160 protein-coding genes, 1 tRNA gene, 1 pseudogene and 1 riboswitch (1 of these 163 cut by a window edge) are annotated in these 183,456 nt (G+C 40.4%); of the genes and pseudogenes, 98 read left to right on the forward strand and 64 right to left on the reverse strand.

What is annotated here, in order from left to right; genetic code table 11:
• Positions 1-396: the 3' portion of a DNA repair protein RecO gene (gene recO / locus JWQ34_RS18305; protein WP_299359822.1), read on the forward strand. The gene continues 330 nt to the left of window position 1, outside the view; only the last 396 of its 726 coding nucleotides appear in the window; its start codon lies beyond the left edge, outside the window; its stop codon occupies positions 394-396.
• Between the two features lie 38 nt (positions 397-434).
• Here the strand turns inward: recO and JWQ34_RS18310 are convergent, their stop codons facing one another.
• Together JWQ34_RS18310 and JWQ34_RS18315 are read right to left on the reverse strand one after the other, a co-directional pair.
• Entirely contained in the window at positions 435-686 is a 252-nt protein-coding gene (locus tag JWQ34_RS18310) for a hypothetical protein (protein ID WP_299359825.1), read from the reverse strand.
• 318 nt (positions 687-1,004) lie between these two features.
• Entirely contained in the window at positions 1,005-5,018 is a 4,014-nt protein-coding gene (locus JWQ34_RS18315) for a gliding motility-associated C-terminal domain-containing protein (protein WP_299359828.1), read from the reverse strand.
• A 50-nt stretch (positions 5,019-5,068) separates the two neighbouring features.
• Between JWQ34_RS18315 and JWQ34_RS18320 the strand changes: the two genes are divergently transcribed.
• Together JWQ34_RS18320 and JWQ34_RS18325 are read left to right on the forward strand one after the other, a co-directional pair.
• Positions 5,069-5,206, forward strand: coding sequence for a hypothetical protein (locus tag JWQ34_RS18320; protein ID WP_299359830.1), 138 nt, complete (start codon positions 5,069-5,071; stop codon positions 5,204-5,206).
• 284 nt (positions 5,207-5,490) lie between these two features.
• A complete protein-coding gene (locus JWQ34_RS18325) occupies positions 5,491-8,958 on the forward strand; it encodes a methylmalonyl-CoA mutase family protein (RefSeq protein ID WP_299359832.1) in 3,468 nt (1,155 codons plus the stop codon).
• A gap of 62 nt (positions 8,959-9,020) precedes the next feature.
• Here JWQ34_RS18325 and JWQ34_RS18330 read toward each other — a convergent pair whose 3' ends face one another.
• The 4 genes from JWQ34_RS18330 to JWQ34_RS18345 form a co-directional block, all read right to left on the reverse strand.
• Positions 9,021-9,239: a zinc ribbon domain-containing protein YjdM gene (locus JWQ34_RS18330; protein ID WP_299359834.1), complete on the reverse strand. Its 219-nt coding sequence runs from the start codon at positions 9,237-9,239 to the stop codon at positions 9,021-9,023.
• A gap of 141 nt (positions 9,240-9,380) precedes the next feature.
• Positions 9,381-10,148 (reverse strand): GDSL-type esterase/lipase family protein, encoded by a 768-nt coding sequence (locus JWQ34_RS18335; protein ID WP_299359836.1) that lies wholly within the window; start codon positions 10,146-10,148, stop codon positions 9,381-9,383.
• 106 nt (positions 10,149-10,254) lie between these two features.
• Positions 10,255-11,238, reverse strand: coding sequence for a pyruvate dehydrogenase complex E1 component subunit beta (locus tag JWQ34_RS18340; RefSeq protein ID WP_299359839.1), 984 nt, complete (start codon positions 11,236-11,238; stop codon positions 10,255-10,257).
• A gap of 159 nt (positions 11,239-11,397) precedes the next feature.
• A complete protein-coding gene (locus JWQ34_RS18345) occupies positions 11,398-13,038 on the reverse strand; it encodes a S8 family serine peptidase (RefSeq protein WP_299359841.1) in 1,641 nt (546 codons plus the stop codon).
• 482 nt (positions 13,039-13,520) lie between these two features.
• Between JWQ34_RS18345 and JWQ34_RS18350 the strand changes: the two genes are divergently transcribed.
• From JWQ34_RS18350 to JWQ34_RS18360, 3 genes are all read left to right on the forward strand, one after another.
• Positions 13,521-14,924: a tetratricopeptide repeat protein gene (locus JWQ34_RS18350; protein WP_299359844.1), complete on the forward strand. Its 1,404-nt coding sequence runs from the start codon at positions 13,521-13,523 to the stop codon at positions 14,922-14,924.
• Positions 14,925-15,015: 91 nt separating this feature from the next.
• Positions 15,016-15,777 (forward strand): phosphosulfolactate synthase, encoded by a 762-nt coding sequence (locus JWQ34_RS18355; protein ID WP_299359847.1) that lies wholly within the window; start codon positions 15,016-15,018, stop codon positions 15,775-15,777.
• Positions 15,778-15,786: 9 nt separating this feature from the next.
• Positions 15,787-16,380, forward strand: a complete 594-nt coding sequence (locus tag JWQ34_RS18360) for a hypothetical protein (protein ID WP_299359849.1) — start codon at positions 15,787-15,789, stop codon at positions 16,378-16,380.
• Here JWQ34_RS18360 and JWQ34_RS18365 read toward each other — a convergent pair.
• From JWQ34_RS18365 to recJ, 13 genes and pseudogenes are all read right to left on the reverse strand, one after another.
• Positions 16,377-16,820, reverse strand: coding sequence for a hypothetical protein (locus tag JWQ34_RS18365; protein WP_299359851.1), 444 nt, complete (start codon positions 16,818-16,820; stop codon positions 16,377-16,379). The genes JWQ34_RS18360 and JWQ34_RS18365 overlap by 4 nt on opposite strands.
• The gene (locus tag JWQ34_RS18370) at positions 16,813-17,169 is read right to left on the reverse strand and encodes a hypothetical protein (RefSeq protein WP_299359853.1); all 357 of its coding nucleotides are present in this window, start codon (positions 17,167-17,169) and stop codon (positions 16,813-16,815) included. Before JWQ34_RS18370 ends, JWQ34_RS18365 begins: the two co-directional genes overlap by 8 nt.
• Positions 17,170-17,250: 81 nt before the next feature.
• The gene (locus JWQ34_RS18375; protein WP_299359855.1) at positions 17,251-17,517 is read right to left on the reverse strand and encodes a YtxH domain-containing protein; all 267 of its coding nucleotides are present in this window, start codon (positions 17,515-17,517) and stop codon (positions 17,251-17,253) included.
• A 157-nt stretch (positions 17,518-17,674) separates the two neighbouring features.
• Positions 17,675-18,718 (reverse strand): AI-2E family transporter, encoded by a 1,044-nt coding sequence (locus tag JWQ34_RS18380; RefSeq protein WP_299359857.1) that lies wholly within the window; start codon positions 18,716-18,718, stop codon positions 17,675-17,677.
• Positions 18,719-18,767: 49 nt separating this feature from the next.
• The gene (locus tag JWQ34_RS18385; RefSeq protein ID WP_299359859.1) at positions 18,768-18,965 is read right to left on the reverse strand and encodes a histidine kinase dimerization/phospho-acceptor domain-containing protein; all 198 of its coding nucleotides are present in this window, start codon (positions 18,963-18,965) and stop codon (positions 18,768-18,770) included.
• 6 nt (positions 18,966-18,971) lie between these two features.
• The gene (locus JWQ34_RS18390) at positions 18,972-20,390 is read right to left on the reverse strand and encodes a sigma-54 dependent transcriptional regulator (RefSeq protein WP_299359861.1); all 1,419 of its coding nucleotides are present in this window, start codon (positions 20,388-20,390) and stop codon (positions 18,972-18,974) included.
• 149 nt (positions 20,391-20,539) lie between these two features.
• On the reverse strand, positions 20,540-21,160 hold the full coding sequence (locus tag JWQ34_RS18395; protein ID WP_299359863.1) for a hypothetical protein: 621 nt from the start codon (positions 21,158-21,160) through the stop codon (positions 20,540-20,542).
• Between the two features lie 219 nt (positions 21,161-21,379).
• On the reverse strand, positions 21,380-21,964 hold the full coding sequence (locus JWQ34_RS18400) for an outer membrane beta-barrel protein (protein ID WP_299359865.1): 585 nt from the start codon (positions 21,962-21,964) through the stop codon (positions 21,380-21,382).
• 173 nt (positions 21,965-22,137) lie between these two features.
• The gene (locus JWQ34_RS18405; protein ID WP_299359868.1) at positions 22,138-22,920 is read right to left on the reverse strand and encodes an enoyl-CoA hydratase-related protein; all 783 of its coding nucleotides are present in this window, start codon (positions 22,918-22,920) and stop codon (positions 22,138-22,140) included.
• A gap of 9 nt (positions 22,921-22,929) precedes the next feature.
• Entirely contained in the window at positions 22,930-23,352 is a 423-nt protein-coding gene (locus JWQ34_RS18410) for a cobalamin B12-binding domain-containing protein (RefSeq protein ID WP_299359870.1), read from the reverse strand.
• Positions 23,353-23,652: 300 nt separating this feature from the next.
• Positions 23,653-25,176 (reverse strand): GH3 auxin-responsive promoter family protein, encoded by a 1,524-nt coding sequence (locus tag JWQ34_RS18415; RefSeq protein WP_299359872.1) that lies wholly within the window; start codon positions 25,174-25,176, stop codon positions 23,653-23,655.
• Positions 25,177-25,188: 12 nt separating this feature from the next.
• Positions 25,189-25,928, reverse strand: a pseudogene (lptB, locus tag JWQ34_RS18420) (LPS export ABC transporter ATP-binding protein).
• A 95-nt stretch (positions 25,929-26,023) separates the two neighbouring features.
• The gene (gene recJ, locus JWQ34_RS18425) at positions 26,024-27,721 is read right to left on the reverse strand and encodes a single-stranded-DNA-specific exonuclease RecJ (RefSeq protein ID WP_299359874.1); all 1,698 of its coding nucleotides are present in this window, start codon (positions 27,719-27,721) and stop codon (positions 26,024-26,026) included.
• Positions 27,722-27,834: 113 nt separating this feature from the next.
• Here recJ and JWQ34_RS18430 point away from each other — a divergent pair, with 113 nt between their 5' ends.
• Positions 27,835-28,605 (forward strand): MBL fold metallo-hydrolase, encoded by a 771-nt coding sequence (locus JWQ34_RS18430; protein WP_299359876.1) that lies wholly within the window; start codon positions 27,835-27,837, stop codon positions 28,603-28,605.
• Positions 28,606-28,662: 57 nt separating this feature from the next.
• Here JWQ34_RS18430 and JWQ34_RS18435 read toward each other — a convergent pair whose 3' ends face one another.
• Positions 28,663-29,073, reverse strand: coding sequence for a response regulator (locus JWQ34_RS18435; RefSeq protein ID WP_299359878.1), 411 nt, complete (start codon positions 29,071-29,073; stop codon positions 28,663-28,665).
• Between the two features lie 241 nt (positions 29,074-29,314).
• Here JWQ34_RS18435 and JWQ34_RS18440 point away from each other — a divergent pair, with 241 nt between their 5' ends.
• The 4 genes from JWQ34_RS18440 (at position 29,315) to JWQ34_RS18455 (ending at position 31,436) form a co-directional block, all read left to right on the forward strand.
• Entirely contained in the window at positions 29,315-29,749 is a 435-nt protein-coding gene (locus JWQ34_RS18440; protein WP_299359880.1) for a MerC domain-containing protein, read from the forward strand.
• 120 nt (positions 29,750-29,869) lie between these two features.
• Positions 29,870-30,301 (forward strand): Fur family transcriptional regulator, encoded by a 432-nt coding sequence (locus JWQ34_RS18445; RefSeq protein ID WP_299359882.1) that lies wholly within the window; start codon positions 29,870-29,872, stop codon positions 30,299-30,301.
• Between the two features lie 20 nt (positions 30,302-30,321).
• Positions 30,322-31,149 carry an N-acetylmuramoyl-L-alanine amidase gene (locus JWQ34_RS18450; RefSeq protein WP_299359884.1) on the forward strand — a complete coding sequence of 276 codons (828 nt, stop codon included), beginning with the start codon at positions 30,322-30,324 and terminating at the stop codon, positions 31,147-31,149.
• A gap of 86 nt (positions 31,150-31,235) precedes the next feature.
• A complete protein-coding gene (locus JWQ34_RS18455) occupies positions 31,236-31,436 on the forward strand; it encodes a hypothetical protein (protein WP_299359886.1) in 201 nt (66 codons plus the stop codon).
• A gap of 325 nt (positions 31,437-31,761) precedes the next feature.
• Here the strand turns inward: JWQ34_RS18455 and JWQ34_RS18460 are convergent, their stop codons facing one another.
• Complete coding sequence (locus JWQ34_RS18460) at positions 31,762-32,199, reverse strand: hypothetical protein (protein ID WP_299359888.1); 438 nt, start codon at positions 32,197-32,199, stop codon at positions 31,762-31,764.
• A gap of 277 nt (positions 32,200-32,476) precedes the next feature.
• Positions 32,477-32,542: riboswitch (Fluoride riboswitch) on the forward strand.
• 46 nt (positions 32,543-32,588) lie between these two features.
• Between JWQ34_RS18460 and JWQ34_RS18465 the strand changes: the two genes are divergently transcribed.
• The 13 genes from JWQ34_RS18465 to JWQ34_RS18525 all read left to right on the forward strand — a co-directional run bounded on the left by JWQ34_RS18465 (position 32,589) and on the right by JWQ34_RS18525 (position 47,479).
• Positions 32,589-33,971, forward strand: a complete 1,383-nt coding sequence (locus JWQ34_RS18465) for a voltage-gated chloride channel family protein (protein ID WP_299359891.1) — start codon at positions 32,589-32,591, stop codon at positions 33,969-33,971.
• A gap of 206 nt (positions 33,972-34,177) precedes the next feature.
• Positions 34,178-34,552 (forward strand): transmembrane 220 family protein, encoded by a 375-nt coding sequence (locus JWQ34_RS18470; protein ID WP_299359893.1) that lies wholly within the window; start codon positions 34,178-34,180, stop codon positions 34,550-34,552.
• A complete protein-coding gene (locus JWQ34_RS18475) occupies positions 34,545-35,390 on the forward strand; it encodes an EboA domain-containing protein (protein ID WP_299359895.1) in 846 nt (281 codons plus the stop codon). The genes JWQ34_RS18470 and JWQ34_RS18475 overlap by 8 nt, the downstream gene beginning before the upstream one ends.
• Positions 35,391-35,406: 16 nt before the next feature.
• The gene (locus tag JWQ34_RS18480) at positions 35,407-36,393 is read left to right on the forward strand and encodes a TatD family hydrolase (RefSeq protein ID WP_299359897.1); all 987 of its coding nucleotides are present in this window, start codon (positions 35,407-35,409) and stop codon (positions 36,391-36,393) included.
• A gap of 1 nt (position 36,394) precedes the next feature.
• A complete protein-coding gene (eboC, locus tag JWQ34_RS18485; protein ID WP_299359899.1) occupies positions 36,395-37,285 on the forward strand; it encodes a UbiA-like protein EboC in 891 nt (296 codons plus the stop codon).
• A gap of 171 nt (positions 37,286-37,456) precedes the next feature.
• Entirely contained in the window at positions 37,457-38,623 is a 1,167-nt protein-coding gene (locus tag JWQ34_RS18490; RefSeq protein WP_299359901.1) for a 3-dehydroquinate synthase, read from the forward strand.
• A gap of 160 nt (positions 38,624-38,783) precedes the next feature.
• Positions 38,784-39,989: a metabolite traffic protein EboE gene (gene eboE / locus JWQ34_RS18495; protein WP_299359903.1), complete on the forward strand. Its 1,206-nt coding sequence runs from the start codon at positions 38,784-38,786 to the stop codon at positions 39,987-39,989.
• Positions 39,990-40,001: 12 nt separating this feature from the next.
• Positions 40,002-41,348: an alkaline phosphatase family protein gene (locus tag JWQ34_RS18500; protein ID WP_299359907.1), complete on the forward strand. Its 1,347-nt coding sequence runs from the start codon at positions 40,002-40,004 to the stop codon at positions 41,346-41,348.
• A 65-nt stretch (positions 41,349-41,413) separates the two neighbouring features.
• Complete coding sequence (locus JWQ34_RS18505; RefSeq protein ID WP_299359910.1) at positions 41,414-41,563, forward strand: hypothetical protein; 150 nt, start codon at positions 41,414-41,416, stop codon at positions 41,561-41,563.
• 341 nt (positions 41,564-41,904) lie between these two features.
• Positions 41,905-42,525, forward strand: a complete 621-nt coding sequence (locus JWQ34_RS18510; RefSeq protein ID WP_299359912.1) for a dihydrofolate reductase family protein — start codon at positions 41,905-41,907, stop codon at positions 42,523-42,525.
• 187 nt (positions 42,526-42,712) lie between these two features.
• Positions 42,713-43,111 (forward strand): DoxX family protein, encoded by a 399-nt coding sequence (locus JWQ34_RS18515; RefSeq protein WP_299359914.1) that lies wholly within the window; start codon positions 42,713-42,715, stop codon positions 43,109-43,111.
• A 503-nt stretch (positions 43,112-43,614) separates the two neighbouring features.
• Complete coding sequence (locus tag JWQ34_RS18520) at positions 43,615-45,756, forward strand: TIM-barrel domain-containing protein (RefSeq protein WP_299359917.1); 2,142 nt, start codon at positions 43,615-43,617, stop codon at positions 45,754-45,756.
• Between the two features lie 313 nt (positions 45,757-46,069).
• Positions 46,070-47,479 carry a glycoside hydrolase family 125 protein gene (locus JWQ34_RS18525; RefSeq protein WP_299359919.1) on the forward strand — a complete coding sequence of 470 codons (1,410 nt, stop codon included), beginning with the start codon at positions 46,070-46,072 and terminating at the stop codon, positions 47,477-47,479.
• Positions 47,480-47,747: 268 nt separating this feature from the next.
• Here JWQ34_RS18525 and JWQ34_RS18530 read toward each other — a convergent pair whose 3' ends face one another.
• Positions 47,748-50,480, reverse strand: a complete 2,733-nt coding sequence (locus JWQ34_RS18530) for a carboxypeptidase-like regulatory domain-containing protein (RefSeq protein ID WP_299359922.1) — start codon at positions 50,478-50,480, stop codon at positions 47,748-47,750.
• A gap of 1,058 nt (positions 50,481-51,538) precedes the next feature.
• Here JWQ34_RS18530 and JWQ34_RS18535 point away from each other — a divergent pair.
• The 16 genes from JWQ34_RS18535 to JWQ34_RS18610 all read left to right on the forward strand — a co-directional run bounded on the left by JWQ34_RS18535 (position 51,539) and on the right by JWQ34_RS18610 (position 76,139).
• Complete coding sequence (locus tag JWQ34_RS18535) at positions 51,539-54,421, forward strand: SusC/RagA family TonB-linked outer membrane protein (RefSeq protein ID WP_299359925.1); 2,883 nt, start codon at positions 51,539-51,541, stop codon at positions 54,419-54,421.
• Positions 54,422-54,472: 51 nt separating this feature from the next.
• Complete coding sequence (locus JWQ34_RS18540; protein WP_299359927.1) at positions 54,473-56,059, forward strand: RagB/SusD family nutrient uptake outer membrane protein; 1,587 nt, start codon at positions 54,473-54,475, stop codon at positions 56,057-56,059.
• Positions 56,060-56,079: 20 nt separating this feature from the next.
• Positions 56,080-57,321: a fasciclin domain-containing protein gene (locus JWQ34_RS18545; protein ID WP_299359929.1), complete on the forward strand. Its 1,242-nt coding sequence runs from the start codon at positions 56,080-56,082 to the stop codon at positions 57,319-57,321.
• Between the two features lie 36 nt (positions 57,322-57,357).
• On the forward strand, positions 57,358-58,500 hold the full coding sequence (locus tag JWQ34_RS18550; RefSeq protein ID WP_299359931.1) for a DUF5007 domain-containing protein: 1,143 nt from the start codon (positions 57,358-57,360) through the stop codon (positions 58,498-58,500).
• 29 nt (positions 58,501-58,529) lie between these two features.
• Positions 58,530-61,697 (forward strand): SusC/RagA family TonB-linked outer membrane protein, encoded by a 3,168-nt coding sequence (locus tag JWQ34_RS18555; protein ID WP_299359933.1) that lies wholly within the window; start codon positions 58,530-58,532, stop codon positions 61,695-61,697.
• Positions 61,698-61,717: 20 nt separating this feature from the next.
• Entirely contained in the window at positions 61,718-63,352 is a 1,635-nt protein-coding gene (locus JWQ34_RS18560; protein WP_299359935.1) for a RagB/SusD family nutrient uptake outer membrane protein, read from the forward strand.
• 13 nt (positions 63,353-63,365) lie between these two features.
• Positions 63,366-64,208: a fasciclin domain-containing protein gene (locus tag JWQ34_RS18565; RefSeq protein ID WP_299359937.1), complete on the forward strand. Its 843-nt coding sequence runs from the start codon at positions 63,366-63,368 to the stop codon at positions 64,206-64,208.
• Between the two features lie 63 nt (positions 64,209-64,271).
• Positions 64,272-65,888 carry a DUF5008 domain-containing protein gene (locus JWQ34_RS18570; protein ID WP_299359939.1) on the forward strand — a complete coding sequence of 539 codons (1,617 nt, stop codon included), beginning with the start codon at positions 64,272-64,274 and terminating at the stop codon, positions 65,886-65,888.
• 101 nt (positions 65,889-65,989) lie between these two features.
• Positions 65,990-67,873, forward strand: a complete 1,884-nt coding sequence (locus JWQ34_RS18575) for a DUF4983 domain-containing protein (protein ID WP_299359942.1) — start codon at positions 65,990-65,992, stop codon at positions 67,871-67,873.
• A 75-nt stretch (positions 67,874-67,948) separates the two neighbouring features.
• Complete coding sequence (locus JWQ34_RS18580; RefSeq protein WP_299359945.1) at positions 67,949-69,427, forward strand: hypothetical protein; 1,479 nt, start codon at positions 67,949-67,951, stop codon at positions 69,425-69,427.
• A gap of 32 nt (positions 69,428-69,459) precedes the next feature.
• Complete coding sequence (locus JWQ34_RS18585; RefSeq protein WP_299359946.1) at positions 69,460-70,533, forward strand: PKD domain-containing protein; 1,074 nt, start codon at positions 69,460-69,462, stop codon at positions 70,531-70,533.
• A gap of 267 nt (positions 70,534-70,800) precedes the next feature.
• Positions 70,801-71,424, forward strand: a complete 624-nt coding sequence (locus JWQ34_RS18590; protein WP_299359948.1) for a hypothetical protein — start codon at positions 70,801-70,803, stop codon at positions 71,422-71,424.
• Positions 71,425-71,432: 8 nt separating this feature from the next.
• Entirely contained in the window at positions 71,433-71,795 is a 363-nt protein-coding gene (locus tag JWQ34_RS18595; protein WP_299359950.1) for a hypothetical protein, read from the forward strand.
• A gap of 453 nt (positions 71,796-72,248) precedes the next feature.
• A complete protein-coding gene (locus JWQ34_RS18600; RefSeq protein WP_299359953.1) occupies positions 72,249-73,832 on the forward strand; it encodes a CotH kinase family protein in 1,584 nt (527 codons plus the stop codon).
• Between the two features lie 85 nt (positions 73,833-73,917).
• On the forward strand, positions 73,918-75,219 hold the full coding sequence (locus tag JWQ34_RS18605; RefSeq protein WP_299359956.1) for a glycoside hydrolase family 71/99-like protein: 1,302 nt from the start codon (positions 73,918-73,920) through the stop codon (positions 75,217-75,219).
• Between the two features lie 14 nt (positions 75,220-75,233).
• Positions 75,234-76,139, forward strand: coding sequence for an AraC family transcriptional regulator (locus tag JWQ34_RS18610; RefSeq protein ID WP_299359959.1), 906 nt, complete (start codon positions 75,234-75,236; stop codon positions 76,137-76,139).
• Here JWQ34_RS18610 and JWQ34_RS18615 read toward each other — a convergent pair.
• From JWQ34_RS18615 to JWQ34_RS18625, 3 genes are read right to left on the reverse strand one after another with little or no spacing between them, the layout of a single operon-like run.
• Positions 76,114-76,935, reverse strand: coding sequence for a sugar phosphate isomerase/epimerase (locus tag JWQ34_RS18615; RefSeq protein WP_299359961.1), 822 nt, complete (start codon positions 76,933-76,935; stop codon positions 76,114-76,116). The two genes, JWQ34_RS18610 and JWQ34_RS18615, sit on opposite strands and share 26 nt — an antisense overlap.
• Positions 76,926-79,424 (reverse strand): hypothetical protein, encoded by a 2,499-nt coding sequence (locus JWQ34_RS18620; protein WP_299359963.1) that lies wholly within the window; start codon positions 79,422-79,424, stop codon positions 76,926-76,928. Before JWQ34_RS18620 ends, JWQ34_RS18615 begins: the two co-directional genes overlap by 10 nt.
• 4 nt (positions 79,425-79,428) lie before the next feature.
• Positions 79,429-80,241 (reverse strand): phytanoyl-CoA dioxygenase family protein, encoded by an 813-nt coding sequence (locus tag JWQ34_RS18625; RefSeq protein ID WP_299359965.1) that lies wholly within the window; start codon positions 80,239-80,241, stop codon positions 79,429-79,431.
• Positions 80,242-80,454: 213 nt separating this feature from the next.
• Between JWQ34_RS18625 and JWQ34_RS18630 the strand changes: the two genes are divergently transcribed.
• The 6 genes from JWQ34_RS18630 to JWQ34_RS18655 all read left to right on the forward strand — a co-directional run bounded on the left by JWQ34_RS18630 (position 80,455) and on the right by JWQ34_RS18655 (position 90,156).
• Positions 80,455-82,071 carry a DUF6377 domain-containing protein gene (locus tag JWQ34_RS18630; RefSeq protein WP_299359967.1) on the forward strand — a complete coding sequence of 539 codons (1,617 nt, stop codon included), beginning with the start codon at positions 80,455-80,457 and terminating at the stop codon, positions 82,069-82,071.
• 482 nt (positions 82,072-82,553) lie between these two features.
• Positions 82,554-83,657, forward strand: a complete 1,104-nt coding sequence (locus tag JWQ34_RS18635) for a PKD domain-containing protein (protein WP_299359969.1) — start codon at positions 82,554-82,556, stop codon at positions 83,655-83,657.
• Positions 83,658-84,460: 803 nt separating this feature from the next.
• Positions 84,461-84,736: a hypothetical protein gene (locus JWQ34_RS18640; RefSeq protein WP_299359971.1), complete on the forward strand. Its 276-nt coding sequence runs from the start codon at positions 84,461-84,463 to the stop codon at positions 84,734-84,736.
• 107 nt (positions 84,737-84,843) lie between these two features.
• Positions 84,844-85,686, forward strand: a complete 843-nt coding sequence (locus JWQ34_RS18645; protein WP_299359973.1) for a sugar phosphate isomerase/epimerase — start codon at positions 84,844-84,846, stop codon at positions 85,684-85,686.
• A 168-nt stretch (positions 85,687-85,854) separates the two neighbouring features.
• Positions 85,855-88,947 (forward strand): PVC-type heme-binding CxxCH protein, encoded by a 3,093-nt coding sequence (locus JWQ34_RS18650; RefSeq protein ID WP_299359975.1) that lies wholly within the window; start codon positions 85,855-85,857, stop codon positions 88,945-88,947.
• A 21-nt stretch (positions 88,948-88,968) separates the two neighbouring features.
• A complete protein-coding gene (locus JWQ34_RS18655; protein ID WP_299359978.1) occupies positions 88,969-90,156 on the forward strand; it encodes a VCBS repeat-containing protein in 1,188 nt (395 codons plus the stop codon).
• Positions 90,157-90,251: 95 nt separating this feature from the next.
• Here the strand turns inward: JWQ34_RS18655 and JWQ34_RS18660 are convergent, their stop codons facing one another.
• From JWQ34_RS18660 to JWQ34_RS18690, 7 genes are all read right to left on the reverse strand, one after another.
• Positions 90,252-93,857, reverse strand: coding sequence for a BamA/TamA family outer membrane protein (locus JWQ34_RS18660; protein ID WP_299359979.1), 3,606 nt, complete (start codon positions 93,855-93,857; stop codon positions 90,252-90,254).
• Positions 93,858-93,969: 112 nt separating this feature from the next.
• Positions 93,970-95,262, reverse strand: a complete 1,293-nt coding sequence (locus tag JWQ34_RS18665) for a serine/threonine-protein kinase (protein WP_299359981.1) — start codon at positions 95,260-95,262, stop codon at positions 93,970-93,972.
• Positions 95,263-95,267: 5 nt separating this feature from the next.
• Positions 95,268-96,056, reverse strand: coding sequence for an FHA domain-containing protein (locus JWQ34_RS18670; RefSeq protein WP_299359983.1), 789 nt, complete (start codon positions 96,054-96,056; stop codon positions 95,268-95,270).
• Positions 96,057-96,060: 4 nt separating this feature from the next.
• Positions 96,061-100,200 (reverse strand): FtsW/RodA/SpoVE family cell cycle protein, encoded by a 4,140-nt coding sequence (locus JWQ34_RS18675; RefSeq protein ID WP_299359985.1) that lies wholly within the window; start codon positions 100,198-100,200, stop codon positions 96,061-96,063.
• Positions 100,200-101,639, reverse strand: a complete 1,440-nt coding sequence (locus tag JWQ34_RS18680) for a protein phosphatase 2C domain-containing protein (protein WP_299359988.1) — start codon at positions 101,637-101,639, stop codon at positions 100,200-100,202. Before JWQ34_RS18680 ends, JWQ34_RS18675 begins: the two co-directional genes overlap by 1 nt.
• Positions 101,640-101,737: 98 nt before the next feature.
• Positions 101,738-102,688 (reverse strand): hypothetical protein, encoded by a 951-nt coding sequence (locus JWQ34_RS18685; protein ID WP_299359991.1) that lies wholly within the window; start codon positions 102,686-102,688, stop codon positions 101,738-101,740.
• Between the two features lie 90 nt (positions 102,689-102,778).
• Positions 102,779-104,104 (reverse strand): serine/threonine-protein kinase, encoded by a 1,326-nt coding sequence (locus tag JWQ34_RS18690; protein WP_299359993.1) that lies wholly within the window; start codon positions 104,102-104,104, stop codon positions 102,779-102,781.
• 534 nt (positions 104,105-104,638) lie between these two features.
• On the opposite strand from JWQ34_RS18690, the gene JWQ34_RS18695 reads away from it, so the two are divergent.
• Both JWQ34_RS18695 and JWQ34_RS18700 read left to right on the forward strand, forming a co-directional pair.
• Positions 104,639-105,499 carry a universal stress protein gene (locus JWQ34_RS18695; protein ID WP_299359995.1) on the forward strand — a complete coding sequence of 287 codons (861 nt, stop codon included), beginning with the start codon at positions 104,639-104,641 and terminating at the stop codon, positions 105,497-105,499.
• A 9-nt stretch (positions 105,500-105,508) separates the two neighbouring features.
• On the forward strand, positions 105,509-105,706 hold the full coding sequence (locus JWQ34_RS18700; protein WP_299359997.1) for a hypothetical protein: 198 nt from the start codon (positions 105,509-105,511) through the stop codon (positions 105,704-105,706).
• 60 nt (positions 105,707-105,766) lie between these two features.
• Here JWQ34_RS18700 and JWQ34_RS18705 read toward each other — a convergent pair whose 3' ends face one another.
• Positions 105,767-107,554: a hypothetical protein gene (locus tag JWQ34_RS18705; protein WP_299360000.1), complete on the reverse strand. Its 1,788-nt coding sequence runs from the start codon at positions 107,552-107,554 to the stop codon at positions 105,767-105,769.
• Positions 107,555-107,731: 177 nt separating this feature from the next.
• On the opposite strand from JWQ34_RS18705, the gene JWQ34_RS18710 reads away from it, so the two are divergent.
• The 14 genes from JWQ34_RS18710 to JWQ34_RS18775 all read left to right on the forward strand — a co-directional run bounded on the left by JWQ34_RS18710 (position 107,732) and on the right by JWQ34_RS18775 (position 122,151).
• Positions 107,732-108,199, forward strand: coding sequence for a hypothetical protein (locus JWQ34_RS18710; protein WP_299360002.1), 468 nt, complete (start codon positions 107,732-107,734; stop codon positions 108,197-108,199).
• A complete protein-coding gene (locus JWQ34_RS18715) occupies positions 108,196-109,479 on the forward strand; it encodes an acetyl-CoA hydrolase/transferase C-terminal domain-containing protein (RefSeq protein WP_299360004.1) in 1,284 nt (427 codons plus the stop codon). The genes JWQ34_RS18710 and JWQ34_RS18715 overlap by 4 nt, the downstream gene beginning before the upstream one ends.
• 19 nt (positions 109,480-109,498) lie before the next feature.
• Positions 109,499-110,386: a universal stress protein gene (locus tag JWQ34_RS18720; protein WP_299360007.1), complete on the forward strand. Its 888-nt coding sequence runs from the start codon at positions 109,499-109,501 to the stop codon at positions 110,384-110,386.
• Between the two features lie 188 nt (positions 110,387-110,574).
• The gene (locus JWQ34_RS18725) at positions 110,575-111,207 is read left to right on the forward strand and encodes a YceI family protein (RefSeq protein ID WP_299360009.1); all 633 of its coding nucleotides are present in this window, start codon (positions 110,575-110,577) and stop codon (positions 111,205-111,207) included.
• A gap of 12 nt (positions 111,208-111,219) precedes the next feature.
• Entirely contained in the window at positions 111,220-112,599 is a 1,380-nt protein-coding gene (locus tag JWQ34_RS18730; protein ID WP_299360011.1) for a hypothetical protein, read from the forward strand.
• An 80-nt stretch (positions 112,600-112,679) separates the two neighbouring features.
• On the forward strand, positions 112,680-113,087 hold the full coding sequence (locus tag JWQ34_RS18735) for a hypothetical protein (RefSeq protein WP_299360014.1): 408 nt from the start codon (positions 112,680-112,682) through the stop codon (positions 113,085-113,087).
• 13 nt (positions 113,088-113,100) lie between these two features.
• The gene (locus tag JWQ34_RS18740) at positions 113,101-113,709 is read left to right on the forward strand and encodes a YceI family protein (RefSeq protein ID WP_299360017.1); all 609 of its coding nucleotides are present in this window, start codon (positions 113,101-113,103) and stop codon (positions 113,707-113,709) included.
• A gap of 90 nt (positions 113,710-113,799) precedes the next feature.
• Positions 113,800-116,190: a heavy metal translocating P-type ATPase metal-binding domain-containing protein gene (locus tag JWQ34_RS18745; protein ID WP_299360020.1), complete on the forward strand. Its 2,391-nt coding sequence runs from the start codon at positions 113,800-113,802 to the stop codon at positions 116,188-116,190.
• A complete protein-coding gene (gene ccoS / locus JWQ34_RS18750) occupies positions 116,187-116,360 on the forward strand; it encodes a cbb3-type cytochrome oxidase assembly protein CcoS (RefSeq protein WP_299360023.1) in 174 nt (57 codons plus the stop codon). Before JWQ34_RS18745 ends, ccoS begins: the two co-directional genes overlap by 4 nt.
• Positions 116,361-116,450: 90 nt before the next feature.
• Positions 116,451-118,577, forward strand: a complete 2,127-nt coding sequence (gene ccoN, locus JWQ34_RS18755; RefSeq protein ID WP_299360026.1) for a cytochrome-c oxidase, cbb3-type subunit I — start codon at positions 116,451-116,453, stop codon at positions 118,575-118,577.
• Between the two features lie 192 nt (positions 118,578-118,769).
• Positions 118,770-119,660: a cbb3-type cytochrome c oxidase N-terminal domain-containing protein gene (locus tag JWQ34_RS18760; RefSeq protein WP_299360028.1), complete on the forward strand. Its 891-nt coding sequence runs from the start codon at positions 118,770-118,772 to the stop codon at positions 119,658-119,660.
• A 4-nt stretch (positions 119,661-119,664) separates the two neighbouring features.
• A complete protein-coding gene (ccoG, locus tag JWQ34_RS18765) occupies positions 119,665-121,038 on the forward strand; it encodes a cytochrome c oxidase accessory protein CcoG (protein WP_299360030.1) in 1,374 nt (457 codons plus the stop codon).
• A 4-nt stretch (positions 121,039-121,042) separates the two neighbouring features.
• Positions 121,043-121,465 carry a FixH family protein gene (locus tag JWQ34_RS18770; RefSeq protein ID WP_299360032.1) on the forward strand — a complete coding sequence of 141 codons (423 nt, stop codon included), beginning with the start codon at positions 121,043-121,045 and terminating at the stop codon, positions 121,463-121,465.
• Entirely contained in the window at positions 121,462-122,151 is a 690-nt protein-coding gene (locus tag JWQ34_RS18775) for a sulfite exporter TauE/SafE family protein (RefSeq protein ID WP_299360033.1), read from the forward strand. The genes JWQ34_RS18770 and JWQ34_RS18775 overlap by 4 nt, the downstream gene beginning before the upstream one ends.
• Positions 122,152-122,371: 220 nt before the next feature.
• Here the strand turns inward: JWQ34_RS18775 and hemN are convergent, their stop codons facing one another.
• The 6 genes from hemN to JWQ34_RS18805 all read right to left on the reverse strand — a co-directional run bounded on the left by hemN (position 122,372) and on the right by JWQ34_RS18805 (position 127,042).
• Positions 122,372-123,733: an oxygen-independent coproporphyrinogen III oxidase gene (gene hemN, locus JWQ34_RS18780; RefSeq protein ID WP_299360035.1), complete on the reverse strand. Its 1,362-nt coding sequence runs from the start codon at positions 123,731-123,733 to the stop codon at positions 122,372-122,374.
• 10 nt (positions 123,734-123,743) lie between these two features.
• Positions 123,744-124,199 (reverse strand): lactate dehydrogenase, encoded by a 456-nt coding sequence (locus JWQ34_RS18785; protein WP_299360038.1) that lies wholly within the window; start codon positions 124,197-124,199, stop codon positions 123,744-123,746.
• A gap of 81 nt (positions 124,200-124,280) precedes the next feature.
• Positions 124,281-125,333 (reverse strand): response regulator, encoded by a 1,053-nt coding sequence (locus JWQ34_RS18790; RefSeq protein ID WP_299360041.1) that lies wholly within the window; start codon positions 125,331-125,333, stop codon positions 124,281-124,283.
• Positions 125,330-126,517, reverse strand: coding sequence for a PAS domain-containing sensor histidine kinase (locus tag JWQ34_RS18795; RefSeq protein ID WP_299360043.1), 1,188 nt, complete (start codon positions 126,515-126,517; stop codon positions 125,330-125,332). The genes JWQ34_RS18790 and JWQ34_RS18795 overlap by 4 nt, the downstream gene beginning before the upstream one ends.
• A 96-nt stretch (positions 126,518-126,613) precedes the next feature.
• Entirely contained in the window at positions 126,614-126,745 is a 132-nt protein-coding gene (locus JWQ34_RS18800; protein ID WP_299360045.1) for a hypothetical protein, read from the reverse strand.
• Between the two features lie 209 nt (positions 126,746-126,954).
• Positions 126,955-127,042, reverse strand: a tRNA-Ser gene (locus JWQ34_RS18805).
• A 289-nt stretch (positions 127,043-127,331) separates the two neighbouring features.
• Here JWQ34_RS18805 and JWQ34_RS18810 point away from each other — a divergent pair.
• From JWQ34_RS18810 to cdaA, 4 genes are read left to right on the forward strand one after another with little or no spacing between them, the layout of a single operon-like run.
• Positions 127,332-128,303, forward strand: coding sequence for a polyprenyl synthetase family protein (locus JWQ34_RS18810; protein WP_299360047.1), 972 nt, complete (start codon positions 127,332-127,334; stop codon positions 128,301-128,303).
• A complete protein-coding gene (locus JWQ34_RS18815; protein ID WP_299360049.1) occupies positions 128,303-129,349 on the forward strand; it encodes a TerC family protein in 1,047 nt (348 codons plus the stop codon). Before JWQ34_RS18810 ends, JWQ34_RS18815 begins: the two co-directional genes overlap by 1 nt.
• A 10-nt stretch (positions 129,350-129,359) precedes the next feature.
• Entirely contained in the window at positions 129,360-129,842 is a 483-nt protein-coding gene (locus JWQ34_RS18820; protein ID WP_299360051.1) for a group II truncated hemoglobin, read from the forward strand.
• Positions 129,843-129,859: 17 nt separating this feature from the next.
• Positions 129,860-130,651: a diadenylate cyclase CdaA gene (cdaA, locus tag JWQ34_RS18825; protein WP_299360053.1), complete on the forward strand. Its 792-nt coding sequence runs from the start codon at positions 129,860-129,862 to the stop codon at positions 130,649-130,651.
• 18 nt (positions 130,652-130,669) lie between these two features.
• On the opposite strand, the gene JWQ34_RS18830 is transcribed toward cdaA, so the two are convergent.
• The 5 genes from JWQ34_RS18830 to JWQ34_RS18850 form a co-directional block, all read right to left on the reverse strand.
• Positions 130,670-131,689, reverse strand: a complete 1,020-nt coding sequence (locus JWQ34_RS18830; protein WP_299360056.1) for a hypothetical protein — start codon at positions 131,687-131,689, stop codon at positions 130,670-130,672.
• Between the two features lie 297 nt (positions 131,690-131,986).
• Complete coding sequence (locus JWQ34_RS18835; RefSeq protein ID WP_299360059.1) at positions 131,987-133,393, reverse strand: Gfo/Idh/MocA family oxidoreductase; 1,407 nt, start codon at positions 133,391-133,393, stop codon at positions 131,987-131,989.
• Positions 133,394-133,403: 10 nt separating this feature from the next.
• On the reverse strand, positions 133,404-134,285 hold the full coding sequence (locus tag JWQ34_RS18840; RefSeq protein WP_299360062.1) for a ThuA domain-containing protein: 882 nt from the start codon (positions 134,283-134,285) through the stop codon (positions 133,404-133,406).
• Between the two features lie 226 nt (positions 134,286-134,511).
• Positions 134,512-137,001 carry a M1 family metallopeptidase gene (locus JWQ34_RS18845; protein ID WP_299360064.1) on the reverse strand — a complete coding sequence of 830 codons (2,490 nt, stop codon included), beginning with the start codon at positions 136,999-137,001 and terminating at the stop codon, positions 134,512-134,514.
• A 239-nt stretch (positions 137,002-137,240) separates the two neighbouring features.
• Entirely contained in the window at positions 137,241-137,651 is a 411-nt protein-coding gene (locus tag JWQ34_RS18850) for a BrxA/BrxB family bacilliredoxin (RefSeq protein WP_299360186.1), read from the reverse strand.
• Positions 137,652-137,835: 184 nt separating this feature from the next.
• Between JWQ34_RS18850 and JWQ34_RS18855 the strand changes: the two genes are divergently transcribed.
• The 9 genes from JWQ34_RS18855 (at position 137,836) to JWQ34_RS18895 (ending at position 144,308) form a co-directional block, all read left to right on the forward strand.
• Positions 137,836-138,702, forward strand: a complete 867-nt coding sequence (locus JWQ34_RS18855) for a M23 family metallopeptidase (protein ID WP_299360066.1) — start codon at positions 137,836-137,838, stop codon at positions 138,700-138,702.
• Positions 138,703-138,714: 12 nt separating this feature from the next.
• Positions 138,715-139,101: a polymer-forming cytoskeletal protein gene (locus tag JWQ34_RS18860; protein ID WP_299360069.1), complete on the forward strand. Its 387-nt coding sequence runs from the start codon at positions 138,715-138,717 to the stop codon at positions 139,099-139,101.
• A gap of 219 nt (positions 139,102-139,320) precedes the next feature.
• Positions 139,321-140,121, forward strand: coding sequence for a shikimate dehydrogenase (locus JWQ34_RS18865; RefSeq protein WP_299360071.1), 801 nt, complete (start codon positions 139,321-139,323; stop codon positions 140,119-140,121).
• Positions 140,118-140,717 (forward strand): gliding motility lipoprotein GldD, encoded by a 600-nt coding sequence (locus tag JWQ34_RS18870; RefSeq protein WP_299360074.1) that lies wholly within the window; start codon positions 140,118-140,120, stop codon positions 140,715-140,717. The genes JWQ34_RS18865 and JWQ34_RS18870 overlap by 4 nt, the downstream gene beginning before the upstream one ends.
• Positions 140,718-140,813: 96 nt before the next feature.
• Entirely contained in the window at positions 140,814-141,452 is a 639-nt protein-coding gene (locus tag JWQ34_RS18875) for an MBL fold metallo-hydrolase (RefSeq protein ID WP_299360076.1), read from the forward strand.
• A gap of 91 nt (positions 141,453-141,543) precedes the next feature.
• Complete coding sequence (locus JWQ34_RS18880; RefSeq protein WP_299360078.1) at positions 141,544-142,776, forward strand: FtsX-like permease family protein; 1,233 nt, start codon at positions 141,544-141,546, stop codon at positions 142,774-142,776.
• Positions 142,766-143,164: a hypothetical protein gene (locus tag JWQ34_RS18885; RefSeq protein ID WP_299360080.1), complete on the forward strand. Its 399-nt coding sequence runs from the start codon at positions 142,766-142,768 to the stop codon at positions 143,162-143,164. Before JWQ34_RS18880 ends, JWQ34_RS18885 begins: the two co-directional genes overlap by 11 nt.
• 71 nt (positions 143,165-143,235) lie before the next feature.
• Positions 143,236-143,607, forward strand: a complete 372-nt coding sequence (gene rbfA / locus JWQ34_RS18890; RefSeq protein ID WP_299360083.1) for a 30S ribosome-binding factor RbfA — start codon at positions 143,236-143,238, stop codon at positions 143,605-143,607.
• Between the two features lie 8 nt (positions 143,608-143,615).
• Positions 143,616-144,308 carry a peptidoglycan DD-metalloendopeptidase family protein gene (locus JWQ34_RS18895; protein WP_299360086.1) on the forward strand — a complete coding sequence of 231 codons (693 nt, stop codon included), beginning with the start codon at positions 143,616-143,618 and terminating at the stop codon, positions 144,306-144,308.
• Positions 144,309-144,363: 55 nt separating this feature from the next.
• On the opposite strand, the gene JWQ34_RS18900 is transcribed toward JWQ34_RS18895, so the two are convergent.
• The 3 genes from JWQ34_RS18900 to JWQ34_RS18910 form a co-directional block, all read right to left on the reverse strand.
• Positions 144,364-145,506, reverse strand: a complete 1,143-nt coding sequence (locus JWQ34_RS18900) for a DUF1624 domain-containing protein (protein ID WP_299360090.1) — start codon at positions 145,504-145,506, stop codon at positions 144,364-144,366.
• Positions 145,507-145,613: 107 nt separating this feature from the next.
• Positions 145,614-148,115: a TonB-dependent receptor gene (locus tag JWQ34_RS18905; protein WP_299360093.1), complete on the reverse strand. Its 2,502-nt coding sequence runs from the start codon at positions 148,113-148,115 to the stop codon at positions 145,614-145,616.
• Between the two features lie 120 nt (positions 148,116-148,235).
• Positions 148,236-148,571 carry a hypothetical protein gene (locus JWQ34_RS18910; protein ID WP_299360096.1) on the reverse strand — a complete coding sequence of 112 codons (336 nt, stop codon included), beginning with the start codon at positions 148,569-148,571 and terminating at the stop codon, positions 148,236-148,238.
• A gap of 136 nt (positions 148,572-148,707) precedes the next feature.
• Here JWQ34_RS18910 and JWQ34_RS18915 point away from each other — a divergent pair, with 136 nt between their 5' ends.
• From JWQ34_RS18915 to JWQ34_RS18930, 4 genes are all read left to right on the forward strand, one after another.
• Positions 148,708-149,052 carry a hypothetical protein gene (locus JWQ34_RS18915; protein ID WP_299360098.1) on the forward strand — a complete coding sequence of 115 codons (345 nt, stop codon included), beginning with the start codon at positions 148,708-148,710 and terminating at the stop codon, positions 149,050-149,052.
• Positions 149,053-149,056: 4 nt separating this feature from the next.
• On the forward strand, positions 149,057-149,761 hold the full coding sequence (locus JWQ34_RS18920; RefSeq protein WP_299360101.1) for a peptidylprolyl isomerase: 705 nt from the start codon (positions 149,057-149,059) through the stop codon (positions 149,759-149,761).
• Between the two features lie 111 nt (positions 149,762-149,872).
• Positions 149,873-150,640: an exodeoxyribonuclease III gene (locus tag JWQ34_RS18925; protein WP_299360103.1), complete on the forward strand. Its 768-nt coding sequence runs from the start codon at positions 149,873-149,875 to the stop codon at positions 150,638-150,640.
• A 17-nt stretch (positions 150,641-150,657) separates the two neighbouring features.
• Positions 150,658-151,287, forward strand: coding sequence for a hypothetical protein (locus JWQ34_RS18930; RefSeq protein WP_299360106.1), 630 nt, complete (start codon positions 150,658-150,660; stop codon positions 151,285-151,287).
• A gap of 92 nt (positions 151,288-151,379) precedes the next feature.
• Here JWQ34_RS18930 and JWQ34_RS18935 read toward each other — a convergent pair whose 3' ends face one another.
• The 5 genes from JWQ34_RS18935 to JWQ34_RS18955 form a co-directional block, all read right to left on the reverse strand.
• The gene (locus JWQ34_RS18935; RefSeq protein ID WP_299360108.1) at positions 151,380-151,712 is read right to left on the reverse strand and encodes an MGMT family protein; all 333 of its coding nucleotides are present in this window, start codon (positions 151,710-151,712) and stop codon (positions 151,380-151,382) included.
• Between the two features lie 177 nt (positions 151,713-151,889).
• The gene (gene trmB / locus JWQ34_RS18940) at positions 151,890-152,540 is read right to left on the reverse strand and encodes a tRNA (guanosine(46)-N7)-methyltransferase TrmB (RefSeq protein WP_299360109.1); all 651 of its coding nucleotides are present in this window, start codon (positions 152,538-152,540) and stop codon (positions 151,890-151,892) included.
• 107 nt (positions 152,541-152,647) lie between these two features.
• Positions 152,648-153,457, reverse strand: coding sequence for an SDR family oxidoreductase (locus JWQ34_RS18945; RefSeq protein WP_299360111.1), 810 nt, complete (start codon positions 153,455-153,457; stop codon positions 152,648-152,650).
• 184 nt (positions 153,458-153,641) lie between these two features.
• Positions 153,642-154,004 carry an endonuclease domain-containing protein gene (locus JWQ34_RS18950; RefSeq protein ID WP_299360113.1) on the reverse strand — a complete coding sequence of 121 codons (363 nt, stop codon included), beginning with the start codon at positions 154,002-154,004 and terminating at the stop codon, positions 153,642-153,644.
• 254 nt (positions 154,005-154,258) lie between these two features.
• On the reverse strand, positions 154,259-154,456 hold the full coding sequence (locus JWQ34_RS18955; RefSeq protein ID WP_299360115.1) for a hypothetical protein: 198 nt from the start codon (positions 154,454-154,456) through the stop codon (positions 154,259-154,261).
• Positions 154,457-154,549: 93 nt separating this feature from the next.
• Between JWQ34_RS18955 and ahcY the strand changes: the two genes are divergently transcribed.
• The 3 genes from ahcY to JWQ34_RS18970 all read left to right on the forward strand — a co-directional run bounded on the left by ahcY (position 154,550) and on the right by JWQ34_RS18970 (position 156,673).
• Positions 154,550-155,866 (forward strand): adenosylhomocysteinase, encoded by a 1,317-nt coding sequence (gene ahcY / locus JWQ34_RS18960; RefSeq protein WP_299360117.1) that lies wholly within the window; start codon positions 154,550-154,552, stop codon positions 155,864-155,866.
• Between the two features lie 171 nt (positions 155,867-156,037).
• Positions 156,038-156,241 (forward strand): hypothetical protein, encoded by a 204-nt coding sequence (locus JWQ34_RS18965; RefSeq protein ID WP_299360121.1) that lies wholly within the window; start codon positions 156,038-156,040, stop codon positions 156,239-156,241.
• 45 nt (positions 156,242-156,286) lie between these two features.
• Positions 156,287-156,673 (forward strand): hypothetical protein, encoded by a 387-nt coding sequence (locus JWQ34_RS18970; protein ID WP_299360124.1) that lies wholly within the window; start codon positions 156,287-156,289, stop codon positions 156,671-156,673.
• A 118-nt stretch (positions 156,674-156,791) separates the two neighbouring features.
• On the opposite strand, the gene JWQ34_RS18975 is transcribed toward JWQ34_RS18970, so the two are convergent.
• Both JWQ34_RS18975 and JWQ34_RS18980 read right to left on the reverse strand, forming a co-directional pair.
• On the reverse strand, positions 156,792-157,631 hold the full coding sequence (locus tag JWQ34_RS18975; RefSeq protein ID WP_299360126.1) for a glutamate--tRNA ligase family protein: 840 nt from the start codon (positions 157,629-157,631) through the stop codon (positions 156,792-156,794).
• Between the two features lie 126 nt (positions 157,632-157,757).
• The gene (locus JWQ34_RS18980; protein ID WP_299360128.1) at positions 157,758-158,528 is read right to left on the reverse strand and encodes a hypothetical protein; all 771 of its coding nucleotides are present in this window, start codon (positions 158,526-158,528) and stop codon (positions 157,758-157,760) included.
• A gap of 212 nt (positions 158,529-158,740) precedes the next feature.
• Here JWQ34_RS18980 and JWQ34_RS18985 point away from each other — a divergent pair, with 212 nt between their 5' ends.
• Complete coding sequence (locus JWQ34_RS18985; protein WP_299360130.1) at positions 158,741-159,010, forward strand: hypothetical protein; 270 nt, start codon at positions 158,741-158,743, stop codon at positions 159,008-159,010.
• A 5-nt stretch (positions 159,011-159,015) separates the two neighbouring features.
• On the opposite strand, the gene JWQ34_RS18990 is transcribed toward JWQ34_RS18985, so the two are convergent.
• Both JWQ34_RS18990 and JWQ34_RS18995 read right to left on the reverse strand, forming a co-directional pair.
• Positions 159,016-160,098 (reverse strand): aspartyl protease family protein, encoded by a 1,083-nt coding sequence (locus tag JWQ34_RS18990; RefSeq protein ID WP_299360132.1) that lies wholly within the window; start codon positions 160,096-160,098, stop codon positions 159,016-159,018.
• Positions 160,099-160,312: 214 nt separating this feature from the next.
• Positions 160,313-161,299 (reverse strand): YihY/virulence factor BrkB family protein, encoded by a 987-nt coding sequence (locus JWQ34_RS18995; RefSeq protein WP_299360134.1) that lies wholly within the window; start codon positions 161,297-161,299, stop codon positions 160,313-160,315.
• Positions 161,300-161,351: 52 nt separating this feature from the next.
• Here JWQ34_RS18995 and JWQ34_RS19000 point away from each other — a divergent pair, with 52 nt between their 5' ends.
• A complete protein-coding gene (locus tag JWQ34_RS19000) occupies positions 161,352-161,963 on the forward strand; it encodes a hypothetical protein (RefSeq protein ID WP_299360137.1) in 612 nt (203 codons plus the stop codon).
• Positions 161,964-161,977: 14 nt separating this feature from the next.
• Here the strand turns inward: JWQ34_RS19000 and JWQ34_RS19005 are convergent, their stop codons facing one another.
• From JWQ34_RS19005 to JWQ34_RS19015, 3 genes are all read right to left on the reverse strand, one after another.
• Positions 161,978-163,204 (reverse strand): alanine dehydrogenase, encoded by a 1,227-nt coding sequence (locus tag JWQ34_RS19005; protein WP_299360140.1) that lies wholly within the window; start codon positions 163,202-163,204, stop codon positions 161,978-161,980.
• Between the two features lie 38 nt (positions 163,205-163,242).
• A complete protein-coding gene (gene tsaE, locus JWQ34_RS19010) occupies positions 163,243-163,659 on the reverse strand; it encodes a tRNA (adenosine(37)-N6)-threonylcarbamoyltransferase complex ATPase subunit type 1 TsaE (RefSeq protein ID WP_299360142.1) in 417 nt (138 codons plus the stop codon).
• Positions 163,660-163,750: 91 nt separating this feature from the next.
• On the reverse strand, positions 163,751-165,304 hold the full coding sequence (locus JWQ34_RS19015) for a bifunctional response regulator/alkaline phosphatase family protein (protein ID WP_299360144.1): 1,554 nt from the start codon (positions 165,302-165,304) through the stop codon (positions 163,751-163,753).
• A 189-nt stretch (positions 165,305-165,493) separates the two neighbouring features.
• Here JWQ34_RS19015 and JWQ34_RS19020 point away from each other — a divergent pair, with 189 nt between their 5' ends.
• The 5 genes from JWQ34_RS19020 (at position 165,494) to JWQ34_RS19040 (ending at position 170,870) form a co-directional block, all read left to right on the forward strand.
• The gene (locus tag JWQ34_RS19020; protein ID WP_299360188.1) at positions 165,494-166,729 is read left to right on the forward strand and encodes an HD domain-containing protein; all 1,236 of its coding nucleotides are present in this window, start codon (positions 165,494-165,496) and stop codon (positions 166,727-166,729) included.
• A gap of 76 nt (positions 166,730-166,805) precedes the next feature.
• Complete coding sequence (lpxD, locus tag JWQ34_RS19025; protein ID WP_299360146.1) at positions 166,806-167,852, forward strand: UDP-3-O-(3-hydroxymyristoyl)glucosamine N-acyltransferase; 1,047 nt, start codon at positions 166,806-166,808, stop codon at positions 167,850-167,852.
• Positions 167,853-167,945: 93 nt separating this feature from the next.
• Positions 167,946-169,358, forward strand: a complete 1,413-nt coding sequence (locus JWQ34_RS19030) for a bifunctional UDP-3-O-[3-hydroxymyristoyl] N-acetylglucosamine deacetylase/3-hydroxyacyl-ACP dehydratase (protein ID WP_299360148.1) — start codon at positions 167,946-167,948, stop codon at positions 169,356-169,358.
• The gene (lpxA, locus tag JWQ34_RS19035; protein ID WP_299360150.1) at positions 169,355-170,140 is read left to right on the forward strand and encodes an acyl-ACP--UDP-N-acetylglucosamine O-acyltransferase; all 786 of its coding nucleotides are present in this window, start codon (positions 169,355-169,357) and stop codon (positions 170,138-170,140) included. Before JWQ34_RS19030 ends, lpxA begins: the two co-directional genes overlap by 4 nt.
• A gap of 97 nt (positions 170,141-170,237) precedes the next feature.
• A complete protein-coding gene (locus JWQ34_RS19040; protein ID WP_299360152.1) occupies positions 170,238-170,870 on the forward strand; it encodes an ABC transporter ATP-binding protein in 633 nt (210 codons plus the stop codon).
• 44 nt (positions 170,871-170,914) lie between these two features.
• On the opposite strand, the gene JWQ34_RS19045 is transcribed toward JWQ34_RS19040, so the two are convergent.
• Positions 170,915-171,469 (reverse strand): DUF2306 domain-containing protein, encoded by a 555-nt coding sequence (locus JWQ34_RS19045; RefSeq protein WP_299360190.1) that lies wholly within the window; start codon positions 171,467-171,469, stop codon positions 170,915-170,917.
• A gap of 374 nt (positions 171,470-171,843) precedes the next feature.
• Between JWQ34_RS19045 and JWQ34_RS19050 the strand changes: the two genes are divergently transcribed.
• The gene (locus tag JWQ34_RS19050) at positions 171,844-172,887 is read left to right on the forward strand and encodes an NAD(P)-dependent alcohol dehydrogenase (RefSeq protein WP_299360154.1); all 1,044 of its coding nucleotides are present in this window, start codon (positions 171,844-171,846) and stop codon (positions 172,885-172,887) included.
• A gap of 154 nt (positions 172,888-173,041) precedes the next feature.
• Positions 173,042-173,605: an elongation factor P gene (efp, locus tag JWQ34_RS19055; protein WP_299360156.1), complete on the forward strand. Its 564-nt coding sequence runs from the start codon at positions 173,042-173,044 to the stop codon at positions 173,603-173,605.
• A gap of 72 nt (positions 173,606-173,677) precedes the next feature.
• Here the strand turns inward: efp and JWQ34_RS19060 are convergent, their stop codons facing one another.
• Positions 173,678-175,108 (reverse strand): MBL fold metallo-hydrolase RNA specificity domain-containing protein, encoded by a 1,431-nt coding sequence (locus tag JWQ34_RS19060; RefSeq protein ID WP_299360158.1) that lies wholly within the window; start codon positions 175,106-175,108, stop codon positions 173,678-173,680.
• Between the two features lie 149 nt (positions 175,109-175,257).
• On the opposite strand from JWQ34_RS19060, the gene JWQ34_RS19065 reads away from it, so the two are divergent.
• From JWQ34_RS19065 to JWQ34_RS19095, 7 genes are all read left to right on the forward strand, one after another.
• A complete protein-coding gene (locus tag JWQ34_RS19065; protein WP_299360161.1) occupies positions 175,258-175,629 on the forward strand; it encodes a BlaI/MecI/CopY family transcriptional regulator in 372 nt (123 codons plus the stop codon).
• Positions 175,630-175,631: 2 nt separating this feature from the next.
• Entirely contained in the window at positions 175,632-177,296 is a 1,665-nt protein-coding gene (locus JWQ34_RS19070; RefSeq protein ID WP_299360164.1) for a M56 family metallopeptidase, read from the forward strand.
• 81 nt (positions 177,297-177,377) lie between these two features.
• A complete protein-coding gene (locus tag JWQ34_RS19075) occupies positions 177,378-177,509 on the forward strand; it encodes a hypothetical protein (protein WP_299360166.1) in 132 nt (43 codons plus the stop codon).
• A gap of 139 nt (positions 177,510-177,648) precedes the next feature.
• Positions 177,649-178,089 (forward strand): energy transducer TonB, encoded by a 441-nt coding sequence (locus tag JWQ34_RS19080; protein WP_299360168.1) that lies wholly within the window; start codon positions 177,649-177,651, stop codon positions 178,087-178,089.
• 51 nt (positions 178,090-178,140) lie between these two features.
• On the forward strand, positions 178,141-178,641 hold the full coding sequence (locus tag JWQ34_RS19085; RefSeq protein ID WP_299360170.1) for an energy transducer TonB: 501 nt from the start codon (positions 178,141-178,143) through the stop codon (positions 178,639-178,641).
• 78 nt (positions 178,642-178,719) lie between these two features.
• The gene (locus JWQ34_RS19090; protein ID WP_299360173.1) at positions 178,720-179,109 is read left to right on the forward strand and encodes a hypothetical protein; all 390 of its coding nucleotides are present in this window, start codon (positions 178,720-178,722) and stop codon (positions 179,107-179,109) included.
• Between the two features lie 95 nt (positions 179,110-179,204).
• On the forward strand, positions 179,205-179,642 hold the full coding sequence (locus tag JWQ34_RS19095) for a hypothetical protein (protein ID WP_299360175.1): 438 nt from the start codon (positions 179,205-179,207) through the stop codon (positions 179,640-179,642).
• Positions 179,643-179,720: 78 nt separating this feature from the next.
• On the opposite strand, the gene JWQ34_RS19100 is transcribed toward JWQ34_RS19095, so the two are convergent.
• From JWQ34_RS19100 to JWQ34_RS19110, 3 genes are all read right to left on the reverse strand, one after another.
• Complete coding sequence (locus tag JWQ34_RS19100; protein WP_299360177.1) at positions 179,721-181,004, reverse strand: BamA/TamA family outer membrane protein; 1,284 nt, start codon at positions 181,002-181,004, stop codon at positions 179,721-179,723.
• A gap of 336 nt (positions 181,005-181,340) precedes the next feature.
• Positions 181,341-182,777 (reverse strand): pyruvate kinase, encoded by a 1,437-nt coding sequence (pyk, locus tag JWQ34_RS19105; protein ID WP_299360178.1) that lies wholly within the window; start codon positions 182,775-182,777, stop codon positions 181,341-181,343.
• Between the two features lie 66 nt (positions 182,778-182,843).
• Positions 182,844-183,263, reverse strand: coding sequence for an IPExxxVDY family protein (locus JWQ34_RS19110; protein WP_299360180.1), 420 nt, complete (start codon positions 183,261-183,263; stop codon positions 182,844-182,846).
• Positions 183,264-183,456: the final 193 nt, after the last annotated feature.

Here is a 183,456-nt window from a genome sequence, read left to right on the forward strand (position 1 = left end):
GATGAAAACCTGTTTGATTTTGTTTTTAACGCTATCGAGTGGTTAGATCATCAAACAGTAGGGTTAGCTAATTTCCATCTTTTGTTTTTAATACAGCTTACCCGTTACCTGGGTTTTTATCCCGACAGGTACCAGGCAAACGAAGCTGACTATTTTGATTTAAAGAACGGCGTCTTTATTAAATATAAACCTGATAGCGTTTTGTACCTGTCGCCGCCACATACCCAAAACTTTGGCAAACTGCTGCAATGCAATTTTGAAAATTTAGCTGCATTAAAATTAACTAACGATGAACGCCGCTATTTAATAGCCAAGCTATTGGAATATTATGCTTTACATATTGAAAGTTTTGGCAATGTGCATTCGCATGAGATATTGGAAGAGGTGTTAAGTTAACAGCCCCATCCAAACCCTACCCGGAAAGGGAGGGCTGCCTATACATGCAGCCCCAAAACCTGTTTCTTTATAAAATCAATACATGAATACGGAATATGGGCACCGCCTGTTTGAGTTAGAGTGCCATTGTTGTTTATTTTTAGCTCGGCTTCCAGATTGTCATCAATTTTAACATGAAGCATTCGCTGTTCTTTTTCTACCATGCAAGGTACTTCGCGGCCCGAGTAGTTTAGCTGGAATTGATATTTGCCGTCTTTTTCGGCTGGTATGGTGTCTTTAGACTCGATCATGGCTTGGTGTTTTATTTTTATAACACCAATATGGATAGGATGTTTACTAAATATGGAAGTTATTGAGGGGCTTGTAAACAAAAAGAGAGGGCTTGTATAGCTCTCCCCTTTGTATTAACTGACTTATTAAATTACCATAAAGAACAATTGGTTTAGCTCGATAATAACAATTAACACAAATGTATATTCTATAGATTTAGCAGACTAATATTTTAACATAATACTTTTGCACACTTAGCATGGTAATTAACATTTAATGTGTTTTATAACCTTAAAGCAGCTATTTTTCTGATAATGAGTTATATAATAAGATATTATTTATCTTATTATAGTAACATATCCGCTTACTTTAGGCTTTTTGCCATCAAGATCAATAACATAATAATAAGTACCTGTAGGGAGTAAGTTCGCTTTATATAAACCATCCCAGGATTTGCTATAGCCTGTTGATTTAAAAACTTCTAACCCGTAACGATTATATACTGCTACCAGGCAGTTAGGAAAATCGGATAAACCTATTATGTTCCATAAATCGTTTATGCCATCGCCATTAGGGGTAAATGTGTTTGGCGGTTTTATTACAAAAGGTGGCAAAATAATTAATGTTACAGCCGGGCTTATCGCCGGTGCATCGCAGGTACCGCTTATAATAGTGCAGGTTACCGTATCCTTATTTGCAAAATCAGATGACGTAAAGGTAGGGCTATTGGTGCCCGCATTAGCACCATTTACCTTCCATTGGTAAGTGGTAGTTGCAACAGCACTAAGTACGGTAGCCGTAAAGGTTATAGGTGTGCCCGCATATACATGATTAACAGATGGGCTAATACTAACCGTAGGTGCAGGATTTGCAGGGGTAACAATGTTTAACGTAACGGAGTTTGAAGTTACTGTAGGATTAGGCAGGCATGCCATACTGCTGTGTGTGAAAACGCAGGTAACAACATCGCCGTTTACTAAGTTGTTGGTGCCAAATGTTGTGCTGTTATTTCCTGCACTTACCCCATTTACCTGCCATTGATAAGAGGGATTGACGCCGAGATCATTTGGTTGGGCGGTAAAGGTAAGGAAGGTGCCGCTACAAATGGGCCCGGTTTTAGATGCGGTAACATGTACGGCTAATTTAGCAGTGGGTAATGGTTGGATATTATAGGTACTGCCCATCCCGATTATATCGCCACATATATGATGATTGGTCACTGTGCATTTAATAATATCAGTAATAGAAACTACAGTGGTATATTTATCGCTATTACTGCCTACGTTTTGCCCATTTACCTGCCATTGGTAATCAGGGTTAGGCCCTAATAGGCTTAAATTGCTAACAATGGCACTAAAAGGCTGTGGGGTATCTGGGCAATAAGAGTAATTATTAGTAACAACATCAACTATTGGTTTAATGGGGGCTGTAATGGTAAAAGATTGTGATTGCGATATTGCTGCATAATGTAGGGCATCTCCTGCCTGCGAAGCGGTTATCCTGGTTGTGCCAGAACCCACAATATGAATTATGCCCGATGGTGAAACAGTGGCAACCCTTGTGTCAAAAGAGGTATAAATAATTGGGATGTTAGGATTTGAACTTGTTGCACCTGCTGGGAAATCAGGTTGGCAAATTCCTTTTGTATAGATGTTGGCGAATGTAATATCCTCGCGTTGCATAAAAACAAAAGAACGGGTTATCGGCACCGCAGCCGTATAATTAGTACTAGCGTTTTGCGAAGCGGTAATATCAACCGAGACTCCGCCCAGGACATGTATTAATCCGTCACTACCAACATAGGCAATCGAGGGGTTGCTGCTGGTATATATAATGGGTGATTCGGTATTATTACTTATAACACCTGTTACCAAAACACCATCAGCACCAACTTGTGACACACCGGCAACCGGAATAGGGAATGTAATTAATGATGGTGTAAGCGTGCCAGGATTTTTTACCTCGATATTTATAATCTTAGTGCTGCTACCCCCTACATTAGAAGCAGTAATGGTATAGCTAATTACCGGCGATGTTGCTGTTGGCTTACCGCTAATTATTCCGGTAGTAGGATCAAAAATTAAACCTGCGGGCAGAGTTTTATCAATGGCATAACTTGTACTTATGCCACCTCTATTTGTGGGCGATAACGGGGTTATAGCAGTATTGGTAGTATAAATTGGTGGTGTTGTATAAGTAATATCAGGAGCCACAGTAGGAGGGCTAACTACAGCCGTTGCATTTACAGTAATGTTTATCACGGTAGTGCTTACTCCACCTAAGTTATAAGCGGTAACCGTATAGTTGGTAGGTGGCGATGTAACGGTTGGCGTGCCAACAAAAGTGCCGGTACGGGCATCGAAAGTTAAACCGGCGGGCAAGGCTTTATCAATAGTATAACCTGTTGTGTTTACTGTTCTTATCAGGTAGTTGTATTGGTCGGCTACATAGAGATTACCGGTTGCGTCAAATTCAATATCCTGCGGCCTATTAAATGTTGCCGAAGCGCCAAAGCTGTTTGCTGAACCCACTGCACCGCTACCGGCAATAAGCACTAATGAACCGGCTGATGTGATCTCGTAGATCTGGTTCTTATTTAAACTTGCAAAATATATGTTGCCTGCGGCTGTTATTCTTATCCCGCCGGGGATGCCTATGTTTGATAACGCCGGGGGCACGCCAGGTAAAACACCCGCAATAGTGGTTACTACACCGCCGGGGGTAATTTTACGGATAGCGTTATTGCCGCTGTCTGATACATAAACGTTGCCCGCGGCGTCAGTAGTAAGATAGGTGGGGCCTGAAAATTGTGCTGATGAACCAGTACCATTAGCCTGCCCTGCGAAGCCGTTACCGGCAAGCGTTGTTACAACACCCGCAGGTGTTATTTTACGTATAGTATGGTTCCCGACTTCGGCAACGTAAATATTATCATTTTTATCAATAGCTATACCATAGGGCTGGTTAAAGGTTGCCGTTGTACCTGGGCCATCTGAATATCCTAATATCCCGGTCCCTGCAAAGGTGCTTACTATACCGGCAGGTGTTATTTTGCGTATGGTTTCGCCCTGGTAATCGGCTACAAACATGTTGCCACTACTATCAAACGCAACAGATGTTGGGCCGTTAAAAGTAGCCGAGAGCATCGGGCCATTTGTACTACCAGGGCTAAAAAGCACGCCGGCATAGGTAGTAACAACCCCCGCCGGGGTTATTTTGCGTATAATTTTATTATTGTACTCGGGCACATAAAGATTGCCCGTGGCATCAATAGCGATAGATTGCGGCGCGTTAAAACTTGCCGCCGTACCCGTAGCATCAGTGCTACCTGCGGTACCGTTGCCTGCAAATACACCAACAGACCCATATGCATACGAAGGTACCGCCCCACCACTATTGGTTGGGGTCAAAGTTGTTATTGGTGTATTTACCGTATAAACTTGTGGGGTGGGGTAACTAATATTAGGCGCGGCATTTAAAACAGGAGCAGCATTTACTTGAATGTTTACAACTGTACTGCTGCTGCCTGTAGTATTATATGCAGTAATGGTATAATTGGTGGCAGACGAAGGTGCGGTTGGAGTTCCACTAATGATGCCTGTTTTATTGTCAAACACTAAACCTGTGGGTAACGATTTATCAATAGTATAGTTGGCTATCACTACTTTTTTTACTGAACTAGAACCGCTATCAGCAATATATAAATTCCCAAGGCCGTCAAGTACTAAACCAATTGGGCTATTAAAACCCGAACTTGCGACAGGGGTCACTACCCCGGCCGGTGATATTTTTACTATTGAATTGGTGTTTTGATTAGTTACATAACAGTCGCCGTCATTGTTAATCCTGATCTCTCGAGGAAAACTAAGCCCGGTTGCAAAAGTAGTTACAGTGCCATTAGTAGCTATCTTTTTAATACTATTACTACCCGCATCTGCAACATACAAAATGCCTGCCACATCTATCCCTACCCCTGTTGGAGAATTGAATGAGTTACCGCCAACGGTAGTTACTACCCCCGTCGGTGTAATTTTTCTTATTAAATTATTTGCCTGATCGGCAACATAGATGTTTCCTGATAGATCGATAGCCAGCCCCCTTGGACTATAAAAACTTGCTCCATTAGCAGGTCCGTTAGCCGAACCTTGCGCGCCTGTACCCGCAAGGGTAGTAACGACACCAGTAGGCGTAATTTTACGGATCAGGTTATTGCCTTGATCGCCTATATAAATATTACCCGCAGCATCTAAAACTATTCCATCAGGCTCATAAAAGGTTGCTGCGCTGGCTGGTCCGTTAGCCGAACCTTGCGCGCCTGTACCCGCAACAACAGAAACAACACCTGTTGCCAAGCCTTACTTTCTTAACAAGGTTATTTCCCCAGTCGCATACATATACATAATTGGCATCAGTTGCAACGGCCGTTGTAGTGTTAAACCCGCTACTGGCAAATGTGCTTACATTTCCATTAAAGCCTGTAGGCACAGCGCCACCTGTATTATCGGGCTGTAATGGCGCTATAGCAGTGTTAACCGTATAAACTTTCGGACCCGAAGCATAACTAATATTAGGCGCTTGCCCCCAAACACTATTAAAAATCAAACAAAATAAACAAAACAGCAATGCCTTGCGGATTACTTTCCCGCGAACATAATTAAGCGCTGTATTGTTAACAATGATCATAAGGCAGTTACGGAGCTATCAAAAATAAATAAAAATACTTGATAGCAAGAGCTTAGCCCAAAGAAAAATACCGCTCAAATATTATGCATGCATAATATTTCTGTGTTAAATTTTGTTATTTTTGTGTAACCAATCTATGTTATGGAAAGTGTTGCCTATCAGTCTGTCAGTAAAATACGTTTTGTAACCGCCGCTTCATTGTTTGACGGGCATGACGCTACCATAAATATAATGCGCCGCATATTGCAAGCCAGTGGTGCCGAGGTAATACACCTGGGTCATAACCGCAGTGTTGATGAAGTGGTTAATTGTGCCATACAGGAAGATGTACAGGGCATAGCCCTAACCAGCTATCAAGGCGGCCATGTTGAGTATTTTAAATATATGCATGACCTGCTGGCCGAACGCGGCGCTAGCCATATTAAAATATTTGGCGGTGGCGGTGGTGTATTTCTTCCACATGAAATTGAGGAATTACAGGCATACGGCATCAGCAAAATATATTCGCCTGACGATGGCCGTACTATGGGCTTGCAAGGCATGATAAATGATATGCTGCGCCAATGCGATTTTAAAACCGTTACACATCTTAATGGCGAGATAAAGCATCTGCCGGAAAAGGACGCGCATGCAATAGCTTCGCTTATTACATTGGCAGAGAACGAGGGCTTTAGCCTCAACCCGGCCCTCTCCAAAGGAGAGGGAGAAGCAGACAGGCAGGTCCTCTCCTTTGGAGAGGATTTAGGTGAGGTAAAAAAAATTCCCGTTATCGGCATCACCGGCACCGGCGGATCCGGAAAATCATCATTGGTTGATGAAATTGTACGCCGTTTTTTAATGGAGACGGATAATACGATGGCTATCATCTCTGTCGACCCCAGCAAACGCAAAACAGGCGGGGCTTTATTGGGCGATAGGATACGGATGAATTCTATCAACAACCCACGTATTTATATGCGGAGTTTGGCTACCCGCCAGGCTAATTTGGCGTTAAGCAAGCATGTGCAGGAGTCGGTTGATATTTGTAAGGTTGCGGGGTATGACCTGATCATTGTTGAGACGTCAGGTATAGGCCAAAGCGATACCATGATAACCGATTATTGCGACCTATCGCTATACGTAATGACACCCGAATTTGGCGCGGCCTCTCAATTAGAAAAAATTGATATGCTTGATTTTGCCGATATGGTGGCGCTTAACAAATTCGACAAACGCGGTGCGCTGGATGCTATCCGCGATGTACGCAAACAATACAAACGCAACCATAAATTATTTGATGCTAAAGACGATGACCTGCCGATTTATGGCACCATGGCATCGCAGTTTAATGACCCCGGCATGAACGCGCTTTTTGCCGCACTGATTAAGAAAATAGCAGATAAAACCGATATTGAATTTAAACTGAAAGACATAACCAGTTTAGGCAATGGTAGTGAGGCCGAGAAGATATACATCATCCCACCACAAAGAACCCGCTACCTGGCAGAGATAACCGAAAGTAGCGAGGCCTACACTAAGTGGGTGAATGTGCAGTGCGAGTTGGCACAACAATTATGGCAGGTAAAGGGTGTGATAAGCATTGCCAGCCCCTCCCAACCCTCCCAGGAAGGGAAAGCTTTAAACGATGGCAAATTAAAAGTCTCCCCTACCGGGGGAGATTTAGGGGGGGCTCTTGCAGATATTGCTAAACACCTCGAACAACAATTACACCCTGACTGTAAACGCCTGCTAGCCGAATGGCCCGATACTGTTATTAAGTATAAAGCCGAGAATTTTATTTATAAAGTGCGCGATAAGGAAATTAAACAGCCGCTGTTTTATACCTCGTTATCGCAATTGCAGATACCTAAAATAGCCCTGCCTAAATACGAGGCTTGGGGCGATATTTTGCGTTGGCTGTTAACAGAGAATGTGCCGGGCGAGTTCCCCTATACAGCAGGAGTGTTCCCGCTAAAACGCGAGGGCGAGGACCCAACCCGGATGTTTGCCGGCGAGGGTGGCCCCGAGCGTACCAATAAGCGTTTCCATTATGTATCATTAGGGCAGCCGGCGCATCGGTTAAGTACGGCGTTTGATTCGGTTACTTTATATGGCGAGGACCCGCATATTCGCCCCGATATCTACGGCAAAATTGGCAATGCGGGAGTTAGCATAGCTACGCTGGATGATGCTAAGAAGCTGTATTCGGGGTTTGATCTATGCCATGCGTCTACTTCGGTATCCATGACTATTAATGGCCCTGCGCCTATGCTGCTTGGATTTTTTATGAACGCGGCTATAGATCAGCAATGCGAGAAATATATTACCGAACATAAGCTGGAACATTTGGTTGAGGCCAAGTTTAAAGAGGTTTATGAAGATAGGGTATTAAAGCGGCCAGTTTACAATGGCGGCGAATTACCTGCGGGAAATGATGGCTTAGGCCTGATGCTTCTGGGCCTAACCGGCGATCAGGTTTTACCGCCCGACATCTACCAAAAAATAAAAGCCTATGCCATTGCTACCGTGCGCGGTACAGTGCAAGCGGATATTTTAAAGGAGGACCAGGCGCAAAACACCTGCATATTTAGCACCGAGTTTGCCTTGCGCATGATGGGCGATATGCAGCAGTATTTTATTAATGAAAAGGTACGTAATTTTTACTCGGTATCTATATCGGGCTACCATATTGCCGAGGCTGGGGCCAACCCGGTTACGCAGCTGGCGTTTACTTTGTCGAACGGATTTACCTATTTAGAGTATTACCTGAGCCGGGGGATGCATATTGATGATTTCGCGCCTAACCTGTCGTTCTTTTTCTCTAATGGTATAGACCCCGAATATTCGGTTATCGGCCGTGTGGCAAGGCGCATTTGGGCCAAAGCGATTAAGAATAAGTATAAGGGTAATGACCGGTCGCAAAAGTTAAAATACCATATCCAAACCAGCGGGCGTTCACTCCACGCGCAGGAGATTGACTTTAATGATATCCGTACCACGCTGCAAGCTTTGTATGCTATTTATGATAATTGTAATTCGTTACATACCAATGCTTATGATGAGGCGATAACCACACCTACCGAAGAGTCGGTACGCAGGGCGATGGCAATACAGTTAATTATTAATCGGGAGCTGGGTCTTGCTAAAAACGAGAACCCGATACAAGGTGCTTTCATCATTGAAGAACTAACCGACCTGGTAGAGCAAGCGGTAATGACCGAGTTTAACAATATCAATGATCGTGGTGGGGTACTGGGTGCCATGGAAACCATGTACCAACGCAGCAAGATACAGGAAGAATCTCTGTACTATGAAACGCTAAAACATAACGGCGAATACCCGATAGTCGGTGTAAATACGTTCCTCAACAAAAATGGATCGCCAACCATTACACCATCCGAAGTGATACGCGCAACCGAAGAAGAAAAGCAATATCAAATAAGCACATTGCATGCGTTCCAGGAACGGAATGAGGATAAGATAGCCCAGCTATTAAAGAACCTGCAACACACCGCCATAGCCGGCGAAAATATATTTGAAAGCCTGATGGAAGCCTGTAAGTGCTGCTCGCTCGGGCAGATTTCGCACGCGTTGTATGAGGTTGGAGGGCAGTATAGAAGGAATATGTAGTTTAGTAATTAGAGGTTAGTTAATTAGACATTAGTTGGTTAACGATTTAACTAATCTCTAACTTATTTTTTCCTCAAAAACTCCGATCTCAACACAATACTCATCCCATCTATCTTACAATCAACTTCATCCGGATCGTCAGTAAGGCGGATCTTTTTAACAGTGGTGCCTTGTTTTATGATGGTGCCACCGCCTTTTACTTTTAAGCTTTTTATAACCGTTACCGAGTCGCCGTCATGCAATTGATTGCCGTTGCTGTCTTTTACTATGAATTCGTCCATTTTGGAGTGTTATATTTCGGGGCAAGTTACAAACATTTATTGGTGCAGTAATTAAAAGGCTGTCACCCCGGCACTCGAAGGGTGAGCGTAAAGGCCTTTGCCCTCATGCTTCGAGTGCCTCAGCATGACAGCCTTGTTTTTTTACTTCAATACCTTAGCGATGGCCTTACCCCAAAACTCGCCCAGCGCTATGGCTCCGGTTGGATTGGGATGCAGGTAAAAAACGCCTTGCTTGCCTTGCTCCGGCTGCAAATCGGTTAAATAGTTTTTCTCGAAATATTTAAAGGCTTTAGTATCGCCAACGTAAACCTGTTTGGGATTGGTGGTTTTGTAAGTTTTTACCAACTCATCAATTACCGGAATATAAGTTTGCAAGCGGGTTAGGCCTTCCAGCAAATACATAGAGCCGTTATAAGTACTAGGACTATACCAGATAGGATGCTCAATTACCACTTTACAACCCGCAAAATCTTTCAACAACTGATCAATAATAGTTTTCAGGTTGGTGCGATAATCCTCAACCGCTACAGGCGCACCATGTGGGCCTTTCATGGCGCTATCGTTGGTGCCTATCTTGACAGAGAATATCAATTCTGCCTGCTGATTAGTAAACGCTTTTACCGCGTCTTCGGCTTGTGTGAGGGCTTTGGTGCCCGGCAACCAATCTAAAGTAGTATAACCGCTATGACCCTGGTTTGAAAACTCAACCGCGCCGATGTTTGATTGTGTCTTTAAGTAATTAACGCAGATAACAGGCGGTGCCTGCGTTTTGCGATCAGGCAATCCGGCACCGTAAGTTATGCTGTTGCCAATAAACACCAGGTTAACATCACGCTTTTGCGCAAAAGTAATAAGGCTGTTAAATAACAGGGCGATGATGAGGAGGCCGGCTGTTCGTTTAAAATTCATATCGGTAATAATTGGTACACAATATTGCATAAAAGCCCGCTATTAAAATAGTGGGCTTTTAAAATATCAATTACATGAGACGCAATGCATTGTGTCTCTACGAGGATTATTTTGTAACGTACATTACTTCTTTAACTGCTTTAATAACCTTCTCCGGGTTTGGCAGGTACTCTTGTATCAGCGTTGGTGCATAAGGCAACGGAACATCGCCACCCATAATGCGCAGGATAGGTGCGTCTAAATAATCAAACGCGTCTTTCTGTACTTTAAATGCTATCTCGGTAGCTATTGATCCTAATGGCCAGCTTTCTTCAACCAATACTAAACGGTTGGTTTTTTTAACCGAGTTGATAACAGTTTCATAATCAATAGGGCGAACGGTACGTAAGTCGATAACCTCTGCGCTGATGCCTTCTTTTTCCAGTTCGGCAGCGGCAGCGTTAACTACCTTCATTATCTTACCGAAACCAACTAAAGTTATATCTGTACCTTCTTTGGTTACGGCAGCTTTACCAATTGGTATATAATAAGTTTCATCAGGAACCATGCCTTTATCGCCATACATTAACTCCGACTCCATAAAAATACAAGGATCGGGATCAATGATACATGATTTTAATAAACCTTTAGCATCTGCCGGGTTTGATGGTACAACTACCTTTAAGCCCGGGCAATTTGCATACCAGTTCTCGAAACACTGGCTGTGCTGTGAGCTTAGCATACCCGCGTTACCTGTTGGGCCGCGAAATACAATTGGCACCGAAAACTGGCCACCGCTCATTGACATGATCTTGGCAGCACCGTTTATCACCTGGTCAATAGCTACTAACGAGAAGTTAAACGTCATGAACTCGATGATTGGTTTTAAACCATTCATAGCCGAGCCTATACCTATACCGGCAAAGCCTAATTCAGAGATCGGGGTATCTATAACCCGTTTTGCGCCAAACTCGTCCAACATGCCCTGGCTAACCTTGTAGGCACCGTTATATTCGGCAACCTCTTCGCCCATCAGGTATATGCTGTCATCGTTGCGCATTTCTTCCTGCATTGCTTCGCGAAGTGCTTCTCTGAATTGTATTTCTCTCATCGTATCAATTAAATAATGATGTTTTTTGCAGCGCAAATATAAGCACTAATGTGTTAAATGCAATTGCGCTATTATGTAATGTTTAAGTTGCAGTTGGTGGCTACGGCAGGTTTAGATTTGACAACTTTTTAAAAGTTGTCAAATCTTTCTATTAGGATACTATTTCCTTTCGCCCTTTAACTTCGATGCCAATTGCACCGCTTTATAAGCATTAATAATGCCGCCTGTTTTGCTTAGGGTTGTAAAATCAACTTTATCTGTTTTGCTGCCTGGTTTAAATACCATGGTGCCGGTTAATGGCGTAGCCGATGCCAGAATAACCTGTTTTAATTGTTTAGCGCTTAATGTTGGGTAATACTCCAATAATAAAGCGGCAATACCTGCTGTAATAGGTGATGAAAAGCTGGTGCCGTCTTCGGTCATGGTTTCGGCATCTTTATCTATCGACGTTACTTTTACGCCCGGTGCAAATACATCAACGTTCTTTTTACCGTAATTGGTAAATGTAGCGGCAAGGTTTTCATCCGGCTTAGCGCTTGATGCACCTACAGATATTACGTTATCCGCATCTGTGACTGATCCATCCGCGAATGTATCATTCGGGAACTCGGGGGTAACATCCACATCCAAATTATCATTCCCTGAAGCCTGTACCAATAGCACATCTTTTGATGCCGCGTATTTAAAGGCCGCGTCAACCCAGTCTTTATGCGGCGATATTTTTTTACCAAAGCTCATGTTAACTACTTTTGCGCCATTATCAACCGCGTAGCGTATCGCGTTAGCAATATCTTTATCATACTCATCGCCGTTAGGTACGGCTTTAATAGCCATAATGCGTACATTATCGGCTACGCCGTCAATACCATAACCATTACCGCGCACTGCGCCCATTAAGCCCGCAACACCGGTACCATGCGATGCATCGGGCATCTTTAATATATTGTTACCATAAGACTTGCCATCCTGCACATCAGGGTTATCGCCAACTATAGTTTTACGGGATGTAAGATCTGGGTTAACATCATTGTTTAGCTTGGCAAAGTATTCGCCTACCTCTTTTATAACCTTTGCGTTATCGCCGTTAATCTGCTCAAACATTGATAGCCATAACCCTTTACTTTGGGTAATGGTATCATTAGTGCTGGTAGGTATCTTTTCCACATCGGCTTTAGCAAAAGTGGCCGATGGGCTTAATTTTAATTCTCTTTTAATGTACCCACTGGTAACCATCAGCCCGTTCATCATAGGGCCAACTTGCTGCAATTCGGCGCTCGATTTTCCAACCGTAGCATCATGGGTTGTTTTTACTTTTAACCAGTAAGCATATTCTTTTTCGCCGCCGGCAGGTGCCGTGGTTAAAGTTTCGTATTTTGGTTTTAAACGATTGTACTCTCTTACCTCTTCGGTAGTTTCGGTATAATCAACCTTACCGGCGGGGCCGCCTAAAAAGTCCCAGCCGTGTACATCATCCACATAACCGTTATGGTCATCATCAATGCCGTTGCCCGGTATTTCTTTAGGGTTTACCCATAGGATGCTTTTTAAATCGGTTTGTGTGGTATCAATACCACTGTCGATAGTAGCTATCAGCACGGTTTTGCTTTTTTTGCCTTTTAAAAACTGGTAGGCATTATTTAGGCTTATACCATAATAACCATCGGCTTTCAGGTCCATAAGGTGCCAGTTTTTTGGCAGATCGGCCTGCGGTGCGGGCATGGTTTGTGCCGATAAACTAAGGCTTAATAATAAAGAGCCGCATAGCGCGGAGCCGAACAGGTAATTCCGGAAATTAGTCATGTATATAAATTTTTGTGTAATATATTATAAAAATAGTGATTCGTAAAGTAATAAGCCTTAGCCTCACCTAAATCCTCTCCAAAGGACAGGACTTAGATGCAAAGTTTATTATCGCTTTTAACCCCCTCTCTTTTGGAGAGGGGCTGGGGTGAGGCTTTAACGTCAACTCTCCCTCATAAATTGCCGCAAATGTTATCTATATGTAAAGGTTTTAGGAGCCAGGGCAACAATCCCCTACATTATGTTTACTTTTGTATGATAAAGGTAAAAAATCCTTCAGGCAATTATCAGCACTCATCCCATTGCCCTCTCCACCGCTTTGTATTAATAATCAAGGTGTTGCAAATAGCGATGTTAAAAATGTTTGTATGTTGAAAACTTATTTGCTTTAAAGGTGCTTTTACTTGTAATTTAAACACAACTAAAGTTTAATAGTCTAACTAAAAATTGATTGTTAAACCAATGTTCTGAAACACTAATTAATGGAAGAAGAATTTGAATTTGGTTTTACCGAAGATCCAAAATTTTCGGTAGAGCGGTACGAGGAAATGATCAGGAATCATGACCAGTACTTTTTTGATGCCCAGGCGTTTGAGAACATTATCGATTATTACATCGAAAAAAACGACCCCGCCAAGGCCCTGCAGGTAGCCGAGTATGCTATTAATCAACATCCTTTTGCCGCAGTATTTTTAATTAAGCAAGCCCAGCTGCTAGCTGTAACCAATCATACGGGTGCGGCATTTGCGGCTTTGGATAAGGCAGCTATGCTTGAAGCATCAGACGCGGATATCTATATTATCCGCGGTAATATGTATGAAAGCATGGAGCGCTATGCCGAGGCTTTAGAGAATTATGAAAAGGCGCTTGATCTTGCCGAGGAAACAGACGAGATATTATTACACATAGCCTATGTTTACCAGAATATGGGCGATTATGAAACATCCATAACTTACTTAAAGCTATGCTTAAAGCAAAACATGGAAAACCAGGATGCCCTGTACGAGCTGGCTTTTTGCTATGACGTGCTGGACAACCAGGAAGAAAGCGTACAATTTTATCAGCAATATATAGATACCGAGCCTTATAGCTATGCCGCATGGTATAACCTGGGTAACGCTTTTACCAAGCTAAGCTTGTTTGAAAAAGCGATAGACGCGTATGATTATGCCATCCTGATAAAAGACAGCTTTGCATCAGCGTACTTTAATAAAGGTAACGCGCTGGTTAACTTAGAGAAATATGCCGAGGCTATTGAGGTTTATCGCCAAACATTTGAATATGAGCAGCCTAACGCTGATACGTATTGCGCTATTGGCGAATGTTACGAGAAATTGGAGCAGATGGATGACGCGCGGGCGTTCTACAAAAAATCGGTTAAGATGGATCCTAAGCTGGCCGATGCCTGGTTTGGCATAGGGGTTACACTTGATTTTGAAGAACGTTATTTTGAGGCGCTGCACTTTTATAAAAAAGCGCTTGATCTGGACATAGCTAATGCAGATTACTGGTTTGCCATTGCCGATGCCGAATATAAGCTGGGCCACATGGATGAATCGGAGGCAGCTTATGAGAAAGTGGTAGACCTTAACCCCCTGGATATTGATGCCTGGCTGGATTATTCGTCCATTTTGTACGAGCAGCAAAGGTTGGTTGGCGCTATCGAGATCATGTCGCAGGCGATAAAGAACAATCCTGACGCAGCAGAGTTATATTACCGCATGGTGGCTTATTTGTTTGCCAAAGGCGAGTATAACGAAGCCTTAAATTTCCTTGAGCTGGCCTTGGCAGCCGACTCGGAAAAACATTACATATTATTTGATTATTTACCGCAATTGCAGGAAAATAAAGTGATACTGGATATAATTAACCGTTATAGTAAGTAATGGTTAACTTATCGTTAAAAAAGCTAAAACGTTTCCCGTTTTAGCTTTTTTTTTTAGACTTTTACGCCTGATACAACCCAAAATTGTTTTTATGAATTATACAATCAATAATCTTCCCGAGCGCACAGAAAAGCCACGTGATAGTGGTATAACAATGGTAATGGATAAGGGCCTTAGTTTAAGGCAGGTGGAAGATTTTTTGGAAGTGGCAGGTACTTATACTGATATTGTAAAGCTGGGTTGGGCTACATCATACGTAACGCCCAATCTCGATAAAAAAATAGCACTTTACCAGGAGGCTGGTATACCGGTTTATTTTGGTGGTACTTTGTTTGAGGCGATGATCGTACGAGACCAGTTTGATGATTACTGCCGACTCCTTGATAAATATAACCTGCAGCATGCCGAAGTATCAGACGGCTCTATTACTATTGACCATGAGGAGAAATGCGAGTACATCCGCAAGTTGTCTAAGCTGGTTACGGTAATATCAGAAGTAGGATCAAAAGACGTGCAAAAAATATTTGCCCCTTATAAATGGATACAATTGATGAAGGCCGAATTGGAGGCTGGCTCATGGAAAGTAATTGCCGAAGCGCGCGAAAGTGGTAATGTAGGGATCTATCGTGATTCGGGAGAGGTTAGACAAGGCCTGGTTGACGAAATACTAACCCAGATACCCGAGCAAAACATTATATGGGAGGCCCCGCAAAAAGCACAACAGGTTTGGTTTATTAAGCTGATAGGCGCAAACGTAAGCCTGGGCAACATAGCCCCCGCTGATACGATACCGTTGGAAACTTTACGTCTAGGTATTAGAAGTGATACGTTTGATCATTTTTTGGGATTGTAATTTATACAAATGAACAAGCTATTTTCTTTATCGATACTGTTTTTGGGCCTGAGTGCATTTACTATTAAAAAGAGCGATGCTGTAAAAAACTTCTACGGAATCCCGGAAACTTTAACTTTTGACAAAGTTGATTTCAAACTAAGTGCAAGTTATCACCCTAATGAGCACTATTACAAACAAGAATATATACCATCCGGAGAATCGCCAGACCATTTTAATGCAATGCTTGTAATTGATTTTTATATTACAGATGCGCCAAATAAGAAATTGGCTGAATTAAAAGAAAAAGAATTGGACGCGCGAAAGAAAACAGATGTAGTGGTTAATTATGAGCAGTTTGAAAACACCGAATTGAACGAATATATTTTGGATTTTATATTAAGCGATGGCAAAGGAGATAAACTGAATGTGGTTGAACATAATGTCTATCACTATGCGAATTATACCGATAAGGCAGGGCACAAAGGAATATTGCTATTTGGTATAAGTAAACGCGGATATGGTGACGATATTCCCACTTTTATAAAATTAGTTAAAGAAAATAAGATTGATAATGTTAATAAGCTATCAAGTTATCCTCTTCCTAAAATAGAAATAAACTAATCCTTCTTTATCTTCCTAAAAGAGGGAACTTCCGGCTTTTTCTTTGATTTATCAAAAAGGTGCATAGCCTTGCCGAATAATCCTTTTGCTTTATCCCAAACGCCTTCTACAGAATCTTCTGAAACAAAGTGCGAAGCTTTTTGCGATACCAGCCCAACCAACGCTTTTACCAGGAAGTTAGAATGTCTGAACAGCGTTTTGTTTAGTGTAAACGGAATGATAAACCGTGATATAACGCCAAAAAAGTCCTGTTGAAATATGCCGCCATCTTTATCACCTACCTGATCGCCACCTTTAAATAATGAAAAAAAAGTAGAAAATATGGCGCCTGGGCTGCTAAAGCGTTCTTTTAACGCAGCACCTTTTTCGCGCTCTAATCCCTGTAGGCGATATATTTCGTTTCTTAGATCAGTATGGCTATAGATAGGCAGATCAGTCATTATTTTTGTTTTTAAATATCTTTTTCACAAATGCGTTGGCAATTGGTTTTTCAATTCCGGCTTTATTTAGTTTAATAACAATGGCAATTAACAGGTAAAGCAAGGCAACACAGCCAAACCCTTCCCAATACGATTGGAACACATCTGCCAGGTAAAATGCCAGTGTAAAGCTGGCAAACACAAAAGCAGCCACCATACTCATTACAACAACAACATCAGCAATTAAGCCGGCAAAAATTGTCGAGCCGCCATCAACAGCCTTGTATTTAGCCAGTTTTAAGCGAATTTCGGCATACTCTTTAAGCTGGTCAATTAATGGTGGTTGTGGTTCTTTTTTGGTTTCTTCCATTTGAGTTTTGAGTTTTGAGTGATGAGTTTTGAATGAATGGTCTTTTAACTCATCACTCAAAACTCAAAACTCGTAACTAATTTATGCGTGTTCAAGATCGTCCTGATATTCTTCTTCGGCGCCTTTAATTTTCGATTTGATATTCTCAACTACCTTGTCTTTAAAACCAACCAGGTTATCAATTTCGGCAGCCGCGGTTTCTTTAATAGAGTCGCCTAGGTTTTTTAATGATTCTGCTAATTTATCACGGGTTTCGTCGCCTTTATCCGGTGCAAATAAAATTCCTAACGCTGCGCCTGCCGCCAGTCCAGCGAGTAGGGCCACAACCACTTTTGTGTTACTATTCATATTAAATAAGTTTTTAAGTTGAACATTTGAGTTATATAACGGTTAAATATCTTGCCAAATATAGTTAATCCAATATTTTGTATATGTTTAGCTGTAAGAAATTAATTTTAAATAGAAATCAATTGTTAATTGTTCACAAAAATGTTCAGCCTTTAGGTCAACTATCTGCGCCGGATTGTATCCGGTCCAGCCTATCGGCCGCCATTCTGTTGGTTTCATATATCTCTATCAGTAATAAGAAGTAAGATAGCAATAATGGTCCAAATACCAATCCTAATATCCCAAATAAAGGTAAACCAATAAATACACCGATAACAGATATTAACGGATGCGTATTTGCAACGCGCTTATTAATAATCATGCGCAATACATTATCAATATTACCTATAAATAATAAACCATAGGCTAATAGCAATATACCTTTTACGGTATGATCTGTAGCAAATAGTACAATACTTGCCGGTATACATAAGGTGGGGGCGCCCACAACCGGCAGAAACGAAATAAAGGCACCTATTACTCCCCAGAAAACAGGGTCGGGTATACCAAATATCCAAAATCCATTGGCTAACAACGCACCTTGGGTAACTGCAATTATGCCCTGGCCCAATACGTTCGAATAAGTTGAATTACGTAAAGCCACAGCAAATTTTATGGCATACTGCTCCCTAAATGGCGCGTACTTTAATAATCCGGCTTCAAACTCACGTATTTGCACAAACATAAAATATAGTAGAAAGTACAGCACCAACAAGGTTATTATGATATTGGCTGCACTGCCTAATAAAGAGGGGAAAAGATCAGTAGCATAAATGCCCAGCTTTTGCAGGGTGTTTTCGGCAAAGTGGGGTTGTTTAAAGGTTGTGCCGGCAAACGTGTCAATCTTTACCAGCCACTCTTGTATAGGCAAAGTGCTGGTGTTGATCTCTGATATTTTGCCAATTACCATAAAGCTTAGGGCAGTAAATGGTAAAACAATAACAACAAGCGATATGAAAATAATAATGAGTGCAGCAATGGGTCTGTTCCATCCTTTTGTTTCGACCATGTACAGGTAAAATGGCCTGAAGATGGTGAACAGTACAATGGCACCCAATACAGAGCTAAACAGGCCGCTTAGCGCATATAAAATAAAACAGCCCAGCACAATAATGCTGACCAGTATAATTGTATTACGCTGCTTATAATCAAAAATAGACATTTATCAATGGTATGTTGTACCACTATAAACAAAAAAGAAGCAAATAGTTTTATTGGAGATCTTTTAAGAGCTCATTTATTTTTGTGGCGCTGCTAAAAATGGTTTCTAAGCAAAAATTAAAATCCTCAGTAGGATCGGTTATTTCGTAGCGCAGGGTTTCTAGCGCAAGGTGGATAGTTGAAAGCTGATTTTTTATATCATGCCGTAGTGTGCGCAGGGTTTCCTCATCAACTTTTTTATCACTCATATGGTATTATTTCAGGTTGATGGCCTTCATTTTATTATAAAGTGTTTTGCGGTCGATGTTTAATATCTCGGCAGCCCGGGTTTTATTAAAATTAACCTCGCGCAATACTTTTAAAATGGTTTCATACTCGGCCTCCAAAGCAGCATTCTTCAAATCATGTCTTGGCTCTTTTATTTCGGATCGTTGTTCATACTGCGGCTGATTAAAACTATTTTGCTGACCGTAATCAAATGCCGGTAATTTATAGTTTGATATTTCAAGTGGCAGAGATTTTATAGTTATTTCGCTACCCTCGCTTATTAATGCCGCCCGTTTAACAATGTTTTTTAATTCGCGTACATTTCCCGGCCAGCGATAATTTATAAAGCAATCTATTACCTCGGGCGAAAAATGGGTTACATTGCGTTGCAGCTCCAGGTTGGCTGCTTGTAAAAAATGTTCGGCCAGCAGCATAATATCATCGCCACGCTCGCGCAAAGGCGGCATGTATATGCTAAACTCATTAAAGCGATGGTAAAGGTCTTCGCGGAAACGGCCCTTTTGTATGGCATCTACCAGGTTCTCATTAGTTGCCACAATAATGCGCACATCCAGATCAATTTCTTTGGTACTGCCTATTCTTTTTACTTTACGCTCCTGTACAGTTCTTAACAAAGCGGCTTGTATCTCGTATGATAGATTACCAACCTCATCTAAAAATAATGTGCCGCCATTGGCCATTTCAAAATGACCAATTTTGGTAGTGAAAGCACCTGTAAATGATCCTTTTTCATGCCCAAAGAACTCGCTTGCGGCCAATTCTTTGGTGAGCGATCCGCAATCCATAGCAATAAATGGCTGGTTGCTGCGGGGGCTATGTAAATGTATACTTTTGGCAACCTCTTCTTTACCAGATCCGCTTTCGCCCAAAATAATTACGCTGTAATTTGTTGGGGCAACCAGCTCTATCTGTCTGCTAAGTTCTTTTGAGGCTCGGCTGGTACCCACTACTATTCCATCTGTCGCCTGCTTTTTGCTAGATTTAGTAATCGGTGCTGGCGAGGCGCCATCGTCAAGCAATGCCTGGCGGGTTTCAATAGCCTTGGTTATGGTATTTAATATTTCATCGGGGTACAGGGGTTTGCTTATATAGTCATACGCGCCCATTTTTATCAACTCAACGGCCATTTTTATGTCAGAGTAGCCGGTAATGATGATAACGCCTGTTTTTGGATATTGGGTTTTTATTTTGCGCAGCATTTCACGCCCATCGGTATCTTCCAGCCGGTAATCGCATAGCACCAAGGCAAATTCTCCGTTTTTCAGATGTTCCAGCCCGCTATTACCACTTGATGCGGTGGTTACATCAAACCCGTTGCGTGTTAAAAATTTAGATAATAATAATGCAACGTTTACTTCATCATCTATGATGAGGATTTTTTTCATATCAGCAATTAAGGTTAACTGGTAACATATTGAGAGGTAAGTTACACAAAAATGCTAATTCCAGTAATTTTTTATAAACGAATGGGGGATTAGCTGCTGTTTTTTTTGCGATATTAATTGAGGCGATAAATTATAGACAACTACTGCAACTATAAATTAAATGCATAAGCTACACGCAGCGCCCAAAAGCTATTAACGTTGGTGTTATTATAAAAGGTTTGTGTGCTTTCATAACGAATACCTGCATCAATATAGGTATGACGTTTTTTAAGCGGCAATACCAGGCCCAACTGCGGCGCCCATGTAAACGCGTTGTTATATAATGCATAAACAGCCGCCTTATTGGCTAATATGGTTTCACCAGCCTCTGCCTGTACATAAAAACGGTTGCCAAGCAATAGTTTTACCCCCAGTTTTAAAGGTATGGTATTAAAGTTTGCAAGTTTGTTTCCTGTTACAGCCTGCTGGCTGTAGCTGGCATCCTTGCTGGTTAAGAAGGTAATATAACCCGCGCTAGCGGTAATATACAATTGCGATATTACCGGTACATCAACATGTAATGAGATACCAACACCATTATTATATGCCGAGGCGGCAGTACCCCCCGATGGTGTATTTACACCGGTGCCAAAATCAGTACCAGTGGTTGAAGCCAGTTCTGCACCAATACTTATCCTGACACTGTCGGGTACATTTATTTGTGCATTTGCAGCCGAACCAAGGCATATAAACAAGAATGAGTAGATAAGTGCTTTAAAGGTAAATTTCATATTATATGTTTCTGGATTAAGTTGTTAAAACGTACGAGGTTTTAACAACGTATAAGTTACCGTAATTTATAGATAACTATTAATTGATGCAAAGCTAATATCCGTTTTCAATAACTCATTATAAACTGATGTAAAAAAATGTTAAATTTTATAGCATAAAAAAAGCGTCCCGAATTTTCGGGACGCTTTTACATTATAGGTAGTTGTGAGTATTAGTGTTTAGAAACCGTAAGCAACACGTAAACCAACAAAGTTTACTTTGCTATCGTTATTTGTGCTTACTAATTTGCTGGTAGCTTCGTAACGTACGCCGGCATCAATGTAACTGCTGCCACCTAAAGCAAACTGGTAACCAATTTGTGGCGCGTAAATAAACGCTGTCGAGTTGTCTGCGCCAATTTTAGTTTTGTTTAAAACAAATGCTGCACCGGCTTCGCCCTGGATATAGAAATTATTTACCGGGAAGAATTTTAATCCGGCTTTTGCAGGCAATAACTGGATATCTGTTGCTTTTACTGTTGTTGCGCCTACTGTTACGTCTTTACCAAAAACATTGTTGTAACCTGCGTTAACAGTAACAAATAATTGGCTGGCAACCGGTATATCTACCTGTAATGAACCACCCAGGTTCCATTTATAGGTATCAGATGTTTTTCCTGTAGGGATGCCGGCGTCAACACCGATGCTGTAGCGGATACCGCTTGTTGTTGTTTTGGTAGATGTAGGGTTGGTTTGTGCTTTAGTGCTTAGGGTAAAACCTGCTAATGCTAAAATAAGTGCTGTGATTTTTAATGTACTTTTCATGGTTATATGTTATTAAATTGTTGTGTGTGTTTGTTTAACACGGCACAAATTAACAGCACAAAACCAATAGTTTTTTTCATCCAAATGTCATGATTATTCAATCGATTGATTAACAGTGATTTAATTTTTGACTATATGGGTATTTTAGTCAGGAGAATGTAATAAAACAATATTTATTTACCTTTAAAGGCAGATTTCCTTTTCTCCAAAAAGGCAGAAACGCCTTCTTTAAAGTCATCAGTACCGAAACATTTGGCAAATTCTGCTATCTCGGTTTCATAGCCGTTACCGTTATTTAGCCCGGCGGCATTAACGGCTTTTATAGCCGCGGCAATAGCCAAAGGTGCGCGGCTTAATATTTTTTGGAGAATCTCTTCCGCTTTTGGGATCAGTTCTTCGGGTGTGACAACATGATTAACCAATCCAGATTGATAAGCATCAGCAGCGGTTATCATATCGGCAGTCATTATCATTTCTAATGCTTTACCCTTACCTACTAAATTGGTTAGCCGTTGCGTACCGCCATAGCCGGGTATAAGCCCCAGACTTACTTCGGGCAATCCCATTTTGGCGTTATCACTAGCTATACGGATATGACAGGCCATAGCCAGTTCCAATCCGCCGCCTAGGGCGAAACCATTAATAGCGGCTATAACTGGTTTGCCTGCATTTTCAATCAGGTCGAAAATTTTGGTATGGCCATCAACGGCTAGTTTGCGACCGCCTTCTACATCCAGGTCGGCAAACTCGGCAATATCTGCACCGGCTACAAAAGCTTTTGGCCCGGCACCGGTTATAATAATGCCGCCAACAGTTTCATCAGCAAAAGCGTTAGTTAAAGCGGTATGTAATTCGCCAAGGGTAGCTGCGTTTAAAGCGTTGAGTTTGCTTTCGCGATTTATAGTGATGTATAATACGCGCTCTTTATTGTCAACTAAAAGGTTTTGATAAGCCATATCGCAAAGTTAAAAGTTACGATGCTGATGCACCCAATCAGTTATATACTTAACAATATCATGCGTACTGGTACCCGGTGGGAAAAGTTCGCCAACGCCCAGTTTTTTTAAAGTGGTCATATCCTCCTCCGGTATAATACCACCACCGGTAACCAATACATCATCCATTTTTTTTTCTTTAATGATAGCCAGTATCTTGGGGAAAACCGTCATGTGCGCACCTGACAGGATAGAAATCCCAATGGCATCCACATCTTCCTGCAAAGCGGTATTTACCACCATCTCGGGCGTTTGACGCAGGCCGGTATAAATAACCTCCATACCCGCATCGCGCAGCGAAGTAGCAATAATGCGCGCGCCACGATCATGCCCGTCAAGCCCAACTTTGGCAACTAAAACACGTATGGGACGGTTAAATGGTTTGGTGGTCATAATGATGCAAGATAGTGATAGCGCCTGAGATTTGACAACTTTTTAAAAGCTGTCAAATCTCGAATGTTAGTCCTAATTTACAATCCCAGAAAAACGTTATTCCCAAAGTTAAGAGCCATCGGCTCGACAAATATTTATCGCCATCCGTGGCGATAAATTGTAGTACGCCCGCCTGGTTGAACAGATGAAAGACATCCATAAAAAACAAACCCTTCCATCGTACTACAATCACAAGTATGACTATTATCGCCAAGGAAAAAGTAACCTGCTCTTCTTCATTATTTAATTTTAATTCATTCACTAATTAATTACCAACTCCACCACCTTCAAAATAGCATCCACATACTCCCTGTTATTAGCCAGGCGTGGTACTTTATGCTGGCCGCCCAGTTTGCCTTTTTCTTTCATCCAGTTAAAGAATGTGCCTTCGGGTACGCGGCGTACTATGGGGCGACGCAGGGCCATGTCTTTAAAACGTTTGGCATCGTAATCAGAGTTAATGCGGCGAAGGGTTTGATCCAATATATCAACAAAGCGCTCAAACTCGGCGGGTTTTTTCTCAAACTCTATCAGCCACTCATGTGCGCCGCATTCATCGCCATTAAAATAAATTGGGGCAGCGGTGTAGTCGCGTATAATTGCTCCGGTTTGGCTACAGGCTTCTTCTAATGCGCGCTCGGCATTATCTATTATAACCTCCTCGCCAAAGGCGTTTATAAAATGTTTGGTGCGGCCGGTAACCTGTATGCGGTATGGCACCAGTGATGTAAAGCGAATGGTATCGCCAATTAAATACCGCCATAAGCCGGCATTGGTACTGATGATGGGCGCGTAGTTTTTATCCAGCTCTACCTCGTCCAGCGTTAATGTTTGCGGGTTTTCGTCATGCAGGTTTTCGGTTGGTAAAAACTCGTAGAAGATGCCGTAGTCCAACATCAACAACATTTCGCCGCCTTCTATCTGGTCCTGTATGCCGAAGAAGCCTTCGGATGCGTTGTAGTTCTCCAGGTAATACATGTCATTGCTGGGTATCAGTTTTTTAAACTGCTCGCGATAGGGTGTGAAGTTAACCGCGCCGTGGAAATATAGCTCCAAATTGGGCCAAACTTCCAGCAGATTGTTTTTGCCGGTTATTTCAAGGATGCGTTTGCAAAGCAATAAGTTCCAGGTAGGTACGCCGCTTAAGCTGGTTACGTTAACATCGCGGGTGGCATGGGCGATTTTTTCTATCTTCTCTTCAAAATCTTCCAACAGGGCAATATCCAGGTGCGGGGTGCGGTGGAACTCGGCCCACAAAGGCAAATTCTTCATAATAACCGCCGACAGATCACCAAAAGAAGTATCCGGACTTAGCTGACTAACCTGGTGGCTACCGCCCAGCGTTAAGATCTTCCCTGTAAACATTTTGGCATTAGGTCGATTATTGAAATAGATGGTCAATAGATCTTTACCACCTTTAAAGTGACATTCGGCTAATGATTCTTCGCTAACGGGGATAAACTTGCTCCTGTCGCTGGTAGTGCCTGACGATTTGGCAAACCACTTGATCTCTGACGGCCAAAGCACATTTTGCTCGCCGCGGATCATGCGCTCTATGTAGGGTTTAAGCGTATCGTAGGTTTGTATGGGTACGCGCTCTTGAAACTCGCTAAGATTGGTAATGCTTTTATAGCCGTATTTTTTGCCCCATTCTGTATTCTCTGCTCTTGATATCAATTGTTCAAACCACTCTTCCTGCACCTCGTTGGGGTATTTCATAAAAAGCTCTATCTGGTGGATACGCTTTTTCATGAACCAGGTAAAAACAGAGTTAAAAATTGTCATAAGCGGTTAGCTTTATTGAGCAAATGTTTTTCTTTTTAGTACGAAGTTGGCACCCAAATATACCTTACGCACCATCTCATTCTCGGCCAATACCTCTGGTACGCCCGACTCTAATATCTTACCCTCAAACAGCAAGTAAGCACGATCTGTAATAGACAGTGTTTCCTGTACGTTGTGGTCTGTTATTAATATGCCGATGTTACGGTGGCGTAGTTTGGCTACCATGGCTTGTATCTCTTCTACCGCTATCGGGTCGACCCCGGCAAACGGCTCATCCAGTAAAATAAAATTAGGCTCGGCGGCCAGTGCGCGGGCAATTTCTGTACGGCGGCGTTCGCCTCCTGATAAAAGGTCGCCGCGATTACGGCGCACTTTATGCAGGCTAAACTCATCTATCAGGGTTTCCAGTTTTTCTTCCTGTTGTAGCTTGGTGGTTTTACCCATTTCCAAAATAGCTTTAATGTTATCCTCGACCGTTAGTTTCCGAAACACTGAAGCTTCTGCGCCAAATAGCCAATTCCTTTTTGCGCGCGGCGATACATGGGGTCGCCAGTTATCTCTTCATCATCCAAAAATATATGGCCCTCGTTAGGTTTTATCAACCCTACAATCATATAAAACGATGTGGTTTTACCCGCGCCGTTTGGCCCAAGCAATCCCACAATTTCGCCCTGCGATACGTTGAATGACACATCACTAACAACAGCGCGCTGCTTATATTTTTTTACTAAATTTTCTGCTCTTAAATTCATTTAGCCCCCTCTAAATCTCCCCCGGTAGGGGAGACTTTTTTATTTATTATAAAGATGCTATTAAAGCCCTCCCTACCGGGGAGGGTTGGGAGGGCTTATACCCTTATCCCTTTTACATTCAACTGTATAGTACGTCTTTCGCGCCAAATATTTTCTTCAATATTATAACAAATATCAAAAGGTACGTCTTTTTTTATTTGTTCCAGTTGTTCGCCCTGGCCAAAGGCAATGCAATCAAATAAGGCCGAGCCTTCCTGCATTACCGTCATTTTTATATGATTTTGGCCTACCAAACCCGGGTTGCCGCTAACATACACATTTTTGGTTAGGAACACCGGTGCCATATTCTCTGGCCCGAACGGTGCAAACTGGTTCAATATCCTGAAAAACTTAGGTTCTATCTGGTTTAAACGCAGTTCGGCATCAATTTGTATTTGCTGTATTAATTGTTCGGCCGTAATGGTCGAGCTTACTATTTCTTCAAACTTATCAATAAAAGCATCAACATTGTCGGGATGCATGGTTAAACCGGCCGCGTATTTATGCCCGCCAAATTGTATCAGCAGATCGCTGCAGCCACAAAGGGCCTCGTACAGATCATACCCCAAAACAGACCTTGCCGAACCTGCCACATGCCCGTTTGATTGCGTAAGCACCACCGTAGGCCGGTAATATTTCTCTGTTAATCGCGAAGCGACAATGCCTATCACCCCCTTGTGCCAGTCCTTATTAAATACCACGGTCGATTTTCGGTCAATCAAGATCTGACTTTCACTGATCATGCCCAGCGCTTCGTCTGTTATTTGCAGGTCGTGGCCCTTGCGTTCGGTATTTTTTATGTTGATTAGATCGCCTTTTATCTGGGCTTCTTCATCATTGCAGGCTATTAAAAGTTCAACAGCGTGTTTGGCATCATCTATTCGGCCTGCGGCGTTAATGCGCGGGCCCAATAGGAAAACAATATCAGATATAGTATAGTTAATGCTTTTACCCGCAACGCCCATTAATATTTTAAGGCCGATGCAAGGGTCATTATTTAATTTTTGTAAACCAAAATAAGCCAGCACCCGGTTCTCGCCAACTATGGGTACAATATCGCAGGCAATACTTACAGCTACCAGATCCATATAACGGCTTACATCTTCAAACGGCAATCCGTTCTTTTCGGCATACGCCTGGGCCAATTTGAAGCCGATGCCGCAGCCTGAAAGTTCTTTGAACGGATATGGGCAATCGGCACGTTTAGGGTCAAGCACAGCTATAGCGGCAGGCAGTTCATCGCCCGGTGTATGATGATCGCAAATAATAAAATCAACTCCTAAACTATTGGCATAAGCAATTTTATCAACCGATTTTATACCGCAATCTAAAGCTATGATGAGTGTAAATCCATGCTCTTTGGCATAGTCAATACCTTGGGTAGATATGCCGTAGCCCTCTTTATAACGGTCTGGTATATAATATTCAATATTAAAATGATGGTTTTTAAAAAAGCTGTAAACAACAGCAACGGCGGTGGTGCCGTCTACATCATAATCGCCATATACCATTATTTTTTCGCCTGCGGCGATGGCGGCTTCAATACGCTCGATAGCTTTCTCCATGTCCTGCATCAGGAAAGGGTCATGCAAATGGCGCTCATCAGGGCGGAAGAAATATTTAGCTTCCTCGTAGTTTTTTATGCTCCGATGCAACAACAAAGTACTTAAAACGAGATCAATGTTAAGCTCGGTAGCCAAATGGTTTATATCGTCAATTGCCTGTACTTCCCTTATCGCCCACCGTTTATTCATATCTTTGTTGCTTAAAACAGTAAATATAGAAAATGTGAAGATATGCAGGTGTGCAAATGTGCAGATTAAATTTGCACATCTGCATATATGTATATTCGCACATCCACATCATTATGAAAATTTTCCCACTTGGTGAAGGCTCTTACTCGGTAGATGCTTCTAAAAAATTTGTTCCTTTTGATCCGCTTGTTGATAATTTCCGCGATCGCCCCGGTTCTCTATTCATACATGTTAATCCGTTCCTGGTACAAACGTCAACCGACCTTATTTTATTTGATTGTGGCCTGGGGTATAAAGATACCCGCGATGAGCTTTTTCTGCATCAGCATATCCGCAATGTTGGTTTCGACCCGGAGGATGTAACGCTGGTATTGATGTCGCATTTACATTATGACCATTCGGGCGGATTGGTGGTTGAGCGCAATGGTAAATTGGAGCCTAGTTTCCCAGGTGCGGAACACGTCATACAACGCGGCGAGTGGGAGACTGCTTTCAGCGGTAAATCATCATCCTATCATAAAGAGATCTTTGAGTCGCTGCAACGCTCAGTACAAATTACTTATGTAGAAGGATCGGGCGAGTTTAAGCCGGGGATTAAATATGAGCTATCGGGCGGGCATTGCCAGTTTCACCAGGTCTTTTGGATAGCCGATGGCGATGACAAATGTTTTTTTGGTGGCGATGAACTGCCGGAACCCGAGCAACTGATACGGAGATTTAAAGCCAAATATGATTTCGACCCCCAAAAGGCCATGGACCTGCGCGAAGAATATGGCAAAAAAGCCGCTACAGAAGGGTGGACCTGTTTGTTCTATCATGCAAAATCGAGCCCGGTAGGTAACATTACATATAACGGCGATCATTTTACGATCATACCGGTATAAACAAAAATAGCGAGGGGTTTTTAAACCTCTCGCTATTTTATATGTATCAGGCAAATATTAGTTTGCCGTAAACAGCTCTTTTATTTTATCAACGCTTAATGGTTTAGATATAAAATTCTTTACCAGCGGGTATGATCTGGCTTTGTTAATGTCATTGCTGAAAACCGATGATGATATAATGTAGATCTTGCTTTTACCTTGTGGGTCAATATTTAAGCGTTTATACTCATCTAAAAACTCCCAGCCGTTCATAATGGGCATGTTTATGTCCAATAAAATAAAGTCGGGTAATAAGGATGGGTCGTGTTTTTGTATCTCAACCAATTCCTCTATCGCAAATTTTCCATTTAAACAGGCGGAGATAGCTGTATTGTCAACAGCCTTTTTTATCAGTTTAATAGAAATGAAATTGTTTATTTCATCATCATCAACTAATAAAATACTTACTGGTTTGCTATCAGGGTTCATATATTATTGTTTATACGGAGTATTTCAAAAAAGGTTGTATTCCTATATGTTGTAACGAAAAAAAAAACAAAAGTGTTTTATTAAAATGAAATATACAAACAATATTACACAAACATTTGCTACAATAACAATAAAATAATTTGACGAACTATTTCTTTCTTTTGGCGAAAGATACTGTCAGCGAAGTATAATTTTATAAAAAATAAAACGCAATAAAGTTGCATTAAGCTATATTTGCTGCATGGCAATCAAAAAACCGGGTTCGAGGTTAGATAGTATAGGCATGACAGCATCAACATTATGCGCCATACATTGTGCTATTATACCTATATTAATTACGTTTTTGCCATTGGCCGGGCTGGGGTTTTTAGCCAATCCGTGGTTTGAGTGGAGCATGATCATACTGGCCTTGTTGCTTGGTGTATCGTCTATATTTTTATCGTACTTCCGTACCCACCGCCGGGCGCTCCCTTTGTTTTTGCTTGTGCTTGGCTTTGTGCTGATTATTGCCGGGCATATATATTTGAAGGGCTGGATAGAAGCTATTGTAGTACCTGCCGGCGGATTAACCATTGCGTTTGCCCATTTTATAAACTTTAAATATGTAGGCGTATGTAATAACGGCGATCAGTTTTTTCGTTTAACGCATAAGCATAGCCACGCTAAGAGGCATTAGGTAGCGGCGATGACTCGCCCGATCATCATTTCGCTTGATTACCCTCACTTCGCCTTTGGCGGAAAGAGGGTGAGGCAAAACTCACTATTTCTTAGTAATTTTGTATCAATTAGTTATCAAATGATCTTTAATCAACATTTTGAGTATTTATTAAAAAAGCACCAGCTAAAGCGCACGGAGCAAAGGCTTAGGGTATTGTCTTTATTGTCGGGCAAAAAAGTGGCAACCTCGCAACCCGATCTGGAGAGCGTTATTGGCGATGTTGACCGTGTTACGTTATACAGGATATTGAGTGCGTTTGAAGAAAAGGGTATTATCCACAAAGTATTTGATTTAAACGGCACAGCTAATTATGCCTTATGCTCTGATAATTGTGATGAGCACGATCATCATGACGAGCATTTGCATTTTAACTGTACCAGTTGCAAAAACGTGTATTGTTTGGACGAACTGGATATGCCGCCAATAGTATTGCCTGCCGGCTTTAAGTTAGAGAAATTGAGTTTTAGCGCTACCGGCTTATGCCCAAAATGTATTAATAAAGAATCATAACATACTACCCCTAACGGTTAATGGATAAACCTTTTAATAAATTACAGTTAATTATGCTAAACAGCTTTTTGCTGGCCGTAGTTATATTTTTAAGCTCATTTACTGCTAAACAAGATACTTCGCAAAGTAGCACGTTCCGTTTTAAAACGGTGGTGATCGATGCCGGGCATGGTGGGAAAGATCCCGGTACACATGGCCTGCATTCCAACGAAAAGACGGTAGCCTTATCTATTGCCAGGAAACTGCGCGCAGCTATACAGGATCAAATGCCAAACATATATACCGTTATGACCCGGTCTGATGATACTTTTATTCCCCTGGACAGGCGATCGGCCATTGCGAATGAGCATAGTGGTAACTTGTTTATCTCTATACATTGTAATTCATCGCCCGAGGGCACTGGTTATAGCGATCATAAACAAAAAGGGACTATGATGCTGGTTTACGGTTTTCATCGGGTTAAAGAACAGTTAGAGGCTATCCGCGAGAACTCGTCTATCATGATCGAGAAGGATTATAAAACCAAGTATCAAAGCTATGATGAGAATGACCCGGTAAACCGTATATTGTTAAATGCCTACATGCAAAAATATCGCAAGCAAAGCATCCTTTTTGGCGATCTGTTGAACGAGCAATTTAAAACAGAGGGCCGCCAAACCATCGGCGTAAAAGAGCAAGGGATATTGGTATTGGCCCATAGCGCTATGCCCGCGGTTATGATTGAGACGGGCTTTATTAATAATCCTGCTGATGAAGATTACCTGACATCAGATGCCGGGCAATATGAAATTGTACAGGTAATAATTAAAGCGCTTAAAGCATATAAGGTTAAAACGGCGGTGCAGTAATTTATTTCGGATTTTGAATATTCGATTTCGGATTTTATTAACATCCTTTATAGACCTATCTAAATAATATATAACCAACCAATAACATGGACGAATTTGATAAAGCAATTGCGCAAATAGAAATAGATAACTCGAGCGAGATAAACGGGGCTCTGAAAGATTATTTTACCGTTTTAGAAAAAGAGAACGGCACCTATAATTTAAAATGGGAAAAGAATATATCAACCCATATACGCCATAAGGTTTCTAAATTGGTAAAGAAGTATTATATACCGAAGGCGGTATAGTGCATCGTTTTTAAAGCGTTTTGCATGCAAGAGCGATCGGCTCAATACATATTGTAGCAACGGATTTTAATCCGTTGACCAATATGAGCCACCTGTAATGAGTACCGTAAGTACGATGCATATCTTTTGGACGTGGCTTTGCTTATTGCCGGCACCACCTATATGGGCCGAACCTACGGTTCTTCGACTCGTTTTTGTTTCAATTTTCAACGGATTAAAATCCGTGGCTATAATATGATGCGAGGCTACGCCTCTGATTGAAATTTGATATTTCTTTACCGCCGAATATAAATTCGGACTAACATTAACTTATTGCAGTTGAAATTTATTTACCGCCAATATTAAACTCATTTGCTTTAACTTTTTTCCAGCGCTCGTCTATTTTTACATTATTAACATTGCCCACCATTGCCATAGCATCATCGCTGTCAAACTTAACTATGGCCGGGTAATTACCACCGATCATGTTGGAGTTTTCCCTGTTTACATGTAGTATATGTTCTGTATAAGTACTATCTGATAAAGTATATGTGCCAAATATGCTGGTCTTGGTAATATTGGTTTCCAGGTCAACCTCAATAACTGTAAAATGCGTTGGAGAATATGATTTGTATCGTTTATAACCATGTAATTGAGGCACTATGGCATTGCCTTTATAAGATATTTCGGTAAGTTCCCACGTACCAACAAGTTTATCTGAATTTAGTTGCGCTTTTGCAATAAAGCAACTGCAGGTTATCAGTAAGGCTATAAGGTATTTCATGTTTAAGGTTTTTTGGGTGATGTAATTGTAAGGTTTAATGTTTGGTTTTCAAAATAGTTTGGAGGAATAAAATTCTATCGGCGATGACTCACCCCGACATCGCTTTACTCATCGACCCTCTCTTCGCTAAACGGAAAGAGGGCTATATAATAGAAAAGAAACCCTCTTTCCGCCAAAGGCGAAGAGAGAATGTCCATCCGCCTTTAGGCGGAGTAGACCGGGTGAGTAATCGCCGCCATACAAGTTGATAATCTCATTTTAATCCCTAACTTTGATTTCAACAAACGGAAATGGTGTCTTCCGACTTAACCGCCCTAAAAAAGCTGATGGCGCCTACAAAAACTAATTAACCCGTGGCGTAGCCGCGCTTATTTTTTTGTAGGATAATCATGAAAAAAAAAGCTTTTAACTCTATCCATTTAACCATCTTAAAACATCTTGTCCGCTGGACGCTGATCACCGTGCCTATTGCAGCAGCTATTGGTTGTGTGGTGACACTTTTTTTATGGCTGCTTAACCTGGCTATTGATTATAGGTTTGCTCATCCCGAAATAATTTATTTTTTACCCATAGCAGGTATCGCTATTTACTTCGCCTATAAATTATGGGGAACAACCGCCATTAAAGGCAATAACCTGATCATGGACGAGATCCATAATCCTGGTGGTGGTGTGCCAAAAAGCATGACCCCGCTTATTTTGATATCGACAGTGGTTACCCAATTGTTTGGCGGCTCGGTTGGGCGCGAGGGAACCGCCGTGCAAATTGGCGGTAGTATTGCGCAAATGTTTAGCAAATGGTTCAGGCTAAATGCCGATGATACACGCGTTATACTTACAGCAGGTATTGCGGCAGGTTTCGGGGCGGTATTCGGTACACCTTTAACGGGGGCCATTTTTGCAATGGAGGTGTTAACGATTGGTCGTATACAGTACACCGCTTTAGTGCCCTGTCTGGTAGCCGCCATAGTAGGCGATATAACTGTGCTGGCCTGGGGTGTACATCATGAAACTTATCATATCGCTATAGTCCCCGCAGGGCATAACATATTATCCAACTATTTGCCATTGGATATTTTGCTGCTATCTAAAGTAATTGTGGCGTCTATTATATTCGGTTTAACCAGCTATTTGTTTGCCGAGGCGGTTCATGGTATTAAAACAGGCTTTAATAGTTTGATAGCTAAAAAATGGTTGATCCCTTTTATCGGCGGCTTAATAGTTATTGGGTTAACCATAATTATTGGCAAGCCCGATTATTTAGGTTTAGGCGTTAAGCCGCCACATCCTGGTGCAATAACTATATCATCGGCCTTTAACGCCGGCGGTGCCGATGCCTGGAGCTGGTTATGGAAAACTATTTATACCACCATTACCCTTGGCACCGGCTTTAAAGGCGGCGAGGTAACACCGTTATTTTATATTGGGTCGACTTTAGGTAATACACTGTCAACCGTGTTAAACGCGCCGGTAAGCTTATTTGCGGCATTAGGTTTTATAGCTGTATTTGCAGGGGCCACCAATACGCCGCTGGCATGTACCATAATGGGTATAGAGCTTTTTGGCAGTGAGTATGCCTTGTTTTTTGCCGTGGCTTGTTTTACGGCTTACTTTTTTAGCGGCAACTCGGGCATATATAGTTCGCAACGCATTGCGGTGCCTAAGATTTTAGATGATGAACCTTCCGTAGAAACCATAGCCGAAGCTGAAAACAAAAGGCAACGGTATATGCGCCGTAAATTGGTCAAGTATAAGATCGGCAGAAAGAAATAGAAGTGTATCAGCGGTGTCATCCGGGGTTATCCGAGGCAGCAAAAGCCTCTTATCTTTCAATCTTCACCTTTATAGGTAATTGTTTTTTTACAGAATACTGGCATTAAATTAACACAATTACATATTTGTGCCGTAATTTTACAAACTGTGATATTGGTCATATATCATCATTAAACCTGATAGTATCTTTACAAAAATTATTAGCCATGATCTTTATAATTGTTAATGTTATTTTTTGCCTGTCGTTTTTGGTATTTGCTTACCTTAATTTAAACGACATAGACTGGTACCTATGGGTGCCCATATATGCGGCGGTGGCCGCTTGTTGTGGCCTGGCTTGTTTTGGCATGTATTACCCCAATCTATATGTAGGGTTGACAACCTTTTACCTGCTCTACGCTGTTAAACTTTTCTTCGAGAAAGATGGCGTGCGCGATTGGATAGTAAAATATAACAAACCCAGCCTGGTTGAAACCATGCAGGCCGAAAAGCCTTTCATTGAAAACACCCGCGAGTTTTTTGGTTTGCTCATCATATCTGCCGCGCTGGTTATTGATTATTTGGTAGCAATACATGTTTAATTATAAAGTGGACGAGATCAGGTCGATATTAAAAGCTATTGTACAGGCCAATACAACTCGCGATGTATTAGCCTGGCTGGAAGAGAAGCGAGCGTTAAATACTTCGTTTGTATTGCTGCCGCGAAAAACGGGCAAGGCAATAATAAATATCACTGCCCATCAGTCGAAGCAGATAGATACTATAATCCCCGGTTTTTCTGTAGATGGTTGGAGCATAGATAGGTTGGGCCGCGCCTACCTGTTGCTGAATTTAGATGCATCAGATCAAAAGGAATACTTCCGTGTAATAGAGGCATTATTTTTAGCTGCCGAAATAGGGGAGTTGGTAGCCTTATATTCAACCTTACCATTATTAGCCTACCCGGAGATCTGGGTTAAAAGATGTTCGGAAGGTATCCGCAGTAATATTGGTAGTGTATTGGAAGCGATCATGTATCACAATCCATACCCCGCCCAAAACCTGGATCAAAGCGCCTGGAACCAATTAGTACTAAAAGCTTTTTTTACAGATAAAGACATCAATAAAATAATAGGGATTGATACCCGTGCTAACAAAGAACTAGCTTACATAATAAGTGATTATATACATGAACGCTGGGCGGCAAAACGCGAAGTAAATCCAAATTTGTGGAGATTAGTTGGTAAATTTATTGACGAAAAACTTTTTGAAGATATAAAACGGCTATTTGAGGAGGGTAATTTGGTGGATAGAAAAGCCGGGGCATTGGCAATTTCGCAGTCAAACTATCAACCCGCTATAGCGTTGTTAACTAAATACCCTGAGCTGGTAACAGCTATTGAAAACAAGAACTTAAACTGGGATAGTTTATCCCGGTAATAAAAATAAGGAAGATATGTGTTGCACCCATTCGTTTGAAGAAGTAAAGTCTGAACCCTTATCGCCGCCCGTTAGCCTGGATGGTATTAAGGGCATGAAGTTTTTTGACCCGCATGTGCATATGACATCGCGCACCACGGACGATTACCAGGCCATGGCCGATGCCGGCGTAGTCGCGCTGATAGAGCCTGCTTTTTGGCTGGGCCAGCCGCGTACGGGTATTGATACGTTTAGAGATTATTATAGCAGTTTGATAGGGTGGGAGCGTTTCCGCTCATCGCAATTTGGTATTAAGCATTATTGCACCATTGGCCTTAACTCGCGTGAAGCTAATAATGAAGCCTTGGCCGAGCAGGTAATGGAGATACTGCCGTTGTTTATCTACAAAGAAGGTGTAGTTGGCATTGGCGAAATAGGTTTTGACGACCAAACCCCTGCCGAAGAAAAATACTATCGCTTACAATTAGAACTGGCTAAAGAGTCGGGCCTGCCGGTGCAGATCCATACCCCGCACCGCGACAAAAAAGGCGGTACCAAACGCAGTATGGACATTGCCATAGAGCATGGCCTTGACCCGTATAAAGTTATTGTAGATCATAACAATGAAGAAACCGTAAAAGAGGTTTTAGATCGTGGTTTTTGGGCGGCGTTTACCATCTATCCGTTTACCAAAATGGGAAACGAGCGAATGGTTGATATTGCCAAACAATATGGTTCAGAACGTATCATGGTTAACTCGGCTGCCGATTGGGGCATAAGCGATCCACTGGCAGTACCAAAAACTGCCGCCCTCATGAAAATTCGTGGTATCAGCGCGGCGGATATTGAGTTGATCACCTATCGCAACGCTATCACCGCTTTCGCGCAAAGCGGGCAAATAGACGAGGCCGACTTTGCATCCGCAGGAAGCGCTATAGATCAAAGTCAGAAGTTTGAAGGCAATACCATTTTACGTGGCGGGCAACAGCCGCGTATTGATAAATCGTCCATCATAATAAGCTAATATGGCACATAAATTAACCGTTTATTTAAGGCTGATGCGCCCGGCAAACCTTGTAACCTCGGTTGCCGATGTACTGGCTGGCGTAGCTATATCCGGTTATTTTTATCACTTAACTTTTAACGCAAACAGCTTTTATCCCATTGTTTTGCTTTGCCTGTCAACCATTGGCCTGTACGGTGGTGGTATTGTTTTTAACGATGTTTTTGATGCCGAACTGGACAAAGCAGAGCGACCCGAACGTGCCATTCCCAGCGGGTTGGTCAGTAAAAAAGAGGCATTCTATTTAGGTGCGTTTTTATTAATCTGGGGTATTGGTTTTGCTTTCTCCTACAGTAACCACGCCGGTGCCATTGCAGTAGCTATAGCGTTTTTTGCCTTGTTGTATAATAAAGTAAGTAAACATTATGCTTTCGTTGGTCCGCTAAATATGGGATTATGCCGTGGGTTAAATTTACTGCTGGGTATCAGTATTGTGGTGCCGGCTATTAGCGAGTTTTATTATCTGACCGTCGTTCCTATCGCCTATATATTCTCTATCACCATGATAAGCCAGGGCGAGGTGCATGGCGGCAATAAACGTAATTTATATATCGGTGGTGTCTTATATGCTTTGGTTATCTGCGCTATTCTTTACTTCGCTTTGCGCCAGGCGCAATGGCTAACCATTTTTTTTGTTTTGCCTTTTGTTTGGATGATATACAAGCCATTAATTAACGCTATAAAAAATCCCATTGGTAAAAATATCGGTCTTGCTGTAAAAGCCGGGGTTATCTCGCTAATATTAATGGATGCCGCATGGGCCGCTGCATTCGGCGCTATTTGGGTGGCTGTATTTATTGCTTGTTTATTGCCGGTATCTATGTGGTTTGCGAAGATGTTTGCGGTAACGTAGGCTGCGTTACTTCCTTGTTGTCATTGCCGCGCTCGTTCCTCGCTCGCAATGACAGAAAGCCACACGCCTTACCATCCCCCTAATTCCATTCTAATCCAAACTCAATATTTTCGTCAAATTTTGGATATATAGGCGATATTAATTTTATGTTTTAGATATTCGCTTTTTGATATGGAATATTTACAGCAATCGTTTAGTGTAAAATTTGAGTACAAAGTCTTTTTTACCACAGGTATTTTTGATTTAACCAATGAAGGTTTCAATGACTTTTTAGTTGCCGATTCAACATCAGCCTCGCTAAAAAAGATACTGTTTGTGGTAGATCAGGATGTGCTTAAAGCTAAGCCCGAACTGGCTGATAAAATAAGGCGCTATTTCGCTATCCATAAAGCCGCGCAATTGATCCCCGAAATTATATTAATGCCCGGCGGCGAAACCGTTAAAAATGACGAAAGCCATTTTAGCAAGCTGCTGGATATTATTAATCAATACAGTATTGACAGGCATAGCTATGTTGCTGCCATTGGCGGCGGCTCGGTGTTGGATATGGTAGGTTATGCCGCCACGGTTTCGCATCGTGGGGTTAAACATATCCGCATACCAACTACCGTACTGTCGCAAAACGACTCGGGCGTGGGGGTTAAAAACAGCATTAACTACTTTGGCAAAAAAAACTTCCTCGGCACGTTTGCGCCGCCGGTAGCCGTTTTTAATGACGACCAGTTTTTGCTGACCTTATCTGACCGTGATTATCGATCAGGCATTGCCGAGGCCATAAAAGTATCGCTAATAAAAGACGCTTCGTTTTTTGAGTGGTTAGAAAATAACGCGTCTGCCCTGGTGGCCCGCGATATGGATACCATGAAATATTTAATAAAACGTTGTGCCGAACTGCATTTAAACCATATAGCCGGTCTTGATCCGTTCGAGAAAGGCTCATCCCGTCCGTTGGATTTTGGGCATTGGAGCGCGCATAAGCTGGAGCAGCTAACCAATTTTAAAGTTTTACATGGCGAGGCGGTTGCAATGGGTATAGCTTTAGATACCGTTTATTCCAACCTATCAGGCAAATTAGATATTGACGCAACCCATCGGGTTGTTAACCTGATAAAAAAGATTGGGTTTGAGATCACTCACCCACTATTAGAAATAACAGGCAACGACAGCCCAATATTAATAGGACTACAAGAATTTAGAGAACACTTAGGCGGCGAACTAACCATTATGCTGCTTAATAAAATTGGCGAGGGTGTAGAGGTGCATGAAATGGATGCGGCCCTTATTAAAAAAGCCAGCGAGATTTTGAAGAATGAATACGCTGCGGTGAGCGCGGTGTAAATAAAGATAACCAATTCCCTCCCTCGGGAGGGGTGTGTAGGACTGCGTTGTGGCAGGGAGGGGTTTATACGCTTTGTCAAACCCCTTCCTCCTCCTTCCCAAGGGAAGGAATCGCACAATCCCACGCGCTTGTATGACTGCCTAATTTTGAGTTTTAACCATGCAACTAGCTATCGGACATTTAACGTACTGTACCAATATCCATCCCGGCGAGAACTGGCCATCGCATTTTGCTGCTTTAAAACAAAACTTTCCGAGTATAAAGTCGCAGGTTTCTGCGGATAGATCAATGGGTATCGGCCTGCGTTTATCAAACGTAGCAAGCGTTGAGCTGGATAAACCCGGCAACCTGGCCGAGTTTAAACAATGGCTCACAGAGAATGATGCCTACGTTTTTACCATGAATGGTTTCCCTTATGGCGAGTTTCATCATATCGCCGTTAAAGACCAGGTACATGCACCCGACTGGACAACCCAATTGCGTGTTGATTACACGTTGCGGATGTTCCATATCCTTGCCCATTTATTGCCAAAAGGTATGGATGGCGGTATCTCAACCTCACCATTAAGCTATAAGCATTGGTATAAAACCGATGAAAAACTACAGGAAGCCAAAAAAATCGCGACAGCAAATATTTTAGCAATCGCCGAAGAGTTAATAAAGATAAACCAGGACAAAGGCATAAATATGCACCTGGATATTGAGCCCGAGCCGGATGGCGTTTTAGAGACTGGCGAAGAGTTTATTACCTGGTATGAGTCTGTTTTATTGCCGATGGGTAAGGAACGTATCGTTCAAAAATTTAAGGTGCCTGCGGATGAAGCCGAACTATTAATAAAGCAGCATATTACTTTATGTTATGATGTTTGCCACTTTGCCATTGGGTATGAGCCGCATCAGCAGGTTGTTGATGAGCTGGAAGCCAAAGGATTAAAAGTAGGTAAGATCCAGATCAGCGCGGCGCTAAATGCGGTATTGCCTGAAGATGTGGATCTGCGCGAGCCTATAAGAAACGCTTTCGCCCGGTTTGACGAATCTACCTATCTGCACCAGGTAGTGGCTAAAGAAATAAATGGCAAACTACTGCGTTATCCTGACTTGCCGGAAGCTTTGGCCGATATTGAAAACCCGTTGGTTGAACAATGGCGGGCGCATTTTCATGTGCCTATATTTACCGAGGAATATGGTTTGGTGCAGTCGACACAATCAGATATTATTGAGGTATTAAATATCCAAAAAAATAAAGCATTTACCGCCCATTTGGAGGTAGAGACCTACACCTGGGGTGTTTTGCCTGATGCTAAGAAACTGCCCATAAATGATTCGATAGCACGCGAGCTGAACTGGGTTATAGACCAATTATAAAACTAAGCTATCATGAAAAAAACGGTTGTAATAGATGTTGTTGGCTTATCAAAATCTGTAATAGGCGAGCATACCCCGTTTATAAAAAAATATATTGCCGATAGGCATATCACTACTATCGAGCCTGTTTTGCCGGCGGTTACTACATCGGTGCAGTCGACCTACCTTACCGGCAAATGGCCTGCTGATACCGGGATTGTGGGTAACGGCTGGTATGATCGTGCAGACTCTGAAGTGAAATTTTGGAAACAATCAAACAAACTGGTTAACGGCGATAAGATTTGGGATAAAGCCAAAAAAGAGGACCCCGCCTTTACCAGCGCCAATATGTTTTGGTGGTACAATATGTACTCGACCGCCGATTACTCGGTAACACCGCGCCCGCAATATTTGGCTGATGGACGTAAAATGCCTGATTGTTATTCGCAACCCGGCGAGTTAAGAGATACTTTGCAAGATAAGCTGGGTCAATTCCCATTATTTCAATTTTGGGGGCCTGGGGCCAATATTAAGTCTACCCAGTGGATAGCCGATGCATCGATGCTTAATGATGATCTGCATAACCCAACGCTTACAACCATATACTTACCTCATCTTGATTATTGCCTGCAAAAGTTTGGCCCCGATCTTTCAAAGATCAGTAAGGAACTGAATGAGATAGACGCGGTGGTGGAGCAATTGGTGACCTTTTATAAAAAGAAGGATGCCGAGATCATTATCCTGTCTGAATATGGTATTGCCCCGGTAAGTAACCCGGTGCATTTAAATAGATTGTTCCGCGAGAATGGTTTGTTGCAGATCCGGGTAGAACGCGGCCTGGAATTGCTGGATGCCGGAGCATCAAAAGCCTTTGTAGTGGCCGATCACCAGATAGCGCATATTTATATCAACGACCCATCCGTAGCCGAAAAGGTAAAGGCCCTGCTTAAAAATGTAAAGGGAATTGAGCTGATACTGGATAAGGAAGAGCAAAAGAAACACCATATTAACCACGAGCGCTCTGGCGATATTGTAGTGGTGGCTGATAAAGATAGCTGGTTCACCTATTACTTCTGGCTGGATGATGCCGTGGCGCCCGACTATGCGCGCTGTGTTGATATCCACAAAAAGCCAGGCTATGACCCGGTTGAAATGTTCATGACCTCCAAAGGCCGCGCGGCCTATAAGTTACTACGCAAACTGGCCGGCTTTAGGTATGTAATGGATGTGATCCCGCTGGATGCCACGCTGATTAAAGGCTCGCACGGACGTACCAATATTACTGATGAATACAAGGCTGTTTTAATAACGGATGACGCACAAAAGGATGTTTTGCCTACGGATGTATTTGATGTGATTTGGAAGAGTTTGAAAAAATAACCGCCCGGTATGGGTTTAACTTGCGCTCGTTTGCAACGAGTGCTTAACGTGGGTTAGCATTTACAATGCGATACAATCGCAAGACCATATTAAGCACTCGTTGCAAACGAGCGCAAGAAGGTGAATATAAGGCTGTTTTAATAACTGATGATGTACAGAAAGATGTGCAGCCTACCAACGTGTTTGATGTTATTTGGAAGAGTTTGAAAAAATAGATAACCATAACCCGTTAAAGCGTCCACGCTTTAACGCGTAAAAATGCGAGCGTCTGCGCTCGCGATCACACAAAGTGAACGTACACGTTCATTAAAACATTCAGTAAGCGTGGACGCTTTACCGGGCGGGTGACCGTATAACCTTGCTTTGTCCTCAATCACCCCAAATGTTGTCTTTTTTGACCATGATAATTTTGGTACCTGGTGTTTAAGTTTGTATTTATGAAATATATGGTCATTATGTCTAATTTAGCTATCGCCGCTACGGAAATATTTAGTAAACCGTGGACGCTTTACTGGGTGGGACAAGAATTAACTTTGACGAACAATAGATAAAAATTATGAGCAAAATTATCTTTGACAGCGGGATATCATTGGATGGCTTTTTCGCAGGCGATAACCGGAGTCCAGACAACCCAATGGGCGGCGTTTCAGGACAACTCCATAAGTGGATGTTTAAACAAAAAGCATTTTGGAAAAACATCAATATGGAAGGCGGTGAAGAATACGGTGCAGACAGTAAGTTAATTGATGATGTGTTTGCAGGAACAGGGTCTTACATTATGGGGAAGCGAATGTTTGAAGAAGGCGAAGTCCATTGGAAAGAAGATCTATACAAAGCGGATGTTTATGTGCTGACACACGAAGAACGCGAGCCCTGGGTTCAAAAAGGGACAACAACTTTTTATTTCATCAATGACGGAATACAAAGCGCATTAGAAAAAGCAAAACAATCAGCCAAAGGAAAAGATATAAGGATACAAGGTGGTGCGGATACTATTCAACAATATCTTAATGCAGGGCTTGTAGACGAATTTTTTATTCACATTGCTCCCGTTTTTTTAGGAAGTGGTATCCGGCTGTTTGATGGTATGGACAAAGACAAATATGATATTCAAATTGTAGAAGTAATATCATCAGACTTGACAACACATTTGAGATACAAATTAACGAAGAAATAAGAACGACTACCGCTAACAGAGGTTATAAGTAAGCGGGTATTATTATAAATTCAGTTATATTAGACAAAGAAAATCCACAATATTTAAAACTTACCGTTAGTCCGAGATTATAAATCCGGACTAACAGGAAATGCGGGCCTATTAATGCATTACTACTAAACAATTAAATTACCTAATCATAATTATCATGAACAAGACAACAATCAACATTATTTACTGGATCTCAACCGGGCTGATACTGGCTATGATGCTTTTTTCGGCAGCCTCAAGCTTTATGGAAAACCCCGATGGCGCAAAAATGATGACAGCAATAGGGTACAGGCCTTATGTATTACATCTTTTAGCGGTAGCAAAAATATTGGGCGTAATAGCTATCCTTACACCAGGTTTTCCGCGGCTTAAAGAATGGGCTTATGCGGGTTTTACGTTTGATCTTATCGGCGCAACCTATTCTTTTTATGCTTCGGGCTTTGCTTTTAAAGACTGGGCATTTATGGTGGTATTAATTGTCGTATTGGCGTGCTCGTATATTTTCTATCATAAACGGTTAAAGTTAAAAGGGACAGCAGCCGGAAGCGTGGCATAACCTCAATACATTAAAGCTGGATCAAGTAAAATGAATATCGTAATCCGGATCTGGCGCGATGCAGCGGTGGCCTGAGAGCGGCGTACTCGTGACTTTTAATGTGCTTATGCGGCAATGCACTTATTATTCTTATCGTTTGCCTGGCATTACAAAGTACGGCAACATTTGCCTGATAAAGTGGTGGCGTTACTTTGTCACCACATTTTAAGTTAAGTTTTTTAACCGGCGGGGCAGTTGCGGTTAACGCACCAATGAGTACGCATAAAGTATGGTAAAAAGTTGCAAATTTTGGTGCTTATATGGGTAATAAACAGGCATAAATGGCAACTAAAAGGGTATATATGGCAACTATTGGCAGTTTTTTGTAAAATGATATAAATCAATAATTTATCAACCAAAAATCGTCCTGATTTTTTATGTTTTTTACAGTTTTCAGGATTTAAATTATCATTCTTTTTATTGCGACAATCCATGTAAATTACAGCCTCCAATTATAAAATAAAATGGTTCGTAATTCAATTAGTATTATTGCCCTAATAGTTTGCCTCGGCTTAACCGCTAAGGCGCAACAAGTACAGGAAATGGCCCCCGGTGTAACGCGGGTTACGGTGGGTGAGGTCGATAAGTTCTCACCCTACAACATCCTGCAAGAAAAACCAAAGGTTGAAGCCATGAAGCAGCTCCCGGCGACTGATATGGGTGTCGACCCTAAAAGTATCCGTGTGGAAATAACCCCACGCGGTGCCATTGTGCACATCCCATTAGGTAATACCGAAGAATTGTACGGCTTTGGCTTACAAATGAACTCATTCAGGCAGCGAGGACTAAAAAGGCGACCAATTGTAAACGATAACCCGCTAAACGACCTGGGGTTTACGCATGCGCCAACAACCTTTTATTTATCAACCAAAGGGTATGGCATATTTATCAATACTTCACGCTATACAACGTTCTATTGCGGCACACATAAACAGGTTAAGGGGGATGTGAATGCTAATACCGGTAGTGGTAATTCGTCTGCGCAATCAGTTGAAGACCTTTATAAAAACACCAACAACAAATCGGGCGAGGTTATAGTAGATATCCCCGGTGCCAAAGGTGGCGACGTGTTCATTTTTAACGGCCCCACCCTTAAAAACGCATTACAGCGATATAACTTATTCTCGGGTGGCGGTGCTATGCCTGCTATATGGGGCATGGGCGTTCAATATCGAATGAAGGCTGATAGCAAACAACAGGACGTTTACAATATGGCCAACTATTTCAGAGAGAACCATATCCCCTGCGATGTTTTTGGGTTAGAACCTAAATGGCAAACAGCTTCATATTCTTGCTCATACGTTTGGAACCCGGAGAACTTCCCGGCACCGCAAGAGCTGATTGACAAAATGAAAGCCCAGGGCATTAAGCTTAATTTATGGGAGCATGCTTATGTTGCACCTGCATCGCCTATTTATAGTTCGTTAGCCAGTAGCGCCGGCGATTATAAAGTATGGAATGGCCTCGTGCCCGATTTCGCAGGTAAAACTGCCCCAACCATATTTGCAGATTACCACAAAAAAACCTTTGTAGACAATGGCGTTTCGGCATTTAAAATGGATGAGTGCGATAACTCCAACCTTACAGAAGGCGGCGCTGTTTGGGCATTCCCGGAACTATCGCAATTCCCATCAGGTATTGACGGCGAGCAGATGCACCAGCAGTTTGGGACGCTGTACTTCCAAACCATGTATAATATCTATAAAAAAGCCAATAAGCGATCTTATTTTAACATACGGTCTTTAAACGGTTTTGCTTCATCATACCCGGTATCATTATATAGTGATACTTATGTTCACAAAGAATATATCAGGATGATCAGCAATGCAGGGTTTTCGGGCTTATTATGGTCGCCGGAGGTTAGAGAGTCGGCATCTATTACAGAACTTTGCCGCCGCTCGCAAACAGCTATATTATCATCACAAACGGTATTTAACAGCTGGTATTTAAAAAGCCCGCCCTGGCTGCAATTTGATCGAAATAAAAATAACCGCGGCGAGCTATTGCCAAATGCTAAAGAAGCGGAGGCGCATATCCGTACATTGCTTAATTTCAGGATGAGTTTTATTCCATATCTATATACCGCATTTGCTAAATACCACCGCGAAGGTGTACCGCCATTTAGGGCATTGGTTGTTGACTATCCGGAAGATAAGGCCACCTATAATGTTTGGGATGAATATATGATTGGTGACAATGTATTGGCAGCTCCTATATCAGATAGCGCATCAAGCCGTAAAGTGTATTTACCCAAAGGTAATTGGTATGATTTTAATACCAATAAGCTGTATGAAGGCGGGCAAACTTATACTGTAACTACGGGCCTGGAGCAGATACCAATATTTATTAAAGAAGGGACCATTTTGCCCATGGCTAAGCCGGTAGAGTTTGTTTTGCCGAATACCATCTTTGACGTGACTTGTTACGTATATGGAAAGAACCCGAACACTGCAGAGCTTTTTGAAGATGATGGAACTACATTTAATTTCGAAAAAGATAGTTTTAATATTTTAAATCTCGATTGGCAAAAGGGCAAAGGAAATGTAAGCAGAAAAGGCGGTTTTAAACCTAAAGTATATAATATTAAAAATTGGGTAAACATTTAATAAATAACAAGTACCCATATATTTACACTGGCGCCACTGTTAGGGGATGACATATAAGTAACAGTACCTTTTAGATACTCTATACGAGCAATTATTTATTCGCAATATATTAAGCCCATATTTGTTTAAGTGGTTTAAAGTTTTTAGTATTGGGAAGATTTTGAAGTCAAGTCAAAATAAAAAAACCAATAATTATTATAAAACCATAGTCTACTAAAATAGAGACTGATAAATGGCATACTTACAATGGCTATGTAAAAAACAGGCATGGTAATTCTATAGGTGCACTATCAGCCTTATAACTTAAAATAATATGCAAAGAAGAACTTTCATGAAAAACACCGGCTTATTAGGCACAACTTTGTTGCTTAGCAAGTTGCCTACATTTGCACAAGCGGGTTATCCTGCCGTTAGGGTTACGCAAAGAAACTTTAGTAGTGTGGCTATAGAGGATGCTATTACAGAGTTTAGCAAAAACGTAGAGGACAAGGAGTTGGCCTGGTTGTTTAACAACTGTTTCCCTAACACTTTAGATACTACAGTAACCTTTACCGAGAAAGATGGCAAGCCTGATACTTATGTTATTACCGGTGATATAGATGCTATGTGGCTGCGCGATAGCAGCGCGCAGGTATATCCTTATTTGCACTTTATTAAACAAGATAAAAAATTACAGCAGCTTGTAGCCGGGGTTATTAATCACCAGGCTAAATGTGTGCTAAAAGATCCGTACGCTAATGCGTTTTATAATGACCCTGACAAGGTAGGAGAGTGGGCACATGATGATACCAAAATGCAACCCGGCCTGCACGAAAGGAAATGGGAGATAGACTCGTTATGTTATCCAATCAGGCTGGCTCATAAATACTGGCAACTTACCGGTGATACAACGCCGTTTGATGATAAATGGAAATCTGCAATAGCGCTTACTTTAAAAACATTTAAAGAGCAGCAACGCAAAACAAACCAGGGCCCTTACAGATTTCAGCGCAAAACCGCCTGGGCTACAGATGGTGTGCCAATGAACGGTTATGGTTACCCTGTAAAACCTAATGGATTGATTTGCTCGGCATTCCGTCCAAGTGACGATGCTACTATCTATATGTATTTAATTCCATCAAACTTCTTTGCGGTAGTTAGCTTAAAGCAAGCGTCAGAGATGGTTAGCAAAATATCAAAAGATGCCCCTTTAGCTGCCGAGCTTCGTGCATTGGCGGCCGAGGTTGAAGCGGCGTTAAAGAAATATGCGGTTATTAATCACCAAACCTTTGGTAAAATATACGCCTACGAGGTGAATGGTTACGGAAGCTTTAACCTGATGGATGATGCCAACGTGCCTAGCCTATTAGGATTGCCGTATTTAGATGCAATGCCTAAAACTGATCCTATCTATCAAAATACACGTAAAATGTTGTTGTCGTCAAACAATCCGTTCTTCTTTAAAGGTAAAGCCGGCGAAGGTATTGGCGGCCCGCACGCGGGTAAGGATATGATATGGCCGTTGGGTATAATTATGCGCGGCTTAACAAGCAGCAGTGATGCAGAAATTAAACACTGCATTGCCATGTTAAAAAGCAGCAATGCCGGTACGGGCTTTATGCACGAGTCGTTTCATAAAGACGATGCCAAGCATTTTAGCCGTAAATGGTTTGCCTGGGCTAATACTTTGTTTGGCGAGTTTTTATGGGAAACCTATAAAGCTAAACCACATTTGTTAGCTTAATGATATTGCGCGTACCAGCGAAAGGATAAGTGATTCACAAAATAGTGAATCACCTGAATCACTATTTGCCTGTGACCCGTGATAAACTAACTAGTATTGGCATGATCAATTGTGCACATTATTAGAGTTTTACCTCGAACACTTTGTTGGTGGACAACACCAATAATGGCGGACAGAAGGCAGAATTGAGCAATAAATACCCTAACAAAAAGGCCTGTAGATTTTTATATCTACAGGCCTTTTTGTTAGGGTATGACTTAATAAAGTTTTATTGAACCGTATAAGTATATACCTGCCTTCCAAGTTCGCCTGCGGCGTTAATGCCTTCTACAATAACTTTATAACTACCCGGACCATCGCCGTTATAAAAAACAAGTGAGGTTTTTCCGTCCGCATCAGTTTTTACGCGTGGGTTCCAATAAATAGTTGATCGTAGATCTGTTATTTTATCAGCAGTTGCAGCATTGTCGTATTTTGGTGTATAAAACTCGCGCACTTTATTAAATCCTTTAGGCGATATATTGATAATGTTTGGATTGTATTGTCTGCGCGAAGTGCCTAATCTGGTTAATATCAATACAGATTTAGCGCCCAAAAAATTAACCATTGCCATATTTGTGCTTACTACCTCTATTTTGGCAACATCTTCCGGCAAAATACTGCCATCTAATATTTCTGATATTTCATCGCTGGTTGTAATCTTCCTGCCATCAACAATAAGCCCGACATGGGTTGTCCTGTCCTGCATATCCTGTAAGAATGATTGGCCGTGGTCGTCAAGTTGAACGCTAATACCTTGTAACCTGCCTTGTAGGGCCATTGCCAGGGTAATATAGTTTTCGGGATTGTCAATAGTAAGAACTCTATCTGCAGACTCCTCGGGTACTTTAAACATTCCTTGTGGGGTTATATTCGCATCAGCTTTAACTTTGCGAGCCCTTATCCTTACTTCTTTTAACCGTTGCACCTTATCCAACTGGCCTGTTTTTTCATATATATCATCCAGTTTTTTGCCATTATCAATATAAGCTTTTAAGGTGGCGTTAATATTGGTGCTTACATCTGCTAGGTTTTTATTTTTGCTTAATTTGAGTCTTGGTAATGTATCTATGAATATTTTGGCGTGATCGCTGTTTTTTTCGGTTTTAGCTTGTATGGCAAACTTAACACTGTCAAGCAATAGTATCCCGTCAAACTTAAATTTCCCATCGGCATCGGTTGTAGTGCTTTTAACAACGTTAGCTTTTAATGACACCATTGAAACGTTTGCATTGGCCATTGGCTTGTTTGTAAGTGTTGTCACCCGGCCAGATATTACAGCACCCAGACTCTCGGCCTCAAACATTGGTTTTGCCATAACGGTTGTTATTTCTTTCCAGGCAAATCTGCGGTAGCCTTGTGTTAGCATCAGATTGTCCAGTGCTTTATCCACATCTTCAGATACCGCGGTGAAATAATAGTTAGGTTTTTCAATGTAACCTTTCAGATCAGAGGTTAATAAAATATTTGTAAATATTGTAGTTTCAACATTTTCATCAACAGGCACTTTACTTTGGTCAATTACAGCTACCGAGAAATTGCCGGGTACACCTTTGCCTTTACTATCCTTCGCATCAAGAGATATTAATACCGATTCTTTACCCTTGTAAGTGTTTTTGGCAGTTTTAAGATTGAGCTGCATCAGATCGTTACTTCTTATAAATGCAACGCGCTCATTTAAAGGTTCGCCGGCACTATTAAAAATAGTGAACTGGGCTATACCCGTAGGGAACAGTTTTTTCTCCAGCCATATAGAGGTACTGGCCCTTGCTATTTTTACCGGCGAGGCAACAATTGTTTCGCCGCTTGATTGTGCTATGAAGCTTATGCTTGGCGCAACAGCCACTTGTTTAGCTGATGCTCCTATCCTTACCAGGATACTATCTTTATTAGGCTGGTAAACGCTTAATACAAAACCATCGTCAGCCGCTTTAGGCAAGACAATGGTTTTTGTTGTACCATCGGCAAAGCTTATTTGTGCCTTATAGTTTTTACCTGCTTCGGGCCTTAACAAGAAACTCCCCATGCCCGCATGCATGCTTTCTATTTCGCCCACTTCATTATTAGCATCATCAACAATTTTGCCTTTAACGGTAGCACCTGTTCCGTCCACACCTGTAGCTTTAAATCCAACACGCGAAGAAATCCCATTAACCAGGTTGCCGCTTTCAGGAAAGAATTGCACATCACTTTGATATAAAGATGCCTTGATAGGGAACTCTCTTACTATAGGATATTTATCAGATCCCTGTAAGACGGTCCGGATGTAAGCTCCGCTTAAATTAACATTGTGCTCATTCTCAATGCTGATACTAAGGCTGCCTAATGCATCAGTTTTAACATTACGGGTGCCAATTACCTTGTTATTAATAACTATCTGGTATTTTACGTCTCTGCCGCCAAGCGCTTTACCTTCATCATCAGTATAATTTAATAAAGCGGTTAAAACGGGTTTATTGTTTATGTCTTTATACTGGTAGTCGGCTTTGGTGATAATATTATCACTTACCAGGCTGCCTACGGTAAAAGTTTTATCAAAAAAATAATCCTCGCCGGCGTTACGCATCCATTTGGTATAGGCCCTTATGCGATAACTGCCTTCTTTTAAGTCATCCCCCAGCGAAAACTCACCCACTACCATGCCAGAGATTATAGGTAGTTTTATTGATCTTACAATAGAGTCTTTTTCGCTGATCAGATCAACATTTAATGCGCCGCTTAACGCCGAAAGCTGGTGCCTGCTGCCAATGGTTATATAGCCTTTAAACCAGATGGTATCGCCCAGTGCATAATAGGGTTTGTCCATGTGCAGGTAAACTTTTTCTTGCGGATTGCTATCTGTCCATTTTTGCAGTGCAGCAACTAGTTTATCAATAGGGTCATCGCCTTTTGGAATAAAAGCTAGGAGCAGCAAAAGCGAACAGAATAATCCAAGCTTGATAGAGAGTTTGTTTAATTTCATTGTATTTAGGTTTTAGGTTAGTTTATATAAGGTAGTTACTAACAGATATTAAGTATAGACTAGTAAGTACACCATAGGTTTAGTTAACACAGTAAAAAAACATAAATTAATTGATAGATAAAAGTGTTGTAAGAAGAATTTTACTATTGGTGATAAGTGTGGACAACCTTTTTTACTAAAGTAGTAAGCATACCTGGTATTTAGTGATATTTAGTGGTATGACGGAATACAGAGGGGCCTAATATTGTGTAATAATGTAAGTATTAATTTATTCTTAATTTATTCTTAATTGTATTCTGTAAATAGGTAGCCCCGATGGGCATACCGTCATGCTGGATCCTTATATCGAACTTGTGTTAAGGTAAGAAATGTGTCATCGAATGATAGAGACTGGGCTATTTTTCGACTCATTTAAGTATATCAAATCCATAGGATAGCCGTAAAAACTGTGTTTTTGTGTTTTTTTAAGCTTTTTTTAATAAAATTTTAAGATTTATTTGGAATATATTAAATTATTATTTGTATCATTGTCAAAGTGAATATCCTCTTAGCAGAAGCGAAAGGTGTTCTACAACCAATTAGAATAACGACCAATTTATTTTTATTGCCCTAATTACAATCAATTTATTTACTATTATAAACCAGCTATGATCAAAAATTTACAAAAACCCTTCGGAGTGAATCCTCCCGGCACTACTTACTATGAATTTCTGAATAATCGACTAACGGGTGTTAGTACAGATTTTAGTTCAGCTAAATTTTAATAGTCCAAGCAAGCTAAAAAGATTTACATTTTAATTCCGATATATCTATCAGTCTTTATTAAAAAGGATTGAAACCATTCGTCGGTATTAAAATACTCTATTACAACAAACAATTAATAAACAGTTTTTTAATCAGTTAATACTTAATTATCTGTTATGCGCATTATTGCAATTATAACTTTCCTGGGCGTGCTATGTACAACTACGTACTCCTTTGGCAATACAGCTATGTATGCACGTGTCTCAAGCCACACCAAAATTAAAGGGGGCATCCGGCTAAAGCATGCTCTCAAAATGAGGCAAGACACCACTCGTAAAACTGTAGATACCACAGCAAAAGATTCGGCTGTAAGTATTTTGCCACCTAACAAAACCATTGCGAAAAGACTTGAGTCTAAGACCAACATGGTTAATCCTGAAAAACTATCTACCTTCCCGGCAATTTCCTTGCAACAGTACTTAAAAGGAGAAGCGGCAGGTGTTTATGTTAATGAGCCAACCAGCGAACCAGGAACTCTTCAAAACATGTTTATACATGGAACATCACAACCATTATTATCCGCACGTGAAGTTTACGCAACCCAGCCGCTAATTGTATTAGATGGCGTTCCTTTGGTTGCAGAGCATCCTTTTGCGTTTGATATCCAACAGTATAAATATGATAGGATAGGGACCGCAACTAATACGCTGGCCACTGTTCAGATGGCCAACATTGAGTCGATCGAGGTATTAAAAGGCTTAGATGCGACAGCTATCTACGGCCCTAAAGGCGCAAATGGTGTTATTGTGTTAACAAGCAAAGGTGCTACTACTAAAAGAAGAATTACTTTTGATAGCTACGCAGGTGTTGTAACACCAAACGCGGTTACTACTGTTAACGGTAGGTTTGAAAACAATTTCAGAAAACAGTTTTCTGATAAATATACTGCAACCGGGGCTTTCTCAAATAGTGATACTTATCCTTTGTTTTTAAGTGATTCATTAAATAATGCATTTTATGGTCCATCTAACTGGAATGATTTGTATTATGGCAGCCAGGCAATTTATAGTGTAAACGCAAGTATAAGTGGAGGTGATGAGCGCGCTAACTTTAGTTTCCAATTAGGAGACACGAAGAGTGGCGGCATTGCTGATAATACTAAAATGGATCGTTATAACGCTCGTTTCTTGCTGAATATGAAGCCGCTTGAGTGGTTTACATTTAGCGCAATGGTTAACGCAGATCGTTTACTACGTGATCGTAACAGAAACGTACGCGACAGGTTAGCTCAGGTTAATTATATACCTGATTTGAGCACGCCATTGGCTCCTAATAAAGACAAATATCAATTATATCTTGATCAATTTGATGGTGGTTTTGACAACAACAAAAACAACCTGGTTAATGGTTATGCAAAATTTGGTATAGACTTAGGTAAGTTTAAATTTGTTACCACTTATAACATTGATTACAATGAAGGCTATCGTGATATTTTTTATCCAAGAACGTTATTGCAAACTACAAACTATGCATCTAACTACTTTGGATATAACGAGCGTACTACTATAGATAACGTTGCTACTTATGATTATCAAATAAATAAGGATCATAAGTTCAACTTTACATTAGGTAACGTTATACAGTACGATTTTTACAGGTACACCTATGATTATGCCTATAAAGGGAGTAATGATTTTATCAAGTTAAACTTGTTAAACTCTGATCCTACCAAATCAAACTATTTAACACCAATTGTATATAAAAGCCAGTTAATTTATAAGTTTTTAGATAAAACACAGAATAACCAATTATCATTCTATGGTAAAGCAGATTATTTGTTAAAAGATAAATACACCTTCTCTTTATTGTTAAGAGCAGATGGTTCTTCAAATCAACAACCAACAAATCGTTGGTTCTACTCACCGGTATTATCTGCTGGCTGGGATTTGAAAAAAGATTTATTTGCTAACAAAAACAGTATATCTGAACTTAGCTTACATGCTAGTATAGGTAGAATGGGTAGGTATGAAAACTTTGATAATTATGCTCAAGGCCCTCAATACACTGCCTTTGTTGGCTTTAGTGGTAACTTAATTACACCAGGCTATGATGGTTTGGCTACATTATCTCGTCCATACAGCGCTGGTTATGTGCCTTATAATTTAAAATGGGCGTATACAGACCAAGCCAGCCTTGGTATAGATGGTGAGTTTTTAAACAAACGTTTATACTTGAGTTTACAAGGATATTACAAACATGATAAAAACATGTTGTTGGGTGTTCCGTCGGCGGCCGAGTATGGTTATGCTTCTGTTATTCAAAACGGTATGGCTATACGTAATACTGGTATTGATGCAACTATTACTGGTGTTATTTTCCCTCACGAAAATAAATTCTCATGGACTTCAACCGTAAATATTAACTTAAACCATAACACCTTAACTGCATTGCCTGGTGGTTTATCTCAGCTAGTGATTGGTGATAAATTATTACAAGTAGGCAAAGCGGTTGATAGCTATTGGTTATTAACAAACCAAGGTATTTATAATACTGACGCAGAAGTACCAACAGTTGCCGGTAAAAAAATGACCTACAATGGTATCATATTGAAAACAGGCGATCCAAGATGGAAAGATTTGAATGGGGATAATCAAATCACTAACGCAGATAAAACCTTGCAAGGACATGCTTTACCTGTAGTTGCAGGTGGTTGGAGTAACGATATTGGCTATAAGAAATGGACATTAGGTGTAAATTTCTATTACAATATTGGTCGCCAGTTATTGAATCAGGATATGGCTAACAAGTTTGATTTTTATAACCGTGAAGGCTTAAATGACATTAACTCTGTAAAAGAGATTACTTTCTGGGAAAAAAGAGGGGATTATTCAAAATACCCTATCTATAACCCGGCAAGCGCTGTAGCTCCTTATCAAATTAACCAGGATCTATTCTTAGAGAATGCTTCATTTATTAAACTTCGTACTCTATCATTAGGATATGATTTAACAGACGTGATGAAAAAGAAACATTCTAATATTCACAAATTCTATGTTTACGGAAGTGTAAATAATGTATTCACATTAACTAAATACACAGGCCAAGATCCTGAGCTGGTTGATTACACTGGTTATGATACTGGCTATGGCATGCAAATTCCGAGAACATACATTTTAGGAGTTAAGATAGATTTGTAATTCATATTCTGTAGATAAAAAATATTGAATACCGTTTAAATTAGAGATGAAATGAAAAAAATAATTTTGCTGAGTCTTATCTTTTTTACTCTTATTGCTGATAGTTGTAAGAAAACGCTTGATGTTAATTCATCACGTGTTGTAAATGAGACTAACTATTGGAATACGTTAGAAGATGCCAGGGCCGGAATAATGGGCGTGTATGGCTTAACAAGAGCTGCACTTGCCGATAATAATGGCCACTGGATATATGGCGATGTGCGTATGGGTAATTTTGACAGCCCTATCCGTCAGGATTTAAAAGCTGTTATTGCTAATAACCTTAATGCCTCTTATCCGGTAATAAACCAACTGTCTAACTGGAGAAGGTTTTATGCTATTGTAAATGCGGCTAATATATTTTTAGAGCGTATTGGCGAAGTGAAAGCTAAAGACCCTAGATACACACCAAATAACATGAATGTGGATGTTGCACAGGTTAGGTTTTTAAGAGCTTTTGCTTATTTTTATATGGTAAGGATATGGGGCGATGTGCCTCTGATTTTATCATCACGTGATGGAACTTTTGAGAACAGACCCAGAACAGATCAAAACGCTGTATTAGTATATGTGCAATCTGAAATGGAGACTGCAGCTCTTGTTCTGCCATACTTATATAGTAACCAGGATTTACAACAACCAGGGCTATACTATAATCAAAGCCGCACAAGATGGAGTGGTGCTTTAGTTACAAAACTAGGCGCTTATTCTATGCTTGCACATGTAGCTGCATGGCAGGGTAAATATGTTGACGTAATTAGATATACAAAAATTGTATTGACAGATTATAACACTAAAGGAGGGTTGAGTTATACCGGTACAGGCACTTTAACTTCTCCTGGCGGCTTGTTTTATACAAACACTAATAATTTAAATGATAACCATTTATTCGGTTTCGGTTTTGTTTGGGATTACCAGGATGCATCATTTACAGGTAATATTGAATCATTAACATTAGCTGCACCGGTGGTTAACAAAAACGTACCAGATATTTATGTACCTAAAGATTCTATTTTATCAATATTTAAAGAACCAAACGATGCACGGTTTCAAATTGATACTACTGGTACTACCTACACAGACTCACAAAATGGTACTAGTCGTGGCTACTTTGCCAACTATCTTGGTAAGTATCCAATCTTTGCTAAAATAAAAGTTATCATGGGTGGTGATATTGACCCAAGTTTCAGGTTGTTTTCCAGCACAATTTTATTGACCCGTTTGGAAGATGTTACACTATTGCGTGCCGAAGCTTATGCTGTATTGGGTGAGACAGCACTTGCTATAATTGACTTGAATACAATTAGGCAACTAAGATATAATATAGATCAAGTAGGCATACAAAACGCTAGCGCTAACGATTATCTAGCCTATGATGCTACCAGGAATGGCCCTGTTATAGAAGCTATATTTAAAGAACGTCAAAAAGAGTTTATGGGAGAAGGTCACCACTTCTATGATAGGGTTAGATATGAAAAAATCAAACAAAACAACCCTCAGTTTATGCAGCTTATTAATTCTGGGGGCATTTACTGGCCTATATCACGCGACCTCTTGGCGCAAAACCCTTTGTTAACACAGAATTCATATTGGAAGTAATAAAGAAAGAGATAAAAGACATGAAAAGATCAATTTTATTCGGAAAATGTTTTGTAGCAATGCTTTTTGCTACACTAATATTACAGATGGGCTGTAAAAAGGAGCTTGGTTATTACAATAGTACACCAGTTGTGAATACAACAGGTTTTAACACTTACGAGTACTTAAAAAGTAAACCAGGTATTTATGATTCATTACTATTGGCGGTTGACAAGTTGGGAATTAAAGCAACATTAACAGATAGCAATGTTACTTTATTTGCACCAGCAAATGCTAGCTTTCAAATAGCAATAAAAAACTTAAATGATATACGTAAAACGGCAGGACAAGGACCGGTTTATTTAACCCAGATTGCTGCGGGTGATAAAAATGTTATAGGATCGGCCATTATTAAAGCTAAAGCTAAACGCGATAGTGCACATTTAGATACACTTGTTTCGAGATATATTATCAGGAAGCAATATGTAGCAAACGATTTTGCAATTGGTGATGGGCAAATGGTATATAGTGTGCGGGGTGGATACCCAATGCACGCTCAGCGTATATTTTCTGATGCGGAAGGATTTCAAAGCGGTGGCTCTGAGGTTATTGAATATGCAAATACCAAAAGAAGCTTATTTGTTGCTAAATGGTCTAAAACAACAACTTCATCAGTAAATATTAAAACTAAAAATGGTATTGTACATCTGTTAAAGGGAGATCACGTATTTGGATTTGATGAATTTGTATCAAGGTTGACGTTGGTTCCAGCTCCGCCAAATCAAATTAACTTGAAAACGGACAGTTTATATGTTACATGGCCAGCCGGTTTTCCTTATACTGACGGACAGGTATCCGCGGGCGAGGTGTTTAAAAAGCTTTTTGACAATAGCGTTTTAACTAAGTTTATTTGTAATACAAATATTTCTGGTTACCCAATCCGTTATCCTACATTCTATTACATCCCCAGACCGGCTAAGATTATAAATTGCTATACCATGACTACAGCCAATGACTCTAAAGGTTACAGAGAGCGTGACCCCAGGGCCTGGAGAATGGAAGCTACACTTGACCCTAACCCAAGTCCCTCGTCAGTTTGGACGCAAGTTGATGTTCGTCAGGATCAGGATTGGACCACAAATTATCAAACAAAAATATTTGACTTTGCAAATACCACCGCTTATACAGGTTATAGATTAATATTTTTATATATGGGTACAGGCAGTACGCCACAAGCGCTCTTCCAAATATCTGAGTGGACCATGAACTATAGGCAACAATAATAATTAGGAAGTAAAATGTTTAAAGTAAACAATGTTATGCAAAACACAATAAAATATAAAGCTTTTGTATTGTTAGCAGCAGTAATCGCTTTTTCGGGATGCAGAAAAATATTTAATCTGCCTGATGAGAAAAGTTACCTAAGTACACAGGCTGATTATAATACAAAATCTTGGAGCCCAAGATTGGGCAGGACTTATTTATATAGTTATATATTTAATCCTGTAGGGTCAACGTTCCCAATGACTTTTGAGATTAAAAATCCACACTTCGGTGATGGGCGGGATGCAAGTGATATGTTGACGCAAAAGCCAACACTAGTTTGGAATAACGAATATACCGGAACAGAAACCAGTTTAGCCCAAATTGAAGCTAAAAGACATTTAGAAAATCATCCGATATTAGAGACTAGAGGCTCGGGAGATCTTATATGGTGGTATACTGCGACCAGGGATCTTATTAAACCTGCCGATTCTGTAGTTTATCCTCAAAATCAAAGATATTTTGATGTTAAAATAACTAATAGCGGTGGTACCAGGACAATCAAAAACCTAATAGTTACACCCTATATAGATGTGCCTTATGAGCCGAGTGATGATTATAACACTTATAATGGTAAACCAAATACCACTACTCCTGGTGGCCATATATTGGTGCACATTTATGCCTCAGTAAGTGGTATCAGAGGTGTGACTACGAATGCGTTTATGAATGATCCCAGAAATGCAACTACAGGTATTATATATGTCTATATCAGGAAATTTACTGATGTACCAGGCGGTATACCTGACCCTAACGGGCATAGGTTGAGGTTTAAATTCCTGGATAAAGACTCGGTTGCGATAAATCCTCGTAAGTTTAATACTACCAAGTGGTTAGATCAAGTTCATGGCTTTAACAGCAAGGGTTTACCGGGCCCCGATACAACTGCTACTTATGTGCAATACAATGTAGCTTATCCAATTCCCGTAGCTAACGTACCTACCAAATTTACAACTGGTGGAGTAGCTAACATTACTGGTGGTAATCAAGCCCACGTAGAATTTAGTTATTCGCGTATTGGTTTTGGTAACGTAAATGAAACCGGGACTATCAGACAGGACTTTAAAATTTTTGAAAAGGGTGATTGGGAAATCGTATTCCACTTTAAAACCGTCAACCCTAAGTTTGATAACGATTAGAAACCCTAATGACTAAAAACTAATATACAATGAGAAAACAAATTATTTGGCCGTCAATTTTTTTCTGTTGCTTTTTTCTATGCCAGAATTTGATAGCACAAGTTAAAAAGGTAACTGTTAAAGGTACCATTTTAGATGCGGTAACAAAAGAGCCAATGGCAGCAACAACTATTGGATCAGGCGGTAAGGGTTTGACACAAGCTGACGTAAATGGTAAATATAGTGTAGTTGTTGATGATGGGTCAACACTTGTATTTACTTACCAAGGTTATGTAACACAAACTATTAAACTTAAACCTGGTCAGGTAACGTTAAATGTAAATTTAGCAACTGATACCAAGAATCTTAATGAAACGGTAATCCGGGGATATGTTAAACGTAGCCGGGATCAAACAACGGGAGCTTCTTATATCATTACTGGTAAAGAAGTTCAGGATAACCCTGTTGGTAATGTTGAGCAATTATTGCAAGGTAAAGTTGCAGGTCTGAATATTCAGAATAACACAGGTGCTCCGGGTTTACGTGGATCAGTTAACATACGTGGTTTATCTACTATTGCTACAACCGGTACTGGTGATAAAACCTTTTTACAAGCAACATCGCCATTATATATCATTGATGGTATTCCTTTGGACGCAGATCAAGCCGCTCAATATGGTTTTGATCAACAAGGTTCGGGTGTAAGTCCGTTATCTTTAATTCCTCAGGAAGATATAGCAAGTATGGAGATCTTGAAAGATGCAACTGCTACTGCATTGTATGGTTCAAGAGGCGCGTATGGTGTAATCTTAATAACAACAGTAAGAGGTAAATCAAAGATACCGCGTGTTATTTATACATCAAACTATTATTTATCTAAAGTGCCAAAACTGAGGTCTACCTTAGGTGGTGATGCAGAGCGTAATTTTAAAATAGCACAAATTAACCAGTATGGTGTATTTAATGATAAGTATTTGCTTACCAATACACCATTTTTGGCGGATAGTTTGAATGCTTTTTATAATAATTCAACTAACTGGCAAGGTATTTACTATTCTGATAAATTCAACACTACACATAACGTTGAAATGGACGGTGGTGATGATAAATTCAACTATAAAACCAACTTGAAATATTATTCTCAAACAGGTCTGGTACAGAATACAGGTTTTGAAAACTATAGCTTAGATATGAATATGCAATTTAGGCCATCCCCAAAATTAAGTTTCTTTGGTGCTATCCGTGCCACATTGGGTAAAATAAGAACAGGTAGTGGTACAGGCGTGCTGCAAAACATTGTAAATGATAGTGGTAATAGATCTACATTACAACCAGGTCCATCATTCCTTTTGGCTACTAGTGATGTATTATCAACCCTGGATATAAGACAAAGTGCAGGACCTAAAGAAGTTAGCGCGAACATGAGTGCTAATTACGAACTTCTCCCTGGCTTAAACTTAGCAACTTCAGGAAACTATGATTATATAATTGACAATACAGATAACTTTTTACCGGCTCGTGCAAACGGCCAATACGCCCAAATAGATAATTATTATCAATACACTTCTACATTATATAACAGGAATAACATTTCCTATACAAAATCTCTAGGACAGCACAACTTATTCTTAAACGTCTTTAGTGAGATTTATGTTAAAAACACGCAAGGCAGCTATACCCGTATTATCGGTAGTCCAAACGATCAATATGAAGGACCAACCGGTTATGACGGAAGATTGACTACCGGTGGTGGTGTTTTAAGTACCTTTACTAATTTGAAAACTGCTGCATTTGCTGCCGCATTCACGTATGACTATAAAAAGAAATATATTCTGGATTTAACCTATCGTGTAGACGGGTCTTCAGCAAACGGTCAGTCAAACCCTTACACGAAAAACCCTTCAATTGGTTTTAAATGGAATGTAACCAAAGAAGACTGGATTGCTAATAACACATCTAAATGGTTAGACTTTGCAGATATCAGGTTAACTGCCGGGCAAAATATTTATCCCGTAGGTACTTTAACTGATATTTATGGGCAATACAATCCTAACGGTTTCTATAATAATCAACCACGTGTAGGTATCGATTTTAATGAAATTCCAAATCCATACTTAAAATCAAAAAATGTAATTCAATACAATTTTGGTTTTGACGCAGCATTTTTTAACGGAACAGTTGATGCAACCTTTGATACTTATTATAAAGCTGTAACAAACGAGTTATTTCAAACGGGATTATCAAATACATTGGCGTTTGGATTATACCAAAGTAATGATGCATCGCTTTCTGATTATGGTTATGAGTTAGCATTAACTATACGCCCATTGCGTAAAGGCAGTAAAATTACCTGGTCAATGAATGTAAACGGTGCATTAAACTATGACGTATTGGTTAAATTACCTGATCAATACAACGGACAGTATATAGATGTTACAAATGCAACCGCTCTTGATATTACCGGACAGTTTATCGCAAAAAGAGTTGGAAGAAACTCGTTATCTAACTACTTGTTTGTTAACCAGGGAGTTTACGCTACAACAGCTGACGTACCGGTTGACCCTGTTACAGGTTTAAGACTTAGAAACCTTAGTACTTCAAGCGCACTTTATTCTTATCAGGGTGGCGATGCAAGGCTATGGGATGCTAACCATGATTATGTAATTGACGTAAGAGATAGACAAGTATCTGGTAATACGCAGCCTCTAATTACCGGTGGTTTCGGTAATAACATAGGTTATAAAGCATTCTCATTGAATATTTATGCTTCCTACACTGCAATACGTTCGGTTATAAATGGATCATTGGCTCAACGTTTATTACAACTTAGTAATCCGTTTGGAACAAGTTCTGTACCTACTGCAAGCGACCTTCGTATATGGAAAGGCCCGGGCGATGCAACTGCTACTTATGCTAACGTATATAATTATGCTCATGAGATCTATATGCAAAACTTTAGAGGTGAGCAAACATTATTCCAGGAAAATGGTAGTTATTTTAAAATTAACCAGGTTACTTTAGCATACATGGTACCTAAAGATTTTGTTAAACGTATAGGCCTTAATTCAATAAGGACTTACTTTTCAGCAAGTAACGTAGCAATGTTTACACCTTACTCAGGCCCTAACGTAGAAAACGTAAATGCCTTAGGTAAGGATGTTAACGGAGCGTACCCTAACCCACGTACTTATACTTTAGGATTTAACGTTCAATTTTAATTAAATTAAAAATATAAGACATGAAAAAATTAATTATTTGGTTATTACTTGTGATGGTCGCGTCACAGTATAGCTGCAAGAAATTCCTGGACATTACGCCTATTGATAAGCTTACAGGAAACAATTATTACCAATCTGCAAATGACATAGAAAGTAACCTTACTGATATGTATGGTAAACTATTTGATAAGTATGTGCAGACTAACACGGCCGGTGCAACAGGCGAGTTTCGCTCAGGAGAGGTAATTCCAAGTACTGGCCCCAATGGTGGTACACAAAGGGTATTTAGATATGACGCCGGGTTACTTGGCGGACATACCAGAACGGTTGCTTTCTCTGGTACAACTTCAGGTTTTCAAGCAATACCTGGTTCACCTGTTAATGACCGTAGTAACTTACTTAATGCTATTGCGTTTAGTTATAATGGTTATCCTAACTATTATAACTTTGTTACCCTAACTTCATGGACTGCATATTACCAGGTAATACAGTCGGCTAATATTCTGATAAGTAAGCTTACAGGAGGTATTCCGTCGTTAACTGCAGACCAAACAGCCAGATATATTGCCGAGGCTAAATTTATACGCTGCTACTGCTATTTTACAATGGTTAGGTTATATGGTGATGTAGTATACTATACTGCAGCTTACCAAAAAGATCCGTTGGCAAGAACAGATATGGTTTCTGTTGTTAAGCAATGTATTGCTGATTTAAAACCAGCTAAAAATGATCTTCCTGTAGCAATAACCGACCCTTCATTAAGAGGCGTCAGAGCGTCAAGAGGAGCGGTAATTGGCCTGCTGATGAACATGGATATGTGGAATGCAGGATTTGATCCGGCTAATAAAACTGCTTATTATACAGAAACAGCTGCACTTGGACAAGAATTAATGGATAGCCAGGCATTCCGCTTGCTTCCGCTGGGCCAATGGACAACAGTTACAAAAGGCCGTTCTGAAGAAAGTTTGTTTGAGTTATTCACGACAGTAAACTACAGTTCCAATCAATCACAAGTATTCAGTTTAGCACCTTTTGGGGAGTCGTTTATTCACTTCCCTTACAGGCTTCCTGAATATAATTTTCGTAGTAGCCCTTGTGTATTTACATCCGACTATATGAAAAAGCTGTACCCTGATACACAAGATGACAGGTTGATTATATGGCTTGATGATCCGTATAATCAAAACGCTGAGACATTTCAATTGAAGAAATTTGCAGGTAATACTTTCATTGATGCCAGTCAACCGAATAACACTGCAATTCCTGATAATACATTCTTGATTATGAGGTATGCAGATGCTATTCTATTACGCGCTGAAGCATTGGCAGAGTTAGGACAAACCCAGCCCGCAATTGATGTACTTAACGTAGTTAGAGCCAGGGCTAACGCAGTCCGTTATCCGGGAGGAGCAAATGATAGTAATTTAAAAGATGCTATTTTTTATGAGCGTGCTAAAGAATTGATGGGCGAAGGTACCCACTACTTTGATTTGGTTCGTACCAAAAGAATAATGAACAAAACGTACACAGATAACCCGCTTACATCAGATAAATTTTCAAGAGGCGGCTGGACATGGCCAATTGACCAATCTGCTTTAAATAATAATCCATCTATGACGTTAAATGCATACTGGAGAGGAACTGGCATTGAATAATTTAATTAAGCACATGAAAAATACTATCAAAAAATACATTACACCTATAGTTTGTTCAGTAGTACTGGCCATAACGGTGTCCTCTTGTTCGAAAGATAATTATTATCAAGATGGCGGGCTTGCAAATCCAAAGTTTAATGGAACGGTTATGCAGTATCTGCAATCCAATCCTAAATTTGATACCATTGCACAGATTGTAAAATTGGCGGGCATGGAAAATATTTTTTCTAAAGAAGACATCACTTTCTTTGCCCCAACTGATGAGACTATCAGAAGAACAATAGGTATAGTTAACGGCAAAATAGCAGCATTGCAGGGCGGATTAAACCAACAATTATTTGATTTGAAAAAAGACACTATCAAACAATTATCTGACATCCCACAGCAAACCTGGAGGAAGTACTTAATGAGATATGTTTTTAAAGGTAAATTTTTGTTAAAAGATTATCCTCAATTAGATTTTAGCTTAAGGCCATTATACCCGGGAGGCTATTATTATGGCTACAATGGTGATTTGGCTAATATAGGTGTAGTATATGGTACTTCAAACACAGTGAAATATGCGGGATATCGCCAATTATGTATAGCTGCAATAACAGACCAGTCTAATCCGCAGTTTTATTATAATGGCTCTGCGGCTGTAGCATCGTCTGATATTCAACCTACCAACGGGGTTGTTCATGCTTTAGCTGTTTATGTTGCTAGTTTCTCAATTGGCATTAGAAATCCTGATGGTACAACAACTATCATCACTTCAAATCCAAACTTAACCGGCGAACTTTTTGTAAACGCAACTATGCAGAATATCTTTGGTTTCTCATACGAATTTGACAATGAAGTTATTTTAAACAGATAAATTATAAAACACAAAAAATTTAATATTATATCAATAAGATTTTTTGAAATTTAATTAAATATTATGAAACTTAAATATACTGGTTTATTAATTGTATTAGCTGGGTTACTTGTCAGTAGCTGTAAAAAGCAAACAACTGTTTTTAATGATCCATACGCAAATGCAAAAGCGCCTTTAGGTATTATTACCGATCCGCAACAAATACCGGTGCCGGCATCAGGTGCCGCAGGTATCCAGGTAAGTATTACTGCTACAGGCTTAGTGGATTATTTTAAAGCGGGCAGGTTGAAATTTTTGTTCAATGGTTCTGAGGCTCATATTGATGAAGTTACAGCAACTGGAATTAAAGTTATTGTCCCGGCTAAAGCCAGTACAGGTGTTACTGCTTTCGTAGTAGATGGACAACTTGTTTTTGGACCAATCTTTACCGTTATTGGTAAGGTAAACATTGACCCTACTTTTGTTAATATAGTAGGTGCAGATAATACGGTAAGACAGGCATTCCCTATACCATTAACAACACAATTGATGTTAATGGGTAACTTTCAGAATTACGCCAACGCGGGAACAGTTGTGCGTACTAATCGTATAGTAAGGACATTTGCTGATGGATCATGGGATCGCTCTTTCTTATCAGGTAAAGGTGCTGACGCGTATGTTTACAGTATGGCTCAGGTAGGCCCTTACTACTACATAGTTGGCGACTTTAGCAGTTACGCGCAACAAAGTGGTGGTGTTAGTAAAATTGCAAAAATACAAACGTCAGGAATAATTGACACTACAGCGGTAACTACCTACACATTAAAAACGAGATTTGTACCTACTTTTAATGGTGGTGTAACTGGTGGCGGGATACATGCCATCTATCCGGTTGGAACAAACAAAATGATTATTTCAGGCGGCTTTACCTACTATGTATCTCGCCGGTACGATCAAAATAGCTATAATGCCAAAGATAGTACCATTATTGATAGCGTTGACGTTCGTCAGCTTGCCCGTTTAAATGACGATGGAACTCTGGATAGAACCTGGAGATTTGATCAAGCTGCAGTTGGTTACAAAGGCTTACCAGGTAAAAGCTTACCGGGCGCTAATGGGCCGATAAATACATTGCAAGATCCTAGTGGAAAAATATTAGTATATGGTCAGTTTACTAAATTTGATAATGTTACTGCAGGAAATATTATCAGGTTAAATACTGATGGTACAATTGACCAAACATTTAATGCCGGTTCCGGAACAGATGCAAGTATTATAAGGATAGAATATAATGCAACGTTAAACAAATACATTGCTGTTGGAGCATTTAATAATTATAATGGTAAAGCAAGCCAATATATGGTGCAGCTAAATTACGATGGTTCTGTAGACGCGGGCTTTACTCCAAAAGTATTTGATGGTGGTATTCCATACTACGCTAAAATATTATCTGATGGATTAATAGTACTTAACGGTTATTTTAAATCTTACGATGGAGTGATCAGAAATGGTTTTGCGATTATTAACCAAACAGGTGCATTGCAAGACGGCTATAATACCACTGGTAATTTAACAGGGTTAATTGGTGATACTTATGAAACCAGGTCAGCTGATAACAAACGTGCCTTATTAATTATGGGTTCTTTCTCATCATTTGATGGCAAGATTAGAAATAATATAGTTAGGGTGACATTAGAATAATAATAATAATTGTTACCTTAACGTTAATATAAAACCATTTATAAGTTATTGTGTTGCAATAGCATAACCATATAAACGAACGATTAAATTAAATATATAATATGAAAAATTTTAAAGCCAAATTATTTGGTGTATCACTTTTTGTATTGACTTTAGCAGCATGTAATCATAGCTTCGATAAAGTTGTACCACCATCACCTACTAATCCTAATGCAGCAACAGTGTTTAAAACACCAAAGGTACTTTACATTATTGCAGATGGTGCGCGAGGTACCCAAGTAAGAGATGCGGATATCCCGAATCTTAAAACACTTATCCCTAATGCTATTTATACCTGGAACTCATTGGCCGATGCTACTAATACTACTGATGCGGCTAATTGGGCAGACATGATTACTGGTGTGAAGAAAGAAAAACACAATGTTTTAACAGAAGATTTTGCAGGTAACGCTTTAGCGACTTATCCTTCAATATTCCAACGGATCAAGTCTGTTAGGCCAACAATGCGTATGGCTGCATTTTCTGCATCAACTGTGTTTAAAACAAATTTAACCGGTGGCATGGATGTTTCAGAAAGTTTTACCAGTGACGATGCTGTTAAAACAAGAATGGTTAGTTTCTTGGCAACAGATACCGCCTCATTAATACTTGGCGAATTTGCAGGTATTGAAGCTGCCGGAAATTCAGTGCCCTTAGGCTTTGATAATACGGCTACGGTTAACCCTGCTTACAAAACTGCAATAGGAACATTTGACACACAGGTTGGAGCTATTTTAGCTGCAATTAAAGGACGGGCTACTTATAGTAAAGAAAATTGGATGATCATTATAACCTCTAACAAAGGTGGTGCGGCTACTATTACGCAGGCTCAGAATGATAGAACTGTATTTAGCAACCCTGTTGCTAATACATTTACCATTATTTATAATGCAGGCTACAATCCTACATTTATTGGTAAACCATTTGTGGGTAACGCATACGTAGGAAACTCTGTTAGATTTTTAGGATATCCTGAACAAGGTGTTGCACAAGCTTCCCCAGCGCTATCACCTTACTTTAACTTTGGTGACACCTCTGATTTCACAATTTCTGTTAAAATTAAGAAACATGTAAACCCTGTAACCATTTCAAGAGGCGATTATTATTATCAATGGCCGGGATTTATGGGTAAACGCGGTAATGCTAATGGTACTGATGCTAATTCAGTTGCACCAACCACAGGTTGGGGCAATTCAAATGGCGCTGGCTGGGATTTCTGCTTGTATCAAAACGACTGGAGATTCTTCCTTTCAGGTATAAACGGCTTTAAACAAGGCGTTGAACTTAGGGGTATGCCTTTCACCGGCGATTCATGGCATGATTTAACCGCAGTAGTTGAGAAAAAACCTGACGGGCATGCATACGTTAGACTTTATACTGACGGTGTTTTAGGTTTAACTAACCAAGGTTACTCAATAACTGCTCCTTACACATCGCCTTATGATTTAAACAGGAATGGCGCTACTGGACGTAAAGATGTTAATCTTGATAATGCCTCGGTATTACGCCTTGGATATACGCCTGGTGAAATGGATGGCGGAACTTCTGGAAGTACATTTGGTAAGATAGATGTTGAGCTTAAAGAATTGAAAATATTTAAGGTAGCACTTCCTGACGGCATTGCTAAACAATATGCTTGCGATCAATCAATAGATGTAAGTCACCCTTATTTTTCTTATTTGATTGGATATTGGCCAATGGATGAAGGCACAGGCACAGTGATAAAAGATAAGGGCCCCATTGGTGCTAACCTTACCCTTAGTCAAAACTCTACCAACGGTTATAGATGGCAACCATTTCAAGACTTAATTTGTTCGCCGGTAGCCAGCAACTTGGCTTTATTGGTTCCAAAAAATTCAGACATCCCTACCCAGATATTGAGTTGGTTTAACATAGCGCGCCAATCTACCTGGAGTTTAGATGGTAAAGTTTGGATAGCAAACTAAAAAATAACATGGAAGACCCCGGATATAAGTTGGGGGTCTTACTTAAAAATATTGTTAATTAAAATTTCAAACGAAATGAAAAAATTATTTAGTCATTGGCAAGTAGGCCTTTTAGGCGCTTTTGCTCTCTTTGCTTCATCATGTAAGAATGAGAAATTAAGTGAAGTGATTGTTCCACCGTCATCTACTCAGGTTTCGGCATCTTTGGTCGCTAAAACAGAAGTTGGTACAGGCAGCTCTTATACCTTAACAGGTGCAGATATGACAGTACCTGCCACAATTACTTTTTCATCTGCAACAAGCAGTACATTTACTATTAACTTAGCTTCAAATGCAGATACTGTTGCCAGTTTAGTATCCTCTGGCGTTTTACCGGCAGGAACTGTAGCATTTACAACGGGTGCAGCCGCTGTGTTACCACAAATAACTGTACCGGCAGGTGTTACTTCAGTTAATTTTAACATAGTAGTTAGTCGCTCTGCAATGGAGTTGGCTTACGGTAGTAATTTGGCCGCAGCAATTAAAATGTCTGCTCCTACAAAAGGTAATAAAATTGCAACCGGAAAATCGGCTATGATATTTGTTGTTAAAACAGCTGATATATTGGCTGCAAATTCTATTCATGAAATATCATTTGGCACTACCAATAAAATATTTGATGTTACTTCAAATCCGTCAAGTTATACTACAGGGTCTGTAAGCCTTAATGTTAGTATACCTGTGGTTTTGCAAGGTGCTCCCGGAGCACAATTTACTGTAGATGCAGTTTCATCTCCGGATAGTGTAACTAAATATATTAATAATGGCCAGTTACCTAAATCGGTACTTTATCCGGATTCAAAAATTTCTATTACAAATCCTACAGTAACGATATTAGCAGGTACTAATAGCGCGTTATTAACGTTTACAACAAAAATTGCCTCCTTATTAGTGTTACAACCTTCTCCAGGGGCTCCTACAATAAATTTACCCACAATAGCAATTACCCTTAAAAATCCATCTAAATATCAAATTACTAAAACTAAAGTTAGTACCGTATTTGTTACGCTGAATCCAAATACGTTTAGGCCATATTATGGTACGCCGTTTTTAGTTAAAGGAGCAATAGGCGCTGTTTCTGATCCTATCTACGCTGTTTACTATGACTTTGGCGGCGAAGGTATTGGTTTCCACATTGTTAATGGAACTAAAAATGGCGACCAAAACTGGAGAGTGCCCGACGCGGTAAGTGCCAACCCCGATTATTCACCAAGATCTGTTATTGGTTGGACCAGCAATAACGATTGGCTAACCTATAGTATATTTGTTGAACAAACAGGTACCTATCAAATGAATGCTATGCTTGGATCACCTAGTTCAGGTAAGACATACTCCGTATATATTGATAACGTGCTTATTAACTCACAATTAGTTGTTGGTAATACAACCGACTATAGAAATCAACGGCCTAATTATTCGACATTAAACTTGACAGCAGGTTACCATATCCTTAAAATGTATTGGAACAATGCGCAATATGATTATAGCGGTGTAATTTTTACAAGACTTAACTAGATAAAGAGAATTACTATTAAAAAATAAGTGATATGAAACAATTATTTAAACCCCTGGCAATATTGTTTTGCTTAACGACAGTATTTTCCTGCTCTAAAAAAACAAATAGTGTTATACCCGAAGTGGCAATTGTTAACCCGATATCGGATTATACAATTACGCCTGATCCGGCTGACGGATTTACCTTTAAATACACTAACCTATCTAAAAACTACACTAAACTGGAGTGGAGGTTTGGTGACGATACTTTAAAAACCGATCCAAATCCAACTCACGTGTTCTTAGCAACAGGTAAGTACACTACTGATTTAAAAACCTTTTCTACAACAGGAAATGTGTCGCATAAGTATGTTGATATCAACATCGCTCCGGATGATGTATTGAAAATAGATGCTGTAAAAACAGGCGTTCTATATCAATTGAAGTTTACTCCAACTCTAAAAGGTAACATTGCGTCTGTTTTATGGACGTGGAATGATGTTAGCCCTACCGGAACAACAACAACTACCACAAGCACCGCAATTTCTCCATTAAAATCTTTCGGTATAGGAACTTTTAACAGCTTTACCTGTAAAGTAACTACAGACAAAGGTTCCGTTGTAAGTATTACCCGTAACGTTACTACTGAGGGTATTGCGACAGATATTACACAATCAAGAATTGATTACAAATACACTTTGGATAACACTGGTAATACTAATGAAAATGCTCCAAAACTAGTTGACGGTAACCCTAATACTAAGTTTGGATACTACTCTGCTTTCCCACAACCATTGATCATAACGTTTCAGTTTCCTGCACCGGTAGTAGTTAAACTTTACGCTATAGAAAATGGTAATGACTCAGAAAGTACTCGTGACCCAAAAGAATGGGTAATTGAAGCATCAAACACTAATAATGGTACTGATTGGACTCAGATAGACCATATACTACGTACAGTAGGTTTCGCGCAAGAATTAACCAATTTGGGACAAAGTTCAACCAGGTATTTAAGGTTCTTCTATTTCCCAATTGCTAATCCAGCACCATATATTTGGTACAGATGGAGAATTATAAGCTTATTTGCTTCTGCTTTCCAGATCGAAGAATTTAGATTATACAGATAAAACAGTTTTATCTAAAAAATAGTTAAACCGGTTGCTTTGGCAACCGGTTTTTTTGCGTTTAAAGGATCTCATAAAACTACTTGAATTATTACTATGCTTACATTGTCTGTATCAACTAAACTAAACCAACGAAATGAAACATCTAATAACTTTTTTGCTTGTATGTTTTGGGACAACCGGATAGGCCCAAAAAGTAATTCATCATTTAGCGAGTACAGATCTTAGTACATTAAATATACGGTTGCAAAAGCCCCTGAATGGACAGCATTGCTTAATAGAAGCTCGGGCTGGTTTGGAGGAGATGGTATTTTTACCATACCACTTAATGGTAAAGAACACAAGCAAGCATCAGTAAATGACAAAGTGCTTTTTTTGTTTAGCGATAGTATGATTGGCAATATTCGGGATAATGTACTGATGCCCGGTTCTAAAATGATTCACAACTCTGTAGCTGTTTTAAATGGTAATGAGGCAGATAGTAGAAAAATGAATTTTTATTGGGCAAAAGATAAAGAAGGAAAACCCAAATCGATATTTATCCCCCAAACCCCTAAAACGGAAGCGGACGATTATTTCTGGCTGGGTGATGGTTTTGTAAACCAGGAATTGAATAACAATATTTATATTTTGGGGTACCGTATAAGAAATACAGGCACGGGCGCTTTTGGATTTAAGGAAGTTGGTAACGTGCTAATAAAGATAGCATCTGAGGATAAGCCGCCGTATGCCAGGCAACAGAAAATGGATACGCCGTTTTATTTGATCGATAAGCAGGGTTATTGGGGTTCATTCGGCGCAGGTATTTATGTAAATACTAAACAAGCCGGCGCCCCTAATCCGGATGGATATGTTACGTATATAGTGTTATCGGCAAATGGAAAAATTTATTAGTTGCCAGGGTGGTACCAAAGGATTTTGAACATTATGCCAAATGGAGTTATTGGGACGGAAACAACTGGACTAATGATGTTAAAAAAGCCGAGAAAGTAGCCGATTGGGTTTCTAATGAATTAAGCGTTACTTCATTACCCGATGGACGATACGCTTTGATATTTCAGATAGGAACCATGACCAAAGATATAGGCTTACGAATTGGAAAAACCCGGTATGGGCTATTTGGCCCTGCTATAAAGATATGGGATTGTAGTAAAGACCTCGCCAAAAAAACGTATATGGTTTATAATGCCAAGGCACATCCCAGCCTGTCAAAACCAGGCGAATTATTAATATCCTATATAATATCAATTCGACCGAGTTTTTAAAAGACCTAAGCAAGGACCCAAACTTATATCGCCCCAGATTTATTAAGATAAAATTTAATTAGATATTATATTGTTACAGTAACATTATTGTGTTACAATTAGCTAAGTCATATTACATTTTACTTTTGTATTGATATTTTAATTTTATAACCCTAATTATAAAACTACCTGTCACTGATGAAGCACAATTATTAAGTGCTGATCAGAAATAAAGTTTAACGGTTTTGAGTCATACCTATCAGCCGGTAAATAAATAAACACAACAGCTATTGCTTATAATAATCTCTTTTTGCGGACTTATTTAATAAAGTAATGTTCGACAAGCAAAAACTTCAATAATTTAATTATTCTCCCCTTAATTTATTAAATATTGAAGCCCTGGGCTATCAGAAAAATATATTTTTCTTTTAAAACCATACGCATTTTTTACACCTAACCAAACAATATCGCCTTATGAAACAACATTATTTATTTTATGGATTGCTGATTGCAATGGTTGTGATCGGTTGCAAAAAAAATAATACCGGAATATCAAATACAAATCCCAATTCAAACGGGGTGGGAAATAAACCTAAAGTACCCATATTATCAACAACGCCTCAATTAATTAATTTCAAGATTAATGGAGCCAATTGCGCTTACGACTCAATCACTAACGCGTATTATTATCCTGTACCTATCGGAGCATCATTATCTACCTATACGATAAATTTTGATACTACCGCTGCCAAAGCTATATTAATTAATAATATACGTACCAAAGACGGTGCAACTGTAAACTATGAACTTAAAACCAATCAACAGGTAGAGATTAAGGCACTTAGCAGCCTTAATGATGTCACAACCTATAATCTTATTGTTACCGGATTGCCAATTGTTACGCTAAGTACAAATAGGACTATCCAGGACGCTGATGTAAAAGCCTCATTCAATTTGGTTGATCCAGATTACCAGGCGCAAAACAGTAAACTGCAAATATCATCTAATATTAATATTGCTATCAGAGGAGCTACATCACGCGGCTATCCTAAACTTTCGTATGCGGTGCATATAGTAGATGCGGCAGGTAATGATAGCAATGTTTCATTACTCGGCCTGCGTAATGATAATAGCTGGATATTGGATGCTATGTACATTGACAGAGGCCGTATGCGTAACAGGCTATGTACAGATATATGGAACAGCTTTAATAATGTACCCTATATAGCCAATGAGCCAACTGCACTTAATGGTACCCGCGGATATATGAGCGAAGTGTTTTTAAATAACAAATACCTTGGTGTTTATTGCCTTACCGAAAAGCTTGACCGCAAGCAACTACAAATAAAGAAACAATATGGCAATATGTACAAGGCCGACAACTGGACCAATGAAACCGATTTCACAGGGGTGTCTGCTTTTAGCAATCTAAGTAAAACCTGGGGTGGCTGGGAATTAGCGTATCCGGATCTTGGAGATACACCGGCACCAGATTGGGGATATTTATACAATGAGGTTAACTTCATTAAAACTGCAACCGATGATGACTTTACCAATCAAATTAAAAGCAGGGTAGATATTAACAATATGGTGGATTTTTTAATTTTTGTTAATATTATCAGAGGGACGGACAATGATAATAAAAACACTTTTTTTAGTTTTTATGATTCTCGCAGCGCAAACGCCTTTTTTTACTCGCCCTGGGATATGGACAGCACCATGGGAGGAAATGCGGCCGGTATCCATACAGATAACACGATTATTGGAACCACAGATAACTATCTCTTAGATCGCTTGCTTAATCTAAACGTCGGTAATTTTAAAGGACTAATAAAGGCGCGATGGAATGTGCTTAAAACCAATCAGCTAAGTAAAGCTACGGTAAGTGCACGTATAGAAGCTTATAGAAAGATATTAGTTAATACAAACGCATTTGCACGCGAAAGATCAATATGGCCTGGTAGTGTAGACCCTAGTCTTACTGACGAAACCTCTTTTATGACCAATTGGTATAGTTTACAATATGATTTGGTTGATAGTTATATTAACGGGTTGTAATTAAGCTTTACAGGTTGTATAATTTTAGCTTATATTGGTAGCGTCCAATCAGTTTCATTGGCCGACCTTTATAAACCGTACTATAATGAAAAATTTAAAATTAGCCCTTTTAGGGTGCTTATTAATATTAGCGATAAACATAAGTAATGCCCAAAACAGACACAATAAAACCACCTTATATCCATCTTATAAAGGATTAATAATGGCCGGTTATCAAGGATGGTTCAGGGCCGCCGGTGACGGCACAAAGGCCACCCGATATTCCTACGGTAATGAACAACGATCTGGCCTTGATATGTGGCCTGATGTAACCGAATACGAGAAAACTTACGAAACACCTTTTAAGTTAACTAATGGGCAAGCAGCCCGATTTTTTAGTTCGGCAGATAAAAGCACTACCGACCTGCATTTTAAATGGATGCAGCAATATGGTGTTGACGGCGTATTTATGCAACGTTTTTTTGGAGAAACCAAAAATAAAAAACATGATAGCGAGTCGGTAGCTATTATTAAAAACGCGTTTGAGGCAGCTTCAAAATACAAAAGAGCTATTGCTGTAATGTATGATCTGTCAGGCTTGAGCGCCAAAGGCGAGGATTGCTCATCAATTATTGAAGATTGGAAATACCTGGTAGATCAGCTTAAAGTAACTAACCAGGAGGGCGCTAAAACCTACCTGCATCATAACGGTAAACCAATTGTGGCCATCTGGGGTGTAGGCTTTCCCGATAGATCCTACAATACACGCAATATTGGTTTAGAAAGGGTAATAGACTTTTTAAAGAATGATCCTGTGTATGGTGGTTGTGCCGTTATGCTTGGTGTACCCAATTCCTGGCGCACACTGCGCGCCGATTGCCTGCCTGACCCCTATCTGCATGAAATAATAAAGCAATGTGATATTGTACTGCCGTGGAGCGTGCAACGGTATTCGCCTTTATTGCATAATGATATGGATCGCTATCGCGATGATGTAATAGATGATATTAAATGGTGCCGCGATAATAAGATCGACTACGTACCTTGCGTATATCCGGGTTTTAGCTGGCATAATTTGAGTAGATATGAGTTTCCGGATGATATAAAACCTGTAGGTTCTATCCCGCGGGAAGGCGGACGTTTTTACTGGCAAATGCTATCGACCGCTATGTCGGCAGGTGCATCAATGATTTATGTGGCTATGTTTGATGAGGTTAACGAAGGTACTGCTATATTTAAAGTTACGGATAATCCGCCGGTGCCTGCCGCCAGCACCGGAACCGCATTTACCAATCTTGACGGTAAACCATCCGATACTTATTTATGGCTCACTGGCGAGGCGGGGAAGATGCTAAGAAAAGAGAAGCCATTGGTATTGAAAATGCCTGAACGCGATGCTCAAAAATAATCGCCTGCCGTAAAATGCTGCGAAACTATTTTAAATATCTTAATGTAACGCCAACCGAAGAACGGTGGGGCATTTATATTACAACCACAGGATATTCTAAAATTGAGCCGAATGATAATTACCCTAACCAGGAGCATCCGCAAAGTCATCAGCTAACCTGGAACAGGGGACGCATTTTAAATGATTTTTATGTTGTTTTTATTTCGAAGGGGAAAGGTGTCTACGGATCTGCCTTAACAAAACCATCAGAAATAGTTGCCGGTACCTGCTTTTTTCTTTACCCCGGCGTTTGGCACCGCTACAAGCCTGACCCAAAATCTGGCTGGGAAGAATATTGGGTAGGCTTTAATGGATTTTACGTTAAACAACTAATGGAGAATGGCTTTTTTGATAAGCAAAGCCCTGTTGTTAACGTAGGCCTGAATAAGGATATATTGATTCTCTTTAGAGAGCTAATTGAAACTGTTCAGGCTTCATTGACGGGCTACCCACAGCAAGTTGCCGGCATTACCTTGCGGATATTAGGGCTGATTAACGAGATTACCCAGCATCATGAATACAATAATGATCCGGTCGGTAAATTAATAGCAAAGGCCAAATTCATTATCCAGGAGTCTTTTGAAAATACATTAGATATGGAAAGGCTGGCAAAAGAACTGCCTATGGGCTATTCCTCTTTTCGCAAGGCGTTTAAACAGATCACCGGCGAATCGCCAAATCAATATCATTTAAACTTGCGGCTTAATCGGGCAAAAGATCTGCTAACAACCACTGCGTTAAATATTAATGAAATAGCAGATCAAACCGGTTTCGAGTCGGTGTTTTATTTCTCTAAACTATTTAAAAAAAAGAACGGCGTGTCGCCCAGATCTTATCGTAATACCGAAGAAAGCATTAACGGTATTGATGATACCGCTTAATAAGCAAATCCTTCATAAAACAGTTAATAGCAAACAGATTGGCTAATGGCTTGTCGCTATAGGGTGCCTTTGGCATGTATGGCTCTGGCCCAAACTCGGTTGTAATTGGTAGTATCTCCCGGCCTGATTTTGCATTTGCTGCCACTATGCTGTCCCACCAGGCAAGAAAATTATCTAAAGCATACTTCCACTCGGGTGCCGCCGGGTCTGTCACTTGCGGTCCCTCTTCAAACCCAACTCGTGCATGAATATGTATACTGCGGTTTATAGCTTCGTCAACAATATCTTTAAAATTTTCCAGCATGCTTTCTGTAACGCATACCCAATGCGATAGATCGGCAGTTATTTTAAAATCTGGGCGCAGTTTAAAAACCTCGTTAGTGATTTGGGGTGAGTAGCCCAAACGACCTCTATGCGTTTCATGCGCTACCGCGATACTCATTTTTGCGGAAAACTCGGCAGCGGCATCCACCAATTCCAGGTTTTGTTCTAAAGAGAAATAGTCTTTGCCAGTATGCGAATTGATGAGTAGCGGGCCGGGTTCCACACATTCATAAAGCTCTTTAATAAATGAGGACTTGAAATCTTTAAATGTACTGCCCTCTGCACGGTGCTGGTGGGTTACGATATGCATTTCATGCTGCTGTAAATAATCAAACAACATTCGCTTATCCTTAGCATCCAATGGTATCCAGGTATCTACGCCATCATAACCCGCGTTCTTAATTTTAGAAAGAAATGTTGCCATATCCAAATGCTCATGCCCCCACTGCGGACTAAGTATTTTTATTTCCATTTGATCAAAAATTTAGTGATCGAGGAGCAAACTTTTGAAACGGAACAAGAACCATCAGCTTTTACTTTTACAGACTGTGCTTTATTGTTCACCCATAACTGATGAACCGACCCCGGCTGCAAACCCGTAACTGTAAATTGATATTTATTGGGCGACGTAATCGTCCATGAGATCTGTTTTTCATCCCACTCATTAATATCCGTATCAATAAGTTTGTTTGAAGCAGCATTAACCTGCAGTAAATTACTGTCCTGGTTATGATGATAGTAGGTTAATTTATTGCCTGCCCTGGATGCACCAAAAGCTTCATTACTTTTAACCGAAAAAGTATTGGTACGCATTACATAATCATTCACACTTAATTTAAGCTGATAAACTGTGTCGCGAAGGGTGTAATTAAACTCGGTTCCATTTAAGCTACTACTCAAGTTGGGTTCTAATCCCATCCTGTTCCATTTTGGACGAATACCGTAAATGTCTCTGTAAAGCGCCGTTATGGTAGTACATATCCCAGCCAGTATATCATCGCCTTGCCCTAATTGCGTAACCCTGCTATAGCGTTGCGATGATAAGCCATCTTTTTTATACTGTTCAAGAATGTTATTGATATATTTTAGCGCGATACTTTTGTCGTATCCTACATAAGCCCTTATGCCCAGGTAGCCCCAGGTAGGGAATATATCACCATTCTCATATCGCGGAAATGGCCAGTTGCCCCCCTGTACTTCTTCTCTTTTAAAAGAATCAAAACATAACGGCCAATGGAACAGATTCTCGGCTTTGACTCGTTGTTCTATTTGGTCGAGTATCAAGGCTATCCGTTTGGGGTCATCGCATATACCAAAAGCAATTGCTGCAAAGTTTACCGGTGTTACCAAATTGTCACCATGTATTGATCCATCTTTGTCACGCCAATACACATATTGCTTTTTAGCTGCCGACCAAAATCCGCCTTTTTCAATCGGTTTATTAAAAGCAGTTTTAAGCCGCAATGCAATAGCCGAATAGTAAGCCGCTTTTGGTTGATTGCCCATTATCTTTTCACAGTCGGCCCAATGATTTAAGGCTTCATACATTTGAGCGTTAACAAATGCGTTTTCATAGCTGGCATAAACAACATCTATCCAGTCGCTGGCTTTATGTTCGGCAATATTGTTGTTTACCATTTCAAATATGCCATTGTTATTGGCATCGCGCTTAATCAACCAGTCGAGCGCTTTTTCACAACTTATTTGGTGAGATCTGAGCCAGGCTACATCGCCCGTAATATCAAATTGCTCACTGGCATTTATCACGTACCCGGTTTGCGAGTCTACCGTATACCCCCAAACAGTTTCATAATAGCCTGTTTTAGCGTTGTAGGTGCCTGGTATCTCATCGCCCGGCACATTATGCCAGCGCGATAAAACGCGCCCGTCAGGCAGCATGGCCTGATCGCGCTCCTGGTTAAGCGTTGACGACATGTTGCGGGTATAATTTTGATCATCCACCGCCAAGCCAATCTGGGCGAAAAATGGCTCATGCAGGCACTTCCAATTGCTTGTCCAGCCGTTTGCACCTATAATATTATTGTCTACCACGCCATAGCGCCCGGTAGTATTTAGCAATTCGCGTACGGCATCCGCATCAATGCCGGTAAGTTTACCTCTTGAATATTTAACAAAATAGTTTACATACTGCAATACAAAATGTGCGGTAACTGTTTCTTTCTTTACCTCAAAAGGAGCAAATACATTGGCCCGCCTACCTACAAATCTGCTTAAATTATATCGCTGTTGTAAAGGCGTGCTGGTTACTAATTGTGTGCATGTAAATTCATTCTTCGGACTGTGCGAGTATTTAGTGGCAATAGCATTGTCATCATCCGTTTTCGCATTAATACTCAACGCATTGCCCGATTTGGCGTTCCAGAAAGTCACACCGCCGGTATGTACACCGTAGGTATCATTTACCTGTTTTAGATATTTGCACCAAACCATCCCGCCATTATCAATAATACCACCTTTCCAAACGGAGAGGTCAGCAAAGTTCCATTTTGGGAAAGATATATCTTCCAGTTGGTCATCCTGGTTATATGCACGGGTAATATCCCATGTTATTTTATTGCCATCCAGTTTAAAGCCCCAGGTTTCTTTAATGCCGATAGTACTATCACCATAATTTATGCCTTTTAACGTAACGCCATTGATTGTCTCAATTACTTGTACATTATTTATATGATCGCCAGACGAAAACGTGGCGCTTTTAGTTTGCACACCGCTATATATGCCCGAAGGGGATAAAGTATTATTCCCTTTTATGTTTAACTGTTTAATGATACAACCTGATGAATAATCTATTACTATAGCCAGGCTTTTATCGGGCGTGGTTATGGTAATTGTTTTGGTGGAACGATTATGGCTTATGTTTTTGTTTATAGCGGATGAAAAGCTTACCTGCTGTAAAAGCAACAATAGGATAAAAAGACCAGGCAGGATTTTTTTGGTCATAATGTTAAATGCTTGTGTAGATCAATGGTGTAAGCTCGTTATTATTTAACAGGTCGCCAACTTTTAAACGCGATACTTCTTCATCACTTAAAATATTTTGTGTGCCGTTAAAGGTATTGCCATCGGGCATATAGGCGCAGGTCATTGCGCGCCGGTAGCCGGGTGTCATATTAGGGTGTGCGCCATGTATGGTAAGGCCGTTATGGAAAGAGCAACTGCCGGCTTTCATGGGCGCGGCAAATGATTTGCTTGCTTTAAATTCAGGATATGTAGTAAATATAGCGCCCATGTTTTTGCCAATACCCGGATTCTCAAACGTAGTTGTATGGCAAGAGCCGGGAATAAAAAACAAGCAGCCGTTCTCATAAGTAGCATCATCCAACGCAACCCAAATAGACAAGGCTCTTCGATCGCTGAACGACCAGTACGGCGTATCTAAATGCCATGATGTTGGGTTTGCCCATGGTTTTTTAATTAAAGCCTGGTCATGCCATATGCGTATACCGTCCGAGCCGGATAATTGGGCCGCCATTTTACCCAAGCGCTCATCCAACATTATCTGTTTCATTTTTTCATTATCCTGCCAAAGATTAATTAGCTGATCAAATACGTTGTCGTAATATGATTTATCGGTGTCATCGCCTTTACCATACACTTCTTTTCTGTCTGGCAGTTTATTCCCGTTTCGCTTGGCGATGGCTTCGTTAAGCGCTTCGCGCCAAAACGCCAGCTCATCAGCCGATAAAAAATCTTCAACAACTAAAAATCCGTCTTGCCGGTATTGTGCAATAGCTTGCGCCGATAATTCATTTTTCATTTGGAATACAATTGGTTATCCAAAATTATTGTAAATGAGTCTTTGGTGTAAGTACAATTTACTCTTTTTTTTGTACTTTTTGATATATCATGCAGATTTGTAAGACCTAAATTCTTATTGAATTTTAATACTTATTATCAAATACTAGAATTTTGGTTTTTTGAATTAACTTGCAGATATAAACCTAAGCCAATCTATCTAAACCTGTGAGCTATGAAAGTTTTATTGTCCATATTATTTTTTGCTCTATTATTTAATAGTGCTAAGTGCCAAAAAAATGATGATAGCCTTTTAAATGTACTTAAATCTGAAATTTTAAAAAAGAAGATTTATGACAGTGAAAAGGAGCATCAATTAAATAAACTTAAACAAACCCTGACCATAACCCCTAAAAACGATTTTAGAGCTCAATATGCTTTATTTGATCAATTGCATGAGGAGTATAAGAATTATCAATTCGATTCGGCGCACGTTTATATAGTACGGTTACTCGGGGCGAGTAAACAATTGCATGATCTGCCTAAACAATACGAAAGTGAAATAAAGCTGGGTCTCATTCAACTATCGTGGGGTATGTATAAAGAAACTTTTGATTGTATTGCCCGACTTAATGTACACATGTTACCTGATAGCACTAAACGAGGTTATTATGCTTTAAAATACAGGGCACTTAGAAACCTTGCTACTTATAATACAGACGAGTTTTACTCGCCATCCAATCAGGTAGAATCAATAAAGGCATTAGATTCGGCAGTACGTTTAAATAAGCCAGGAACTTACGAGTATAATAAATACTACTCTCAACTACTTACCCTGCAAGGCAAGAAAAATCAAGCCACTAGTTTATTATATGGGGTGCTGGGTGATAACACTATTAACTATCATCTACGAGCAATGGCAGCATATGATCTGAGCCACCTGGTTAATGATCCCGAAAGGAGAAGATTGATAATACTGGCTGCAATTTACGATGTCAAATCATCTACAAAACAAACACTTGCTTCATTTACGTTGGGCAATATCTTATTTAAAGAAGGAAACCTGGTTGATGCAGAGCTTTTATTAAACGAAGCCCTTGAGCAGGCCCGGTTCTATGGCAGCAAGCTGCATGAGGGAGAAACGTTAATTGTTTTAGAACAAGTTGCTGCAAAAAAACTATTAAACACTGCCATCGAAAAAAATCAAGCCTTAACTTTTATGATAGGGCTTGTTAGTGCCGCGCTAATAGGTATAGCATTTGTTTCATTTATAGTTTATTCGCGTTTGAAAAAAGTGAGGATAAGAGAGGCGGTCGTACAAGAAAAGTATCAACACCTTGATAACATAAACAAAAGGCTTTTAGAAGATACACATATTAAAGAGGAGTATATAGGATATTTTTTTAATATCATATCAAGCTATATTTTAAAACTCGAAAAGATTAAAAGGCAAACCGAGCGTAAGCTCAAAATAAAGAGCTATGAAGAGCTATTGCAATTGGCTAAAGAAATTGATATAAAGCAAGAAAGAGAAAATCTGTTTTACACATTTGATAGTATATTTCTTAAACTGTTCCCAAACTTTATCACCGCATTTAATTCATTGTTGAAGCTCGAGGACCAGATATGGCCAAAAGACAACGAAATATTAAACACCAACCTGCGGGTATTTGCTTTAATGCGGTTAGGCATAAAAGATAGCCAAACCATTGCTAACATACTAGAAACTACCATTAGCACTATATATACTTATAAGAACCGAATTAAATCAAAGGCCCTTATACAGGGTAATGATTTTTACGATGTAATTATGGACATAAAATTTGTTGACCTAGAAACAAATGTGTCTTAAATAACGGTTGCGCTCACTAATTGCCATTTTCTATGGATTTTTAATAACTTTCAATCCACTGAAAATGCCAAAATTTTAAATGGGTTGTTTTGATATTTAAAAACCAACTATTTGATATTTAGTTGTTTATGAGTTATTTTTTTTGATTTTTACCCAAAACCTCTATATCCTGACTATGAAATCAATAACCTCTAAAATATATTGGTTAATTCCTCAACAACTATTTTTTGGAGCTTAAAAAAATAATTTTAATATTTCTTAACCCTGGCTGGTCAAGCTATTTTTCTTTGATTTTTGTAGACGCAACTATTTGATATATAGTTTATTATGTACGATGTTTTTTTGATTTAGGCTAGGTCTACCACTAAAATCGAATAATTTGCACTGTACTATACACAACTTTGTAATAGTATCTGGATATTGAATTATCGGTGCAAACCAATTGACGCAACCTATAACCAATTTAAAACAAAACACATACAATGAGAAAATTATTACAGCCAATGGGCTTACTTTTTTGTATAGGGACGATGATGTCCTGTTCAAAAAGCGGACAGGTAGTTCCTGTTGAAAATGTGCCGGTAAATCCTATTTCTGATTACACTATCACGCCTGATCCTACAGATGGCTTTACTTTTAAGTTTAGCAGCCTGGCAAAAAATCATACCAGTTTGGAATGGCGGTTTGGAGACGATACGCTAAAAACAGATCTAAACCCTACGCATACCTACCTGGATACTGGCGATCCGACTAAAAAATACACCTATACAGTTGATTTAAAAACAGTTTCTTCAACAGGTAATGTTTCACATAAATATGTTGATATCACTATTAAGCCGGATAGTATAGTGCAAATGTCGGCTGTAAAAACAGGTACAGCTAACCAGCTTCAGTTTGGTGTAACCGTTAAGGCGCCTGTTGCATCTGTTTTGTGGACATTTATAGATCAGGGTCTTTTTGGTGCTGCGGGGCCTACTACTACCAGTGCGTTGGCTGCTCCATTAAAAACTTATGCAGTAAACTCTGTTAATACGGTCAAGGTAAAAATTACCTCAACAAAAGGTTCGGTTGCAACAATTAGCCGTACGGTTACCCCCGGCGGCATTGCACAAGATATAACGGTAAATAGAACAAGCTTTACCACCAACCATGAAAATTTGAGTAATCTGAATGAAAACTCCCCGAAAATGGTTGATGGTAATACAACATCCACCAAGTTTTTAATGGGTACTACAACACCATTTACTTACCCGTTCATTGCAACATTCGGATTTGCATCACCTATAGTTGTTAAAATGTATGCCGTTGGAAATTGTGGCGATCTCCCCAAAAGAGATCCCAAATCATGGACTTTTGAAGGATCGAATAATGGTATAAACTGGACAATTTTAGATACCCAGCTAATGACCCAAACCTTTTATGATCAGCAAACAGCACTGGGCGCCACTACTGACGCGCAACGGTATTGGAAATTGTTTTACTTTTCAATAGCTAATCCGCAACCCTTCTCTCAATATAGATGGAAAGTCGCTTCAAATTGGGGCGATGCAAAAATGCAGGTATCAGAGTTTCAGTTATATAAGTAATCGTAATAAGCTTAAACAATCAGGCTATTAAAATATAACAGCCTGATTGTTTAAGCTATTCTTGTTTTGACCCAATGAAAAAACCGCAATTGATGCGGACAAATTATGATTTCAACGATGGATTAGGATAATTATCGCTTTGATCTTCTGCCACATTATCTAAACATTTAATTTTTTTCAATTAAAAGAAACAGATCATCATAAAAATCCTCAAAACCAACCCTTTCCGTCAGCTTGCAGCTTACGCGTCCCTGTATGCGATGCATCGAAGAGTGAATTTAAGTTAATATAAACCTGTTGCTGCATCGTTAGTGTTTTCATTCCTGTTATCAGCATAATACATACATATAGATCTTTATACAACTTGCTTGATCAACATTCAAATCATATCAATTACAAATTTTTATTCTTAATACAATTGTAAAAATTAATAGAATGTTCGATTTTTTATATGTTTGTTCTAATAAACTCATACACAATTCAATCTTTTATTACGGCAAGTTAAACTGCAAAAAACGCGTATAAATCTAAACGTATAATTGTATGAACATACAATTATACAAATCATAGCGATGGCAGACTTAACCCTCTTCTCTAAGTTGCCACCATTGTACTAAAGATATTATTTGATGAAAAAGTATTTGTTATCCATTCTGATTGTTATAGTCGTCTATCATTCGGTATCCGCGCAGTACCAACGCTCGAAGACTGAAACGATTGATTTTATCAATAACCTTCTGAAGTTTAGGGAGGAGACAAGGATCTATGAATCAGATCCAATAAGTAAGGTCAATAATCTCATCGTGTTACAGCATCTGGATGATGAAACCTGCAAACAGGTAAAACAAACTATAGATAATAAACGGCTAACCACCATCATCAATAAAATTCATTGGGATGCTTTCAGGGCGTTTGGATACAACGACAATCGTTCAGAATTATATATCTACTTTAACACAAATATAAGGGTAAATAATACCCCTAAAGACGTATTTGGCATATATATCCCGGATGATAAAGTTGAGGAAATGAAGAACGCCATCCTACGTCTGGTCGCAATTTTTAAGACAGAGAAATAATGTAATTTATTAGTTACAATAATATTAAAATGACTATTTATTATTAAAATAATAACTTTGGCTTAACCATTTCAATATAAACCACTCTTTTTATAAGCTAATTCAAAATGAAATTTGGTATAAATACCTTTTTATTTACATCTCCATTTACTAATGATAGTATTTTATTATTCCCCAAGTTTAAAAAATGGGGTTTTGATTCAGTAGAAATAGCACTGGAAGACGCGTCACATATAGATCCAAAACTTATTAAAGGAGCCTTAGATAAAAACGGCCTAACTTGTGGTTCAATTTGTGCTGCAATGGGTCCCGGTAGGGATCTCAGAGGAATAAAAGAAGAACAAAACACAGCTGCCAAATATATAAAGGATGTTATTGACGTAATGCCGGTATTGGATTGCCCTATTCTTGTTGGCCCTCTATATTCTTCTGTGGGCCGGGCTGAGCCTGTAAGTGAAGAGGATTATAAAATTCAATGGGATGCAGTGGTCGCTAATTTAAAAAAGCTGGCAGCGTATGCTGAACAAAAAGGAGTGAAACTTGCTATTGAACCTTTAAACCGGTACGAAACAGATTTTATTAATACCGCCGAGCAGGGCCTAAAGATGATTGCGGATGTTAATAGCGATGCACTATTGCTGCACCTGGATTCTTTTCACATGAATATAGAAGAAAAAGATCCATATAAGGCAATTATGAGTGCCGGTGATAAACTGGGCCATTTCCACGCTTGCGGGTCAGACCGCGGTACGCCGGGTGGGGATCATATCAATTGGGATAAAATCAGCGCCGCGCTTAATCAATTGGGTTATGATAAACAAATTGTAATTGAATCATTTACAACTGATGTTAAAGTAATTGCAAAAGCAGCATCTATATGGCGTAAGCTGGAACCCTCGCAGGAAGATATTGCTATAAAAGGATTGCAATTTTTAAAAAATAATTTATAATATATATCAAATTAAAACAACCAAAGAAAGAAGCTTTAATGTTTAGCTGTTCTTTTATACCCCATTAACCACCAATCAATAAACAAAAAAATGAGTAAGAAGATTTTAAGTTTATCTACATTTTTAGGATTATGCCTTTTAATAATAATAGGCTGTAAAATTCATAAAATGCAGCAACAGAGCAATCCGGCTGATATAGTAGCCGCAAATGCTAAAGATGCTGAAGTCGCCAAAGAAGATGACGATAGCCAATACAGCGGCCCTTTGTTTAACGATAATATAAGATCTACAACAGCGCGTACCCCCGAAGAAGAACGCCTTGGCTTTAAACTGCCTCCCGGCTTCGAGATACAGCTATATGCTTCTGATCCGGATATTGGCAAGCCTATAAATATCGCTTTTGATGCCAGGGGAAGAATGTGGGTTACACAATCATTTGAATATCCATTCCCTGCCCAATCTCCAAACAAGGGTAAAGATCGTTTGACCATTTTGGAAGATACGGATCATGATGGCAAGGCAGACAAGTTTACTCATTTTAATGATACACTGAATATCCCGATAGGGATACTGCCTTTAAATGATGGTGCCATAGCTTATAGCATCCCTTCGGTTACCAGGTTTACCGATTTAAACGGAGATGGTATAGCTGACAAGGAAAAAACGCTATTGACAGGGTTTGGACATAAGGATACCCATGGTATGGTTAACAACTTTGTACGCGGATATGATGGCTGGATATATGCTGATCATGGATTTACAAACCAATCTACAGCTTCTGGTAGCGATGGGCACTCCATTAGCATGACGTCAGGAAACACATTCAGGTTTCGTATGGATGGCAGCCGTGTTGAACAAACCACTTTTGGCAGGGTTAATCCTTTCGGTTTAGCTTATGATGAAAGAGGTTACTTATATTCAACAGATTGTCATACATCGCCTCTGTATCAGCTTATAATGGGCGGCGACTATCCTAGCTTTGGCAAGACAACCAGAATGGGTTTCGCTCCTGATATGAAGCGTCTTGAAAATGAAGCTACCGCTCTTGCCGGATTAGCATATTATAACGATGTGCAATTCCCGGAACAATATCGTGGTGATTTTTATATGGGAGATGTAGTAACGAGCAGGATATACAGAAACTCATATATCAATAAAGGCTCTACTCCTGTAGGAAAAAGAGAAGCGGATTTTATGAAAAGCAAAGATCCCTGGTTCCGCCCGGTGGATGTAAAGCTTGGCCCCGATGGCGCTTTATATATTGCTGATTTTTATAATAGCATAATAGGGCATTACGAAGTGCCTCTGGATGACCCGCATCGGGATAAAACCCGTGGCAGAATCTGGCGGATCACTTATAAAGGCCAGCATAATGCCATTAAAGATTGGAGCGCGGCAACTATTGATGAACTGCTATCAGCGCTTGATATGCAGAATATTTCTGTTAGAATGACGGTGACAGATCAGCTTTCAGATCGTATTGGCATGCAGGCAGTTGAACCATTAAAGGCGTTGCTTAACAAACAATCAACAAGCTCTTTAAAGTATATTCATGCATTATGGGTATTAGAACGTTTAAATTCATTAAATGATAAAATAATAAAACGATCAGCGGCAAACGCGGACCCATTGGTAAGGTTACATACCATGCGGATTCTTTTAGAGCAAAAACCCAATGAACACAATTACAAGCTTATATTAAATGCTGTTAAAGATAAAGATCCGCATGTAGCGCGTGCCGCCATAGAAGACCTGGTAAATTACCCTAGCATGACCTCTCTTGAGGCTATACTGGCAGTAAGACCAGAGATGCCCGTATACGATACCCACCTGATTTATACGGCCAGGCTTTGTATTAAGAATCTTTTAATACATAATGAATTGATGAAGCAGGCAGTTGCAAAAGAGTGGAAACAGCAGGGCGCGGCAAATATTGCCGATGTATTAGTTGCTGTACCATCAGCTGAATCAGCAGCGTTCCTGGCCCAATATATTAGCAAGTATCCTATACCGGGTAATACGGCCATAACTTATGAGCAAATAGCAGAGTTTATACCTATTGACCAAATAGCTAAAGTAATAGCTGATGCAAGGCAAAGAAAGGCTGACGTTGAGTCTGAGTTTATAATTTTTGGAGGAATACAGCAGGGGATAGCAAGAAGGGGTGGAAAAGAAACAGTAGAATTACAGCAGTGGGGTATACAACTGGCAGAAAATCTTTCAAATAAATATCCGGCATCAATGAAGGTTAAAGGTCCGGATTTAGTAAAGCAGAAATTTGCAATTGGCATAGCCGGAGATTATAAAGTGCACGCGCTTGAACCTAAAGTAAAGTTGTTTTTAGAACCGGGCTCTAATGCTGATATTGATACTAAAACCGATGCATTAAGAGCTTTATTAAAAATTGACCCGGAGCATAATGCCGAGTTGGCTGCCAAACTATTCCAGGATCCGGCTTCTTCTTTAGAGTTTAAAATTAAAGTTGCTAACGTACTGGGCGATTTAACAGGCTCTACTGGGTCTTCTTTAAACCAGGTTTTAACCAATGTTAATCGGGTTTTAGCAGAAGTTAAAAATGCGCCGCCTGATCTGCAATCGGCTATAGTAACTTCATTAGCTAGTTCTCCTGAAGGCAAAGACCTTGTTTTTAGCAAAGTTAGGCAGGGGCAAATATTTTCGCGAGTGTTGGTTGAACCCAAGGTTGGAGAAAGAATGTTGTTTAACATATCGCCTAAACAAAAAAAGGAATATGATGAATTAACGGCCAATGTTGAGCCTGTAAACACAGAAAGGAATAAGGCCATAGGTATGATGATGGGCTTATACAATAAAGATTCGAAAGCAAAAGAATTACCATCGCTAGATGCCGGACACCTGGTATTTACTCAAAATTGCTCTCCATGCCATAAAATAGGCACAGAAGGTGGAAATATCGGCCCTAATCTGGATGGTGTAAGTAAATGGGGCCCCAATGCCCTGGCTACAAAAATAATAGACCCTAACCGTAATATTTCTGAAGCTTTTAGAAACTATACCATTAAACTAAAAGATGGCAAGGTGGTGGCTGGATTATATCGTAGGGATGAGGGCGCTATAATGATCTTTGCTGATGCTTCAGGGCAGGAGTTTTCGGTAGCTAAAAGTGAGGTAGCCGAACGTACCGCATCCAAGTTTACATTAATGCCGGATAATTTCAGGAATAAACTGTCGCAAACCGAATTTAATGCCATTATAAACTACTTGCTTAACCACAAAAGTTAACATCCACTTAAATAAAAAAAGATGAACAGGTTCAATATTTTCTTTGTAGCAGTATTTACACTTACATCGACTTTAGGTTACGGCCAAACAGACGGTGTACAGTTTAAGAAGCATATATTAACTAACGACTTTATTTCTGAAGGGGTAACGGTAGGTGATGTTAACAGGGATGGAAAGATGGATATTATAGCCGGCCTATACTGGTTTGAGGCACCTGATTGGAAACGCCATGAAATTGCACCGGGTAAAATATATAATCCGGGTAAAGACTACTGCACCTCGTTTTTAAATTGCGGTATGGATGTTAATCAGGATGGGTGGGTTGACCAGGTAATAATAGGTTTCCCCGGTACGCCCGCTTTTTGGTATGAGAATCCAAAAAATAAAGGAGGGTACTGGAAAAAACACGACATTATGAATAATGTGGGTGTGGGTAATGAATCACCAAATTTTGTTGATGTTGACGGGGATGGCCGTATAGATATACTTTGTGCGGATGTTGATGCCAAACAGATAGTTTGGTTGAGCCCGCCGGTTAAAAAAGGCGATACCGTATGGACACGATACCCCATTAGCGCAACTAAAGCACCCGGAACAGATAAATTCTCGCATGGCCTGGGCTTAGGCGACATTAATGGTGATGGCCGGGCGGATATTATTATAAAAAGTGGCTGGTTTGAGGCTCCTGTTGACAGAAAACAACCTGACTGGACTCTCCACCCGGCAGACTTTGGCGAAGATTGCTCTGAAATGTATGCTTATGATGTGAATGGGGATGGCTATAATGATGTGATCAGCGCATCGGCACATAAATATGGTATTTGGTGGCATGAGCAGGTTAGGGACGCGCAAGGAAATGTTACCTGGAAGCTTCATGAGATTAGTAAAGCATTTTCTGAAACACATGGATTAGCATTGACAGACATGAATGGAGACGGAGCTTTAGACCTGATAACCGGTAAACGCTGGTTTGCACATAACGATACTAATACAGACCCGGGATCGCATGAACCGGCCGTTTTGTACTGGTTTGAATTTAAGCCGGGTAAAGACCCCTCATGGATAGCGCACGAAATTGATAACGAATCAGGCGTAGGCCTGCATGTGGTTATACAGGATATGAACAAGGACAAAATGAAAGATATTGTTATCGGGAATAAAAAAGGGGTGTTCTATTTCGAAAATATGATGAAAAAGAAAAAGAGTTAGCCCGGCCAGATAGATACTTTTGCCGGGTGATTGAAGGTAGTTACTAATACTTTATCATTAACACTTACCTTATATTAATTACCTTATTGCGATAGTTAAAAGGTTAAACTAAAATTAATATATGGATAAAAACCTTCTTTGGAGTACCCTCCCTTAACCTGAAACAGCGCCATATCTGACGGTGAAAAATACATGCCGCCCCCAAAACCGTTATGCCATTCGGTTGAATGTTCACCCTTTACCCATACGCGCCCTATATCATATGCCGCTGTAAAGCCAAACTGCCCCGGTGTGATATATGGGAAAAAGTCGCTTAGCTTTATTCTTGCGTCTAAATTATTGTACATCATTTGCTGGCCTGCAAACCGATTTTGTTTGAAGCCGATCAGATTGTTTTCGCCCCCTAAAAACATGGATTGATAAAAGGCAGTTTGCCCAAAAGTGATACCGCCACCAAGCCGCTCAGATATAACAAAGTTTGATTTGGTATCAACACTTTTATATAAAATTGCTTCAGGAATGGCCTGAAAAAAAGTACGCGCCGAACTGCCTAAACCTGCATAAGCTTGTATTCGCACGTTTACGTAAACTCCCCAATCTGTAAGCGCCTTGTTATTGCGTTTATCATTTATATAAGTAACTACAAGCCCTAAATGCATTTTGTTTTTATTGATAGTGGTACTATCGTAAGAATGGATAAGACTGGTATTACCGGTAAGATGCAGATTATTGTTGATGATGGAATTATAGTATTGTACAGACGGGCCTATTCTTAAACTGGTAGTACCGGCCAGGTTTTGAAAGCGTAAGGTCGCATCGGCAGTATAATAGCCAAAGCGGGCCCGGTAATAGTCCTGGTACTGGCCGGTTTTATTAAAAGGGGTTTGATTACCCAATCCAAAGAAATTTATAACGTTAGGGAAATAGGCTTTTACCGCAATTTCGGCATCGGCTTTATCAATTGCGTTACTCCAATCGCCAGTGTAACTAAAACGAGTTGACCGTGTGCCAAACGCCCTGCCAAGAATAACTTGCTGCGAACTACCCGGATCTTTCCGAAACCCCTCGTGAACATATTTAAAGCCGGCATCGGCATATAACCCGTCATCAATATTATACCCCATTTTTAATAGCGGTATCACCGTATGATATAAATTGGTAGGTATATAAGCTACGTTTGATGTGTCGTTAGATATATGTTTATCAATCAGGCCTTGCGCGGCACCTGTAAAAGTAGCAGAGTTAACTTTTTCATAAACATTTACCGTTCGGCTTGCATTCACAATATTATACTGTTTATGGCCGTTACCGCCAATTATTCTAACTTTAATGTGCGATATTTTTTTATCTACAAAAACACTGTCGTCACCCTTTGAGATATAAAGACGCACTTCTTTAGTGACCTTAGGATCAAAGATCCGGGAGAATAAAATATTTTTGCGACTCTTTTCGGCGGATACCGTTGTTTGAATAATTATATTGCCATTAAGGGTATCCCTGATGCTGAATTTCTCACTAAGGTCTGTTGCTTTAATATCAACCCGGCGATTAAAAAAACGATAATAGGTTTCGGCGGCGTCAACCAAACTGTTCCGCCTTTTTTTCATTAGCGCCAGTAGTTCTTTATGCCGTATGCGGTAAATGGCTAATGGCATTTTGCGCAAAGCATTTTCTAATACCTTATCGGTTAGCGCGGCGGCAAAGGCGCGGGTTACCTGCATCCATTGCTCATGGCCAATTTGGGTCATGAACCTGGTGTTAAGTATATGGTCATTTAGATAAAAATCGTTGATTGATTTAGAACCTGCATTATAACCCTTTAAATAACGTGCCACCCACTGCCGCGAAGCTATATGGGGTATTAAACCCTGGTTAGTAAAAAACACTTCAGAACGATCATGCGGAACTGCGGTGAAATATCTTATCCCATTCCTTATTTTGGCTTGCCAGCGCCATTGGTCTTCATGCTCATCCCAATCGCCCAAAAACCAATCGAGCAAGCGAGCTTTAAAAAATTCTATGCTGTCTATCCGGTTGTTATAATCAGCATTTAGCAACTTTATCATATTGCTTGTATTGATAGAGGTATCGCTACCCGGTTCGCGCTCATCTATCAGGCATATTTTACCGGCAAACTCTTTTTCGTAAAATCCCAGGTGAGTATCTGGTGCCACCCAGCCAATGGTTGGGGTGGTATGGCTTACTTTAACAACTGCTGCAAGTTCTGCCGCCATTATTGCGCCATATGGGTATTGGGCAGACATGGCATCGTTTAACCATGCTTTTGCGAAAGTTTGCCTTAACGCCTGTGGTAACAATATCAAAGGGTATTTTTCAATACTGCTCATGATATAGCTTTTACCCGCTGCGTTTTTTAGCAACAATGATTTTGTTTGGTGAGTACCGCCATAGCCTACTGGTTTTAACCCGCCCTGGTATTGGTCTATTTTTATAATAGGTAATGTTGCTTTTACCGACCATTCTTTGCGGTAGTTTTCGCCGTAAAGAATGCGGTGCAGTTTGCCAACATTATTAAAAGATGGATGGGCGGCTATAGTAATGCTGTCTTCTTTAATTACCTGGTCGCTTTTTTCAACCGGGATATGCACCTTAATAAATGGGCGATTGTGAGTGAATACTTTTTTAAATACGCTGTCTTTGGCGGTATTAGCAAAATAGGTAAACTTCATGCTTTTGTCTATCATCAAGTCTACTGTTACATAGCCAGCCTCTTTTAAAGCGAATAAAGAATGCTTGCCTTTTTTAACAACGGCCTGCTTTGCACCGGCACCACTTACAACCTGCATTACACCTCCATCGTTTATAAACTGTAAGCCATGCTCATGGCCCGACACCCGAACAACGTTAGAGTCGATGTTAAAGACTCTATTGATCTCTTGGATCATGGTTTTGTATAAGGGGTGGCCATTATCTTCGGGGTTATCAAAAGTGCCACGCAATAGAGGATAAAGCGCACCTAAACCAGGCAGGGGGATATATAAACTGCTTTTAACTGATGTTAGCGGGAACAAATAATCCTGCCATATATAGCTGCCACCATGGTGCCCGTAGGTTTCAAACGGGTGATGATCTGCGAGGATAATGATCTTGTTTCGGTTCTTATATAATAGTTCTCTAAACCTGTCAATAACCTCATCGTTGGTTTTGCAATCGCAATCTGCATCGGGATTGTCTTTATTGTAAATATATAACCACCACTCCGAGTCGAAGGCTATTACAACCATGTCATCGTTTATAGTGATTTCAGTAGGGTCAGGGCAGCCTTTTGCAGGTACCAGCTTTAATAGTGAATCTTTTTGCTCCATTAAATACTCGCCCTCTCTTTTTATTTTTGCCAGCCCCTTTGGCCCCATGCGGTCCCAATCATGATTGCCGGGAATAAAATATACGGGCGCGCCTGCCGCACGCATTGGTTTATATTGTTGTTGAAGTATTTTTTTTGTCCCTTCTTCTTCTTTACTACCGGGCAGCCCCATACCTATTGGATAGATGTTATCACCCAGGTATAATACCGAAGTTTTGCCTTTTAAAACGTTCCCGGCAGCGCTTTGCAGCACCCCGTTTTGTTGTTTGCCGAGTTCGCCGGCATCACCAATTAATATAATACGGTATCGTACAGAATCTTGCGCGTGAGTTATAAGTGCGGCAAATAATAAGGATAGTAAAAAAAGCTTTTTCATTAATGGTTGTTATCTTTATAAGCAAACTTTAAAATGTTACCCGGCTGCGGCATGTGTCCTTGTTTTGATATGTACAGATTGTTTTGGTCTAATTTATACAGTAAATAGCGATTTAAAATAGACCAAGAAATTTCTTTTTTTTAGCTTTTCGTTTCTTAACAATTGGAGCCCGTGCTTTTGATTTACGCGCTTTTGCAATGCTGTCTTTGGTCTGATTAATTGCTGTTGTATTTGGAGGAGTATAACGAAACATAAATGGCACATATGCAGTAGTTGCTTGCGGGCTGGACTGATATACTATTTTTTTGGAAGAAAGGCCGTAAACGCTCAAACCAACCAGTATTATTATAAATACAATCCCTCCGTTAAACAATGACCTGGGCACTGTTATGGTTGATTTTTGCACAAAGAGTGCGGCTTCCTGTAACTGTATCAGTATTGTTTGCAATGTTTCATTTTCGGTTTTTAATGCCACTATATTACTGTCGGTATTACCTGCCGAAACGCTGTTCTCTACAATTGCGTCTTGCAGGTACATGCCGTTAGCGTAGCGATCCTCGGGCTTTTTTTCAAGACATTTATAAATGATATTTAAAAGCCAGGCCGGCACTTGCATTTCGTGCTGTTGTTGTGCTGCAGTCCAGTTTTTAGGCAGATTTTCCTTTCGTAAACTTAATAGATCGGGCACCGGAGATTCCATGTGCGCGATCATTACCGTATTTCGTGCTGTTTCTCCATTGTCATGCAGCGGGAACGGCACGCTGCCAGCCAATAACTCAAATAATACCACACCAAAACTGTAAATATCTGTTTGAAAAAGCATTTGGCCCTCATTCTGCTCGGGGGCCATAAATTCTATAGCGCCGGCATGGCGCATACTGCTGCGGCGCTCCTCGTCTGACATGATCGACAGGCCAAAATCCAACAACACGTAATTGCCCGTATGAATATTAAATTTAATGTTATTGCTTTTGATATCACCGTGCTTTACGCCTACTTTATGGCAATGTGCCAAGGCTCCGGCCAACTGGTCGGCAAGTTTAATGGTTTCTTTTATACTGAAAATTTTCTCGTGCGGTTCAGACAGCAGCTCACACAAATCAGGACCTTCTATAAACTCCATTTCTATAAAAGGCAGTGATCCGCTTTCTGTAATGCCCCAGCTTAATATTTTAACCACGTTGGGGTTAGCTACCTCGTTTACTTTTTTAAGTTTTTCAACCTCGCTTACAAATTTTCTGTAGTTTTTGTCGTCAAGACTCTCGTTAGCAATAGGTGTAGGTAAAAGTTTCACGGCGCTTAGGATAGGCCCTATGCGCCGGCCTTTATAAACAGAGCCTTGACCACCGGTGCGTAACGCGCCCATGTTCTCCAAGCCTTCCATTATTGTAAACACCTTGCTCATTTATCTTATTTCCTCTTTTTATAACTAAATTCTATCACGGCTGTTTCGCCCAAAATAATTTGGTCACCTTCTGTTAACTGGTGGCCTATTTGGCTCGAATGCAATTTTACCAGGCTATCATTAGCCACCGACCGTATCTTTACTTTATTACCGGGTGGAATGCCGCCTTCGTCAGCATAAAGCATAAAGCACCCTTTTTCATTATTCCACTCCAAATGCGCGTGCTGCCGACTGATATATTTGTTGTGTTCATTATTAATGTCGCCGGAGAAAGCTATATGGTTAGTCCTGAAAAAGCCACCCTCTACTTGTGCCGTTTTTTCGCGGCCGATATTTAACTTGCCATCATCAGATTTGATCTGGTAAACAGATTTTTCGGCCTCACCATTTAATACCCTGATATAGGCTGAACCTGATCTTTGGATCACATGATCTTTGGTGCGAATAAACAGCGCCGCGTTAATATCAGCTAATTTTACAGCCTCGGGCGGAAACTTTTCATCGAAGTTTACCTCCATTTCCCAATTGTCGGGCAGTCCTATGTCAAAATCATCGGCAATACGTTGCACCTCGTCTTTAAATTTCTCAGGGTCATCCTGATATACGGCAGCCTCATACATGTGTTTATCACTACCGCTTGCAGCTATAAAAAGGTTAATGCCTTTGATATTGCGACCCTCGCCGCCCTCAGATTTTTGAAGATTTTCTTTTATGCCGCGCAACAAAGCATCGCGCACCGCTTTTACATCGCCGGGGCTATCATTATCCTGTCCAAATATTTTGAATATGCTCATTAGTTTAATTTGTTGTTGTGTCCGGCACTTGATTTGGCGCATCCATAATTTGCTCCGGTTTGGGCAGATTTAGGTTTTGCGTTTTATCAGGCACAATACTTTTGATATACCCTTTTTTGATCAGCAACGGAATTATGTGCTTGCCAGCCAGACGTACCGCATCTGCCGATCCTTTGGTCGATTCGATCCTGATACATACAACTATGTTGCCTGTACCCTTTGCCATCGGCGCAAAAAATACGTACCATCCATCATTAATGCTTTCTTTTTTCCAAATGCGTTCAGGCGTACCTGTTTTACCGGCTACACTCAATCCCAGTATTGGCACTTTGGGGGCGCTTTGCTCTATCATAAACTTGGTTATAAGCGCAGCATATTGCGGATCGTTAGCAAGCTTGATACTGCCTTTAACGGGCTGCCCGGCATCGCTTACCTTTAATACAAAACGGTTAGCAACCAATTCGCCATTATTTGCAATGCCGGATACCAATCTTGCAACCGCGGCCGGCGTAGCAATCAGTTCGCCCTGCCCCCAGGCCATGCCCGAAATACCTTTGGCACGCGTGCGGCGTATATTATTTGGGTCGTAACGCGGTTTGGTATTAAACTCGGTTTTACGCCAAAAGTCGCGCCATTTTTCTTCCTGTGTGGTATTATCCGGCTGTTTACCATAAAAGTATCCGCCAACGCCATGCAAAAACATTCCGGTTTTTAAATATAAAGTAGCCATGTCTTCCTGCAACTGTTCCTGATTAGCTAACTTAATAAAGTACACATTGTTTGATTTTGCCACAGCTCTTTCTAACGTTATCACACCTGTTTCATCGGGCTCAATGCCTTTGGTGCGTATACGCTCCCAACTGGCAACCGTAAATTTTTTATCGACAGCGGCTAAACCAAGCTTGTTGAAGGATGCCATGGTAGTTATTAATTTAGCCGTCGACCCCGGTTGCGTGGCATAGGTAAAGCCCAGATCACTTGTGGTGAGCCATTGCGATAGCTTGTTTTGCTCGTTAACCGGCATAGTTAACTGGTCCCAGTTGTGGATAGGCGGCAGCGGATAAACTGCTGATGCCAATACATCGCCGGTAGAAGGCAGCATAACTACCACCGATACCCTGTTATCATAAAGAGAGGTATCTGTCGCTATTGACTTTTGTATCTTAGTTTGCAGGTCGGCATCTACCGTTAACTTTACATCACGGTTGCGGCTTTTAAATTCGGCCACTTTGTTGCTGTTAATACCTGCTATAAGCAACGGCGCCAAGGCGCTGTAATCTTTCTTGCTCACCGACATTTCTTTTACGCCACGCGGTAAAAACCGGTCTTCTTTAAACCTGTTGGCATGGGTATTATAATTGGCTACAGGCATGTTAAAGCCGCGCAATTCTGCCGCGTGCTCATACTCGGCAAAGTAACCGTTAGTGCTTCCGTTAAAAACACCGGTATTAACATCGCCCACCCAAAAAAACATTTGTTCTTCAAACGGGTAGTAACGTGTCAGCCTTTTATGCATTGCCGAGTCCAGGTTATAATTCTGGATGCCCGATGAATCTAACAACCGGCGTTGTTTTTGTATCAGCAGCGGGTTACTGGTGGCCAGTATCCGGCCATCTCGGTCGTAAAGTGTACCGGCCTGTAGTTTGTTCATTAACACCGCAATGCGAGGATTATAGCTAAACATCCGCGCGCCACTTCTGTCGGCTACCAACGCGGGTTTTACTATCCATTTGGCATTGATGAATAAATAGCGCGAAACATTTACTGTAAGCAGCAATATGCCTATACAAGCCATTGCCAAAGCAGGTACAAGATTGTGGTCCTGCTGTTTGGTAATAAAGCTCATTTGTACAGGTGTGCCTTTTACCCGTGATGCTGAAAGTAAAAAACCGGCGGCTATAAAATTTGCAACCAGAGATGAGCCACCATAACTTTCGAACGGAAGCGAAACACCCGATAATGGCAATGCCCCGGTTGAGCCGCCTGCGATCAGCAAAAATTGCACAAATGTGCAAATACCTATGCCCGCGCATAAATAAAATAAAAATGGTGTCCCTGTTTGCCGGCCTATAATAATGGACCGGTGCAGGTAAAGCAAAAATATCAGGAAGATGCACACAATACCAGTCCATCCAAACTCCTCGCCAATAGAGGGCAATATCATGTCGGTATGTGCTTCGGGGATGGTTTTGGCAAATCCTTCGCCTACACCTTGGCCGGTTACGCCTCCGCTGGCCATGGCCCAAAGACCGTTGGCTACCTGGTCGCCGCCGTAAACCTCGTTATCCCAGGCGTCCTGCCATATAGCTTTTCGTTCAACTAAGCGTTGTACCGGCCCGGGTATCAATTTATCAAGATGCGGTATTTTATCGATGGTTAAAAAGCCCGCTATGATGATCAATGCCATAATAGCCGACTCGCTTAACTGTTTCCTTTTGAATGCCGTTATAGTTACCAGCATTATAATAGTGGCTAAAGCAGAAAGCCAAACATTCTTAAATATCCAGGTAATGAGCACATAAAAAATAACCGAGCCTGCCATAAACAGGAAATCGCCCCGCGAAAACGAGAACAGGATGATGAAGGTAAAGCAGATCACCATAGCCGGCCCCAGATCGCCCAATATTAAAAACAGGAATAGTGCGACAGCGATGGATATAACCGCGAACGAGAAGAACGAGAACCGCTTTTTAAAACTGGCGTACTCGCTAATAAAACGCTCGTTAGCGGCAAAAAATCCTGCTAAAAATATGATCACTAAATACTTTACGATCTCGCTCGGTTGAAAACCAAACAGGTTAACCTTTACTCCGCTGCCCTCAGGTCCCGAGCCAAAGCGTATGGTTAACGCCAATAAACCAATGGCGATAACTATCCATGGCCAGCCGTTTGCCGCTCTGCGGTTATTTTTAAAGACTAGTAATCGATAAAGGGTTGAATCGGCTGTGAAGCGGCGCATGTTAAATAAAAGCATGACTATCATACCTGCAAACCCCATTGCAAGGTACATCAATGTGTCTTTAGCCAAAAACCTATCCCGAAGTGGGTCCTGCAGGCTCAGTAAGGTTAAGAAGGACAAGCCGGTAAGTACCATTATAAATGGCAGTATCAATTGGTCGGCGGTGCTGAATTTCCAGTTTAAAATTAAATGAGCCAATGCAAAGCAACCAAAAAAGCAGGCTATGATAATTAAAAAGGATGAGTTAAATTCGGCCGGCGTACGGATAATAAATGACCGTTCTTTTTTAAGTATGCTAAAGTCGCGCGTTGATAATAGCTTGATAGTATGCGGCGAGCGGTTAAAGTTAAAAACATTGTCTTCGTTTAAATTGTCGGTTCCGGCCGAGAAGCCAAACTGGTAACCTGGTTGCAGCGGTAAAATTTCAAACGCTTTACCGGTCGGCAAATTCTTAAAGGTATAGTGGCCCTGGTCATCGGTACGGGCAAACGCTACCAACGATTGTAGGTGCCGTTGCTTTTGCTCATCCAACACATATACTTTTTTTACACCAGTCGTTTGTTCGGTTTTGGTTGATACCAGGTCTATTTCTTCATCGTTATAGGTGCTATCCTGCGGCAACACCAATTGCAACCGCATTAGCACACCTGCAACGGGCGTTTTTTTTTCAAACACCTGCCCGGATATTGAACTGCCTGATAGTCCAACATCGGTAATCGCAGGTAAAAGAGGCGGCTTGATTCGTTCCTCAACAAATCGTAACGAGTCATCGCCGGTATACCCCAGTAACGAGCGCGACACGACTACCCTTTGCTGAAACGATTTGCCCCCCTGGCTCATAGCCATATCGGCGTTAATATTGTATCGTTTTTTATTTAACTCGCCAATGTTTTCAAACTTACTGCCTGGGGTTACCCTATCGGCAATAACTTTTTCAATCAGGTCTATATCGCGCTTGTCCTCAAAATAATATCCTCGTTCTAACAAAGTGCGGACATTTTTTGCCGGGTTTTTTGCATTGAGGTTTACCATTGTGCCGTCTTTTAAACGTTTATCTACATCGGTAAAATTCTTTTGTTCGATATAATATAACCTGCCAAAAAGCAGGGCCAATACAAACCCGATCAACGCAAGGAACAAGCGTTCTTTTTTCCTGCCACCCGATGCTATAATCTCCTGCTCCATTATTTTTGTTTGTAAGCTACAGGAAGCGAGTCGGCCTTAAAGGCTTGCAGGCTGCCGCTAATAAATTTATTGCCTGGGATGGCAAACAGGTTTTGCACCGCTACAGAGCAATTATCAAACTTTACGTTTTTTAGTAACAACGCATTATTATATGCGATGATACCGGTCTTAAAGTTTTTGATGGTTAAGCTATCCAGCATCACCAATTTACATTGTTGAGCAAGATTAAATGCAGCACCGTTATAACCGCTATCGGCAACCATCTCAACCTTCCCTTTGGCTTTTATAAATAGTGTATCGCGTTTTATTAGCATGGCGCGACTAATACTTATTGGCGAAGAAAATACGGTATCAGTAAGTATAAGCAAGTTCCCCTTCAAGCCATCTATGGCATTTTGTAACTTAATTTCGAGGGCGCTCTGTGGTTTACTGCCCATAGGCGTAACCGCTTTGGCAACAACCGTTGTGGTTTGTTTATTTTGCCGGTATTGCCAAATGTTGCCCCCTAAAAAAATAAGAGCTAAAAAGGCTAATAGCGCTACTGTTATTCCTTTACTTTTTTGCGGCATTAGTTCGGTGTTGTCATGTTGTGTAATCGGCGTATGTGCTATAACCGTGTCAGCAGCTATCGGCAGTTCATTTTTTTTTTGATTAGCGGCCGGCATGGTGGCATCATGTTTTAGGGCTTGCTTATCGTTTTTCACTAAAACCACCGTAATGTTATCCTTGCCTCCCTTGGTATTTGCAGCATTAATTAGCTGGTAGCACTTATCTTTTAGCGAAGATCCGTCTGGTGTGATTATCGCGGCAATATCAGAGCTTGTAACCATATCGGTTAAGCCATCGCTGCAAAGCAACAGCATATCGCCCGGCAAGAAAGGCGATTGTCCCGTTTCGATATAATCGCTGTCTTTAGCCAGGTTGGCTTCAAACCCCAGCGCCTTGTTAATTTCGTTTCGTTTGGGATGCGTCATAGCCTCTTCCTCGGTTATCCGGCGCGATTCTTCTAAAAAACCAACAAATGATTGGTCGTGTGATATCTTGATCAATGAATTATCGCGCAGCAGGTACAACCGTGTATCGCCTATATGTGCGTAATAAAACTGGTTGCGTTCAATATCTACCAGGGCAAGTGTAGCAACACAGGCCATGCTATCGTGTTCTTTAACGCGACTCTTCTCGTCCAGTATCTTTTGGTTGGCCTGGTTAAAACAATCTATCATTATCGGGATGATCTCGCCGGCTGGTTTGCTTAACCGTTGCAGTATGGCCTCGCGAGCCAGTTCGGCCGCAATTTCGCCACCCGAATAGCCGCCAACGCCATCAATAACACAGGCAATAATAAATTTACTGCCGACAGTAGCCTGCGCAATAAACGTATCCTCATTATTCTTTCTTTCCTTACCGGTATCGGTTAGCCCGTAAAACTGATCAGCCATTGTTTCGTCGTGAATTTTTGATATCAAAAAAATGAGTAGCTAATAATATAACAACAATAACCAACAAGCCTGCCGATAGTATTTGTGACATCATACCCTTATGATTTAAATATATTAACACCTACTATGCCGTTAAGCAATATCCTTGAGTTTACAGGCAACTCGACCCACGATGGCGAATTAATATCGCTTTTCTCCACCTCATTCTCATTTAAAATGGTGCGCTCGCCAAACGAGGCCAGGTAAAATTTCCCGTCGGATTTGTTTAACCTAATCTGCAAATGCGGCGTATTTACCCACTCGGTTGGTATTTTAAAGATATTTGATTCTTCGCGCGTTTCTTCATCGCCCGATATGATGACCTCATCGTCCTTCATGATAAATTCAACCTTTTTGCCGGCAAACTGCTTTTCGGGCAAGATGGTCTCAAAACGTGCAAAGGTTTTTTTGCGATCATCGACCGGCGCATTCTCATCATATTCCAGGTCATCGATATAAGGTAATTCATAATAGCCTTCACTGTAATAATTAAAACCTTTCAACACATCCTGGCTTACATCAAATGTTTGAGCTATACCTGTTTGTCGGGGTATGAAAGTCACCCTTAAATTCTCTTCTTTTTTTGCACTGCCCGGCAATAGTTTACCCATAAAACCGATATCTCCGCGGGCGTAATCAGGATGAGATACCAAACGGAACACCCATTTAGAACTTGATGGTACCACCGTTTTACCTGCTGCACGGTATTGTTTTAGCTGCTCATAAAACTTTTTTACCGTTTCATTTACGATCAGCCCGAATATGCCCTGTTTGTTGTTCATAAACTCTTGATAATCATCAGAGTTAAAGCTAATAATATATTCGTGGTAAAATACAATACGGTCGGCAAATGATAGCTGGCGAATGGAATCGTTGAATTTATCCATTACATAATTGTAAACATCATCAGGTGTAAGTAACGATTGTTTCTTTTTTCCACTAATGTTTTCGCTGGTTAAAAACCAGTCCTGTAGTCCGATACGTTGCCAGATAGAGGTCTTGGGGTCCATGTAATTAATATGAGGGGGTTAATGTGCTTTGAATAACATAATTACCAGCCCGGATGTTTTAAACTGATAATCATTAATTAGCTAATTAATTTATTGTGTATCTGATGTATCTACCATAGTAGTATCCGGCTCATATCGGTTCTTTTTTGATTTTTGTATTTCTTCGTTAATGGTGGCTCGGGTTATTGAATCGGCAATACGTTTTCTCTCCTTGCCTAAGGCCCGGTTTTTTAGTTGGTTTTCGGTTATGCTATCGGTATGCCTTGCAGCAGTATCTGTTACAGGGGTTAAAGTCGTGTTGTTTTGATTTGCAGGATTTTTAAATAACGAGTAACCCGTATATCCCATAAAACCCATCAGTAATAACATCAATATGGCAAAAACCGGTTTCGACATCCGGATCATATTACTTTGCCCGGGCTGGTAAGCAGCAACCGATTCAACAACAGCTTGCGGTTCTTGTTGCAGTACAACACCTTCAACCTTTAAGCTATCATTTAATTTTATGTTGGCGATGCTGTGCTGTATAATAGCATCGTGCAACTCCATACCATTGGCATACCGGTTCTCCGGCAATTTCTCCAGGCATTTGTAGGTAAGGTTAAGCAGCCATTGGGGCACATCCATTTCCTGCTCCTTTTGTTTTTTTGGCCATCCGGTGGGCAGGTTTTTCTTCCTCAGTTTTAAAATATCTGGTACCGGCGACTCCATGTGAGCTACCATCACCGTATTTCGGGCGGTTTCGCCGTTATCTGCCAGTGGGAACGGAACCGTGCCGGCCAATAACTCAAATAATATTACTCCGTAGCTGTAAATATCTGTTTGGGGCAACATTTTGCCTTCATTCTGTTCGGGCGCCATAAATTCAATAGCGCCGGCATGGCGCATACTGCTTCGGCGTTCCTCGTCTGACATGATGGACAAACCAAAATCCAACAACACATAGTTGCCCGAGTGCACATTAAACTTTACGTTATTGCTTTTAATATCGCCATGCTTAACCCCTACGTTATGGCAATGTTCTAACGCGCAAGCCAACTGATCGGCCAGTTTAACTACTTGTTTCAGGGTAAATATTTTATCGTTAGGTGGCGATATTAGTTCGCCCAAGTCTGGCCCTTCTATAAATTCCATTTCGATAAATGGAAAAGCCCCGCTTTCTGTAATTCCAGAGTTAAGTATTTTTACAACATTTGGGTTGGGTATCTCATTTACTTTTTTTAGTTTATCAACCTCATTAAGGAAATTTCGGTAATTTTTATCATCTGGGCTTTCTGATTGGATAGGTGTGGGCAGAAGTTTAACGGCGGTAATAATAGGCCCGATCCGGCGTCCTTTATAAACAGAGCCCTGTCCGCCCGTTCGCAATGCTCCCATGTTCTCAAGGCCTTCGGTTATAGTAAATACTTTACTCATGCGTTAATAGCGTTATTGTCCTTAATGGCTAACAAATAATTCGGAGTTTAGTTTAGTTAATAGCTAACAAAGTGTGAAAGAGGTGCCTGTAATTAAAGTATCGGCATTAAAAAGAGAATCATAGCACTTTTTTATACCCCGTTTAAATTTTATGGTATAAAAAATGCCCTTATTACCAAATAAGGGCATTTTTATTAATCTTATGGCGAGAGGGAGGGATTCGAACCTATTTTAATTCGTGATAATTTATTTTGTAAAAAATTTGTTTTAACTGTATTTTTAACACATTTGATTAAATAAACCAAAGCTGACTAAACGTATATTACAAAAAATATGCTACCATATTTGCTACCTAATTATTTGACAAAAATTAAATCTGAGGAATTTCATGTATGACTATTTAATTGGTTAATCAAATTTAGCGTGGTTTTTCGCCCAGAAAACACCCAATATCATATCACAACGTGATTGGCGTCATTATTTTGAAACGGTAGGATAACGATTTTTACTATGTAAAAGTAAATTATCAAAACCATGAAAAAACTATTGATCGCCACCGACTTTTCTTCCAATGCAAGGCATGCGGCTGAATATGGTTATCTGCTTGCCAAACAATTAAAAGCGGGTATTTTCCTTTGTAATACTATAACTATACCTGTAGAAATACCTATGGCAGGCTGGGCGACCTGGCCACAGGATCAGGGTGAATTACTATTGGAAGATTCTACTGAAGAATTAAAACGTTTAAAGGCCCATCTGGAACATACTGATCATTCCACAAGCTTCAGGCCACCGGTAGATTATTTAAACGAAGCCGGAACAGTAAGGCAAACGGTAAACGAAGCAGTAGCCAAGCAAAAAGTTGATTTGATAGTGGCCGGATCACATGATCCCGACAGGCTGGGTACTTTTTTATTAGGAAATCATATGCACGAATTGATCGAGTTCACTATTAAGCCTTTGTTGATCATTCCTAATACAGCTAAGTTTACCCCGATCAAGAAAATAGCTTTTGCCACAGACCTGGAGAATCCTGAAAATGACCTGAAACATTTTTATGAGTTGATAGAATTTGCTCGGCGATTAGATGCTGAAATTCTGCTTACGCATATTTATAAGAACGAAGATCATTTATTAAATTTTGAAAAGGGTATTGAAAAATTCTTGTTAGAGATCTCCAATAAAGCTAACTATCCACAAATTTTTTACCGCGTCATTAAACACGATAAGGTAGAGATGGGTCTGGATTGGCTTTGTGAACAAGGCCACATTGATATGCTGGCTATGGTGCATAGGCCGCATGATTTTTTAGATAGTATTTTAAAAGGCAGTCATACTAAAAAGATGGCAAAGCATATTGCTATACCATTGTTAGTCTTTCCTGAAACTAAGTAATTAATTTTTATGACAGATCAGGAATTTGCGATAGCTTATCTTAAAGCGGTTCAAAAAAAGCACGCTTCTTATTTTGAAGAAAGCAATATGAATATTATGAAGTGTGTAAGAATAATAGGAGATAACCTTGTAAGTGTTCATATTATAAATAAATCTCTCCCGGCCGAAATACAATACGATATTGAGGAAATGTTTTGGCAACACTAATTGACAAAAGTTTAACGGAATGTATTGATCTTATACATTCCGGTTAAAATTTGTTTTTACTTAGTCTGTTATAACAATAGTGTTGAGTTTGTTTTCAGATGTTGTTAACGCCAGGAATAAATCTTCCATATTAAAAGTTGCCTGCCAGGGTAGTTTTTCAAAAAGCGTTTTGTAATAATTTAATCCTTCCTGTAATTGCATTTTAAATTTATGCAGGCTTTTTTTCTTCTTTTCGGTAAGGTCTTTAAAATGGTTTTGGATGTCTGTTTTAAGGTAGTCTATATAAAGATCTATTTCTTTTATAAAGATATTTGGGCGCTGCACCGTTTTTAAAAGGTCGATTTTGCCATATATATGCATTACCATTTCTTCGAGCGAATAAATTCTGCTAAAGTAGGTTAGGTTAGGGCCAGGGCATATGGCAACTGCTTTGCTTTCTTTGCGTTTTACTATGTCATACTTAATATAGGTTGATGAGCATAAACCTTCGCAAAGACAGATTTTTTCGGTTATGGCATTAAATTGCTCCTCGTATTCTTCTTGTGGCAAAGCCAATCCTTGGATCTGCTTTATTTTTAGATTTTGATATTCTCTTGAGGCGGTACAGATGGGTTTCTCGGTAAACTCGGTATTGGTACATAAATATTTTTTGGTGCAGGGGCTGCCGGGTCGGCCTTTTTCCAGGCGTTCTAATCTTTGGGTTTCCGCACTGCTTTGTTTAAAATTATTAAATAATATGCCTAATGGTGATGCACCGCTTAAATAAAAATCAGCTTCAGTGGCATTGGTTAACTGGGTTAAAGTTTGGTCATCAACATTAGTTACTTCGGGTACTAATAAAAAAGGGCTTCCCCAACCAGTTCCGTCAAGCTGGTAGTAATCCATCATGAAGTCGTTTTCCTCCGAAGTACCTATGCCGCCTTGCACGCTTATGCGTTGTGCAGGGATAGGCAGTAATTCTAATCTCTTTTGCAACATAGCCGGTTTATAAAGCTCGAAAAGTTCATCGACCATCGTTTCTCTTTTTTGCTTAAACTCCTCCAGTATGGGGCCTAATAAATAGCCCTCAGTCGCAAAAGCATGCCCTCCGCAATTTAAACCGGACTCTACCCGAAACTCTGACACCCATAATCCTTTTTTAGCCAAAAACTTAGCCTGTATTAATGCCGAACGGAAATCACTCACTTTTAAAATAATTTTTTTACTAAACTTACCTTCGCTGTCTGGCAAAAAGCAATCAAAATTTTCAAGGTAACTATATAAACGCGGGTTCATGCCGGCTGATAAGACAACTGATGATTGAAGATTGCTCTCGGCGAACCCGCGCAAAGCGGCAAGCGCGTCTGTGTTTTCATCGCCTAAATATTCTCCATCGGCATTAAAGTTCATCTTATCTACCTTAGCCATAATGTTAACATCAATAGAGCCAACCTTAATGCTACGGCGCAGTATGTTTTGAAAAATTGTTTTACGCTCACCATCCGGATAATCCATCATTAATTCATAGCCCTGTTTTAGTTGAGAGCCATCAGGCAACAATTCAAAGTACCGGCACAGATCATTGTTGAGTACAAAAGGGAGCTTTTTTAGCTCGGCAACTTGTTGGCTAACCAAGCTCTCAACCAAGTTTAAATAAGCTGTTATGCGCCTCGCCCGTGCGTTATCTGCCGATTTTGGTATGGCAATATATTCAATGCCATTTTGTTTGGCGTGATATTCCCTTATGCGCTCAACCAACTCATCATCAACAATAGAAATCGCAGACGAGATGCCGTACCTGGCAACTTTTAATGGCGTATCGATGGAAAAACCTAATCCTAATACCGGGATATGAAATGTATGGCTCATAGTAATAATTTATAGGCCCAAAACTACAACCATTAAAAGCCCCGAAAATTGACGAGCGTCATATTTCGAATTATTTATTACTGTCGATTTGATGACCCAGATCATTTTTAAGGCGTATCGCCATCATTTAATAGACACAGTTTATTACTGAGTTTTACCTCATCAAACACTAAGCAAATGGAAGTACTAATAGATAACACTCAACTTGATTGCGAATTGCAGGAAATGTACATTATAAGCAGTCACTGGAAAACCGATGTGGATTTTGTAAAAGACGAAATAAGGTTTCTAAAAAACACACTCAATAAATACAAAACAGGTGTTATGGATGTCGAGCAAATCAGGATAACTCAATTCCAAAAAATTGTCGACCATGAAGAAGGTAAAATACATGAAGCAGAATCTAAAATATTCGAATTCCTGGAACTGCTGGGGCCGATAGTTAATCATGCAAAAAACGAGTTCGGTTTGGATGTGCTGGGAAAATTTAACGAGTTAGAGACAGATATAAAGTCTGTTACAAACTATATTTTATTAGTTAAACGGCTTGTTTTTTTATTTCTTGAAAAAATAATAAATGCCAAAAAACATTATCAGGCCGCATTAGCAAACAAAAAGCTATTACCATTAAAATATCAGTTATGATCGACATTAACTACACAACTGCTGACGAAGCAGTAAAATATATACTACCTGGTAATAGGGTGTTTATACATGGCGGCGCAGCTACGCCTTCATGCCTGGTACAAGCTATGCAGCAAAGGTGCCCTGAACTTTATAATATTGAACTGGTAAGCATTACCACTTTAGGCGATGTGAACTTTGACAAACCCGAGCATAGAAAAACATTTTATTTTAATTCGCTATTTGTTTCGGCTGCTACCCGGTCTGTTGCCAATAGTGAAGATGGCGATTATGTTCCGGTTTTTTTAAGCCAGATACCTCAACTTTTCCTTAAAAACATATTAACTATAGATGTTGCTCTGATACAGGTATCACCACCAGACGCTCATGGCTTTTGCTCATTAGGTACATCGGTTGATATTGCACGGTCTGCTGTTGAAATGGCAAAGCATGTAATAGCACAGGTTAACCCTTTAATGCCACGTACACATGGCCAGGGCTATATCCATATCAAAAAAATTGATGCAATGGTATGGCATAAATCCGAACTGCCGGAAGTTGATTACTCGACAGACGTTAGCGATGCGGTTAAGAAAATCGGTTACAATGTTGCGTCCTTAGTTGAAGACGGTGCAACATTACAATTAGGTATTGGAAGTATACCAGACCAGGTTTTAAATAATTTAACCACACATAAAAACCTGGGCCTTCATACAGAAATGTTTTCTGACGGAATTATTCCGCTGATAGAAAGAGGCATTATTAATAATAGTCAAAAAAAATTAAACACAGGCCGTTCTGTAACATCTTTTATAACCGGCACCCGCAAATTGTATGATTATGTAAATGATAACCCGGGTATAAGAGTAATGGATATTAGTTATGTAAACGATACGGGAACCATAAGACAAAACCCGAGGGTTGCAGCTATTAATAGTGCTATAGAAATAGATCTTACCGGGCAAATTTGTTCAGATTCTATCGGTACTTATCAGTATTCAGGTATAGGAGGCCAAATGGATTTTATACAAGGGGCCGCATTGTCCGAAGGTGGCAAACCCATTATTGCCTTGCCATCGCAAACAAACAAGGGCATAAGCCGTATAGTGCCATTTTTAAAGGAAGGTGCCGGCGTAGTAACTACACGCGGGCATGTACATTGGGTGGTTACTGAATATGGCATTGTTAACCTGTTTGGTAAAAGCCTTAAACAACGTGCACAATCATTAATTGAAATAGCTCACCCAAACCACCGTCAAACATTGGAAGAGGCTTTTTATAACCGATTTGAAAAAGTGTAAACCCTAAATATCCAAGATCATGAAAACTATACTGGTATTAACAGACTTTACAATTAAGGCAGACCATGCTGCGCATTACGCGTTAAAACTGGCACATAAAATAAAAGCAAATTTATTATTGTGTAATGTGTACCCCGAGCCAGCTGTCATCTCTGCATCGGCCCATACTTTTTGGAATGGTAATGAAAGCGAAAATTTTGAACAGGATAGTTTAAATGATCTTACTGAGTTGGCCGGCCGTTTAAACAAGCAATTAGAAAATACTTGCGATGACGAATTTAAGCCTACCGTAGAGTTATGTAGTAAGGCCGGGCCGTTAACCGATGCTATTAACTATATAGTAGCCAGCAGGCAAATACTATTTGCAGTTATTGCAACCCACAACGCTGATGATTTAATGGCTTTTTTAAATGGGAACCATGCTAACGAGATCATAGAGAATGCTAATTGCCCTGTGTTGGTTTTACCATATCAGTTACCATTTAACGGGTTTAAAAAAATTGCCTTTGCTACAGATTTAGCACATAATGGCACTGATGTTTTGCATAGCTTATACAATATCACCAAATATTTTGATTCGGAAGTGTTAATTACTCATGTGGGTATGGCAAAACTGGCTAAAGTAACAGAAGATTATATAACCAAACGTTTTTTGCGCCAGGAAATAGGGGTAAGTCATTATCCTAAAATTCAATACAGATCGGTACAAAACAAAAGTATTACCGCCGGCTTGCAATGGCTGGCAGAGCATGACGATATAGATCTTTTAGTGTTAGTACACCATAAACGTAATTTGATCCAAAAAATATTCGAGCCAAGCATTACAAAAAAATTGGCTGACCGTTTTGCTAAACCGATGTTGGTTTTTCCAAGCTCTTACGAGCGTGGTAGTGTGCCAATATTGTAATAGTTGTGTGTGTGAGAGTGTGCCTGTGGCCAAGTTGGTCATGGGCATTTTTTATTTAAGGGTCCTACTATAAATAGTTGTAAATGTTTTACTTAAAAAGTGACAAGCATCACTTTAATAAGCACTTCGCATCATTCCCCACCTTGGTTACACAGGGTACTTTTGGTCATAATCAAACACCAAATAAAATGAAAAATTTAAACAGAAAAATAATAGCAATCACCTTTATAATAGCCGCGGTTATTTTGGGTGCAGTGCCTCAAATAGTGAGCGCGCAAAGTACTTATAAATTAACACCTGGTAAAGATGCCACTATTAAGGTACTCGGTACATCTAATGTACACGATTGGGTTTTGACATCATTGGCTGTCGAGAGCCAGGGCGAGTTTAAATTAGATGGCGATGGCCAACTTCGCGCACTTTCTTCATTCAATTTATCGGTAAACGCTAAAAGTCTTAAAAGCGAGCATGAGTCTATGGATAACCGGACCTACAAAACTATGAAAGCCGATCAATACCCAAAAGTTACTTATAAACTTAGCTCAGCCATCGTAACGCAGACTCAAAAAAACAAATACACCATCAAAGCAACAGGCGAACTTACTATAGCTGGTGTATCGCAAAGTATTGTCATGACAATTTATGCGGTTACTAATGCTGATAACACCATTACATGTACAGGATCTGAAAACTTAAAACTAACTGATTACAAAATTGACCCGCCAAGCTTTATGCTGGGTGCAATGAAAGTTAAGAATGACCTTACCATACAATTTAATCTTAATTACAAAAGCAATCAACTATTAACCAAAGCCCTTTAAAATAATAACATCATGAAAACTAAAATTTTTACCCTAATAAGCTCATTGGCCCTAGGCTTAATGGGTGTGGTTCCTTTAACAGCAAATGCACAGGAGGGACAAATTCAATACTATCGGCCTAACAACAAACAAGGTATAAATGTATTTGAAACCAGTAAAAAAGACACCGTAAAATTTAGCGGCCTTAAAGTAAAAATTGGCGGTGGTTTTACGCTGGCATATCAAACTTTAAAAGCATCAAATACGGCAACGGCACTTACAAAAACTGTAGGCACGTCAACAGGTAATGTAAATGCAATTACACCAATATATAATGGATTTAATCTGCCAATGGCAAATATGGCTTTTGATATCCAGTTAGCTGATGGCGTACGTTTAAACCTAACCACTTACCTGGCAACCAGGCACCACGAAGATTCTTGGGTTAAAGGCGGGTACTTGCAAATAGATAAAATGCCTTTCTTACACAGCCCGTTGGTTGATGACATCATGAAGAGTATAACCTTTGTAGTAGGCCAGTCAGACGTTGACTATGGCGATCAGCATTATAGAAGATCTGATGGTGGTAATACTATTTATAACCCTTTCGTAGAAAATTATATTATGGACGAGTTTGCTACCGAAATAGGTATGCATGTTTATTACAAATGTCAAAAAACAGGCCTGTTTGCAATGGGCGCCATTACAGATGGTGAATTAAACGCGGTTACCATTGCCCCAACTAAAATTGACGCAAAAACGGGCCAGGTTAATAAATATCCGCCTGCATTTATTGGTAAATTAGGTTTCGACAAACAACTTACTCCTGATTTTAGGTTAAGAGTTTCAGGCTCAGTTTATTCAGTAAACAGTGCTGCAAGCAATACCTTATTTGGCGGCGACCGTACCGGCTCAAACTATTATAATGTTATGTCAAACCCAACCACTGCGGCAGGCAGCGTACTTACACAAGCGGTTGATTATAATGCTTTTTCAGGAAGGTTTAACCCGGGCTTTAGCCAGGAGAACCATAGTTTAATGGGCAACTTGTTTTTGAAATATCGTGGCCTTGAACTTTTTGGAACAATAGAATCTGCAAAAGGCAGAACTATTACCGAAACAGCAAATCGCGGAGCAAAACAATATGCAGCTGATGTGATATACAGGTTCCCTGCTGAAACTGAAAACTTTTGGGTAGGCTATCGCTACAACACCGTATCAGCAACAATTGTGGGCAATACTACCGATGTAACTGTTAGCCGTTCTGCCGCTTCAGCCGGATGGTTCCTTACCAAAAATGTTATGATGAAAGGCGAATGGGTAAGCCAGCAATACAAAGATTTTGACGCTACAAATATCTTAAATGGCGGCAAGTTTAGCGGTTTGGTTATACAGGCAGCCATATCATTTTAATACCTTAAGTGACTATTGAACAAGACCCCTAACTGCGAAGTGAGGGGCCTTGTTTTTAATCTCTTTTATTAATCATTAACATGAAAAAAATAATTGTTTCGGGTTTTATTACCGGTTGCATACTGTTTGTATTTAGCTATGGCGGCTTATACCTGGCAGTAAAGTATTTCCCATCGTTATTTACAGAATATTTTAACCCGCTTTTTAATTCAGACGGTAGCCGCGATGTGCTTTTTTACATGCATGCGTTCATCTTCAGTTTCGCATTATCATGGTTTTGGGACAGGTTTAAAACCCTGTTTAAGGGCATGTTTATTTTACGTGGGATAGAGTTTGGCCTGGTGTACTCGATCATTGCACTAGTACCGGTAATGTGGATCTCATTTAGCGCGCTGGATATTACTGTTGCAATGGTATCAAGCTGGTTTATTTATGGGTTAATACAGGCCACAGTAGCCGGGATGGTTTTTGCAAAACTTAATCCTTAATGAACCATAAAGTATGATGCACAGAAATATTTTATGGATAACAGTTCTGTTTGTTTTACTTACCGGCTTTGTTAAGCCACGTAACTTTACTGTTGTCACCGAAACAAAATGGCTCATCAGCGAGAGTAGTAGCCTGTCTGTAAACGGTACAACAAACATTAATAAGTTTGCATGTGATATTCCTGCTTACGACCAAACTGATACACTAACGCTGAGTAGGGGGAATAAAGAAATTATTTTATCAGGAGATATCAGGCTTAAAATACAAAGCTTTAATTGCCACAATTCCATAATGACGCATGATTTGCGGAAAACCTTAAAAGAAAAAGAATTTCCGCACCTGCGTATTAGGTTCTTATCGTTAAGCGAGTTCCCCGACTTAACGGCCAAACCAGCAATGATAACAGGCTTTGTAGATATTGAACTTGCAGGTGCAACTAAACGTTTCCAGGTTAAATACCTGGTATCAATTGATGATCAAAAAAATATTCACCTTTTAGGATCCCGGGATGTTAATTTCTCTGATTTTAACCTCATTCCGCCACGGAAGCTGGGTGGTATGATAAAAACCAATGATAAATTGAGCGTTGCTTTCCATCTAAAAATGAGAGATCTTAATTAATACCAAAATTGATGAAGATCACTTTCTTCTCCGCAATCCATCATTCTTTATCATCAAGTATTGAGGCAGTTTTGGATAAAATAATTTCTAATGATTAAAAGCCCTGTTCTTGAAAAAACAGCCTGCTACCATTGCGGCGATGATTGTACAACCACAGAATATATTGTTGCCGGCAAACACTTTTGCTGCCATGGCTGCAAAAGTGTTTACGAGGTATTATCAACAGATAACCTTTGTAATTATTATAGCTACAATGAGCACCCGGGCATAACCCGTAAGCAAACCGATAAGCGCTTTGATTATTTGAGTGACGAAACCATAGCGAGTGATCTTATTGACTATCGCGACAAGCATATTACAATAGTAACCTTTTACATTCCCCAGATCCATTGCAGCTCGTGCTTATGGCTGCTGGAGAAACTGAACAAGATCAATCCTGCCGTGCACAATTGCCGGGTAGATTTCTTGAAAAAGCAGCTTAATATACATTACGATCACGAAAAATTAAACCTGCAGCAATTGGTAGAGCTTTTAGATAATATAGGCTACGAGCCGCTTATAAGCCTGCAGGATGTTATAAAAAAACAAAACACTGCCGATAAGGATAACCTGGTGTCAAAAATAGCCGTTGCCGGCTTTTGTTTCGGCAACGTTATGTTATTAAGCTTTCCCGAATATTTTGGTTTATCGAGTTTCGAGCAAACATTTAAACACTTTTTTGGCTGGATAAATATTTTATTTTCTTTACCCATAGTGCTGTATAGCGGCACCGGATATTTTGTTTCGGCCTGGCAGAATTTAAAAAACAGGGTGTTGAATATTGACTTTCCGCTCGCGCTTGGTATTGCGGTTTTATTTGGCCGCACGGTTTTAGAAATATTTACCCATACAGGTGCCGGTTTTGCCGATACCCTTTGCGGGCTGGTGTTTTTCTTATTGGTAGGCAAATTCGTTCAGAAAAAAACATACCACCATATTTCGTTCGAGCGCGATTACCGGTCGTTTTTCCCGGTGGCGGTACATATTATTGAAAATGGGATAGAGAAACCTGTGCCACTCGGCAAGTTGGGTATTGGTAACAGAATGGTGATTCGTAACAATGAAATCATCCCTGCCGATGCCATTTTGTTAAAAGGGGAGGCTTTGGTTGATTTTAGCTTTGTAACCGGCGAAGCTATACCAGTAAGCAAAACTCTTGGTGAGATCATTTATGCAGGTGGCCGCCAAACTGGTGAAGCTATTGAATTGGAAGTGGTTAAGACTGTATCGCAAAGCTACCTTACGCAATTATGGAACAATGAAGCGTTTACACGCAAGCAGGATAAACGTATGCAAACTTTTAATGAGAAAATGAGCAAATACTTTACCATCGTTTTGCTATCGATAGCATTTGCAACCCTTATTTTTTGGCTGCCCACAGATGTAAGAAGAGGGTTTGCCGCATTTACGGCTATATTAATAGTAGCATGCCCATGTGCATTGGCATTAAGTACGCCATTTACGATGTCGGCAGCATTAAGCACTTTTGACCGTAACCGTTTTTATTTAAAAAATGTAGCGGTGGTTGAGCAGTTAGCCGCAATTGACAGCATTGTGATGGATAAAACGGGTACAATAACAACAGGCACGGTTAAGAACATAAAATTAGAAGCCGTTTTAACAGATGAACAAAAACAACTGGTTTACAGTCTTTGCAGTAATTCAAGCCACCCGCTAAGCCGTATAATTTGCCTTTACCTGGGTAATATGGATCAGCTTGCTGTAAACGGATATAATGAGATTGCAGGCAAAGGGATACAAGCCCATATCAACGGACACTTTGTAATGGCAGGTAGTGCCGATTTTATACTGGAGTGCAGCGACCATTCCCCGGTTCATACAATGGTTCATATTGCTATTGATGATAAGTATATGGGCTATGTTGCATTCTCGCTTAGCTATCGCGATGGAATGAAAAATATTGCCGCATTATCAGCCAGTTACGATGAGTATTTACTTTCCGGCGATCAGGATCATGAAAGGGAAGACCTACAGGAGTTTTTCCCCAAGGCAAATAGCATGTACTTTAATCAATCGCCACAAAGCAAGTTAGACTTTGTGCAGTCACTGCAAAAAAACGGCAGCAAGGTAATGATGATTGGTGACGGGCTTAATGATTCGGGCGCTTTAAAGCAAAGCGACCTGGGTATAGCAGTTACAGATAATGTAAACAACTTTTCGCCCGGCAGTGATGCTATACTCGATGGAAAATCGTTTGATAAATTGCCGGTTTTTTTACGTTTCGCTAAAGACACCATCGCCATCATTCATTTTTCTTTTTTTATATCCTTAACCTACAACCTGGTTGGTTTAAGTTATGCCGTAACGGGTAATTTATCACCATTAACGGCCGCTATATTAATGCCGTTAAGTACCGTTACCATTATTTCGTTTACCAGCCTGGCCACACATTTCGCTGCAAAAAAACGACAATTAATATGAACATACTTTATTTCCTGATAGGGTGTAGCGTAGTGCTAGCGCTTGGCTTTTTGGGCGCTTTTTTCTGGGCACAGGGCAATGGGCAAAATGATGACCTGTTTACGCCCTCAATGCGTATGCTTATAGAAGATGATGAGGAAACGCCGGACGAAACGCCGCCGTCAATCTAAAAGTGACACCAATCACTTTTTTGCTTAACTGTCATCATTCTGTCACACCGCTAACCGCAATATTTTTACGCCTATAAAAAGATACTTAATATGCAGCCTGAAAAATTTTATTATGACAACAAGATCGTCCGTGACTTTGGTATAGCTACGGTGTTATGGGGTATTATTGGTATGACAGTAGGTTTAATAGCAGCCATACAACTTTACCATCCTGGCGCCAATATGCACAACCAGTACACCACCTTTGGGCGGATACGCCCGTTGCACACTAATGCGGTGGTTTTTGCATTTGTGGGTAACGCCATTTTTATGGGGGTGTATTATTCGCTTCAACGGCTGCTTAAGGCACGGATGTTTAGCGATGCATTAAGCAATATACATTTCTGGGGATGGCAGCTCATCATTGTTTCGGCTGTAATTACGTTGCCGTTGGGCCTAACTACCTCGCATGAATATGCCGAACTGGAGTGGCCTATAGATATAGCAATTACCGTGATATGGGTGGTGTTTGGAATTAATATGTTCGGTACCATATTTAAACGCCGCGAGCGCCACTTATATGTTGCTATTTGGTTTTACATAGCAACATTTGTTACTATAGCTGTACTACACGTTGTAAACTCGTTCGAGTTACCGGTATCTGCTTTTAAAAGCTATATGGTTTATGCTGGTGTGCAAGACGCGCTGGTGCAATGGTGGTACGGACATAATGCGGTTGCATTTTTCTTGACTACTCCTTATTTGGGCATGATGTATTACTTCTTGCCTAAAATGGCTAATCGACCTATTTATTCCTACAAACTAAGTATACTTCACTTTTGGGCGCTGATATTTATTTATATCTGGGCCGGCCCTCACCACCTATTATACACCACATTACCTGGTTGGGCACAATCATTAGGTGTTGCGTTTTCTATTATGCTGATAGCTCCAAGCTGGGGTGGCATGATAAACGGATTATTAACACTTCGTGGCGCCTGGGATAAGGTGCGCGATGACGTTATTCTGAAGTTTATGGTGGTTGCATTAACCGCCTATGGTATGGCCACTTTTGAAGGGCCAATGTTATCCTTAAAACAAATAAACAGCATTGCCCACTTTAGCGATTGGATCATAGCCCATGTACACGTTGGTGCATTGGGATGGAATGGATTTTTAACATTCGCTGTTCTGTATTGGTTAATTCCGCGCATTTATAAAACCGAATTATTCTCGAAAAAACTGGCCTCATTCCACTTTTGGGTAGGTACCCTGGGTATTATTTTTTATGCCGTACCCATGTACTGGGCCGGCTTTACCCAAAGCCTTATGCTAAAAGAGTTTACCCCTGAGGGTATGCTTAAATATCCAAACTTTTTAGAAACCACATTGCAAATATTACCAATGCATATTATGCGGTCAGTAGGTGGCGCCATGTATTTATTAGGCGTTATTGTGATGGCTTACAATCTTCTAAAAACCGCAAAACAAGGCAGCCTTGTGGCCAATGAAGCCGCACAAGCTATGCCGCTTGAGCCGGTACATACAATAGCGAGAGAGTCTGGCTGGCACCGCAGGTTAGAGCGTAAACCTATACAGCTAATGATAGCGGCTTTAATAGTAATATTAATAGGCACTTTTGTAGAGTTAATGCCCACATTAACCATCTCATCAAATATCCCAACTATAGCAAGCGTAAAACCTTATACATCGTTAGAGTTGCAGGGGCGCGATCTTTACATCCGAGAGGGTTGTTCAAATTGCCATTCGCAAACAGTAAGACCGTTCAGGTCTGAAACCGAACGTTACGGCGAATACAGCAAGGCCGGCGAGTTTGTATACGATCACCCATTTCTGTGGGGATCAAAACGTACGGGGCCGGATTTGGCACGCATAGGTGGCAAGTATGGTAATGCCTGGCACTATAATCACCTGATGGATCCAAGGTTGATGTCGCCCGGAAGTATTATGCCGGAATATAGCTGGCTGTTAACCCAAACACTTGATACTACCACAACCCGAGCTAAAATACATGCCATGCGCACATTAGGTGTTCCATATCCGGTGGGTTATGAAAACTTAGCTAATGCTGATTTGGATGAGCAGGCAAAAGCAATTGCCGGTGATTTGGCTAAAGACCATATCAAAATAAAAAGTGATAAAGAAGTAATAGCCATAATAGCCTACCTGCAACGCTTAGGTATGGATATAAAAGCAAATAAAACCGATAAAAATTAAGATCATGTTTAAACAATTCACAGAAAATATTTCGGGAAATCAGGTGTACCTGCTTTTCTCGCTGGGTATATTCCTTGTATTCTTTATAGTAGTTGCCGTCATACTTTTTCGGCTTAAGAAATCGCACGTTGATCACATGAGCGATATGCCACTACATGATAGTCAAATTGGTTCATCTAATACCTTACTAAAATGAAATATCAACGTGTTATTTTATTGTTTGCCTTGTTGTTTACAGCTGGCCCAACCATGGCTGCTAATGATAGCCTGATACCAGGCGATTTAATGAATTATATAGGCTACGGGGCGGTGGTATTTATGTTATTACTTCTTATAATAGTTTTACTGGTGTTGTTAAAAACTACCAAAATACTAACTCGCATTATTCTAAAATCAGAAGGATATACTGAGCAAGAGATCAAAAAGCAATTAGCACCAGAAAAAGCCCCTGCGAAACCCAAAGGCAATGTTTGGATTAAACTGATGTCATTACGTCCTTTATCTGAAGAAAAAGATATGATAATGGAACATGAATATGACGGGATCCAGGAACTGGACAATCCAACCCCTGCCTGGTTTATGTACCTGTTTTACGGCACCATCATTTTTGGGATAGGATACCTTTTAAACTATCATGTTTTCCATACCGGCCAGTTACAATACGCTGAGTATAAAACAGAAGTTGCACAAGCCGATATTGCTAAAAAAGCTTTTTTAAGTAAAAGTGCTAATCGTGTAGATGAAAATACGGTAAAGTTGGTATCAGATCCGGCCGTTATTAGCGCGGGCCAGGGTATATTTAAAACTAATTGTGTGGCTTGCCACGGCGATAATGCGCAAGGCATGGTTGGCCCGAACTTAACAGATGACTTTTGGTTACATGGCAGTAAAATAAATGATCTGTTTAAAACTATAAAATACGGCGTGGCCGCCAAAGGTATGCCTACCTGGGAGAAGATCTTATCGCCCAAACAAATAGCGGACGTGGCCAACTATGTAAAATCATTGCATGGTACAAATCCGGCTGGCGCTAAAGAACCCCAAGGCACTAAAGAAACGGATAGCAAACTGGCGTCAAACTAAAATCATGAGCGGATTATTGGCAGGGAGCGGATCGGGAGAAAGAAAGTGGCAATACCCGCTTATACGCAAAGGTGTTTATTATAAATGGCGTAACTGGTTAAGTTACGCCTATTTAATATTCTTCTTCGCCGGCCCTTTTTTACGAATTGGCGGACAGCCTTTTTTACTGCTTGACTTTGTTAATAAGCACTTTGTAATATTAGGACAAGCTTTTTGGCCGCAGGACATATTTCTGTTTATGCTGGCATCGTTAGTTTTTATAGTCTGTGTGGTGTTGTTTACCATCGCATTTGGCCGTATGTTTTGCGGTTGGATATGTCCACAGACCATTTTTATGGAGATGGTATTCCGCAAGATAGAAATATGGATAGAAGGTGATGCTAATAAGCGCAAAAAGTTAGATGCGGGCCCATTGACAAATGAAAAGCTATTTAAAAAAACAGCCAAACATGTGCTGTTTTTTCTTGTGTCATTTTTGATAGCAAATACGTTTCTGGCTTACCTAACCGGCAGCGAAAACCTGATCAAAATAATTGCCGAACCTGTTAACAAGCATTGGGTTGGCTTTGCCAGCATTTTTGTATTTACAACTATATTTTATTTAATATATAGCCGGGTACGTGAGTTGGTTTGTACGGTTATTTGCCCTTATGGCAGGTTACAAAGTGTTTTAATTGATAAAGACACCTTGGTAGTGGCTTATAATGATGTGAGGGGAGAACCGCGCGGAAAGCTAATGCGCGTTTTAGACCCGCTAAACCAAAAAGGGGACTGTGTAGACTGTGGGCTATGCGTTGGTGTTTGCCCTACAGGAATAGATATCCGTAACGGTACTCAGATAGAATGCATAAACTGTACCATTTGTATTGATGCCTGCGATCATGTAATGGACAAGATAAGTAAGCCAAGAAACCTTATTGGTTACTTTTCTGAAAACATGATCCACGCTCAAAAAAAAGCAACGTTTACAAATAGGATGAAAGGCTACGCGGCCGTAATTGTATTGCTGATTGGTGTTTTATGCTATTTTATTTTTAGTCGCAAGGATTTAGATATGACCGTAATGCGCGGGGCGGGCATGCTTTATCAGCAGCAGCAGGATGGCTATATCAGCAATATTTACAATGCGGAGATCATTAACAAAACTAATGGTTTGCAACAGATAACCTTGAAGGCCGAAGATCCTGCAATTAAAATAAAATACATACAGGCACCTGCGATTATAAAGAAAGGCGAAGAAACAAAAGCTGTGTTTTTTGTAATGATACCGGCAAAAAATATCCGGTCGCCTAAAACAGAGGTTAGGCTGCAGCTTTTATTGGGCAACAAAATTATACAGACGGTTACTACATCATTTGTAGGGCCAATAAGCGATTAAAACCATGAATTGGGGAAAAGGAATTGTAGGTGGAATGATCATATTTATGCTGTTTATCATCAGCATGTGCGTTTATATGATCATGAGCCCGGCTGATGATTATGACCATCAGTATTATGAGAAAGGACTATCGTTCAGCAAAGACTATGATAAAGAAATACAAGTTGTAAAAGATCATGCACAGCCTGTAATAATAATCAATAGCATCACAATGCGGTTAGTCTTTAATAAACCCGCCATAGGTAAGATCACTTTTTTACGCCCATCAAACCAATACCAGGATAGGGTCTTTAAAATTGATACTCATGCCGGTCCATTGGTCTATCTGCCTCTTAACTCAATTGAAAAAGGAAAATGGCGATTGCTAATTGAATGGGAAAGTGAACGTAAGTTGTACATGTTTCAAAAAGAAGTATTTATAAAATGAGCGCTAATTGGATAGCTTTCTTTATTGGATTGTTTGGCAGTGTGCATTGTATTGGCATGTGTGGGCCACTGGCTTTTGCAATACCTACTCTTAATGCGCGTTGGTGGCTAATAATTGCCGACAAATTGCTTTATAACATAGGGCGCGTTATTACTTATTCGTTTTTAGGCTTATTAATTGGTTTTATAGGTAAGCAGCTATGGTTATTAGGTTTACAGCAGGGGGTAAGCATACTTGCCGGCGTATTGGTGATTATGGCGGCTATAACAAGATTGTTAAAAATACGCGTTGCCAATAATAAGGCTCTGTCTGTTTTATTTACACCCATTAACAAATCATTACATTATGCTTTACAGCACAAAGCCGGCCATTTTATTGTTGGCTTGTTAAACGGCTTTTTACCATGCGGCTTTGTTTATATTGCGTTAATAGGCGCGGTAAATACGCCATCGTCCATATCCGCGGCGCAGTTTATGCTGTGCTTTGGATTTGGGACTTTTCCGCTGATGTTATTAGCTACCATTGGCTCGGGCTTTGTTGGTCCGGTAATTAGGCGCAGGATAAATAAGGCCATGCCTTATTTAATGATATCCCTGGGCTTTTGGTTTGTTCTGAGAGGGATGAATTTTAATATTCCATATTTAAGCCCTGCAAAGCAACAATCAGGGGTGGCCATTTGTAAATAAAATTATGTTAAAGCACTAAGCGAACATATAGGCTATAATGTTAAATTAGCCTAGCTATTTGGCTTAACGGCTGGCTTTGTTAACGCTGCCGGCTTTTGGGCTTTCTAGGTTTTAACAACTAATGTTACCGGCCATCCGGCGCTATTTGCAGAATGTATACAGGCGATTTTATTATGCTTCAAAAAGGTGTACCGGTTGAAGATATTTAAAACATAATTAGTTACACAGCCATGCTAAATAATTGAGTTTCGGGTTTGTCTGCCCATAAGCGTTCGTCAAGCGCCATGCAAATATTACGCAAAAATGGCTTGCCCGATTCGGTGATTTTTACACCCCATGAATTAAGTTCTATTAATCCATCATCGGCCAACGGCTGTAATCTGTCAATGCCGTTAAATATGGCAGCGCAAGGTTGGGTGTGGTGATTCCAGGCAGTATAGCCTTTGCACATAATATTCAGAATGTGCTTCCTAATAATTAGGTCCTCTCCGGTTAATATATGCCCTTTAACAACGGGTAGTTTATCTTCGTTCATCAACTTTAAATATTCTTCGACCGTTTTAACATTTTGGGCATAGGCATAGCAGGCATCGCTAATTGACGATACGCCCAAGCCTATCAATAATTGAGTGTTTTGGCTGGTGTAGCCCATAAAATTTCGATGCAATTTCCCTTTTGCTTGTGCAACCAAAAGCGCATCACCGGGCAGCGCAAAGTTATCCATTCCTATTTCCTGGTAACCATAACCTTTTAAAAGGCTTCGGCCTACCTGATGTAATTTGGTTTTTAGTTTTGGCTCGGGCAGGTCAAGCTCTGTAAACTTACGTTGCCCGGGTTTAATCCAGGGTACGTGTGCATAACTGTAAAATGCAATCCTGTCTGGTTTTAAGTCGGCAACCATATTCATGGTATTTATTAAACCGTTAAGTGTTTGTAAAGGAAGCCCATATATCAAATCATAATTAATGGATGTATAGCCAATCCTTCGCGCCTCAAGCGTTACAGTTTGTACTTGTTCAAATGTCTGCTTCCTGTTGATGATGAATTGTACTTTGGGATCAAAATCCTGGATACCTAAACTGATCCGACGAAAGCCGAGATGATATAGCGTTTCTAAATGTTCAGTAGTCGTATTACCGGGATGGGCCTCGAAACTAAACTCGGCCTGGCAGTGGACAGTTGAATGTTCAAGTAAGCCTGAAAGAAGTAATCCAAGATGCTTTGCGCTAAAAAAAGTAGGTGTGCCACCACCAAGATGAATTTCACGTATAATTGGTTTATGCTCCATTACCTCACCATATAACTGCCATTCTTTTAACAAAGCCGCGATATAGGGCGCCTCTACGCCATGATTTTTAGTGATGCGGGTATTGCAACCACAATAGGTGCAAAGGTCTTCACAAAAGGGCAAATGGATATACAAGCTTATGCCATCATTATCATTGCATTCGGCAAACGCCCATTGTACACGATTTTTCCAGGCAGCATTAGTAAATTTGTCGTTTTCCCAATAAGGCACGGTGGGGTAACTGGTATAACGTGGTGCCGGCACATTATACTTTTCTGTAAGATAGTTAGGCATGATGTAATGTTTATTGAATTGGGCCCTTAGTTGTAGGCAATACCCGGCAATTGTTTGCACAAGCGCAGGCATTGCCTACACATTTGTTGGCTTGCCATAAATCAAGGTTGGTAATGGTTTGGGCTGCAGCATCTTGTAATGCTTGCTGAGTCAGGTCTTCCTGTGTGGGGTATAAGGGGATATTTGCCACCTTAATACCATAGGCGGCTGCGGCTTTTGTATCTATGTGGCCCATCTCGGCCGATCTGGTAACTATATATTTTATGCCAAACCCGGCCAGTTTCTCAATCACCAATGCCGAAACATCATCATCAGCAAACACTATTACAGCATCTTTGCCTTCTGCATAAATTGCAGTATTTATACCTAAAGGATTAGCAATAAGCGTAATATCATGTTTTTTTTGATTTGCCTTTGCCAGGAATTCCTTTTCGAAATGCTTTATATTGTATGCAACCGCTTTCATTAGCTTTGTTTTTATCTAACAAAACTATCGCTATTGCTTCATGTATAGTATGAGAAGCGTCAGTAAGAAAAATGACCTTTATCAGTTTTTCATTTTGGCAAGCTTATTTATATCAAGGATGGTTATGGCGCTGCCTTTTTTATCAATTAGTCCCTCATCTTTAAAGTCAGATAAAGTACGGCTAACTGTTTCGGTGGCCATACCGGCCATGGCAGCCAGGTCTTCTCTTGATATCTTAAAAGATTCGCCCTCGGTAACATGCTGCCGCGATAAACGAACCATAGCTTCGGCCATGCGCTTTCTAACAGAATGATAAGCTAATTGTAACAACTGTTCTTCTTTTTCGCGGATATCATTTGATAATAGTTTTATAAACTCGCGTGCAACAACGGGATACATATTTAATAGTTGTTCCAGTTGGTCTTTTGGGATAAGGCATAGTAAACTATCCTCTAAAGCCGTCGCCGTATCAGTATAATCTTCATTGGCTAACATAGCGTGTATCCCCAGGTAAGTATCAGGCCCATAAATACCGGTCATTAGCTCGCGTCCATCTTCGGCCAGTTTAATAGTTTTTACACTGCCATTTATTAATAAATAAAGGCCATTGCCCTTATCGCCTTCGTAATAAATAACCTGGTTTTTTTTAAATTGCCTTACTTTACGTTCCAGTATAATTTTTTTCAACTCAGCAAGCCCGTCATTTTTAGCTATCAATGTACTTAAATTGTCTAACGATTTGCTATAAAAAGCTTGCTGTGTTTCCCTTTTTTTTAACCGGCTTTCAATAGCATTAAGCAGTTCCATATCATCAAAAGGCTTGGTTAGGTAATCATCGGCACCCATTTCCATCCCTTTGCGTAAGTCAACGCGTTCTGCCTTTGCTGTTAAAAATATAAACGGAATGGCTGCGGCTTCCGGCGATTTATTAAGCATATATAAAACGCCATACCCATCAAGCTCAGGCATCATTATATCGCATAATATAATATCGGGTAAATTTTTTATAGCCAGGTCAACGCCAATTTTGCCATTATTTGCAGCGTAAACCTGGTAGCCCGCCAATTCCAGTATTTCTACCACATTTTCACGGATATCGTTATTGTCCTCTATTATCAATACTTTTTTACTCATGATACTGGAAATGATATGGTAAATAATGTGCCTTGATTAACATCGCTTTTAAAATCAACCGTTCCTTTCATTAAGTCGGCATAGCGGGCTACTATATTTAAGCCCAAACCTGTACCCGGTATGTTGCCGGTATTGTGCGCACGGAAAAAAGCTTCAAATAAATGTTTCTGGTCTGTTTCGGGGATGCCTATACCGTTATCCCTGACGGTTATGATACAATTATCCCGATTTATCTCGGTGTTAAATTCAATAAAAGTGTTTTCGCCAGAGTATTTAATGGCATTAGCAATAAGATTGATAACACAATTTTTTAACAGGTTTTGATCAAGTGTGATCATGCTTTTTAACCCTGTGTGTTGATAGATGATGTTTTGGTTTTGCTTAGCAACCATTTGCATCTCCTCAGTTATTTCTTCGGATAGTTTAACCAGGTCAAAGCTATTAAAGGATGGTTCAACCTTACCAGCTTCTAATTTTTCTAAAGACAGGAAGTCATTTAAAATAGTTGTAAGGTTTCCTACCGCGCTTTTAATACGCGCTACGTGCTTGGTAATATTTGGGCTATCAAAGGGAGCGGCGTATTTATCAATTAATGAGGCAGATAATTGCACAGCACTTAAAGGTGTTCTAAACTCGTGCGATGCCATAGACACAAAGCGGCTTTTCAGTTGGCTCAATTCTTTTTCTTTTTCTAATGATTGGCTAACTTCCTCTTTTGCTTGTTGCAGCGCGTCCAGCGAACGTCGTAAGGATGACGTTCGTTCCTCAACCAGTTCTTCTAAATGTGTTGCGTATTCTTTAAGTTGCTCTTCGGCTTCTTTTTGTAAACTAAGGTCATGAATAAAGCCGGTAAAAATTTTACGACCAGAATATTGGACTTCGCTAACGCCTAATCTAAACGGAAAACGGGTGCCATCTTTTCGAAGCCCCGTTACTTCGCGCCCGATGCCAATAATATGTGGTTCGTGGGTGCGCTGGTACCTGCCTATATATTCATCGTGCTGCTCTCTATCCGGCGGAGGCATTAACATAGAAACATTGTTGCCTATTACGTCTTCCTGGGTATAAAGAAATAGTTTGCATGCTGCCGGATTGATCGACTCAATTTTTCCCCTATCGTCAATAGTTATAATTCCATCAATAGCATTATCTATTATAGCTTTTAACAGCGCAGCGTTTTCCATAATTGATTATATCCTTCGTATATGATAGCTGTCACAAATATGGACAATGTATATCACACAAAATATAATATTTTTCAAGTAAAAAAGTGACAATTATCATTTTTTGATCTGAATCATAGCTACTACCGCCTTATCATTTTTTTTAATGATAGCCATCAGTTTTTTCCAGCGTACGATCTGGCAACCTTTGGCACAGAAGCTTAATAGCAAACCATATTTAATTGTCATCTGCTAAAAAATATATTATGATACCTAAAAAAATGAAAGCCGCAGTGATTCACCGGTTTGGTGCAACGTTGCCTCCTCGCCCAAAATAGCGATCAAAGAGGATAGCCCTTTTTTGTTGCGAATAGTGAACAATAGTCATTTGACTTAAAAGATAAAAGCCTGCAATTTTTTGATTTGCAGGCTTTTATCTTTTTTGAAATTGAAATCAGCGGAGAGGGAGGGATTCGAACCCTCGATACACTTTTGGCGTATACACACTTTCCAGGCGTGCTCTTTCGACCACTCAGACACCTCTCCGTATAAATGGATTGCAAAGGTAAAATAATAATGCGTCCGCAGCGTACAAAAAAAGCGGGGCACCCGTTAAATGCCCCGCTTGTATAAAAAATAACCAAAAACTATATTATCACTTTAATTACAGTGCGTACCTGCAATATCAATGCACTATATAGAGTGTTTGGCGGGCAATTAGTTTAATTGCGGTCAAAATTTTTATGGTAATAATGCAGATAAACTTTTTTAGCTTATGTTTGCTACAGTTAGCCAGACAAGCAGTTTGGCATACATATAAAAGCCTGCAATTTTAATGTTGAGCATCAACGAGATCAAAAAACCCATTGCTGCTGATATTGATGTTTTTGAGGAGCGTTTTAAAGCCTCCATGCAAAGCTCAGTACCGTTGCTTGACCGTATTACCCATTATATAGTAAAACGCAAAGGCAAGCAAATAAGACCCATGTTTGTCTTTTTTTCGGCAAGTATTTGCGGGGGTATTAATGAGTCCACCCATCGTGGCGCGGCTTTGGTCGAGTTACTGCATACGGCTACCCTGGTGCATGATGATGTGGTTGATAACTCCTACCAACGCCGTGGTTTTTTCTCTATCAACGCTTTATGGAAAAACAAAATAGCCGTTTTGGTTGGCGATTACCTGCTATCAAAAGGATTATTACTGTCCATTGATAACGGCGATTTTAAGCTACTTAAAATAGTATCAGAAGCGGTAAAGCAAATGAGCGAGGGCGAGTTGCTGCAAATAGAAAAAGTGCGCCGTATGGATATTGGCGAACCGATTTATTATGATGTTATCCGCCAAAAAACAGCATCATTGATAGCTGCTTGTTGCGCTTGCGGCGCGGCATCTGCCGGGGCTGACGAGGAAACTATTGAGAAAATGCGCCTGTTTGGCGAGAAGATAGGCATAGCTTTCCAAATCAAAGATGATATGTTTGATTTTGGCACAGATGATGTAGGTAAGCCATTAGGCATAGATATTAAAGAAAAGAAAGTTACCCTGCCGTTGATCTATGCATTAAATAATTGCGATGCTGCGGATAAAAAGAAAATGATCAACCTGGTGAAGAATCATAATGACGAGCCGGAAAAGATCACCGCCATTATTAACTTTGTAAACCAAACCGGAGGGCTACAGTATGCCGAAACCCAGATGCAAAAGTACCGGGATGAAGCCTTTGAAATATTAAACACCCTCCCCGAGTGCGATGCGCGTACAGGGCTTGCACAATTAGTGAGTTTTACAACAGAAAGAGATAGATAGTGGCAAACGAACTTTTATTTATTGCAGGTTTTTTAGTTTTCATTTTTATAATGATGGCTATGGATCTGGGCCTTTTTGGCAAATCTGATAAACCGGTTAGCCTTAAACAAGCTGGCTTTATGAGCGCGGTTTGGGTTGCCTTTGCATTAGGATTTTATGTGCTGATTTTGAACTATGGCGATTTACTGCACCACATTGACAGCTTTGCCGCGTTACAAAATATCAACACCGAAAATTTCCATAATTTAAAACTAAACGCAAATGATTTTGCGGGTAGCCTGGCGCTATACCGTAAAAATTTGGGACTTGAGTTTATTACCGGCTATGTGGTAGAGTATGCGCTATCTGTAGATAATATTTTTGTGATGGTACTGATCTTTACGGCCTTCGCGGTTAATCCAAGACATTACCATAAGGTGTTACTATGGGGGATAATTGGCGCGGTGGTAATGCGTTTCCTGTTCATATTTGTGGGTGCTGCTTTAATTGAGGAGTTCCATTGGATACTGTACCTGTTTGGTGCGTTCCTGGTATATACCGGTGTTACCATGTTTATTAACCGCAATCAGGAAGAAAACATAGATCCCGAGAACCATAAAGTGGTTAAGCTGGCATCAAAATATTTTTCTGTTCACCCTAAGTTTGAGGGTAATAAGTTCTTTGTTAAGATCGATAAGAAAAAACTGATCACCCCGCTATTTTTAGTGCTGCTGATCATTGAAGTTACCGATTTGGTTTTCGCTGTCGATTCTATCCCGGCTATATTCTCAGTAACTAAAGATCCATACATTGTGTTCTTCTCTAACATATTTGCCATAATGGGCCTGCGTTCCATGTTCTTTTTACTGGTGAATATCATTGATAAGTTCCATTACCTTAAAGTTGGATTGGCTGTATTGCTGACCTTCATCGGCTTAAAAATGCTGGCTGCCAATTATGTGGATAAGATAGGGCTTACCACCAGCAGGTCGCTATTGGTTATTTTGGGTATATTGGTGATAAGTGTTGTAGCATCGCTAATTTTCCCAAAAAAGAAAGAAACATAACAATATCATTATGGAAGAGAACAATAAAACTGCTGTTCCGTCATTGTTTGAATGGGCCGGAGGTATGCCCGCTTTCGAAAACTTGTTTGATAAATTTTACGATCAGGTATTAGCCGATGATATCCTGGAGCCGGTATTTAAGCATATGTCGGCACAACACCGGCAGCATGTGGCACATTTTGTGGCCGAGGTTTTGGGCGGACCTAAATTATACAGCGAATCTGAAGGCAGCCATTTCCAAATGATACAAAAGCACGTGGCAAAGCACTTAACCCAGCAACACCGCAAACGCTGGATGGAGTTGTTACTTGAAACTGCTGATGAACTTGAATTGCCCGATGACCCTGAATTCCGCTCGGCGTTTATGGCTTATTTAGAATGGGGAACGCGTATAGCTGTTTTAAACTCAAATTTGGATAGCGTTGACGAGGACCCCGACATGCCCATGCCAAAATGGGGCTGGGGTGTACCCGGTGGCCCTTATATTGGTTAAAAATATTAACTTCGTAAATGCAGTCGTTAGATCTTAGTCTTTTTAAACTCACACCGCTTGGTGTGTTGGATATACTACTGGTAGCGTTTATTATTTACCAGCTTTATAACCTGGTGCGCGGTACTATAGCGGTTAATATCCTGTTAGGTATGGGCCTGATTTGTGTGCTTTACCTGGTAGTAAAGCTGCTGCACATGCAATTACTTACTGATATACTGGGCTATTTTAAGGATTTCGGGGTAATTATTATAGTAGTAGTATTTAAGCAGGAAATACGGCGGTTTTTATTGCTTGTTGGCAAGAATGCATCGCTACAAAGAAATAAGGCCTGGTGGCTTTACTTTTTTGGCCGTGCTAAAGACGAGAAAAACAACTATGCCCGTATTAAACCCATAATAGATGCCTGTAAAATACTAAAGCAAACCCGCACCGGCGCGCTCATTGTTTTTGCAAAATATTATGATGAACAATTTTATCAAAACAGCTGTGAGGTACTGGATGCCAAAATATCAAAACGATTATTGGAAAGCATATTCCAAAAAACAAGCCCGCTGCATGATGGCGCGGTGGTAATAGCAGAGAACAAAATAAAATCCGCCAGTTGCATTTTGCCTTTGACTGATAAGGTTGACTTGCCCGCGCAGTTTGGATTGCGCCACCGGGCCGGTATTGGCGTTACCGAGGCTAATGAGGCTAGTGCAATCATCATATCCGAAGAAACCGGCGAGATATCATATGCCAAACAGGGCCGCGTAAAAATGAATATCAGCTTTGCTGAATTAGAAAAACTGCTGAATAAGGATTTTTAACCCAGGAAGTGTCACCAATTAATTAGAATAATTTACCCGGCCAATAAATCGCTCCGCCTCATCAACACACAATATAATTTGTGTGGCATAGATAGACTTTCTATAAAGGCGCTCTATCAATACCGGGTTGTTGAAGGTAATTAACACATTAACGCTGCCTTTCATAATACCGCCCTTAAAGCAATTTTCGCCCGGCTCATAGCTGTCCCTTATCTTTTCAACTGATGCTATATCAGTCTTATTTATTAATGCCCGCCATCTTAACCCGGTGCGTAATAATAATTGGTCCTGGGTAATTATTACCGGGCTTTTAACGATAGCCGAAAAATCGCCAATAATAAATATAATACTATAAATACTAAGCACGGTAAGTATAACCGCGGCTATGTTGCTATAATGCATCAGGAATAAATGGAATGCTACCACCTCTATCACGCAAACCGCCAGGATCACACCGAACAAAGCTGCGTAACCTGATTCTTTATAGATACTGAAAGACCTAACATCTGCCGAAAATGGCTTTTGTTTTCTCCACCAAAACAACCCGAAGTATAAAATCGTCAGCTCGGTTGATAAAAACTTAACTACCGGGTTGGTGCCCAAAACTTCGGTCATGCTTTTATTGAAGTTGAAGGCTGTATCCGTAAACCCGGCTTGTAGCCTGTTAAAAGCTGCGCGTATCTTCCTGACCTGTGTGATGCCATAAATAACTACACCCAACTCCAGGCAAACAGTAAGTTTTCTTAACTGGACGATGTAATGCCGCTGATGCGCGGGCAATATCAGATAAGCTACACCGCAGCAACAGGTAAAAACAAAAACCAGCCGCCATTTTTTGAGCTTGTTTGGGCGGATAACCAAAAAGTAATAGATCACCGGGAAAGTTATGGTAATATCTATTAAAAACGCGGTTGCAGTCAGATCCCTTTTTATTGGCGCTACATTGTGTAATAAAACAAGCCCTATTGTTAAAATTGCTAACGCGATAAATGCGGCGTAAATGTAGTTTTTAGGGATGGACAGGCGCGGTAATGTCATGGCATATTGCAGGCTGAGTTTGCCTGCAGGTAAAGATAAGGATTAATTATTGGCCGCGCCAGTGTGCTTTTGTAGATTGTAGTGTGCTAATCGCAGGTTGGCTAATTGAACGTGTCGTAGCACTCATGACCGCTGGGCCTATGTTTCTTTTTCCTTAGAGTAGCTGTTACGCAACTAATAGTAAAACAGCCACTCAAGACAAAAGTACCTGACCTTAGCGGCCAAGAGCGTCAAGCGGCTACGTTCGCAATGACATTGTAGAGAATGCAATCCAGTAAACTGCCTATAGGCACAATGCTACACCCCCTTAACATAACCAGTCCCATACGGATAACGTTGTGGCCTTGAAAGTAGCTTGTTCGCTTCGGCATTATTTTTAAACTTTTCTGTTTTTGGGTCCCAGTATAGTTTGCCGGGAACTTTCATGGATATATGCGCGAGCAGGCAGGCGCTGCATGATCTGTGGGCCACTTCAACCGGACTAATAGTAGGCTTTTTACTTTCAATACAATCAAGCCAGTTGCCATGTTGTTCATGGTCATCGGCATAAAGGTGCACTTCATTAGGGCCAATTACTGATGTAAGTATTTTGGGGTCGCTAGCGGTAAATGCAGCATTTTTGGCTGTTACCGGGTCAGATGCTGTAACGGCTCCGCCACTTCTGGTAACAAATATCCATCCCTCTGTACCTTCAAATTTAATCCCGTTGGGGTTTTTGCTGTTGATGAGCATGTTAACGCCGTTGGCATATTTGGCCTTTACCTCAAAATCCAAATGCACATCCCATAAACCAGTTTTCGGGAAAACGGCAGATCCCTCAATTTCTATCGGGCCGGTATATTCGGTATTCATTCCCCAATGGGCAATATCAATATGGTGCACCCCCCACCCGGTTATCATGCCTGCTCCAAATTGTTCGCAGCGTAGCCAACCCCCTCTTGAGCCTATATCGGTTGTAGAGTGCGCCCTGTCGAGCGTATAATACACATACGGGGTTGATCCTAACAACATGTCGTAATTTAAGCCTTCGGGTATAGGCATTTCTGTAGTAATGCCGCCAACTATATCAGCCGGAAGGCCAACATTTACGGTATGCAGTTTACCGATCCTGCCGTTGCGCACCAGCTCGCAAGCCTTTTTAAATTGCGGCCATGGATAGTTACCGCGTTGTTGGCTGCCCAACTGAAAAGTAACGCCCGATTTGCTAACCGCGTTACTCATAGCGCGTCCCTCTTCGATAGTGAGCGAAGTTGGTTTTTGCAGGTAGATATGTTTGCCAGCCATAGCGGCCTCAATTGCTGGTTGGGCATGCCAGTGGTCGGGCGTGCTTATTATAACTGCATCTATATCTTTATTAGCCAGTAAGGTATGGTAATCATCATAAATTTTAACATCGATGTATTTGGTTTTACCCATCTTTTTATCGTACCAACCTTCGATCATTTTTTTGCCGCCCAGCAAGCGATTGTGATCAACATCGGCCATAGCCATAATGCGTGCCTTATCGTATTTAAAAGTTTCTACAAGATCATGCGTACAAGCTATTCGCCCGCAACCAATCTGGCCTATGTTGATCTTATTACTCGGCGCACTTTTACCAAATACCGATGATGGTACAATGGTAGGGAAACCAATTGCCGCGGTTGTTAATGCAGCGGTTTTAACAAAATCTCTCCTGGTGTAAGCAGTTTTTTTAGTATCCATAGCTATTTAATTATGGTTTAAAATTGGCTTTAGTATAACGTACAGGCGTATTGCGCGAGTCGGCATAAGCTTTGGTGTAATCTTTGTTTTTTGACTGGCCGGCAATAAATTCAATCCCCTTTAAAATATGATCGGTAAATGCGGGCAGCTGGTAATACTCTTTGTCATGCCCTAGTGTAGTTATCCATACATTGCCGCCATCGAATGTTTGGTACCACTCGGCGGGAAACAAAGTGCCAAACGACCCGTTAAATTTTTTGATGTTAACCGAGTCGCGTGGGTTAAGTGTTGAAAGATCGTGCACCATGGTAACTTTAATGCCCGGATAAAACTCTTTGGTAAAATAGCACTCATCGCCTAATTCGCGTTCGCTAACTAAAGGCAGGCCGGCAACAGTTGGGTGCGATGGGTCAATAACTCTTACCGTATATTTTTGATGGGGCGGATGCCAGGCAAAAGTACCGCCCAGCATCTGTTTAAACCAGGTCCAGTTACGTTCTGTACCCATTGCTGAGTGTATGCCTATAAAGCCCCCACCCGCTTCCATATAGCGCCTAAAGGCTAAACGCTGCGCATCGGTGTCAAACACATCGTTGTTGGTGCTGGTAAATATCAGCAGGGTATATTGTTTCAGGTTTTGGTCCGTATAGATAGCCGGATCGTCAGACACATCAACTTTAAAACTATTTTCATCGCCTAGTTTTTGGATACATTTAACCGAAGCCGCGATATTATCATGTACATAGCCTTTGCCGTTTTTGGTATAAACCAACACCTTTATGTTTTTTAATGGCGATGGCTTTGTTTGTGCAAATGCCTTAGCAACAAATACGGCCAATACAAAAAACAGTAAAGCACCAACGAAACTTCGTTTTAATAATATTGACTTCATAATTGCTATTAGTCTAAAAAGCGTTTAGCAAATGGTTATAATGGAATTAGCAATGTATTAAAAAAATCTGAGTTTTTTTTTGTAATTTTTTGATGGAAAAATTGTGGCTCCATGGATTTTAATTAATGGTCATTCTGAACAGAGTGAAGAATGACAAAAAAGATTAGTATAAACAAAAAAAGGGGAGGCTAAACAAGCCTCCCCTTTACAATGCGATATATACTTACTACTTATTTATCTCCTTCACAGCATCTTCAGCAACTTTAGCTGATGCGGTATCGCCCATTTTGGTGCGTTGCGCCTGGATGTCGGTTATCATGGCTGCTAATGGCGGGGCTACCCCATATACTTTATATTTTATAGCCGCATCTTTTATGGCGATTATGCCTTGCTGTGCATATTCGGGTTTGTTAACTTTTCCTGTCATACCGGCAAATTCTCTAACCATATTGAATTTGCCTTGTATGCCGGCATCAGTAAATTGTTTGTAAACAAAAGGCCATTCTGCATCACCGCCCGCGGTAGCGTAGGTATGGATCAAGGCCAGGGTAAGAGCGCCTTTGTTGTCTTTTTCAAATGCTTTTGCAAGTGATAACGCCTGAGCAGGGTCCTGTAATGATATAGCCACTAAAGCAGATCCTTGTACAGCATACGATTGGCTTTTCAATGCCTCTTTAAAAGCGCTCATCATACCGGCTGCTTTTAATTTACCTAATACAGATATAGCGGCAGCGCGTACTAAAGTATTCTCGTCATTTTGTGCTATTGAAAGCAATATTGGCTGGGCCGGGTTGCGTACATCATCATTAGCCATGTTTAAACCACGTATTGCTTTAATGCGCAAGCCATAATATTTGTCCTTTAAAGCGGCCAGCATTACTTTGCGTGCACCTTCGCTGCCTTGCTCCGGGGTTGCTTTGTCAATAGCTTCAAAACGATCCATGTATAATGGGGCGTTAAAGTATTGGAAAACATATTCGTCTAAAGTCTTACTGTCGCGTTTTTCGGCTAGTAAAACTTTATCGCCGTCAATATTCACCAAGTCAGGTTTTACTGTCGATGCAAAAGTTAACGTATCAGCTTTATCATTCATCCAAACATTATGGCGAGTTTTTTTGCCGCCGGCATAAACGTCAATAGCCATTGGTAAAATAAACCCATTGCCATCCTGCGTTTGTTGCAGGTAAACGGTTTCTGTCTTGGCGGCATCATTCCATTTGTAGCTGATTTTTAGCGTTGGGTTGCCGTGGCCATAATACCATTGGTTAAAGAACCAGTTCAAATCGCGGCCGCTGGCTTCTTCTAAAGCTAAACGCAGTTGCTGCGCTTCGCCATTTTTAAACGCATGGGTTTTAAGGTAAATACCTAATCCTTTATAAAATGCATCATAGCCTAAATAGTTACGCAGCATGTTTAATATACGACCGCCTTTTTGGTAGGTAACCGCATCGAACACATCTTCCTTATCATTATAGTGAAAGCGTACTAAATCTTTTGTTTTATTGGCTGGATTAGCCAGGTAGTTAAGCATAGCCTGGTAGCTATGCGCGTCTGCTTCATCTTTGCCATATTTATGCTCGGCCCACAACATCTCGCTAAAATCAGCGAATGATTCATTTACGGTTAAGTTACTCCAGCTTTCGGTAGTTACATAATCGCCAAACCATTGGTGAAACAACTCATGTGCTATAGTGCTGCGGCCCTGGTCGTAACCGGCATCTATTAACTCGCGAGGCGTTTCCTGCACGTATTCGCCATGCAGTGTAGCCGATGTGTTTTCCATTGCGCCGCTCACATAGTCGCGCACTACAATTTGCGAGTATTTGTACCACGGATAATCAACGCCCAGGGTTTTCGAGTAAAACTCTATCAACTCTGGTGTCATGCCGAAAATTTGTTTGGCATACGGCGCATACTTAGGCTCTAAATAGTAGCTAACCTCTTTATTGCGCCATTTGTCTTTATAGATCTTAAAATCGCCTACGGCCATCATAAACAAATATGGCGAGTGCGGCAATTCCATCTTCCAGGTATCGGTGCGGGTACCGTCTGCATTAGGTTTTTGTGATGCCAGCCGTCCGTTTGATAAGGTAACATATTTTGCCGGTACGGTCATGCTGATCTCGTCAGTAGTTTTTTGTTCAGATCTATCAATAGTAGGGAACCAGCATGATGAACTTTCGGTTTCGCCTTGTGTCCAGATCTGGGTTGGCTTATCTTTTTCGGTACCGTCCGGATTTATAAAGTATAAACCCTTAGCATCGTTAATAGCGGCGCTGCCTTTTACATGCAGCTCGTTAGGTTTCGAGGTGTAATCAATATAAACGGTATAATTTTCATTGTTGTGATATACCTTATCCAGTTGAATAGCCAAACTCAAGCTATCCTCGTATTTATATTTAAGCGGGATATTTTTACCGTTTTTAACCACGGATATATTTTTAATATCCATGCCTTTAGCGTCAAGCCTTAGGGTATCGGTTGGATAAAAGTGTGGTTTTAATGTAACCCATTCTTTGCCATACATATAGCGTTTTTTGTAGTCGAAACGTACATCAAGCTTAGTGTGTATCAGGTCATTGATACGTGTGGGAGTGGCGCGATATATTTTCATCGCCGGGTTTTGGGCTGTTGGAGCCTGGGCCATTACCGTGCTTAGCGAGGCCGCGGTAATTACAACACCGGTAAGTAAACCGGTTAATGTGATTTTTTTCATAAAGAATATCAGATCAGTTTGTAGCGAAATTAAGAGTTTTAATTAATATCTAAGACTGTGAGATGGGGAAAATGTTACTGTTTTGAAAGATTAAAGATTAGTGATTGAAGATTGGTTTGTAAAGATTAAAGATTGGGCCGGTGGCAAGCTATAAAACAAAGAAAGCGATAAGGGCTACTTATCGCTTTTAATACTATAAATTAAGAACAGCAACTAATCTTTAATCACCAATCTTTCAACTAGCAATATTGCTCAAACGCGCCAATTAAGTTATCGGCTATCATTTGTGCAGGGCGGCCCTCAATTTGGTGGCGCTCTATCATGTGTACCAGTTTACCATCTTTAAACAAAGCCATAGCTGGTGATGACGGAGGGTAAGGCAACATATAGTTACGGGCGCTGTCAACAGCTTCTTTTTCCATGCCGGCAAATACGGTTACAAATTTATCGGGGTGTTTGGCGTTTTGTGTCGCCATACGTGCGGCAGGGCGCGCGTTAGCAGCAGCACAACCACAAACCGAGTTTACCATTACAAATACGGTACCCTCGCTTTCAATAGCATTTTTTACCGCATCGGCATCTTTTAACTCTTCAAAACCAACCTTGGTAAGTTCTTCTCGCATTGGGGTCACTAAATATTCAGGATACATCATAATGTGTCTTTTTCAAAAAAATTATCCACAAAAATAATAAATATGCAACAGTAAAGGTTTAAAAAACGTAATAATAACATCATGCTGACAATGCGTTATACAAAGCAAATGTTAAATTGTTTAAATAATGTTAATTTATACAAGGCTTTTTATAAATTGCCACCCCTAATTGCTAGAGTAGATGAAAGTTGACCCAAAAGACGTGAGTACAATTGTTATTTTAAGTAAAAATAAACAAGGTACCAGAACAATCCAAGTACGTACCCGCCATTTAGTCCGCTTAAAATATTATGCGATGGGGTTGGTTGGTGTACTTGCAATTTTAATTGGATCAATTGTTTTTCTGAACAACAAGAGCCAACAGCAAGAGCAGGAAAAGCAACAATTGCTTACACAAATTTTAAATCTTAAAGGGCAAATACCAATAGCTTTGCAAAAAGAAACCGAAAAAAATTCTGCCCAAACCTATATACAGGCTATTGAGACCAAACTAAAAAGCATTAATGATTATTTAAGAAAACGCGGACTAAAAGGCTTCTCAACCAAATCGGTTGGTGGCGATGCCAACGACGCTGGTGTAAAGCTATCTGATAAAGAAGTTTACATAGCCTATAACGATTATTTAACACATTTGGTAAACACCGTGGGTTTTACGCCGATGGGTTATCCGCGCATTAGTTCCATGACGTCGAGCTTTGGTTTCAGGAGCGACCCGTTTAATTCGGCACATGCCGAGTTTCATCCGGGTATTGATTTTAAAGGCAATCGTGGTGACGTAGCTAAATGTACTGCTAACGGCCGTGTTGTATCTGCCGGCTGGAACGGTGGTTACGGTAATTGCGTTAGGGTAGCACACGCTAACGGTTTTGAAACTTTGTATGGTCACTTATCACGTATAACCGTTAAGGTTGGTCAGCAATTATCAGTTGGTGATAAAGTTGGCGAGGTTGGCTCGACCGGCCGCTCAACCGGTACACATTTACACTACGAAGTAAGAAAAGACGGGAAACCACTAAACCCCGTTAAGTTTTTAACCTTGAATAACTAATAAAGGCAACCAATGAGTGTTTTTTCTAAAAAAGATAAAGTAGCGCTTGATCTGCAAGCTATATCAACATTAATTAGCGAAGGCAGCACCATATTGGGCAACTTAAACGCCCCTGCAGTTGCGCGTATTGATGGCCAGGTAACCGGTGACGTACACGTAAACGAAGGCTTAATATTAGGCGAAAATGGTTTTATAGAAGGTAATATTACCACCAAAGAAATGGTTGTTTACGGCACAGTAAATGGCAATATAACCGTACAATCGCTTGAAATTAAGGGCACCGGCAAAATAACCGGCGATATTGAAACGGCTACCCTATTGGTTGAAGCCGGCGGCGTTTACAACGGACATTTAGCTATGGCATCAGCTAATACTAAGCAGATTAAGCAGATAGCGTAATTACTCACCCGGTCTATGCTTCGCTGGACCAACCTCTCTTCCGCAAGCGGTAAAGAGGGTTTAGAGATCTTAATTAACACTTTTTTACCTACCTCTTTCCGCAAGCGAAGGAGGGTAGACGAGCAAAGCGATGTCGGGGGTGAGTCACCGGCGCACGTTTATTATTACATCACCCAACAAAAATTTAAAATCCTCGTTGTTTGTTATTAATATTACAGCATGAAACAATACGGGCTCATCGGTTTTCCGCTTTCGCATTCTTTTTCGAAAAAATATTTCACTCAAAAGTTTGAGGATGAAAATATTACCGACTGCGCGTATGAGCTGTATACCCTTGAGCATATAAAAGACCTGCAGGACCTGTTGGATGCTAACCCAGACCTTTACGGTTTAAATGTAACCGTACCACACAAAAAAAATGTATTAAAATACTTGGACTGGATAGAGCATGATGCCCGCAATGCAGGTGCTGTAAACTGTATACGGATAATCAAAGAAAGCCCGGTACTGGCAGCATTCTCCGGCGAAGTTGGTGTTGAGGGGCACGATTTCAGACTGGAAGGTTTTAATACCGATCTGTATGGTTTTGAAATGTCATTAAGGCCATTGTTAAAAGAACAGCATACCGAAGCCCTTGTATTAGGCGATGGCGGTGCCGCACAGGCCGTTAAATGCGTGTTAGAGAATCTGGATATCAGCTATAAGGTAGTTACCCGTAGCCCACACAAGGATAATTTATTGTTTAAAGATTTGAAGCCGCGCCATATTGAAACCCATAAATTAATTATCAATACCACGCCGTTGGGTACCGCGCCGGATGTTGAGGCGTTTCCGCCAATACCATACCAGGCGATAACAGACGAGCACTTATTGTACGATTTGATATATAATCCACCCGAAACCATGTTTTTACGCAAAGGTGCAGAGCGCGGTGCCACCCCTAAAAACGGGTACGAAATGCTGGTACTACAAGCCGAAAAATCATGGGAGATCTGGAACTCGAAGGAGAAACATCCATGAGAGTATTTGCAGTAGTAATTATAGCGGTATTGTTTTTTGCTGCCTGTGGTGGTAATGCTGATTATTCGCCAAAACCACGCGGGTATTTCCGTATTGAATTACCTAAAAAGGAATATCAGGAATATGTATCCAATTATCCGTTTACATTTCAATATCCTAAATACGCTGTTATCGAGAAGGATACACAGACACGCGTAGCGCCCAACCTCATCAGCATGACGCACTTATTAAATATGCAGTTTAGGCAACTTAACGGTACGCTGCATTTAAGCTATGAAACCATCACATCCAAAAAAATGTTTAATGAGTTGGTGGAAGATGCGCATAAGCTGGCTTTTAAAAACAGCATAAAAGCTACGGATATTGACCAGGGAGACATTCATGTACCCGCCCATAATGTTTATGGTATTTATTATACCATTGGCGGTAACTCGGCATCATCGGTACAGTTTTTTTTAACCGATAGCGTAAAAAACTATATGCGCGGCGCATTGTATTTTAATACCGAACCACGGCTCGACTCTATCCAGCCTGTACTTAATTTTGTTAAACAGGATATCAATGTGATGATAGGCAGCTTTAAGTGGAAAAAGTAAAGGGTTAAACGTTGTACGTATTACGTTATACGTTTTTTAAAGTTTGATATAAATAATTCACGTATAACGTACCACGTAAAACGTACAACATAAAACATGGCTTCAGTAAAAGTACTCCCCAATAACCCCTTCCAGGAAAACACTTATATTTTATATGATGAAACCGGCGAGTGCGCCATCATTGACCCCGGTATGGAAACAGCTACAGAGCAAAACGCGGTAGTAAACTTTATCAGGGACAATAATTTTAAACCCGTTTTACTGTTAAACACCCATTGCCATATAGACCATGTTTTGGGCAATAAATTTGTGTTTGATCAATACGGGCTTAAACCCCAATTTAACAAGGGCGAACAGGCGGTATTGGACGCGGTTATAGCCTATGCCCCGCAATTTGGCATACGCTATGAACCATCGCCTATGCCGGATGAATACCTGGGCGAAACCGGTACCATTAGCTTTGGCAATACCACATTAAATTTGATCTACGCGCCCGGCCACTCGCCCGCGCATTTATGTTTTCATGATGAGGAAGCTAACCTGGTTATAGGCGGCGATGTATTATTTAGAGGGAGCATTGGCCGTACAGACCTGCCCGGCGGCAGTTTTGAAACGCTGATAAAAAACATCGAAGAAAAACTGCTTATCCTGCCCGATAGCTGTACAATTTATCCCGGCCATGGCCCCGAAACTACTATCGGGTTTGAAAAACAACATAATCCTTTTTTAACGTAGTGTGTTTTGTTGTACGTTTAACGTTATACGTTTTACGTACTTTTACATCCAACAAAAACGTATAACTTACCACGTATAACGTACCACATAATTGAACACCTCCATCTACATAGCCAAGCGATACCTTGTTTCGAGCAAGAAAATGCATGCTATCAACATCATATCGGGTATATCCATGATGGGGATATTAATTGGTACGGCGGTGCTGATTACCCTGCTATCAGTTTTTAATGGGTTAGAAAAAGTAATTGTTGGTATAAACAGTAATTTTTCGCCCGAATTGCGGGTGGAGGCCCGGCTGGGTAAAACATTCGATCCTAATACCGCTTTTTTTAGATCATTGCATAAAGATGATCGCTTGTTTTCTTACACCGAAGTATTGCAGGATAAAGTGGTGATACAGTACGGCGATAAAACTTTTATAGGGAATTTAAAAGGGGTAAGCAGCGAGTTTCAAAGAAACCCACACCTGGATAGCATTATACTAGACGGCTCTTTTACTTTGCATTATAGCAATAATAGCCCCATGGCCGTTATAGGGGTTATAGTGCAGAACAATTTGTCGGTTAATGTGCATAATTCGTTTTTTCCGTTACAAATATATTCACCCAAACGGGGTAATTCGGTTTCTATTAACCCGGCTGATGAGTTTACTACGCGCAGCATCTTTCCATCGGGGGTGTTTTCCATCCAGCAGGATTATGATGATATTGTAATTGTACCCATTGAGTTTGCGCGTGGGCTATTAGATATCCCCATAGGCGTATCATCAATAGATCTTAATTATAAAAAAGGGACTGACCTGGCGGCAGTGCAGGCAGAGCTACAGGAAAAAATAGGGAAGGGCTTTACCGTAAAGACCCGCCGGGAGCAGGATACGATATTATATAAAACGCTTAATTACGAAAAGTGGGCGCTGTTTATGATACTAACCTTTGTTTTAATTATAGCGGCCTTTAACATTGTAGGCTCTTTAACCATTTTAGTTATTGATAAGCGTAAGGATATTGCCATACTAACCAGCCTGGGCGCTAACAAACAATTAATACGCGGTATATTCTTTTTTGAGGGGATGATGATATCATTAATTGGTTGTTTTATTGGTATGGTGCTTGGCCTTGCATTTTGTATATTGCAGCAGCACTACGGCTTTATAACGGTCGACGGCAAAATAAGTGTACCCAATAATGCTTATCCAATTGATATAAAGCCGGTTGATTTTGGTTTGGTGTTTTTAACGGTTATAATTATTTCGGTAATTGCATCGGGCATTAGTGCAAGGTTAAGTGTAAAAGGATTAGATGATATTAAACATGATTTATAAATTTGCTTACATGCGTTTATTTAAAGCCCCTATTTTTTTAGCGGTGCTGATCTCTATCGGCTTATTTAGCTGTAAAAGCAAACCTGATAAAAACGATACGGTTAACCCTATAGTAATTAAAGGCATATATACTTGTGCGCCCGGCGCAAAAACATACCAGGCTTGCGGTAAACAAACAGAATTTTGGGTTGCAGATAGTTCGGCACAATTAGAGTTAAAATACTCGCAATTAGTTAGCTTTGAAAAACCTGGCGAACCGGTTTATATTGAGGTAGAAGGTAAAAAAATAAAATCGGCTACGGGTGGCAATGGTGCTGCATTTGATAGTACGCTGGTAGTAAAAAAATTAATAAAGATCACTAAAGACATACCTGCCGATTGCAAGTAAACTTTTTAGTGTTATATTGTTTCAATATTAAAATCAAACTCATTTGCCTGTTTGGCGTTAATTAAATTATTATGGAATCAAAACGTCAACAAAAATTTGCCGGAGTAATACAAGAAGATCTTGCCGCCATATTTCAGCGCGAAGGGATGAACTATTTACCAAATACATTGGTAACCATAACCAAAGTAAGGGTTACACCCGACCTGGCAATTGCAAGGGTGTTTTTAAGCTTTTTTAATAATACCAATTCTACGGTAGCGTTGCAAACTGTAAAGCTGCACGCGTCAGAAATCCGCTACAAACTGGGCAGCCGGATTAAAGACCAGGTAAGGGTAATACCACAACTGGAGTTTTTTATTGATGATACCAACGAGTATGTTGACCGTATGGATAAGATATTTGACAAAATACATCGCGAAGAAAAACAACCCGATACTGAATAAATTATTTAATGAATGCGTCTGAAAGGTTAGCAGGTTACATTAAAACACATCCCGAAGCTATAGGTAAAGTTGTTGATTTTAATGCAGCTACAGATCGCTTATATAAATTCGATCTCACGGTATCAAACACAGAGCTGGATCATAACATAGTTTGGGATACCGATAAATTTAGCAACTGGATAAATGCCAAACTTAAAGCAACCCATAGTCTTTATGGAATTGGCGGGTATATGGAACACCGCACCCTGTATGCCCGAAGCCCGTTATTTGATGCGCCCGGAGAGCCGCGCCGGTTACATTTAGGCACAGATATCTGGGCCGCTGCCGGTACGCAGGTTTATTCGCCATTAAATGGTACGGTACATAGTTTTAATGATAATAATAATTTAGGCGATTATGGCCCGACTATTATTTTACAACACGATTTGGACGGGACTGCGCTTTATAGCTTATACGGACACCTGTCCCGCAAAAGTCTTAACGGTTTAAGCATTGGCAAGCCGATAACCAAAAATCAAAAAATTGGCGAATTGGGCGACAGCAAAGTTAACGGACACTGGCCGCCGCACCTGCATTTCCAATTAATGTTTGATATGGAAGGTAAAATTGGCGATTTCCCTGGTGTTGGCTGTTTCTCTGAAAAATCCAAATGGCTAAAAAACACGCCCGATCCTAATTTGATATTGAGGTTTCCGAAGTAGTATTACCTAAAAAATGTCATTTCGAATGTAGAGAGAAATCTATACCTGATCATACCTACAAATAACTTAACCACCACTGCTTATGCTCGCGTTTATACTGCATAAACCATTTGCATGGAAAATAAAGTATTGTTACTACGCTGATCCATATTAGATACACCCAACCTAAACTTAAACCGACAGATACTTGCCCCGGTGCCGGGCTTTGCGGTAAAGGCACAATCAGGCCTATAAGTATTGCCAGCAAATGGATCAGATATAAATGCAGGATATAGTAAAACAACGGCACCCGCCCAAACACTACAAAAATATCAGTGAATATATTTTTTTTGCCCTCAATAAAAGCCAGGAATAACATAGCCGGGCCAAGGGTGATCAGCAAGTAATCTAACGATGGCGGATATTTGGAGATATTGATAAATGACAGAATTGTGCGGTGAATATTACCCTGGTAGGTCCAGGTAGTTGGATCGCCATAAATAGCGAAATAACGGATCACAATAAACAGAATAATAGCCGATGAGCCAAGGATAACCAATGCTTTTTTACGTTTGGCGGCATCAATAGTAAACAGCTTGCCAAAACTATAGCCGGTAGCCATAACACCTATCCAAGGGACAAGCGGATAGAATACAAAAATATCCTCGCCCTGCCATAAATGTACCATCCCCGGTACATGTAAAAAGGTCCATAATGTTTTTTCGCCAGGTGTAAAGGTGGCTGTGTTAACATGGTCGAACGCGTTATGCCCAAATATCAACAGTAAACCAAAACCAGCTATTACAGGTAAAGGCAAAAATATAAGTAAGCCCAGTACCATCATGCTGATGCCAATTGCCCATATCACCTGCAAAAATAAGCCACCGCCCCAGCCCAAATGTATTAACGTAAATTCTAATACAACCAGCCACAATCCTCGCGATAGCAAAAACTTGCAGGCATCTGCTTTGCTTTTCCCTCGCGTAAGCGATAAGAAAGCACCCGTACCTGCCAAAAATACAAATGTTGCCGCGCAATAGTGCGTAATAAACCGGGTTAAAAATAATATAGTTGATGCACGGGTAAGATCGGTAGGATCATAATTGGCTGCCATAAAAAAATCGCGGGTATGGTCAAGCGCCATTATGGCCATTACCAGGCCACGTAATATGTCTATAGAATCAATACGCTTTTTAGGGGTCTCGGCTAAAAGGTTCATGTTTAATATTTTACGAAACTAACATACTAATAATTTGCGTGTTATACAAAAATAGCGATGAGTTTAAACCCATCGCTATTAATAAATACGATTGTCGTAAATGACAGTTACATTTTTGCAGCAGGGTGCCCTGAAAATTCAAACGGCACAATCACCTTAAAACTCACATTACGGCCCATGTTAAAAATACCACGTTGCACATCTGGTGCGATATTGGTATTATCGAAGTATTTTAAACGGCTCATGTTCGATTGATAATTTACATTGCCCAGGTTGGTACCTTCAATAAATAATTCGACCACCTTTTTACCTGCCGCGTTAACCAGGTTACCACCTATGCCTGCGCTTAACAGGTTATATCCTGCCGTATAGGTTTCTGTTCCGTAGGCCGAAAAGAAACGGTCCTGCGCGCTGAAATGGTCAAAACCAATAAATGCGTAAAAGTTTTTAATAGACCCAAAGCCCTTTGCAAACGTTCCGCGCAATTCAGAGTGGCTATGCAATGGTGGTATAAATGGCAGGTATTTTAAACTATCGGCAACCGGACTGCCATTACCCAGGTTTTTACCATAGGTTAGTGCAACGTTGTTTTCAAAATGCAGCCATGAAGTTGGGTGTATATCTAAGCTCACCTCGCCGCCATTAATGCGTGCCTTGCTTTGGGTATAAGTAAATATAGTATATAGTGGAAACGCAGGGTTAACCGCCGCGCTGCCGTCAGGGTTTAATACTTGTTGCTGGTAGATATAGTTTGCAATGTCGTTATTAAACACCTCAACACTGGCCGTTACATTTGGCAGGGTAAGGAAAGCGCCTATATCTTCCTGTACGCTAAACTCCGGTTTAAAGGTGCTGTTGCCTACGTGATAGATCTGTGAGCCAGGATCTGGCCCGTTAGCAGATAACTCTGAAATACTTGGCGCCCTGAAACCACGCGAGATATTGCCTTTTAACAGGAACTGGTCCGAGAAAACATAAGTCGCGCCAAAGCTGCCCGAAAAACCGGTAAAGCTTTTACTTAAAGCGTCAAACTGTTTGATAACACCTGCGGCGGATGTGTTGCCGCCTGTATATAACTGCGGATATTTGTTGTTCAAAGTATCTATATAAGCGGCCTGGCCGTTAAACGAGCGATAATCATACCGCGCGCCTGCGGATAGGTCCAGCTTGCCAAAACTCTTTTTTAATACCACGAACGGCCCAATATCAAACTGGTGATAGGCCGGGATAGGGAAAGCGGTAGCATCGCTAATAGTATTGTTCTGGTACTGCCCGTTAAGTCCGAAAGTGGTTTCATAGCCATCGCCAAAAGTTTGGTTATACTTAAAATCATAAGTATAGGTGGTTAGGTGCAGGTTAAGGCCGGGTGTGGTAGCATCCTCGGGATGGGTGTACTCACGCCTGTGGCTAAACTGGTAACCTAAATTAACAAACAGGTTAGCGCCGTTATCCAATATAAAATTGCTGTTGTTATAAATGCGGTAAAGCTGTACATGCTGATGCAAAGCAGGTATGCCATAAGAGTTCAACTCGGACGGTGATACTATCGGCCTGAACGCGTCACCCTCGGTAATTTGTTTGGTAAACTTGCGGCTAACCGAATCGCGGCTGCCATTGGGGATATCCTGTATATCATCAAATAATGATGCGTTAAAATAAGAGTAGCCCCAGGCTTTGTTAAGGCCCACCATTACCCGGGCATCCTTCTCTTTAAAGCCGGTGGCGTAAACACGGCCATCATGTTGGTTTTGGTAGTTCTTTGCATCTTTTGCCGAAACTATTGTTCCCCAGATCAAACCGTTTTGATTGCCTTGTAATCTTATTGATCGGTTAATTAATCCCTGGTTTGTACCATAAGCACCCAAAACAGATCCTGATATAGTTCCTTCGGGTACAGGTGGCGGCGATATTAAGTTAACCACACCACCAATGGCGTCTGACCCATAAGTTAAACTGGCAGGGCCCTTTATCACTTCAACACGGTCAATCGAGTTTTGATCCACTTCTACGCCGTGTTCATCGCCCCATTGCTGCCCCTCCTGGCGGATACCGTCCATTAAGGTAATTACGCGGTTATAGCCTAGTCCGTGGATAAATGGTTTAGAAATGTTTGGGCCGGTAGTTACCGCGCTTACGCCGGGTAAGTTGGCTATCATATCAATAGCGTTCCCTGCCGCCGAGTGCTGGTCAATAAAAGTTTTGCTGATAGCCGCCATGGGTATCGGGCTTCTTTTAAGCTCGGTAGCACGGCTTACACCGGTAATAATTACTTCGCCGGCTTCAATAAATGAGGCTTGCAGTTGTATATCAAGTATAGTTGTTTTTGCAAGATCAACCCTTTGCGTAACGGTTGAGTAGCCCACATAGCTAACCTGTAGCAGGTAAACTCCTTTTGATAAATGGCTTAATGTAAATTTGCCATTGGCATCAGTAACGGTACCGGTTTTTAAATCGGGGATGCTTATGGTTGCGCCTATAATTGGTGAACCGTCTTTTTTATCGGTGATGGTACCCGTTATAGTACCGACAGGGGGCTCATCAGCTTTGGTATATATGGCATTTGCCAGCAGGATAAACAGTAGAGCAATTAATTTTATATGGTATTTCATTGTGAATTTATGTTTTTGAGTATCGCTATTCCGCTTAATGGAAATGTTGCATACTTGTTACTCTGTTAAAAAATGTAAATGGATATTGTTTGAACGATTAAAAAATCAATCAATTATAATTTAGCAGAATGCTAAAACCGGCGGAGCACGCCCGGACGATAATATTAAAGCTATGCTTACAAAAGCATAGTTATAAACCTTATAAAAATGCTGTGTAACAATATTAGGACTAAAGTAAGTGTACTTGTTAATTACAGCTGTGGTATGATGCATAGCATCGCACAAAGAACATTTTTCCTGCACTATGGTGCGCGCAGGTATTTTGGCAAGTCCATGGGTTTTGGTTTTGCTGTTGGCTGCAATTTTATGCTGATGGGTATAAATTATATACTGCCCCGCTATAAAGCAGACTAATAATAGCCAGGAGTAAAAAATATTTGCCTTGTTCTTTTTCAAATTAACAGCTTGCTTTTTTAAATATAACGCGAAATTAAGCATTAAAATGCAAAATCAACAAGTAAAAGCAATCTTGTTGCAACATCTGTTGTAAATTCTCTATAAATAGCACAATCAGCAATGTATATTTGCTGCTATGACACCCGCAGAGATCAACAAGAAATGGACCGCATTACAAACCCGCATAGCCGAAGATTTTGACAGCGATAAGCCCGATGTTAAAGTGATGCTGTTTTTAATAGGTGTGCAGGAGCTGGGGCAAGGCCCGCGTAAATTTAGCAAAAGGCAAAAAGAAGAGCTGATGCATATTGCCAACTGCAAATTATTTAGCCTGATGGGGTTTTATGAATTAGAAGGATTGGACCAGGATGGCTGGCCGCATTGGAAATTGATAAAGACCATTCCTAATTACACCTTATTAGAGCAGGAAATGACCATAAAATCGTTAATAATTACCTATTTTGAGGAAGAAATATCTTAACAACATGAAAAAACTTTTTACACTAGTTTTCTTATTAACTACGTTTGCCGCTTTTGCTAAACCGCCAAAGAATCAATATGTGCGTATAAGCACAGCTTACGGTAGTTGCATCATTCGTTTGTATAACGAAACCCCAAAACACCGAGACAATTTTATTAAGCTGGCCAAGAAAGGGTTTTATAACGGCACACTCTTTCATAGAGTAATACAAAGCTTTATGATACAAGGCGGTGATCCCGACTCGCGCGATACCAGTAAAAACAAGGCTGGCGAAGCATTGGGCAACGGCGATGTGGGCTATACCATACCTGCTGAATTTAATGACACGCTGTTCCACAAACGCGGTGTAATTGCCGCCGCGCGCGATAACAATCCGGCCAAAGCATCAAGCGGCTGCCAATTTTATATTGTAGAAGGCAAACGCTTTACCGATGAAGATCTGGATAAAATGGAACAAGGCCGGCTAAAGGGCCGCAAAATACCCCCAGCCCAACGCGAAATTTATAAGACCGTTGGAGGTGTGCCGCCCCTGGATCAGAGCTATACCGTATATGGCGAAGTGATAACCGGCATTGATATGGTTGACCGTATTGCCGGTGTAAAAAAAGACGAACGTGACCGCCCGCTTGAAAACGTACCGATGACGGTTACCGTATTAAAGAAAGGCGAGTGTAAGGATCTGGATAAATTATTGGGTTTAGATAAGTAGAAATTAAGTTAAAATAACGAATATCGAATTCTGAATGATGGAGGGTTTAGATTCTATATTTTTATTTCATCATTCGATGTTCAGCATTCATTATTCGATATACTATAAATCATGAAAATCATTACCTATAATGTTAACGGCATCCGCTCTGCTATCAATAAAAACTGGCTGGCCTGGCTGCAGGCTACCGATGCTGATGTAGTTTGCCTGCAGGAAATTAAAGCCACGCCTGATGTATTGACCGACCTGCACCTGGTTGAGCAATTGGGCTACCAGCACTACTGGTTCCCGGCCGAGAAGAAGGGCTATAGCGGCACCGCCATATTTTGCAAACGCACACCTAATCATATCGAATATGGTTGCGGAATAGCAGATTTTGATCGCGAAGGCCGCAACATCCGGGTTGATTTTGACGAGGTGTCGGTAATGAGTGTTTATTTCCCGTCAGGCTCAAGCGGCGAGGACAGGCAGGCATTTAAGTTTCGTTTCCTGGATGAGTTTGGTAAGTATTTGACACTGTTAAAAGTTGAACATCCGCGCTTAATTATTTGTGGCGATTACAATATCTGCCATCGCCCAATTGATATCCATAACCCAAAATCAAACGCTAACTCGTCCGGCTTTTTACCAGAGGAGCGCGAGTGGATGGAGAACTTTATCGAGTCGGGGTATGTAGATACCTATCGTCACCTAAATAAAGAGCCACATAATTATACCTGGTGGAGTTTTCGTTTTAACGCCCGCGCTAAAAACCTGGGCTGGCGCATTGATTACGCCATGGCCAGTAAAGAGCTGGAAGATAATATAAAACGTGTAGCCATATTGCCAGAGGCCAAACACTCTGACCATTGCCCTATGCTGTTGGAACTAGAGTTTTAACTATTAAATTTGAACGCATGAAGTACACTTGCATTATTTTTTTAACACTTGCATTATTTACATTTAGCTGCAGTTCTGGCAAAACAAACAACACGGCAAGTGCCGTCGATACCCTAAGTACAGCCGACCTACTAAAAACGGAAACCTGGAAATGTATTGATACCGCCCAGGATAAGTTTTGCCTGCCGCCGTCATGGAAGCCCTTTGCCCATAATAAGGGTTACATATTTTGTTCTTATTTAGATAATAAAGATCAAACTACCGTTTTTGCTGTGTTAAAGACTGCCGAATCAAAAGACGTAAACATCAATAGCTACTTAAAAAAAGTTTATAAACAACTAAAAAGCGATAGTGCCGAAATAGTAAAGGGGTATTCTGTAAAAAACTTGGTCTATGAAACGAAGGAAACTTATTTTGGCAGATATTACGCGAATGTAAATGATAGATCTTATTTAACCTACTCCATGATATTTGAGCTGGATAACAATATATACGAAATTGCCCTTAAATGCGAAAAAGCTAATTGGAAAAAGTATTCGGCAGTTTTCCAGAAAATACTATCCAGTTTCCGCCACAAAGACGCGCCATTTTTCAGGGAGGGAGATAGGATAACAGAGCAGAAAGCGGTTGATTTGAGTAAGTTGTAAAAAAAACATTGTCAGCCTGAGCTTGTCGAAGGCTATATGCGAAGGCCTTTATGCTCACCCTTCGAGAACCTCAGGGTGACACTACGCACAACCTACAACGCCAACTCAATATTCGGGTCCCAGTACACGGTTTTAAAATCCTGTACCTGGTCGTCTTTTACTTTTACGCCTTCGGCTTCTAATAAGCGTTGCATGGTATCGCCACCAAAATGGAACTTGGCGGTTAACAATCCCTGGCGATTTACTACCCGGTGTGCCGGTACAGGCGGCTGCGCGTTCCCGCAAGCCTGCATGGCATAACCCACCATTCTTGATGAGCTTTTGGTACCCAAATAACTGGCAATAGCACCGTATGATGTTACCCTGCCCGGTGGTATCTGGCGGGCCACATCAAAAACGTTATCATAAAAATTATAATCGGGCATATTTAAAACTATTAAACAATAAAATACGTCATTGCGAGGAACGAAGCAATCTCTGCACTTGCTAATCAACGTCCCAAATGATCGTGCGGGCTATCGCCAAATGGACTCATCATATTGACTGTCCTACGTAGAGATTGCTTCGTTCCTCGCAATGACGCTTGTTTTTTATTCTATTTTTTAATGAAATGAAAATTTAAGGTAGTTAATATTTTTATCAACCTTTAAATATTTCTGTTCATAATAAGTTTTGATGGATAGCACCTCATCGGCATACTCAGAATGATAAAGGTCTGCGGTGTTTACGTGTTCCTTTAGTTGTAAATCCTGTATCTTTTCGGCGGTATAGGCATATAAACCATCGTTATCTGTTTTTAAATTAACGCAGCCGCCAGGCTTTAACAGCTCAATATATTTATTCAGGAATCGTGGCGATGTTAACCGTTTCTTTTCGCGGCTTAACTGCGGCTGCGGGTCTGGGAAGGTTATCCAAATCTCGTCTACCTCACCTGCGGCAAAGTAATCTTCCAGGTTCTCTATCTGGATCCGTAAAAAAGCAACGTTGTTTACACCTTCCTCTAAAGCGGTTTTAGCGCCGCGCCAAATGCGGTTGCCTTTATAGTCAACCCCGATAAAATTTTTATCAGGAAATAATACCGCAAGGTTTACAGTGTACTCACCTTTACCGCAAGCCAGCTCCAGCACTATCGGGTTATCATTCTTAAAAAAGTCTTTGCTCCAGTCGCCTTTGTAGGGCTTGCCCTCATCCAGCTGTAAAACGTTGCTAAAATCTTCTATTTCGGCAAATCGCCTTATTTTATCTTTTCCCATAGCCCCAGCCCCCTCTAAATCTCCCCCGGTAGGGGAGACTTTATGTGTCTATTTTGATAAATAATTATTTAAAGCCCTCCCTACCGGGGAGGGTTGGGAGGGGCTTATTATTTTATCCCGTAATGATCAGCCATCAAGCCTTCAAACAAACCACCGGGCAGCACTTTCTTCAAAGTAACCGCAATGGTTTGGCCAATGGCACCCACCAAATATTGATGTGCCGGGCTGCTTTTGCCAACTATTTTAACCAGTTGTTTACCAATGGCAATAGGGTCGGCGCCTGCGTTTTCGTCTTTTTCGATACTGGCAATAGCTACATCATAATTAGCCTTTAGCGCAGCGTTATCTACCGTAAAAGGTATTTTTTCGCGACTGCCGGTAAACTCGGTCTTAAAATCACCGGGGTTAATGGTAGTTATTTTTATGCCGGTTTTGCGCAGTTCCATACGCATGCTTTCGCTATAACCTTCAACCGCGTATTTAGAGGCTACATACATGCTCTGGTAAGGCAAGCCAAACAAGCCCGCTAACGAGCTTATGTTTACCACGATACCGCTGTTGTTTTTCAACATCTCTGGTATAACAGTGCTGCACATACGTACCACGCCAAAAAAGTTAACCTCAAACTGTTGTTTGGCTTTATCAACCGGCATGGCGTAAGCCGGGCCGGCAATTCCGTTACCGGCATTGTTTACCAATACATCAATTTTACCTTCGGCTTTTATAATTTTTGCAACGGCTGCCTGGGCCGATGCATCATCGGTTACGTCCAGTTCAATTAAGTTAAAAGGTACGCTTACTTTTTTTGCAAGATTACGTGTGGTACCATAAACGGTGTGTCCGGCTTCGTGCAATGCGGTTGCGCTGGCCAAGCCAATGCCCGATGAAGCCCCTGTTACCAAAATTACTTTTTTCATTTGTTGTTGTTGTTGAAATAAATTAAATGCATGAAGGTTAATATGCTCCCAAATATAAATAAAGCGGGGAAAATGACGGGATTTTTGTTGAATGATTTTTTTAGCTGTCGGCGATTACTCACCCCGCCGCCGCTTCGCTGGGCGACCCTCTCTTCGCCTTTGGCGGAAAGAGGGTTGTTTGAATTTATTTATTATTGAGGTGTTTATAAATTGTATTGATCACGGCTTCTGTATCGGTTATTATTTGATCGTTTTCAAATCTTAAAATAGTTAACCCTAATGCAGTTAATACTTCATCCCGATTTTTATCGTAGTCTTGTTTTAGCAAATGGATAGGCCCGTCTGCCTCAATTACTAATTTTGCTTTATGACAGTAAAAATCAGGAATGTAATATCGATTATATCCAAAAGCCGAAACACAAATAGGATGCTGCCGCAAAAACTTATGTTTTAATAATTGTCTGTTTCTTAACAGATTCCATAACACTTTTTCAGCGGCGGTTTCCCGCTGACGTAATTCACGACAAAAATCAACTATAGTTTGCACACAACTAAAATAAAAAATATTTATAAATCTCTTCCCAACCCTCTTTCCTGCTTGCGGAAGAGAGGGTGGTCCAGCGAAGCATAGACCGGGTGAGTTATCATTGCCACCATTAATCCGCCGAATTTTTCTTATATTGTTATGATCCGCCCCAGAGCCATCCGCACCACTTACTTATTGCTTCACCAAATTTAGGTTTTATAAAAAAGCAACCTCTTGTTCTTTGAATTTATATTAATATGTTTATTTTCAATATCTTAAATCAAAAAATTACTATCGGCATTAGTACTTATACCCGATAAATGCCCAAAATTACTACCGGCATTAATGCTAATGCCCGAAAAACAGGTAAAATTACTACCGGCATTATACCCTATACCTGATAAACGCCCCAAATTACTACCTGCAAAAAAGATAATACCGGTGTGATTGTTTGCTGTGCTAAGAATAATCACGATCAGGCAATAATCGCCAAACTAATAACTTAGCATTTCACTTTCACAACAGAATGTGTTATTTTTGCATTTCAAAAAAAAAAACTTAACGCTATGTCATCAGTAGAGACCGCTTACACCAAGTACAAAGTAAAAGACTTTTCGTTAGCCGAATGGGGCAGAAAAGAGATCGGATTAGCCGAAGCAGAAATGCCGGGCTTAATGGCGCTTCGCCAGGAGTTTGGCGCTGCACAACCATTAAAAGGTGCGCGCATTGCAGGCTGCCTGCACATGACCATCCAAACAGCTGTGTTAATTGAAACACTGGTTGCATTGGGTGCCGAAGTTACCTGGTCATCATGTAACATTTTTTCAACCCAGGATCATGCCGCTGCCGCTGTTGCTGCTGCCGGTATCTCTGTTTATGCCTGGAAAGGTTTAAACGAAGTTGATTTTGATTGGTGCATTGAACAAACATTGTTCTTTGGCGAGGACCGCAAACCATTAAACATGTTCTTAGATGATGGCGGCGATTTAACCAATATGGTATTTGACCGTTACCCTGAGTTAGTATCAGGCATTAAAGGATTATCAGAAGAAACTACCACAGGTGTACACCGTTTATATGAGCGTGTAAAAGCCGGTACTTTACCCATCCCTGCTATCAACATTAACGACTCTGTAACCAAATCAAAATTTGATAACAAATACGGTTGCCGCGAATCATTAGTTGACGCGATCCGTCGTGCTACAGACGTAATGATGGCCGGTAAAGTAGGCGTTGTTTGTGGTTATGGCGACGTAGGTAAAGGATCTGCAGATTCATTACGTAACGCAGGTGTACGTGTTATTGTTACCGAAATTGATCCTATCTGCGCTTTACAGGCAGCTATGGAAGGTTTCGAGGTTAAAAAATTAAGCACCGCTATTGCCGAGGCTGATATTGTTGTAACCGCTACCGGTAACATGAATATTGTTCGCGAAGAACATTTCCGCGCGTTGAAAGACAAAGCTATTGTTTGTAACATTGGCCACTTTGATAATGAGATTGACATGGCCTGGTTAAACGGCGCGTATGGCAAAACTAAAATTGAAATTAAACCACAGGTTGATAAATATACTATCGATGGCAGTGACGTTATTGTTTTAGCTGAAGGCCGTTTGGTAAATCTAGGTTGCGCTACAGGCCACCCAAGCTTTGTAATGAGTAACAGCTTCACCAACCAAACTTTGGCCCAGTTAGAGCTTTGGACAAACGCCGGTGCCTACGAAAACCTGGTTTATACTTTACCAAAACACTTAGACGAAAAAGTTGCCCGCTTACACCTTGCTAAAATTGGTGTTGAGCTGGAAGTACTTGACCAAAACCAAGCTGATTACATCGGCGTACCGGTTGCTGGTCCGTTTAAACCGGAGTATTACAGATACTAATTTTAAGACTCAAGAAACAAGAGTCAGGAATCAAGATAGAAAGGGTGTGGTTTTAGGATCATACCCTTTTTTTACGGCCGACATTTGCCGTTTGGCCGAAGAGAAACATTTTTTATTACGCATCTTTTTTTGTATTTTTGATAGGCTTATAAGCTGTTTTTAACTATAAAAATGAAAACTGACCGTAAAATTGCGATGGTAGTTAACCATGTAAAAATGGAAGATGAAGATAGGGCTGATGTTGCGTTTTGGATAAGTAGATCACCAGCTGAAAGACTTACAGAAGTTGTCCGTTTAAGACAGAATTATTTTAGTTGGGCTGACGGATCTTTTCCAAAAAAGATAGAAAAAGTTGTTCATCAGCGACACATATGATTTTCGAATTTTATCGCATTATTAAATCAATACCAAGTAGCATACATGGTGATTGGTGCGCATGCGTTGGCTTTTCATGGTAGACCAAGACATACCGGGGACCTGGATATCTGGATTGAACCGAGTAAAGAAAATGCGGTTAAAATGGTAGCAGTGCTAAAAGAGTTTGGCTTTGGTTCGCTTAACTTAACCGAAGCTGATTTTTTAAAAATAAACTACGTAACCCAATTAGGTTACCCTCCGCTACGTATAGATATTTTAAATTCAATTTCAGGGGTAGAATTTACCGAGGCATATAAAAATAAGATCGTAGGAGAGATTGACGGATTATCCATCAATTTTATTAACGTTGCTGAATTTATACAGAATAAAGAAGCCTCAGGCAGGCAAAAAGATTTAGGCGATATTGCTGCGCTGAACAAGAAAAAGTAATTAAAAATTAGAATTTATGTAGAAATAATTTAATGGTGACCAATCTTTGTCAGAACGCTTTAAGTTATTTCTTAATTATTATGGTGGTCCATTATTGCTATAGCAGATTTACAAAGGCCTAAAAACTTCGTAAATCTTTACCAACACCTAATATTCGTCCGATCTCAGTATAAACCTCCCCCGCGGTTTTACCCTGGTCACGCAAATATTTAATGGATGTTGCCCCGGCAGATTTAGATAGTTTTTTGTCCCCGCTTTCCATTAGCAACGGGTGATGATGGAACGTGATGTTTTTAAAAACACCGGCATCCAATACATCAGCCAAATAATGCTGCGCTATGGTTGATGGGTAAAGGTCCTCGCCGCGCACTACCAGATCGACACCAAAATGTATATCATCTACCAAAGAAGCTAATTGGTAAGCCGGGTAATCGTCTTTCTTTTTTACGATGAAGTCTTTCATCTCATCAAACAGGTGTATTGTAATCGAACCATCATTTAGCGTTTTTATGATTAGTTCCCTTTCATCTGTATATAATCGCCAGGTAGTATCAGGTGTATCTAATGGTAGCGACAGGTTACGACAGGTACCCGGATAAATACCACCTTGTAATTGTGATCGCGAGCATTGACAGGCAAATACATCGCGCTGGTCCGCTAATTGCTGTAGCGCGTCTTTATACAACCCTATCCGGTGCATTTGCGACCAGGTGGATTGATACTCCTGCACATCGCGTGGGCCTTCATCCCAGGGAATATCTAAAAAATTAAGGGTATCAAAAATGTCTTGTACGTATGATAAATTTATCCGTTGGTGATCCAAATCATCAATCCTCAACAATATTTTAGCGCCGGTTTTGCGGGCCAGTGCGGCAGTTAACGCAAATGACAATGCATTGCCCAAATGCAAATAGCCGCTTGGTGTGGGGGCTATACGGGTTTTGGTAAAATGCTGCATTGATTGTCCATTGTTAATGCTGTAAAGTCGCAATACTTTGTGTCTCTATTGGATTAATTATATCTGTAAAAATAAAAAAGGGTCCCAATAATCAGGACCCTTTGCACTTATATATTATTAGGTTTCTTAATTAATGCCTATGGCTTTTGCTACCTGATCATAATTATTTAAATTAAGCCCAGGGTTATGTGCCATTAAGGTGGTAAGCAAGGTCCCCGGTATAATAACAACTCTTATGTCCAGCCCTGATGATGTGAAGTTTGATTTCAGATCAATATATCCTACACCAAACGCTTGTAGATTTAACACATTGCCAGACTCACTATAAGGCAACGGATTCCATGAGGTTGTTGCGCCCGTGTTTCTGAAATATACCAGAACCATTCCTTGGTCTACAATTATCTGGGTAATTGCAGGCACCAAAAAACGGGTGTTACCCACCAGGAAAACACTTTGATTGGTAAATATGTAGCTAGCTATATTTGTTGATGCACCTGTTGCACCTGTTGCTCCGGTAGCACCTGTTGTGCCTGTGGCTCCTGTTGCACCTGTTGCTCCCCGAGCACCTGCGGCACCGGCTGTACCTGCGGCACCCGTAGCTCCTGTCGCGCCCGTAGCTCCTACAGCACCTGCTGTTCCTGCGGCACCCGTGGCTCCTGTCGCGCCCGTAGCTCCTACAGCACCTGCTGTTCCGTTTGCACCTGTGGCACCCGTGGCTCCGGCTACGCCTTGCGGCCCTCCTGCGCCCGCGGCTCCTGCGGCACCTGTAGCTCCGGTTGTACCTGTGGCTCCTGTAACTCCTGTTGCGCCCGTAGGCCCTGGTGTGCTGGAGCTTTTACAAGCGTTTAAGCTAATTATTACAGGTAGTAAAAAAGGTACTAAGTATTTGATTCTCATATAATACGAATTTATGGTATTCTAATATTACGCTTTTACGCAAAATTATTAATTTCAGTTACAATTATTTTTGATGGGTAAAATAGTCTCTTTTAGTTATATAAAAATTAACAAATGCGATTTTGGTATTAGTTAACAACTGTTTATAAAATAGAATGCGATAGTTAAAACTTATGCATCTCTTTTTCGTTAAATTACTAAACATTTAACCTATGAATAATATACGTAGCCTGCACGCAAAAGTGCATAACTGGATAGATGCCTTTGGTTTTAGGCTAAATGCATCGCAAACCAACAAGAAAAACAAGGTGACAACTAATCATTATTTTTTTGAAACCTTTAATTTTTTTGAGAGGAACAAAGATGGGGACCTTAAAAATTCAAAATTTTTGTGTTTTGATATGTATGGCGAAAAAGTGAATGTACGGTCGCTTTTAGACTTGCAGACAGCATTTTTTGAAAATATAAGCGAGTTAAAATAATCTTGTTACACCCTGCGTTTTAAGGTGAGGTGTATTACAACGTATTTTTTATCGCGAGCTATCAACATGAAAAAAGGGCGACCATCGCGTGATCTGAAAAGGTCATCTATTTGCTGCAATGTCATATTGGTTACGGAGTTTATATTTATCATCAATATCTCGTCGCCTTTTTGTAATCCGGCCTCTTCTCCTGCCGATCCGGGTTCAACTTTATCTATAACAATGCGCTGGTAATCATCGTGCGCGCTATAGTACATTAAACCGCTCATGTCATACTCATCCCTCTTTTTAAATTCGACACCGGGCTTTAAGTAAAGCATGTTATTGGGGTAATCAAATATTACATCAAATTTTTTGATCAAGCCAATACCTATATTGCCATCACGTGGTGTAGTTAACTTATAATTAACACTATCAGGAAAAGCAGCTATAACATTTTTTACTTTATATTTTCCAAGTTCAACTTGTTTTATGCGGCTAAGTGTACCATTAATAGGCCCATTTATCCCCACACCTAAGTTTGCATTGATGGCTTTTTTTTGAATGTTACTCTTATCCTGCACATTCTCCATTGATATAAAATGGCCGGCGCCCAGGTCAATAATTAATTTGCTTTGTTTTTCTAAACCGTTGGCAAATGTAACGTTGGTGGTTACGTAGGGCTTTCTATCCTCTATAGTAATTGGGATTTTGGTAGCACGACGATAATACCTCATATCATTGGGCGTTGCTACAGTTATTGTACTATCAGAAAAATTGATCTTAACAGCAAGGCTGTTAAAAAATTCATATCCTAATAATCCATGTATGGTAACTCCAGCATAGGCCGTAAGGCCCAGGTGATCTTTTTTAAATATGGCTGCACTAACATTATGGCTAACAAGCCCCGGTATGCCAACTTTCAAAGTTTTAGTAATATAGGCCTCAAAATCGCTCCCCTCACCAAACCCATGTATTTTAATGGTGCGTAAACCGTCAACGTTTATAGAGTCGACTAATGAGGGTTCGGTTATCAGCATAAACCCTACACCGGTATCCAAAACAAAATTATAAGGGCCTTTATCATTGATCTTTAGTTTTATTATCATCAGGTTGCGAACCAACTCGAACGGGATGGTTTCGCTGGTAGAATTATTAAGGCTGAAAAACTGTGCGTTGACAGACAGACTACAGCATAGCAAGACAACCAGACTAATAGTAATACGAAATTTTATATGATCAAGTAGCCGCGGCAAAATGTTTTATAATTGGATACTAAAATTATGAAATTATTACAGGTAAGCGTAATAATTTATGCAGTTATTATCCAGCTGGTTTTTCGGGTTGTTTCAATTCGCCTTCCAGGGCCGGATTTTGTGGCGGAAGGATTTTTACCACATGCTCAACTTCTGTCTGTACTATGTGTACAGCGTATTCGGCGGGTTCAATTTTGCAGCCAATAGCTTCGGCATATACCTCTGTAAATTCGGCGCCGATATACAGTATGGCGGCTGTATAATATATCCATAGTAATAGCAAAATTATGGAACCTGCCGCACCATAAGCCGAACTTTGTGCCGTATATTGCAAGTATAAGCCAATACCATATTGCCCCAACATAAACAACAGCGCTGTGAAAACAGCGCCTATGCGTACATCTTTCCAGCGGATCTTAACATCAGGCAATACCTTAAATATAATAGCGAATAAGGTAGATATTGCAATAAGCGTAATACCAAGGTTAACGCCTTTTATAATCAGGCTGGTTACATAAGGTAAAAAATGAACCAGTTTTTTGCTTAAAGCATCCATTAAAAAATTAATTACCAATGATACCAATAACAGGAAACCTAAACTTACAATGAGCGAGAATGATAAAAACCTGTTTTGGATCAATTTAAGCCAGCCCTTTTTGGGTTTAGCCTTAACCCTCCAAATGATATTTATGGATTCTTGTATTTCAACAAATATGCTGCTTGCACCTATCATTAGTGTTACTACCCCAATTACAACAGCCGTTCCGGATTTGCCCGAAAATGCCAGACTTTTTAACATTTCTTGTATCTGAATAGCGGCCTGCGATCCTACATATTGCGCTATTTGTGGATAAAGCTGGTTGGTGGCTGCATCGTTACCCAGAAAAAGACCCGCTAATGATATAACCAGTATTAAAAGCGGGGCTAACGAGAAAACAGTGTAAAATGCTAATGATGCACTTAGTTTTAAGCCGTTATCATCAATAAAGCCGTTAAAAGTAGCCACTAAAATTTTCCAAACTTTTTTGCGGTATCCTTTCCTTAAAAATCTCATTTTAAATCAAATATATTTGTATGTACGGTTTTAATAGCCCGTGTGTTTTGCCATGAAAAAACCATCATCTTTTAGCGGCTATTTTAAAGTAATAATTTGCTGCTTGTTATTAAGCAATTTTAGTGCCTTAGCACAAAAAACTAATATCTGGATTGTTAGAGATGCCGAAAGTAGTGAATCTATTTTAGCCGCAAACAATAATACGGTAGGCTTATCAAACCAAGGGCAAGACCGGGCACAAGCCTTATTAAAGGTGCTAAAACACGAAAAAATACAAACAATTTATATACCTACAGGTAAAGTTGCCAATGAAACGGTAATGCCGCTATCTGCCAAAGCAAAAATATTAGCCAGGGTTTATACCGATAGTGTTAGTGCATTTGTAAAAAAGCTGACCAAGAATTTTCAGGGCACTAATGTATTGATAGTAGCACAGTATAAAGATATTATGCCGCTAATGAGTGAACTGGGTGTTAGCCCGCCATTTACCGAATTGAACGAAGAGGATTATGATCTGCTATTTCAAATTACCATTGATGATAATGACAGGCGGGAGATTTTTGTAAGTAATTATGGCAAAAAACACCACGTTACAGAAATTCCGCAGCAGTATATTATCCAGCGGTTCAATCCGTCATTTATACCGCCGGTAAATAGCCATTAATAGAATCAAGAAACCTAGCGATTTGATACGATTAACAGGTCAAGGTCTTTACAGGGTAAAGAAAATCGTTCGGCAATGTGTTTATTGGTTAGGTGCCCCTGGTAAATATAAACCGCTTCGCGCACGCCCGATTTTTGCCAGATAACATTTTTAACGCCGCCCTGCTCGCCTATCTCCAATAAAATAGGGGTAAAGATATTGGTCAGCGCATACGTAGCGGTACGTGCAACCCGTGATGCGATGTTGGGCACACAATAATGTATAACATCATACTTACGGAATACAGGGTGGGTATGGTTAGTGATCTCTGAGGTTTCAAAACAGCCCCCCTGGTCAATACTTACATCAATAATAACCGAGTTGGGTTTCATTTTGCTAACCGTTGTTTCGGTAACAATACATGGGCTGCGGCCATCTTCGGCACGCATGGCACCTATAGCGACATCACAGGTAGTAATGGCTTTCTCCAATACAATTGGTTGCACTACTGATGTAAATACCCTTGCGCCAATATTATTTTGCAAGCGGCGCAATTTATAAATTGAAGGGTCGAACACTTTTACTTCGGCACCTAATGATATGGCTGTACGCGCGGCATATTCGCCAACGGTACCTGCGCCAAGTATTACAATTTCGGTAGGGGGTACGCCGGTTATACCGCCCAGCATCAGGCCCTTGCCATCAAATACATTGCTAAGGTATTCGGCTGCTATTAATATGGACGTAGCGCCTACAATCTCGCTCATGGCGCGTACCACGCTTAGGGAGTTGCCTTCATCACGCAAGTGCTCAAAGCATAGGGCTGTAACTTGTTTTTTTAATAAGGCTTGCAGGCATTCGGCTTTTAAGGTTGATACCTGTAGGGCCGATATTAATATCTGCCCAGGTTTCATCATCGCTATCTCCTGTAATGTAGGTGGTGCTATTTTTATAATGATGTCAGCCTCGTAAACCTTTTTGGTATCGAAAACTATTTGTGCACCCTGCTCGGCATAATCTTTATCTAAAAACTTGGCGGCTTTGCCGGCATTACTTTCCAGCATTACCTCGTGGCCATTATTAATTAATAAAGCTACCGATAGGGGGGTAAGGGGGATGCGGTTTTCCTGAAAGGATACCTCCTTTGGAATGCCAATATAAAGTTTATTTTTTTTGTTCTTAACTTCGAGCATCGACTCCTGGGGCTGCATCATTGCCTGCTTGGCAATGTCCGAAAACCCGCTGTATTTCCCTGAACTCATAATAGTTTTTTATGGATGATGAAGATAAGAAAAAATGATTAGATTTTTTCAACAGATATTTCCCTGCTATCGTCATTTAAAACCTTTAGGCTGATGCTGATATAATGTGCAGGCAGCATATCGGGTATTTTTTCAGGCCACTCTATAAAACAGTAATTACCCGAGTAAAAATATTCCTCGGCCCCCATATCTAAAGCTTCGGTTTGGCTTTTTAGGCGATAAAAATCGAAGTGGTAGATTTTGGCTGATGAGCCCTTGTATTCGTTAACAATAGCAAATGTGGGGCTTGTTACAGACCCTGTTACACCCAATGCTTCGCAAAGCGATTTAATAAGCGTGGTTTTGCCCGCGCCCATATCACCGTGAAAAAGGAATATTTTTTGATCGCCGGCATGGGATAGCAATTGTATTGCTATTGAGGGTAGTTCTTGAAGGGATGTTGCGGTTAGTATCATTTTAAATTATGTCATTGCGAGGTACGAAGCAATCGCGAACTTTGCAGCGTGCGATTGCTTCGTACCTCGCAATGACAAAAATATAAAAATCTTACTTAGGCCCATAAGTTACAATCGGGATGATCATTTCTTCTAATGAGATACCGCCGTGCTGGAAAGTCTCATTATAAAAATTAACAAAGTGATTGTAATTGTTAGGATAAACAAAGTAAGTATCCTCTTTAGCAAATACAAAGCTTGAGCTTACGTGCAGTCGCGGCAGCATGGCATCATGCGGATTGCGGATATGGAACACGTCTTTAGCGTTAAAATTTAAATTACGGCCCTGTTTGTAGCGCAAGTTGGTATTGGTATTCCTGTCGCCAATAATTTTGCTTGGTTTTTTAACGCGGATAGTACCATGGTCAGTAGTAATAACCACACGTACTTGCTTTTGCGCTAAAAACTTCAGCAGGTCAAACAACGGCGAATGTTCGAACCATGACAATGTTAATGAGCGGTAAGCTGCGTCATCACTGGCCAGCTCACGGATCATCTGCATATCTGTACGGGCATGCGATAGCATATCCACAAAGTTATACACTACAACGTTCAGGTCGTTCTTAAGGAGGTTGCTCACCGAGTCATTCAGCGCGCGGCCCTCATCAATATTTAAAATTTTATGGTATGAATGCTTAATGTCCTTACGGTGAACACGGCTTATCTGGTCTGCAATAAAATCAGACTCGAACAGGTTCTTGCCGCCCTCGTCCTCGTCATTCTGCCACATTTGCGGATAGCGTTTCTCCATCTCTAAAGGCATCAGGCCCGAGAAGATAGAGTTACGCGCATATTGCGTTGCTGTTGGCAAAATGCTGTAATAAGTATCTTCCTCCTCCAGCTTAAAGTATTGCGAAATAATAGGGTTAATGATCTTAAACTGATCATACCTTAAATTATCAATCAATATAAAAAACAGGGGCCCTTTACCATCAAGCTTGGGGAATACTTTCTTTTTAAACAGCTGCGGCGAGCTGGTTGGCGCGGTGTCCGGGTTTTTAACCCAGTCTAAATAGTTGCGCTCAACAAACTTGCAGAATTGGGTGTTGGCCTCGGCTTTTTGCAAGGTCAATATCTCGTGCATGCCGGCATCTTCCAGTTGTCCCAGTTCTAGTTCCCAGTATATCAATTTTTTGTAAACATCAACCCACTCCTGGTGGCTCAGGTTATCATTAAGGGTAATGCCCAGCGTCCTGAAATCCTGTTGATAAGCCATGGTGGTTTTTTCAGTCACCAGGCGTTTGTTCTCTGTTAGCTTTTTAATGGTAAGCAGTATTTGCTTGGGGTGTACTGGCTTTATCAGGTAATCGCCAATTTTTGAACCGATGGCATCCTCCATTAAATATTCCTCCTCGTTTTTGGTTATCATTACGATAGGAACATCATTATTTATATTCTTAATCTGCGCAAGGGTTTCAATGCCGGTTAGGCCGGGCATATTTTCGTCCAGAAAAACCAGGTCGAAATAGTTATTTTTGAATGCTTCGACAGCATCATTTCCATTGGTTACGGTAGTTACTTTATAGCCTTTTTCGTTTAAGAAAAGTATATGTGGTTTTAACAGGTCAATCTCGTCATCAGCCCATAATATTGTTGTGTCCTGCATGTTGTATCTTTATAATATTCAATGAATAAATGTCGTTCGGTAATTATCAGGTTCTTAAAGAATAATTTAGACCAAACATACCGATATAACCCTAAAGCGTGCGTTTTGTTATACACTTTGACGTAGTATTAACATAAATTAACAAATATAAAGTACAATGTTTACCATAATTTAACACTTTTGCAACGCATAAACTACACATTGAATAAAAAGAAAATAATAAACGACCCGGTTTACGGATTTATAAGTATACCTACCGAATTGGTGTTCGACCTGATCGAGCATCCATACTTTCAACGGTTACGGTACATTAAGCAATTGGGCATGACCCATCTGGTTTACCCGGGTGCGCTGCATACCCGTTTCCACCATGCGTTAGGCGCCATGCACCTGATGAAAATGGCGGTTGAAACCCTGCGCAGCAAAGGCCATGAAATTACCGCCGAAGAAGAACAAGGTGTAACCATAGCCATTTTACTGCATGATGTGGGGCATGGTCCATTCTCGCATGCTTTAGAGAATACTATTGTTAAAGGAATCTCGCACGAGGATATATCTATCCTGTTAATGAATAAGCTCAACGAGCAGTTTAACGGTCAGCTAACTACTGCCATCAGTATTTTTAAAGGCAATTACAGCAAAAAGTTTTTGCATGAGCTGGTATCGAGCCAGTTGGATATGGATAGGCTGGATTATTTAAACCGCGATAGCTTTTTTACCGGCGTGTCCGAAGGGGTGATCAGCTCTGACCGGATCATCAAAATGCTGAACGTACAGGATGACCATATTGTAATTGAGGAAAAAGGCATTTATTCGGTCGAGAAATTTATTATTGCCCGTCGCCTAATGTACTGGCAGGTGTACCTGCATAAAACAGTTATTGCTGCCGAGCAATTGCTGGTTAAGATATTGGAGCGTAGCCGCGAACTGGTTTTAAAGGGCGAAAAGCTGTTTGCCACACCGGCGCTAAACCATTTTTTAACTAATGAGTTAACCCGCGAAGCGTTTATAAAAGACGGACATTTAGAAATATTTACCCGGTTAGATGATACAGATATCCTGTCGGCAGTAAAAGTTTGGGCAACCAATGATGATTTTGTATTGTCTAAGCTATGTACTGATTTTGTGCATCGTAAAGTGTTTCATGTGGATATTACCAATGATGCGCCAAGCCAGCAATTAGTGGCCGATTTGAGTAACAAGTCGATTACGAAATATGGCATTACAAAAAAGGAAGTACCTTACTTTGTTTTTACTGATTCCATAAAAAATAATGCTTACCGCGTAGGCGATGGCAATATTGGTGTATTAATGAAAGACGGAAACGTTATAGATATAGCCACCGCCAGCGATTACTCAAACCTTGAAGCATTAGCAAAAACGATAGAGAAGTATATACTTTGCTATAGTAAAGACCTGGTTTAGAGTAGTGAGTTTTGAGTGGTGAGTATTAGTTACTCACCACTTACTAATAATATAATATTAACATTAAATTTGCCCGATGCAATTTACCGCCCAGCAAATAGCTTTATTACTCAACGGAACCGTTGAAGGAGATCCGTTAGTAGCGGTGAATCAGCTCGCTAAGATAGAAGAGGCCGGCGAAGGCACGCTTTCTTTTTTGGCTAATCCTAAATATGAGCAATATCTTTATACCACCAACGCATCAATAGTTATTGTTAATAATGACCTGGTGCTGTCTGAAACGGTAAAGGCAACTTTAATACGGGTGGAGAACGCCTACAGCGCCTTCTCTGTGTTGCTGGAAGCATATAATACCATAAAGCTGGACAAAAGCGGCATTGAGCAACCATGCTTTATCCACCCATCGGCAAAAATTGGCGACAATGTTTATATAGGTGCCTTTGCCTATATTGGCCCCGATGTTAAATTAGGCGATAATAGTAAAGTTTATCCAAATACTTATATTGGCGATAATGTAACCATAGGCCAAAATACTACACTGTTTGCCGGTGTTAAAGTTTATTTCGATTGTGTCTTAGGCGATAATGTAATTGTACACTCGGGCGCTATAATTGGCAGCGATGGGTTTGGATTTGCGCCAACTGATGATGGTACTTATAAAAAAATTGCCCAGATAGGAAATGTGATATTAGAGGATAATGTAGAGGTAGGTTCAAATACTACTATTGACAGGGCTACAATGGGATCAACAACTATACGTAAAGGCGCCAAACTGGATAATTTATTACAGATAGCCCATAATGTCGAAATAGGATCAAATACAGTGATAGCCGCGCAAACTGGCATATCGGGCAGTACCAAAGTTGGCGACAATTGTGTAATTGGCGGCCAGGTAGGTATGGTTGGCCATATCAGTATTGCCAATGGCAGCCAGATCATGGCAAAATCGGGCATCAATAAAAATATTGTCGAAGAAGGTAAAAAATGGGGCGGTATCCCATTCTTCGCGCCGTATATGGAAAATCTGCGGATTGAATCGGCGGCATCGCGTTTGCCCGCTTTAGAAAAAAGATTAATAGAATTAGAAAAAATAATTACTGAAATGCAAAAAAATGTTCATTAGCTAAATGGTTCATTAGTTCATTGGGCTGGGCAGCAGACAATGAACTATTCACCAATGAACCAATGAACTATTAAACCAATGAACTAACAAAGAATGAACATAAAACAAAGAACTATTAAGGCACCCGTTTCTGTTTCGGGTTCAGGCTTACATACGGGCGAGAAGGTTACCATGACCTTTAACCCGGCACCAGAGAATCATGGCTATAAATTCAGGAGGGTTGATATAGCAGGAATGCCTGTTATTGATGCCGATGTGGATAACGTTACCGATACATCGCGCGGTACAACTATATCGCAAAACGGCGCCAGTGTAAGCACCATAGAGCACGTTTTAGCCGCTTTGGTTGGTTTAGAGATAGACAATGTATTGATTGATATGGACGGCCCCGAAACGCCAATAATGGATGGCAGTTCTATACAATTTGTTGAAGCGATAAGAGGTGCCGGTTTTACCGACCAGGAAGCTGACCGCGAATATTACCATATACCTTATAACATCCACTACTCGGAGCCTGACCGCAAGGTTGAGATGGTGGCGATGCCTTTGGATGACGATTACCGCTTTACCTGTATGGTTGATTATAACTCGCAGGTATTGGGTAGCCAGCATGCCAGTATATCATCTATTACTGAGTTTGTGGATAGTATTGCTTCATGCCGTACCTTTTGCTTTTTGCACGAGCTGGAAATGCTGTTAAAGCATGACCTGATTAAAGGCGGCGACTTAAACAACGCTATTGTAGTTGTTGATAAAGAGGTTGACCAGGAAGAACTTGACCATTTAGCCAAACTGTTTAATCGTAAAGATATTAATGTTGCCCCTCAAGGTATATTAAACAATATTGAGCTTCGCCACCAAAACGAGCCTGCAAGACATAAATTGCTAGACATGATAGGTGATCTGGCGCTGGTTGGTGTTCCGCTTCGCGGGCATATTATGGCGGCAAGGCCGGGCCACGCTGCCAACGTAGCCTTTGCCAAAAAAATAAAAACGCTTATTAAAAAAGAACGCAGCCGCAAGCACTTTAAGGTGTACGACCCCAACATGAAACCGGTTTATGATACCGTGCAGATAATGGAGATACTGCCGCACCGCTACCCCATGTTAATGATAGATAAGATCCTGGAGTTAACAAAAAACCATGTGGTAGGGTTAAAAAATGTAACCATGAACGAGGGCATCTTTATGGGACATTTCCCTGGTGCGCCGTTGTTTCCGGGCGTATTACAGATTGAGGCTATGGCACAAACTGGTGGTATATTGGTTTTAAATACCGTTCCTGATCCGCAGAATTATATTACCTTGTTCCTGAAGATTGAGAACGCGCGCTTTAAGGACAAAGTTGTCCCGGGCGATACCGTAATATTCCATTGTAATTTAATTGCGCCTATACGCCGCGGCATAGCCCAAATGAAGGGTGTAGGCATGGTTGGTGAACGTGTTGTAGTAGAAGCCGAGTTAATGGCACAAATTGTTAGAAAAACAAAAACTGAAGAAGCATGATCCAGCCTTTAGCATATATACATCCACAGGCAAAAATAGCCGACAACGTAGTAATTGAACCATTTGTTACCATACATAAAGATGTTGAGATAGGCGAGGGCACCTGGATAGGGTCAAACTCCGTTATTATGGATGGCGCTCGTATAGGTAAAAACTGCCGCATTTTTCCTGGCGCTGTAGTATCTGCACCGCCGCAGGATTTGAAATACAAAGGCGAACCAAGCACGGTAACCATTGGCGATAACACCGTTATCCGCGAATGTGTAACCCTTAACCGTGGTACCGCATTAGATAAAAATACCACCACCATAGGCAGCAATTGCCTGCTGATGGCGTATGTACACGTAGCGCACGATTGTGTTATTGGCGATAATGTTATCATAGCCAACGCGGTACAGCTTGCGGGACATATTAACGTATATGATTATGCCTTTATCGGCGGCACATCTGCCGTGCACCAGTTTGTTGAAATTGGCGCGCATTGCATGATATCCGGCGGATCATTAGTGCGTAAGGACGTGCCGCCGTTTACTAAAGCCGGGCGTGAGCCTTTGTCTTATGTCGGTATTAACTCGGTTGGTTTGCGCCGCCGTGGTTTCTCTGCCGAGACGATCAATGAGATCCAGGAGATCTACCGGATCATCTTCCTGAAAAAATATAACATGACTAAAGCTTTGGATATTATCGAAGCCGAGTTTAACCCAACTGTTGAACGCGATGAGATTATCAACTTCGTGCAAAATTCGCAACGCGGTATCATGAAAGGGTTTGCCAGTAGTTAGTCATTGGTCACTGGTCATTAGTTGTATAGCTCATATCTATCAACAGGACTGGCCGGTAATCCAAAGGTTATCTCAAATGACGAATGACAAATGACAAATGACAAATGACCAATTCTCCATCAAGCTAAATCAAATTGGCCGCCGCTTTAACCGCGACTGGATTTTCAGGGGGATAGATTATACATTTAACGGCGGCGAAACCTACGCTATACTGGGTCCTAACGGCTCGGGTAAATCAACCTTGTTACAGATTTTAAATGGCAGCCTGTCGCCATCAGCAGGCAGTATTAATTATTTTTATGGGGACGCAGCAATTGAGGTTGAACAGGTATTTCAGCACCTTAGCCTGGCCGCGCCGTATTTGGAACTGATAGAAGAATTTACGCTGAACGAAATGATAGATTTTCATTTCAAATTCAAAAACCACAAACCGGGGATTGATAAGGCCACTATAATTGAATTGCTTAATTTACCTGGCAGCACCAATAAACTCATCCGTTATTTTTCATCGGGCATGAAACAACGGCTTAAACTGGCACTGGCTTTTTGTGCCGATACAGCTATACTGATGTTAGACGAACCTACTTCGAATTTAGACACGCAGGGTGTCGACTGGTATTTAAGCCTGGTACAACAATTTGCTAAAGACAGATTAACCATCATTTGCTCCAATCAGGAGCATGAGTATAGTTTTTGTAAGCATAGGTTAAGCATAGCTGATTATAAATAAAGTTTCCTTTGCGGGGGAAGATCTGATAGCTATCGGATTAGCATTTATCCTGTATACTTATACTTCCTGATATAAATTTCTGCAATGATGGCGTGCAGGATAAAACCTATCCAAAACGCAATGCCGAAAAACTGATGCGGCCCAAGTTTTGAAAAACCAAAAAACAGGCCAACTATAGGGCGTACTGTCGCGATAGCTAAACCAATGGCAAACATCCTGATCATCCACTCGCGATGGAGTGAAATTTGTTTTTGTTTGATATGATACAGTGCCTTAAACAAAGCGAACAGAAAAAACAGGGCAAAAGTTACAGTAGCAGCCGTTTCAATGGCACCGCCAATTGCCATTTTAAAACTCATTATCAAAGCGGTTATACCAATGATGAATGCGCACGTGGCAACTATCCATCCCATAACACGATGAGTTTTTATACTGTGTGAGCGTAACTTTTTTGAAAATTGTAATGGTGTTAAAACCAAGAACAATACCCCTGGAATAATATGCAGAAAAGTTAAAAAAGGATATACAGCAAACCGGTTGTCAAACGGCCCAAATTTGGGATTAACATACGGCTTAAGTACGCCGCCCAAGGTCAGCATTCGTCGGCTGGCTACAATTAACGCTATTAAAACCAATAGCGTTATAACTATATTCCTGGTCCGTAATAACCAAATTGGTGGTTTTTTATCTTTCAATTTTTGGGAATTATAATTTTAAAACTAATAATGTTTATAATAACAATTTAAGAAAGTAGACTTACTGTATTATTAACCCGACCAACCTATGAAATTGGTCTATCAACTTATTAGCTGGCGGGTGTAGCAAGATGTTGTACGGTGTAGCGAGTGACTTGTCCTAACACTACACCACAAACGGCATAAAATTATTGCATAACAAGGACAATCCATTTCATAAAAAACAAAACCCAATCGCCTGTCTTTAGTTATTCTATTAACACAACAAAAAACTACTTATGATACCAGTAAAAGGATTCGCGGCGCAATCACCGACAACTGATCTCGCCCCATGGAATTTTGAAAGACGTGAAGTTGGCCCGCACGATGTACAATTTGATATTTTATTTTGCGGCGTTTGCCACTCTGACCTGCACCAAATAAAAAATGATTGGTTCCCGGGGATCTTCCCGATGGTGCCGGGCCATGAAATTGTTGGCCGCATAGTTAAGGTTGGCGACCACGTTAAAAACTTTAAAGTTGGCCAGCTAGCCGGCACCGGCTGTATGATTGACTCATGCCGCGTTTGCGAAAATTGCAAGCAGGGCCTGGAGCAATATTGCCTTCCCGGCAACTCGCAAACCTATAACGGTTTAGAGCAGGACAAGAAAACACCTACTTACGGGGGCTACTCAAATAGCATTGTAGTTAACGAGGATTTTGTGCTGCATATTTCGGAAGATGTTGACCTGCCCGCTACTGCGCCTTTATTGTGTGCCGGTATAACCACCTACTCGCCATTAAGGCATTGGAAAGTTGGCAAGGGCCATAAACTAGCCGTACTAGGTTTAGGCGGATTGGGCCACATGGCTGTTAAGTTTGGTGTTGCTTTTGGTGCCAATGTTACAGTTTTAAGTACATCGCCTAAAAAAGAAGAAGACGCTAAAAAACTAGGCGCTCACCATTTTGTGGTAACTACTGACCCGAAACAATTAGAAGCTGCTAAAAATTCATTTGATTTTATACTGGATACGGTATCTGCACCACACGATTTTAATATGTACCTGGGTTTATTAAGAACCAATGGTGTACATATATGCGTTGGCGTTCCGCCGGAGCCGGCAAGTGTCGCGGCGTTTAGTTTATTAGGTGGCCGTAAAAGCCTGGCAGGATCGGGCATTGGCGGTATAGCCGAAACTCAGGATATGCTGGATTTCTGCGCCGAAAACAACATTGTATCAGATATAGAAATGATCGACATCAAAGACATTCACACCGCTTATGACCGTATGGTTAAAGGCGATGTGCGTTATAGATTTGTTATTGATATGGCAACGCTGTAAGCTTAGATTGGAGACGTGAGATTTGAGACAAAAATCTAATCCATAAATGATTGATAAAAAGTGGGCTTAGGTCTGCTTTCTATGTTTAAAAATCTCAAATCTCATTTCTCAAATCTCACATCTATTTTCTAAGTTTGCGCCTCAATATTATACTATGTCTAAAGCATCCGAAGTAAAAAATGGTAACATTTTGCGCTTTAACGGCGAGTTGTTACAGGTTGAAGAATTTTTACACCGTACACCAGGTAACCTGCGCGCGTTTTACCAGGCCCGTATGCGTAACGTAAAAAGCGGCAAACTGGTCGAGTACCGTTTCCGTACAGACGAGGATGTAACTATTGCCCGTGTTGAAACCAACAATTACCAATATTTATATGATGATGGCACTGGCCTGGTGATCATGGATAATGATACCTACGATCAGCATACCGTGCCTAAAGCTTTATTTGGCCCTGCCGTAAAGTTTTTAAAAGAAGGCATGAATGTTATAGTAGCCTTTGAAAGCGAAGAACCTATAATGGGTAACATCCCCGCATCGGCCGAGTTAGAAATTAGTTACACCGAGCCAGCTGTAAAAGGCGATACCTCAACCGGTGCAATGAAAAAAGCAACTGTTGAAACTGGTGCCGAGATCAATGTACCCCTGTTCATCAATATCGGTGATAAGATAAAGGTTGATACGGTTAATGGTACTTATGTGGAGCGGGTAAAAGCATAAGCCCCCAACCCCCTAAAAGGAGATTTTTTGAAAAGCATAAATAGTAAAAGCCTCCAATTTTGGAGGCTTTTACTATTTATATCCAATTGCTGACACAGGACTTTCTAAAACTATTTTCTGATGCTGAAATGGGATCTCCACATTAGCAAAGCCATGTTCGTTTAGTGTTTTGGCGAAGTGTTGTTGGACTTCGTATTCGCCATGAACTAAAAATATCTTCTTTACTTTTTTGGGATCCTGACAGTTTAGAAAGTGCAGTAAGTCTTCGTAATCACCATGAGCACTCATAGATTTGATAGATTGAACCTCGGCTTTAACCTCATATTTTTCGCCAAATATATACACCTCTTTATCGCCTCTTAGCAAATGTCCACCCAATGAGTTTGGCTCGCAATAGCCTACTATTAATATGGTAGTTTTAGGGTTATTGATATTGTTTTTAATGTGGTGTTTAACCCGGCCAGCCTCGGCCATGCCTGATGAGGAAATAATAACGCACGGCTGCTGGTTATCATTTAAAGCTATTGATTCTTCGGTTGATTGTATAAACCGCAAACCTTTAAAAGCAAACGGATCATCATCAACTTTTAAAACCGCTTTAACATCGCGGTTATAAACCTCGGGGTGCTCTTTTAATACCTGGGTGGCTTTGTCTGATAGCGGGCTGTCAACATAATAAGGTACATCAGGCAAAATGCCTTTAAGCTCCAACGAGTTTAAGGCATACAATAACTCCTGCGTACGCCCCACGCTAAACGCCGGGATAATTACTTTGCCTTTTTTTACCAGGCAGGTTTGTTTAATAATATCCAGCAAGGCATCCTCGATAGGCTCTAACGATTTATGCAGCGAGTCGCCATAGGTCGACTCTAGTAAAATATAATCGGCCTGCGGGAAGCGTTGCGGGCTTTTTAAAAGCAGGTCGCCGTAGCGGCCAACATCGCCGCTAAAAGTTATATGTGTTTCTTTACCGTTTTCGGTTATAACTAAATGTATTGCACAACTGCCCAGTATATGCCCAGCATCGCTAAAGTGAAATTTGGCATTTGGAGTAATGGCGTATTCTTCATGATATTCCACAACCTTAAATAAGGTTAATGCGGTGTTGGCTTGTTCTTCATTATACAAAGCTTCCAACAACGGCAATCCCTTTCTTGCGCGGTGCTTGTTGCTGTATTCTACATCGCCCATCTGTATTTTGGCCGAGTCCAGTAGTAAGATGCGCGCAAGGTCAAGCGTTGCCGATGTGCAAAATATCGGCCCGTTAAAACCTTCGGCTACCAAGCGTGGGATGAGTCCGCAATGATCAATATGCGCGTGCGATAGGATCATATAATCCACCTTTTTGGGGTTAAAACCAAAATGCTCGTTCATGTTCTCGGTGTTTTCGCCCAGGCCCTGGAACATGCCGCAGTCAAGCAAAATGCTGGTGCCATCCTGTAAATGTAGTAAGTGTTTACTGCCGGTTACGTTACGGGCAGCGCCATGAAAAGTAATATCCATTTTATATAATCCAGGTTGAAAGAAGGAGAACGAAGGTGGTGAAAAAAAGTTTAATAAAATAAAAACTAAAAAATTAGTTGTAAATATGATTTATAACTAATAACTTCGTTTAAAATTATTTAACCCCGCTAATTTTAATACGTAACGAAATGGAAATTAAGGAACTGACCCGTGCCGAGGAACAATTAATGCAGATACTTTGGCAGATAGAAAAAGGCTTTGTAAAAGATGTGATGGAGCATTTGCCAGAGCCAAAGCCGGCTTATAATACGGTATCAACCATCATCAGGATATTAGAAGCCAAAGGCTTTGTTAGTTATAACGCGTTTGGCAAGAGCCATCAATATTATCCCATCATTAGTAAAGAAGAATATCAAAACTTTGCGACAGATAAACTAATGAACGGATACTTTGATAATTCGGTAAAACACATGTTCTCCTACTTTGTGAAGAAAGAAAAAATTGATTTGAAAGAAGCGGATGAGATCATGAAACTGATTGAGAAACTTAAAAACAAATAGTTATGAACTGGTGGCATTATTTATTACTGGTAAACTTTTACCTGGTATTATTTTTCGGCTTTTATGCTTTGCTTTTACGCAAAGAGACATTTTTCCAGCTTAACCGCATTTATTTGGTGGCGGCATCATTGCTATCATTCGCTATCCCGCTCATACAGGCCGATTGGTTAAAGAACCTATTTATTACCCGGCAAGTACAGCAAACTATTTACAACGGCCCCATTGCGATGGTGTATAACTTTACCCCTGCTACCCAAAGTTCTTTAACATTAGGCGAAGTACTTAATGCCGTATATATTATCGTAACCTTATTTTTAATAATAAGGCTAGCCTGGCAGTTAATAGTCTTGAAAAAAGCTATAGAAACCCCTCCGCCATCAGCAGCCTATTCGTTTTTTAAGAAGATAAGTTTGGGCGAAAACGCGTCCCAGTCAAAAATAATAACCGACCATGAGCAGGTACACGCCGGCCAATGGCATTCGGTTGATGTGATGATCATAGAGACGGTTATGATCATTAACTGGTTTAATCCGGTGGTTTACCTGTATCGTTTTGCCATTAAATACATCCACGAGTTTATTGCCGACAGGGAAGTAATACAAGCTGGCACAGACAAGGTTGATTACGCCATGTTATTGCTAAGCCAAACTTTTGAGGTAGAGAGCCATAATCTGGTTACGCCTTTTTATAATCACAGTCTTTTAAAACAACGTATCACCATGTTACAAAAAAACAAATCGCAGCGCATAGCGCTGGCAAAGTACGGGCTATCGGCACCGTTATTTATGTTAATGCTGATATTCTCATCGGCAACAGTAAACAATAGCAAGGCAGTTGCCGCCATCAATAAAAAAACAGAGAAGGTATTATTAACACCTGCTAAGGAGGTAGTTGATGTTGTAGTAAACCCGACAGAGGTTCCGGCAGCAAATAAAAAGGCTGAAATTAAATACATTAAGATCGCGGAAGACATTTCGCCCGAGATTAGCCTGGATACAGTGCCTAAAAATGATAGTAGAGTATTTTCGCAGGTAGAACATTCACCGGAGTTTCCGGGTGGCATAACTATGTTTTCACATTATTTGTCAACCAACATTCACTATCCCGCTGCAGATAAAAAAAGTAAGACAGAAGGTAAGGTTTTGGTGAAATTTATAGTAGAAAAAGACGGTAGCTTATCAAATATAGTAGCGGTACGCAGCCCAAGTGAAAGCATGAAAGCAGAAGCGGTACGGGTGCTTGCTGCATCACCTAAATGGGTGCCTGGTGTGCAAAACGGCCATGCGGTAAGGGTAGCTTATACCGTACCTATCCAATTTACTATACCGAGCCCGTCAGACAACAAGATTTACAGTATGGTTAGCAAGCAACCGTCTTTTCCTGGTGGCATTGAAGCTTTTGGAAAGTTTTTAAGTGCTAACATACGTTATCCTAAAGAAGACCGTGAGGCAGGTAGATCTGGCAAAGTAATCTGCACATATATTGTTGAAACTGATGGAACCCTTACCGATATTAGAGCGGTACGCAGCCCGAGTGAAACAATGGGTAAGGAGGCAGTAAGGGTACTATCTTTGTCACCAAAATGGCAGCCGGGTCATCAGGATGGGCATCTGGTAAGGGTGTCTTATACCGTGCCTATCAACTTTACACTGGGGGAAGAAAATTAAGAACCAAGCAAGACAGAGGCAGATAGCTTAATTAAATTAAGATTTTCTAACTCAAAACCCCCTTTATATGTTATTGATGGCGTGCGGCAAAACCCCGGCACCATTAATCTTTCTAAAATCAAGCAAGAAGATATAGCAAGCATAGAAGTATTGAAAGACCAAACCGCCACAGCACTATATGGTGACGGGGGAAAAAACGGGGAATTATTATAACTACCACCAAGGGCAAAAAAGCTATTACCAAACCTTAACATAACTTTATCATTTTTAATAATACCCTGCAAGTTTAAAGCCTGCAGGGCTTTTTGTTTTTACTAACAATTATTATATTTATAAAAATTTAAACCTCATCATGAACCTAAAATTAAAAAATCAAAATCTGGTAGCGCCATTATTTGTTTTAGCGCTTGTGTTTTTATTAACGCTAAGTACCCGTAAAGCTGCTGCTATTAACAAATCACTTACAGATACCACACGCGGGCCAATTTTAAACAAGGTTGAAAGATATCCCGAATTTCCGGGCGGTTTACAAGCATTTGGAAAATTTTTAGGTGATAATATACATTACCCGGCTGTAGATAAGGCAAACAAAACAGAAGGGAGAGTTATAGTTACATTTGTTGTTGAAACTAATGGGACTTTATCAAACATCAGAGTAGTGCGCACTCCAACCCAGGCAATGGGCGAAGAGGCTGTTAGAGTACTTTCTTTGTCGCCGGCCTGGAAACCCGGATTTCAGGATGGTAAATTTGTTAGAGTTGCTTATACTGTACCAATAAGCTTTAAATTATAAACCAAGAGAGCTTATAGCCTTTTTTATGAAGTTTATTTAAATTGATATATTATGCTTCAATATACCAAATGGTTTTACGTGCCGCTAGCTAAATATAGCTTAGCGGCATTGTTATTATTTTCAGCAGCAGATATAACTACCTGTAAGGCTATTAGCCGGCCTATAGCTATGCATACTGTTTTGTCGGGCGATACTATTTTTACCAAGGTAGATAAGCCGCCGATCTTTCCGGGCGGTATGGATGCGTTTATAAAGTACCTTGCTAAAAACGTACGATACCCCGAAGCCATGCGCGAACGAGGTGTTGAAGATAAAGTTATTGCCCGGTTTGTAGTTGAAATTGACGGGTCCATTTCAACCGTTAAAATTTTGGATGACCCGGGATATGGTTCGTCCGAAGAAGCAATACGGGTATTAAAAAAATCACCTAAGTGGCAGCCGGGATATAACAAAGGTAAACCGGTAAGGGTACAGCTTACGGTGCCAATAGATTTTAGGGCCAGGGACGATAGAAACCAGGGAAATTCAGGATTTAAAGTAATTAATGGTTGATAATGATTTGGTGATATTTAATTGATTATCATTTCATTATAAATTATTATTACATTTAGATAATCAATTATTAAAATCATGAACTGGAAACTTATCTTTCAATTATCCTTTTTTGGGCTGATAATGGCCTTTGCAACGGTATCTCTAATCCCCGAAAAAGTAGAACCTGTTTTTTGGCTGGTAATATTCGTATTCTGCGCGTATGTAATAGCCAGGGCCGCACCGGGTAAATATTTTTTACACGGATTTTTAGTGAGTATGGTTAATAGCATTTGGATCACAGCCGTACACTGTTATTTTTATAAAAACTATGCCGTGCACCATCCCGATATGGTTACTATGTATACCGGTATTCATCCCCGCAGGATGATGCTTTGTTATGGGCCGGTATTTGGGGCTATGTTTGGTATTGTTTTAGGATTGTTTGCATTTATAGCTTCAAAATTTGTAAAAAAGCCTACAGCATAACTGCCTGTTTTGCTAAAGCATTTTTTTTAATTAAACAAAAAATGTTAGGTATAAATTATTAATTTTGCCGTAGACACGTACAAAATCACTATACAATGAAACCTTTCATTTCAAAAACATTTTACGGATTTTTAAATTATGCGCTTGCTGCGTTGTTAATTGCATCGCCTTGGTTATTCGGGTTTTCGCATGCTACCATAGCTGCCGCTGTATTAATGCCGTTATTAATAGGCTGGCTGCAATTGATCATGGCAATTTTTAGCGACAACCCGCTAGGTTTGGCTGGTATAAGGGTTTTCCCTGTGCAAATGCAAAATTGTGTTGACGTTTTAATGGGATCGTTTTTATTAGCGTTACCATGGACCTATGCTTTTAGCGGACAAGTATTCTGGCCACATTTCCTTTTAGGTTTAGCTTTATTAATAAAAGGTATTTTTGCAAGCGAATCACCTTTTTTAACCAGGCCGCATCGTAGCTTACCAGAAGCTGGTATTACCTCTATTGATGCAAGCGAAGGCAGATTAAATCACTAACATCTTTATAATATAAAAGAAAAGCGGGTCAATTTTCATTGAACCCGCTTTTGCATTAACAGGGGTATTAATGCATTTTTAAAAAACTTCGTTCAATCCAAGAAATATTCCTTTTGAACCATAATTGCCTGCGCCATAATCAATACAAAGATTGGAGCGCGAGTATTTATTAAACAACAAGCGCAGGCCTACACCTGCACCCGGCTCAATAAACTCTGTTAAATTGATGTTGCGGCTGTTGCTTGCCGTTTCAATATTGGTAAATACTACACCGCTAAGCAGTTTGTTTTTAGTTACGGGGAAACGATATTCGGCTTCGCTATAAGCAAATGAGGTGCCTTTAAAGCGGCCGATGGTATAGCCCCTCCCTATTCGGTTAGAAGCATCACTACCGGTGCCCGGTAGCTCTAAATAAGGTATGGTACCGTTAAGCAGGTAAGCACCCCAATACCAAAACGCTATAATATGTTCAGGATTGACTTTAGATAGGTTCCAATATTTTCTAAACTCGGTTTTTAACTGTAAGGATTTATGCTCGCTACCCAACCATTCTTCATTAATTCTTAAAACAACATCGGCATATATGCCATTATATGGCCGGTTAAGGTGATCTCTTGAATTATATTCAATATTAAATAACAACCCACTGGCAGAGTAGCCCGAAATTGGATAGTTATTGAGTGTACTATACCTAAAATTATGGGTATTTACACGCGGGCCGGTTTTGCGCTGATCGTCAATATTACTGTATTTATCAAAAATAAAACCAGCACCGGCATATACATGCTTAAATACTTTACGGTATATACGCTCTGAAAATTTAAGATAACTATATTTTATAGGGAAAACATCGGGGTTATTATCAAGCGGCAGATCATTTAAAGCAAAGCTGCCGTCGCCTTGTACACTATGGCCTGTGCCAACACCATAATCAAGCGCTACGGTTTTACCAACTTGTATACCGCCTTGTATATTGTATATGTCATCGTTGGTAAATATATTATTCTTTGCTTCAAATGAGGCAAGGCCCATTGTTGATACATAGGCATTAGCATTTATTACAGAAAACGTGGTGGTTTTTGGATTGCCAAAAACATGGCCGCCGGTTGATGTTATACCAACAGCAAAGCCTATGCTGGGGTTATAACCTGCGGATGGTAACGTAGAAAAGTTTGAATGCGTTTTAGCCGCAGTATCAACTACCGTTGATTTTTTTTTGAAAAAGTTGCTAATTACTTCTTTCGCGTCCGTCTGCTTACGCAATACCTCGGGCGAGTCTTGTTTGTCCTGCGCAAATACTATCCCGGTGCTACCAAGCACCATGCATACCATAAGGGCATACGTCCACACGTGTTTAATCAATGTATTAATAGGGGTTAATGGCACGAATATAATGAAAGCATCATAAAAACAAAACTTTATGTAACAAAAAAGATACAATTATAAATATACTAATGTTTCACTTTTAAATTTATAAGTAAATATTATAGCAAAGGCATTAAACCCCAATTAAATTTAATAGTCCAAAAAGTACATAAACAATTAAAGTTATGCAAATAGTAAAAATATATTGGGATTATTACTTTGGCAATTCTGCAAAAGTATCGGCAATGGTATGCCATGCCGGCATCTATTAAAGTAAAAAAGGGTTGAAAATCTATTTGATCTTCAACCCTTTTTTATGTAATGGGGGTAATGTTATTCTATTACAGTTACTTTAAGCATATTGGTTTTGCCGTGGTTAACAATTGGTATAGCGGCAGTATTAATTACCACATCACCAGATTGTACCAGGTTTTCGGATTTAAGCATGTTATTTACATCGGCTATGGTTTGGTCTGTACTTTCAACTTTATCATAATAAAAGGTACGTACACCCCAAATTAAGCTAAGCGCGTTTAACAGGTGTTTGTTAGATGTGAATATAAAAGTACGTGCTTTAGGCCTGTAACTTGATATTTGGAAAGCGGTATAGCCTGACGTAGTCATAGATACCACACCTACCGCATTGGTATGATCAGCCAAATAAACTGCCGATTCGCACACTGCGTCACTTAAATAGCCGGTTGCAGTAGTATCAGAAACCGATCCTCTTTCCGTATTAAACGGATAGCCCAGCTCTTCAACATTACGTACAATTTTAGCCATTGTTTCAATAACGATCAATGGGAATTCGCCAACTGATGTTTCGCCGCTTAACATTACCGCGTCTGCGCCATCCAATACAGAGTTGGCAACGTCGTTAACTTCGGCACGTGTAGGGCGTGGTGTAGTTATCATCGACTCCAGCATTTGGGTAGCCACAATTACAGGTTTTGATGCCGCGCGACATTTGCGGGCGATCATTTTTTGCAGTAATGGTACTTCTTCTAAAGGCATTTCAACACCCAGATCACCACGGGCAACCATAACGCCATCTGTTGCGGCTATAATAGCGTCAATATTATCAATAGCCTCCGGTTTTTCAATTTTAGCAATTACTTTAGCTGCTTTACCGCTGCGGGCTATAACTTGTTTAAGCTCGGTAATATCATCGGCATTACGCACAAACGATAAGCCTACCCAATCAATATCCCACTCTAAAGCGTATTGTAAGTTCTCCAGGTCTTCTTCGGTTAAGCTGGGGATAGATACCTTGGTGTTTGGTAAGTTAACGCCTTTACGCGATGTTAAAATGCCACCATGCACTACTTCGCAAACTACGGTATCAATTTTATTGGTTTCAATAACACGCATTTGGATCTTACCATCGTCCAATAAAATAATTTCATTGGCCTGTACGTCCTGCGGGAAGGTGTCATAAGTAATATAGATCTGGTTATCATCTCCTATACACTCATGGGTAGTTATATTAATATGGGTACCGTTAATTAGGTGTATACCGCCATCTTTTACTAAACCAATGCGGATTTTTGGCCCTTGTAAATCGGCAAGTATGGCTACATTGGTTTTGTGCTGCTCATTTATCTCTCTTATTAAATCAACAAACTTTTTGTGATCTTCGGGCTTTCCATGCGAAAAATTGAGGCGGCAAACATTTACGCCGGCTTTGATCATAGCTAACAATGTTTCTTTTTTGGCACAGGCAGGTCCCATTGTGGCGACGATCTTAGTACGGTTATACGGTATATTCATAGTTTATTGGGTTCAATATTTAGATAGCGTATATAAAACGCAGTGTGTTCTTTTTCTAATTCGGCGCTAAAATAAGAGATTTTCGCGTGATTTTATTTTTTTAGGGTCAATCTTTACTGCCGCGACAATTTCTGGTATCTTATTTATTGCCGAAATAAGGTTTTCGAGGTCATTATCATCAATGTAATTTTTGATCATTAAAAAATAATCTGCCTTTTTCATCTCCGGGATTAAGTATCCATCCGTGCCTTTATTAGCTATAAAAAAGAAATCTGTTTCGCTTGCTTCCCAGTTATAAGTATATAATGAGAAGTATACGGGGGCCGTAGCGGGGTAAATATCAACGGCCAGGTCATCAGTTTTAACAAAAAAAAAATTTAAATATTTGTTAATAAGGTAACAAACACGATAGTCTTTAAGCGATGTTGTTATAGCTATTAAAACAAAATCCAGATCTATCTCAAATTTTAAAAATTTCTTATTCAATATATCATTACATTTGCGCCGGTAAAAATACAAATTGAAACCATTAGATCTAAAATTTTGTTACCTTCTAAACTAAAAAGTTTTAGATTTGATATTTGATAGATTTTATTTTTCTTTGCACTGAAATTATTAATCATTAAACTATAATACTATGTCTGATATCGCTTCAAGAGTAAAAGCTATAATCGTAGAA

Origin of the sequence: Mucilaginibacter sp., assembly GCF_028288185.1 — a bacterium.
Lineage (GTDB): Bacteria > Bacteroidota > Bacteroidia > Sphingobacteriales > Sphingobacteriaceae > Mucilaginibacter.

Excerpts from the sequence above, each read along its gene's own strand:
- ahcY (WP_299360117.1), top strand. The coding sequence starts at position 154,550 with ATGTCATCAGTAGAGACCGCTTACACCAAGTACAAAGTAAAAGACTTT.
- JWQ34_RS18995 (WP_299360134.1), bottom strand. The coding sequence starts at position 161,299 with ATGAGATTTTTAAGGAAAGGATACCGCAAAAAAGTTTGGAAAATTTTA.
- hemN (WP_299360035.1), bottom strand. The coding sequence starts at position 123,733 with ATGCCTAACTATCTTACAGAAAAGTATAATGTGCCGGCACCACGTTAT.
- tsaE (WP_299360142.1), bottom strand. The coding sequence starts at position 163,659 with ATGATACTAACCGCAACATCCCTTCAAGAACTACCCTCAATAGCAATA.
- JWQ34_RS18365 (WP_299359851.1), bottom strand. The coding sequence starts at position 16,820 with ATGACTGATCTGCCTATCTATAGCCATACTGATCTAAGAAACGAAATA.
- trmB (WP_299360109.1), bottom strand. The coding sequence starts at position 152,540 with ATGGGAAAAGATAAAATAAGGCGATTTGCCGAAATAGAAGATTTTAGC.
- JWQ34_RS18865 (WP_299360071.1), top strand. The coding sequence starts at position 139,321 with ATGAAACAATACGGGCTCATCGGTTTTCCGCTTTCGCATTCTTTTTCG.
- JWQ34_RS18580 (WP_299359945.1), top strand. The coding sequence starts at position 67,949 with ATGAAAAAATTATTTAGTCATTGGCAAGTAGGCCTTTTAGGCGCTTTT.
- JWQ34_RS18685 (WP_299359991.1), bottom strand. The coding sequence starts at position 102,688 with ATGGACCCCAAGACCTCTATCTGGCAACGTATCGGACTACAGGACTGG.
- rbfA (WP_299360083.1), top strand. The coding sequence starts at position 143,236 with ATGGAATCAAAACGTCAACAAAAATTTGCCGGAGTAATACAAGAAGAT.
- JWQ34_RS18400 (WP_299359865.1), bottom strand. The coding sequence starts at position 21,964 with ATGAAAAGTACATTAAAAATCACAGCACTTATTTTAGCATTAGCAGGT.
- JWQ34_RS18920 (WP_299360101.1), top strand. The coding sequence starts at position 149,057 with ATGAAAAAACTTTTTACACTAGTTTTCTTATTAACTACGTTTGCCGCT.
- JWQ34_RS19085 (WP_299360170.1), top strand. The coding sequence starts at position 178,141 with ATGCTTCAATATACCAAATGGTTTTACGTGCCGCTAGCTAAATATAGC.
- JWQ34_RS18810 (WP_299360047.1), top strand. The coding sequence starts at position 127,332 with ATGTTGAGCATCAACGAGATCAAAAAACCCATTGCTGCTGATATTGAT.
- JWQ34_RS18645 (WP_299359973.1), top strand. The coding sequence starts at position 84,844 with ATGAAATTTGGTATAAATACCTTTTTATTTACATCTCCATTTACTAAT.
- JWQ34_RS18795 (WP_299360043.1), bottom strand. The coding sequence starts at position 126,517 with ATGGAAAACGCTGCGCTGTTAAAAGCTATAATAGATAATGCTATTGAT.
- JWQ34_RS18555 (WP_299359933.1), top strand. The coding sequence starts at position 58,530 with ATGAGAAAACAAATTATTTGGCCGTCAATTTTTTTCTGTTGCTTTTTT.
- JWQ34_RS18760 (WP_299360028.1), top strand. The coding sequence starts at position 118,770 with ATGAAATATCAACGTGTTATTTTATTGTTTGCCTTGTTGTTTACAGCT.
- JWQ34_RS18340 (WP_299359839.1), bottom strand. The coding sequence starts at position 11,238 with ATGAGAGAAATACAATTCAGAGAAGCACTTCGCGAAGCAATGCAGGAA.
- JWQ34_RS18525 (WP_299359919.1), top strand. The coding sequence starts at position 46,070 with ATGCAAAGAAGAACTTTCATGAAAAACACCGGCTTATTAGGCACAACT.
- JWQ34_RS18680 (WP_299359988.1), bottom strand. The coding sequence starts at position 101,639 with ATGGCTGATCAGTTTTACGGGCTAACCGATACCGGTAAGGAAAGAAAG.
- lpxD (WP_299360146.1), top strand. The coding sequence starts at position 166,806 with ATGCAATTTACCGCCCAGCAAATAGCTTTATTACTCAACGGAACCGTT.
- JWQ34_RS18480 (WP_299359897.1), top strand. The coding sequence starts at position 35,407 with ATGTGTTGCACCCATTCGTTTGAAGAAGTAAAGTCTGAACCCTTATCG.
- JWQ34_RS18435 (WP_299359878.1), bottom strand. The coding sequence starts at position 29,073 with ATGAACCCTGATAGCAAACCAGTAAGTATTTTATTAGTTGATGATGAT.
- JWQ34_RS18930 (WP_299360106.1), top strand. The coding sequence starts at position 150,658 with ATGAAGTACACTTGCATTATTTTTTTAACACTTGCATTATTTACATTT.
- JWQ34_RS18415 (WP_299359872.1), bottom strand. The coding sequence starts at position 25,176 with ATGACAATTTTTAACTCTGTTTTTACCTGGTTCATGAAAAAGCGTATC.
- JWQ34_RS18550 (WP_299359931.1), top strand. The coding sequence starts at position 57,358 with ATGCAAAACACAATAAAATATAAAGCTTTTGTATTGTTAGCAGCAGTA.
- JWQ34_RS18830 (WP_299360056.1), bottom strand. The coding sequence starts at position 131,689 with ATGACATTACCGCGCCTGTCCATCCCTAAAAACTACATTTACGCCGCA.
- JWQ34_RS18470 (WP_299359893.1), top strand. The coding sequence starts at position 34,178 with ATGATCTTTATAATTGTTAATGTTATTTTTTGCCTGTCGTTTTTGGTA.
- JWQ34_RS18970 (WP_299360124.1), top strand. The coding sequence starts at position 156,287 with ATGGTGATTGGTGCGCATGCGTTGGCTTTTCATGGTAGACCAAGACAT.
- JWQ34_RS18370 (WP_299359853.1), bottom strand. The coding sequence starts at position 17,169 with ATGGAAGAAACCAAAAAAGAACCACAACCACCATTAATTGACCAGCTT.
- JWQ34_RS18520 (WP_299359917.1), top strand. The coding sequence starts at position 43,615 with ATGGTTCGTAATTCAATTAGTATTATTGCCCTAATAGTTTGCCTCGGC.
- JWQ34_RS18735 (WP_299360014.1), top strand. The coding sequence starts at position 112,680 with ATGAAAAAAATAATTGTTTCGGGTTTTATTACCGGTTGCATACTGTTT.
- JWQ34_RS18665 (WP_299359981.1), bottom strand. The coding sequence starts at position 95,262 with ATGAGCAAGGTGTTTACAATAATGGAAGGCTTGGAGAACATGGGCGCG.
- JWQ34_RS18785 (WP_299360038.1), bottom strand. The coding sequence starts at position 124,199 with ATGAAAGCGGTTGCATACAATATAAAGCATTTCGAAAAGGAATTCCTG.
- JWQ34_RS18885 (WP_299360080.1), top strand. The coding sequence starts at position 142,766 with ATGATTTATAAATTTGCTTACATGCGTTTATTTAAAGCCCCTATTTTT.
- eboC (WP_299359899.1), top strand. The coding sequence starts at position 36,395 with ATGGCACATAAATTAACCGTTTATTTAAGGCTGATGCGCCCGGCAAAC.
- JWQ34_RS18660 (WP_299359979.1), bottom strand. The coding sequence starts at position 93,857 with ATGAAAAAGCTTTTTTTACTATCCTTATTATTTGCCGCACTTATAACT.
- JWQ34_RS18610 (WP_299359959.1), top strand. The coding sequence starts at position 75,234 with ATGCTGCGAAACTATTTTAAATATCTTAATGTAACGCCAACCGAAGAA.
- JWQ34_RS18325 (WP_299359832.1), top strand. The coding sequence starts at position 5,491 with ATGGAAAGTGTTGCCTATCAGTCTGTCAGTAAAATACGTTTTGTAACC.
- JWQ34_RS18535 (WP_299359925.1), top strand. The coding sequence starts at position 51,539 with ATGAGGCAAGACACCACTCGTAAAACTGTAGATACCACAGCAAAAGAT.
- JWQ34_RS18505 (WP_299359910.1), top strand. The coding sequence starts at position 41,414 with ATGCGATACAATCGCAAGACCATATTAAGCACTCGTTGCAAACGAGCG.
- lpxA (WP_299360150.1), top strand. The coding sequence starts at position 169,355 with ATGATCCAGCCTTTAGCATATATACATCCACAGGCAAAAATAGCCGAC.
- JWQ34_RS18800 (WP_299360045.1), bottom strand. The coding sequence starts at position 126,745 with ATGACAATTAAATATGGTTTGCTATTAAGCTTCTGTGCCAAAGGTTGC.
- JWQ34_RS18945 (WP_299360111.1), bottom strand. The coding sequence starts at position 153,457 with ATGAAAAAAGTAATTTTGGTAACAGGGGCTTCATCGGGCATTGGCTTG.
- JWQ34_RS18385 (WP_299359859.1), bottom strand. The coding sequence starts at position 18,965 with ATGAGTGATAAAAAAGTTGATGAGGAAACCCTGCGCACACTACGGCAT.
- JWQ34_RS18460 (WP_299359888.1), bottom strand. The coding sequence starts at position 32,199 with ATGAAATACCTTATAGCCTTACTGATAACCTGCAGTTGCTTTATTGCA.
- JWQ34_RS18990 (WP_299360132.1), bottom strand. The coding sequence starts at position 160,098 with ATGATAATAAAACTAAAGATCAATGATAAAGGCCCTTATAATTTTGTT.
- JWQ34_RS18630 (WP_299359967.1), top strand. The coding sequence starts at position 80,455 with ATGAAAGTTTTATTGTCCATATTATTTTTTGCTCTATTATTTAATAGT.
- JWQ34_RS18330 (WP_299359834.1), bottom strand. The coding sequence starts at position 9,239 with ATGGACGAATTCATAGTAAAAGACAGCAACGGCAATCAATTGCATGAC.
- JWQ34_RS18575 (WP_299359942.1), top strand. The coding sequence starts at position 65,990 with ATGAAAAATTTTAAAGCCAAATTATTTGGTGTATCACTTTTTGTATTG.
- JWQ34_RS18980 (WP_299360128.1), bottom strand. The coding sequence starts at position 158,528 with ATGAGAATCAAATACTTAGTACCTTTTTTACTACCTGTAATAATTAGC.
- JWQ34_RS18855 (WP_299360066.1), top strand. The coding sequence starts at position 137,836 with ATGAAAGTTGACCCAAAAGACGTGAGTACAATTGTTATTTTAAGTAAA.
- JWQ34_RS18510 (WP_299359912.1), top strand. The coding sequence starts at position 41,905 with ATGAGCAAAATTATCTTTGACAGCGGGATATCATTGGATGGCTTTTTC.
- JWQ34_RS18515 (WP_299359914.1), top strand. The coding sequence starts at position 42,713 with ATGAACAAGACAACAATCAACATTATTTACTGGATCTCAACCGGGCTG.
- JWQ34_RS18715 (WP_299360004.1), top strand. The coding sequence starts at position 108,196 with ATGATCGACATTAACTACACAACTGCTGACGAAGCAGTAAAATATATA.
- JWQ34_RS18690 (WP_299359993.1), bottom strand. The coding sequence starts at position 104,104 with ATGAGTAAAGTATTTACTATAACCGAAGGCCTTGAGAACATGGGAGCA.
- JWQ34_RS19060 (WP_299360158.1), bottom strand. The coding sequence starts at position 175,108 with ATGGATATTACTTTTCATGGCGCTGCCCGTAACGTAACCGGCAGTAAA.
- JWQ34_RS18925 (WP_299360103.1), top strand. The coding sequence starts at position 149,873 with ATGAAAATCATTACCTATAATGTTAACGGCATCCGCTCTGCTATCAAT.
- JWQ34_RS18585 (WP_299359946.1), top strand. The coding sequence starts at position 69,460 with ATGAAACAATTATTTAAACCCCTGGCAATATTGTTTTGCTTAACGACA.
- JWQ34_RS19040 (WP_299360152.1), top strand. The coding sequence starts at position 170,238 with ATGACAAATGACCAATTCTCCATCAAGCTAAATCAAATTGGCCGCCGC.
- JWQ34_RS18605 (WP_299359956.1), top strand. The coding sequence starts at position 73,918 with ATGAAAAATTTAAAATTAGCCCTTTTAGGGTGCTTATTAATATTAGCG.
- JWQ34_RS18670 (WP_299359983.1), bottom strand. The coding sequence starts at position 96,056 with ATGAGCATATTCAAAATATTTGGACAGGATAATGATAGCCCCGGCGAT.
- JWQ34_RS18840 (WP_299360062.1), bottom strand. The coding sequence starts at position 134,285 with ATGAAGTCAATATTATTAAAACGAAGTTTCGTTGGTGCTTTACTGTTT.
- JWQ34_RS18600 (WP_299359953.1), top strand. The coding sequence starts at position 72,249 with ATGAAACAACATTATTTATTTTATGGATTGCTGATTGCAATGGTTGTG.
- JWQ34_RS18350 (WP_299359844.1), top strand. The coding sequence starts at position 13,521 with ATGGAAGAAGAATTTGAATTTGGTTTTACCGAAGATCCAAAATTTTCG.
- JWQ34_RS18905 (WP_299360093.1), bottom strand. The coding sequence starts at position 148,115 with ATGAAATACCATATAAAATTAATTGCTCTACTGTTTATCCTGCTGGCA.
- JWQ34_RS18475 (WP_299359895.1), top strand. The coding sequence starts at position 34,545 with ATGTTTAATTATAAAGTGGACGAGATCAGGTCGATATTAAAAGCTATT.
- JWQ34_RS18985 (WP_299360130.1), top strand. The coding sequence starts at position 158,741 with ATGAATAATATACGTAGCCTGCACGCAAAAGTGCATAACTGGATAGAT.
- JWQ34_RS18625 (WP_299359965.1), bottom strand. The coding sequence starts at position 80,241 with ATGAAAAATGAATTATCGGCGCAAGCTATTGCACAATACCGGCAAGAC.
- JWQ34_RS18675 (WP_299359985.1), bottom strand. The coding sequence starts at position 100,200 with ATGGAGCAGGAGATTATAGCATCGGGTGGCAGGAAAAAAGAACGCTTG.
- JWQ34_RS19090 (WP_299360173.1), top strand. The coding sequence starts at position 178,720 with ATGAACTGGAAACTTATCTTTCAATTATCCTTTTTTGGGCTGATAATG.
- JWQ34_RS19005 (WP_299360140.1), bottom strand. The coding sequence starts at position 163,204 with ATGAGTTCAGGGAAATACAGCGGGTTTTCGGACATTGCCAAGCAGGCA.
- JWQ34_RS18545 (WP_299359929.1), top strand. The coding sequence starts at position 56,080 with ATGAAAAGATCAATTTTATTCGGAAAATGTTTTGTAGCAATGCTTTTT.
- JWQ34_RS18395 (WP_299359863.1), bottom strand. The coding sequence starts at position 21,160 with ATGAAATTTACCTTTAAAGCACTTATCTACTCATTCTTGTTTATATGC.
- JWQ34_RS18845 (WP_299360064.1), bottom strand. The coding sequence starts at position 137,001 with ATGAAAAAAATCACATTAACCGGTTTACTTACCGGTGTTGTAATTACC.
- JWQ34_RS18450 (WP_299359884.1), top strand. The coding sequence starts at position 30,322 with ATGGATAAACCTTTTAATAAATTACAGTTAATTATGCTAAACAGCTTT.
- JWQ34_RS18355 (WP_299359847.1), top strand. The coding sequence starts at position 15,016 with ATGAATTATACAATCAATAATCTTCCCGAGCGCACAGAAAAGCCACGT.
- JWQ34_RS18900 (WP_299360090.1), bottom strand. The coding sequence starts at position 145,506 with ATGAACCTTTTAGCCGAGACCCCTAAAAAGCGTATTGATTCTATAGAC.
- efp (WP_299360156.1), top strand. The coding sequence starts at position 173,042 with ATGTCTAAAGCATCCGAAGTAAAAAATGGTAACATTTTGCGCTTTAAC.
- JWQ34_RS18770 (WP_299360032.1), top strand. The coding sequence starts at position 121,043 with ATGAATTGGGGAAAAGGAATTGTAGGTGGAATGATCATATTTATGCTG.
- JWQ34_RS18620 (WP_299359963.1), bottom strand. The coding sequence starts at position 79,424 with ATGACCAAAAAAATCCTGCCTGGTCTTTTTATCCTATTGTTGCTTTTA.
- JWQ34_RS18720 (WP_299360007.1), top strand. The coding sequence starts at position 109,499 with ATGAAAACTATACTGGTATTAACAGACTTTACAATTAAGGCAGACCAT.
- JWQ34_RS19065 (WP_299360161.1), top strand. The coding sequence starts at position 175,258 with ATGGAAATTAAGGAACTGACCCGTGCCGAGGAACAATTAATGCAGATA.
- JWQ34_RS18465 (WP_299359891.1), top strand. The coding sequence starts at position 32,589 with ATGAAAAAAAAAGCTTTTAACTCTATCCATTTAACCATCTTAAAACAT.
- JWQ34_RS18870 (WP_299360074.1), top strand. The coding sequence starts at position 140,118 with ATGAGAGTATTTGCAGTAGTAATTATAGCGGTATTGTTTTTTGCTGCC.
- JWQ34_RS18655 (WP_299359978.1), top strand. The coding sequence starts at position 88,969 with ATGAACAGGTTCAATATTTTCTTTGTAGCAGTATTTACACTTACATCG.
- JWQ34_RS19045 (WP_299360190.1), bottom strand. The coding sequence starts at position 171,469 with ATGCTGACCTTGGGCGGCGTACTTAAGCCGTATGTTAATCCCAAATTT.
- JWQ34_RS18360 (WP_299359849.1), top strand. The coding sequence starts at position 15,787 with ATGAACAAGCTATTTTCTTTATCGATACTGTTTTTGGGCCTGAGTGCA.
- JWQ34_RS18440 (WP_299359880.1), top strand. The coding sequence starts at position 29,315 with ATGGCAATCAAAAAACCGGGTTCGAGGTTAGATAGTATAGGCATGACA.
- JWQ34_RS18875 (WP_299360076.1), top strand. The coding sequence starts at position 140,814 with ATGGCTTCAGTAAAAGTACTCCCCAATAACCCCTTCCAGGAAAACACT.
- JWQ34_RS18375 (WP_299359855.1), bottom strand. The coding sequence starts at position 17,517 with ATGAATAGTAACACAAAAGTGGTTGTGGCCCTACTCGCTGGACTGGCG.
- cdaA (WP_299360053.1), top strand. The coding sequence starts at position 129,860 with ATGCAGTCGTTAGATCTTAGTCTTTTTAAACTCACACCGCTTGGTGTG.
- JWQ34_RS18835 (WP_299360059.1), bottom strand. The coding sequence starts at position 133,393 with ATGGATACTAAAAAAACTGCTTACACCAGGAGAGATTTTGTTAAAACC.
- ccoN (WP_299360026.1), top strand. The coding sequence starts at position 116,451 with ATGCAGCCTGAAAAATTTTATTATGACAACAAGATCGTCCGTGACTTT.
- JWQ34_RS18335 (WP_299359836.1), bottom strand. The coding sequence starts at position 10,148 with ATGAATTTTAAACGAACAGCCGGCCTCCTCATCATCGCCCTGTTATTT.
- JWQ34_RS18560 (WP_299359935.1), top strand. The coding sequence starts at position 61,718 with ATGAAAAAATTAATTATTTGGTTATTACTTGTGATGGTCGCGTCACAG.
- JWQ34_RS18380 (WP_299359857.1), bottom strand. The coding sequence starts at position 18,718 with ATGTCTATTTTTGATTATAAGCAGCGTAATACAATTATACTGGTCAGC.
- JWQ34_RS18965 (WP_299360121.1), top strand. The coding sequence starts at position 156,038 with ATGAAAACTGACCGTAAAATTGCGATGGTAGTTAACCATGTAAAAATG.
- JWQ34_RS18445 (WP_299359882.1), top strand. The coding sequence starts at position 29,870 with ATGATCTTTAATCAACATTTTGAGTATTTATTAAAAAAGCACCAGCTA.
- JWQ34_RS19030 (WP_299360148.1), top strand. The coding sequence starts at position 167,946 with ATGAACATAAAACAAAGAACTATTAAGGCACCCGTTTCTGTTTCGGGT.
- JWQ34_RS18565 (WP_299359937.1), top strand. The coding sequence starts at position 63,366 with ATGAAAAATACTATCAAAAAATACATTACACCTATAGTTTGTTCAGTA.
- JWQ34_RS18390 (WP_299359861.1), bottom strand. The coding sequence starts at position 20,390 with ATGAAAAAAATCCTCATCATAGATGATGAAGTAAACGTTGCATTATTA.
- JWQ34_RS18490 (WP_299359901.1), top strand. The coding sequence starts at position 37,457 with ATGGAATATTTACAGCAATCGTTTAGTGTAAAATTTGAGTACAAAGTC.
- JWQ34_RS18895 (WP_299360086.1), top strand. The coding sequence starts at position 143,616 with ATGAATGCGTCTGAAAGGTTAGCAGGTTACATTAAAACACATCCCGAA.
- JWQ34_RS18700 (WP_299359997.1), top strand. The coding sequence starts at position 105,509 with ATGACAGATCAGGAATTTGCGATAGCTTATCTTAAAGCGGTTCAAAAA.
- ccoG (WP_299360030.1), top strand. The coding sequence starts at position 119,665 with ATGAGCGGATTATTGGCAGGGAGCGGATCGGGAGAAAGAAAGTGGCAA.
- JWQ34_RS19000 (WP_299360137.1), top strand. The coding sequence starts at position 161,352 with ATGAAAAAACCATCATCTTTTAGCGGCTATTTTAAAGTAATAATTTGC.
- JWQ34_RS19095 (WP_299360175.1), top strand. The coding sequence starts at position 179,205 with ATGAAACCTTTCATTTCAAAAACATTTTACGGATTTTTAAATTATGCG.
- JWQ34_RS18650 (WP_299359975.1), top strand. The coding sequence starts at position 85,855 with ATGCAGCAACAGAGCAATCCGGCTGATATAGTAGCCGCAAATGCTAAA.
- JWQ34_RS18915 (WP_299360098.1), top strand. The coding sequence starts at position 148,708 with ATGACACCCGCAGAGATCAACAAGAAATGGACCGCATTACAAACCCGC.
- JWQ34_RS18500 (WP_299359907.1), top strand. The coding sequence starts at position 40,002 with ATGAAAAAAACGGTTGTAATAGATGTTGTTGGCTTATCAAAATCTGTA.
- JWQ34_RS18405 (WP_299359868.1), bottom strand. The coding sequence starts at position 22,920 with ATGGCTTATCAAAACCTTTTAGTTGACAATAAAGAGCGCGTATTATAC.
- JWQ34_RS18935 (WP_299360108.1), bottom strand. The coding sequence starts at position 151,712 with ATGCCCGATTATAATTTTTATGATAACGTTTTTGATGTGGCCCGCCAG.
- ccoS (WP_299360023.1), top strand. The coding sequence starts at position 116,187 with ATGAACATACTTTATTTCCTGATAGGGTGTAGCGTAGTGCTAGCGCTT.
- JWQ34_RS18705 (WP_299360000.1), bottom strand. The coding sequence starts at position 107,554 with ATGAGCCATACATTTCATATCCCGGTATTAGGATTAGGTTTTTCCATC.
- JWQ34_RS18410 (WP_299359870.1), bottom strand. The coding sequence starts at position 23,352 with ATGACCACCAAACCATTTAACCGTCCCATACGTGTTTTAGTTGCCAAA.
- JWQ34_RS18730 (WP_299360011.1), top strand. The coding sequence starts at position 111,220 with ATGAAAACTAAAATTTTTACCCTAATAAGCTCATTGGCCCTAGGCTTA.
- JWQ34_RS18615 (WP_299359961.1), bottom strand. The coding sequence starts at position 76,935 with ATGGAAATAAAAATACTTAGTCCGCAGTGGGGGCATGAGCATTTGGAT.
- JWQ34_RS18710 (WP_299360002.1), top strand. The coding sequence starts at position 107,732 with ATGGAAGTACTAATAGATAACACTCAACTTGATTGCGAATTGCAGGAA.
- JWQ34_RS18850 (WP_299360186.1), bottom strand. The coding sequence starts at position 137,651 with ATGTATCCTGAATATTTAGTGACCCCAATGCGAGAAGAACTTACCAAG.
- recJ (WP_299359874.1), bottom strand. The coding sequence starts at position 27,721 with ATGAATAAACGGTGGGCGATAAGGGAAGTACAGGCAATTGACGATATA.
- JWQ34_RS18310 (WP_299359825.1), bottom strand. The coding sequence starts at position 686 with ATGATCGAGTCTAAAGACACCATACCAGCCGAAAAAGACGGCAAATAT.
- JWQ34_RS18740 (WP_299360017.1), top strand. The coding sequence starts at position 113,101 with ATGATGCACAGAAATATTTTATGGATAACAGTTCTGTTTGTTTTACTT.
- JWQ34_RS18455 (WP_299359886.1), top strand. The coding sequence starts at position 31,236 with ATGGACGAATTTGATAAAGCAATTGCGCAAATAGAAATAGATAACTCG.
- JWQ34_RS18790 (WP_299360041.1), bottom strand. The coding sequence starts at position 125,333 with ATGAGTAAAAAAGTATTGATAATAGAGGACAATAACGATATCCGTGAA.
- JWQ34_RS18860 (WP_299360069.1), top strand. The coding sequence starts at position 138,715 with ATGAGTGTTTTTTCTAAAAAAGATAAAGTAGCGCTTGATCTGCAAGCT.
- JWQ34_RS19070 (WP_299360164.1), top strand. The coding sequence starts at position 175,632 with ATGAACTGGTGGCATTATTTATTACTGGTAAACTTTTACCTGGTATTA.
- JWQ34_RS19015 (WP_299360144.1), bottom strand. The coding sequence starts at position 165,304 with ATGCAGGACACAACAATATTATGGGCTGATGACGAGATTGACCTGTTA.
- JWQ34_RS18775 (WP_299360033.1), top strand. The coding sequence starts at position 121,462 with ATGAGCGCTAATTGGATAGCTTTCTTTATTGGATTGTTTGGCAGTGTG.
- JWQ34_RS18430 (WP_299359876.1), top strand. The coding sequence starts at position 27,835 with ATGAAAATTTTCCCACTTGGTGAAGGCTCTTACTCGGTAGATGCTTCT.
- JWQ34_RS19050 (WP_299360154.1), top strand. The coding sequence starts at position 171,844 with ATGATACCAGTAAAAGGATTCGCGGCGCAATCACCGACAACTGATCTC.
- JWQ34_RS18540 (WP_299359927.1), top strand. The coding sequence starts at position 54,473 with ATGAAAAAAATAATTTTGCTGAGTCTTATCTTTTTTACTCTTATTGCT.
- JWQ34_RS18745 (WP_299360020.1), top strand. The coding sequence starts at position 113,800 with ATGATTAAAAGCCCTGTTCTTGAAAAAACAGCCTGCTACCATTGCGGC.
- JWQ34_RS19080 (WP_299360168.1), top strand. The coding sequence starts at position 177,649 with ATGAACCTAAAATTAAAAAATCAAAATCTGGTAGCGCCATTATTTGTT.
- JWQ34_RS18975 (WP_299360126.1), bottom strand. The coding sequence starts at position 157,631 with ATGCAGCATTTTACCAAAACCCGTATAGCCCCCACACCAAGCGGCTAT.
- JWQ34_RS18820 (WP_299360051.1), top strand. The coding sequence starts at position 129,360 with ATGGAAGAGAACAATAAAACTGCTGTTCCGTCATTGTTTGAATGGGCC.
- eboE (WP_299359903.1), top strand. The coding sequence starts at position 38,784 with ATGCAACTAGCTATCGGACATTTAACGTACTGTACCAATATCCATCCC.
- pyk (WP_299360178.1), bottom strand. The coding sequence starts at position 182,777 with ATGAATATACCGTATAACCGTACTAAGATCGTCGCCACAATGGGACCT.
- JWQ34_RS18725 (WP_299360009.1), top strand. The coding sequence starts at position 110,575 with ATGAAAAATTTAAACAGAAAAATAATAGCAATCACCTTTATAATAGCC.
- JWQ34_RS18345 (WP_299359841.1), bottom strand. The coding sequence starts at position 13,038 with ATGACTAATTTCCGGAATTACCTGTTCGGCTCCGCGCTATGCGGCTCT.
- JWQ34_RS18635 (WP_299359969.1), top strand. The coding sequence starts at position 82,554 with ATGAGAAAATTATTACAGCCAATGGGCTTACTTTTTTGTATAGGGACG.
- JWQ34_RS18530 (WP_299359922.1), bottom strand. The coding sequence starts at position 50,480 with ATGAAATTAAACAAACTCTCTATCAAGCTTGGATTATTCTGTTCGCTT.
- JWQ34_RS18695 (WP_299359995.1), top strand. The coding sequence starts at position 104,639 with ATGAAAAAACTATTGATCGCCACCGACTTTTCTTCCAATGCAAGGCAT.
- JWQ34_RS18570 (WP_299359939.1), top strand. The coding sequence starts at position 64,272 with ATGAAACTTAAATATACTGGTTTATTAATTGTATTAGCTGGGTTACTT.